Origin of the sequence: Corynebacterium sp. KPL1986 (assembly GCF_000477975.1) — a bacterium.
Lineage (GTDB): Bacteria > Actinomycetota > Actinomycetes > Mycobacteriales > Mycobacteriaceae > Corynebacterium > Corynebacterium accolens.
Genome location: NZ_KI515719.1, coordinates 1410558 through 1641243 on the forward strand (window position 1 = coordinate 1410558; position 230686 = coordinate 1641243).

Genomic DNA, 230686 nt, shown 5'->3' on the forward strand with positions numbered 1-230686 from the left:
TGGTGGCGGGTTCTTGCCATCATCGTCGGAGTTGCCGAGGCCCGGCTTTTCCGAAGGCACGTCCGGGGAAATGACATCCGGCTCGCCATTGGTGTCGATGCCGTCATTGTCGGAACCGGAACCGCCGTCCTTTGGACCGTTGCCTTCTGGGCCGCCGTTTCCGCCATCGTCGGGGCCGTTGCCGTCGCCGTTGTCACCGTCGGAATCGGAACCCGAATCGGAACCGTCGGCGGCGTCTTCGGAGGGGTCGTTGTCGCGCACGGAGGCATCGGCAAGCGAAGGCTCATCGATGTCATCCGGCAGCGGCTTCGGGCGCGGGGTGAAGGTGAAGGTAGCGCCGGAGTCGTCCTTGGACTCGCCGTCCCAGCCTTCGACGTCGACCGAGATGATCTCGCCGGCGCCAATCTCGCCGAAGAGGATCTTCTCCGAGAGCTGGTCCTCGATATCGCGCTGAATGGTGCGGCGCAATGGACGAGCACCAAGAACTGGGTCGAAGCCGCGCTGGGCCAGAAGATTCTGGGCCTTGTCGGTGAGCTCGATGCCCATATCGCGCTCCTCCAGCTGGGTGCCCACGCGGCCAATGAGCAGGTTAACCATCTGCACGATCTGCTCGCGGGTGAGCTGGTGGAAGACCACGACGTCATCGATACGGTTCAGGAACTCGGGGCGGAAGTGCTTCTTCAGCTCGTCGTTGACCTTCGCCTTCATGCGCTCGTACTGGGCGTCCGAATCGTTCTCGCTGGCGCCGGTAAAGCCCAAGCCCACCGGTTTCGAGATGTCCTGGGTACCCAGGTTCGAGGTGAAGATGAGGACGGTGTTCTTGAAGTCGACGACGCGACCCTGGCCATCGGTAAGCCGGCCATCTTCCAGCACCTGCAGCAAGGTGTTGTAGATCTCCTTGTGGGCCTTTTCGATCTCATCAAAAAGCACCACGGAGAACGGCTTGCGGCGAACCTTCTCGGTGAGCTGGCCGCCCTCTTCGTAGCCAACGTATCCCGGAGGAGCACCGAAGAGGCGGGAGGCGGTGAAGCGGTCGTGGAACTCACCCATATCGATCTGGATGAGGTCATCATCCGAACCGAAGAGGAAGTTAGCCAGCGACTTCGACAGCTCGGTCTTACCCACACCGGACGGACCGGCGAAGATGAAGGAACCGGAAGGACGGCGCGGATCCTTGAGGCCTGCACGGGTGCGGCGGATGGCGCGGGAGACGGACTTGACCGCCTCGTCTTGACCAATGATGCGCTTGTGCAGCTCTTCTTCCATGTTGAGCAGGCGGGAAGATTCCTTCTCCGTCAGCTTCAGCACGGGGATGCCGGTCCAGTGCGCCAGAACCTCAGCGATTTGGTCCTCGCCCACCTCGGCGATTTCCTCCAGGTCGCCGGAGCGCCACTGCTTTTCCTTCTCGGAGCGCTCCTCTCCCAGCTTGCGCTCGTCATCGCGCAGGCCGGCGGCCTTTTCGAAATCCTGGGCATCGATAGCCGCTTCCTTTTCCCGGCGGACTTCGGCGATGCGGTCATCGACCTCGCGCAGGCCCTTCGGGGCGGTCATGCGTTTGATACGCATGCGGGCACCGGCCTCATCGAGGAGGTCGACGGCTTTATCCGGCAAGAAGCGGTCATTGATGTAGCGGTCCGCCAGCTGCGCGGCGGCGTGCAGCGCCTCATCGGTGTAGGACACGCGGTGGTGCGCCTCGTACTTATCGCGCAGGCCCTTCAGGATGAGGAAGGTATCATCCAGCGAAGGTTCATCGACCTGCACCGGCTGGAAACGACGCTCCAGCGCGGCATCCTTTTCGATGTGCTTGCGGTACTCATCCAGGGTGGTAGCACCGATGGTCTGCAGCTCGCCGCGGGCCAGCTTGGGCTTGAGCAGCGAAGCGGCGTCGATGGCACCTTCGGCAGCACCGGCACCGACGAGGGTGTGGATCTCGTCGATGAACAAGATGATGTCCCCGCGCTGGTTAATTTCTTTAAGAACCTTCTTCAGGCGTTCCTCAAAGTCACCGCGGTAGCGGGAACCGGCGACCAAAGAACCCAGGTCAAGCGAGTAAAGCTGCTTGTCCTTAAGGGTTTCTGGGACCTTGCCGTTGACAATGTCCAGCGCCAAGCCCTCAACTACAGCGGTCTTACCAACGCCGGGCTCACCGATGAGCACCGGGTTGTTCTTCGTGCGGCGCGAGAGCACCTGCATGATGCGCTCAACCTCAGACTCGCGGCCAACGACGGGGTCTAGCTTGCCGTCCTTGGCCGCCTGGGTGAGGTTGCGGCCGAATTGGTCCAGCACGAGCGAGTTGGAGCGCTCGCCCGAGCCGCCGGAACCACCGCGTCCGCCAGCGCCGGCGCCGGAGCCTGCGCCCGCACCGATGGGGCCTGGGGCCTGATTCGAGTCGCCGCCGCCTTCTTGCTGGCCGCCCTCGTAGCCGGACAGCAGCTGGATAACCTGCTGACGCACGCGCGGCAGGTCCGCGCCGAGCTTCGTCAGCACCTGTGCGGCAACGCCGTCACCCTCACGGATAAGTCCGAGCAGGAGGAACTCCGTGCCGATATACTTGTGCCCCATCTGCAGGCCCTCGCGCAAGGACAGCTCGAGGACCTTCTTGGCGCGCGGGGTAAAAGGAATGTGGCCGGTGTGCGGCTGGCTGCCCTGGCCGATGATCTCTTCTACCTCACGGCGCACGTCCTCCAAGGAAATACCCATGGACTCTAGAGCCTTGGCGGCTACACCTTCTCCCTCGTGGATAAGGCCGAGCAGGATGTGCTCGGTTCCGATGTAGTTGTGGTTAAGCATGCGTGCTTCTTCTTGCGCCAAAACGATGACGCGACGAGCACGGTCTGTAAACCTCTCGAACATGACTCCCCTAAACTTTCGCTTCTAATGTGGTACCCACTGTAACGCCGCACGCCCCAAAGGATTTCCTCTTTTTGGCCCCCATTGGCCTATAAACGCCCCAAACCGCCCATACTCGCAGCTCACATGGGTGTACGCCGGTAGCGAACAGGGCCTTTTTGCCCTAGAATCTTCTTCATTCTCCCTGTCGCCTCGTAGATACAAAGGAATAAAACAGCCGTGCCGCACCTTCCCGAATTCTTTGCTTCCCAGCACAACCTGCACGAAAAGGCAGTGCTGGATGAGGGGCCCAACTCCACCCTTTTTGTCGTGGAGGATGGCTCCACGCACGAGGAATTTACGGTGGAGATCTTCGCGGCGGAGACAAAGGGCATCGTCAAGGCCTCTACCGCCCTGCACGGCCTGCACCACCCCGCGCTCGCCGCCCTGGTGGGTTCTGGCACCACCGCGGATGGCCAGGAGTTCTTAGTCCGCAAGGCCTGCTCGGGTACTGCACTGCCCACGCTTGCCGATGCCCCCACCAACTCCCACGCCCAAGAAATCCTCACCCCCGTGGCAGGCGCGGTGGATTTCCTGATTAGCCGCAACCGCGCGGATTTCGCCGTCCACGGGCTCAATGCCGATCGCGTGTTTGTGGATGAGGATAATAAGGTCGCCGTCCTCGCCGCCGCGGGTCCAGGCGGTGTCAACACCGCGAAGAAAACGACGGAGGAATCCGCCGAGAACGATGGGGAGAAATCGGCGGAGGAAACCGCCGAGAAAGCTGCGAAGAGCGTGACCGGCGCCGATGCCGTCCGCGCCTTCCAAAAACTCGTCGCCGCCACGTGCCCTTCCTTCACGCCGGAGGAGGATTATTCGAGCGCTAAAGAGGTCGTGGCGGCGCTGCGCCCCGAGCGCGATCTCGATACCTCTCAATTCCCATCGGTACAGGCCGAGGAACCCGAGCCCCAGCCGCAGCAACACTTCCCGCCGCAACCGCAGCAGCAGTTCCCGCCGCAGAACCAGGCGGGACCGCAGTATCAACAGCAATACCAGCAGCAATACCAACAGCAGCCGATGCCACCGATGAATGCGGCCCCGCCAAAGAAGAAGGGCAAGGGCGGGCTCATCGCGCTCATTTCCGTTCTGGCCGTCATCGCGGTGGCCGCCGCGGGAGCGTTGTGGTTCTTCCTGTCCTACCCCAGCTGGGATGCCAAGGAAAAGAACCTAGCGGATGCTTATCCGAGCCTGATTGGCTCGCGCAGCGGCCAAGACGGCGCGCTCGGCGCGGAGTGTTCCTCCCGCACCCCAGAGGACGGGCAAGAAGCGAAGATCACCTGCTCGGGGGATGGCTTCAGCTACACCGCCGCCTACTACCCCAGCGTGGAAGAACGCGATGCGGTCCTCCCGGATGCCGATCCGGTAGAGCTATCCAACGATAGGTGCACCATCCAAAGCTACGAGGCCTCAAAGGATCCTGTTATGTCCATGAGGTTTTTGGACTTGGAGTCCAGCTACTTTGTGGACTCGGAGTCTTGGGACTTTGTGGACGCGGAGTCTCCCCGCTTTTTGGACGGGGAGTCCACGGAGTTTTTGTACTGGTGCTAGCTTGGCTTCTTCCGGCGGCTTGGCCGTGGCCCAGAGAGGTTGGGTTTTAGCTCTGGGGGTTGTCGGTGCCACATGCCGACAACGTGGTTTATGTTGATTTGACCGCCGGGTGGACGCTGATTCAGTTGGATCGGTAGCGGAAATGAAAACAGTTTCTCACCGTCGTGATCAGTAAAAAATTCCACATAGTCATCGGCTACGCTGCTGTAGATGGCTCGATTTTTGAAGCGCAGCCCGACGTAGAGGCCGTGCCCCATGACGCGTACCACCCCGCTTTTGTTGATCCACAGCTTGTCCGGGATAGGCCAGAGTGCATTTACACCGGTAGAGCTTGGCATTACGGTTGAGGAATCGGCATGGGGTGTATCTTGCTGGATTGCCTGAGTGTCGTTACTTGGTGCCCTGTCTGAAGCTGCAACTTCAGGCAGGGCATTATCTGTTGCGACCACTGTGTCGGCTGCTAAGGCATCTGCCTGGTTGTCGGGGTGAATCCGGTGATATTGTTTCGCGATTTTTGTCCATAAAACATCTGGGTCAATCGGCTGCGTCGGTGGCTGGGCATGCGAGATAATCTCCCAGGCTTGGGCTGGGGTGATGTGCATCTTGCCCCTGAGAAGTCCTTGGTGGCGACGGCGTGTGTTGTAGAAGTTGCGGTAGTCGACAATCAGCTGTTGGACCTGCGCCAGCGTCGTCGGGGTACGAGCATCCAAAAACCTGGTCATGGTTTGGTGCGATCGCTCGTCTTTGCCTTGCGTCGTGGGAGCAAAGCCCGCACTTGATTGAACTCCCAGGCTGGCGAGCCAGCGTTCGGTTTGCGACAGCCGGCCGCGATGGTAGGTGGCAAAGGCATCACCGTTGTCAGAGAGGACTTCTTGGAAAAGTCCGTAAGCATCAATGGCTCCACTTAGCGTGATGCGGGCATCGGTGCCGTTTTCTGGAGTTCCAAAAGCTTGGGAGCCGACGTCGAAGCGGCTGGCATCGTCGACGACTTGGTAGATAGTCACTTGCGTGTGAGGCACATCGAAGAGTCTGTAGGCAAACGCATCGATCTGCCACAGTTCATTGACTTCGCCCCTGGCAAAGTGCCTGTAGTACTTACGCGGTCGTTTACGTGCATTGATGTCAGCGACGCCAGCCTCGTGCAACCATTGTGCGATTAAAGCTCGTGACGGTGGTTGGTCGTAGCCGAGTTCGTCGAGGAAGAAGTAGAAGATTGACCATGGGCCGCAGTCTTGGCCGCGGGCTTTTAACGTACCGCGAGCTTGCAGGACCTGTTGTCGAATCTTGTCATCGTAGACCCGTCGCGGGTTCAGCGGTGCCGTGCTGTCGGGCACGATGCCAGCCCGCCCGCGTTCGGCGATACGTGCTTTGATGTTGTAGTACGTCTGCTTCGATACGCCGATGTTCTTGCAGAACTGCTGGACCGTGATGCCCTCACGGATGGGGTCGAAATCCGCTATCTTCTTGCGGAGAGTAATGGGAATTGCCATCCCCACATTGTCAAGAAGCCAGAGTCCAAAAAGTCGTTAGACATCCTGTCCATAAACTTCCTGGACTCCGCGTCAAAAAACTAACTGGACTCCGCGTCCAAAAAGTCAATGGACTCCGAGTCCAAAAAGTCACTAGACATCACAGGCCTCAAAGGATCCGATGACCTACGTCATGGCCGTGGAAGGTACCCAGTCTATCTTCATGGTGTGGGGCGACGATGCAGAAGACGCGCGGCTCAAGCTGCCGCTGTGCGCGCAGTAGGCGCCGCAAGGAAACCGGCAGCGGGCTAGCCGGGAACGCCCGCGCGGAGGCCAATCCTTCGGCGCGTCGGGCGCCGTGCAACGTCACGGCGCTAGTCGGCGGCGGGCACGCGCTTGAGCAGGGGCGCTAGCACGAGCACGAAAAGCGAGAGCACGCCGGCGAAAAGGAAGGCCCAGTGCGCGCCTTGGGCGGTGGCGGCGGCCTCGCTCATGCCCTCGGCTTGGCCGGATTTGGTGCCGCTGGTCAAAAAGGCCACGAGGAAGGCGGTACCCGCCGCGCCGGCCAGCTGCTGCAGCGTATTTAGAATGGCGGAGCCGTGCGAATAGAGGTCATCGGGAAGCGAGGACAGCGAGACCGTCATCAGCGGGGTCATCATGAGCGCAATACCCACGGCGAACAGGATATGTATGCCGATGACCATCCACACCTCGCTGTTTTCTGTCAGCAGGGTCATCAACCAGATGCCGGTAGAAAACATGATGGCGCCGGGAATCAACAGGGGCCGGGGTCCAAGGGCGTCATAAATCCGCCCCACAATCGGGGAAATACCGCCCTGCAGGAGGCCGCCGGGCATCACCACGAGGCCGGTGACCAGCGAGGATACCGCCAGCGAGGTCTGCAGATAAATGGGCAAGATATTCACCGTACCCAGCAGCAGGGCGAACATGAGCAGTATGGCGATGACCGCGAGGGTGAAATTGCGGACCTTGAACGGGCGCAGATCCAAAAGCGCGCGATTTACCTTGGCCAGCCGGAGTTGGCGCACGGTAAAGGTGATGAGGGCGAGGATGCCGAGGAGGAGCAGGAGGGCATCGGCAAGCGAGCCGCCCTCCACCATCTTTTCGATGGACGATAGGCCATATATAAGCCCGCCGAAGGCGAGGGCGGATAGGAATACCGACGGGATATCGAGCGGAGTATCCCTGCGCTCGCCCACGTTGACCAGGCGGAAGTAGCCGGCGATGCTGATGGCGGCGATGAGCGGGACCATGGTCCAGAAGATGACGTGCCAAGTCGCCATGCTCAAGATGAACCCGCCGACGGTGGGGCCCAAGGCCGGCGCCACGGAGATGACCACGGTGATAATGCCCATGACGGTGCCGCGGCGTTGCGGTGGAACCAGCGTCATGGCCACGGTCATAAGGGTGGGAATCATCAGCGCGGTACCGGCGGCCTGCAGCACGCGGCCGACAAGGAGCAGCCCAAAGGCCGGGGCGAGGGCCGCCAACACCGTGCCCGTGAGGAAAACGCCGGTAGAGGCGCCAAAAATCTGCCGGGTGGTGAATTTATCCATCAGGAACCCGGTGGTGGGAATGACCACACCCATGGTGAGCAAGAAGCCGGTCAGCAGCCACTGCGCGGAAGTCGCCGGGATGGAGAAATCCGCCATGATGGTGGGCAGCGCCACCGAAAGCGCGGTTTCGTTCAAAATCATCACCATCGCGGAGAGCACCAAGATGGTGAGGTTGGCTATGACCTCTGCGGAGATTTTCGGGGCGGGATTCTGAGACACCAAATCAGGATACTGAGTTGGCTTAACCTGCAAAACTTGGGGCGTATGATTTAGATGTCTTTTCCTGCACCCTCGATTCACGTTAGGCAATCCCACAGTGCATTTCCTCAATGATTCCCGCCCACCCTACGAGCTGACCTACTCGGATGTATTTATGGTGCCGAATCACTCGGATGTTGGCTCGCGGCAGGCGGTCGACCTCACCGCAGCCGATGGCACGGGCAATACCATCCCGCTCATCGTGGCGAATATGACCGCGGTGGCTGGCCGCCGCATGGCAGAGACCATCGCCCGGCGCGGCGGCATGGCCATCCTGCCCCAAGACCTCAGCCTGGAGGCCGCGGCGGAAACGATCGCCTCGGTGAAGGCCGCCGACCTGGTCTATGACACCCCTATCACCATCAAGCCGCACCACACGGTGGGCTATGCCAGCAACCTGTTGCACAAGCGCGCCCACGGCGCGGCCATCGTGGTCGACGGTGCGCTGCCCGTGGGCATCATTACGCCAAAGGATCTGCGCGGGCAGGATAATTTCACCGCCGTGGGCGAGCTCATGACCACGGATTTGGTGACCCTGCCGGTGGGCATCGACCCGCAGGAGGCCTTTACCCGCCTGCGCACAACCTCGCGCAAGCTCGCCCCAGTGGTCAATCCGGATGGCACGCTGGCGGGCATTTTGACGCGCAAGGGTGCGCTGCGGGCGACGATGTATCAGCCGGGCATCGACAAGCAGGGGCGCCTGCACATCGGTGCCGCGGTGGGCATTAATGGCGACGTTGAGAGCAGGGCGCGGGCGCTTGCCGATGCCGGCGCTGACCTCCTCGTCATCGATACCGCCCACGGGCATCAAGACAGCATGCTGGCGGCGCTGCGCAAGGTCAAGGCCCTGGATCTGGGCCTGCCGATTGTTGCTGGCAACGTGGTCACGGCCGCCGGCGTGCGCGAGCTGGCCGCGGCGGGCGCGGATATTATTAAGGTCGGAGTGGGCCCCGGCGCGATGTGCACCACCCGCATGCAAACCGGCGTGGGACGGCCGCAATTTTCCGCCGTGCTGGAGTGCGCCGCCGCGGCCCGCGAAGTCGGCGCGCACGTGTGGGCCGATGGCGGCGTGCGCGATCCCCGGGACGTGGCCCTGGCGCTGGCTGCGGGCGCGTCCAATGTGATGATTGGCTCCTGGTTCGCCGGCACCTTTGAATCACCCGGTGACCTGCACAAAGACGCCGATGGCTCGTTCTACAAGGAATCGTTCGGCATGGCCTCGCGCCGGGCGGTGCGCGGGCGCAATTCCGCCACCGAAGCCTTCGAGCGCGCCCGCCGGGAGATGTTTGAGGAAGGCATTTCCACCTCCCGCATCTACCTCGATCCGGAGCACGGCGGCGTGGAGTACTTGGTGGACCGCATCATCTCCGGCGTGCGCTCATCCTGTACTTATGCCGGGGCCGATTCGCTGGCTAGCTTCCACGAGCGCGCCACCGTGGGCGTGCAATCAGCCGCCGGCTTTGCCGAGGGCCAGCCGCGGGCCACCAACCGCTAGGGTGATTCAGGCGCGTGCTACTTTTGCAAGTATGTTGACTCGCTATGACCAGGCGGCCTCGCGCGCGGCCGCGCAGGTTATGGGGCAGTATTCCACCAGTTTTTCCCTGGCCACGCGCCTGTTGCGCGGGCGGGTGCGCGAAGACATCCGCCACCTTTATGCCGTGGTGCGCATCGCCGACGAGCTTGTCGATGGCACCGCTGACCAAGCCAGCATCGATGCCGCCGCCGCGCTCGACGCCTACGAGGCCGCTATCCTGGCAGCGCCCGAGAAACGGCTGCACACCGATCCCGTCGTGCACTCCTATGCCATTACCGCCAGGCGCTGCGGATTCCAGCGCGAGCACCTCGTGGCCTTTTTCGATTCCATGCGCGCAGACCTTAACCAGCGGGAGTATTCCGCTTCCGAGCTCGCCAAGTATATCTACGGCTCCGCCGAGGTCATCGGCCTATTGTGCGTGCAAGTCTTCCTAGCGGAAGAGACCGTCTCTGCCGCCGACCGCGCCGCGATGGACCGCGGTGCGCGCCACTTGGGCTCCGCGTTTCAAAAGATTAACTTCCTGCGGGACCTGGGCGAGGACTCCTCGGTCCTCGGCCGGGCCTATTTCCCGCAGGCTGCTGGTGGCGTGCTTTCCGAGGCCGCCAAATCCGCCCTCATCGCCGAAATCCGCCGCGAGCTCGCCGCCGCCGAAGAAGCCATTAACCTCTTGCCGCTTTCCGCCCGCGTTGGCGTGCGCGCGGCCGCCGATATCTTTGCCGAGCTCACCAACCGGCTCGCTGCTACCCCCGCCGCGGAGTTAAACACCACCCGCATATCCGTGCCGAATCGCACCAAGGCGTGGCTGGCCGCCCGCGCCGTGCGTGCGGTGCGCGCGGTGCGGTAGTGCACCGCGCGTAGATGGGCTCACGCGTAGATGAAGGACCCCCGAAGAAGACTGCAGACTAAGGAGAATATGATGCGCGCCGTTGTCATCGGGGCCGGCATCGCCGGCCTGGCTACCGCTGCCCTACTGGGCAAAGAGGGCTACGAGGTCACCGTCGTAGATTCCCTAGACGAGGTCGGCGGGCGCGCGGGCAGCTATACGGAGGCCGGGTTCCGCTGGGATACCGGACCGTCCTGGTACCTCATGCCGGAGGCCTTCGACCACTTCTTTTCCCTCTGCGGCACCTCAACGGAGGCGGAGCTCGACTTGGTGGGCCTCTCGCCCGATTACCGCGTCTTTACCGGTACTACCCCCGTGGACGTGCACTCTGGCGTGCAGGAAGTTGCCGCGCTTTTCGAGTCCCTCGAGCCCGGCGCGGGCCCACGCATACGCACCTATTTGGACGAGGCCGATGAGGTCTACCGCATGGCGCTAGACCATTTCTTGTACACCACCTTTTCCGCCCCGCTCAACCTGGTGCACCGGGATATCCGCAGCCGCCTGCGGTGGATTGCCGCGCTGCTGAGCACGAGCCTGCAGGATCACGTAAATGATCGCTTTTCCGATACCCGCCTGCGCCAGATTTTAAGCTACCCCGCGGTCTTTTTATCCTCCGAGCCCGCCGCGGCCCCCGCGCTGTATTCGCTAATGAGTCATACCGACTTGGTGGAGGGCGTGCGCTATCCCCAGGGCGGTTTCGCGGCCGTCGTCGAAGCCATTCATCGGCAGGCGCAGAAGTTCGGCGCTACCTTCCGCTTGGGCGAGGAGGTCACCGCCATTACTACCACCGCAGGGGCTTCCCGCCGCGCTAAGCGTTGGCCTTTTGCCGGCGCAACTTCTCCCCGGGTTACGGGCGTGCGCACCAATAAGGGCACCATCGCCGCCGATATCGTGGTCTCTGCCGCGGACTTGCACCATACCGAAACCCAGCTGCTCCCGCCGAAGCTGCGCACCTACCCGGAACGCTATTGGGCTCGGCGCAACCCGGGACTCGGCACGGTGCTCGTATTGGCCGGTGTAAAGGGCGCGCTGCCGCAGCTGGCGCACCACACGCTGCTTTTTAGCGAGGACTGGGATCCCGATTTCCGCGCGGTTTATTCCGGTCCGGAGCCCACCCGCCCACTGGGCGCTTCGCAGTCCATCTACATCTCAAAGACCTCGGCCACCGATCCGGATGTAGCCCCCGCGGGCCACGAGAACCTCTTCCTGCTCATCCCCGTCCCGGCATCCCAGACGCACGGCCACGGCGATACCTACCACGCCGAGGCTTCCCCGCGTGTTGCCGCGATTGCCGATGCCGCCCTCAACCAGCTCGCCCACACCGCCAACATTCCTGACCTGCGCGAGCGAATCACCATCACGCGCAGTCTCGGACCGGCCGACTTTGCCGAGCGCTACCATGCCTGGTCCGCCGGCTCTATCGGGCCGGCGCACACCCTTTTCCAATCCGCCTTCCTGCGGGGGCGCAATGCCTCGCGCAAGGTGGCTGGCCTCTACTACGCTGGTGCGACCACCGTGCCAGGCGTCGGCGTGCCGATGTGCCTGATTTCTGCAGAAAACATCATCAAGCGCCTGCGTGATGACCGCTCCGCTGGCCCGCTTCCCACAGATGATGATGCCTGAGGCCGCTCGCCGGCTCGTTCTCCACTTACCGCTCACTTCTCGCAGCGCAACCTCCTTTGTGCAGACTCCGGTGTGCAACCTTCGATGCACAACCTCCTTTGTGCACCCTCCTATGCAATAGGTCCTCGGTGCTAACTGAGCAAACTTGGCCCTGAAATGTAGCATTTTTCGCTCAGATATCACCGAGGAGGTTGCACTTTTGTGAAGTCGATAGAAGTACGTAGATGTAGGCGGAAGTAGGGAGAAGTAGGCACACAAAAAGGCTGCAGCCAAAGGGAGGCTGCAGCCGGTGTCGGGGCGCTAACGTGTGCCCGCGTGGGCGGGCACCGAGTGGGCGCCGGGTATGGCTACTTCTGTTCTGGCTTTACCAGCGGGAAGAGCACGGTCTCGCGGATGCCCAGGCCGGTCAGGGCCATGAGCAGGCGGTCCATACCCATGCCGGTGCCGGCCGTAGGTGGCATGCCCTGCTCCATCGCGGCGAGGAAGTCCTCGTCCAAAACCATGGCTTCCTCGTCGCCTCCGGCGGCCAGGCGCGCTTGATCCTCAAAGCGCTCGCGCTGGACGACGGGATCGACAAGCTCTGAATAGCCGGTGGCCAGCTCGAAGCCGCGCACGTAAAGGTCCCACTTTTCGGTCACGCCGGGCTCGGAGCGGTGCTGGCGAGTTAGCGGGGAGGTCTCTACCGGGAAGTTCTTGACAAAGATGGGGCCTTCCAGCTGGTCCTCGCACAGGACCTCCCAGATTTCCTCCACCAGCTTGCCGTGGCCCCAGCCCTCGCCCTGCGGCACGTCGAGGCCGATAACCTTGGCAATGCCCTTCAGGGTCTCCACGTCGGTATCGATGGTGACCTCCGGCTGGCCGGGGAATTTACGCTGCAGGGCCTCGTTCAGGGAAGGGTACATTTCGATTTCGGGCCATTGCTCGCCGCCGAAGTCGAAATCGGTGCCATCGGCAAGCGTGACGGTAGTGGAACCAAAGACCTCGCGGGCAACAGACTGGATGGACTCGCGGGTCATGCGGGCGCAATCGTTGTAATCACCCCAGGCGGCGTAGGTCTCCAGCATGGCGAACTCCGGCGAGTGAGAACGGTCCACGCCCTCGTTGCGGAAGTTGCGGTTGATTTCAAAGACGCGGTCGATGCCACCGACGACGGCGCGCTTCAAGTACAGCTCCGGGGCAATGCGCAGGTAGAGGTCAATATCGAGCGCATTGGAGTGGGTGATAAACGGGCGAGCGGCCGCACCACCGTGCAGGGTCTGCAGCATCGGGGTTTCGATCTCTACGAAGTCCTGGCTTTCCAGGTAATTGCGCAGCGCGCGCATGACCTTCACGCGCACCATGGCGTTCTTGCGGGCCTCTTCGCGGATAATGAGGTCGTTATAGCGCTGGCGCACGCGGGTATCTTCAGCCATATCCGCGAAGGACACCGGCAGCGGGCGCAGGGACTTGGCCGCCATGGTCCATTCCTCAGCCATGATGGACAGCTCGCCGCGGCGGGAAGCAACCACGTGGCCGCTAACGGAGATGAAGTCGCCCAAGTCCACGTCGGACTTCCAGGCATCGAGGCGCTCCTTGCCCACCTTGGCCTGCGAAAGCATAGCCTGCATCTGGGTGCCATCGCCGTCCTGCAAGGTGGCAAAGCACAGCTTACCGGTATTGCGCATGAAGATAAGGCGGCCAGCGATGGCGTGGGTGACCTCGGTTTCCTCACCAGCGGCCAGGTAGGTCACGCCCTCTTCATTGCCCGGCTCTTCGCCCTCGGCCACTACGCGGAAATCATGGCGCAGATCCTTTAGCGCGATGGTGCGCTCGACGGATACCGGGTAGGCCTCCACGCCGGATTCGAGCAGGCGGTCGCGCTTTTCGCGGCGGATGCGCAGCTGCTCAGGGACATCGTTTACTTCAGTATTCTTCTGCTCGCTCACGTTAGCCAAGGGTAGTCGATCCCGCCCGCTACCCGCGATTTGGCCCAGCCATGTCTGCCAAAGCAACGAAAGAGCGCACAGACAGCAAGTACACACCATGACGCTGTATCAACCGAGAACATTAACGATTCCTACAAAATATCGTTTAGCCCTCGTTTAAGCCTGCGCTTCCCCACCTATAAAAAGAATCCGGCCCTGAGATACTTACTCAGCGCCGGTATTCTGTAGCTGCGGGTACTGTCCCGCTCTATAGCTAAGTTTTTATACCTATTCTAAAAGGAAAACAAGTGTGTGATGCCTAAATTGACATATTGAAGTGTCCCAGGTTTTGTTCCGTTTGAGTAGATGGGAAAATCTGGAACATGCCAAGAAAAATTTTGATCAGGATTTAAAGGACCGTGTGGTTCGTCTTGTAGAGGACCGCATCATGGCGGAAAACATGTCAATGCGCCCCGCATGCCAGGCAGTAGCTCCAAAGTTGGGGGTTTCATGGCACACAGCTCGTCAATGGACTTAAGCCTGCTCGCCGTGCAGGAAGAACCCCAGAACCTGTTCCTGAAGACGTGGCTGCCGAAAATGCCAGGCTACGCCGCGAAAATCACCAGCTTCGAGATACCAACGAGTTGCTGAAGGCCGCGTCAGCTTTTTCGCCTCACGACCAGGCCCCAAGCCTCGATTATGATCCGGTTCATCGATAAATACCGGAATTGTTTCTCTGTCGAGTTCATCTGCAAGACGTTGAAAAATAACCGGGCTGGCGGGTTTATCACCTCGCGTGGTTATCGCCAGTCCAAAGCCCGAGGGCTTAAGTGCTCGTCGCCTTCGTGACGGTTGTGCTAATTGAACGCATTAGTGCTATTCATCGGGATAATGACGGTGTCTTAGGCGTGCGGACAATGTGGCATGCACTTCACCGTGATGGAATCTGTTGTGACCGGCTATTTGGTAGCAGTGTCGTGACCATCCGGTAGCGCTTGAGTGTGAAACCGGTAGCAGTTCACAATGCTCGGGACGCTTCATTCCGGGAGATACACCGCTCGGGTGCGGCACGTACCGGAAGGACTCCGGTTACGACGGATTACCGTGCGGTGATAGCGCTGTCAGATGCGAGGTTTTGGTACCGGTGTACTGGGGACTCGGTACTGCTGTGTTCTGGGTAGTTGGTACTGCGGCGGGCCGACGGAGTCGGCTCGGCTGTTTCCTTTATTCGTCCGGTTCTATTGGGGAGGTGGCTTTGCACATGTCAAAGTCTCCTATGCAGATTCGGTGGCCGCTATTGAGAGAGTGTCTAATGGTTTGTGTGTAGGTTCCCAACCTGCATAAGGAGATAAGCCAGAATGACTAGTGTGGCACGACGAGATCTAAGTTGATAAGGCCAAGATTGATGCGATTGAAAAGAAGCTTCTTGCTAACCCTGAAATCGCGAAACTGATTGATGACCTAGGCACGTCTACAACGGATGCCAACGACCTGGTTCGGGGCATGTTGCAAGTCTCGATCACTAGAGGTTTAAATGCTGAGATGGATGCCCACCTTGGCTATGAGTCCGGCGATAGGGAAGGCAAAGCTGCTGCTGGAACAGACAGTTACCGCAACGGCGCCTACCCGAAAACCGTGGATTCTAACTACAGGCCAGTGACCGTTGGTGTGCCGAGAGATCGGGCTGGAACATTCTTGCTGACTATGGTCCCTAAGGAGTTGTCAAAAGATAAGTGTGCGGTTCGAGTCGACCTTATGGCCTAGATCGTTTTCCATTACTACGTGTTCCTTTAAAGAGATTTATCTTCTTCCTTCTGGGATCCGAAAAGTTCAGGAGCGTGAACGGAAATGGGTATGGGGAAGCGTCGACCGGTAGATGGATCAGTCATCTCTAGGCACTCAACATGGAAGGTTTCGCGTACGAGTTCAGCGGTCATAACTTCCTCGGTGGGCCCTTCGGCCACAATGCGCCCCTCACGCATAGCTACGATTCGATCGGCGTAACGCGCGGCATGAACCATATCGTGGACCACCATGACCACCGTAGTCTCGGCACGGTTAAGCTCTCGGATGAGGTCCAAGATGGACAATTGGTGCGCGGGGTCGAGGTAAGTAGTTGGCTCATCAAGCAAGGTAATTGGTGTTTCTTGCGCCAACGTCATAGCGAGGAAAACGCGCTGGCGCTGGCCGCCCGAAAGGTCTGCGGCGGGGGTATCAAGCAGCTCGCTCACCCCAGCACGTCTGGCTGCACGCTCAACCGCTTCATGATCTCCGGCCCGCATCGTTGCTAGCGCCCCCGTATAGGGATAGCGGCCGTAGCCGATGACATCGCGCACTACTACACCTTCCGGGGCCACGGGGTGTTGTGGCAGGAAAGAAACTTCCCGGGCAAAAGCGCGCGAGGAATACTCGCTGATATCTTTTCCTAAGAGGTAGGCTGCACCTGAGCTGGGTGTAAGTTGGCGGCCCAAGGTCTTGAGAAGCGTCGACTTACCGCAGCCATTTGGCCCGATAAGGGCAGTTACTTGACCGCTGGCTAAGTGGAGATTTACATTCTTAACCACATCTGGACCACCGTAGCCCACGGTTAATGCGCTACACGTCAGTGTCATGTCTAGCCTCCGTTTCGCACTCGGGTGAGCCGAGTCAATAAGAAAATGAAGTAAGGTGCGCCAATCAACGCGATGAGCGCACCGACGGGAATTTCCGTGGGCGCAAAGGCCCACCGGCCTACCGAATCGCATGCGGTGACAAGGACCGCGCCGCCGAGCGCCGCCACGGGTATTTGCCGGCGCAGATTCGTACCGACCACCAAACGGGCAGCATGTGGAACGATAAGCCCGGCGAACCCCAAGACCCCAGCCGCAGCGACCCCTGCGGCGCCGAGGATGACGGCCAAGGCGATGGCTATGAGGCGCCACATCCTAGTCCTGACGCCGATACCGGCCATGGTGGAATCATCTAGCGCCAGCATATCCAGGTGTTTTGCCACCACCATCGCAACGGTTAGGGCGAGAAGGATGAAGGGAGCGACAATGGTGGCATCGCCAAGCGAGCGGGCGTAAAGCGAACCTTTCAGCCATGTCATTGCCGCGCCTGCTTCTGGGGCGGCGCGCACCAGCAGCAGTTCGGTGATTGCACCCAGCCCAAAAGATACCGCTACCCCGGTAAGCGGCAGGCGTACCGGGTCACTCGCCCCACGTCCAGCGAGGAGGAGAACCAGCGCGGTTCCTGCCAGCGCACCGATAAAGACAATAAAAGTCAACAGGTGGGCCGGCAGGGCGCCTGCTCCCATGAGTACCGCAACGGCCGCGAGTCCACCGCCGGAGGTAATACCCACCGTATCTGGTGCGGCCAAGGGGTTCCGCAGCGCGGATTGCAATAGGCAGCCGGAAACGGCCATGGCAACGCCTGCGCATATACCCACCAAGATCCGCGGGGCGCGGTACTTCCAGATGAGCGGCTCTCCGGTAAAGAAAGCGGTGACCACCTCAGCCGGCGGCTTCATCACTGCACCGACGCCCATGCCGATAACCGCGCTACACACCAACGCCAGGGTGAGTCCTACTAGCACCACAATAAATCTCTTATGCCGCATGCTTGCTCCTCCCCAGCGTATGGACGGACCACAGCACCAGTGGCATGCCAGCCAAAGAAGTCACGATGCCCACTGGGGTCTCGGCCGGCGCCCAGATTGCTTGGCCAATCGAATCGGCCACTAGGAGCACCGCCGCTCCAACAATTCCAGCCACGCACAACCCCACGCGGTGATGCGGACCACAAACCCGCCACGCAACTGCTGCAGCCATCAACCCCAAGAACCCAATCGGCCCGGTTGCGGCCACCGCCGGAGCAATGAGCACTACCGCCGCCACAATGGCAGCCAATCGAATTCGCTCCGGCTTCGCTCCTACAGCACCGGCCACGGCATCGCCAGCTACGAGTAAGTCCAATCTTTTCGCACTGACTAAGGTCAAGGGCACCACGACCAGCACGGAAACCAGCGCGGGGACAATTTCGCCCAGACGCACCCCTGCAAGCCGCCCAGAAAGCCATGACATCACCGTAGCCAGTTGAGCCTCATCGATTACCAGGAAAATGGAGGTCAAAGCGCTACACAGCGTGGAAACGGCAACGCCAACAAGCACCATGCGCTGGATCTCACCGCTCTTACCGACGCCCACAGTCACCCCCACAGCAATCCCTGCGCCCAACAGCGCACCGGGCAGCTGATCGACGCTCGAGGTTTCGCTTCCTATAAACATTGCGGTTGCGACTGCACCGAGTGCCGCACCGGAGTTCACACCAGTAATGGACGGATCGGCAAGCGGGTTCGCGGTGGCCGTGCGCAGCAATAGCCCACCCACACCTAACGCGATACCAACCACCGTGGTAGCAAGGAGGCGGTCAAAAGCCACGCTATGTAGCTCTTCTTCCAGCCACGGGGCATCAACTGGCACCTGAACATGGCGAAGCTGCCACCACCACACGAACACGACGGCAGCGGTGGCAAGGACCAAGCAGGAACCGGTTTTAGTTCGTAGTGCCACTACTTTTCAGCTGTAATAATGTCATCGAGCATGTGCTCAGCAGAAAGCGGCCCGCGGGCGCGTGACCAGATATCTTGGTCTACTTCTACGATGTCACCGCTCCCTTTGGCATAGGGTGTCTTCTTAAACGCATCGACGTCCTTGTACATAAAGACCCGGTCAGCCTTCATACCGGGGAGCTTATCGCCAGTCAGTTCCGCTACATCGGTCTTAGATTCGATGGATGACTTCTCACCTTCAAAGGCATAGTCATAGCCCACCTCACTAAGCAGGGACTGGGGGAAGGAAGGGTTGACCCAGGTATAGAGCAGCTCGCTGGACCAACCGGCCACAACAGCACGGCTACCTGGCTTTACCTTGTCCTTAGTCTGAGCGATCTTGTCCTCGATGCGCTGACGGACCTCTTTGGCTTTTTCCTCTTTACCGAGCTTGGCCGCGATCTCATCCATCGAGTCCAGCACGTCCGAGTAAGTCTCATCTGAGTAGGATTCGGTATCCGCAATCTCTTCTAGCTGCGGCATGATATTGGCCTGACGGGTAGGGCTAGCCAGGATCAGATCTGGCTCCAAGGATTGGATAACCTCTAGGTTCGGTTGCTTGGCTTGGCCCACTGAAGTGGCCTGCTCCAACTGCCCCTTCAAGGTGGTCGGCGCCTCCGACTTACCGATTTCCACGATTCCCACTGGGGTCACATCGAGAGCCTTGAGGATTTCCTCGTAGCGCCAATCGAGCGCCACAACTCGCTCGATCTTCTTATCTCCGTTCTCTTCCGTAGAAGAAGAATCAGAAGAACACGCAACAAGGCCTGCCCCTAGAGCTAAGGCGGATACGAGCGCGAGAACTACACGCCCTTTTGTAAACGATTTTAGCATAGCCTTACTTTATATTAATAAGAGTTTACTGTCTAGTGTCAGATGCGAGTGGGGTTGCCCGCAAATCGTGGGCACGTAGTCAAGATACCTAGTGGTTAGGCAGCTATTTCTTCTTCGTTTCTGGTTTGGGTGATATGGTTCTCGAAATCGATAGGGCTGACCATCCCGAGGGCGGAGTGCCGGCGTCGACGGTTGTAGACCACTTCAATCCAGTAAGCCACAGCCTGACGCGCAGCATCGTGGGTGGGCCAGCGCTTCCGGTCGTAGAACTCGGTCTTAAGCGTCGACCAGAACGACTCAGCCATCGCATTATCGAAACACACCCCGGTACGCCCCACGGATTGAGCAACGCCCAGATTGCGGCACGCCTCCCAGAGTTGTTCGCTGGTAAATTGTGTTCCCCGGTCGGCGTGAAACACCAGCCCGTCAGGAACATCACCGCGCAATGTATGCGCCATCCGCAGGGCCCGTTCGGCCAAACTTGTGTCTTGCACGCTATCCATAGCCCAGCCCAGTAACCTGCGGGAATGGCCGTCGCGGACCGCGCACAAGTACAACCATCCTTCACCGGTGCGCAGGTAGGTAATATCCGACATTGAAGTGTCCCAGGTTTTGTTCCGTTTGAGTAGATGGGAAAATCTGGGACACTTCAGATCGAAGTTGCTAGTAGTTACTACTATTAGAGCGTGATTACTAACGAACTTCGGGAATTAACAGCCAAAGCAGCCGCCCATGCGCAGCGCTTCCAAGACGGAGGAGACCACACCGTAGCCGCAGCTCTCCTGACCAAATCAGGAAAACACGTTCTCGGTTTAAACGCACACCATTTCCTTGGTGGCCCCTGTGGCGAAGTCTCTGCTTTAGCAAACCATGCCGCTAGTTATCCAGGGGATCCCATCCAAGCAGTAGTCGCCATATATGGACCTACCGGACAAGTAATTTCACCCTGTGGTAAATGCCGCCAGGTACTTTTTGATGTCGATCCATCTATCCAGTGTATTGTGCACGGAAGCAACGGCCTCGTTGCGCCCACTGTGGAAGAACTTCTTCCATTCGCGTTTAACTTGCAAGACTTGGAAAAAGAGCAGCGCATCTACATGTGGGAAGGCTACGAGGATTCCATTCGGAGCGGAGAAAAGCGTCAAACAATCCGAGTAGATGATCCCTTCAATGAAGGAAAAGCCCAAATAGTCTTTGAGAAGGAAACCGGGGAAGTCGTCAGCTTACCCGCACAGGTCACAGCCGTTGTATCTACCCAGCGCGGACTGCTGTCGGAAAAGCAAGCTAAAAATGACGGGTTCAATTCTCTATCCGAGCTTCACGAAGCTCTAGATACTCACTACCCCGGATTAGCGGATACAGACGAAGTTGACGTTGTAGAATTCGAGCTCCAGTAGACTAGCCAGACCGAAAATCGAACCATTCGCTACCTAACCAAAAAGCCGCTGTTCGGAAATTTTTGAGATATTTCGTCAAGATTTACAAGTGCCGCCACCAAAGGGCTCCCAACTGGAGGAAGCGAGATAACCACTCCTCCATAAGTCCAGTCGATTGAGCCTTCGCCGTTAACCACGGTACTTCGGCACTACTGGCTACATGCCGCGCCAGCAGGGTCCTTTAATCCCGCCCGCTACCCGCGATTTGGCCCAGATATGTCCGCCAAGCCACGCCGAGCGCGCAAAGGAACGCATAAGCCCCTCCACCGCGTCCACATAGTGGGACACCACCCCCTTAATTCACCCGCACTGCAAGAATTTGTGTGAACCGTGACATACTGTTCAGACCTGTGATACACAACACCCCACCTTCGACGCGCAAGGAGACACAGCCATGAACTCTCTCATCCTTGTCATCATCGGCGTGGCGATGATGCTGGCCGGCTACCTTATCTATTCCAAATTCCTGGGCAAGAGCATCTTCCGGTTATCTGAGAACTACACCACCCCGGCGCACCGCCTCAAAGACGGCGTGGATTATGTTCCCACCAATAAATACGTGCTGTGGGGCCACCACTTCACCTCAGTGGCGGGTGCGGCACCGATTATCGGCCCGGCAGTAGCCGTCATTTGGGGCTGGCTCCCGGCATTCCTGTGGGTCACGTTCGGCACCGTCTTCATCGCCGGCATGCATGACCTGGGTGCGCTGTGGGCCTCGCAAAGGCACAAGGGTCAGTCGATTGGTACGTTGTCGGGGCGCTACATCGGCAAGCGCGGGCGCAACCTCTTCCTCATTGTGATCTTCTTGCTGCTGCTCATGGTCAATGCTGCCTTCGCCGTGGTGATTTCGAACCTGCTTATCTCCACGCCTTCGGCGGTCATTCCCACGTGGGGCGCCATCGCCGTCGCGCTGCTGATTGGCCAGGCCATCTACCGCCTGAACTGGAACCTGCCGCTGGTGTCCCTCGTGGGCGTGGTGGCACTGTATTCGCTAATGGTCCTGGGTGACCGCTTCCCGGTCGTGCTGCCAGAGACGGTCTTGGGTATCCCGGCCAACGGCGTGTGGATCATCTTGCTATTTATCTACGCCTTCATCGCTTCGCTGCTGCCGGTGTGGGTGCTGCTCCAGCCGCGCGATTACATCAATGGCCTGCAGCTTTTCGTCGGTCTTATCATCTTGTACGGCTCCTTCCTTATCACCCGTCCGGAGCTTGCCGCCCCTGCCGTGCGCGAGAACGTTCCTGACGGAACCCCGGGCATTTTCCCGCTGCTTTTTGTCACCATCGCCTGCGGCGCCATCTCTGGTTTCCACGGCATCGTGGCCTCGGGTACCTCGTCGAAGCAGATTGATAAGGAAACCGACGTTCGCTTCGTGGGTTACTTCGGCGCGGTGGGCGAGGGCCTGCTGGCGCTCGGCACCATCATCGCCACTACCGCCGGCTTTAAGACCCTGGCGAATTGGGAGGAAATCTACGCCGAGTGGAACGCCGGCGGCGTCAACGCCTTCGTGCAGGGCGGCGGCGCGCTGATGAACGAGGGTCTGGGCATTCCCACCTCGCTGTCTGCCACCATCCTGGCGACGATGGCCGTGCTCTTCGCCGCCACCACCATGGACTCCGGCGTGCGCCTGCAGCGCATCGTGATCCAGGAAATTGGCGAGATCATGGGCATCCGCATCACGGCGCTGGTTTCCACCATCATCGCGGTGGGCCTGGCCTTCGGCCTGACCTTCTCGGCGGGTGCGGACGGCTCCGGCGGTATGACCATCTGGCCGCTCTTTGGTACCACCAACCAGCTCATGGCCAGCCTATCCTTGGCCATCGTCGTGGTCATCCTCACCCACCTGCGCCGGCCTACCCTGCCGGTTATCATCCCGCTCATCTTCGTCACCATCATGTCGCTGTGGGCAGCGCTGCTACAGCTGAAATCCCTGTTTGCGGATCAGAACTGGCTGCTCTTCGGCATGGACATCGTCATCGTCATCGCCTCCATCTGGGTCATCGTGGAGTCGATCGGCGCCATCTCCAACGCGCGCAAGGAACCGCCGCTGGAGTGGACCGATGACGATGCCGACGCTCCCCTTCCCCAGCATGCTCGACAAGCTTAAGGCCTTCGGCGCGGGGCTCAACGAGTTCTACCAGGCCCCGTACCGCGCCGTGTTTGCCAAGGCCCAGCAGCAAGAAGATGACCTATTTATGATGCTGGTGGCCTCGGAGGCGCTCGGCATCCCCAACCCCGCCAGCTACTACACGCTGGAGCTATTGCCGCTGGTCTACGAAGATTTCCACGCCTGGCACACGCGCATGGGCATGGATAAATCACCCCTGGAGAATATTCAATGCTGCTAGAAACCGCGCCCATCATGTTCTTTGGCGGCAAGGGCGGCGTGGGCAAGACCACCCTCGCCACCGCCACGGCCCTGTCGCTTTCCCAGGACCACAGCGTGCTGTTGGTCTCTACGGATCCGGCGCACAACCTGGGGCATATCTTTGATGCCACGCTTTCCGATGCCCCCTCTCACCTCACCCCATCCCTCTCCGCCATCGAGCTCGATCCTGCCCGGGCCACCGAGGAACACCTCGCGAACGTGGGCGCCTCGATGCGCCGGTTCATGCCGGAGCACTTGCACGGCGAGGTAACAAAGCACCTAGATTTGGCCCGGCAATCCCCCGGCACGCAGGAGGCGGCGCTCTTGGAGCGCATGGCCACCTTGGTCGCTAACGCGGACGAGTATGACTACCTCATCTTCGATACCGCCCCGTCCGGTCACACCTCCCGGCTGATGGCCCTGCCGGAAATCATGGCGGCCTATACCGATGGGCTGCTTGCCCGGCGCGAGAAATCCGATAAATTCGGCTCGCTGGTGCGCGGGATGTCCGCGGAGTCCGGTGCCGATAACGATCCGGTGGACCGGCGCAATCAGGAAATCCGAGCCACGCTCTTCCAGCGCCGCGAGCGCTTCGAGCACCTGCGCGCTGCGCTGACCTCTCAACGCACCGTATTTCATATCGTGCTCACCGCCGAGCGCCTGCCCGTCTTGGAGTCTTCCGAGTTCCACGCGGATCTCACCGGCAATGGCGTGCGGGTAGGCTCCATGTTGGTCAACCGCCGCACTCCGGCGGACCAAGGCGAGTTCTTGGCCTCCCGCCGCGCCGCCGAGGACGAGGCTCTGGCGCTCTTGCACGATAAGCTTCCCGATACCCCGGTTCACGAGATCCCCTGGCTTCCAGAAGAGGTGGGAAGCCCCGAAGCCGTGGCGCGGCTGGCGGAGCATCTATAGCGGTTTGTAGTGATCTCTAACGACCATCCAGTACCCAGCGGCCCCGGGTGAGATCGCAATCTGCTAAAACAGAGAATATGACTTTGCTCACCAATGACTTCCTGTCCCAATTGCGCGAGGAGGCCGCAGCGGACTCCCAGCTGCGCGTCGCGCGCAATGCCATTACCAGCGTAGGGGTGGCCAAGGCGGCCCTTGACCGTGACCGCATTACCGCCCTCTACCCCACCACCAAGGTCAAGCTCGATAGCCTCGGGGTTACCGACCAGATGCGCTCCGGGCGCTGCTGGATGTTTGCCGCGCTCAACGTATTCCGCCACCGCGCGGCCAAGGAGCTCAACATCGATGACTTTGAGTTTTCCTTTACCTACCTGCAGTACTTCGACAAACTAGAGCGCGCCAACTTCGTGCTCAACCAGCTGCTGGATCTCACGGAGGACGGCACCGACTGGGATGACCGCGCCGTGGCCACCTCCCTCGAGCACGCCGGTGCCGATGGCGGCTGGTGGTGCTTCTTTAGCAACCTCGTGGATAAGTACGGTGTTGTCCCAGCAGAGGTCATGCCGGAGGTGCACTCGTCCGGCCACACCGACCAGATGAACCGCGATATCGCCACCATCATCCGCCGCGCCGCGCACCGTGCGGTGGAAGGCGAGGGGGATCGCGGGGGCATTATCAAGCAAGCCCGCACCGATATCCAACGCGTGCTCGCCATTCACCTGGGCACCCCGCCCGAGGAATTCACGTGGAGCTACCGCACCAAGGACGATCAATTCTTCCGCGTGCACTCCACCCCGCGCGAGTTTGCGGATAAGTACCTGCCAAAGTTGGACGAGTACGTCGTGCTTGCCGATGATCCCCGTAGCACCAACGATAAGCACCGCCTCTACACCAGCGCCGGCGTGAACAACGTCGCTGGTGGGCAGGCCGCCGGCTACCTCAACGTGGATGTGGACGAGCTGCGCGCCGCCGCACGCGCCAGCATCGAGGCCGGCGAACCGGTGTGGTTTAGCTGCGATGTCTCCCGTCAATTCTCCTTCCAGAACGCGGTGTGGGACGAAGGCCTCGTCGATACCGATGGCCTCTACGGCATCGATTCCACCATGAGCAAGGAGGAGCGCTTTACCTCCGGCGAATCTGCGCCCACCCACGCGATGGCGCTGACCGGCATCGACGGTGCATCGCAAAGCGCTGCACGAGACGGTAAGGAAGTACCTCGGGCATGGCGCGTGGAAAATTCCTGGGGCACGAAGCCGCCGCGCAAGGACGACGCCGATGAGGTACCCGGCAAGGGCTTTGCCACGATGTCGGATGAATGGTTCGGCGAAAACGTCTTCCACATCGTCGTGCGCAAGGAATTCCTCACTTCCGCGCAGCAACAAGCGCTAGAGACCGAGCCCATCGAGCTTCCCTTCTGGGACCGGATGAACTAAGGAGCATCGAGAAATGAATGAGATCAATCCACAGGAAGTTCACACCACCAACGCCACACTCACCAGCGAGCCGGCCATCAGGGCGGCGCGGAATGCGGTGACGCAGGAGGGCATCGATAAGCTGAGCGTCGACCGCGATCTCGTGCGCGAACTCACCACGGCGACCAGCCACAAGCTCGATAAGTGGGGCGCGGCCAACCAGAAGGCTTCTGGCCGCTGCTGGATTTTTGCGGGCCTGAATTCCCTGCGCGGCGGCATCATGGACCGCACCAATACCAAGGATTTCGAGCTTTCGCAGACCTACCTGTACTTCTACGACAAGCTGGAAAAAGCCAATTGGTTCCTCACTGCGGTAGACGAGCTCAAGGACCGCGATATGACGGACCGCACCTTGACCAAGCTCATGGATGACCCCATTGGCGATGGCGGCCAGTGGTCCATGTTCGTCTCGCTGGTGGAAAAGTACGGCGTGGTGCCCAAGTACGCCATGCCGGAGACCGCGTCCTCCGAGGCCAGCGCCATGCTCAACCGCAACCTGCAGACCGTCCTGCGCCGCGCCGCCCACCAGATCCGCGTGGGCAAGTCTGGGGCGCAGGAGCAGGCGCTTGCCGATGTCTACCGCATCCTCACCGCCAACCTCGGCCTCCCGCCCACAGATTTCCAGTGGCAGTACCGCGATAAGGACGATAACTTCCACCGCGAGGGCACTTTTACCCCGCAGGACTTCGCCCGCGAGTACCTCCCGAAGGATCTGGGCGAGTACGTCTGCGTGGTCAATGACCCGCGCAATAACTACGGCGAGCTCTACACCGTGGACTACTTGGGCAACGTCGCCGGTGAAAAGGTCACCTACCTCAACGCCCCGGTTGAGGTATTGCGCGATGCCACCCGCTCTGCCATCGAGGATGGCCAGCCCGTCTGGTTCGGCTGCGATACCGGCCAGCAATCCGATGCCGATAGCGGCGTCTGGGCCAAGCGCCTGCACGATTATGAGGGGCTGTATGGGGTGGAAATGGGCATCGAGAAGCCGGACCGCCTCCGCCTCCACGAGTCCCTGATGACGCACGCGATGGTCTTTACCGGCGCGGATATCGCCGAGGGCGGCGACGTCACCCGCTGGCGCGTGGAGAATTCCTGGGGCACCGAGAAGGGTGACAAGGGCTTTTGGACCATGGCCGATGACTGGTTTGACGAGTACGTCTTCGAAATCGCCGTCCACCCGTCCCGCCTGCCTGAGCAATACCAAGAGGCGCTCAAGTCCGCCGAAATCACCACCCTGCCGGCGTGGGATCCGATGGGCGCACTGGCGAACTAACGCGGTGGCGCGGGTGGCGCCGGGAGGACCCGCGCCACGTGACGCGGCGTTCGTTTGCGTAGCGTGAAGCTGCGCTCATTTGCGTGGCGTGACGCGGTAGTCTCACGCCACGTGGCGCACGTACAGCATGCAGGTAAGGTCGCGGTCCTTATCGATGGAGATTTCCTTCTCCCCCACCCGCTCAAAACCGCGGGAATCGTAGAACTGATAGGTGCAGCCATCGTCGGTGTAGAGATAAATATCCTTGCCGGGGTGGCGCTCCTCAAAGGCCTCAAGGAGCGCGGTGCCCACGCCCTTTACACCCGAGTTTGGGTCCGCGACGAGGAAGCCGATTTCACCGTCCACGGTGTTTTCGGCCAGGTAGCTGACCAACATATCCTCGTTCGCGGCATCGTAGTCCTCGCGGTGGCCGCCAGGGCGCAGGCTATTGAAGAGATCTACGGCCTTGACATAGGCCTTGCGCCACCATGGATACGGCAGCGCTGGTTCGCCTTTAATCGATGCCAAAATCACGCCGAGGAAGCGCCCGTCATCGGCATAGGCGGCCAAGATATCGGTGGCCTGGGCGCGCTCTAAATCCCAAAAATAACGGCCGTAGGCACGCTCAAAGCGCGGGTTCTTCACAAACCAATGCAGGTGCATGCCTTCGATGGCAAACTCAATCGCCTTGGGTTCATCGCGCGGGTCAAGGTCGCGGATGTGAATTTCGGTCATTAGTCCTCCGGGGATTGGTTTTGTTCGCGCTGCTTTTCGCGCTCGAGCTCGGCCTTAGCCTCGTGCTCTTCAATATTAGTGAATCCAATCCCCAGCGGCAGGCCAACGTTGTCAATTAATCTGACTCCGCCAATGGTGGCAGCAACGAGCAGGCGGGCATCACCCTCGGCAGGCGGCGCGCCTAAATCGCGGCCTCGTACTTCTAGGTATTCCGGTTCTACTCCGGCGGCTTCGAGGACACCTGCGGCAACCTCGCAGACCTTGTCCGCGCCCGCCTCTGCCGCATGTGCCCCGGCGGTAAGCGCGGCGGACAGGGCGGCTACGTCCTCTCGCTTATCCTCGGGCATGCGGGTATTGCGCAGGCTCATCACCACGCCATCGGGCATGCGCACGGCGGGAACGCCCTGCACGCGAACCCCGAGGTGCAGGTCCTGCACCGCGTGGTGAATGGCCAGGAGCAGCTCGTAGTCCTTCTCACCGATGAGGACATCGGTAGGCGAAAGCGCCATCATCAGCGTGAGGTATAGCGTGAGCTCGCTTGATAGATCGGGTTCTAAACCTACTGGGCCAGCTTGGGTGTCCGGTGTGTGATCGGCAGCCGAGGCGCCTGGGGCGTCGTGTTCGACCGCGATGCTGCGAGCCACGATGGTAATCCGGCGGCCATGAGGCCAGAGTTTTTCGGGAGTGTAATCCCAAATGACGTCCACGCCCTCAGCGCGCAGCAGATCCACATCCGCGGCGCGGGGTTCTTGGAGGGCCACGACGGTAACCGCGCCACGAATACGACGGGCCGCGCGCACCAGCGCGATATGCCCAGCGTGCACGCCAGTGGTCAGCGGTACGAAAGCAACGGGGCGGCCGGTCTTGCGAAGGGCGCTGCCCACCATACGAATGCGTTCAACCTCGCTGACAACGGTGGCTTGTCCCATCTTCAAGCTCATCGCGATTCCTCCTGCAAGGCCCACATTTCTAATTCGGTACGATCTTCTACTTCGCCTAAGCGCCGAGCGGTTTCTAGGTAATGGCGGCGCATTCCGGGATCCGTCGCGCCGCGATAGGCCGCGATGATGTCCTCTGTATCGATGTCGAATTCAGACGGTGGGATCTCATCAAACTCGGCAAAGAAATTGGCTTCTACGGCCGCTGCTAGGTGCAAGCGGCTGAGCATTTCTATGTAGTAGGAGCGGGCGGCAAAGGCGGGACGTTCGGCATCGGAAAGCGGCACTGCCTGCCCCCGGAATTCGGTCACTACGAAGTCAGCGATATTTTCGCCCAGCTCATCCAGCGTGGATACGGCCCAGCGCCCGCCCGCCATGGGTGCTATGGCCGCCACGATGCAACCGTGTGTCTCCAGCGGATCGAGGCCTTGCACGCCCCGCGATAGGCAGGTGTGGAAAGCGATGAGCCCCTTGTGCACGTGGTCCTGGACTAGCTCGACGGCAGCGTCCAGCCGTGCCTCACCCACGGCCAGAATCAGCGCCTGGAAGGAGCCAAGTTCGGCCGGATCATTGAGCATCTCCACGGTGTGGCCGGCACGCTCCATGGCATTGGCCAGGGAGATCCCGGCGAGGCTGCGTCCGAAAAGGGCAACGCGCATGCGCGGTGGACGCATTTATTTATCCTTCTTCATCTGTGCCAACAGCTCCGAAACGGACACGGAACCATCGCGCTGCTCGTCGCTGCGGCGGCGGCCACGGGTCTGCTGCTGGCGGCGCGATGCCGTTTGCTTCTGCTCGGCCGCCACGTGGTGGCCCGAGCCCTTGTATTCCTCGCGCGCGTCCTTGCCGGTTGCCTGCTGCGGGATATTCTGGGTCACCGCATCGGAAGCGGGCTCAGCTGCGGTGTCATCTTCCGGCTTGCGGTGGCTGCCGCGGGAACCAGAGTGTGCCGCTGCGCTATCGGTACCCGCGTGCTGGGAGCCGTGGCGCTTGATGTCGGAGTCTCCGCCCGAATCCCAGCGCACGGCCTGGAAGCTGCCGGTATCGAAGGAAACGTCCTTCGGTTCCTTCGCACCCGCGGCCTCGCTGGACGTGGCAGGCGTGGGGGCATCGGCAAGCGGCTCTGCGTGGGCGGGCTGAGCGGCGCTGCGCTGCGCGCGGGTGTTTTCACTGATGATGTCATTGAGCGGGTTGGAGTCCGCGTGCGCACCAGTTGGCTGATTGCCCAGGCGGCCGGCGATGGCATCGGCAGAAGGCGCGCCGGTAGAAGCCTGCTCAAAGTCGATCTCTTCTTCCCGGTGGTGGGACGCCGCGGCGGTCTGTGCCTCCAGCTCCATAATGCGTCGCGCCTCCGCGTGCAAGGCGGCGGGCTCGTAGGTGAACTCGTGGCCGGACAAATCCTCGATTTGCTTGCGAATAGAAGCGAGCTCGGTGCGGATCTCATCGAGGATCTGCTGATCCGGCAGCTCCTTGCCTTCGGCCGCGCGGGCCTGCTTGAGCTCCGCGCGGTGGGCGCGCTCCTGCAGCTCCAGCTTGGTCACGGATTCCTCGGCCTGGCGGCGGTAGCGCATCACCAAGAAAAAGCCCACCACCGCGGCCCACAGGGCGGCAATCAGCGCAATCTTGAGCGCCGCTGCCGAGCCGGAAATGAGCATGACGATGCTGGCGATAACGGCCAAGATGACGAGGGCGATAATCCCAATTTGTCCCAAATCCGGCGAGGACGACGAGTTTTTGGAAGAAGAGCGCGGCTGAGTCATGCTCCCTAATGTACCGCTTGAAGCCCGTCTGGTGGCGGCGGGGTCTCGCAGTGTCGCTCCAATCGCAGGCCAGCCGCGGACATGGCGACGCCGCCGATAGCAGAAGCGAGCACTCCCACCAGATCATCGGAAGCGGCGACAAGGGTGCCCGCATTCGGGATCACGTACACGGCCACTCCGGCATAGAGCCCGCCGACGATCGCACCCGTCCACGCCGATGCCTTGCCCACCAGCATAAACTGCGCGATGGTCATGGGATTAAGCTGCGAATTATCCAACCCGATGCCGTGATCCTCATCGGTGGCCTTATCCACCTTCCAGGTAAGCCCCAGGCACACCACCACCATGAGCCATAGCGTGGCAGAGACCGTAACCGGGATGGCCATCATCGAGCCATAAAAGCGCGTAGTGAGGATGGCGGCCGCGGCGGCCATGAATACCCCAACGCCGATAAGCGCACCGAGCGAGGTTCGTTTCATAGCTCCTCCATCAGACCCAAGCGGTGGATATCGGCGGTTTCCTGCGGGTCCAACGCGGCAACCAGCGCGGAGACATCCTTTCCCTTCAACTTAGCAGCGCCATCGGCGGCTAACCAGGGGATAAGCACGAATGCGCGCTCGTGGGCATAGGGGTGTGGGACGGTAAGTTCCGCATCGGCGGAGCTATAGCCCTCAATATCGACGATGTCCACGTCCAGGGTGCGCGGACCCCAGTGGCGCACGCGCACGCGCTCTGCCGCTTCTTCCAGCTTCTGGCCGCGGCGCAAGAGCTCCAGCGGGCTCTCCTCGACGTCCACGATGAGCACCGCATTCAAGAATTCATCCTGGTCCGTTACTCCCCACGGCGGGGTGGCATACACGGGCGAGGCTGCCACGATGTCCTCGCGGAACTCCGTAAATACCGTGCGCAAAAGCTCCACGCGGTCATCCATATTGGAGCCGATGGATAGTACCGCGCGCATTACCTACTCCCGGGGTTCGTGCCGGTGCGCGCGTGCTTGCGGGAGCGGCGGGCGACGACGGCGACATCGGCAAAAGTGCGCGGGATGGGCGCCTTGGGTTTGTGCACGGTCACTTCCACCGCGTGCAGGTCTGCGAAGGAAGCCATGATGGTATCGGCCACCTCGCTGGCGACGGTCTCGATGAGGTCGCGGGAGGGGCCTTCGACGATATTGGCGGCGACATCGGCAAGCTCGGCGTAATTGATGGTCTTGGTCAGATCATCGTGAGCTGCGGCCTCGGCAAACTCGGACCAGCAGGTGATATCGACGATGAAGGGCTGGCCGGTGCGCTTTTCCTCTTCAAAGACACCGTGGTAGCCAAAGCATTCCAGGCCGGTTAATTCGATGCGATCTGCCATGGTTAATTCCTTTCCGTACCCATCGCGGTGGAGGTCACTGTGCCCGCGCCGGTGGCGGCATTGCGGTAGCTGCCGGTGGCATTGGCGCCGCCGACATAGGAGTTGCCGGCGTTCCACGCGGCGGCCACGTCGACGGCATCACGGGATACGCCCACCTCGTGTACGCGCACGCCCCACGCGCCCATCTGGGCGGAGATGGCGGTCACGGCGGCGGTGGCGGGATCGGCAAGCAGCGGGCTTGTCTCTACCCCGCGGTCTTCCCGGATGGCGGCGAGGAAGCGCTTGCGCGAGGCGCCCACCAGGATAGGGAACTCGCCGTCCAGGAACTCGGGCAGGGCCTTAAGCAGCGCCCAGTTATCCTGCGGGCTCTTGGCAAAGCCGAGGCCCGGGTCCAGCACGATATTGTCCTTTTTCACGCCCGCATCCAGGGCATTTTGGCTCAGGCGGGTGAGGGTCTCGTGCACGTCGCGGACCACATCGCCGCCGTGATCCGCCGTGCCCGCCGCGGATCCGAACGCGCCTTCCTCCAGCGTGCGCCAGTGCATGAGGCAGACCGGCACGCCGGCATCGGCCATGGCGGCATACATTTCGGGGTCAGCGAGGCCGCCGGAGACATCATTAATCATGTCCACCCCGGCCGCGGCCGCAGCGGTGGCAACCGAGGCGCGCATCGTATCCACCGAGGTGCGAATGCCCTGCTCGTGCAGCGCCTGGATGACCGGGACCACGCGGTCGGCCTCTTCCTGCGCCTCCACGCGCACCGCACCCGGGCGGGTGGATTCGCCGCCCACATCGATCATATCCGCGCCCTGTTCCACCAGCTCGCGGGCATGAGTGGTGGCGGCGTCAAAGTCGAGCCACCGCCCGCCATCGGAAAAGGAATCCTTCGTAACATTCACGATGCCCATGACGAGCGTGCGCTTCGCGATGGTCAATTCTCCAACTGAGGAAGCCGGGTGCACTGCGTTCTCCTTCTCGCTCGACAAACTCGACTGCGTACGCGCTACGTACGAATAAAGCTGAGCACTTCCGCGCGCGAGGCCGCGTTATTTTTAAACCCTCCGCGCACCGCGGAGGTCGTTGTGGTCGCGCCCGGCTTTCGGATGCCGCGCATGGCCATGCACAGGTGCTCGCACTCGATGACCACGATGACGGATTGGGCCTCGAGGACATTCACGAGGGCATCGGCAATCTGCTGGGTCAGGCGCTCTTGAACCTGCGGGCGCTTGGCATACATATCCGCCAGGCGCGCAAGCTTGCTTAGCCCAGTGACGTGTCCATCCTTGCCGGGGATATAACCAATATGCGCCACCCCATAAAACGGCACGAGGTGGTGCTCGCAGGTGGAATAAATCGGGATATCGCGCACCAAGACCAGTTCCTGGTGGTCCTCCGCGAAGGTCTTGTGCAGCACCTCCGTCGGGTCCTCGTGCAGGCCGGCGAATACCTCCCGGTAAGCGCGGGCCACGCGTGCCGGGGTTTCGCGCAGGCCTTCACGGTCGGGGTCCTCGCCCACGGCAAGGAGCAACTCGCGAACGGCCGCCTCCGCGCGCTCCTGGTCATACGGTGCTCGGGCGGGCACCTGCTGGTTATCAGTGTGATTTTCAGACATGCACGTACTTCTTACTCTTTATCATCGCGCGGCTTTTCCGCATCGCGCGCGTAGGGGTTATCGCGGCGGGAAGACTCATTCCAGCCTGGGGTGAACCATTGGCTGGTTTCTCCCTCTGGCTTGTGGTGCTTGCCCCTGCTTTCCGATGCCGAATCCGCTCGCCCTTCCCCACCGTCGCGGTCCCCGCGGTCGTTGCTGCCGTGGTTGCTGTGGTCCGCGCGGTCGTGGTCGCCGTGGTTCTCGCGGTCCTTGCCGCGGCCATCGCTACCGGTGTTGCGGCCGCTGCGGCCGCTGCGGCCATCGCCGCCGCCGTGCAGCTCGCGCACTGTTTCGGGGTTCACGTAGTCGCCGGCGTGCTGGCCAAAGTTAAAGCCAACCTCGCCCTTGAGCTCTTCGCCGGCGAGGCGGCGCTCGCGGGCTGCACGGGAGGCATCGAGAAGCGTCATGCGTTTGGGAAGTTCCTCGCCGCGCTCCTTGGCCAGCTCGACCGGGGTCTTGACCGGCGCGTAACCAATCTGGCGCGGGAAGCGATCGTCTTCGCCGGGGAAGACATCGTAGGCATCGCGCGGGACGATGCCGTCGAAGATGCTCTCCAGATCCGGCCGGCGCAGGGTCTCCTTCTCAAGGAGGGCCTCGGCCAGCTTGTCCAGGAACTCGCGGTTGGTGCGCAAGATGTCGTAGGCCTGCTCGTGCGCGCGCTCGAGGAGGTAGCGCATCTGCTCGTCGATCTTGGCGGCAACGTCATCCGAATAATCGATGGAGCCGCCGCCCCCGCCCATGTGGCTGAACGGATCGCCCTGCTCCTGGCCATACTTGACGGTGCCCAGGTCGGGCGAAAAGCCGTATTCCGTCAGCATCGCGCGGGCGATCTTGGTGGCGTTCTCAATATCGGAGGACGCGCCAGTGGTGGGAGCACCGAAGACCAATTCCTCGGCGGCGCGGCCGCCCATGGCAAAGACCAAGCGGGAAAACAGCTCATCGCGGGTGTACATGCCCTTGTCGTCTTCCTGCGAGGTCATGGCGTGACCACCGGTGCGACCGCGGGCCAAGATGGTGACCTTGTACACGCGCTCGATATCCTTCAGCGCCCACGCGGACAGGGTGTGGCCGCCCTCGTGGTAGGCGGTGACCTTCTTCTCGTGCTCGGAGATGATCTTGCCCTGGCGCCGTGGCCCGCCCACCACGCGGTCGGTGGCCTCTTCCAGCGCGTCGTAAGTAATGACGTTGCCGCCGATGCGGGCAGTGAGAAGCGCGGCCTCGTTAAGCACATTGGCAAGGTCCGCACCGGACATGCCGGCGGTGCGCTTGGCCAGCTGCGCCACATCGACCTCTTCTGCCAAGGGCTTGTCCTTGGCGTGCACGCGCAGGATCTGCTCGCGGCCGGCCAGATCCGGGTTGGTGACCGGAATCTGGCGGTCGAAACGGCCCGGGCGCAGCAATGCGGGGTCCAAAATATCGGGACGGTTGGTGGCCGCGATGAGGATCACGCCCTCGCGGTCGCCGAAGCCGTCCATCTCCACCAGCAGCTGGTTCAGGGTCTGCTCGCGCTCATCGTGCCCGCCGCCGGTACCGGATCCGCGCTGGCGGCCCACGGCGTCGATCTCGTCCACGAAGATGATGCACGGGCTGTGCTCCTTGGCTTGCTTGAACAGGTCGCGCACGCGGGAGGCACCGACACCGACGAACATCTCCACGAAGTCCGAACCGGAGATGGAATAAAACGGCACGCCGGCCTCGCCCGCAACGGCGCGGGCCAACAAGGTCTTACCGGTACCCGGAGGGCCATAAAGCAGCACGCCACGCGGAATCTTAGCGCCCAAGTCGTGGTAGCGCGTCGGATCCTCCAGGAAGTCCTTGATTTCCTGCAGCTCATCCACGGCCTCATCGGCGCCGGCAACATCCTCGAAGGTATTGGTCGGCATATCCTTGGTCAGTTCCTTGGCCTTGGAGCCGCCGATGCCGAACATGCCGCCAGCACCCTGCTGCATGCGGGACATGAGCCAGAACAGCAGGCCGAAGAGGATGATCATCGGCAGCAGGAAGCTGAGCATAGAGCCCAAGAAGGATTCCTGGGTGACGTTGGTCTCGTACTTCTCCGCACCCGAATCCTTGACCGCATCAAAGACCTGCTCCGAGGCGCGCGCGGGGTACTGAGACACGATCTCTTCTACGCCCTCGCGCTCTTCTACCGTGATTTCATCCTTGAGCTTGATGCGCAGGCGCTGCTCGCGGTCATCAATTTCTACCTCGTCAACGTTTTTATCCTGCAGCTGTTTTAAGGCCACGGAAGTATCCGCGTCCACGTAGCCGCGGGTCTCGTTGGTAAAGAACGTAAAGGCGTACAGCGCTACGAGGATCAGCGCCGCAATGCCGCCGTAGCGAAGGAGTTTATTGTTTTTCATTACTGCGCGATTTTAGTTGGTGGTATAGACATCAGGGTGAAGGGTGCCCACAAAGGGCAGGTCGCGGTAGCGTTCCGCGTAGTCAAGGCCATAGCCAATGACGAATTCATTGGGGATATCAAAGCCCACATCGAGCAGATCGATCTGCGCCTTTACCACTTCCGGCTTGCGCAACAAGGTCACCACGTTGAGCGACTTCGGGTTGCGCCCCCGCAGGTTGCGAATGAGCCAGGATAGCGTCAGGCCCGAGTCAATGATGTCTTCCACAATGACCACATCGCGCCCGGCGATATCCCGGTCCAAGTCCTTCAAGATGCGCACCACCCCAGAAGAAGACGTGGAGGCGCCGTACGAGGAGACGGCCATAAACTCCAGCTCCGAGGGTATGGATAGCTTGCGCGCGAAGTCCGTCAGGAAAAAGGCCGCACCCTTTAATACGCAGACCAAAAGCAGGTCTTGCTCGGCGTCGGCATATTTCTCAGATACCGCATCCGCCAGCTGCTGGACGCGGTCTTTAATTTCCTCTTCCGTGATGAGGATTGCTTCTACATCGTCTCCGTAGCGGTTTGCGGGGACGGCGAAGTCTTTCTTGTCGTGCACGTGTGCGCTCCTTTAATGACCAGACAATAGTGCCAGTTTGCCACCTATACGTGCTACTTCCAACCTCTGCCCCGCCTGCCGCGCCGAACTCACAGCCACCGGCCCTTGTCCGTGCCAGTTGGTACACAGCTTGCCGATGCCCCCAAGCCCTTCCCTCGTCACCTTCACTCCCCGCTCGATGAGCCAGGCCGCAATAGCGCGCCGGCGTCGCGGCTCCGGCAGCGCGGCCAATTCCGCACAGTCCGCGGTGGCCGCCGTGGCGAGGTATTCTTCATCGCGCGCGGTATCCATCGCCGCCTGCGCCAGCGCCGGCACCGCATCACCGCCGATAACCCGAGACAACTCTGGGATGATCTCCCGTCGCAGCGCTACCCGCCGAAAATCCGTATCCGCGTTCTGCGGGTCCTGCCACACGTCCAGCCCCAGCTCCGCGCACGCGCCCTCCGTATCGGCACGGCGTACCTGCAGAAATGGCCGCACCACCCGCGCGCCTTCGACCACTGCTCGCTCCGGCATGCCGGCCACCCGGCCGCGCAGGGCGCCAAGGAGGAGCGTTTCCGCCTGGTCATCGGCCGTGTGCGCCACGGCAATCTCCAGCGGCCCTCCTCCTCTGCGCGAAGCTCCGTCTTCGCGCGCGGCTGCGGACATCGCTTGGTAGCGCGCTTGCCTAGCCACCGCTTCCAGCGAATTCCCCGCTTCCTCCAGTACCCGAACTGCGAGCACCCGCGCCCGCGCACCCAAGCTTTCTGCTTGCCGAGCGGCCCTTTCAGCCTGCTCACGCGAGCCATCCTGCAATCCGTGGTCGACGCACAGCGCGATCACGTCATGACCCTCAGCGATCATTGCCGCGCACAGTGCCAAGGAATCCGCGCCGCCGGATAGCCCCACCGCCACGGTATGGTCCAACTGTGCCGCGCGGACCGCGCGCCGGCAGACCAAAAAATGCGGCGAAACCCGCGGCCAAAACGGCGTTACTCCAGGCTGCAGGCTCATCTAGAACTCGTGCAGCGCCGCAGCGAGGTCATCTTGGGCCGCGCGCGCCGCCATAATCTCGCCATCATTGACCAAGAACGCAAAGGAATACACGCGCCCGGATTGGCCTTGCGCGGTGCCCGCCAGCGCGGAAACACCCGTCAAGGTGCCGGTCTTCGCCCGGACGAACCCGCGCGCCGCGGACTCCCCGTAGCGCTCGTGCAGCGTGCCGTCACCACCGGCCACCGGCAAATACGCCGCCAAGGGGCGCAGCTGCGGTTCTTCGACCGCGCCGTTGACAATCTCCGCCAGCACGCTCGCGCTCAACCGATTATCTACAGAAAGACCCGAGTTGTCCTTGATATCCACGCCGCTGACATCGAACCCGTGCTCACGGAGCACGTCCAGCGTGGCTTGGGTGTCGGCCTGGAAGCTGGGCTGTTTGCCGCGGGCATCGGCAAGCTCGCGGGCAATGGCCTCCGCCATGACGTTATCGGAATGCCGCACCATCTCCAGCGCGCGCTCGCTGAGGGGCGCCGACTCGACGCTGGCCAGCTCCTCCGCGCCTTCCGTCACCGTGCCGGGGGCGAATTTATCCGTGCCCAGGCGCTTGGCCAGCTCGCCCGCGACGTCGAGGGCCGGGGTGTGGCTGCGCGGGACATCGCCCTCCGTAGCGCCAATGCGCCCGCCGTAGAGCATGGCCGGTTCCATGGGCGCGACGAAGCCCTCATCCACGTTCTCCGGATCCCAGCCAGGCGCCTGCGGCTCGCCCGCCCACGCGGAGGTATCGATGTACACGCCCGCCGCCTGGGTGCCGGTCTTTTTAATCTGGTCCGCGAGGTCATCGAGCTGCTCGTTGGTCATCCAGACATCGCCAGCCGCCTTGATCACCACGTTGTTCGGGTCCTTGCCGCGGTAGACCTTGGTGGTAATCCGCTTGGACTCATCCAGGGCCAGCGTTGCCGCGGCGGTGGTCAGCACCTTCGTCGAGGAAGCCGGGGTCAGCGCCTTATCTGCATCGCGCTCCCACACCACCGTGCCGGTCTCACTATCGATGACCTGCCCGCCAAAGGTGGCCAAATCCTCGTTCTTGCCCAGCTCATCGAGCTTTGCGCTGAGCGCCGCAAAATCCACGTCCTGCGCCTTAGCCGGCTGCAGGGGATTTTCCGGGGCCTGGACCGTTTCGGCCTCGCCATGCGAAAGATCGCCGTACTCGCGCTGGATGGTAACCCCCAGCGCAACCGTGCCCCCGACCGCCGCCGTGACCACCAGCGCGGTTACTGACCACCAAACCTTCTTTGCTTTCATCGCCACTAACCCTAGCGCGGATGGGCGACGCGCTAGACTATTGACAGTAATTAATACCCAATCCCACATGGAGGACATCGCTGTGAGCGTTGAAGTAACCATTGAAATCCCAAAGGGCTCCCGCAATAAGTACGAGGTGGACCACGAGTCCGGCAAGGTCTACCTGGACCGCTACCTGTTCACCCCAATGGCCTACCCCGCCGACTACGGCTTCATCGACCACACGCTTGGCGAAGACGGCGACCCCCTCGACGCCCTCGTCATCCTCCCCGAGCCCGTTTTCCCCGGCGTCATCGTTGAAGCCCGCATCGTCGGCGTGTTCAAGATGACCGACGAGGCCGGCGGCGACGACAAGCTGCTCGCCGTCATCGATGACCCGCGCTGGGAGCGCTACCAGGACATCAACGATGTGGAACAGCACATCAAGGACGAAATCGAGCACTTCTTCGTGCACTACAAGGACCTCGAGCCCAACAAGGAAGTTTCCGGTTCCGGCTGGGGCGACAAGGCTGAGGCCGAGAAGATTCTGGAAGAGGCCAAGGCTCGCCTGAAGTAGGTCGCGGGGTTTGCGGGGGCTTCGGGGGCTCTTAGAGCTCGGCCCGCGCTTTTGCGGGGCCGAGCTCGGCGTTTTAGGGCCGTGAAGTCTGTTTTGAGGCCCAACTGATGCGTTTTTGCAAATAGGCCGCGGAAACCGCGGGGTTTGAGGCCGCTATTTGTTAAAACGCATCAAGATCGCATCAAACCGCATCAAACAAGCGCCCAACCGGGCTACACAACCTTCGTTTCGGGGGATCGAGGGATACGAATGGAAATTTTTCGGGGGAAAAGTGCCGCTCAGCAAGCGGTACGCCACGGCGCCGTCCGGATCGCGAACGGCTTCTGCCTGTCAGAGGAGCCGACGCCAAACCAGCTCGCGCGCATCATGAGCGAGGAGTGGCCGGATTGCGCGCTCGACGGTTACTCGGCCGCGCTCAAGCACGTCGAAAAGCCGCTGCGCTTTCCGCTGGAATTCCTGCGCAGCTCATCGCTGCCGTCGAGTAAGTACTTCACTTCGCGCCGCGCCCGGCCGAAGGGCGCGTTGACCTGGGACGGCGTCACCGTGTGCAATCCACTGCAGGCGGTCGAGGCGATGCCGGAGGATGATGCGGTCGCCTTCCTCGAGGACTTTTACTCCGGCAAGGATGGGGTCAGCCGGCTGGAGCTGAATAAGCTGGACTACCAGCGGTTTCCGCGGCCGGTAAAGCGTGCGTTGGACAGGGCGATCATCGGCACGGATAGCGTGCCGGAGCGCCAGTTAACGCGCGCCCTCGCGCCGCATTTCGCGGTCCAGAACAATATAAAAATAGGCCCCTACCACTGGGATCTGATGATTAAGGAGCACAAAATCGCCATCGAGGTCGATGGCTACGCTTACCACCGGGGAGAAAACCGCCGGCAGTTTGAGTTGGACCAGCACAAGCTTAACGATGCCGTCCATCGCGGCTGGAAGCCCCTCCACTTCACCGCGACGACGATTGACCACTACCCAGATTTCGTGGTGCAGCAGGTAATGGCCACGGCAAAGAATAAGCGACCCTTTGCGCGTCCTCCCTGGCAGTGGCACCGCTTGTGGCGGCATGAAAGCGCGCGGCGCTGAAGCAAGGCTGGCTCAACAGCTGACCAGCGCAAGGCCGGGCATAGGCCCAGCCGGGCCAGAGTCTGGGCCAGGGCCAAAACCCCAGAACCACAGCCCGGCGCGCCCGAGGAAACCGGCTATTCCTTGCGGCGGCCACTGCGGAGAACGTGACCGCGCAGGGGCTCGACGAGCGCGATGGCGAGGAAGGTCACCGCCCAGCCCACGGCGAGGAAGCTGAAGGAAATGAGGAGCCGTTCGGCGAGGTCGACGCCTTCGTCCCAGACGATGCTCAAGAACATTGTGCCGGCGATGCCGGCACCGAAGAGGAAACCGAAGATACTGAGCGCGACGATGGGTCCCATCACGGCGAGGGTGTTCGCGCGGAATTGGAAGCGGCGCGGCACGCCCATCAGGTCAAGGGAGCGAATGAGTTCTTTGTCCTCGAAGGCGGACGATACTTGGCCGAGGAAGATGGACATGCTGGTCAGCGCGAAGCCGAAGAGCAAGGTCAGGACGACCCCGGTGGAGACGTCTCGGAACACGATGCCCGTTTCTTGTTCTTCTTTCAGAGCGGTGGCAAGCGCATCGGTGCCATTGGGCGAGCCCATCAGGAAGCCGGCGAGGAAGCCGAAGAAGCCGATGGCCGCGCTTTGCCGCCAGGCGCGGCGGGCGTTGGCGCCCACGCGCTGGCAGGCTACGAGGTGCGCGGTGCCGGGGAGCAAAGCCAAAAGGCGCGCGCCGAGTTGCAGGAGGTAGGGCGCGACCAGGTTGATGCTCATGATCACCGCGAAGAGCGGGACGACCATGGAGATTTCGGGGGTACCGGATTGGCCTTTGAGCAGGACACCGCCGACGATGACGATGAGGAGGAAGGCGATGAGGCGCCACCATCGGAAAGCGGCGGGCATCTGGCGTTTAGCCACGCCGAGGGGGCTGACGCGCACGCGCCACATGCCAGCAAGGGCCGCGGCGAGGGCGAGGAGGAAAAGGACTGCGGCCACCGCGAGGTATCCCCACCAGGGCAGGATGATTTCCTCGAAGGCGACGGGGCGGTCCTGGAATTTCACGTGCGTGAAGACGGGGGCGATGAGCACGCTGATGAGCCAGCCCAGCACGATGCCGATGAGGGCTTGGATGCCGGTCTCCACGGCGGCCATGCGCTCAACTTGGTGGGAGCTTAGGCCCAAAAGGCGGAGGGTGGACAGGCGCTGTTCCCGGCCGGAGGCGCCGAGGACGGCGGCCTGCGCGGTCAGGTTAAAGAGTGCGGGAACGATAAACGCGCAGGCCATGAGCGCGAGGACGAACCAGGGTAAGAAGTAGTTTTCCGGGTTTTCGCCGGCGGCGGCGCGCAGGGCGGGCACGGCGTCTTCTGGGTGATGAACGCGCTGCCAGAACATCCAGGTGCCGCCGGCGACGAGAAAGGCGATGGCAGAACCCAGCGTCAGGCTCACGATGGCCAGCACGCTGACGATGCCCGCACCGGAGCGGGCACGGACGGATTCGCGCTGGAGGCCGAGGACTAGGGTCGCGGTGTTCATGGCTGCACCCCCAGGCGGCGGTCATCGTGAATGATGCCGTCGCGGATTTCCACGCGGCGCTGCATCCAGTCCGCCACCTTGGGGTCATGGGTGACCATGACCAGGCTGGCGCCGGATTGGCGCACGGTGGTGGTCAGCATCTGCATGACCTCGTGGCCGGTGGCTTGGTCGAGGGCACCGGTGGGTTCATCGGCAAAGACGACGCCGGGGTTGGCCACGAGGGCGCGGGCGATGGTCACGCGCTGGGCCTGGCCGCCGGAGACTTGGGCGGGGCGGCGGTCCGCAAGGTCGCCGAGCCCCAGCTGGTCGAGCAGCGACAGCGCCTTCGAACGGGCCGCGCGCCGGCCCAGCCCGTTGAGCATCGCGGGCAGCGCCACATTGTCCAGGTTGGTCAGTTCCGGCAAAAGCTGGCCGTCTTGGAAGACGAAGCCGAAGTGGCGGAGGCGGGTGCGGGAGCGGGCGGCATCGGAAAGCGTGGAGATGTTTTCGTTACCAAAGCGGACGCTGCCGTCGGTGGGCGTGAGCACGCCGGACATGCAGTGCAGCAGCGTGGATTTGCCGGAGCCGGAGGGCCCCATGATGGCGACGAGCTCGCCCGGGGTGATGTCCAGGGTGATGCCGGCCAGCACGGGGCCGCCGCCGAAGTCCTTCGTGATGTCGTGGAGAGAAAGTGTCTGTGTCATGCTGTTCATTTCACCGTGCCGGGCGCGCTATTCCTACAGCGCTAAGGATACTTTCCGGGTAGTGCTAGCTTTACCCCTGCCTGGGGCGCGCGCGATTAGGCTTGGGGGCGTGATTTTCAGCAAGAAGCAGGCCACCAGCAATGAGGAGCGGCAGGCGCGGGTCATCGCGGAGCTGACGGCCTCGCGCCGCGCGATTGCGGATGCCTACGAGGTAGAACGCGCCCGCATCGAGCGCGATCTGCACGATGGCGCGCAGCAATATTTGGTGGCGGCAAGCATGAAGCTGGGCGAGGCCCTGCTGGATGCCACCGGGGCCGAGGCCGAGCTGCTGGAGGCCGCGAAGCGGGACGTGGACCGCGGCCTGCGTTCGCTGCGCGCGACGGTGCACGGCATTCACCCACAGGTCCTCCAGGATCACGGTTTGGTGGCCGCGCTTGCCGATGCCGCCTCCGCCCACGGCCCCCACGTCAGCGTCTACGCCCCACACCCGTTGCCGCGGCTTTCCGCCAGCGTGCTGGCCTGCGGGTATTTCTTCGGCACCGAGGCGCTGACCAATGCCGCGAAGCACGCGCCCGGCGCGCCGGTTTCGGTGCTCATCACCTCGGATGCGGCGCTGCGTATTTCGGTTGTGGATGAGGGCCCGGGCGGAGCGCAGGTGGAGCCGGGGCGCGGGCTGGCCGGCATGGCCGAGCGGCTCGCAGCCTTTGGCGGGGAGCTGTCGCTGTCCTCGCCGGAGGGAGGCCCAACGCGGGTAAGGTGCACGATTCCGCTCCTTTTGGAGCGCGGGCAGACGGGAGTATCAGCATGAATGAATTGAGGATTGTGATTGCGGATGACTCCGCGATCCTGCGCGAGGGCCTTGCCGGGCTCTTGGAGCGCCGCGGCCACGAGGTCGTGGGCAGGGCGGGAACGGCGGTGGAGCTGGAGGGGGTCATCGGCAAGCTGAGTGCCCAGTTGCCGGATGTGGTGATAACGGATGTGCGCATGCCGCCGGAGATGGGCGATGATGGGCTGAAGGCGGCGGTGGCGCTGCGCCGGGCTTATCCGGGCCTGCCGGTGATGGTGTTATCGCAGTACGTGGCGCCGGCGTATGCGGTGGCACTGTTTGATTCCCCGGATGCGGGCACCGGGTACCTGCTTAAGGATCGCGTCTCTGAGGTGCGCGATTTCCTGGCCAGCCTGGAGGTGGTGGCCCAGGGCGGCACGGTCATCGATCCGACGGTGGCGCAGGCACTGATGCGCTCTGGGCGCAGCGGACTGGGCGAGCTCAGCCCGCGCGAGCGCGAGGTCTTAGAGCTGATGTCGCGCGGGAAGTCCAATAAGGACATCGCCACCGAGCTGGTGCTCTCGAATGCCGCGGTGGCCAAGCACGTCTCCAATATCTTTACCAAGCTGCGCCTGGACCCCAGCGAGGATAACCGCCGCGTAAAAGCGATCTTGCAGTACCTGTCCGCGGCCACCTACGGCGGCTAGCGCGTGGCACGTAGACTGCGGGGTATGCAAAACGTACAGCCAACCGAAGTTCCCGCAGGCGCGCAGCTTATCGATGTGCGCGAAAACGACGAATGGGCCACCGTGCACGCGCAGGGTGCCACCCATATTCCCATGAGTGAGATAACGGGTCGCATCCAGGAAATAGACCCGGACCGCGATATTTATGTAATCTGCCACTCGGGCGGGCGCAGCGCGCAGGTCTGCCAGTACCTGGAACACGCCCTGGGCTGGGATGTTATTAATGTCGAGGGCGGCACCAGCCAGTGGGAGGCGGATGGCCTGCCGGTTATCCGCAATTAATTGGCCTTTACCCATCTTTTAAGATTATGATGATGGTATGTCTTCCACTAATAATTCCGGCATACCCACCTCCCTGCTCGAATCCCCGTCCTTCCAGCTAGAGCGCCTGCGCCGCCGCACCCGCGATGGCGTCGAGGCGGCCCTGCAGACTAAGCAGACCACCATCCGCGAATTCTGGGTGCTTACCTGCCTCGTCGAAGCGGATGCCGCCTCCCAGTCCTTCCTGTCTGAGACCTTGGCCATCGACGCCTCCGATATGGTGCGGCTTATTGATGCCCTCGAGGACCGCGGCTGGGCCAAGCGCGAGCGCGATCCCAAGGACCGCCGCCGCCAAATCGTCGCGTGCACCAAGAAGGGCACCAAGACCCACAAGGACCTGGCGGAGCTCGTCGCCAACGCCGAGGATGACGCGCTCGACGTATCCACCAATAAGCAGCTCAAGCACCTGCGCAAGCTGGCCAAGGCCATCATCGCCGCGGACGAGGACGAGGCATAAGGATGGACGAACCAGAAGAGTGTAGTAGACCTAGCGTCCCGCAGCAGTACCTCCTGCGCGATCTGGCCCCGCGCCCGCGCACGTTGTGGGACATCATTACCACCACGGCTGAGATTCACCCGGAAGCGGCCGCGCTTGACGATGGCGAAATCATCACCTACGCCGAACTCGTCCACGAGGTCCAACTGTGGGCCGCGGAGCTGCACGTCAATGGAGTGCGGCGGGGCGATCGCATCGGCATCCGGATGACTTCCGGCAAGCGGGATCTTTACCTCGCCATCTTGTCCACCCTGGCCGCCGGCGCGGCCTACGTGCCGGTGGACGCGGACGATCCGGATGAGCGCGCGGAGATGGTCTTCGGCGAGGCCGACATCGACGGCCTCTTTAGCGATGACGGCTTCCGCTTCCTGCGCGAACACCCGCGCCACGCGGCAGAGGGCGTCGAGACCCCGCGGCCAGAAGATACCGCGTGGATCATCTTTACCTCCGGATCCACGGGCAAGCCGAAGGGCGTGGCCGTAAGCCACCGCTCGGCGGCCGCCTTCGTGGACGCGGAGGCCAGCCTCTTCCTCATCGATCATCCCCACGGCCCGCTCGGCCCGGAAGACCGCGTGCTGGCTGGTCTATCCGTCGCCTTCGACGCCTCTTGCGAGGAAATGTGGCTGGCCTGGGGCCACGGCGGCTGCCTTGTCCCAGCGCCGCGATCCTTGGTGCGCTCCGGCATGGACTTGGGCCCATGGCTCATTCGCCGCGATATCACCGTCGTGTCCACGGTCCCCACCCTGGCTGGGCTGTGGCCGGCCGAGGCGCTGGATAATATCCGCCTGCTTATCGTCGGCGGCGAAGCCTGTTCCCAAGACTTGGTGGACCGCTTGGCCACCGAGGACCGCGAGATGTGGAATACCTACGGCCCCACGGAGGCCACCGTCGTCGCCTGTGCGCAACGGATGATTCCAGGGCGCGCGGTTTCGATCGGTTTGCCGCTGAATGGGTGGGATTTGGTGGTCATCGATAAGCAGGGCCGCCCGGTAGCCCTGGGTGAAACCGGTGAATTGGTCATCGGTGGCGTGGGCCTGGCAAGCTACCTGGATCCGGAAAAGGACGCGGAGAAATACGCACCACTGGAGTCCATGGGTTGGCAGCGCGCCTACCGCACCGGCGACCACGTGCGCTTGGAAGAAGATGGCCTGTACTTCGTGGGCCGCGTGGACGACCAGGTAAAAATCGGCGGGCGCCGCATCGAGCTGGGCGAGGTCGACGCGAACGTCGCCGCGCTGGATAACGTCTATAATTCCGCCGTGGCCGTGCAAAAGACCCCAGGCGGCGAGTCCGTGCTGGTGGGCTATGTCTCGCTGGACGATGAATCGCGCGGCTTTAACCACGGTGTAGCCCACGAGCGCCTGGCCGAAACCATGCCGGCCGCCCTGGTCCCGCGCATCTGCGTGATGGATGAGCTGCCCGTGCGCACCTCTGGCAAGGTGGATAAGAAGGCGCTGCCGTGGCCGCTGCCCGGCGTCGGCGTGGCATCGACCACGCTGACTGAAACCGAAAAGTGGCTGGCAGAACTCTGGGTCGAGACCCTCGGCATATCGGTGGAAGACGAAAACGCCGATTTCTTCGACCTTGGCGGAACCTCCCTAGCCGCAGCGACGCTAGTAGGCCACATTCGCGAGCGCTACCCCACCGTGGCCGTGCGCGATCTTTATGACCACCCGCGGCTCGGCTCACTCGCGGAGCTCATCGCCGGTGCGGAACCGCGGCCCACCGCGGAACAGCAGGCACCGCTGCGCGAGGTCACCCCGGTGGGTACTAAGACCAGGTTGGTACAAACGCTCATTCAACTTCCCGCCATGGCCTTGACTGCCACGAGCTGGCTGGCTTGGCTCATGCTGGGCTCTACCGCAGCCTCCGCGCTGGGCGTGGAGTGGGCGCAGTCCTTTCCGTGGTGGGCGGTCATCGCGCTCGTCCTTATCTTTGCCACACCGCTGGGGCGCATCCCCCTCGGCGGCTTTGGCGCGCGCCTGATTACCGCGGGCATCACGCCTGGCGATTACCCACGCGGTGGGTCTACCCACCTGCGCATCTGGGCCGCTGAACGATGGGCCGATGCCTCCGGTTCGCGCTCCATTGCGGGTGCTACCTGGGTCAATAACTATGCCCGCGCCCTAGGGGTAAAAATGAAGCGCGGGGTGGATCTACACTCTCTACCGCCGGTAACGGGCCTGCTCACCTTGGGCAAGCACGCCGCAGTGGAACCGGAGGTCGATCTCACCGGCTACTGGCTCGACGGCGACGTGCTCCACGTCGGCGCCATCGATATCAAGGAAGGCGCCCGCGTGGGCGCGCGCTCCACGCTGCTGCCCGGCACCGTGGTGGGCAAGTACGCCCACGTGGAGGCGGGTTCCACCGTCACCGGCCGCAAGAAGATCAAGGACGGCCAGCGCTGGTCCGGTTCACCCGCCAAGAAGGTGGGCCGCTCCAAGCACCGCTTCCCATCTAAGCCGCCCAAGCGCCGCCCCTGGTGGGTGGCCATTTATGGTGCTACCTCCCTCTTCTTGGCAGCCCAGCCGCTTATCGCGCTTGTCATTGCCGCAATCGTGGATCTGGTGCTGGTTCACGCCACGTCTGGCAATCGCTATATCGGCACAGTCCTCTTCGCTCCCCTCGCGGCGCTCGTGGCCTTCGCCACCTATATGCTGCAGACCTGGCTGGGGGTGCGCGTGCTGTCTATCGGGATATCGCCGGGCGTAAACCCGGTGCGCTCTGCAGCCGGCTGGCGCCTATGGGCCATCGAGCGCCTCATGGATGAGGCCCGCACGCAGCTCTTCCCGCTGTACGCCTCGCAGCTCACCCCGCGGTGGCTGCGCGCCTTGGGTGCGCGCATTGGCAAGGACGTGGAGATTTCCACCGCCGTGATGATCCCCGCGCTCACGGACGTCAAAGACGGCGCCTTCCTTGCCGATGACACCATGATCGGCGGCTACGAGCTCGGCGGCGGCTGGATTCACTCCGGCGAGGCCAAGGTGGGCAAGCGCTCCTTCGTGGGCAACTCCGGCATCACCGCACCTGGGCGCAAGCTTTCCAAGAACTCGCTGGTCGCCGTGCTGTCCTCCACCCCGAAGAAGACCAAGTCCGGCGCCAACTGGTGGGGCTCCCCGCCAGAGCGCATGCGGCGTGTTGCCGCGCAGGTCGATGCCCCCGCCGAGTCCGCCGAGGCCCTGACCTATAACCCGGGTTTTAAGCTCAAGGCCGCCCGCGGCATCGTGGAGACCATGCGCCTGCTCGCGCCGATGTTCTCGGCCATGCTGCTCGCCGCCACCCTGGGGACGCTGTATTACCTGCTTGCCGATGTCGGCTTCCCCACCACCTGGGCCCTTTCCGGCCTCGTGCTCATGGCGATGGGCGCTATCGCCATGGCTGTGACCATCGCCGTGAAGTGGATCTGCGTGGGCACCCACAGCGCGGCCGACCACCCGCTGTGGAGCGCCTTCGTCTGGCTCAACGAGTTGCAAGACACCTTCGTAGAGGTCGTCGCCGCCCCGTGGTTCTTCCAGCACACCTACGGCACAGGAGAGATCAACCTGGGTCTGCGGGGGCTGGGCGTGGACATTGGCAAGGGCGCCTGGATCGATTCCTATTGGTTCCCCGAAACCGATCTCTGCCACGTCGGTGCCGGCGCCTCCGTGGGCCCTGGCACCGTGGTGCAGACCCACCTATTCCAAGACCGCGTGATGAGCCTGGATACCGTCACCATCGAGGCCGGCTCCACGCTCGCCTCCCACTCGGTGGCGCTACCCGCCTCGCTCATTGGTAAGTCCAGCACCGTCGGCCCCGGCTCGCTGGTCATGCGCGGTGACCGCGTCCCCGCCAATGCCACCTGGCAGGGCAACCCCATTGAGCCGTGGGGATAGCCCACACCTCAAGCCGGGGTTCTTTTAAGGGCGAGGTCAAAACACTTCGAATAGGAGTAAAATTAATCTTGCGCCGAGACTTGGGTGAAACCCCACCACCTCGACGCATGGCTGCGGATAACATCCGCTATCCCAAATGAGCGCATTGTTAGCAATTGCGCATACAAACTTGATTGGCCTTCTTTGCACTTCAGACGCAGAGGAGGCCAATCTTTTTATTTCTGGCCGAAGGTAAGGATTAAACAACAGATTTTGTGAGCTAAGGAGCAGGCGTGTACCGAGCTTTCGACGTAAACACTGTTCATCCTGTCTGAATAGTGTCAGTAAATGAACTTGTGGCTTCTTCATCTCGCCTTTTTGATCCCACGGTATGGCTATGTCTTTGATACACGGTGAGCTGGTTAATCGTTCCGGTTCCTACAAACCAACTACGATGTCCTATTTGCGGTTTGCACATAAAGAAGGTGGACAAGTTCCAAAAGCAATGCCAGATGACGGGACAATTTCACCAAGTGAGAAAACTTCAGTGCACGCTAACGAGTTGACCACCGCCGCCCCAGGATTTCCGAGCTTTCTTCCGCTGCAAGGCATCTACGACATCGCTGACACCATGCCCGCCAGCAAGGGGAAATTCCAAAACAAGACCAGACTGTTCAACAGGTTCAGAGACCTGCTTCACGTTTCTAGTGTCCGATGCGAATCAAAATGGAGCTGATGTAGTCTCAACTACTAGTAATGTCCGTTTGAATCTACAACATAGGTGTCGTATGGCAACGGTGATTAAAATTGATAACAGGCAAGTTATCCAAAAGGATGACCGCCTCGTCGTGAAACTGCCTAGAAGGGTAGCCCCATCCAATATGAGACCTTTCCTTGCCGTGGCATCCGACGATAATTTGTATTGGTGTAAGGAAATACAGAATCCCGATGGCTATGAGTCAATTATCAACGAAATTGTTGGTTCAGAAATAGGAAAAGTCATCGGCGCACCAGTGCGAGATTGGAAAATATTACAGGTTCCAGCAGAATTGGACAGGGCACGCGTTGAGAAATCCAAGACCTTACACAAGGGGCCCGTATTCGGCACGCTCGATATTCACGAAGGTGAAGTCGATCTGATGGATCGTGGTATTAGTTTCATCGATTGCGATGGAAATTATCAGAGAGTCCCTAAACTCATCGCTCTTTGGCTTCTGTGCAACGCCCAAGATCTGCAAGTTATTTTTGACCATTCAGATGAGTCTAGAGTCTACTCCATTGACCATGGACTTTGGTTCGGATCAGAACAACAAATGTGGGAACTAGCTCCAGCTGACATGAGGGCGGGTCAGGTCGATTTGCCAGGATTAACTATGCCCATTCCGGCAGCGGAATGGGATAAAGCTATCGAAAAAGTAGAAGACTTAAGTCTAGGGGCTTTTTCGGACATTATGAGCGTATTCCCAAACGAGTGGTCTGTGAAACCAGAGGAAGTTGATCAGTTGCTTAAATACGCAATTGGAAGGAAACCGTACACAATTAAGCGATTAACCGATCTGAAAAAGCGGCAAGAAAGAAGAGCCTAAAATGAAAATCAAGTATTGGACCGTCCAATTTCGGCCACACCCTGTAGGCTTAACTGTGTACGGAATCGCGGTTGTTGCTCATGACCCAGTCACTGGAAAATTTGCCTACAAAAAGGTCACTAATCAAACTCTCAATATTCCGAAACATCAAGGACAAGAGTCAGCACAAAGCCTCTTGGATGTTTTCCTAGGAAGTATAGACGCACTTCAGGCCCAATCAAATACACTCGAAATCTCCGAAAGGTTAGATTTAGGTGCATATTTAAACTGGTCCTCCCGGAACTTCAATAACGCTCTACTAGTCGAGGGTCCTTTCGATGTTGAGGATTCATCTTTAGAAGCTGCGTTGGATCTCTTGTGGAGATTTCTACTGGAGCCACAGCGAATAGAAGGTTCCCGAAAGAAGAAAAGCATAGTTAAAGAGATAGCTCTATGCGAGTATCGAAAGAAGCCATTGCTAGCGGAAAAAGTCTACGCTAAAGCTAGGCTCAAATCCTCTGGCCGCGAAAAGAAAATGGATATAGTCGTTAGCGACAGTGACAACGTGTATGAGCTTGGTTCCGCTTTTAACTTCAACGCGACTCCAGATGCCAACAAGCAAAATGCGACTGACTCTTGGACATATCGTATTTCTGAGTTACGGAGAAGGGGTGGTCGTCTAAGCCTTTTAGGAAAAGAAGATTCCATTGAGGTTAGATCCGATGTCCCTGTTGTCGCACTCTATTATCCACCAAATGAAGGCAGGGAGCGAGAATATTTCGAGGAATGTAAAAAAGATTGGAAACGACTGGAAGTTGAAGCGATTCCAATAAAAAAAGTTGCATCACACGCAGACGCTTTAGCCCAGAGACTAGCTGGGTAAATTATCAAATCCTATCCTATAATTTACTCGGCCATAAATTATGCCTCCAACTTAGTGTTGGAGGCGTTTGCTGCTTTTATGATTCTCTTCTCCAACGTAGGCAACGCATTTACCACTTACCCTATTCGCTCGTTCAAGGGGGAGCCCAAGGCCACATTGTTAACTGAAAGACCCCTCCTCAGCCAAGCCGCTGAACGGTTGACCATCACGAGGAGGGGAATACGAAAATAAGGTTATCCGGGCCAAGCAGCTTAAGCAACCGCTTGTAGCCCGGCCCACCCTAGCTTCTATACATGGCGGTCCAGCCAGTCCACAACGGTATCGAGGGCCTGATCAGCGGCTGGCTCGTTAAATACCTCGTGCTTCTGGCCCTCCCAGTTGATGTATTCCACATCATCAGAGGAAATGGAATTGTACCAGTCTTGGGAGAAGTACGGCGGAACAATGCCGTCCTTGGTGCCGTGCATGATAAGGGTCGGCGCGGTGAACAGGTCCGCATTGACGGCATCAAAGGTAGCAATAGCACCCAGCTGCAGCGCGGTACCGGCGCTGGTCTTTTGCGCGATGAGCGGGCTGGTAGCGTACTCGTCCTTGACGGCCTGGCTGGTAGAAATGCCCTCCGTGAAGGGGTTCGACAGCATAACCTTCTTGGAAAGCTCCGGCGACTGCGCACCAATGTGGGTCCGGTGCGGGATCAGGTTCTGCGCGTAGTTGGCGTTAAAGCTGGTGATATCCGCCAGCGGCAAGCGCTCGAACAGGGTGGGGTCGAGCTGCTTTTGCACCTCAGAAATCTCTTCTGGCGTGATGGTCTGTCCGGTTGCCTTCTTGCCGGACAGGTTCAACGGCGCACCGCCACCGTTGGTGATGATGCCATCGACCTTGCCAGGCTCACGGATGCCATACGCCTGCACGGTCAGCGAGCCCATGGAGTGGCCCAACAGGAAGGTCTTTACATCGGGGTGCTCGCCCTTGGCTATATCGACGACGCGGTCGAAGTCATTGAGGATGTACTGGAAGTTATCAATATGTCCCAGCGGCGTACTGCCGGACGCAGACTTGCCGTGTCCACGGTGGTCCAGGCGGTAGACATTGTATCCAGCATCCAGCAGGCGCTTAGCCACGTAGTCATAGCGACCAGAGTGTTCAGAGACACCGTGTGCCAACACGACATTGCCGCGCGGCTTTTCTACCAACTGTTTGCGGTAGTAAATCTTCACGCCTTCGCCATCGTGGCTATCAAAATAGCCGTCTTCATCGGCGATCTGTTTATCAGACACCGTCGAGCGGCCAAGCACGTCGGTCTTATCGGCTGCTGCCTCAGCGGCTGGTTCGCCGCCACCGGCAAATGCGGTAGCAGTAAGCGTTCCCGATACTGCAATCGGTGCCATGGATACAGCGGTAGCGGTAGCCAAGACGCACAGTTTCTTCCTTATCATGTACATACTCCTTAGATGTGGGTTATACCACGCATACGGGCAAGATGACTCTTAGGTCACCCTAATAGTAGTTTCCCGGGGAACGTAACTCAAAAAGTTTTTATTTATAGCTACAGATTCCCTAATAAATATCCGTATAAGTCAGGTCCTCGCCACAGCTACGATTCAGCCGTAAAAACCACAGACACAGCAAAGCGGGAAGACCGATTATTACGTTCTTCCCGCTACAAAAGGCGCTAAGACTTAAAGCTACTAATCACCAATCTGGTCGCGCCCACGCTTAACAATGTTCGAGTCCGGCTCCCCTACCAACTCATGATCCTTGTTGGTGTACTCGAACTTCGAGAGCACATAGCGCATCGCGTTGACGCGTGCACGCTTCTTGTCATTGGACTTGATGGTAATCCACGGCGATTCTTCCGTATCCGTATAGCGGAACTGCTCTTCCTTCGCGCGCGTGTAGTCATCCCACTTATCCAGGGAAGCCAGGTCCATTGGCGAAAGCTTCCACTGGCGCACTGGGTCAATCTGGCGGATGGCAAAGCGCGTGCGCTGTTCCTTCCTAGTAACCGAGAACCACAGCTTGGTCAGCGAGATACCCGATCCTAAGAGCATATTTTCTAGCATGGGGACCTCACGCAGGAACTCTGCGTGCTGGGACTCTGTACAAAAGCCCATGACCCGTTCCACGCCGGAACGGTTGTACCAGGAGCGGTCAAAGAATACGATCTCTCCTGCGGCGGGAAAATGCTCGATATAGCGCTGGAAGTACCACGACGTGGATTCGCGCGGTGACGGCTTCTCCAAAGCCACGGTGCGCGCACCACGGGGGTTCAGGTGCTCATTAAAGCGCTTGATAGTGCCACCCTTGCCGGCAGCATCACGGCCCTCAAATAGGATGATATGGCGCTGACCGGTTTCCTTAGTCCAGTTCTGCCATTTCAAAAGCTCAATCTGCAACGAGCGCTTAATAGTGTCGTATTCATCACGCGTCATGCGCTCGTCATAAGGATAATTCTCACGCCACGTCTCCACGGGAGAACCATCCGGCATGATCAGCGACGGATCGTCTTCATCCGCTCCATCGACGACAAAGCCGTCCGTCTTTGCAAGGTCAATCTCAGGGAGTTCGTCGTCTTTAATATCAGCCATGCACTTAGTGTAACCCGTTCGATGGCTTCTAGCGCGCCAAAAGGCAACGCCGCCCCTGCATACAGGTATATAAAACAGAAAACGAAAAATGACCTGCCCCAAACGGGACAGGTCATTCTACTTCAGGAGCTTTATAAGCTCACTTTAGAAGGCTGTTCTTACTGGAACATGCCGAGCAGCTTGGAAGCAGCGTCAGCGATGTTCAAGAACGGTTCGAACGCCTTGTAGATAGCCTCACCGAAGGTGTAGAGGTTAGAAGCAAAGGAAGAAAGTTGCTCTTGCATTGTGTCTCCTTAAAAAGAATTAAATTAGAATTCGTATACGTTCTGGTGGCTGGAACCAGCGAAGAGCGGGAAGTTGGAGCTTACCGCACCGAAGCTCTCCTTACCAGTGGTGACGAGGGAGTGAACAGCCTCGACAATGTTGTGCCACTGGGTCCAAGTGGTAACGAAGTTGTCCAGGTGCATCTGGATGGTGGAGAGATCCATAATTGAACTCCTAAAGTATGTCCGAAGCTTTCTGCCCCGGAGGGGTTTGCAGTTTGCAGACACCCTCAGTGGGCGTCACAAGAGATATTTTGGCACAACTTCGATTGAAAGCAAGTCCACTTCGCGGAAAATTTTCGCCTTTTTCGACTTGCACTGAAATGGTCCTGTTTTTTATATAGATACGCGATGGAATTTATGACGTCCAGACAAAGCTGTGAGCTGCGGTTTTAGTATTCCCGCACCGCGATTTAGTTAATTTCGGGTGAACACTGTAACACCCGAGGGTGCAAATACCGATATACATAACTCTCTAATGTCTGTAGACGCAGCCAAAATTTTCTTGCGCCTATCGCCCGCTCCAGTACCCACATCGGGGGGGTATTGTGACGTATGTGGCTGATGTTATCAGGTAAGGGGACACTTATTTAGCCTCAGTCACCTAGTTTTCGGCGCTCCATGAAGAAGCTGTCATGACTCAAGAAAGACGCCAATGACTAGCATTTTCGTCGTTTATGCCGCGATTCAACGAAATTTCATCGTTGCAGTAACACGACAAGCGCACAGAATGCCTTAGACACGCCGAAGCGCCCCACCATTGTGCGGTATATGCACATTGAAGGGGCGCATTGACACTTACCGTGCCTCCGCTAAGGCCTTGACACGTATACCTCTTATATCGCCTGAGAGGCGTATATAAGGGCTATACGGCAGGCTTTCTAGGCTCTTAGCCTAGAAGCCCATGCCGCCCATAGCGTCAGCGTCAGGCATAGCGTTATTGGAGCCGGCAGGCTCTGGCTTATCAGCCACAACGGCCTCGGTGGTCAGGAACAGTGCAGCAATGGATGCAGCGTTCTGCAGTGCGGAGCGGGTGACCTTAACCGGGTCGTTGATGCCGGATTCCATGAGGTTGACGTACTCACCGGTGGCGGCATTGAGGCCCTCGCCGGCGGGCAGGCCGGAGACTTTGTCGGCCACGACGCCAGGCTCGAGGCCAGCGTTGTGAGCGATCTGCTTCAGCGGTGCAGACAGTGCCTCGCGGACGATCTTTACACCGGTTGCCTCATCGCCTTCGGCCTCGATGGAGTCAAGAACGGAAGCGGCCTGCAGCAGGGCAACGCCACCGCCGGCAACGATGCCTTCTTCCACGGCTGCCTTGGCGTTACGCACGGCATCCTCGATGCGGTGCTTGCGCTCCTTGAGCTCAACCTCGGTGGCGGCACCGACCTTGAGCACGGCCACGCCGCCGGAGAGCTTAGCCAGGCGCTCCTGCAGCTTCTCGCGGTCGTAATCGGAATCGGAGTTCTCGATCTCGGCGCGGATCTGCTTGATGCGGCCATCGATCTGCTCCTGGGTGCCAGCGCCCTGGACGATGGTGGTCTCATCCTTGGTCACAACGACCTTGCGTGCCTGGCCCAGGTACTCGAGCTCGGCGGTCTCAAGGGAGAGGCCGACCTCTTCGGAGATGACCTGGCCGCCGGTCAGGATGGCCATGTCCTGCAGGGTAGCCTTGCGCCGGTCACCGAAGCCCGGAGCCTTCACAGCAACGGACTTGAAGGTGCCGCGGATCTTGTTGACCACGAGGGTGGACAGGGCTTCGCCCTCAACATCCTCAGCAATGATCAGCAGCGGCTTGCCGGACTGCATGACCTTCTCCAGCAGCGGGACGAGGTCCTTGATATTGGAGATCTTGGAGGAAACCAGCAGGATGTACGGATCCTCCAGGACTGCCTCCTGGCGCTCCATATCGGTGGCGAAGTAGCCGGAGATGTAGCCCTTATCAAAACGCATGCCCTCGGTAACCTCGAGGTCTACGCCGAAGGTATTGGACTCTTCCACGGTGATAACGGAGTCCTTGTTTACGGAACCGTTGCCCACGGTGTACATAGCCTCGGCGATCTTCTCACCGATTGCTGGGTCCGCAGCGGAAATGCCAGCGGTGGTAGCGATCTGCTCCTGGGTTTCTACTTCCTTAGCGGAAGACAGCAGGGAGTCCACAACCTTCTTGGTTGCGGTCTCGATGCCGCGCTTGATGCCCATGGGGTTGGAACCAGCGGCTACGTTGCGCAAGCCCTCGCGGACGAGTGCCTGTGCCAAAACGGTTGCGGTGGTGGTGCCGTCGCCGGCGACGTCATCGGTCTTCTTGGCAACTTCCTTGACCAGCTCGGCGCCGATCTTCTCGTAAGCATCCTCGAGTTCGATTTCGCGAGCGATGGAAACGCCGTCATTAGTAATGGTCGGTGCGCCCCAGGACTTTTCCAGGACGACGTTGCGGCCCTTGGGGCCGAGGGTGACCTTGACTGCGTCAGCCAGAGTATTCAGGCCGCGCTCAAGGCCGCGGCGGGCCTCTTCATCAAAAGCGATAATCTTTGCCATAGTGTTTGTGCTCCTTGGATTTATTGAGGACGACACTCACGTCTTTCTCGCTGCGGACGCCCGCGACGGCATGGCTGGTGAGTGTGGACCAACCTCAACCACAACGATGGAGATTTATCTAGCACTCATTCTGTGCGAGTGCTAACGACTATTCTGGCACTCTCCTACCCCGACTGCAAGGTGCAACGCGCTTGCCTCTAGCGATCTGGCACCTCCCGCAGAGGCACCAGATGCATGCGTACATATCCGTATATATAAGGAGTGACCCGATGAGGGCCACGCGTAAACGGGACTAGCGATTGTCCGCTCGGGCCTTGTCAGGGGTCTCGGTCTGCTCAGGGGCTTGCACCTTGCGCGCGGTCCAGCGGTAGATGAAGCTGAGCGCGGCGATAAATAGCACGATGCCGAGCACCGTCGCGGAAGTACCGCCGGAAAAGACCTCCAGCGGGCTATCCCCGCCGGAAGCGGCGATGATGGCGGCGTTGACCACACCGAAGAGGGACTCGCCCACGATGAGGCCGGTGGCCAACAGCGTGCCCATGCGCTTGGCAAACTCCGGGCGGGATTGCCGTGCGGCCCACTTGTTATAGAAGGTACCCAAGATAGCGCCGATGGGAATGACGATGGTTAGTGCTGCGGGTAGGTACATGCCCATGCCGGCGGCCAGCGGAGACAACGAGCCCTTGGAGGTGAACTTGTGCAGGCACTCGTCCACGATAATGAGGACGGCGCCAATTCCCATGCCGGTAAAGATAAGGCTCCAGTTCAGCGAGTTTTCAAAAATGCCGGAGGCCACCGAGGACATCAGGGCGGCCTGTGGGGCGGCAAGGGCATCCTCGCCGGCACCTTCCATGCCCTGGAAGCCGAAGCCGGTGAGCATGAGCTGCAAAATGGGCGGGATGACTAGGGAGCCGAAGACCACGCCTATGATCAGCGCCACCTGCTGTTTCCACGGGGTAGCGCCAACCAGCTGGCCGGTCTTTAAATCCTGCAGGTTGTCATTGGAGATGGTGGCGATGCCAAAGACAATGGCGGCGGTAAATAGCGTATAGGCCACCAGGGAGAGCGGCTCTGCGCTGGTGCCGCGGGTTACGGCCGCGATAACCAGCGAGGCGGTAAGCACAGCGATGACACCGATGGAAGAAATGGGCGAATTAGACGCACCAATCAAGCCGGCCATGTAACCACAGACGGAGGCGATGATCAGGCCGACAAGCAGGGTAAAGAGTACGGAGACGGTAATGAGCACCACCATGTGGTCATGGATATCGGTACCCTGCACGAAGTCCCAGAGCAAGAGCGCGATGGGAACCATCAGCACCACGATGGTGGTTACCACATAAGGGAAGGGAATATCGCGCTCGGTGACATCGACCGTGCCGCCGGATTTGCGGGTCCGCGATGAGGCCAAGGACTGGCGGATGCCCACGGTAATCGGCCCGGCGATCTTGATGAGCGTCCAGATGGCGGCAATGGCCATGGTGCCCACGCCGATGAAGCGGATGTCATCGGCGAAGGTGGTATCGACGACATCGGCAAGCGCGGCAGCAGGCCCCACATCACCCGTGGTGCGGATGGGCAGCAAGACGAAGTAGGAGATGACCACGCCGACCAGCATCGCAATACCCACCGGCAGGCCCACCAGGTGGCCGACGCCAATGAGAGCGGTGGACAGGCTCGCGCCCAGCGTGGTGGCACCGGAGCCGAGCTTGAAATAGGTAGAAACCTCAGCGGCCGCGGCCTTCATCGAGGTCAATAGTGCCATCGCGGCGGAGACCAAGCCGCCGACGACGATAACGCGCAAGCCCTTGGCATTCTCCCCGTGACTGGCGCCATCGCCAGTCTCATCGCCGACCCGGAGGACCTCCGCGGCGGCAACGCCTTCCGGATAAGGGAGATCGGAGCCGGTGACCAGCGCGCGGCGCAGCGGGATGGAATACATCACGCCCAGCACTCCGCCGATGATGCAGACCCCTGCGGTTTTGAAAAATCCGAAGCCCTGCCAATAGCCCACCATGACCAGGCCGGGCAGGACGAAGATGATGGCGGACAACGTGCCTGCGGCCGAGGCAATGGTCTGCACGATGTTGTTTTCTTTGATGTTGTGCCCGGTAAACCGACGCAGCACCGCCATAGAAATCACGGCGGCGGGAATAGAGGTGGCAAACGTCAGGCCCACCTTCAGGCCCAGGTAGACGTTGGCGGCGGTAAAAATGAGGGTAATCAGGCCACCGATGATGACTCCGCGCAGGGTCAACTCGGGCAGACTGGCCTGCGAACCGGCGGCGGGAGCTTGCGTAGACGCCATGCCAGGTCCTTTCTAGTATTGCTTCACTGTTTTTAATCTCAACCATCTTCGCGTCGGCCACCGGAAGGTACCTGGCGGGAAGATGGGGAAAATTCTAGGCCACCGCCGCCCCGTGTACCTATTCCATTTAATTTATGGCTTACTTTATGGCCCGCGCACGGCAGGGTACCGTAGGGTGCATGACAAATATCATTGACAGCGTACGCAGTGACCGCAACACCATCTTCCGCCAGCTCAGCGAGCTCGTGGCATTCAATTCCGTCCACAATGAGCCAGGCTTGGAAGACCAGGCCCAGGGTGCTAGCCAGTGGGTAAAGGCCGCGCTGGAAGAGGCCGGGGCAACGGTAGAAACCATCACCACTGCGGATGGTTCCACCGCCATTCTGGGCGAGCGCAAGGGTGAGGAGGGCGCCAAGACCGTCCTGTTGTACTCGCACTACGATGTCGTGCCCGCCGGAGACCGCACGGCGTGGGAGTCCGATCCCTTCACCCTGACCGAGCGCGCCGATGCCGAGGGCACCACCCGCTGGTACGGCCGCGGCGCGGCGGACTGCAAGGGCAATGTGGCCATGCACCTGGCGGCCCTGCGTGCACTGGAGGCCAATGGCGGCACCAAGGTGAACCTGAAGTACCTCATCGAAGGCTCTGAAGAGCGCGGCGGCGAAGGCCTGTCCCAGCTCATCAAGGACCGCCCAGAGCTTTTCGCTGCCGATGCCATCCTGATCGCGGATGCCGGCAATGCCGCCGTGGGCCAACCCACCTTGACCACCTCCCTGCGCGGCGGTGCGCAGATTGAGGTTGAGGTCAATACCCTGGCCGCACCTGTGCACTCCGGCCAATTCGGCGGCGCGGCCCCGGATGCGGTGAAGGCGCTGATGCGCACGCTGGATTCGCTCACGGATGAGTACGGCCGCACCACCATCGATGGCGTGGATACCAGCGCCCACTGGCAGGGCCAGGAATACCCGGCCGAGGCCTTCCGCGGCGATGCGCAGCTGCTCGAGGGCACCGAGATCATGGGGTCCAAGGACCCAGAGGGCGCTACCCCGGTGGCGGATATGGTGTGGTCCCGCCCGGCCATTTCCGTAACCGGCTTTACCTCTACCCCGGTGGCTGAGGCCGTCAACGCCGTTCCCGCTACCGCGGCGGCCAAGCTGAATCTGCGCGTTCCAGCAGGCACCGATGCCCGCGCCATCGGCGAGGCCGTCTGCGAGCACGTGAAGAACCACGCCCCGTGGGGCGCGCACGTCAAGGCTGAGGTCGTGGAGGCCAATGCCGGTTTCTCTACCGACCCGGAAAAGCCCGCCGTGGCACTATTGGGACAGTGCCTCTCCGAGGCCTACGGCAAGGACACCGCGGCACAGGGCATGGGCGGTTCCATCCCGCTAACCACCGAGCTGCAGGAGGCACACCCCAACGCGGAAATCGCCCTCTACGGCGTGGAAGAGCCCAAGTGCACCATCCACTCCGCCAATGAGTCCGTCGATCCCACCGAGATCGAGCACGTCGCCGCCGCAGAGGCTCTTTTCTTGCAGCGCTACGCTTAAAAAGCGCGCAACGGCGGCATATAATACTGTGCACGAAAAGTAATCTTTCGAAGTTGTGGAAAAACCGGTAAACTTTTGACGAGTTGACCCCGTTTCCGGCCACGCTACTTGCACAAGTGGGACAGTTCGCACTCGGCCGAGTGCGAACTGTCTTGGCGTGTATATGCTCCCGGCGCATATGCCCCACGCACCACGGCACCGAGGGTCTGAGAACTTGACACAACCTAAGGAGCGCAGATTCCAACGTGCTAATACTTCTGGGTGCCCTCATCGTTGCCACCGTGGTTGCACCGCTGCTCATTATGAATGTGGGCCGCCCAGCCTTTGGTTTATTGGCAATAGTTCCCGGTGTCGGTTTCGTGTGGACCCTCGCGCATTTTGCCCGGGGCACTTTCCGTGACGGCGGCACGCTGAATTACACCATCGAGTGGATGCCGGCCGCGCACCTCGCCGTGGATCTGCGCATGGATGCCCTAGGCGGGCTCTTTAGCCTCATCATCTTAGGCATGGGCGCTCTGGTCCTGCTGTATTGCTGGGGCTATTTCGATTCCACGCGCCGCCGCCTTGCCATGTTCGCCGGCCAAATGGTGGGCTTTGCCACCGCCATGTTTGGGCTTGTGGCCTCCGATAGCCTGCTACTCATGTACGTCTTCTGGGAGATCACCTCCCTCTTGTCGTACCTGTTGGTCAGCTACTATGCCGAGCGCGCCTCTTCGCGCCGCGCCGCGCAGCAAGCCCTGATGGTCACCGTCTTGGGTGGCCTGTCCATGCTGATGGGCATCTGCCTGCTCGGCCGGCAGACCGGGGCGTGGACGTTTAGTGAAATCCACGCCTACGATCACTTCCCCCAAACGCCATACGTCACCGTCGCCATCGTGCTCATCCTGGTCGGCGCGCTGACCAAATCCGCCATCGTGCCGGCGCACTTCTGGCTGCCGGGTGCTATGGCAGCGCCAACGCCGGTCTCGGCGTACCTGCACTCCGCGGCCATGGTTAAGGCCGGAATCTACCTGGTCGCGCGCCTGGCACCGGATATGTACGAGGTAGCCACCTGGCACCTCGTGGTCATTTCCTTGGGCGTGTTTACCATGCTGCTCGGCGGCTGGATGGCGCTGAAGCAAAAGGACCTCAAGCTCATTTTGGCCTATGGCACGGTCTCCCAGCTGGGCTTTATTACCTCCATCGTGGCGGTTGGCTCCCGGGAGGCCATGCAGGCGGGCCTGGCGCTGACCTTTGCCCACTCGCTCTTTAAGGCCGCACTGTTCATGGTGGTAGGTGCCATCGATCACTGCTCCGGCACGCGCGATATTACGAAGCTATCTGGCCTTGGGCGCAGGCAGCCCTTCCTCTACGGCATCGCGGTAATCTCCGCCCTGTCCATGGCGGGTGTTCCCCCGCTCTTTGGCTTCGTATCCAAGGAGGCCGTGCTGGAATCCACCATGCACGAAGAACTACTCATTGGCATGCCGCGCAATATGATCCTGGTGGCCTATGTGGCAGGTTCCATCCTCACCATGGCCTATGCCCTGCGCTTTTTGTGGGGTGCCTTTGCCTCCAAGAATCTCCCTGACGATAAGGACGGCGTCTCTAAGGCCGTAGCCACGATGCACAAGGTCAACGTGGGCCTGTGGCTCGCCCCGGCAGTGCTCACCGCGCTGACCATCGCGCTCGGCCTTGCGCCGCAGGCGCTCTCGGCGGCCATCGATCAGCACCTCGATTCCACCTTCGGGGCAGGCGAGCACCACGGCCTGGCCCTCTGGCACGGGTGGTCGGTGACCTTGGGTGTCTCCGCCATCATCATCGTGGCCGGCATCATCGTCCACTGGCGCCGCCAGGTGCTGGAGCAATGGCAGTTTGCGCACCCCGCGCTTGGCGATGCCGACGCCGTCTACGACAAGGTCATTTCCACCCTGCGCAAGCTCTCCCTGCGCACCACGGCCGTGACCCAGCGCGGTTCGTTGCAGCTCAACCTGACCGTCATCTTCGCCACCCTCATGGTGCTGCCGCTGACCATGCTGATTACCGGTGATCTCACGGATATCCGCATGGTGGTTGCAGAAAATCCCTGGCAGATTGTCGCCGCCATCATCATGATGGTGGCCGCCATCGCCGCCACGGTGACCGATAACCGTTTGTCTGCCGTCATCATCGTCGGCATTACCGGTTATTCCCTGTCCTTCGTCTTTGCCATCCACGGCGCCCCGGACTTGGCGCTGACCCAGCTGCTGACGGAAACCATCATCATGGTGCTATTCATGCTGGTGCTGCGCCGCATCCCGGCATCTACCGAGTGGAAGCAGGACCCGAAGATGGGCCGCCTGCGCGCGTGGCTCTCCGTCGGCACCGGCCTGACCGTCACCATCGTGGCGATGTTCGCCATCAACGCGCGCTCTGCCGAGCCCATCTCGCAGTACATGCCGGAGCTGGCCAAGGAGATTGGTCACGGTGCCAATGCCGTCAACGTCTTGCTGGTGGACCTGCGCGCCTGGGATACCTTTGGCGAGATCACGGTGATCATCATCGCCGCGCTCGGCGTGGCCTCCCTGATTTATCGCACCCAATCCTTCTCTAGGGACAGCCGCCGGCCAACCCTGCAGGTCACGGGCCGGCGCTGGCTGGCCGCGGGCGCGGAATCGGAGCAGGCGCTCAACCGCTCGCTGATGATCGACGTCTCCACCCGCGTGCTCTTCCCTTCCATGATGGCGCTGTCGTTCTACTTCTTCTTCGCCGGGCACAATGCGCCAGGCGGCGGCTTCGCCGGTGGCCTCGTGGCCGCGCTCGCGCTCATCCTGCGCTACTTGGCCGGTGGCCGCGCGGAGCTCGATGAGGCCCTGCCTATCGATGCCGGGCGCACCATGGGCGCAGGTCTCTCCTTCTCCGCCTTGGCGGTGGTGGTGCCGATGTTCTTTGGCCATCCGCCGCTTACCAGCGGATATACCTCGCCCGAGATCCCGCTTATCGGCGCGGTCTCGCTGCCTTCGGCGCTGGTCTTTGACCTTGGCGTCTACCTCATCGTCGTGGGGCTCACGCTCTACGTGCTCAGCTCGCTCGGCGCCAAGCTGGATGAGGAAGAAGAGATGCGTAAGCAGCGCGCCCGCGACCGCGCCCGCTCCCTTGCGCGGAAGAACCGGGAGCGCAGCACCAAGCAGAAGGCCCAACGGTCACAAAAACAAGAAAAGAAACAAGAAAAGGTACCGGCCGCAACGAGTCCCTCCGGCCCAGACTCCGGGGACAACGCAGGAAAGGAGAAATAAATGCAAGCCAACCTCTTCCTCCTGCTCGCCGCCGGAGTAATGGTTTCTGCGGGCATCTACCTCTTGCTCGACCGCGCCATGACCAAGATGCTGCTCGGGTTGCTCTTGCTGGGCAATGGCGCCAACCTCTTCATGCTGCAGGCCGGTGGCCCGGCGGGCTCACCGCCCATCGATGGCCGCGAGGCCCAGCCTTATGGCAGCGATATTGCGGACCCTCTTACCCAAGCGATGATTCTTACCGCCATCGTCATTTCCATGGCGCTGACGGCTTTCATCCTCACCTTGGCCTACCGCCAGTACCGCTACCGCACCGCCGACGTCATTGAAGATGACGCCGAAGACACCGCGATTGCCGCCAAGGCCTCCAAGCCCGGTAATGCCGCGGCGAGCGCAGACCATGATGCCTCCAATGACCCCGCCACCGGGCGGGCCACCAAGGAAGGCGATAATTTCGGCCCCGAATCCTTCGAGGAGCCAGTGAAGGGAGCCGAAGATGACTGAGCCATTCCACCAGGCGGCCGAGGCGATGTACCCGTATGTCGGCGCCCTCATCCCGCTGCCGGTTATCATCCCGGCCGTGGCCGCGGCGCTCTCGCTGCTTTTTGCCCGCATGCCTAATGTGCAGCGCCAGATCGCCTTTTTCTCCCTGCTGATTACGGCTGCGGTGAACGCGAGCCTGATCATAATAGTGGATTTCCATGGCATACAGACGCTGCAAATAGGCGGCTGGGATGCGCCGGTGGGCATCACCTTGGTGGCGGACCGGCTCTCCACGATGATCCTCTTTACCTCGTCTGTGGTGCTGTTCTCCGTCATTTGGTACGCCATTTCCCAGGGTGTGCGCGATGGCACCAAGGATGAACCGGTCGCGGTCTTCTTGCCCACCTACATGTTGCTGACCATGGGTGTGAATATCTCGTTCTTGGCCGGCGACTTGTTTAACCTGTACGTCGGCTTTGAGGTCTTCCTCGTCGCCTCGTACGTGCTGTTGACCTTGGGGGCATCGGCAGGCCGCGTGCGCGCCGGCGTGGGTTATGTGATGGTCTCGATGGCCTCATCCATGATCTTCCTGCTGGCGCTGGCATATGTCTATGCCTCCGTCGGCACCATGAACATGGCGCAGATTGGCCAGCGCATGCAGGACATCCCGGAGGGCACCCGCACAGCCATCTTCGCCACCTTGCTCGTGGCCTTTGGCATTAAGGCCGCGGTGGTGCCGCTGGCCGCCTGGCTGCCGGACTCCTACCCCACCGCGCCCTCGCTGGTGACGGCCGTGTTCGCCGGCCTGCTCACCAAGGTCGGTGTATACGCGATCATCCGCGCGCGCACGTCCATCTTTACCAATGGTGGCCTCGATACCGTGCTGATGTGGGTGGCGCTGGCCACCATGCTGGTGGGCATCCTGGGTGCCATCGCGCAGACCGATATTAAGCGTCTGCTGTCCTTTACCCTGGTCAGCCACATCGGTTATATGATTTTCGGCGTCTCCTTGGGCACCGCCCAGGGGCTATCCGGCGCCATTTTCTACGCCATCCACCACATTCTGGTGCAGACCGCGCTCTTCTTGGTCGTCGGCCTCATCGAGCGCCAAGCCGGTACGTCTTCGCTGCGGCGCCTGGGCTCGCTGATGTATTCCGCCCCTCTCATCGCCGTGCTGTATTTCATCCCGGCCATCAACCTGGGCGGCGTGCCGCCGTTCTCTGGTTTCTTGGGCAAGATCATCCTCATTCAGGCAGGTGCCAATGAAGGCTCCTGGCTGGCGTGGGTTCTCATCGGCGGCGCGCTGGTGACCTCGCTGCTCACCCTGTATGTCATGATGCTGGTCTGGGCCAAGGGCTTCCAGCGCGACCGCGCCGATGCTCCCGAGGGCAACGTCGCCCTGGCCCGCCCCGCCCCGCTTTCCGATATCACCGATGAGGTCGAGTTCTCCTCCCGCCAGGACGTCGGCCGGGTGCCATTCGGCATGCTGGGCGCCACCGCACTACTGGTCATCGCCTCGACCTCGATCACCTTCCTGGCCGGCCCGATTTCCGGGATTACCTCCCGCGCGGCCGAATCCGCGCAGGATACCTCCATTTATCAGTACGCCGTATTGGGCGAAAACGCCGATAACCCCACCCGGCACCTTGACCAGAAGGAGCGCTACGAAGGCGGCGCGGACTCCTACAAGGAGCGCAGCCACCTGTTGCCGGACCCCGGCCCGGCTCACGATCCGAAATCCGCCGCGCCGGAGACGTCGAGTGCGGAGACCCCGAGCGCAGAATCGTCGAGCTCGGGCACGCGGAGCTCGGAGACGTCAAGCAAGGATGCGCCGGGGAAATCGGGGGCATCGGAAAGCCCTACGCCAGTAAAGAAGGAGGCCCGCGATGACTAAGAGCCGCTTTGCCGGTGTGCGCTACCGTTTCCGGCCGTGGTTTACCGTCTGGATCACGGTCATGTGGTGCATGCTCATGGGCGAAATCACGGTAGGCAATGTGGTCGGCGGCCTCCTCGTCGCCCTGGTCATCGTCTTTGCCCTGCCGCTGCCGGCGATGCCCATTGCCGGCGTCGAGGTCGCGTGGGGCAAATTCTTCCGCTACATGCTCCGCTGGTTCTGGGAGCTGTTTTACGCCTCCCTCAAGGTGGGCTGGCTCGCCTCAAGGCCGCAGCCGCTGCCCAAGACCGCCATCCTGGAATTGCCGATGCGCCTAGAAAATGAGTTCATCCTCTCCCTTGCCGTGACGCTATATAACCTGCAGCCGGGTGGAACGGTGACGGATATTGACATCGCCAATCGCATGATCACCATCCACATCCTGGATGCCCGGGATGAGGCGCAGATCCAGCGCGAAATCGATGCCGTATCCCGCCTAGAATCTTCCATGATCGAGATCTTTGAAAGGAGCCACCCATAATGGATCCGCAGATCTATCACGCCATCCTGCTGGTTCCCGCATTCCTGCTGTGGGTCTCCGTATTAATTACCGTCTGGCGCATTATCACCGGGCCCAACTCCCTCGACCGGCTGGTGGGAATGGACGGTTTTACCGCCATGTTCCAATGCGCGCTGGCGACCTATATGTGCTGGTCGTTAGATACCTCCGTGGTCTCAGCCATGCTGGTCATCGCGCTGCTCGGCTTCATCTCCACCGTGTCCGTCACCAGGTTTAGGAAGAGGGATAACCAATGAGTTGGTCTTTAATCGCCGATATCCTCTCGCTCATCCTCGTCATCAGCGGCAGCCTGCTCATCCTCGCCGCCGCCATTGGCCTGGCGCGCTTTAAGGACACGATGTCCCGCGTGCATGCCGTGAGCAAGCCGCAGACCACCGGGCTCATCCTCACCATCATGGGTGCGTTCATCCGCATCACCGGGGCAGAATCATTCAGTATGGCCGAGCGTGGTGATTTGGGTATGCTTATTTTGCTGGTACTGTTTGCGATGTTTACCAGCCCGGTGACCGCGCAGCGCACCTCACGTATCGCACGCCGTGAAGGCCTGTACGGTTCCGAGGAATCGATGTCGCGCAATGACCGCCCCGCCGGCCGTTCGCTGCGCCGCAAATAGGAGGCACCTTTAACCGTGAAAAAGCTATACGGACTGCCTACTCTGGCTACCCTTTTGGTTGCCTTCTTCATCTTCAGCATCTCCCGCTATAGCAAATACGACGGTCCCAATGCCTTCATCTGGCGCGTGCCGCTGGATTTGAAGATTTACTGGCTCGCCGGCGGCGAGGTGGCCGAGGGCGCCAACCTCTACGACAACGCCTACATTGGCAACCTACCTTTTACCTACCCTCCCTTTGCCGGCACGCTATTCAAGTGGATTTCCTCGCTTGCCGATGACCCCCTTATCATCCTCTGGCAAGGCGGCACCATCCTTGCCTTATTGGCCGTCATCCTCATGGTCTTCCACGAGCGCGGCCTCAAACTATCGCCGCTGACCTGGGTCGTCGCCATCCTGCTGGTGCTCTGCGCCCCGGCTGTGGAGCCGATGTACGGCACCTTGTTCTACGGCCAGATCAACGTCTTTTTGATGTTCCTGGTCGCCCTCGACCTCATTCCTAAGAAGTGGGCGCTGCCCGGCGTTGGCATCGGCCTCGCTGCCGGTTTGAAGCTCACCCCGGCCTTCATGGGGTTGGTGCTCCTATTCCAAAAACGCTGGTGGCAGGCGGTCATCAGCGTCCTTACCTTCGCGGTGACCGTGGCGATTGGTTTCGTCACCATCCCGGACGCCGAGGTGTTCTGGACCGATGCCATCTTCAATTCCTCCCGCGTGGGTGAACACACCAACCCGGGCGCGCAGTCCATCCGCTCGCTCATGGTGCGCGCGTGGGGCATCGACGGCGGCTGGATGTGGCTCGCCGCCGTCGCGGTCGTCTTCGTCCTGACCTGCCTGGCACTGCGCACCGCGATGAAGCACAAGAACAACTCCGCCGCCATGGCCTTGGCCGGCATTAGCGCGTGCTTGGTCTCGCCCTTTTCCTGGTACCACCACTGGGTCTGGGTCTTCCCGCTGGCCATCGTGGTCCTCATCTCCGTCAACCAGGCACTGGGCAAGCGCCTGCGCGGTGTCATCGGCGCGCAAGTTGCAGCGCTGGTCTCCTTCGCGGCCATGTGCATCGTGCTCCTGCCCTATGTCTCCGCAGCCTTCTGGCTCGAAGCCGCCAACCGCTCGCTCAACCACTGGGATTTCCAGCCGTGGGCCATGCTCTTTTTCACCGGCTCCGGCATCCTCTACATCGCCTTTTATGCCCTCTGGGGATTCATCCCCGGCACCCAGCCCAGCGAGGACGAGCCCCACGCCGGCCAGCACGCGGCACAGCCCGCTGCCCAACCGCAGCACCATGCCCCGCTGCAGCAGGGTCAGCCGCAGCACTCCCAGGCGCAGCGCACCCAGGCTTCCGGTGTACCCGCAGCTGGTGCACCTGCGTCTGGCGCACCTGAGTCTGGCGCTACCTCGCAGGGTGCTTCTGCCCCCGATGAAACCGCAGAGTTCCCGGTATTTAACCCCGAGACCCGCGAGTTTCCTTCCACCGAGGGCTATACCGATATCCCGGCTCCCCCGTCCTACGGCGGCCGCCACGCTCGAGACAACGGCTAGGCAGCGCACACGTCGCGGATAGCTACCTGCTGTGTGGCACTAGGCGTGCGGTCACTGAGCGCGCACGCTTAGCGCTGGCCATCGGTTCGCTGATTAGTAGTTAGCTGATTAGCGCACCGGCCGGAAGGTGTGCAGCTCCCGGCAGGTTTCTTCGACGACATCGCGCCAGCTGCCGGTTTCTTGAAAGAGGCGGCGTTGGCGTTCGTATCCGGCGCCGCCGTCAATAATCTCGTGCACTAGGGCCAGCTCTTCCGCGCAGCCTAGCTCACGGGCTAAGGGAGTGAGCTCTTCTACCATCTGGGCCAGTTCATCTTTGACCCAAGCCTCGTCGGTGTCGCGCGAGGTAATAACGAGGGCATCCATGCCGTAGCGCGCCCCGCGCCATTTGTTTTCCGCCACGTGCCACGGCTGCAAGACGGGCAACTCCTCGCCCGCGTCGATCATGCGGTCATAGTGCACGACCAAGCAGTGCGTGAGCGCGACGACGGCGGAGAGCTCCCGCAGGTTCGAGGTCGCATCGGACACGCGGACCTCGACGGTGCCCCACTTCGAGGCTGGGCGAATATCAAAGTGCATCGAGCCGGTGTGGTTAATGACCCCGGAGATGGCCTGATCCCGCATATAGGACTGCCACTCGCCCCACGTGAAAAATTGGTAGGGCATGCCGGCGGTGGGCAGCTGTTGATAGAGCATCGTGCGATTGGAGGCGTAGCCCGTATCCAAGCCTTCCCACCCCGGCGAGCAGGCAGAGATAGCCAAGAGGTGGGGGTACTTTGTCATCAGCGCATTGATGATGGGCCAGACGCGATCCTCGTGGCTGATACCCACGTGAACATGGGTGCCCCACAGCAGCATCTGCTTTCCCCAGTACTGGGTGCGGGCGATGATCTCTTGATAGCTGGGTTTATCTGACAGCGGGTTTTCCCGGAAATCCGTAAACGGGTGCCCGCCAGAGGCCCACACATCAATACCGAGCTGATCCGCGGCTTCTTCCACGGCGGCTAGCGAGGTTTCTAGCTCCGCGATGGCTTCTGGCACCGTGGAGCAAATGCCCGTGACTAGTTCCACCGTATTCTGCAGGAATTCCTTTTCCACATGAATATCGGGGTGGGCGGCAGTGGCGAGATCGATCAGCTCAGCCCCGCGCGGGACGAGATCGCGCGAGTCGCGGTCCACGAGCGCGACTTCCCATTCCACCCCGAGCGTGGGCTCGGGGGAACGGGCGAATACTTCTGCCGGAATCTTCACCTGTCCAGCTTAACGGGTAGGCGGTAATATTCCATGAATTTTATTTAGGCCTGGGGGACGGCGAGGGCGACCACGACGGCACCGTCCTCGGTGGCTTCCTTGGGCAGGTCCTTATTCATGGGCTTTACTTCTGCCTGGTAGCGCGCGGCAACTTCCTTAGCCAGCGACTCCGCGGAGGCATCGCCCTCAGGGTAGAAGACGGTGGTCTTGGGCACGGTCAGGACATCGCCTGGCAGGTTGCCCACATAGCCCACCTTGAAGCCGCCGTCCTTCAACACATCGGCTTCGTTCTTAGCCTTATCGGATTCGCCGGAGTTATTAAGAACGCTCACCTTAATGTCATTGCGGTCGCGCGCAGCGGAGGGCGCATCGTTGCCGCCGGCCCGGGCTTCATCCCCGGCGCGATCGTTACCTTCACCGCGTGCACCGGCCTCGCGGCCAGCATCGCGGTTAGCCTCGCCCTCGGCGCCGCCGTTCGGGTGCACGTTATCGCCCTCGCGAGGCGGCTGGTTATTGGCCCCGTCGCGGGCGCCATCGGCACGGGAACCATCACCGCGCGAGCCATCCGGAGCCGCACCACCGGCGCCGTTGCCTTCTTGGCCGCCATTGGCGGAGCCGTCCGACTTCGACTGCTCGGAATCGGAAGCGACAGTCGAATCATCGTCCTCCGAGGTCATGGCATAAAGGCCCCACAGGCCAAGCATCACGGCCACGGCGATAAGCACCATGGCGAGCCCGCGCAGTGGTAAACCGCCCTTCTTGGCGTGGGCTCCTCCCCCACCACCGCCGGTTCTGGCCGCGGCGGCCCCGGCCCCGGCCCCTGCTCCGGCACCCGCAGCAGCGTCCTCGCCGCCTACCCCATCGTCATAAGCGGCGTCATAAGCGCCGTCGTAGGCGTCGTCATAATAAGCATCGCCATAATCGGCCGCGGCGTCATCGCCGGCGGCGTCGTCGAATTGCTGATCGTATAGATTATCCGGATTCTCTTTAGTCACTTCAGTAACACTAGTAGCAGGTTCTAACGCGGTGGGGTATTTCCCCGCGCGGCGCGCCGCGTATTTTCGCGCTCCTCCCGCAGGCGCTTTAGCCGGGCCACCAAGAGGGGATGGGATTCGGCGGCGGCGGGGACATCGAGAAGCAGGTTGAGGCGTTGGTGATAGCGCACCGGCGAGATGTCCAGCTGCGCGCGAATGGCCTCTTCCTTGCGGCCAATGCTGCGCGGGGCGGTTTCCTCAAAGTCCAAAATGGCGGCGTCTAGGTCAGACAAGGGGTTCATGCTTAAACTGTAGAACATGACTATTCGTCCCATCGTTATCCACGGCGAGCCAGTGCTTCATCAGCCCACCACGCCGGTGGAAGAATCCGAGATTTCCAGCCCCGAGATGCAACAGCTCATCGCGGACATGTACGAGACCATGGAGGTCGCCCACGGCGTGGGCTTGGCTGCGAACCAGGTGGGCATAGGCAAGCGGCTCTTCGTGTACCACTGCCCCGATACCGAAGGCCCGGATGGCACCGAGCTGCCTGCGGATAAGGCCGGCATGCGCAAGGGGTGTGTTATCAACCCGGTGCTGGAGACCTCCGAGATTCCAGAGACCATGCCTGCCGATGACGGCTCCGATGACGAAGGCTGCCTCTCCGTGCCGGGGGAGGGCTTTCCCACCGGCCGCGCCGACTGGGCGCGCGTGACCGGCAAGGACGAGCACGGCAACGATATCACCGTGGAGGGCTACGGCTTTTTCGCCCGCTGCTTGCAGCACGAAACCGGCCACCTCGATGGCTACGTGTACACCGATACCCTCATCGGCCGCTACAAGCGCCAGGCTAAGAAGGCCATTAAGCGCAATGGCTGGACCGAGCCGGGCTACTCCTGGATGCCGGGCGAGGACGAAGACCCCTTCGGGCACGACGATTAATTATGTCCCGCATCTTTCGCTCCGATGACGTGCAGGTAGGCGATCGCGTCGTGGCCCGGCGCGATTTCGGCGGGGTGCATAGCGATGTCATCGGCCATGTCCTCAGCCTCGAGCCGCTGGTCATCCGCCCGCAACTGGTCGGCGGATACCCCTCTGACCTCGAGGCCGTGGAGATCGCGCCCGAGCAGCTGAAGATTATCAAGCGCCTTTCGCCGCGCATGGTGCGCAATTCCGATATCCGCGCCGTCGAATACGCCACCGCCCAGGCCTTTCCCGGCAAGGAGCACACGTGGACCGCGGACGGTTCCTGGCTCATGCGCGCCGGCGATGGCGTAACGGGCCGGTCCAATTCCGCCGTCCCACTCGGGCCCTCCGCGGGCTTCAACCCGGTGCCGCTCGCGGAAATCACGGAGTTCTACCGCCGCCACGATCTCCCGGTGCGCCTTCTCATCCCGGAACGCATTGGCAAGCCTGCAGAGCGCCTGCTTGCCGATGCCACCTGGCACACCGAACCCGAAATCCTCGTCATGGTCCTGCGCGATCTCGAGGCTCTATCCACCGAGGCCCCGGGGTCCCACCCCAGCGGCGCGGAGTTTCGCATCGATGACCAACCCGATGAAGCGTGGCTGCAGATGTACCACTTCCGCGGCCAGGCGCTACCCGCCCAGGCCCTGGAATACCTGCGCGCCCGCATCGAGGGCACGATGGGCTTCGGGCGGCTCGTTATTGACGGCGAGACCGTCGCCATCACCCGCGGCACCATCACCGAATCCGGCGACGGTACCGCCTGGCTGGGATACTCCGCCGTGAAGGTATCGCCCGCGCACCGCCGCCAGGGCTTAGGAGCGCTTTTGGGCCAGCACATGCTGCGCTGGGGGCGCGAGCAGGGCGCGAAGCACGCCTACCTCGATGTCCTGGCTTCTAATACCGCCGGCATTCGCCTGTACGAAAAGCTAGGCTTCATCGAGCAGCACCGCCAGATCTACGCCCGGCTGCGCGACTAGCCCCCGCTAGGCTAGCCCGCCGGCCACTGCCTGGACTAGTCCGCGCCAATACCCGCGCGGTACTGTATTATCCATGCGCATCACCACGTGGAATATCAACTCCGTTCGCACCCGCGCCCAGCGGGCGCTGGACCTTCTCCACACGCACGACATCGACGTGCTGTGCTTACAAGAGACGAAGGTCAAGGACGATAAATTCCCCCGCGAGGCCTTCGAGGACGCCGGCTACCACGTCACCTGCCATGGCCTGAACCAGTGGAATGGCGTGGCCATCATTTCCAAGGAGGAACCGGAAGAAGTCTTTACCGGATTCCCCCACCAGCCCGGCTTTGCCAAGGACCCAGAAAAGCCCCAGGACCGCGAGGCCCGGGCGCTTGGTGCGCGCATCCGCGGGGTAGAAATCTGGTCGCTGTATATCCCCAACGGCCGCGAGATCACGGACCGTCACTATGACTACAAGCTGGATTTTCTCTACCAGCTCGCCCGCCACGCCGCCGGCCGCGCCCAATCCAAGCTGCTATTAACCGGCGATTTCAATATCGCCCCGCGCGATGAAGACGTCTGGGATATCGAGGCCTTCCGCGGCAAAACGCACGTTACCGAACCCGAGCGCGCCGCCTTCCAGATGCTTGAGGAGGCCGGCCTGGAAGAGGTCACGCGCCGGTTTACCGAAGACCAGCGCTATACCTACTTTGATTACAAGGGGATGCGCTTTCACAAGAACGAGGGCATGCGCATCGATTTCCAGCTGGCCTCACCGCCTTTGGCCAAGCACGTCACCGGCGCCCGCGTAGACATGGAGGAGCGCGCCGGCGAAAAGACCTCCGATCACTGCCCGCTTCATGCAGATTTCGATCTGCCCGATTTCGATTCCGTGCGTTAAATGACCTGGTCGCTCGATCTCAGCTTCTGGCAGCTGGCCTTCCTCATCGTTGATTATTCCATCAAGATCATCGCCGTCGGCTTCGTGCCAGAAGGCCGCAGGCCCTCCAATTCCACGGCGTGGTTGCTGGCTATTCTGGTGCTGCCCGTCATCGGCCTGCCGCTGTTTTTGCTCATGGGCTCGCCGTATATCAACCGGCGCCGCCACCGCATCCAGCAAGAGGCCAATGAGCGCCTCGAGGATATTTCCGCCCGCACCCCGGACCACCCCAAGGGCATCCTGTCAGCCGAGGTGGAATCCGTCATCAAGCTCAACCGCGAGCTGACCGGCTTTCCAGCGCTCATTGGCCACAACCTGGGCCTGCATGCGGATTACGATGAATGCATTCGCGCCATCGCCGCGGCCGTGGACCGCGCCGAAAAGTACGTCTCCATCGAGGTCTATATCCAATCCTGGGACGAGGTCACGGATGTGTTTTTCCAGGCCCTCGCCCGCGCCACCGCCCGCGGCGTCAAGGTCCGCCTGCTGCTGGATCAGATTGGCAGTTTTAAGTACAAGGGCTATTCCTCGTTGGGGGACAAACTAACAGAAATCGGCGTGGATTGGCGCCTCATGCTGCCCATCCAGCTGCACAAGGGCCGCTTCCGCCGCCCGGATCTGCGCAACCACCGCAAGCTCGTCATTATCGATGGCGAGGTCGGCTTTATCGGTTCCATCAACCTGATTAAGCGCCAATATAAAACCACTGACCGCTTTTGGATTGATTACATGGTGGAGCTATCTGGCCCCATCGTCACCGCCATGACCGCGGTCTTCGCGGTGGATTGGTATACCGAATCCGGCGAGAACCTCCCCCTAGATGAGCTGCCCTATGACGATGCCCAAACCGTCGACGCCAACTACCTGCAAATGATCCCATCCGGCCCCGGCTATACCACCGAGCCCAACCTGCGCATGTTTAATTCCCTGGTACACCACGCCAAGCAGCGCCTGGTGCTGTGCTCGCCGTATTTCGTGCCAGACGAATCCCTCTTAGAGGCCGTGACCACCGCCTGCTACCGCGGGGTGGATGTGGAGCTTTATGTCTCCGATACCGCGGACCAATTCATGGTCAACCACGCCCAGTCCTCGTATTACCAGGCGCTGCTTGAGGCGGGGGTGCATATCTACCAATTCCCCTACCCTTACGTTTTGCACTCCAAGTTCATCATCACGGATCCGGATGACCAGGAGTTCAATCCGCTGTGCATGTTCGGCTCGTCCAATATGGATCCGCGGTCCTTCGGCCTCAACTATGAGACCACCATGCTCGTGGCCAAGGGCGATCTCCTCGCCCAGTTCAACCAGCTCGCCGCCAATTACCGCGCGGTCTGCCACGAGCTCACCCTCGAGGAGTGGAACCAGCGCGGGTTCGTGCGCCGTTATATCGATAACGTCATGCGGCTGACCTCGGCCCTGCAATAAGCTCTGCTTGCCGATGCCCCTCCCAACCCCGAATCCTTCCCCGCCCCTAAAACCGCCTTGCCCAAGGAATCCGTTGCTCCCTCCCCAGGGACTAACCCTGGGGAGCAGCGATTAAGCATCGCGCTTGTGCAGCACCAGCACGCCGAGGGCCCACAGCACCACGGCCCAGATGAAGAATACGACGCCGCTGCCTGCGGCCTCCGTCCACAGCGCGTTATCCACTGGGGTATTGAACAGCCAATTCTGGAAGGCGGTAAAGGGCATGTAGCTGCCGATCTTATCGCCGACGACGGGAATCATGCTGACCATCTGGTCCACGCCCAGGTACAGAATGAGGCATAGCGCCACAGAACCCGCGGTCTGGCGAATGAGCATGCCAACGCCTTGGGCAAAGGCCACCACGAGGGCTGCGGCCAGCGGGTACTTCCACAGCTGCTCGCGGCCGACTTCATCGTTCCAGGGGTCGAAGGTGGCGGAAATGGAGCTATCGGCAAGCAGATCCGTGAACAGGTACGCGCCTACCACGCCGATGAAGGCCAGGACGGCCGCAATGACCGCGTATAAGACCAGCTTGGCCACGGCCACGCTCCCGCGCCGCGGGGAGGCCATGAAGGTAATCGCTTGGGTGCCGAAGCGATATTCCGTGGTCACCAGCATGATGGCCTGAATCATCAGCACAGGCAGGCCCAAGGTCACCAGGAATACGACGGTAAACTCGGGCTCAATAAGTTGGAAGCCCATGTCAATGGCCTCCGGCTCGAGCGGCTCCATCAACGCGGCGCTGGTGCCGGCCCAGCCCCACGAAAACAGGAGGAATAGTGCGGTGGTCCACCAGAAGGAGCGGGTGGTACGCAGCTTAATCCACTCGGATTTCAAGATATTCAACATGGCGGATTAAACCTCCTGCTCGTTGGGGCGGGCGAACCCACCGGACTGGCCAGGCTGGCCTGGCTGCGCGCCAGGCGTGCCGGCGTGGTACTGCACGGCATCACCAGTGAGATCCATGAAGGCATCCTCCAGCGACGCGCTTTTCAGGGTGAGCTCGTGCAGCGGCACCCCAGTGGAATAGGCAAGCTCGCCCACGAACTCGGTGGTCTGGTTGATGACCTCGAGCCGCGGGCGGCCCTCCTCGTCCTTGGATTCGGTAAAGGAAACGCCCTCCTTCTTGAGGGCCTCCCCGAATTCCGGAAGGTGGTTAGAGCGCACATACACCAAGGACTGCGAGTGGCCGCGGACGAACTCGTGGGTGGGCTTATCCGCAACCATCTTCCCCTTGCCAATGACCACGAGGTGGTCAGCCGTCTGGGCCATCTCGGACAAGAGGTGGGAGGAAATCAAAATGGTGCGGCCTTCTGCGGCCAGCGCGCGCACGAGCTGGCGCACCCAACGGATGCCTTCTGGATCTAGGCCGTTGACCGGCTCATCCAGGATGAGGATTCCCGGATCGCCCAATAGGGCGCCCGCAAGGCCCAAGCGCTGGCCCATGCCGAGGGAAAAGCCGCCGGCTTTCTTCCCGGCGACATCGGAAAGCCCCACCAGCCCCAGCACCTCATCCACGCGAGAGGCGGGAATGCCATTGGCCGCCGCCATCCACTTCAGGTGATTCGCGGCCGTGCGGTTGGGGTGCACCGCCTTCGCGTCCAAAAGCGCGCCCACCTCGCGCAGCGGGTGCGCGAGATCGTGGTAGTGCTTGCCGTTGACGCGGACCTCACCGGCCGTGGGCTCGTCCAAGCCCACGATCATCCGCATGGTGGTGGATTTGCCGGCACCATTGGGACCCAAGAAGCCGGTGACCACACCGGGCTTTACTTGGAAGGTGAGATCCTCAACGGCGCGGACAGACCCGTAATCCTTAGTCAGTCCTTGTACTTCAATCATGAGCACTAGAATGCCATATTTTTGGATACCTTACCGGTTCAATTTTTCCACCCGCCGCCGCAGGGCGGGAAAGGCGTGGCGAAATGGCGCGATAAGCGGTAATTTTTCCACCTCATCTAGGCCCACCCAGCGCAGCTCATGCGATTCCTCGTTGGCGGTGGTGGGCAGACGCAGGCCGCTGCGGGTGCGCGCCAGCACGGTGGTATAGGTCCACTCCCCCGGCAAATCCCCCGCCGGTGGATAGGGCCCGGCCGTTACTTGGGTGTCGAGCACCTCGACATCGGCAGGCGCGATGGCGCATTCCTCGTGCGTTTCCCGCAGCGCGGCCTGGGTGGGGCTTTCTTGTAAGTCCCGCGCCCCGCCGGGAATCCCCCAGGTATTGCCGTTATTGGTCCACGCGGCGCGGTGTTGCAGCAGCACCTCGCGCCCAGCGACGAGGAAGAGGCCGGCGGCACCGAATTTTCCCCATACGCGAATGCCACTGGGGCCCGCCGCCCAGCCGTCTCCACTGTGAGGGTTATGCATATTTCCTATCCTAGCCACACACGCGGGTAAATGGTGGCGCCCAGCACACTAGGGGCGTTATTCTAAGTGAATGACTGAGCAGGCAGTGCGGGTAGAGTCAGAGCGCGGTGAGGACGCTCACCCCAGCGATCACTGGCTGGATGAGGTTACCGCACCCTCTCGCCCGGCCCTAAGCGGGCTGACCCACCGCGCCATGGAATGGTTTGCGGGCCCGGCGCGCCTGCTGCGGCGGTTTTATTACTTCGCTTCCACTACCCCGGGCAAGCTTTTTACCGTCACCCTGATCCTCACAGTGGCTTTAGGGGCCGCCGGCTTATCGATGTCCCAATCTTCCGCCGCCCGCCACTCCGACCTCGACGAGCTTCTCAATACCACTGAGCCGATGTCCAATGCGGCCCATCACCTCTATAGCTCCCTATCGGTGGCAGATACCATCGCGACCACCGGATTCGTGCAGGCCGGCGTGGAATCAGAGGGCAACCGCGAGCGCTATAACGATGCCATCGATGCCGCCTCCATTGCTGCGACCGAATCCGTGCTGGGCACCACGCCTGACGATGCCCGCGTGCGCGATCTCGTTACCTTCATCCAGCGCGAGCTGCCCATTTATACCGCGATGATTGAAAAGGCGCGCTCGAACCACCGCGCCGGCAATGCCGTGGCTAATTCCTATATGTCCAATGCCTCCTCGCTCATGCGCGAGCACATCCTGCCGGCAGCCTCTGAGCTTTTCCAGCTGACCACCGCAAAGGTCAACCAGGAGCAGCAAAAGCTCACCTCGCCGCAGTGGGTGCCGCTATCAGGCCTGCTGGCCGCGGTCTTCTTCCTCATCGTGGCGCAGTGGTGGCTGTGGCGCCAGACCCGCCGCCGGTTTAACCGCGGCTTTTTAACCGCAACGGTGCTGCTCTTCTTGGCCGTTTTCTGGGTCGCACTTTCTAATTTGGCCACGTGGTCCACCGGCCATCAGGGCTTTGAAACCGCCTCGCGCCCGTGGGATTCGCTAACGGCCTCGCGCATTGAGGCCCAGCAGGCGCGCACCTCAGAAACCCTCGCGCTGGTGCTGCGCTCCTCTGAGGAAGATACGCTCGAGCGATTTTCCGGATCCGTGGAATCCATCGAAAAGGCGCTGGGTGCTTATGAAAGCGCACTGCATGATGATGATGTCGAGGTCAACGATCCTGAGCTCATCCACAGCGCCCGCGCCGCCACCGAAAAGTGGCAAGACTCGCACGAAAAGCTCATGGCTGCGCTAAGCGAAGGCGACTATGACGAAGCCGTCTACCAGGCCACCATCACCGATCCCGAGGATGGCGAGACCACCGCCGCGCAGTCCTTTAATGAGCTCGATAGCGAGCTTTCAGAGCTCATCGGCCAGGCGCGCATCGCCATGCGCACCTACTTAGAGCGCGGACTGACCGCCATGACCGCGGTCTCCTCCGCTGTCTTCCTGCTCACCCTGTGCGCCATCTTCGCGGTGTGGCTGGGCATTCGTCCCCGACTGCAGGAGTACCTCTAATGCGCTACCGAGCACCCCTTACCGCCATCGTTGCAACCTGCAGCATCCTCGCGCTGGCCGGCTGCGATATTCGCTCCGTCCCGCCGCTGGAATCGCCCGAGCAGCAAGCACTCGATGCCAGCCCTGGCCCGCCGTTGCCGGAAGGCTCCTCCATAGAAGAGGCCGGCACCAACGCGCCCAAGCAGGAAGACGATACCAAGCTCAAAGGCACCTACCGGCCGGATGATCAAACGGCGAAGGAGCGGGTGCCGGACATCGTCAAGCGCGGGCGCCTTATCGTGGGCGTGGACCGCTCCAATAACCTGCTGAGCTACCGCGATGCCGCCTCCGGCGATGTCCGCGGCTTCGAGGTTGATATCGCCCACGAGATTGCCCGTGATATCTTCGGCGATCCCAATAAGGTGGATTTCCGCTTCGTCGAATCCTCCGACCGCACCGCCGCGCTGGATAATGGCACCGTCGATATCATCGTGCGCACCATGACCATTAGCCCCAAGCGCGAGAAGGAAGTGGCCTTTTCCATCCCCTATATGACCACGCAGACCCGCATGCTGGTGCTCACCAGCTCCGGGATGAATTCCATCGATGACGCCGATGGCAAGAGGTTGTGCGGGGTGCGCGGGTCCACCGCGCTGGATACCATCCGCGAGCGCGCCCCCCAGTCCGATATCCTCATCACCCGTTCCTGGGGCGATTGCCTCATGGCGCTGCAGCTCAACCAAGCCGATGGCGTGGTGGTTGATGATGCCCTGCTTTCCGGCATGGCCGCGCAGGATTCCTATACCTCCATCGTGGGCGAGCCCTTAAAGACCGAGAACTACGGCGTTGCCGCGCGCCTTCCCAACAAGGATCATGACACCCGCCCGCTGCTGCGCCAGGTCAATTCCACCTTAGAGCGCATCCGCCGCGACGGGACATGGTCCGACATCTTTGATAGGTGGCTAGGCGCTTACCTAGACGAGCCCACCCTGCCGTCGGGGACATACATCGAGGAAGATAAGTCATGAACCATAACCCGAATTTCAGCGAAGACGAGCTCGAATACCTCGAGCCCGAAAACCTCGATACCCAGCGCCAATTCCGGCAGCCCACCAAGGCCTCCTACCGCGACGCTGACCCCGACCGGGACCGCGATCGCGACGCCGCCGATTCCCCCAACACAGCCAGCACAGCCGATGACGCTGACACCAACGCCGCCAACGCCGCCAACGCCGCCGCTGGCTCGGATACCGCCGCTGCCAACGCCGGCGCGGACTCCCCCACCGCGAGCACCAACGCTGCCAACCGCAGACCTGCCAACCGCGACGTCGGGGCCGATACCGCGGCCACCACTCACAACGCTGATGCTAGCGACAATGGCACTAGCGAAGCTGATGTCGATACCGCCGCGGCGCAGGTCCCTGGCACAGCCCCCGCCGCTGCCTTCCCGGATACGGAGGCAACGAGCAGGCAAACAACGGACGGCAGCACGACTGGCCCAAGCACTGCTGCCCAGGGCACGGCGGGCCAAAGCACCGCGAGCCAAAGCGCGGCGGGTCAAAGCACAGCTGGTCAGGATACCGCGGCCCAGGGTGCGCGAAACGGAAACACCGCCGACGAGAGCGGCAACGCCGGCGATACCGGCGGAGTGGGCACGGCGGCCGTGGCGTATGACCCATTCGCGAGCGAACCCATCGAGCACCGCGGGGATCCGGGGACTTCGGCGGTGGCCTTTGATCCTTTCGCCGATGACGATGAAGACGACGACGGTTCCATCGACCCGGATCACCTCTCCAGCCTGCTCGCGGACTTAGAGAATATCCGTGCTCAGCGCGAGAGCGAGCGCGATGAGAAAACGGCCCAGGAAAAGTCCTCGGAACGCTCGCGCCGGCAGGCGATCGATACCTTCCGCGAGCGCCGCGGCACGCAGCGCACCGAGCGGCCGGTTGCTGATGGCATGGTGCGCCTGCCGTTTATCACCCCGGCCGATCCCACCGCCGCCCTCATCGACCCCAAAGAGAAGATCAAGGGCAAAAAGGTTCCGCCGCCGCAGCTGGAACCGGGCGATATGGTCGCGGAGCAATACGAAATCCTCGGCGTCATCGCCCACGGCGGTATGGGCTGGATTTACCTGGCCAATGACCACTACGTCTCCGGGCGCGTGGTGGTGCTCAAGGGCATGCAGGCCCAAAAGTCCGCCGATGAGACGGCCGCGGCCGAGGCGGAGCGCGAGTTTCTGGCAGACATTACCCACCCGGGCATCGTCAAGATTTTTAATTTTATCGACGATGACCGCGTGCCGGGTGGATTCATAGTCATGGAGTACGTGGGCGGGCCATCGCTAAGAAGCAGGCGCAATAAGCAACCCAACGAGCTGCTGCCCGTTGACATTGCCATTGGCTATATCCTGGAAATCCTGCCGGCGCTGGAGTACCTGCACTCGCGCGGCGTGGTTTATAACGACCTGAAGCCGGATAACATCATCGTCACCGAGGACCAGGTCAAGCTCATTGACTTGGGCGCGGTCTCCGGCATCGGGGCGTTCGGGTTTATCTACGGCACCCAGGGCTTCCAGGCCCCGGAGGTCGCGTCCAAGGGGCCGTCCATCGCCAGCGATATCTACACCATCGGCCGCACCCTGGCCGCGCTATGCCTCAAGCTGCCCAGCGAGGACGGCGTCTTCCTCCCAGGCATCCCCAACCCGTCCAAGGAGCCGGAGCTGCGCCGTTTCCTCTCCCTCTACCGCCTGCTGCTGCGCGCGACCCACCGCGATCCGCAGCGCCGGTTTAGCTCCATCAAGGAGCTGCGCACCCAGCTCTACGGCGTGCTGCGCGAGGTCCTCGCCATCCGCGACGGCCGCCAGTACCCCTCCCAGCACTCGCTTTTCTCGCCGCAACGTACCACCTTCGGCACCAAGCACCTGGTCTTCCGCACGGATCAGCTTATCGATGGCATCGACCGCACCATCCAAATCACCGCCCCCGAGGTCGTCTCCGCCTTGCCGACGCCCCTGGTAGACCGCGACGATGTCGGCGCCAGCCTGCTGCAAGGTACGTCTTATGCCGAGCCGCAGGAAGCCCTCGAGACCCTGCGCCAGGCCATGCGCACCCCGGAATACGAGCATTCCGCCGAGATTCCCCTCGGCGTGGTGCGTTCCATGATTGATTTGGGCTATACCGACGAGGCCCGCCAGTGGTTAGGCTCCATCGAGGACCGCCTCGGCCAAGACTGGCGCTACCAGTGGTACGCCGGCATCACCGAGCTCTTGCACGATGATTACATCGATGCGCAGGAATACTTCGCCACAGTCCTCGATTTATTGCCCGGCGAGGCCGCCCCCAAGCTCGCCATCGCGGCCATCAATGAGCTCATCCTGCAGCAGATTGATTACAGTGAAACATCGCTTATCGATGCCACCGTTGCCCGCGCCTGCTCCAACCTCCACACCACCCTGGCGGACCTCCCCTCTTCCGCCTTTGAGGGCCAGCCGGAAATCTGGTCCCACGTCACCCAAGACCCGAGCGCGCTAAGGTTTAACTCCATGCGCCTATACGGCATCGTCTGGGCCACCAACCCCACGACGGTGTCTTCCGCCTTTGGGCTTGCCCGCCAATTGCGCGCGGAGGGGCAGGTGGAACTTTCCGTAGCCACCTTGGATAAGGTGCCCAATGCCTCGCGGCACTTCCGCATGGCGCTTCTAACCACTGTGCTGCAGCTCATCGTGCACGATCTATCGGAATCGCGCATTCGCCGCGCTGCCCGACGCCTCGAAGAAGTCCCCACCAACGAGCCGCGCTTCCTCCAAATCAAGATCGCCGTCATCTCCGCGGGACTGAACTTCCTGCGCAACGCCGATCTCGCGCGGGCGTCCTCGCCGAATGATCTCTTCGAGTACGCCTTTACCCAGCGCGGCCTGCGCACCGGCCTTGCCGAGACCCTGCGGGCACTCGCCCGCCAGGCCCCGTTTAGCCGCCACCGCTACGCGCTGGTGGACTTGGCCAACCAAGTCCGGCCCATCACCACCTTCTAGGGCCTACTTAAAAAGGCCGGCCTCGCGCGCCTGGGCGGCGACCTCCGCAGACTTCTGCGCGATGGCCAGCTCCTCGTTGGTGGGAACCACCAAGACCTTGACGGGCGAATCATCGGTGGAGATGACCCGCGGCTCATCGGAGCGGACGAGGTTGCGCTCCTTATCAAAGTCGATGCCGTACATATCCAAGTTGTACAGCGCGTCCTGGCGCACCTCGGTGTCATTTTCGCCCACGCCGGCGGTGAAGGTAATCGCGTCCACGCGGCCCAGGGCAATCATGTAGGAGCCGATGAAGCGGCGCAGCTGGTGGATGTAGATGTTATACGCCAGCCATGCGTCTTCATCGCCATTATCGATGTGCTCGCGCAGCGTACGGAAGTCATTGACGCCCGCGATGCCCTTGACACCGGATTGCTTGTTGAGCAGCTTATCGATGTCGTCGATGCTCATGCCCGCCTGGCGCACCAGGTGGAAGATGATGCCTGGGTCGATATCACCGGTACGCGTACCCATGGCGAGACCAGCCAGCGGGGTAAGGCCCATCGAGGTATCGATGGCACGGCCATTGCGGATGGCCGCCGCAGAGGCGCCATTGCCCAGGTGCAGCGTGATCTGGTGCGTGTGCTCCGGATCGCGGTCCAAGATCTTCGGCACTTGCTGGGAGACGAACTCGTGTGAGGTGCCGTGGAAGCCGTAGCGGCGGATATCGTACTTGGAGGCAACCTCGCTATTGATGGCATACAGCGCTGCGGCCGGCGGCAGGGTATTGAAGAAGGCGGTATCGAAGACCGCCACGTGCGGAATATCCGGCAGGATCTTGCGCGCAACGCGGATGCCGTCCAGGTTGGCCGGGTTGTGCAGCGGGGCCAGCGGGATGAGATCCTCGATCATCGATTCAATTTGATCCTCGATGAGCTGCGGTTCCGAGAAGAGGCGGCCGCCGTGCACGACGCGGTGTCCCACGGCGATGATATCGACGTCCTTCGTTCCCACCTGATGATCATCCATCAGGTCAAAGGCGCGCTTTAGGCCAAAGGAGTGATCGGGAACTTCCAGTTCCTCGGTGATCTTTTCCCCGCCGACCTTAATGGTAATGGCGCCGCTCGGCTCGCCAACCTGTTCCACCAGGCCAGAGACGAGCGGAGCATCGGTGGCGTTAGCGGTTGGGTCCACCAGCTGAAACTTGATGGACGAGGATCCCGAGTTAAGGACCAGTACGTATGACATTTATTTCTCTCCAGCCTGGATAGCGGTAATGGCAACGGTATTGATGATGTCCGGAACGGTGGCGCCGCGGGACAGATCGTTGACCGGCTTGTTCAGGCCCTGCAGGATGGGGCCCACGGCCAAGGCGCCGCCGGTGCGCTGCGCGGTCTTGTAGCCAATATTGCCGGCATCCAGATCGGGGAAGACGAAGACATTGGCCTTACCGGCGACATCGGAATCCGGCATCTTCTTTGCGGCAACGCCAGGATCGCACGCAGCGTCGAACTGCAACGGGCCGTCCACCTTCACCGAGGAGTCCAGCTTCTTGGCGGCTTCGACGGCCGCGATGGCGCGCTCGACATCCGGGCCGGTGCCGGAAGCGCCGGTGGAGTAGGACAGCATGGCCACGCGCGGGTCGATGCCGAACTGGGACGCGGTTTGCGCGGAGACCACGGCGATTTCGCCCAGCTGTTCCGCGGTGGGGTTTGGGTTCACGGCGCAGTCGCCGAAGGCCCACAGGCGCCCGCGCATGACCATCAGGAAGATGGAGGAGACCACCGAGGCATTCGGCTTGGTCTTGATGATCTGGAAGGACGGCTTAATGGTGTGGGCGGTGGTGTGGGCGGCGCCGGATACCATGCCATCGGCAAGCCCCTTGTGCACCATCATCGTGCCAAAGTAAGAGATGTCCTGCATGGTCTCGCGGGCCTGCTCCAGGGTCACGCCCTTCTTCTTGCGCAGCTCCGCGAAGTCCGCGGCGAATTCCTCTGCTAGCGGCGATTCCAGGTGGTCGATGATATCGGCGCCCGAAATATCCAGCCCCAGCTCCTTGGCGCGGGCCTGGATATCGGATTCCTTGCCCAAGATGGTCAGCCGGGCAACCTCATCGCGCAGCAGCGCATCAGCGGCTTCAAGGATGCGATCATCATCGCCCTCAGGCAGGACGATGTGGGAACCGGTGGAACGGGCCTGGTCGATGAGCTGCTTCTGGAAGAGGTCCGCGGACATGACGGGCGCGGTCTCCTCAGCGGCCTGCAACGCACCTGGCACGGCCTCCAGATCGGTGAAGACGCCCGCCACGGTGGCACCGAGGGACTCGGCCTTGCGCTGCGCCAGCTCCGCGGCGCGCTCGGGGGCCCCGGAGATAATGACCAGCGGCAAGCCCAGCGCGGCGGCGACCTCCGCGTCGAAGGAGATTTCGCCGGTGCCTTGGACCAGGAGGGCATCGGCAGTGGCGGTGTCGGTGGGCGCGTTGGCCAAAACATCCGCCACGGTGGGATCAAAATCTTCTAAGCGGAGCAATTCAGCGCCAAGGCTATCCGCCAAGGCGGGAACATCGAGGCCGTCGAAGCCGCGGCCGATGGAGCTTAACACTGTGGACTGGGATGCAGACATGCGGATTACCTTTCCTTTACCGTCACGGGAACACTTGGAACACGCGCCGTAACATTATGTCGTACATCACAGTTACTAGCACGTGGTGACGTCTCCACTGTACGTGAATCAGCCGCTTTTCCGCGCCCCGGCGCCCTCCTAAACTAGGGGTTGTGAGCACCGTGACAATTAATACATTGCCACCGCGTAGAATGTGAGAAAACCTAAAGAAAGGACACCCTAAACAGATGACTAGCCCAGTGCGTGTCGCCGTCGTCGGCTCCGGACCGGCCGGCATTTACGCCTCTGACCTCCTCGTAAAATCCGATGTGGACGTGCAGATCGATCTCTTTGAAAAGATGCCCGCGCCCTTTGGTTTGATTCGCTACGGCGTTGCCCCGGATCACCCGCGCATTAAGGGCATCGTGCAGTCGCTGCACAACATCATGGAGAAGGAAGAAATCCGCTTCCTGGGCAATATCGAAGTGGGCAAGGACATCACCGTCACGGAGATGCGCGATTACTACGACGCCATCATCTTCGCCACCGGCGCCACCGCCGATAAGGAAATGGGCATCCCCGGCGAGGACCTCGAGGGCAACTACGGCGCCGGCGAATTCGTGGGCTTTTATGACGGCAACCCCAACTTCGAGCGCGACTGGGACCTGTCCGCGGAGTCCGTCGCCGTCGTGGGCGTGGGCAATGTCTCGCTCGACGTGTCCCGCATCCTGGCCAAGACTGCCGACGAGCTGCTGGTGACGGAGATCCCAGACAACGTCTACTCTTCCCTGAAGGAAAACCGCGCCAAGGAGGTCCACGTCTTTGGCCGCCGCGGCCCGGCGCAGGCCAAGTACACGCCGAAGGAGCTCAAGGAACTCGATGAGTCCCCCACCATCGAGGTCATTGTCAACCCGGAGGACATCGAGTACGACGAGGCTTCCGAGGAGGCCCGCCGCGCCGCCAAGTCCACCGACCTGGTCTGCCAGACCCTGGAGTCCTACGCCATGCGCGAGCCTGGCGATGCCCCGCACAAGCTCTACATCCACTTCTTCGAGTCCCCAGTAGAGGTGCTTGGCGATGCCGGCCACGTCACCGCCATCAAAACCGAGCGCACCCAGCTCAACGGCGATGGCTCCGTGAGCGGTACCGGCAAGTTCACCGAGTGGCCCGTGCAGGCGGTCTACCGCGCGGTGGGCTACCACCCGCAGTCCGTCGACGGCATCCCCTTCAACGAAACCACCGCCACCATGCCCAATGACGGCGGCCACGTGCTTGCCAATGTCGACGGCGAAAAGCTCCCCGGCCTCTACACCACCGGCTGGATCAAGCGCGGCCCGGTGGGGCTTATTGGCAATACCAAATCCGATGCCAAGGACACCACCACCATGCTGCTGGCGGACTACAAGTCCGGCGACTTAGAGCCGGCGACCAAGCGCGATCCGCAAGACATCCTGGATCTTCTAGAATCCCGCGATATCGCCGTGACCACTTGGGCCGGCTGGCACCGCCTCAACTCCGCCGAGCAGGCCGCCGGCGAGCCCCACGGCCGCGAGCGCATCAAGATCGTCGAGTGGGACGAGATGGTCAAGCACGCCGGCCCGCAGCGCTAACCAGCGCCGCGCCACAGTCCCGGCCGAGCACCAACCCGCACGGTCGGCAGCGCCCCCTCGGGGCTGGCCGGCGCTGCCGCGCGGGGCGGACGGGCACCGCGCGGCGCGGGGCTAGTCGGTATCGTCTACGCCTGAGGTCAGCTTGGGGTCGAGCTCGACCCCGCCCTCGTATTCAACGACCTCGATATCGGGTACGTTTTCCGCCTGCGGGTCGATTCCGCGCGCTCCGCCCTGCGCGAGCAGGCCAGGAGTCGAGGTCACGCTCACCTTATGCGCCGCCAACGCGGCGCGGTCGCGGGCCTCTTCCACCGTTTCCGCCGTCGTGGTCACAAGGCCCATGCGCCGGCCCTTATAGGCATCGGGCTTGCCAAAGAGCTTCACGTCCGTCTCGGCGTAGTGGAGGGCGGAGGCGATGCCGGTAAAGGCGACATCGGCAAGCGGCTCCTGCGCGTGCAAGAACATGCTGGCGCCCGGGGTTATCAACGTGGCATCGATGGGATAGCCCAAAATGGCGCGGGCGTGCAGGTCGAACTGGGAAAAACGCTGCGTATAGGCGGTAAGCATCGCCGTGTCCGAAGGCCGCGGGGAGACCGAAGAAAAGTAAACATCATCGCCGGCGACGAAAAGCTCCACGCCGTACACGCCACGCCCGCCCAGCTCATTGGAAATGCGCGCCGCAACCGAGCGCGCGTTCTCCAGCGCAATCTCGCTCATGCCGGTGGGCTGCCACTCCTCAATCAAATCGCCCTTCTCGTGGCGGTGGCCAATGGGCTCGCTAAACCACGTGGCCAGCTTGCCCGTGGCCGGATCGATGGACCGGATGGCCAGCAGCGTGACCTCGAGGTCGAAATCCACGAAGCGCTCCGCCACCACGCGCTGCGAATCCGAGGACACGCGGCGCACCGTCTCCCACGCCTCGCGCACGTCTTCCACATCCCGCGCCAGCATGTGGCCCTTGCCCGAGGTAGACACGTCCGGCTTCACGATGCACGGAAACCCCAGCTCCGTCGCCGCCTCTTCCAGCTCCTCTACCGAGGTGGCAAAGCGATAAGCCGAGGTCGGCAGGCCAATATCTTCTGCCACCGCGCGCACCCGCTCGCGGTCCTGGGTAAGGGCGCAGGCGCGCGCCGTAGGCACGACGACGGCGTCGCTAGACTGCTCGACCTGCTCCAAGGCCTCCACCGCGACGATTTCGACCTCCGGCACCACGTAGTGCGGCTGAATCTGCTGCACCAATTCCGATACCTGCGCGGCATCAGTAATATCCGCGACATAGCTATAGTGCGCGACCTGGTGAGCCGGCGCCCCCTGGTACTTATCCACCGCGTGCACTTCAAGGCCCAGGGACTGGAAGGAAATAGCCAGCTGCTTTCCCAACTCGCCCGCGCCGAGCAGCAATACCTTCGTGGCATTGCCCGTCAGCGGCGTGCCGATATGACCGGCGATTTTGCCTGGAATATCCATGACTTTGCTCCTTTAATTCCGCTCCTAGCAGCAGATACTTCCCCAAATTATTTCATAGATGCCCGCCGCAGCCTGGACGCACATGCGTGAAGTGCACAAACGCAAGCGCCCGGCCGAGGATCTTCTTCCTCGAACCGGGCGCTTCTAAGCCACAGGGCTACAAGCTATGCCTGCGCCTGTTCCGGTGGGACCGGGGCATCGACAGGCTCTGCCACGGTAATAATGTTGTCCTCATAGCCCAACGCACCACCGACGAACTGGCCGCCGCAGGTGATAAGCACCAGGCGGTTCGCCCCGTCCGCGTCATTGACCACGTCCGGGAAATCCGCGCCCTTAGGCAGGCGGTACGGCTTTTCCGTCACGCGAAAGGTGCGCTCCTCACCATCGATGACCACAGTAAATACCTGGTTTTCCTGCAGCCGGGTGAATTTCTCCGCATAGCCGGTGCCCTGGCCCTGGTAGTTCACGTGGCCGGTAATCACGCTGGAGCCGACGTTGCCGGCATCGCCAGGCACTGCCGAGGCGGAGTACCAACCCAGGCGGGAGACATCATGTGGTGGCAGCAGCACGCCCTGGTCCGTTACCTGCACCGGGTCCACGGCGGCGAAATCGCCGTCGATGCCCACAGACATACCTTCGAAGCCGTGGAATTCGCCCGGGGCCGGCTCGAATTCGTGCTCCTGCGCGCCCGAATCATCGACGAAGGCATCGGGCTTGTCCGCAGCGCCTGCATCTTTGTCTGCCGGTGCGCTCACAGACGCGCTTGCCGATGCCCCCACATCACCCTCATCCCCCTCCTTATCGCTGGTTAAATACAGCGCCAACTGGATTAGCACCAGAATTACGGCTACTACCAAGACGATAAATCCGATAATCTTGCCCCGGCTCATGGGTTCTTTGCGGCCGGTCTCCTCAGACATTGCCCCGACTCCTTTTAATTGTCACTTTTGTTGTTCACATCAGATAGAAAGTCCCCTCCAGTGTGTTCAGTTACACCCTGAAGGGGACTTATCGTGTTACGTCTAGGCGCTGTTGCCCATTAGCTGTCCAGCGTGCGCAGGCTACTGAATGTAGCTCTGCATGCCCGCCTCGAGCTGGGTAGCACCAGATGGCACGGACTTAATTTCTGCACGTCCGGCATCGGATGGCAGCGGGTTACCAGTCTGGCCTGGCACATGACCGTTAGCTTCGGAGCCGTGGTGCTCTTCGCCAGCGTGCTGACCAGCATCGCCTGGCTTATCCTCACCATTACTTTCCGGAGCATTGTGCTCACCCTGCCCCTCGGAGTCCTGCTTCTTGGAATCCTGCTTCTTGGAGTGCTCTTCCGACTGATCCTTCGGGTGCTCCTTCGGCTGCTCCTTTGGTTGCTCCGTGGAATGGTCGTGGCTGTGGTGACGGTCATGGATGATCTTGCCCAAGCCGATACCTGGAATCAGGATCGCCCACCACGGAATCTTGCCCTGAGACGGCTTGCCTGGAGTCTCAGAGCCCTCAGAAATCACCGTCTGCTCCTTATCGGTGATGTCCTTATGCTCAGCAATCTCATTCGGCTGCTCAGCATTCGGAGTCTCTTCACCCTTGTCATTGACCTCAGTGGACGTGAGTCCCTCGAACGCAACCGCAGCCTCAACCGACTCCGTCACATCGTCATCAACAGTGATCTCCACCTCAACGCTGCCTGTAGATTTCTCTGGAACAAAGGTCTTGTGCCCGGTACCCAGAACAGTCATACCGTCCTGCTTGTTAATTAGCTCAGCATTCAAGGTGTATTCCTTACCCGGAACCAAGCCTTCGTAGCTGACCTCATCAACAACCTCAGCACCGGCAACAACCTCATGCGAACCGTGAGCAAAATCAGCGTTGGTGGAAATCCACGGCTCGTCCTCAGGCGAAGTCGTGTCCTCGTCCCCGTGGGAAATCACAGTCTGGTCTGCATCGTCGATGTCCTTATGCTCAGCAATCTCATTCGGCTGCTCAGCATCCGGAGTCTCCTCGCCGTTCTTATCAACCTGGATGGAGGTCAACTCCTCAAACGCAACCGCAGCCTCAACCGGCTCCGTCACATCATCGTTAACGGTGATCTCCACCTCAACGCTGCCCGCAGACTTTTCCGGAACAAAGGTCTTGTCACCAGCGCCCAGAACAGTCATACCGTCCTGCTTGTTAATCAGCTCAGCGTTCAAGGTGTATTCCTTACCCGGAACCAAACCCTCATAGGTAATCTCATCGACAATCTTGGCACCAGCAATAACAGCGTGGGAGCCCTCTTCGAAGTCAGCGTTAGTGGTGATCTTCGGAGTCTTCTCAGAGCCCTCGGAGGTCACAGTCTGGTCATCATCATTGATGTCCTTGTGCTCACCAACGTGGTTCGGGTTGTCCTCATCGGTCGGCTTATTCTCACCGTGCTTATCCACCTCGGTGGAAGTCAACGTCTCGAAAGCAACCGCAGCCTCAACCGGCTCAGTTACATCCTCATTGACAACGATAGTGACAGCCTCAGTGCCATTAGCACTCTTCGGAGTGAACTTGTGGCCCTTGGTCTCGCCCAGAACGGTCTTACGGTCTTCCTTGGAAATCAGCTGGGCATCCAAAGCGTATTCCTTGTTCGGAACCAGACCCTCGTAGGAAACCTGGTCGACAACCTTGGCACCAGCAACAACCTCGCGCAGGTCGCCCTCGAAGTCAGCATTAGTGGAAACCTTCGGGGTCTTCTCGTCGTTGCCATCAGTAGGCTCGCCTGGCTCATCCGGCTTGCTCGGAGTCGTCGACTCGCAATCCGAAGGCTTATCAGACTCAGAGGTCTCGGAAGCTTCAGAGGACGTGGTCTCTACAGACTCGGACTCAGAAGGCTCGCTGGACTCAGACGAAGACGGTTCCTCAGACTCGGAAGGCTTCTCGCTCTCCGAGTCGCCCGGCTCCTCAGACTCACAGGTCTCACTGGTCTTCGGGGTAGAAGAATCCTCAGAAGAAGGCGCAGAGGTCTCACCCTCGCCACCATCACCAGGCTTACCCGGAATCTCCTCGGTAGTAGTGGTGGTCTGCGGGGTAGTAGTCTCAGAAGGCTTCTCAGACTTTACAGTCTGATCCTTATCGTTGATGTCGGTGTGGTCGGCGATGTCTTTCTTCTTACCAGTGTTGGAATCCTCGCCGTCCTTGTTCACTGCGGTAGAGGTCAGGTACTCAAAAGCAACTGCCTCATCAACAGTCTCGATAACACCTTCATCAACAGTGATCTCGACTTCCTCGCTGCCCTTGGAAGCGGAAGGTACGAAAGTCTTCTCACCGTGGCCAATTACCGCGTAGTCGCCGTTCTCATCCTTCACCTTGGAACGCAGCTCAGCATTCAGAGTGTATTCCTTGCCAGGGACCAGGTCCTGGTACTCGACCTTATCGGTGATGACAGTGCCAGACTTAATCTCATCGCCCTCAGCCTTCTCAGCCTTGGTGCCGATGGATGGCTTCATTTTAGAGGTTACGGTCTGAGCTTCATCCTCGATGTCGCGGTGCTCGGCAATCTTCTCCTCATCAGAGCTCGGAGTTTCCTTACCGTTCTCATCGACCTGCTTGGAGTACAGATCCTCGAATGCGACGGCAGCCTTAATGACTCCCTCAACATCGTCCTTGACCTTGATGTCAACTACCTGCTCACCAGCAGACTTATCCGGGGTGAAGGTAGCTTCGCCCTTGCCGACGACCTCGTGCTCACCCTTGTCATTCACTGCCTTGTTTCGCAGCTCTGCCTTCAGGGTGTATTCCTTACCCGGCACCAGGTCGGTGTACTCGACGGTGTCCTTGACAGTAACGCCAGCCTTTACCTGAGTAGCGTTGTCAAAGTCAGCATTGGTATGAATCTCCGGCTTCCACTCAGTGTTGACGGTCTGCTTCTCATCGTTGATATTTTCGTGAGTAGCGATCGTGTTCTCATCAGTTGAGTTAGAGGTGTCCTTACCGTCCTTATCTACCTCGGTAGATACGAGCTTCTCGAAGGCAACCGCTGAGTCCACAGCAGGATCTGCCTTGTCGTTAACGACAATCTCAACGTCCTTCTTGCCAGCAGACTCATCCGGAACAAGCTCCGTAGAGCTTTCACCCAGTACGGTCTTGCCATCGGCCTTGGAGATCAGTTTCGCCTTCAGGGTGTAGTGCTTACCCGGAACAAGATCCTCATACGTCACAGTGTCAATAACCGTGGCACCCTTTTCCACACGGTTGCCGTCCTTGATGGAAGCTTCCGTTTCAATCTTGGGCTCAAGATCCTTCTGCTGCTCGCTAGTAGTAGGAGTCGGTTCTGGATTAGGTACTACATCAGTCGTCTTATCCGGAGTCGTCTCGGAGGTGGTGTCCTTCGGAGTGGTCTCTTCAGAATCAGACGGCTCAGGATTCTCAGTCGTTTCGTTCGGAGAAGTCTCCCCGCCAGGGTTTTCCGGAGTGGTCTCGTCCGAAGGATTCTCCTCAGAAGAGGTCGTGGGCTCTTCGGAGCTACCACCATTGTCAGGCTCATCAGGCAGACCAGGCTGGTCTACCGGAATGACAGACTGTGCCTTTGAATTGCGCTTGTTGTTCGGATGCACAACAGTAATAAATGCATCTGCAGGCTGCTTTGCTATCTCCACCGTCGAGTCTTTTACAAGCTGCGGCATAGCTTCGGTTCCCTCAATTTTATAACCCGTAAGCGCCGTAAAATCTTCGTGCGATCCAGTAAACCCTGGGAAATAGTCTTTGCTATTCCCTACAATCGTTTTAAAAGGTAGATACTTTGGGTTCTGAGGCGAATTGAGGAACATCAACAGGTAGACGTAATAGTTAGCAGCCGATTTTTTATCCCCTCGGACAGCTGCAGCTTCCATCTTCCGTCCGAGATTAATGACGGCGTCGTGATACCTCTCATCGAACTCAAGTTTCGTAGCGTTCTTCTTCTTATACGCTTCGAACGTATTGAGAGGGGTTTTAGCGTGCGGTTCAATACACCACGCCCAGCCCACATCATTATTTTTGTTTCCACCATTGTTAAAGCCGGGCCCTGCTGGCTCTCCCGCCCAAACAAGCAAACCCCAGGAGTAGTCCGCGGCGAAATGCTGTGGATCCTTTTCCTCCTTCTTAAGTTCGTTGCCCAATGTACTATTGGGCGTAAAATCGGTAGGCTCAGCAGCCTCCGCCTTCACTCCCGGAACGGTGACCATTGCCGCAATAACCGCAATTGCAGCAAGCACCGCGGTTAAGACGGACCATCTCTTCCGAGATAGACCTAACACTCCGCTCATCTTTTCCCCTTAAAAAGGACGTATTCTTACAACTTTTATCTGGACAGCTTGCCTTTCAGCTGTACAGACATCACTCATGAAATCTTGAACACAAAGTAGGCAACACTGGTTCATAAAATCAGTGAGGAGCCTTTAATTGCTCCTTTGGCAGAGTACCAATAAGGGCACCGATAGCGCATAAGACAAGTCTTATTAGCATGGCAAATCAACAACTTTGCGGTCAATAGATGCCTTCCAATAAGAGGCTTAACAAAAAAGACAACCCGGCCCAAATAGACCTTTGTTCGAAAATGAAGTTGGCGGGTTAATTATTATTATCTGATAGATAAATGTAGGCTTGGAGAACATTTAAAAACCCTATTTACACCGTTAACCCTGGGTGCCAGTTCATCACTCTCCGGAATAAAATGACCCGAAACACCAGGGGACATCCCCGATTGCCCCCCCCATTTTGTGAAACCCGCCACTTAAAAGCGGCCCCAAGACTCAAGTTTGGCCAGTTCTTCAAGTGCGACCATATGTTCGCGTCCTTATGGCTCCGGCTAACGCGCAGTTGCATATGTTTTTCTTCTAATGTCCAGTCAAGAAAACTGTACTCAATTAAGAAAAGTTCAAAAAAGTTCTTCAGATCACAGTTAAACGTGGACAACACCACTTAAATTTGCACCCTGTGAAGGCGTCGTGCATCTTTTCTAGTCCTTTTCTAGCGCGCGATAAAAACTCCGCCCTCCATTCCCCTTCGGGAAACTCGGCAGCTCTATGAACAAAACCCTGAATGTTCACTTTCTCCACACCAATAGGGCCGAGGCGACACCCATGCTCGAGATATATTGCATTTCACTTAATAATCCGGAAATGTCTGAAATCACGTTTTCGCTAAGACCAACGCAGGCCAGATAACCATAGGAACTTCCTGCCATTTAATCAATTTAGCAACAGCTAATTATCTATTTAATGGAAATGTCAACAACGATTTTTACGTGTAGTTAACCTTCTTACACGGTGCTAATATTTCCATCGGTTCAATAAAATTTACCTTTTAGAAAGGACCGAAAATGTCTATTACTTCATTTATTGCAAGCGCCGTGGCTGCAGTGCTGCCCCTAGCAGGCAGCATCGGCCCGGTCGATGCTCAGGACCAGCTCGCTGAGCCGGACGTGCACCACACGGCCGAAGCGGAACAATCCACCACGGACCAGTCCCCCGAGCCGGGCGCCCACGCCGATAAGGGCCGCATCACCGGCGACAAAGAAGACATCATCAACGGCGCCGACGAGGAGCAATCCACGCCGAATCTGCAGAGCGGCAAATTGGCTGTGCAGCGCGAGCTCGCACTTGCTACGCAGGAGCTTGGTCACGAGTTTCTGAACATCAATTTCCAGGACAACCACACCGCGCACCTAATTTTCCTGGAAACCTATAACCCGGATACCGATCAGGCAGCCGTAGACCGCGTGCTCAACGCGCTCAAGATCAACGGCTACGACAATCTGACCGCCTCGTACTAAAAACCACGAGCAAGCTCGACACCTGCCGAGGATCAAAAAAGGGCGAAGTACCTCAACCTGGTACTTCGCCCTTTACTTTGTCGTGGCCCGGCGCGGGCCTAGCCAGGCACGCGCTCACGGCAGCGACGTAACGCCTCTGCCTACTGATCCTCCATGACATCGTGGCGCACAATGGTCTGGTCGCGGCCGGGACCGACGCCGATGTAAGAGATGCGGCAGCCGGATAGCTCTTCCAAGCGCAGCACGTAGTCTTGCGCCTTTTGGGGGAGCTCTTCAAAGGTCGAGCAGCCCGTAATGTCTTCTTCCCACGCGGGCATGGTCTCAAAGATGGGCTCGGCGTGGTGGAACTCAGACTGAGTAATGGGCATCCCGTCGTAACGCTTGCCATCGACGTCATAAGCCACGCAGATAGGGATTTCCCCAATGCCGGTCAGCACATCGAGCTTGGTCAAGAAGTAATCCGTAAAGCCGTTTACGCGCGTGGCGTAGCGAGCGATCACGGAATCGTACCAACCGCAGCGGCGCGTGCGGCCGGTGTTCACGCCGACCTCGCCGCCGGTGGTCTGCAGGTACTCGCCCCACTTATCAAACAGCTCGGTGGGGAACGGGCCGGCGCCCACGCGCGTGGTATAGGCCTTGATAATGCCCAGCGAGGTCTTAATCCGCGTCGGCCCAATGCCAGAGCCAACCGATGCCCCACCCGCAGTCGGATTCGAGGAAGTCACAAACGGATAGGTACCGTGGTCGACGTCCAACATGGTGGCCTGGCCGCCCTCCATGAGTACGTTCTGGCCATCGGCAAGCGCTTGGTTGAGCTCGAGCTCCGCGTCAATAACCATGGGGCGCAGGCGCTCACGGTAGCTCAGGAAGTACTCCACAATTTGCTCTGCCTCGATGGCCTTGCGGTTGTACATCTTCACCAGCATCTGGTTCTTGATCTCCAGCGCGGACTCCACCTTCTGCCGCAGGATGGATTCGTCAAAGATATCTTGCACGCGGATACCAATGCGCGCGACCTTATCGGCGTAGGTCGGCCCAATGCCGCGGCCGGTGGTACCGATGGCGCGCTTGCCCAGGAAACGCTCCTGCACGCGGTCGAGGGTCTGGTGGTACGGCGCCACGAGGTGCGCGTTCGCGGAAATCTTCAGCCGGGAGGCATTCGCCCCGCGCGCTTCCAGGCCATCAATCTCATCAAAGAGCGCCTCGAGGTTAATCACCACGCCATTGCCCAGTACGGGAATGGCGTTTTCAGAAAGAATCCCAGCGGGCAGGAGCTTCAGCTCGTATTTTTCACCGCCGACCACGACGGTGTGCCCGGCGTTATTGCCGCCGTTCGGCTTGACTACGTAGTCAACTTTCCCGCCAAGGATATCGGTAGCCTTGCCCTTGCCTTCGTCGCCCCATTGGGCGCCGACAATGACGATTGCTGCCATCTTTTAAGTCACTTCCTCATTATTGAAGCCAAAATACGCATTTACCTTACACTTTTCTGGCCGCAATAGCCCACGTAGCATGATGTGCATGCGTTTTTTGTTCCTCCGCTGCGGCACCCCCGGCGTTGATTTGCCCGCAGAGGCCTATGATCTTTCGGCCGTTCCTTCCCGCAAGGAGCTCGCGCTTGTCGATGCCGCCGCCACCAACCTCCTCCCCCACGACCCCACGCCTTCGCTTGACGAGATCGCCGCGCAGCCCGATGTCCGCCACCTCGGCGCCCCTGCCGCCGCCCCGCAGGAGCCTTACCTGGAGGACCGCCTGCGCGTGGTCGTCGCGGGCTCGGATTCGGCGCTGAACGCCGTCATCACCCGGCTCATGCGCGCCGATAACCTGTGGGCCGAGGTAGCGTTCATCCCCACGGGCGAGTCGGCCGCCGCCGCCAATTGGGGCCTGCCCGCCGCGCCGCAGGAGGCCCTCGAGCTCGCCCGCACCGCCCCGGTTCGCCCGGTGCCGCTCATCCGCAACGATTCTGGACAGGCCGTCGCCGGCTCGGCAACCATCTCGGATTTGTCCAATGGCCCGCTTACCGGTGAAATCATCATCGATGACGCTACCCTCGCCGCCTCCGGCCGCGGTACTTTTGGCGCGCGGCTGGTCCCCATGACCGATGCCCCGGGCATCCTGGCGGCCCGCGCGACATCGCCAGTCGAGCCCGAAGGTCGCCTGCGCTCCCTACTGCGCAAGCCCGGCCGCCTCGACCCGGACTCCGTCCGCACCGGCCGCGCGGTCCAGGCGGGCGGCCCCCAGCTGCGCGTGCTTGTCGATGCCATCCCCCACAAACGCCCCCTCACCCGCGTCACCTTCTACCGCCACCTGCGCGACCTCCAAGTCGTGCGCCCCTAGCCTCCTTCGCAGCTCACGCCGGTTCAGCCAGCTCACCCCGTCTCCGCTGACTCGGCCCTCGGTTGACTCAGCTCGCGCAACTCGGTAACCGCCCCGCTCGGCGGATTTGCGGGGCGGGGTCCTGCTAATCCTGCCCCTTCTGTTTATCGCTCGGTTTATCGTCGCGCTCCCACACCTCCGGCGGGTATGCCGGGTGCGCAGAGGTAGGAACCAGGTGCGCGACGGCGGACTCGCGCGAGAGCCCGCACACCATGAGCATGTCCACAACGATGGACCTCGTCTGCGCGAGGATCGTATACGCGGAAAGCGTCGCATCTTCTTCGATAAGATCCATGCCCGCTTGGCCGCCCACGTATCGCAGCCGCTGTACGAGTTCGGGTATCTCTATCGCCTCGTCGTGATCCCGCTTTTGGCGGCCGTAGAGTTCTCCCACCGCGAGGATAATTTCTGATAGTTCTTCTAGGAGCTCTAGCTGCTTATCGGACACGGTATCGCCGTCTTCGGTAAGCACTAGCGCGCGGCGCGAAAGCACCCGCACCCCGCGCACCGCGTTATCTACCGGCAAGAGGATGCGCTCCAGGGACCGAATATTCCTGCGCGAGGTCCACAAAAGCGGCGATACTTCCGATGCCTCCCTGCCCGATTGCGCCGCGCTCAACAGCGTATTCACGTCATTTTGCGTGCCGCGCACCGCATCGCGGGCGTCGCGAATGATCTCGGGATTGGTATCGCGGATGCCATGCGTGACGTCGTTAAGAATGCTCGAGGCAATCCTCAGCACCTTCGACACCTCGCGCCGAGCCTCCTTCAACGGCGAATTAGGGATAAGCGCGATCGTGATAAGCCCAATGCCGGAACCAATCATTGCGTCGATGGCCCGGTGCAGGCCACCCGGTCCCTCGGTGGGCGGAAAAATCGTGGCGATAAGGATGGAGCCAAAGACAATCTGGTTGGATACCAGCGGCGATTTCGTAATAAAGGACCCCACCACCAGGCCCGCTCCCACGATGAACAGGATCTGGAACGGGCCCTGCCCCACCACTTGGAAGAGCAGATCACCCAAGGCCACGCCGACGATGCCGCCCAGCGACATCTCCACCGCCCTTTTCATCCTGTCCCCGCCCGAAAGCCCCAGGATGATGACGGCCGAGATGGGCGCGAAGAACGGCTGCGGATGCCCAACGACGGAGCTTGCCACCCAATACGCCAATGCGGCACCCACGGTGGCCTGGATTATATAAACGAAGCGCGAACGGATGCGTTGCAGGCGCGATACTACTGAGCGGTCCACCACCCGCAGCATTTGCCTCGTTGAGACTCTTTGTTTCGCTTCCGACATGACCTCCAGCATAGAAGACCTCCCTCTACCACCGCCCCCGTGCGTCCGCATCCCGGCCCGCGCCAGGTTGTGGATAACGCGCTAATTGCGCGCCCCAGCGACCCCCGCAGCGCGAGAATTCCACAGATTTGCCGTTTCGCCTTGCACATCCATTGCTGTGTACCCGTGCCGCTTTTACGGTCAGGAGTCGTGAACACAGAATTTTTGCAACTTTGCCGTCGCGGTGTGGACCTCGTCGCCGAGTTTCAGGGATGCTCCGAACAAGAGCTCATCGAGGCCGGCGCCAGCCAGCTCCTCGCCGCACAACTCGCCCGCCTGCAACACACCTATTTCGGCCGCACCTCCAATAGCCGCAAGCAGCGCCTTGCCTGCGAGGCCGCCCGTTCCCGCGGCCACGACCTCGCCGTGCTTGAAAGCATCGAGTCTTTCGCCCAAAGAGTAAAGGACACCAACCGCAGTTGGGATCTCCGCCTGGAGCTCTGCCGCGCGGAGGCCCATCTGATTCCGGCGATCGCGAAGAAGCGCCTCAAGCAGCTCAACCCCGCCAAGCGTCCCTCCCACGGCGTGCGCTATACCCGACGCCCCGATGGTCCCCACACCATCTCCATCACCGCAGATCCCACCGATATCGCAGATATCAAAGGCGTTCTCGCCTCCGTGGATAAGGAAAACCCGCTCGCCGCAGCCAAGCAGGTAATCCTCGAGGGCAATCCCGGCGCACTCCCCGCGGTGCACACCAACGTGATCATCACCCTTGACCAACTAGATCGCATCACTGCTAGCCAGGGTGATGACATCATGCTTCAGCTTTCCAACGGCGCACGCATGTCCGGCGCCCAGCTCGTGGCCCGCACCCTCGCCCAGCGCGGTTACGTCAGCTTGGTCCACCCCGAGCACGGCGCGGTAAACCTGTATCGCACCGAGCGCATGGCCAGCTGGAAGCAACGCATGCTAGCCCGCGCGGAGCATCCCATCTGCGCGTGGCCCGGCTGCTCCACGCCTGCCGATGACGCCCAAGTCCACCACCTCACCGCCTGGGCCGCCGGCGGTCCCACGAACCAAGAAAACCTCGTAACGCTCTGCGCCCACCACAATGCGGTGAATCAAGATGATGATTCCCGACCCACCGCCCGCGGCCGCATGGTCCGCATCAAGGGGCGCATCGCCTGGATCCCGCCGTGGAGCGGTAACCCGCGATTTATCCCCTCGCCTGCCCATTCGCCACGCCCATCAAGGAGTTCTACCTAACCTGCTATCCTCCCAATCTGCCTAATCTCGCTGGCATAGCTTGTCTGGCTGATCTGATTTAGCTGACTGATCTGACTCATCTCCGGCAAGGCCCCACCGCATCCTTGCGCCCCACAGATAGGCCTGGATATAGGACTCAAGATAGAACCAGGGATAGGCCCAGAAATAGGAAAAGCCGCCTCCCGCACAGGGGGAAGCGGCTACTTCGGCGTGCCCAGTTTAGGGGCGGGCCTACTTGGCGGTGGTCTTGCCCACGGAGTGGAGGTCCTGGCATGCCTCGATGACGCGCTCGGACATACCCTGCTCTGCCTTCTTCAGGTAAGAGCGTGGGTCGTAGACCTTCTTGTTGCCCACCTCGCCGTCAATCTTGAACACGCCGTCGTAGTTTTCCATCATGTGGCGGGCCACTGGGTTGGTAAACGCGTACTGGGTATCGGTGTCCACGTTCATCTTGATGACGCCGTAGCGCAGCGCCTCTTCAATCTTCTCCTTCTCGGAGCCGGAGCCGCCGTGGAAGACGAAGTCAAAGGCGTGCTCGCCCTCGCTCAGGCCGAGCTTCTTCTGCGCAACCTTCTGGCCCTCCAGCAGGACCTCGGGGCGCAGCTTCACGTTGCCCGGCTTGTAGACGCCGTGCACGTTACCGAAGGTAGCGGCCAACAAGTAGCGGCCCTTCTCGCCGGTGCCCAGGGCATCGATGGTCTTTTCAAAGTCTTCCGGAGTCGTGTACAGGTTATCGCCGGCCTTAGCCTCGACACCGTCTTCTTCACCGCCAACGACACCAATTTCTGCCTCGAGAATGATGTGCGCTTTCTTTGCCTTTTCCAGAAGCTCCTGGGCGATGACCAAGTTTTCATCGATCGGAATAGCAGAGCCGTCCCACATGTGGGACTGGAAAAGGGGATTCTCGCCGCGGTCAACGCGCTCCTGGGAGATGGCCAGCAGCGGACGAACGTAATCGTCCAGAACTTCCTTCTGGCAGTGGTCGGTGTGCAAGGCGATATTAACGCCGTAGTGCTTCGCAGCCTCGTGTGCGAAAGCGGCTAGCGCCAGAGCACCGTTAACCTTGTTCTTGACCGCGAGGCCAGAGCCGAACTCTGCGCCACCGGTGGAGAATTGGATGATGCCGTCAGACTCTGCCTCGGCAAAGCCCTTCAGTGCTGCGTTGATCGTTTCAGATGAGGTGCAGTTGATGGCCGGGAACGCGAAGCCGTTCTGCTTCGCGGTGTCCAGCATCTGGTTATACGCCTCGGGGGTTGCAATTGGCATGAAATTCCATCCTTAACTGGGATTGCGGTCAAACACGTTCCAACAGCCAATTATGCCCACATTTCCGGAATCCCGCCGTAAAATTTCTGTGACATTTCCTGTGTTTACAGTTTAACTCTCACAATGCCGCGCCCCGCACAACAAACCCCGCAGCGAAATGATCAACGGCGAGGTTAAGCGCGGCCCGACTTTTCGTGCAGGTCACGAGCCACCCGGGCGCACGCCTCCAACAGCATCCAGCCAGACAGCTGCACGGATAGGTCGCGCTCATCCACGCGAATAATGCCCATCTTTTCACTCACGGTGGTGTGCCCGAAGCCGTAGTTGTGGGGAAGCCGGGCATCGGCAGTCCAGTCAGAGCCAAAAATTGGCAGGCCATCAACCTCGAGCCGGTGCTCCCACACGGATTCGGCAGACGCCATAACCATCCGGGTCGCTAGCTTCTTGGTAGCCCGGTTGGCGGGCGAATCCCCGGGCAGGCGCACGGCGACATCGGCAAGATAGCGCATCAGGATGCCCTTAAACAGGCCGCCGTCACCATCACCGGTCTCCCAATCCACGACGCCGGAGGGAGTCGCCATGCCGGAAGCAATAGCCTGCACCAAGCCACGGATTTTGATGATGTAGCTCATCATCTCGGAAGCCAGCTCGGCCTCGTAGACGTTGTCGATCTGCTCCAGCTTGCCGATGCTCGACTCCTCCCGCATCGCCAACACAATCTCCAGGCATGCCCCGAGCATCACGCCCTGGCAGTACGGGTGGACTTGTTTGACGATCTCGGGGCCATCCATGCGCATGCGCACGCCGTCCATGATGAAGCCGTCTTCGTTGACCAAATTATCGTAAACCCAGTCAACGATGCGGCGGGCCGCGGTGATATCTCCCATCCGCGCGAGCATGATGGCTCCGGGCCCGTTAGCCGGCACGTTCATGAAGTTCTCGCCATCGCGCCACGGCAATATCCCCAGCGAATCATCGAGCCCCTCGGTGATATTGCGCTGCAAAGATGCCAATGCCTTGGGCGGTTTCATCTTCTTCACCTCGCCCACACGCCCGAAAGCAAGCGCGAGCCAGGCCTTGTCATCGAAGTACTTATTCTTGGTCAGCTGCGTCAGGTTCCGGACGCGAATCCCGCGCGTGGTGTCAAGGATGCGCTGGCGGAGGACCTTGGTGTTCTTCCGCTCCGCGGCATCGACGAGGCAGTCGAGGTAGTGCGCTTGCCACCAGTAATGCCAGTGCACGAGGAGCTTTTCTTTCGTGGTGGGCGGCCAGCTGACGATGGCGAGGTTGGTTCGCGGCAGGCCCCATACGGAATGCGCATGGCGCTCATCGATGGCGGTTTCCGCGAGTTCGGCGCGGTGGGCCCACTTTTCTTCCACGTTTTCTTTATCACTCCAGTAGCAAGGTTTATTACAGTTAGTGTAACGATCTCTTACCAGGAATTGTTCAGATCGGCGTGCTGCCGGATCCAGGCATGCATGGCGATGCCCGCGGCCACGCCAGCGTTGATGGACCGCGTGGAGCCAAATTGCGCGATGGAGCAGGTCATGAGGGCGGCGTCTTGCGCGGCGGCGCTTACGCCGGGGCCTTCTTGCCCGAATAGCAGCAGGCTGCGTTCCGGTAGTTCGGCGGTTTCGAGGGGCACGCAACCGGGGGTGTTATCAATGGCCACGACCGTCAGGTCTTCCTCGGCCGCCCAGGCAATGAGCTTATCGACGCTCTCATGATGCCGCAGATGCTGATACCTATCCGTCACCATGGCACCGCGGCGGTTCCACCGCCGCCGCCCCACGATGTGAACGGTATCGACGGCAAAGGCGTTGGCGGTGCGCACGACGGTGCCGATATTGGCGTCATTTTCAAAGTTCTCGATGGCGATATGCAGGCTGTGCCGCCGCTTATCGATGTCCCCCTTAATCGCCTCCCTCCGCCAATACCGATACGCGTCGACGACATTGCGCCGGTCGCCCTCGCGCAGCAGCTCCGGATCGTATTTGTCCGCCCCCGGGCCTTCCGGCCAGGGCCCTTCCCAGGGCCCCACGCCGTGCCGGCCTTCATTCCACTCGGTCGGTCCCTTCGCCTCCTCGGGCTGCTCTCGCTGTTCTCGCTGCTCCTGCTGCGCAGCACTCTCGCCCTGCGCGGCCCGCGCAGTACTCTCGCCGCGCGCAGTCTGTTCGGCCGACTCGGCGCGCACAGCCTCGCCCGCTGGCTCGACCTGCCCGACCTGCGCATCCTGGTCCATCTCGTTACGCGAGTCCAAGATCGTCCAAGCCAAGCAGGGAACGGTACTCAAGGCCCTCGGCCGAGATGACGTCCTCGGCGCCGGTAGCACGGTCAACGACGGTAGCCACGCCGACCACCTCTGCCCCGGCCTCGCGCAATGCGGCGACTGCCGTGAGCGGCGAGTTGCCGGTCGTGGTGGTGTCCTCGACGACCAGCACCTTCTTTCCAGCCACATCCGCGCCCTCGATGCGGCGCTGCATGCCGTGCTTTTTGGCCTCCTTGCGCACGACGAAGGCGTCGATATCGCGGCCATCGGCATGCATGACGGAGGTCGCTACCGGATCCGCGCCAAGGGTGAGGCCTCCCACGGCCGCGAAATCCCAATCGGCGGTGAGCTCGCGGAGCAAGGATCCGATGAGGCGGGAGGCTTCGTGGTGTAAGGTCGCGCGGCGCAAATCAACGTAGTAATCGGCCTCTTTGCCCGAGGACAAAGTCACCTTGCCGTGCACAACGGCAAGCTCCTTGACCAGTTCCGCGAGACGCTTCTTCTTGTCTTCTTGCAGGTGCACTTTAATCATCGCATTGCTCCTTCTTTAGAGTTTTCTTCGGCATATGAGGAAAGTCCTGGCTATGTGGGCCAACGCAACATTCTAGGCTACTCCCCCTGCCGCGGCCCCGAGTCGTCGTGGCGGTCTTTATCGCGTGCAGCGGCTGGGCCACTGGTGTTTCTGGAACGACCTCGAGAAGAATCTCTAGATGGGCCCGTGGACGAGCCTTCGGCTGAACCTTCGGCCGCGTCTTTGGCCGCGTTCTTGGCCGCGTCTTTGGTCATATCTTTCGCCGCGTCTTTGCCCGGGCCTGGGGAGGCATCGCCGAGGCCGCCGCTGAAAGAGCCGCCAAAAGCGCTGCCAAAAGTGTCACCGAAGATGGAAGCCTCCCCGAATTGCCGGCGCGGCAGGCGGGCGGCGCCTGAATCGGGGGTGGGGCGCTCATTGCCATCGGCAATGGCATCGACCTCGTCCGCCCCAATCGCCGTGTGCTCAACCGGGCCGCGGGTCTCGGAGTACGTGCGCGACGGCATATCCAATGGTTCCTCCGGCCTTTGGATCACCGGCCGGGAAAACTCCGGCTGCCCCACCGACGTTGTGCCTCCCACTGCTTCAACCACAGGCGCGGCGGGGATTTCCCTGGCTGGGTCTAGGTCCTCGAAGTGAATGGTGTGCACGGAGGAGGAGCGGGGTGGGAGGACGCGGGCGGCATCGGCAAGCAATGCCAAGGGCGGGAGCATTGCTTCCCAATCCGCGGTGCGCGAATGCTTGGTGGTTTGCGCCAAAACCCACTCGGTCTCCAGCCACAGCGCCGACACCACTTCCGGTATGCGCTGCAGCGCGATGCGCACGCGCTCGTCCACCATCCGCTCCGTCACGCCGCGATCGGAGGAATATACCTCAAACCCCTCGATGTTCATGGCCAAAAGCAGGTCCTCCGACATCTCGGGCTCTTGGCTGTCGAAGCGCTGGAAATCAATGACCACATCCGATGCCGCCCCCGTCCTCATCGCCATCACATTGACGCCGTCGATATCCATCAGCAGCATTTCGTGGCCGTACACGTTGCCGGCGACGATGTCTTTCGGCGCGGCGCCAGAGGAGGCGACTCCCCTCGTCCATTCATCGACAAGGTACTGGTCCGACTTCATGTACTCAAAGCCCCGGGTTTCCGCCCAATTCTTGCGCTCCCGGCGAATGGTGCCAGGGATAAGCGGCCGAGGCCTCCCCACAGGTTTAGGCTTCGCGTGAGCTTCCGGTTGCTCTTCAGTTCCCTTCTGGCCCGCCTCGTCGGAGGAGGCATCCGCATCCGATTCCGTATCTTCAGCTGAGTCCGCAGCAGGGTGAATGCCAGAGCCTGCGCCAGTTTCCGCGGCCTTTTCAGTGTTGCCTGCGGTGTGAGCACTGTCGACGCTCTCGTTAGTGCCGTCAGTGTCGTTGCTGTCGATACTGCCGTTGCTGCTGGCCCTGCCGGCACCGTCTGCGCCGGATGCAGGGCCTGCGGTTGTGGCGTCGGTTGTGTTGCCCTTTACGACATCATTTTCCGAAAGAGCTTCGGACTCGCTGGCACGGCGGGTGTCGCTGGCGCTGCGGTGCGCATCGTCTGCAGTGCGATGGTGACGCCCTGAAGAGGTAGCGGAGGAAGAATCGGATTCAATATCGGGGGACGGCGAGTACTTTGCCGCGAAACTGGAGGAGGATTCAGCACCGGCTTCATCTTCAGGTTCTGCGACCGCATCGGTGTCTGGGGCGCCTTCGGTGTCCGCAGTGCCTTCGGTGTCTGGGGTGCCTTCGGCATCCTGGTCACTGCCGTCAGCATGGTCAGTGTCGTCCGTGTGGTCAGTGTGGTCCGTGCGATCAGTGTCGGTAGCTGCGCGGAAGGGCGCGCCCTGGTCTTCCCGAGTGCCCAATTCTACCCAGGTGTCCTGGTCTCCTTGGGCGTCCTGGTCTTTCCCGTTGTGTTGGGGCTTCTCGCCTTGAGATTGTTCCGCCGCCGAATTATCGGAATCGCCTGCAGCGGTGTCCTGCCGCTGGGTATCCGTGTCGTGGTGGAAATCGGTGTCCTGCTGGGATGCGGTGTCTCGCTGGGCATCGGTGGCGCGCTGCGTGCGGTCGTAGTACAGCAAAAAGCCACCGGCGATGCCGAGTACGAGCGCGAAAATCAGGAGTAAAGAAGCCATCATCTCCCGATAATAATAGGTACCGGCACCCCACGGTGCCGGTACCAGTCGGAGTCGGAGCGATTAATTGGGATTAATCGTTAACCGAGGTCCTATCCCCGCGTTCCACCGGGTTGGTCGGGTCTGCAGACCACTGCGACCAGCCGCCGATGTAGTGGCGCAGGCCGGTGAATCCGGCGTCTTCCATCGCCGCGAGGGCCAGCGCGGAGTGGTTGCCCGAGCCGGAATAGATGATTGCGTCCTTGGTGTTTTCCTGGGTCAATCCGGCCGCGGCCAGCACCTCACGGATTTCATCCGGAGACTTCAACGTGCGCACCCCATCGTTGTGGAAGAGGCGCTCGGGAATATTGACCGCACCGGGGATGTGGCCTGCCTTCAAATCTAGGTTTTCGCGGCGACCGGCAAAGCGGTTGCTGGAGCGTGTATCGATGAGGACGCCATCATGCTTGCGGACGTCATCAATCGTGGCGGTAGGTAGCTGGCCGGGAGTGACCTCGAACGTCGAGCCGACCGCAATATTGCCCGGGCCCGTGAGAGTCTGGTAACCGTGCGCGAGCCAGTTTTCCAGACCGCCGTCGAGGATGCGCACATCCGTCAGGCCTGCCCAGCGCAGCGTCCACCACGCGCGGCCGGCGAACAGCCCGCGGCCCTCGTCATAGACCACCACGGGGCGGTCTTCCTGCAGGCCCCAAGAACGGATCCAGGACTGCAACTTGTCTTCATCGGGAAGCGGGTTGCGGCCATTGCGCGAGCCGGGAAGGCCGACGAAGGCCGCGCCGGTATCGCCGAAAAGCGCGGTGGGGATGTGCTGGGATGCAAAGTCGATGAAGCTCTGGCCCGTCTTGGGCTGCCAGTGGGTGCCGAGGAGGGTGAAACGATCGCCGTGGTAGATGGATTCTTTGAGTTCCTGCGGGGAAACTAAAATGCTCATGCCTTCCAGTCTAAAGGCATGAGCATTATTTTTCGCCCGGTAATTTAGCGAGCGGAGATATCCAGCTCCGCACCGCCATCGGCGACGTCGACGTGGACGGTATCGCCATCGGCAATATCGCCAGCCAAAAGCTTCTTCGCTAGCTTGTCACCGATAGCCTGCTGGATGGTCCGGCGCAGCGGGCGGGCACCGTAGGCGGGGTCATAGCCGCGGTCGGCCAACCAGGACTTGGCGGAATCGGATACCTGCAGCGTCAAGCGGCGGGCCTCCAGGCGCTCGGTGAGACCGCGCAGCTGGATGTCCACGATGCCGCGCAGCAGCTCCTCCGACAACGGCTCGAACATCACCACATCATCGAGACGGTTGATGAACTCCGGCTTAAAGGCCCGCTTTACGGCCTCCATCGTCTCGTCCCTCGTACCGCCGGCGCCCAGGTTGGACGTTAGGATAATGACGGTATTGCGGAAGTCGACGGTGCGCCCCTGGCCATCGGTAAGCCGCCCCTCATCCAGGACCTGGAGGAGGACGTCGAAGACGTCGGGGTGGGCCTTTTCCACTTCGTCGAAAAGCACGAGCGTATAAGGCCGACGCCGCACGGCCTCGGTGAGCTGGCCACCGGCTTCGTGGCCGACGTATCCCGGAGGGGCACCGACGAGCCGGGAGACGGAGTGCTTCTCGCCATACTCGGACATATCGATGCGCACCATGGCGGATTCATCGTCGAAGAGGAAGTCCGCCAGCGCCTTCGCCAGCTCCGTCTTACCCACGCCGGTGGGGCCGAGGAAGAGGAAGGAGCCGGTCGGGCGGTTGGGGTCAGCCACGCCCGCGCGGGAGCGACGCACGGCATCGGAAACAGCGGTCACGGCCTCGCGCTGGCCGACGACCCTCTCACCCAACACCGATTCCATGTTCAGCAGCTTCTCGGTCTCGCCCTGCAGCATCTTGCCGGCGGGAATGCCGGTCCACGCGGAGACGACCTCCGCGATGGTATCCGGGCTGACCTCCTCATCCAGCATGGTATTGCGCTGGGCAGCGGCCTTTTCCTCGGCTGCTGCCAGGTCCTTTTCCAGCGGCGGTATCTTGCCGTAGTTGATCTCGGAGGCTAGGGCGAGGTCGCCGTCGCGCTCGGCAATTTCTGCTTGGCGGCGGAGATCGTCGAGCTCCTCCTTAATATCCTGCACGTCATCGATGGCCTTCTTCTCGTTGACCCAGCGCGCCTTGAGCTCGCCGAGTTTTTCGCGCTGGTCCGCGAGCTCGCCTTGCAGGGCGGCCAGGCGGTCCTTGGAGGCGGCGTCGGATTCCTTCTTCAGCGCGAGCTCCTCGATCTCCATGCGGCGAACGATGCGCTCGAGCTCATCGATTTCCTGCGGCGAGGAGTCGATTTCCATGCGCAGACGGGAGCCAGCCTCATCGACTAGGTCGATGGCCTTGTCCGGCAGGAAGCGGTTGGTGATGTAGCGGTTCGATAGCTCCGCTGCAGACACCAAGGCGGAGTCCATGATGCGCACGCCGTGGTGCACCTCGTAGCGCTCCTTGAGCCCGCGCAGGATACCGATGGTGTCTTCCACGGACGGCTCTGCGGCGTAGACCTGCTGGAAACGGCGCTCGAGGGCGGCGTCCTTTTCGATGTACTTGCGGTACTCATCCAGCGTGGTTGCACCGACGAGGCGCAACTCACCGCGGGCCAGCATGGGCTTAATCATGTTGCCAGCATCCATGGAGCCTTCGCCGGTAGCGCCGGCGCCGACGATGGTGTGCAACTCATCGATGAAGGTGATGATTTCGCCCTCAGATTGCTTGATTTCATCCAGCACAGCCTTAAGGCGCTCTTCGAACTCGCCGCGGAACTTGGCGCCGGCGACCATGGAGCCGAGATCCAGGCTGATAAGCGTCTTGCCCTTCAGGGACTCGGGGACGTCGCCAGCCACGATGCGGCGGGCTAGGCCCTCAACGATCGCAGTCTTGCCGACGCCCGGTTCACCAATCAACACCGGATTGTTCTTCGTCCTGCGCGAGAGCACCTGGACGACGCGCCGGATTTCCTGATCGCGCCCGATGACCGGGTCGATCTTCCCTTCGCGCGCCCGCGCGGTGAGGTCGGTGGCGTACTTTTCCAGGGCCTGGAATTGGTCCTCCGGGTTCTCCGAGGTCACCTTGGCGGCCCCGCGCACGGAGGGGAAGGCGCCCTTGATGGCGTCGTAGGTTGCGCCGCGGCCGGTCAGCAACTCGGCGGCGTCGGTCTTCGAACCGGCGATGGCGGCGAGGAGGACTTCGGTGGACACGAACTCATCGCCAAGCTCGCCCGCCAATTCCTGCGACTTGGTCAGTACGTTTAAGCCATCCCGGTTGAATTGCGGGTTGGACATATTGGAGCCCTCGGCGCTGGGGTAAGAGTTAACCAGCTCGCGCGCTTCCTTCAGCACGGTATCCGGGTCAACGCCGGTGGCCTTGAGTACCGGCGCGGCGATGCCGCCTTCCTGCCCAAGGATGGCAGCCAGCAGGTGCGCCGGCCGAATATCCGGGTTGCCATTCGCGGAAGCGGTCTGCAGGGCTTCCTGCAGCGCCTCTTGTGTTTTGGTGGTGGGGTTAAAAGAACTCATGTGTACGTTTCTCCTTCTAAGATTTATTCGTCCATTTTAAGGATTCACTTGGTATAACGCACATAAAGTTGAGCCTATTCCACTCAACCCAAATTTTTTGAGTCACCCCGGCTCAACTTCCCACGCTATGCTCCTCAGCTCTGCCGCCATGCAGCAAAAGTTCTACCCAAGTCCTGCCGGCATAGGAGTGAGCACGCCGCACTGCCGAGGCTGGGTTCAAACCGGGTTCCAGCGAGGCAGAGAGTTTCCGGCCGACAACCTCCATGAGGCGGGAAGTTTGCAGCCGACGGCCTGAGCGTGACGGAGCCCCAGCAGGGCGCGGCACGACAAAGCCGGGCCACCACACCAAAAGTATGGAAGCCCGGCTTGCGGAGGGTGGATTTGTGAAGGCTAGGTTTCTTGTTTCTGCCCCACGTGGCCGATGCCCTCTTTGAAAATCGTGCCGCGCGGCGGAAGCAGGCCCATGAATTTGAATGTCAGGTACACACCGATGGAAATGGCCAGCGAGACGGCACCGAACGCGCCGGTAAATCCGTACATCACAGCCATCGGCGCGATAATGGTCCACGAAATCTCGAACGGGCCGAAGCCGATATAGGCCATGCCGTATTCAGATAGCGTGCCGGATTTCAGCTTCGGGTCGACGATCTTGAGCACGGCGATGCCGGTAGCAACGGTGGCCGTCGCCCAGCCCCAGCCGAAGATACCGCGCTCGATCCAACGCTCGCCAAAGAACTCGGCGGGGAACCACATCAGGAAGAAGCTACAGAAGATGGTGCCCAAAATAAACAGCACCAGCAGCGCCTGCCAGTAGGAAGCGATAGCAGCAGGAACGATGGCGGCCACACCGAAGGCAATGAGGTAGTCGGTAGCAGCACCGGAGATGGAGGATACGGAATCCTTATCCAGATAATCCTCGGCGCCGACGAAGTTCATGATGGCGCGGAAGATGAGGCCGATAACCATGGACATCGCAAAGAGCGGGATCGAGACGTTTTCCCAAATGCTGGAAATGCCCTTATTGACGCCGTAGGCCGTCATAACCGTGAGGATGATGAAGCCAAAGTGCAGCGCTAGCGGCTCGATGGAAGAAGGGTTGGTGGTGGCGCGACCAAGGGAGGGGCGATCAGCCAGGTTCTTGATGTAGCCGCGGCGAATCTCTTCCGGCAGCTCCTTGGGCACGTAGGACACCTTGCCCTTACGGATACCCCAGTTACCAGCAATAACGCCGCCGATAATCGCGGCCAGCGTGCCGACGGTCGCAGAAGTAAAGCCCAACGACGACGCCGCCTCGGCACCGACGCCCTCCAGCGCGCCACCCACAGCTGCGGCCGTGCCGAAGCCGCCGGTAAAGCCAACCGGCAGCATCATGCCGAACCAGTTGGGGGTATCAAAGACTGGGGCGAAAAAGAGCAGGCCGAGCACGATGAACAGGCCCCACTGGCCGGTAAACATCATGGTGGAAAAGCCCCACATATTGCGCGCGCCTTTGCCCATGTTGCCGCCGACTTCCATGGAATAGGCCATCGAGGCAAAGACCACGGCAATGAGGATGGAGGTGTAATCGCCGAGGTTATCGGAGAAATTAATCCAGCCCAGCACGTTGGGCCCGACGAACAGGCCAAGCAGGCCAGCGGTAATGGGGGCAGGCAGCAATAAGTCCTGGAAGATGAACTTCACTTGGTGGCGCAAAATATTGCCGATGACCATGAGTAAGGAAATCCAACCCACGTCCAGCATGAGCGTATAAGCGGAAAAATCTTCCATGGGAATCCTTTCTAGCTGTGCAGTTATGACAGGCCGCTCACTTGTAGAGAGCTCGCAGATAAAAAGTACATTACCTATCATGTAGTGAGCCACAACATACGGCGCATTTTCACCCCCGCTACAATGGCACGGTGGAGCACTACCTCAGCATCATCATCGGCGCGGGCCAGGCAGGCTTGGCGACGGCCCACCAGCTCACCTCCCGCGGCCTTGTCCCCGCCCAAGACTTTCTGCTTATCGATGCCAACCCCGCCCCCGGCGGCGCCTGGCGTCACCGGTGGGATTCCCTAACGCTGGGAAAGGCCCACAACATCGCGGATCTGCCGGGCATGCCCGCCCCGCTTGCCGATGCCTCCTCCCCCGCCTCCCACGTAGTCGCCTCCTACTACGGCGCTTACGAGGACAAATTCCAGCTGCGACCCTACCGCCCGGCGCGCGTCCGCAGCGTACGCCCCCTGCCCGGCACGCACAGCGCGCGCAATCTCCACGGCGCGCTCGGCCCGCGCGATGAGCGCGCAACAGAGAACCCAGACGAGCCACGCAGTGCGCACGCCTCGCACGACGAGCCCGAGCCGCGCGGCGCGTTTCTCGTGACGTTGGAGTCCGGCGAGCAGTTTTCCGCGGACACCATCGTCAACGCCACCGGCACGTGGGATAGGCCGTATATTCCTTATATTCCGGGCATCGGCAGTTTCGGCGGGCGCCAACTGCACACTAAGGATTATTCGGCGGCGGAGGATTTTGCAGGCCAGCACGTGTTGGTCGTTGGCGGCGGGCTATCCGCGGTGCAGTTTTTATTGGAGCTTGAGGGCATCGCGCAAACCACTTGGGCCACGCGGCGGGCGCCGGATTTTACGAATACGGAGTTCGATAAGCAGTGGGGTTTGGATGTGGAAGAGAAGGTCCGCGAGCGGGTCTTTAGCGGCAATCCACCGGCCTCGGTGGTCTCGACCACCGGGATTCCGCCCTGGCAGGAATACCTGGATGCGGTAGAGCGCGGCGTTTTGGTCTCGCGCGGCATGTTCAATGCCATCGATGCGACCGGCGTGCGGTTTGGCGAGGCTGCGACGAGCAGCAGGACTGCGGCGAGCGACGGGGCGGCCACGGGTGGCAGGGCTGCGGCGAGCGATGAATCTGCGGCGCACCGTGAGACGGTGGCGGACGGCGACGGTGCTGTGAGCGGTGGGTTTGTGGGGGCATCGGAAAGCGGGGCGGCATGGCAGCCCTACCCTGCGGGCACGCATCTGGCGGTGGACGTCATCTTTTGGAATACCGGTTTTCGTCCGGTACTCGACCACCTGGCGCCGTTGCATTTGCGCTCGCGCAAGGGCGGGATTGTCATGCGTAACGAGGTCTCGCCTGCCGCGAACCCGCGGGTTTTCCTCGCCGGATATGGATCGACCGCCTCGACGGTGGGGGCGACGCGCGCGGGGCGCTTGGCTGCGCGCGAGGTTATGAAGGTGCTGGGACTGTAGCGCGGGGACGATAGAGCAGGCGCCGATGGAGCGGGCGCCGCTCCCCACCAAAAGGCAGGCGCGGGGTGAAAGTGCGAAATAGAGGCAAGCAAGCACACTAGAATGGGAAAACATGTGGGAATTGGGCGAGCACTTCCGAAAGTACGCAGACGACTACCGCGATGCGGTGCATGAGCAGTTTTTCCTCATGGTGCCGGAGGCGCGGCAAGTCTTTTCCCTTTCTATGCAGGACACCCACCGGTCCATGGTGCACGCATTGGCGTGGATGATTGAACACGCGGAACCCAGCAGCGCCGGCGCGGGGGCGGGAGTTGGAGCTGCGTTGCCTGAGGCCGTCCGGGAGAAAATCGCGCAGCTCGGCCGCGATCACCGCAGGCACGGCTTCCCGGCAGAGGTGTATGCACGCTTCGAGGAGGCGCTCATCAAAGGCCTGCGGGTATTGGCGCTGACGCGGTACCAATACGACTTCGCCAGCGCCGTCATCCACGAGGTCTGCGCGGAGATGGCCACCGCGGCGCGCGAGGCGGACCTGGCCGGGGAGGCGCCGGCGTATTCGGGGCAGGTGGTTGCGGTGGAGCGGCCGACGCGCGAAACCGCGGTCATTCGCGTGGAGGCGGGGATGCCCGCCGACTTCGAGCCGGGGCAGTATTTCCCCGTCACCACCCAGTACCTTCCCGGCCAATGGCGCATGCTCACCCCAGCCCAGCCAAGCGATGCCACCGGCCAGCTGGTCTTCCACGTCGCCGCGGTGGGCGCGGCTTCGCGGTCGCTTGCGCATACCAAGCCGGGCGATTGGTGGACTTTGGGCCGGCCCACCGGGTCCATCTGGCAGGACCTGCGCGCGTTGCGCGGCGGCAGGTTGGTCATCGTAGCCTATGGCACGGGCTGGGCGGCGGCGCGGTGCTTGGCGCTAGCGGCGCGCCAGGCCGCGGATGCGGGCGAGGAGGGACTCGCGAAGAACCTGGACCTGCAGATTTTTGCCGTTGCGGATAGCCCCGGCGCGCACTATGACACGCATTTCCAGCAGAACCTTGCGGCCCTCTACCCCGATCTCAGCCTGCGCCGCATCATCCGGCAAGAAAACGACCCGTGGTTGCTGGGCGCACGGCCGCTTGCCGATGCCGCCACCCACACCCTCTCCCCCGACCCGACCGATGTAGTAGTCAACGAGGCCGAGTTATCCACAGGCACGCCCACTTACTTCGCCCTCTTCGGCAGCGCCGAGGAGGTAGCGGAAGGAAGGAGGGGATTGGAGAAAAGGGGCATCGGCAAGCAGTGGATCTTAAGCCACAGCTGGGGCCGCGACCGGGAGTGGCTGCCGGAGGATTATGCGGCGCAGTCTTAGTCGTTAAGCTCTAGCACCGGCAGGGAGCGGCGCGTCTTCGCTACTTCGTGCGGGTCGATATCGGCGTAGAGGATCTCGTCTTCGTAGCCGGCTTCTGCCACGCGCACGCCGTTGGGATCGACGATGGTGGAGTGCCCGATGCCGGTCGGGCCCGAGGGAGAACCGGCCTCCGCGTTGCCGCCCGGGCGCGATTGGCCCGCGGCGAGAATATAGCTGGTGGAATCCAGCGCCCGCGCCGCCGTGAGCAGGCGCCACTGCTCCAGCTTGCCGGGGCCATCCGCCCAGCTGGTGGGCACGACGATGAGCTGTGCGCCCTCTCGTGCCAGGTCCTTGAACTGCTCCGGGAAGCGGATATCGTAGCAGACCACGACGCCGACGGTAAGGTCATCGACGTCAAAGGTCACCAAGGACTCCCCAGGCTGCACCGTATCGGATTCGCGGTAGTCAAAGGCATCGTAGGTGTGGATTTTCTCGTAGCCGCCCAGCACGCCAGGGCCCGCGACGAGCGCGGTATTGGATACGCGGTTGATGGTCTTGTCCTCGCGCTCGACGGTATCGGCGGGGCAGAACATGCCGACGACGACGGTGACCTCCAATTCCTCCGCGGCTTCCTGAATCGCGGTGGCGAACGGGCCTTCGAGGTTCTGCGCCTGCTCGTCCAGGCGGCCCGAGCGGAAGTTCTGCGAGGTGGCCTCGGGCAGCACGATAAGGCGCGCGCCCGCCGCCGCGGCCTCGCGGATTTTATCCAGGGCTAGTTCTTGGTTTTCCTCGATGCTGCCGGTAGACGTCAATTGCACTGCTGCTACTTTCATAAATCCCAACTTAGTGCAGCGTCACCTAGTTATCCACAGGTTGGCGGTTTTGCCCTCGCGGCCACAGCCCGCAGCGGCCACGCTTAAGGGCATGAGTTATGTAGATATTCCTGAACACCTTCCCGCACATGTACGCACGTTGAGGGCGCGGCCGGCGGCGGCGTTGCCGGGGGCGCACTTAAGCGTGGCCTCTCGGACGTCCGCTTCCCTCCAGCGCGCGGTGGCGCAATGGTCTGAGACGCAGCAGCTTAGCGATGCCACCGTTTCCCAGCACCTGCGCAGCCTCCACGACTTTCTGGATCGCGCCCGCGCGCTCGATTCCTCACTGGCTGCGAACTTGGGGAGGGCGCGATGAATTTATCGACTGCCCTGCGCCACAGCGCCGCGCAGCTGGCCGCGGACCGCGCTGGCCTGCACACTCACTACCTGGACTCGCACCACGATTGGCGGTCGCTATCGCTGGGTGGGCCCGCGGGTGTGGCGGCGCGCTCCGGTTTAGCCGAGGCCACCGAGTGGCTGAGTAGCCCCCTTGGGCAGATGGAGCGGGTCATCGAGGTACTCGACCGGCATGCGGACCTGCAGGCCTGGCGCGAGGAGGTGGAGGCGCGGATCATTTCCTTTTTGGGCAAGGTCGACGAGCTTTCTGGGCCCGCCGCGCTAGCCGGTGCCGTGCAACTGCGGGAGGTGCGCGCGCTTGGCGATGCCCTCGATTGGCTCTGTTCCCAAGAAATCGACGCCCTCTGCACGCCCGCCGGGGCGGAACCGCCTAAGCGGCTGGAGGATTTTGCCGATCTTCCCCTCGATACCATCCACGAGATTAACCTCGCCCAGGCCAGCGACCGCGTGGCGCAGCTGGCCGCGGATAATCCCGATATGCGCATCGTGGAAACTAGCCCTGGCCGGTTGGTAGCACTGGTGGATCCTGAGGGCTTTCGCACGGAGCCTGCGTCCGTGACCACGTTTGTCGAAGGCGTGCATTCCTCCGACCCCACCACCTGGCAGCGCGCCGTGGACCGTGGCCGCAATATTGCTAAGGCGAGTGGTGGTCCTGCCGCCGTGTGGTTGGGTTACCAGGCGCCGTCGAGTTTGCCGCGCGCCGTGCACGCCGATCCCGCGCGGGCGGCGGGGCAGGAGCTGGTGCGGTTTCAGCGGGGCATCGGCAAGCGGTATCCAGGTGCGAAACGAACGGTGGTGGGCTATTCCTATGGCTCCGTCGTGACCGGATACGCGGCGCGCGAGGAGGACATCGCCTCCGATATTGTGCTCGTGGGAAGCCCCGGTACTAGTGCCCAGCATGCCGGCGAGCTGCACGGCACCGTGTGGGCGGCGACCAATGACAATGACCCCATCGCTATCGCGACGGGGCCACTTAGCGGGATCCACGGCCCGGATCCCACCACCCAGTCCTTTGGTGCCACTCCCCTGCCCGGCGCGGATGGCCTACCCGGGGACCACGGGTCTTATTGGGAGGACCCGCAGTTCCTGCGCGGTTTGGGCACGGTGGCCGCCCCGGAACCCAGGCCGGATTAGCGTTGGGCTGGGCAGCGCGGGGGCGTGGGAGCGTGGGGCGGGTTTAGAAGAGTCCTGCGGGGACGTCGGAGTACGAGACCAGCATGTTCTTGGTTTCCTGGTAGTGGCCGAGCATCATCAAGTGGTTCTCGCGGCCCAGGCCGGATTCCTTGTAGCCGCCGAAGGCGCTGTGTGCTGGGTAGTCGTGGTAGTGGTTGACCCACACGCGGCCGGCCTGAATATCGCGCCCGGCGCGGTAGCAGATGTTTTGTTGGCGCGACCATACGCCGGCGCCGAGGCCGAAGTTGGTGGTATTCGCGATCTCGATGGCCTCGTCGTAATCCTTGAAGGTCGCCACAGAGAGCACTGGCCCGAAGATCTCCTCCTGGAAGATGCGCATCTCGTTGCTGCCCTTAAAGACCGTGGGCTCGATGTAGTAGCCGTTTTCGAGGCCCTCGACCTTGTTCACGTGGCCGCCGGTGAGCGTTTCCGCGCCTTCTTCTGGGCCGATCTTGAGGTATTCGGTGATCTTGTCCATCTGCTCCTGAGAGGCCTGGGCGCCCATCATGGTTTCGGTATCCAACGGGTGGCCGATCTTGATCTTCTTGACGCGTTCGATGGCGAGCTCCAAGAACTTATCAGCAATATCCTCATGGACCAGCGCGCGCGATGGGCAGGTGCAGACCTCGCCCTGGTTGAGGGCGAACATGACGAATCCCTCGACGCACTTTTCTAGGTAGGAGTCATCTTCATCCATGATGTCTTTGAAGAAGATGGACGGCGATTTGCCGCCGAGTTCCAGGGTGACCGGGATGACCTTGTCCGCGGCGGCCTTATTGATGAGCTTGCCCACCGGGGTGGAGCCGGTGAACGCGATCTTCGCGATGCGATCCGATCCCGACAATGCGGCTCCAGCTTCCTCGCCCACGCCGTTGACGATATTGAGCACGCCGTCTGGGAGGAGGTCGCCGATGATATCCATGAGCAAGAGGATGGATGCTGGCGTTTGCTCCGCAGGCTTGAGCACGATGCAGTTACCGGCGGCCAGGGCCGGTGCAATCTTCCAGGAGGCCATGAGCAGCGGGAAGTTCCACGGGATGATCTGGCCGACCACGCCGAGTGGCTCGTGGTAGTGGTAGGCCACGGTGTCTTCGCTGATCTGGGAGAGGCGGCCCTCCTGTGCGCGGATGGCGCCCGCGAAGTAGCGGAAGTGGTCAACGGCCAGCGGGATATCGGCGGCCAAGGTCTCGCGGACGGCCTTGCCGTTTTCCCAGGTCTCCGCAACGGCAATCTTTTCGAGGTTTTCTTCAATCCGGTCCGCGATGCGGTGCAACAAGAGCGCGCGCTCTGCTGGCGTGGTCTTGCCAAAGGTAGCAAACGCCTTTTCCGCGGCGTCGATGGCTGCATTGACATCGGCTTCCTTGCCGCGGGCCACCTGACAAAATACCTCGCCGGTCACGGGGCTGATGTTGTCCATGTATTCGCCATCGACTGGCGGTACCCACTTACCGCCAATGTAATTGTCATAGCGGTCGCGGTAGTTGACGATGGCCCCTTCGGTTCCGGGTGCTGCGTACAAAGTCATGATGGTGGTGTCCTCTCGTGCAGAAATCTCGACTGTGGCTCTTGCCAGACGTGGTCCTTGCCGGGTATGGCTCGGACCACTGCAGGCGCTCTACCGTGGCGTATCTCACCTGCTTTCCGGCCATAGTAATGCACTTTTTCGCATCTCGCACAAAATAGGGGTGAGAAATTAACATTTCTTCACAGGCCAAAGTCCGGTTGTGCGGGCGCGACATTTCCGGGGTGAAGGCGTAGCGACTGCGAGAGGACGCGGGAACGGGTAGGCGCCGATGGGCACCGAGAGGGCTCCCGCGAATGCGCCGAGAGAGAGAGCACCGAGGGAGGAACCGCGGAGGTGAAGGACTTTTGGACAGAGATAAACCCTCCATACCTGTGCGGGCGCTATGTCCTGGCAAAGGTATGGAGGGTTTTAAGTTGAGGTTTCTCGTCCGCAGGACGAATTAGGCGGTTTAGCCGGTTTAGCCGCCGTTGTTTCGGCGATTGCGTTTGCGGTCGCGCGCGGTGCGCGGGCTCCACATCACCACGGAGGTAGACCGCGGGACGTGGACGAGCTCACCGCTGCGTTGAGAACGCAACGAGACCTGCGAGCCTTGCGGGCCTTGGGCGCCGCGGGTGTGCTGCCCCTGTGCTTGGGGATGTTGTGCTTGGGGGTGCTGCGATCCCGAGCGCTGCCCGGCGGCGAGTTGGTCGCGGAGGGCACGGACTTCATCGGCAAGCGCATCGCGTTCAGCCTCGAGCTGGTCGCGTTCCTCGGTTAGCTCGATGATGGATTTGATGCCGGCGAGATTGACGCCATCGTCTTGCGAGAGCGCCTGAATCTTGCGGAGCAGTTCAATATCGCGATCCGAATAACGGCGGCCGCCGCCCCGGGTGCGGGCCGGGGAGACCAAACCCATGCGGTCATAGGTGCGCAGGGTTTGGGCGTGCATCCCGGAAAGCTCGGCGGCCACGGAAATGACGTAGACCGCAGTAGCGGAGCCTTCTGCCTTTCCAGTACTCATTGTGCAATGCACCTCCTGCCTTAATTGCTCTCCGCGCCGGCCCAGCCTGCGCGGGGATTAAAGCCAGAGTCCTTTTCGGCTTGTGCATAGGTACGCAGGGCGCTGGAGGCCGCAGCATCGAGCTTGGAAGGCACGGTGACCTGCACGCTCACCAAGAGGTCGCCGGCCTTACCGGCGCGCTTGGCAATGCCGCGCCCACGCACGCGCAAGGTGCGACCATCCGGGGTACCGGCGGGGATCTTCACACGGACCGGGCTGTCCAAGGTGGGAACCGTGATGGTGTCACCAAGGGCGAGCTCGGCAAACGAGACGGGGACGGTGATGTGGATATCGTCGCCATCGCGGGTAAAGACCTTGTCGGGCTTAACGGTGACCGCAACGAAGAGGTCACCGGCCGGGGTACCGTTCGGGCCAGCCTCGCCTTGGCCGGCGATGCGGACCTTTTGGCCGTCGATGACGCCGGCGGGGATGCGGACCGTGATATTCCGGGTACGGTGCACCGTTCCGGTGCCGTTGCAATCCGAACATGGATCTGGGATGCGGCGGCCCGTGCCATCGCAATCCTTGCACGGGGCGGAAAAGCCGAAGGCACCGCGGTTTTCCGAGGTGTACCCGGAGCCATTGCAGGTCCCGCACGTTGAGGTCTTGCCGGAGGAAGAACCCGAGCCGTGGCACGTGGTGCACGGCGCATTACCGCTTAAGGCCAGCGGGATGGTGGTCCCCTTGGCGGCCTCGCGGAAATCGAGGGTTATTTCCGTTTCGACGTCGGCCCCCCGCGACGGTTTAGCTGAGTGGCCAGCACTACCGCTGCGGTTGAAAACGCTACCGAAGATATCCCCAAAACCGCCGCCTTGAGACGATCCTCCAGTGGCTCCTCCGAAGAGGTCCGAGAGGTCGAAGTCTTGCGCACCTTGTCCACCCATGTTCGTGGATCGAAACCCGCCGGGAAAGCCGGCGCCTCCGTTCCGTCCAAAGCCGCCGCCATTGCGCAGCATGGCCTTGAACTGGTCGTATTCTTTGCGCTCGGAGGCATCGGAAAGCACATCGTATGCTTCCGCAACCCGCTTGAACCGGTCCGCTGCCGCGGGGTCATCGGGGTGGGTATCGGGGTGGTTTTCGCGGGCAAGCTTGCGGTACGCGCGCTTGATCTCGCTTTGGTCTGCGGACGAGGAGACCCCCAGATCCGCATAATAATCTTTGTCTGCCCATTCGGGTTTAGCGCTCACTGGGCATCTCCTCCTTTCAAGAAGAATCGGTTGTAGTTAGTAAAAAGGGCGCCAGGGGAAGTTGATTCAGTCAGTTCCCAAGGCGCCCTTTTCCCGGATTAATCGGCTTGTTCGGTGCCTTCCGAACTGCCGGAGTCCTCACCGGGGTCCGCGATGATGACCAGCGCGTTGCGCACCAGCCTCTCGCCTACGCGGTAGCCCTGGCGCAGCACGGTGCCAAGCACCTGCTCATCGCCGGAGGACAAATCCTGCACGGCCTCGTGCATCTCTGGGTCGAAGGGTTCGCCCTCTTCACCAAAGGCGGTGAGGTTGTGCTGCTCTAGGCCCTTGCGGAGCTTATCCGCAACCGCCTTGAGCGGGCCCTCCAAGTCACCGTGCTGCTTGGCCAAATCGAGGTCATCAAGAACCGGCAGCAAGTCACTAATGACCTTTGCCTTCGCGGTCTCGATAACGGATTGGCGGTCACGCTCGGTGCGGCGGCGGTAGTTGGTGTATTCCGCATTCAGACGCTGCAGGTCTTCCGTGCGTTCTGCCAACTGCGCCTCCACATCGTTGGTGGCAGCGCCGGTGGAGGTGGGCTCGTCGCCCTCCGCCTCGGCCTCAACCTCATCGGCGTTGACATCCGCCAACGCGTCTTCGAGGTCAGCATCAAGGGTGGGATCCAACTTGGCTTCTTCGGAGGCATCAGCCTGCGCGTCGTTGGCAGCCTGTGCTTCCTCGGCCTTTTCGGCGGCAGCCTCAGCGCGGTCAGCCGAGGTAGCCTCCGGATCCGTGTTTTCCGGGTCGCCTGGGTTTTGCGGCATTCCGCTGTCCTGAGTCATTACTTGTCGCCATCCTTGTTGTCGTCGGAGTTCTCGTCTTCGTCCACAACTTCAGCGTCGACCACGTTCGGGTCGCCCTGTGCGGCGCCGGCATCGCCAGCACCCTCAGCGCCGCCCTCTGCAGCCTGCGCCTCGTAGATCTGCTTGCCCATCTCCTGGGATTCGGTGGACAGCTTCTCTACTGCGGACTTGATGGCATCAAGGTCATCGCCCTTCAGTGCCTCGTCGACGGCGTCAGCAGCCTCGGTGACCTTGGTCTTGGTGTCCTCAGAAACCTTGTCCTCGTTGTCCTCCAAGAACTTGCGGGTCTGGTAGGAGGTGGATTCTGCGTTATTGCGCAGCTCCTGCTCCTCGCGACGCTTCTTGTCTTCCTCAGCGTGCTGCTCGGCGTCCTTGACCATGCGGTCGATCTCTTCCTGGGAAAGGCCGGAGCCTTCCTGGATCTTGATGGTGTTTTCCTTGCCGGTGCCCTTGTCCTTGGCGGTCACGTGGACGATTCCGTTGGCGTCGATATCGAAGGTGACCTCAATCTGGGGCACGCCGCGAGGCGCCGGTGCAATGCCACCGAGTTCGAAGGAGCCCAACAGCTTGTTGGCGGTAGCCATCTCGCGCTCACCCTGGAAGACCTGAATCTGCACGGAAGGCTGGTTGTCTTCTGCGGTGGTGAAGGTCTCGGACTTCTTGGTCGGGATGGTGGTGTTGCGCTCGATGAGCTTGGTCATCACGCCGCCCTTGGTTTCAATGCCGAGGGAGAGCGGGGTGACATCGAGAAGCAGCACGTCTTTAACCTCGCCGCGCAGCACACCTGCCTGGAGGGCAGCACCGACTGCAACGACCTCGTCCGGGTTAACGCCCTTGTTCGGGTCCTTGCTGGTCAGTTCCTTGACCAGGTCAGATACGGCCGGCATACGGGTGGAACCGCCGACCAGCACGACGTGGTCGATATCGCCAACGGAAAGGTCAGCATCCTTGATGACCTGGTTGAATGGAGCCTTGGTGCGGTCCAGCAGATCCTGGGTGATCTTCTGGAACTCGGTGCGGGTCAGGGTCTCGTCCAAGAACAGTGGGTTCTTGTCGGAGTCAACGGTGATGTAAGGCAGGTTGATGTTGGCCTGCTGAGAGGAGGACAGCTCAATCTTGGCCTTCTCTGCAGCCTCGCGCAGACGCTGCACGGCGCGCTTGTCCTTGGTCAGGTCAACACCCTGGGAGCTCTTGAAGCGGTCAACCAACCAGTCAACGATGCGCTGGTCCCAGTCATCGCCGCCCAAGGTGTTGTCACCTGCGGTGGCCATAACCTCAACGACGCCATCGCCGATTTCCAGCAGGGACACGTCGAAGGTGCCGCCGCCCAAGTCGAAAACCAGGATGGTCTGCTCTTGCTCGCCCTTTTCCAGGCCGTATGCAAGTGCGGCCGCGGTCGGCTCGTTGACGATGCGCAGGACGTTCAGGCCGGCAATCTGGCCAGCTTCCTTGGTGGCCTGGCGCTGTGCGTCCTCGAAGTATGCAGGAACGGTAATAACGGCGTCCGTAACATCCTCGCCCAAGTAGGACTCTGCATCGCGCTTCAGCTTCATCAGCGTGCGAGCGGAAATCTCCTGGGAGGTGTAGTCCTTGTCATCAATGTTGACGGTCCAGTCAGTACCAATGTGGCGCTTGACGGAGCGGATGGTGCGGTCCACGTTGGTCACGGCCTGGTTCTTGGCGGACTGACCAACCAGGATTTCGCCGTTCTTCGCAAACGCTACAACGGAAGGCGTGGTGCGGGAGCCTTCGGAGTTAGCGATAACGGTGGACTCGCCACCTTCCAGTACGGAAACGACGGAGTTCGTCGTACCAAGGTCAATACCTACTGCGCGTCCCATGATTCTTTCTCCTTTTTATCGAGTACAGTTAATAAAGTTGATTGTCAGTGACTCAACTCTTCGTTGCGTCCTTGCGCTACTCTAACAGAACTTTAGCGCTCCTACACAAAACCTTGAGCCTGTGTCACTCAATCTTAACAACGGGCCACCCTGCAAAGTTATTCCTGCGGACTCAACTTTTTTAAAAATTCTCCCATTTCCCCAGCTAGGCAGGCCGCAAAGATGGCGCGACGTCCCAGCTGACCCGATAACACAGCACAGAAAAACTCTTTCCCCAGAGAGTCCCGCAGATCCCAAAATCGCCAACGCGGCACCCCAAAACGCCCCCAAGGAGCCCCAAAAAGTAACCCAAAGGTGGCCAAAAGTTACCAAAGAAAGGGGCACAAAGAGGATTGTCAGCCCTCACCCACTCGCAGATACTGGACACCACGGCAGCCACTGGTTGCTATCCAGAGAATGATTGTTGTGTAGATTCACTTCCCCACCGACATGAAAGGAAATGTCAATGCTCGATACCCTTGTACACCTCAGCTCCGCCGTTGACTTCGATACTGTCGTTAAGATCACCAAGGGCATTATTGGGCTGATTTCTCAGTCCGACTCCAACTCGGAGGGCCTGTCCTCTGTAGTTGAGGGGTTGTCCTCCCAGGGCAGCGTAGAGTCCACCACTGAGACCACCGCTGCGGCCGAAGAGGCTGCCACCACCGCCACCGCCGCAAACGCTTAAAACCTCGAACGCTTAAAACGCTCGGTAGCGTTTCACACTCCTTCGTGAAGACCAGCTAAACCTCCCTCACCTTCTGTGCCACTCAGCATTCGCTGCACAATTAAGCTGCACAAATAAGCAGCCAGAAGGTGCAGGGGTTTAACTGTTTTAGCACCCTATTTCTCAGATATGCGTTTGTATTTACACTAGACGCGCACGTCAACCTTCACCCCAGCGTCTAGAAAGCGAACTTCTCGCCGTGACCCACGCCCCTCGCCCGCCGCTGTATCACCGCCTCCGCTCGGCGATGACCCTCCAGCGCACCGCAGCATTAATCGCCGCACTGTGCGTAGCGCTTACCCTGCTCGCAGCGTTTCTCACCCCAACCGAGCATCAGCTTTCCGCGGCCATCATCGGGCTCGTCCTCACGGTGATCACCGCCTCCGTTTATCGCTACCCCAAGACCATGACGGTGGCGTTCCTGGGAATCTGGATCACTGCCATCCTCACGGTGGGCATCCCCTATGCCAGCTGCGTCTTCCTCGCCCCAGTCTTCCTCGCCGTCTTCGCGTTTCACGGCACTAGGTGGCAGACCTTCTTCCTCCTCTTGGCGTTTTGGGGCGTCGGCCTTATCGATCCTGGTACGCACCGGCTGGTTTTCCTCCCGGCGCCCGCGCTGGTCTGGGGCATGCTTTTGACTGTCAGCGCCCTTATCGGCGGCACGCTGGCGCATTCCGCCAAGCGCTACAAGAAGGCCATGGTGGAATGGAACAACGATGTCAAGCGCCGCCAGACCGACTTGGCGGAGACCCTCCACAATTCCGTGGTCTCCAGCCTGACGGTCAATACCATGCAATTAGAAGCCCTAAGCTTGGAATATGCCAACGATCCAGGACTTAGCCGGCGCCTTACTGAGCTTAGCGATGCCATGCGTGCCTCCATGTCCGAGGTCCGCGCGCTCACCAAGGTGCTGCGCACCAATATTGAGGGCGCGACCGAGGGCACCAGCCTTGGGACGATGGCCCCACCCACTAGCTTTGCCCAGTTGCTCAGCCGCGAGGAAGAGCGGCTCTCCAAGCTCAACCGGCGCCCGGTCGTCAATATCAGCGGGCACGATTTCTGCCCCGAATTTCCTCCCACGGTGCTCGAATCCATCGCCGCCATCACCACCGAGGCGTGCCTGAACGCTGTGAAGTACTCGCCGCCCGGTGCCGAGATTGTCATTTCGGCGCGGCCTCATAGGGGCTGGACGCAACTGAGGCTGAGCAATCCCATAGCCAAGCCCACGAACACGTCGGCAGAGACATCGTCAGGCATCGGGCTTTCATCCATGCAGCGCATCGCCGCGACTATCGATGCCAGGCTGGATACGAGGGGCATCGACAAGCGCTGGGAGCTCACCCTATCCCTGCCACCTTCGGCGCATAAGGCGCGTTAATTATGCCACGCCGCATGGCAGGCCCGCGCCCCCTTCAATTAAGCTATGCCTTGCTTATTTTGACGTAGATTTTATGACAAGGAGATTGGTTATGCAGACCGCGCTCGCTAGTATCCTCACGCCCTTAATGATGTCCACCTCCCTGTTCGGTGCGGACCTAACGCCCGGCGATCTCCCCCAGAACACCAAGTACGAGTCCTCCGTAGAGCTCGTCTTCGGCTGCCCGGCCCCATGGTGCTTCGAGTAAAGACAGCGCTGCTGCTTGTCGATGACGACCCCCTCGTCCTCCAGGCCCTAGGCCACTACTTTGCTACCGCCGAGGACATGGAGGTCCGCGCCACCGCGGAAAACGGCAAGGACGCCCTGGAGCAGCTAAAGGCCAACGATATCGATGCGGTTATCGCCGATATTCACATGCCAGAAATGGATGGCACGGAATTATTGCGCGAGATCAACAAGCTGGAGGATCCCCCAGTCTTCATCGCGATGACGGCGATGGATGACGATGACACCCTCAAAGAGGTCATGTCCCACAAGGCCGCAGCCTATATCCTCAAAAGCTCCAAGCCCGCCTATATCCAAGATACGGTGCGGGAGGCGGTGCGCGGTGGCACGGTCGTCGCCCCGCAATCTTTGACGCGCCTCTTCCAGCAGATGCCGGAGCTGCAGACCGACGATGGCGACGCTACACCGGCCCACGCACCGGAAACGCCCAATATCTCCCCGGCACAGGAGCGCATCCTCGACCTGGTCTGCGAAGGCAAATCCAATGAGGAAATTGCCACCAGCACCCACTATGCCGCTGGCACCGTCAAGAAGTACGTCTCCAGCCTGCTCAGCGAATTCCACGCTAAATCCCGCCTCGAACTCGCCGTCAAGGCACTGAAAGCCGGCTACGGAAAATAGGGGCTTCCCTTTAGAGGGCACCTGCACAGCACAATGCGCCCTCGCAACGTTTCGTACGCGTTGTGAGGGCGCTGCTTTTACCGCTTTCTAGTCAGCTTCTTAAAAGCCTGCAGTGCTGGGTAGCTGCCACTAGCTTTAAGCGTTGCGGTTCCTACGCACCAGGAAGAGACCGCCTGCAATAGCCATGATTCCGGCAATCACCAGGCCGATGACAGATGCACCGGTATTGGCAAGGCCAGTGGTTCGCTGCGAGTGGTCACCCTTGGCAGGGGCTGGCGCCGTCGTGCTGGTGGCGGCATGAGACTGCGACCCGTTCTGCGGCTGGGTGGTCTCCTGCTGCTTGCCAGGCTCCTGCGGCTCGGTCCCCTTAGGCTCGCTCGACTTCGGCTTTTCCGGCGTCGTGCTGGGATCCTCGTCCTTGTTCTTGCCCAGCGGCAACAATGGCACGGGGAGCAATGGCTGCGGCAGCGTCGGCGTCGTGGTGGACGAAGGCGTAGGCTCAGGGCTTCCCGATGGCTCGCAATCTGGGTCCTCGGACTCAGGCTCCGTAGAAGGAACTGTGGTCTTGCCGCTCTCGCTAGGCGTAGGCTCCGATGGCTCGGACGGCTCCGACGGATCCGATGGCTTAGGGGACTCAGACTCCGATGGCTTGCAGGTCGGCGTAGTCGTCTTCGTCGTCGTCTCCGTAGTCGAAGAAGCAGGAGTCTCCGAGGTAGTCGTTACCTCCGTAGACGTAGTAGACGAAGGAGAAGATGGCTCAGGATCCTCTTCGGGCTCAGGCTCAGGGTCTTCGGTCTCTGGTTCCGTGGTCGTTACCGTGGTCTCGCCATCTTCATTGGGCGTAGTCTCCGAAGGCTCTGACGGTTCCGATGGCTCCGTTGGTTCCGTTGGCTCCGACGGTTCAGGAGAATCCGAGGTAGTCGTCGCCTCCGTAGACGGAGTAGAAGAGGTAGAAGACGGCTCCGACTCCTTTTCCGTATCCGGCTTCGGTTCGGTCTCGCTTGGAGTAGGCGCCTCTGGGTTTTCATCGACGGTCAGCGCGGCCTCAGCAGTATCTAGCTTAGCCAAAGGGGCATTACGGCTTTCAACCTTGACACCGAAGTTGTCCTGGCTGGGATTGAATGAGCACTCAGTAGACTCCACCCGTTGCTTTACACGGATGGTAGAGCCTTCGGGGATCCACACGTCACCAGCCAAATTCTCTTCATTGATCTTCCACTGGTAGCGGCTCAACCAACGATAACCATTGAAATCTGTAGCGTCAGAACCCGTATAAATCGTCGGCTTAGCAATTGGGTTCACGGTGCGCTGTGGATAGGCGTCACTTGGGAAGACCGTATTGGTCAGATCCTTTCCATCTGGACCCGTCACCTTAAATTCTGGTTTACCATTCAATTTGAAGTGGTCAACATCGGTTCCCAGCCACAGATCGGCCATCCAGGTTCCGTAATGACCTGGGTTTTCAAAGGTAAGCGTACCCTCAGCATCTCGGAAGCAGGCTTGTCCGATATCGCGCATTTCCCAGTCACCATATGTCCAGTCCAGTGTCGGACGGATAGTCATTTCGGTCTGGACTGTGACTCCGAGCTCTTCCCCGTCTTTGACGCTCTTATTGACTGTGGCAGGGAAATCCAGGCTAAAGGAAGGCTTCGGTCCAAGCGAGAGATCACGGGCCGAAAACTCCAGAAGCACTGCATTCTGATCTGGGTACGGGACTGTTCTGAACGGCGTTCGTTGCTTTCCATCGCCCCACTTAAAATTCAACTTATCCACCGACGGTACCGTCAATTTCGGATCTACCTGTAGGACGAAGATGACTGCGGTGACATCAGACTTGCCATATGTCCACGAGCCCGACTCTGGATATGGCGCCTCACCTTCAACTTCAACGTGGGCATTGACAGTATCCCCAGGTTTTACCTTGGTTTTATCCGTGTCCAAAGTAATGTTCGCCGTTTTGACTCCATGCCACCGCTTATCACCGTGGGATGTCGTTAATGACTTGTCAGGAATGAAGGCATTAGCGGATGTAGGGGTTACGACCGCAGCTCCCCCTACCGTCAGGAGCGAAGCAGTAAGCAACGCCATTACTTTCGTGGAAGCTTTTCTGGAAGTCCTCATGGAAACCTCTGGCAAGTAGATGGATAGGGGCTAGAGAATGCTTAAGATTCAGCGGTGAACATTAACATGAGCTGTGAAAAGCATGTACCTCATGTACAAGATTGAACACATATCAACTTCGCATGAGCGGCGATCTGGGTGAAATGCAGTCTCGGCCCATTTACCCCACATCCCCGCACGGCCCTGACCTCGCCAGACCGTCTTTAACACGGTTAATCTCGGGGAAACCACGCCTTCAATGCCAGACTGCAGCTACCCCCTAAACCTCTGTACGCAGCACGTTAGTCTTTCCGTTTTTACCCCCGAGTGTGATTTTGCAAACGAGACTAGCGTCACGTTCCTTCCACCCCTATAATCAGGTTAACAGCAAAGGGGTAAAAATCCTTGCGTACCAGCGGATTTATGCCGTTCCCGGTACTTATACCCCGTTCTGGAACATAAAGGGCCTTGCACTTTTATTACAGAGAGTGCTCACCCTTTTTTAATATCGTCACTTCGTAGAAAGCAGGTGAGTGTTGAACACCAACTTGGCACGCGTCCGCCGCCATAGCGACAGGCCCCCGGTCACAAATACCGATAGCACTATGGCTTGTTGATTCGCTTGGTGTAAACCACCGAGCAGCGGCGCGCGCATTCCGCGTGTTCCACTCATTACCACGTGTGCGGCGTTAAAACGCCGCGCATGCTTTCTCATTTCCATAGACTTACCAGCCACTTTCTGCCACCGGCGCTAAAAGTCACAGCATAAAGGCCACACCGCGGTGTGGGTTGGCCACCAACCTGGAAGTACACGTTTCGAAAAAGAGGTTGAATTTCACATGACTTCTCCCGCATACACCCGCACGCCACTATCTGATGATGTTGAGGCCGTACTGCCCTCCGCCATTAAGCGCGCGCAGGGTTGGCTCGATTCCACCGCAGATGAAAAGGACAAGGCCACCGAGCAGCTCGCGGAGCTGTTGCGCGATGACAATGGTGTGCGGTTCACCATGGACTTCGTGGACCGCGTCATGCGCCCGGAAGATGACAAGGTCGCGGCCAAGGCGCTGAAGGACATTTCCTCCCAGTACGATCCTTCCTTCCTGGGCAGCATCAATGGTGCGCTCGTCGGCGCCGGCGGCTTCTTCGGCCCCATCCTGCCCAACCTGGTCATGCCGGTAGCGCGCATATACATGCGCAAGATGGTTGGCCACTTGGTACTGGACGCGGAATCGGATGCACTCAATGACACCCTAGAAAAAGCCGCCGCCTCCGGCGAGCAGTTGAACCTCAACCTCCTGGGCGAGGCCGTGCTCGGTGAAGAAGAAGCAAAGTCCCGCGCACGCCGCACGCTGGAGCTCATCAAGAACCCGCGCGTGACCTACGTATCCGTCAAGGCGTCCTCGATGGTGGCACAGCTGAATAACTGGGACATCGGCAGTTCCGTAGAACGCCTGAAGGACCGCCTGCGCCCGCTCTACCAGGAGGCCGCACGCCGCAACCCGCAGGTCTTTATCAACATGGACATGGAGGAATACCACGACCTCCACCTGACGCTGCGCCTGTTCAAGAGCCTGATGAGCGAGCCGGAGTTCAAGAACCTGGAATCCGGCATCGTGCTGCAGGCCTACCTGCCCGATACCTTCGATGCCCTCCAGGACATCGCGGAATTTGCCAAGCAGCGCGTGGCAGAAGGCGGCGCCAAGGTCAAGGTGCGCATTGTAAAGGGCGCCAACCTGTCCATGGAGACCGCCGAAAGCGAAGTCCACGACTGGCCGCTGGCTACCTACACCAACAAGCTGGACGTTGACGCTAACTACTACCGCCTGCTGGATTACATCCTGCAGGAGGAATTCGCGGACTGCATCCGCATCGGTGTGGCCAGCCACAACCTGTACACCGCCGCCATGGCCTACGAGCTGGGCGTAAAGCGCGGCGTGCTGCACATGCTGGATTCTGAGATGCTGCAGGGCATGTCCCCGGCGCAGCAGGCAGCCGTGCGCAAGGTCTACGAGGGCCGCCAGATCCTCTACACCCCGGTGGTCCACGCGGATGACTTCGACGTCGCCGTGTCCTACCTCGTGCGCCGCTTGGAGGAGAACTCCGCGCCGCAGAACTTCCTCTACGCCCTCTTCGCCCCGGGCGAGGAACCACTGGCAAGCCAGGAAGAAACGTTCCGCAAGGCCGTGGCCAAGCGTTGGGATACCTTCGCTGGATCGCGCCGCACCCAGAACCGCCTCGAGGATTCCGGGCGCCAGGCACCGGATTCCGGCCGCTTCAGGAACGAGCCAGATACGGACCCGGCAATTACCCCGAACCGCACCTGGGCCAAGCGCGCGCTTGCAAATGACCCTGGTGAGCACGGCGTCCAGGAGGTCACCGACCCCTCCTCCGTGGAAAGCTACGTCGCTCGCGCCAAGGAACTGGGCACCGAATGGGGCAAGCGCCCCGCCGCAGAGCGCGCCGCTGCCCTGGACGCCGTCGCGGACCAGCTGGCCGCCAAGCGCGGGGACTTCATCTCCGTGGCAGCTTACGAGGCCAATAAGACGGTCACCCAGACTGACCCGGAGGTCTCAGAGGCCATTGACTTCTGCACCTACTACGGGCAGTCGGCTCGCTTCTTGGAAGAGGCACACTCCGAGTTCCACCCGCACACCGTCACCGTGGTGACCCCGCCGTGGAACTTCCCCATCGCCATTCCTACCGGCGGCATTGCGGCCTCCTTGGCTGCGGGCTCGGCGGTCATCGTCAAGCCTGCTCCCCAGGTGGTCCACTGCGGCAAGATGGTGGTTGAAGCCTTCCGCACCGCCCTGGAGGCAGAAGGCTTGGATCCGGATCTGGTCCAGCTGGTGCTGACTGATGAAGGCGACGCAGGCAAAGCCCTGCTTTCCCACGATGACGTGGACAACATCATCTTGACCGGTGCATCCGATACCGGTGCGCTCTTCCGCTCCTGGAAGCCCAAGATGAACCTGATGGCGGAGACCTCCGGTAAGAACGCGCTGGTTATCACCCCAGCCGCCGACCCGGACCTGGCCATCCAGGACCTGTACAACTCCGCCTTTGGCCACTCCGGCCAGAAGTGTTCGGCCGCTTCGCTGGTGATTTTCGTTGGCGCTGCGGGCAAGTCCAAGCGCTTGCGCGAGCAGCTGCTGGATTCCGTCAAGACCCTGAAGCCTGGACCGGGCTATGACATCACCACCACGATGAACGGACTGGCTGAAAAGCCGAGCGAGAAGCTGCTGCGCGGCCTGACCCAGCTGGAGCCGGGCGAGAAGTGGCTGCTCAAGCCGGAGAAGCTCAACGAAGAAGGCACCCTGTGGTCCCCAGGCATTCGCGATAATGTCCAGCCGGGCTCCTGGTACCACAAGAATGAGTGCTTCGGTCCCATCCTCGGCATCATGTACGCCGATACCTTGGAAGAGGCCATCGCTTGGCAAAACAGCACCGGCTATGGCCTGACCGGCGGCATCCACTCCCTGGATGACAAGGAAATCGAGTACTGGATCGACAACGTTGAAGTGGGCAACGCCTACGTCAACCGCGGCATTACCGGCGCGATTGTCCAGCGGCAGTCCTTCGGCGGCTGGAAGAAGTCCGTCATGGGCCCAGGTGCGAAGGCCGGCGGCCCGAACTACGTGGCCCAGATGGGTACCTGGACCGATGGCGAGCTCAAGCCGCGCGACGTAGACATCGCCCCGGCCAGCGTGAAGATCCTGGAGCGCCTGCGCGATGAGCTTTCTGATGAGCTCAGCAAGGACGATCTGGAATGGCTCTGGCGCTCCGCCGAGCTGGACCGGATTGCGTGGCTCGAGGAATTCGGCCGCACCCACGACCGCACCGCGCTGGTTTCTGAGGCCAACCGCTTCCGCTACCGCCCGCTGCTCACCAAGCTGCGCATCCGCGTGGGCGAGGACTACAAGCTGCGCGATGTCGCCCGCCAGGTGCTGGCCTCCGGCATTACCGGCACCGAGACGGAAATCTCCGCCGCCCCAGAGGTTGCCGCCCAGCTGCAGGAGCTCGGCTTCGACGTGAAGTCCATTTCTGATGGTTCCTTCGCCGCCGCCGTGGCCAATGACGAGTCCTCCCGCGTGCGTGCCCTGGGCACCGTGCCGGATTCCGTCTACGAGGCAGCGGTGCGCTCCAACTCCGTGGTGCTGGATCAGCCCGTGCTTGCCGATGGCCGCCGTGAGCTCATGCCTTACCTCCTCGAGCAGGCAGTCTCCGTGACCATGCACCGCTTCGGCATCATCCGCAACGTGGGCAACCTGCGCGACTAATAAGTCAGTTGCCGCCCTCGCGGTATAGCGGCTAAGCGCCCCACCTTCTCCTCTTTCCGCTGGGAGTTGGGTGGGGCGCTAGCTTTTTCTCCGCTTTTCCGGCGCTATCTCTAGGTGGTTTGGTGTGGCATAGTAGATGAATGACTACGCCAGAAAACCATTCCCCCAACGGCGCCGGGCAGCACTCGGGCCAGAATTCGGCGCAGCGCCCGCAGTACCCGTCGGCGCTTGAGCAAAACGCCGCCAACCGCAAGGCTGATGCGAAGAACCCCTACGCCGCGCCGCTGGTCTCCCCCGATGAGTCCCAGCTGGGCGCTGAGGTAGCCACCGCCGATCCCGCCGATCGCGATAATAAATCCGCCGTGCTGGCGAAAGACTTCCGCAGCATGGCCAAGATTTCGGTGTGCTTTATCCTCATCGCGGCAGGACTTGGCCTGGCGGGCTTCCTGCTGCGCTTTATTTGGGTGGGCCTACTGCCGGTTATCCTGGCCATCCTGGTATCCACGGTGCTGTATCCGGTCACCGCCTGGCTGCGGTCCGTAGGCTTTCCCCGCACCCTGGCAGCGGTCACGACGCTTTTGGGCTTGGTGGTTATTTTCGGCGGCATCTTTGCCGCCATGGCGCCCATGGTCACCGCGCAGTCCAAGGTTCTTATTAATGAGGCCGAAGCCGGCATTATGCAGCTGACCAAGATGGTCAACGATTCCCCGCTGGACATTGAAGTGGACCAGCTGCAATCGGTCTTCCAAGACATCGTGACCTTTGCCAAGGGCCAGGCCTCCACGATTGCCACCGGCGTGCTTTCTGGTGTCTCTATGGCCAGCTCCATTGCGGTAGCCACCGTCATCATGCTCTTTATCACCTTCTTCATCATTAAAGACGGCGATAGGTTCTTGCCCTGGCTGCGCAAATACACCGGCAATTCCGCCGCCTGGCACATCACGGAACTTACCTCTCGCGTGTGGAAGACGCTGTCTGGCTTCATTCAGGCCCAGGCCATTGTCGCGCTTGTCGATGCCGTCTTTATCGGCCTCGGCCTCTGGGCCCTCCAGGTCCCACTGGCGCTGGTCATCGCGGTCATTACCTTCTTCGCGGGCTTTATCCCCATCATCGGTGCGGTCACCGCCGGCGCCCTGGCCGTCATCATCGCCCTGGTATCCAATGGCCTCACCAATGCGCTGCTCGCGCTGGCGCTTATCATCATTGTCCAGCAGGTAGAAAGCAACGTCCTCCAGCCCATCCTGCAGTCCAGGGCCATGGGCCTGCACGCGGCCATCGTCTTGCTTTCCATCACCGTGGGCTCCACCCTGGCCGGCATCGTCGGTGCTTTCCTCGCCGTGCCAGTCGCCGCCACCATCGCCGTTGTCCTGCGCTACCACGCGGAAATGGCCGCCCTGCGCGCAGGCGAGGTCTCCCCCGATGACATAGAAGTCGTCACCGGATCCAAGTCCGTATCCAAAGACGACGAAGCTGAGGAAACGGACAACACAAACCCCGAGGCCGAGCGCGCCGATGCAGGCGACGACAGCAGCAACAGCCCCCGCGAGGAGTCTCCTCGCGAGAAGGTAAAGCAGCTTTTCGCGGCCATGAGTCCGCTTACTTAAAGAGGCTTCCCTTTCCTCTGCTGGGTAAAGCGGGTACTGCCTGCCAAGCAACTTAAAGAATCGAAGCTATCTTGGTGCTATCGATGGCGTAGCCGGCAGGCTCTACCCCAGCATGAGAGCTCAACTTTCGGTTAAGCCTGCCTACGGTTTGCAATAACCGCTAGGAGCAGGAGTACCAGGCCACCGCCCAGTTTCCAGCCCACGCCGCGCCCACCGGCCTCGGGCATATCTCCCTGACGCATATCGGACACGGCGAAGTACACGGAGTTTTGGCCGAGGCTGAAGTTCCCTAGATTAGCGACAAGAACCTGCGGGTGACTGTCGTGATTATCTATCTTCAGTTCATAGCCACCACCAGGCTTTTCCATAATCCTGAATCCCACGCGCTGGGCAAGAAGCTCAAACCCTTCGGGGGCCTTAGTCTCCACAAGATAATACTGTTTACCGACGTCTAAAGCACCGTCTTCGGTACCTTTAATGACAAATTCCCCGGTTCCCGCGTTAGCTTTAGTCTCCCTATTTAAAGGAATGTGGTTACCAAAATCATCGACAATGTCAAAAGCGAAATCATGGCCAAGCGGCAAGAAGTTCCTCTTCTCATCCATCTTCATGAGACCGACTGTGGACGAGATTACATTATCGTACGGCGCGCAATCGGCATCCTTAAACTCCGAGGGCAGATCCGCCACGGTCAGCGTGGCCGAGTTATATAGCCCTTGGCCCGGGCCGCACTTTCCTGTGCCCGTCTTGGATTCCACTGAGGTACTAAATATCACGCGGACAGAGATTTTATGGGTTTGTCCGTCCCAAATCTCTAGAAAGTTTTGGTCGCCCAAGTGTGAGGCATAGTTAACCGTGCGTGAGTCTCGGTTGACAATCTCGTAGGTGGCCTTTCCGCCAGTATCTGGCAGTTTATTGACCCGGAATTCATCCTTCGACTTGCCTTCCACTGCCTGGATTTGCAGATCCTCTACCGTCATACTCGGCCCGAAATCCGGCTTTTCCATCAGTTTATAAAAGTACTCGTGCCTAGGACTAGCCGGAGTCGTCACGGCAATGTCATAGTCGATGAACTTCTTGCCATTGTCCAGGGTCCCCCACGCCTGATCCGCGGACTGTGGCTTGACCTTCTTTGTGATAGATGGTTGGTAGTAGGTTGCGCAGGCGTCGGCCTCGGGACGAGAATTTTCTCCTGCAATCTCTAGCTCGACCTTGTTGTAGAGACCATCACCAGATCTACAGGGTTGTCCCGTGCCCAATGCTTGGGTGCTATCTGTTTCGAAATACATGCGAACGGTGACCGAATGGGTTTGGCCTTTCCAGATTTCCAAGTAATCGTTCTCACCTAGTTCTGGACGCGCAGAGGTGCTGCGTACGTCCCTGTTCACGATGTCAAACTTAGGCGTAGACGGGCTCGACCCTTTCTTTAGCAAGCGGAAATCTTCCAAGCGCTTATTCTGAGCCTCAACCAATTTCGTATCGGTAATTTTGATCCTTGGATCAAAATTCGGCTTCTCGTGCAGTTTATAAAAAGTCTTTTCAGGCCCGTTGGCGGGAACGACCACATCGATCTGATAGTCAATGTACTTCGAGGTACGCCGCTCACCGTTTGAGTCAGTGATTTCTTCCTCACCCCATGATGTCTGGGGGCTTGCGGGGACGACTTTTTTGCGAATATCGGGAATGGGTTTGGGAGCGGGTTTGGGGGCACTGCCAAACTCAGGCAAGAACTGGGAGTAGAGGTATCCATTGGCGCTGTTAACTGACATTATCGCTCTAGAGTTTTCCGTAGTCCCAGCACCGATAAAGACACGTTTCCACTCAGGGGTCGAGATGCCCACGCGATAGTCGCGCTTCTTAAAATTCCCCTTCAGTTCATGCCTCTTAACGTTAAATTTCCCGTCAGCAATCAACTTTTTCAGATCAAAAAAGATGATATCGAAGGCCTTGACACCAGCACGCTTATTAATCCGGATCAATAGCTCCCGATCGGGCGCTATGTAATTAAATCCGTCTACGCCTTCAAGCGATTGCTTTTTAACCGACCAGCCGGAGTCATCAATATTGAGCTGGTCTTCAATAAAAAGCTTGAAGCCCGGCTTGCCCGTCCGCCTGTAATTCGCTTCCCAATCAATCGAAGTTTTGTAGTTAGGAAGTGCATACATGCCGCCGTACCACACACCATCGGAAGCCCCTCCACCGAGCAGGAACTCGTCTCCGCGATAGACCGCTTCACCTTCTGACCACGCGTATTGAACGTGATCGCGCGAAAAGAAACGCCCCTGCTCATTCTCGCGGTACGTTGGGGTATCTTGGCCACCACCGGAGCCTCCGCCCGGAATGTTGGGTCCCCGCAAAGGCCGATTAGGCTTAGTTTGGTACTCACGCGCAGACCAGTTCCGGTGACGAATTGGATAGGTATACGTTTTATCGTTGTAAGTAAAATTTCCCGGATTCTGATCAAACTGTTGCCCAAAATCGGGGTCAGCGAGTGGGCCTCGATAAACTTCATTATTCATACCCATTTCACCGCCCGGATAGGGGCCGACGATGTCAATTGTGCCTGTCTGAGCGGGCAGATCCGGAGCTTTAGGTGATGCTGCTGCTCGCGACATCGCCGAGCGCGGTTGCGCCTCACTTAGAGTTTGTCCCAGGACGAAGGCATTCTCGCTGCCTTCTGCCGCCAGTTCCCAAACCTTTTTCTCAGAGTCAACGTTAAGTTCATCTCGGTCGATGGAATAGACAAAGGACACAACATCCCCTTTGTCAGCAGAAAGACCATGCAGATCAAATGAGACAACGTCAAAGCCACGTTCAGTGGTAGCCGGTGCAAAAGCAGTCTCCACTGCACGAGGCTTATCCTCACCGCTTAATTCTGCGCGGCGCGGATCTATCTCATCCATGTCCGGATTTTCGCGTTCCAAGGTCACCACGGGCACACCATATTCCGGATCGCCGCTGAGTTTCTCGGTAGACAAGGAAAGCTTGAATGTAGATTCGCTGAGCTGCTCAATGTCCAGGGAGTCTTCCTGTACCGGGCTTCCTGCGCCGAAGTCAGGAAGATCAAAATCTGCCGTCGAATTGGCCTCCTCAGATCCTGCTTCCTCAGCAGGATTCGCGAGCGGGGTGTCGGAGGCACCAAAGTCCTCTACACCGTTGTCATCGGGAAGCTTCGGCTCATCGATCGCAGAGGTTGCAGCATCAGCTTCGGCTGCATCATTCGCAGCCGTGTGACCCGCTGTGTCATCTTGGCCTACCGCGAGCGGTGCAAAAGTCAGCGTTACCGCACCGGCCATTGCTGCTGCTGCCACTTTAAGGGAGCGTCCGAATCGCACTGGACCCACGCCTTTCTGCTTGGAGTTTCGGGAGGAAAAGAACACACTAACCATTTACTTGTCGCCTTCTCTTAATCCGCGGCGATACAACCAACCACCTGCCACGAGCAGACCGAATCCGATGATGGCGAGATAGACGACATTCGCGCCGGTAACGGCAAGGCTGGAAGGCTTCTCCGCAGGTGGAGCAGGCGGAGCGGGTTCAAAGGTTTCTGGGTGCCCAGGAATTCCCGGTCCCGGTACTGGGACGGGAACCGTGGGCTCCTCAGGCGTCGAATCTGGTCCGCCAGGCTTTCCCGGTTCGTTCGGTACGGTGGTATCCGGAACCGATGGCACATCTGATGGTGGGACATAAGTTTCTCCCCCACAATTGCCGATATTGATGCGCACCTCGTTAGTGGGGATGCCCGGAGTGGTCTCTTTATCGAAGTCTGGGTATCCCGTAGGGAGAACAAAGGCCTTATTCTTCACAATGCCGCTCTCCGGGGTGTCCCCAGCCTTAACGTGGAAACGCCAAGTCAGAGTGGCACTAGGGTTACCCCTGCGCAGCTTGGCCATTTTGTTCAGCCCTGATTCGTGTAAGTTCAGCGTTGCGACGTTGTCTTCCACGCGGACGTCGAAGTCCGCTGCGTCCAACTGGTTCGGCTCGGATTGAATATCGGCCCTAGTAAGGAATACTTCTTCAGAGTCCGTAACGTACTCAAGTTCTGGGGCCAGAGGATCAGCGATCTGGAAACTTCCAATGTGATCCTTCTCGTCCGGTGCAGGCAGGGTGCTGGTAATGCCCATCTGCACGGATTCTCCAGTCTCAATGCACCGCTTGGCAGCGGCCTTGCGAGCAGCGATGCGCTGATCTTTAGCATGCACGGTTACGTCGTAATCCCAGCTCTTGCTATCTGTAGCTGTGGAGGGAACAGTGACAAAGAAAGGATTAATGACGTTAAACCCCAATGACTGCGCTGGGCCAGATTTTTCAGTCACCAGGTAAAGGCCTAGGTCGAGGTTCGAAAAGTGCGCTTTGCCTTCGGCATTGGTAGTAGCAGTCTGAGGCTTATCTAGATCACCGTTACGCGGACCGTCTGCTATGAAATCCGTAAGGTCAAGATTGGAGGCAGCCTCCCAGCCCTCGTTGGTGGTCAGATCAATACCGTCTACCTTCTGGGCTTGGAATTCCAAGCCCTCGATAGGTGGTACTGGCTGGGGAACTCCATTGCGAGTGGGGTCACCAAAGTGAGCGAAGGGATCGCCTGCAGACTTGACCACGGTAATGCTCCCCCGTGCCGAGGAATCAATAAGCGCAGGCGTGGGCTCAGCCGATGCCCCGGGAACCGCAGCAAGATATGCGAACGCTAGTGCCACGACGGCAGCAAAGCGCCACATGTGGATCCAATTTTTACTAGCGTTCATTGTCCTTACCTGGGCGTTGATTATCAGTTGTGGAATCTGACAGTGCAGATCCTGCACTCATCTCAGTAAACGATGCTGGGGTGACATCGGCTGCCTCGCGCTGATGCTTACGGCGCGACCGCCACCAAGCTGTCAAAAGAATGAGCAGTACGAGAGCCACGAGGATTAGGGCAGCAGTCATCCACCACTGCCAAGGCGTGTAGGTATGGGAAAAGACATCTTCGTCTTCATCCATGGGGACACGCTCAGCAGTAACGAGGAGCCTGTGAGAGTTAATGCCATAAGGAGTGCAGGTAATCAAGGTAATTTGATCCTTGCCGGCCTCAGGCTTGAGCTTTGAGGTTTCATCCGGCAGCACCACCTCGAGGGCCTTAACCTCGTATTTCATCTTTTGCCCAGCGACGTCCATATAGACTGCATCGCCTTCTTTGATGTCTTTGAGGTTGTCCCACAGTGTTGCGCCTGGCAAACCGGTATGCCCAGTCAGGATGGAGTGGCTACCTTCCCCACCGACGGGCAGAGAGGATCCATACAAATGCCCGATACCTTTATTGAGCACATCCTCGGTTGTGCCGTGATAAATGGGCAAGTCCGACTGGATGGCCGGGATAGTGACGCGCCCCATGGCCTCGGCGATATTTAATTGTGAAAGATAATTATGATAATCCGGATTATCTTCAGTAATCCGGGCTAGCCAGGGATCGAGAATGGGCATCCCCTGGTTTTCCCGATTCCAGTCATGGGCCCGCGCGATTGCTTCGTCCCGTTCTTCCTGAGTGGTTTCCTCAGTAATTTGTTGAGAATATACCTGCGCGCGGCCAGCCTGCTTGTGGTTTTGCCACAGCGTTCCGACGACGGGATAGAGCAGGAGGCACACCCCAGCTACAGCTAGAAGAAGGGGCACCACTTTACTCAACTTGCGCCGTTGACGATGCGCACCACGTTTCCTCGGCGCGGGCGGAGCCTCAATGGTGGTCATAGACCTTCCCCTTCTTCCTGTGCGTAGCGCGGAGTGGTTTACGCACTACGCAATGCTGTAATACTGCTGGGCAGCAAAGCTGCTCTTAGGACTCGCGACGACGCAAGACGTAGGTTGCACCGCCAGCCAGAACGAGCAACAACACACCGCCAGCCAGCAAGAAGAGCACACCCTTGCCACCGGTCAGTGGCAGGTTGAAGCCACCATTGGACGGGTTATTCTTGACGTCGAGCGCAGTCAACTCCACTGTTTTGTTCTCGTTATTAGCTTGGATCTGGAACTTAACCGGCTCTGCCAACAGTTCGTGGCCCGGAGCGGTCTGGGTCTCCACCAGGCAGTATGCGAGGTACTCGCGAGGATCGTTATCAGTCTTCTCATCAAGCGGCAACGACTGGTTATTCACCCAGTTGTTGGCCTGCAAACCGCGGATTACAGCTGTGCCGTCTTCGCCGGTGGTCGCTGCATTCTCGATCAAGGCCTTGGCGGCCATATCCTTGGGACCATTACAGCGGTAAAGGTCAAAGGTAACGCCATTCAGCGTTTGGTCGTTAGCACCGGTCTTGGTGATTTTTACGTCACCGTAGTAGGAGCGCGGCCACGGATTTTCAGGATCATCATCCGGTTCATCTGGATCTTCCGGATCATCGCCCGGGGTACCGGTGTTGTCCTGAGTCACGCCGATCTTGTTTTCAATCGGAGTGATCACGTCGCCTTCAATCTTTTTTACATCGAAGCTCAAATCAACGACAACCTTGCGGTCTTTGTCAGCGGTAAACTCGTTTACCTTGGCAATACCGGAGGCAGTCAGCACGACGTCGAGGTGGCCGTTCTCCTGATTCACGGTCACCGTGTAGTCATCATTGCTCGTAAGGGTGACCTCTTTGACGCCATCAGCGGCCTTTGGGTTACCCGTAATCTTGACGCTAGCGACATTGCCGTTTTCCAATCGGGTGGAGGGGAAGAAGTCGCGTACTTGGAATTTGGTCAGCGGATCGAACGCCTGCACGGGCGAGGTAGCGACATAAGAAATCTTGTCACCTGCCTTGGAATTGGCGTCGGCGACGGTCTTAGTTGGATTGCTCGGATCCTCTACCTTGTTGTTCTTCGGGTAGACGTGGACATCATAATTCCACTTATTGCGTTCTTTCGGGTTGGTCATCGGCAGGGTGACCAGGAACGCCTTGGATTCGCCAACGTTGTGCCCCTGCGGAGCCTGAGTTTCCTTGACGTAGTACAGGCCTAGCGGGAGGTTGGAAACCTCAACAGATCCATCCTGCCCGGTGGTAACTTCCTTCTTTTCGCCGAGCATCGCGTCCGTGACTTGATCTGCGGTCAATCCAGAATCGGAGAGCTTTTTCCAGCCTTCATTCGTGGTGAGGTCATAATCGATTACACGGGCGTATTCGAACTTCGCGCCCTGCAGGCCCTTTTGCCCTCGAAGAGTCTCATCGACCAGCCCATTTCCACGCTCGCCGGGATTATCGGCGGCCGCATGCTTATGGATGGTCAGCTTAGCTGTCTTATTCGCTTCGATGTTGGCCGGGTTTGCGGCCGCAACCTCTGCTTCCTGAGCAAAGGCAACGGCACCTACTCCTGGAGCGGTAATAACGAGACCGGTGGCTACAGCTGCAACCAACGCACTTTTGAACTTGTTCACTTTTCCTCTTTCTGTTCGCCTCAGCAACACGAACCCACGCAAGCCGAGTGAGAAAAAGGCTTACTTAGAGTGAGAGAGACGTTTACATTAATGGATATGATTCTCAGCACCTGTACACCACACTGAGAAGCAATTTGCATTTTAAAATAATTATTTCTCAGCCTGCAACACATCTCACACCTTAAGTAACCGTCGTTAACTTTCCCAGGCTAGCCGTCACGGCAACATCAGTCAGAAAACTAGCTTTAGCAATTAAGTGAAAATATTTTCGAATTCATTCACTTCATAACAGGTCAACTGTCAACAACAGCAGTAGGAGAATCTAGGACAAAACTAACCTTCACTACATCCATTAAGGCGTTCAATAAAGCGTCAGCGACGGAAAAGGGAAATCGGCGCACCCCGCAGGAGGTCAACACCGCCGGCAAATATAGATTCATGGAACACATTTTCGATCAAAAAGCTGCAAGCCAATTCACCACTTTGATTAAGCATTAGCAGATCGCCCATAAAAATTTCCTACAAAATCACAAGTAAACTGTGTTGAACAACACTCTCTCATGACGGCAGTTCGCGAAAGTTTACAGATCCGTAACTAGCCCACGGCGTGGACGTTTCATCCCAAGCATAGAAAATTGCACTAATGCTAATTATAGTACAGCGGAAAAACTGAACTTTCCGCGCAGATAATCAGCATGGAGGAGATGCAGCAACTGCTGACAAACTCTGAACTCACGCTCAATAAGCGTATATGGGGGCACAAGGACCTTCTGACTAGCAGCCCGCTTAGTCGTCCGATCTACTGCAACATTGCCGTCGGAAAAGCTGGAGAACCCGAAATGCAGATCGAGAGAAGGCAGGGCCAATACCGGCAGTCGTGACTTAGGAGAATTAGCTCTCCTGGCCAGCGTCGGAGCAGCAGCTATATTTATTGGACGGCGTGCCTTGAGTTCATTGCAGGACCCTCCGTAAAGCTGTTCCTTAACAAAAGACCCGCTCATCATCTTTCAAAAAAGACGTTGAGCGGACCTCTCCTAATCTACATCTAGTTCGTCCATCTCACGACGGGTGGATAACTGAAAAGAGTTTTATCGCAAGCAGCCTAAGTCAGCTGCGTCTTCGGCAAGTTGGCGGGCGCTGCAATCCAAAACACCGGCCCAGGTGCCCATCGATTCCTCGTTGATGGAATCAGAAACTTGCTTCAGCAGAGTGCAGGGCACGCTAAAGCACTGGTGAAGTGCCCTAGGTTTTGTTCTGTTTGAGTAGATGGGAAAGCTGGGGCATTTCATGAAAAACAACGCACCTAAAAATCCCGAGTCGAAGATCCATCCCGTCCACCCCGCCCGGGAGATTGACAAGCTATATAGGAGCACCCCAGGTGCACCACCTCATCCATAAATGCAATTAACAACCACTTTCGGGGGGTACGTCGCCAGCGAACTTTAAACTTTTTTCAGCATATTCGCAGGTGGAAATAACGTGACGCCAAGGCTATTGCACATCAATTGGAAATCTTTTTAATGTGTTCACAAGGTAAACGAAAGTACCGTTTCCTGGATGTCGTCATTAACACCTTGTTACAGAATTCCCTCTCTATACGTTGGGTGTTAAGCAAAGAAAGGCTTTTCACGCATGAAGAAAACTGCATATATTCGGTCTGCGAGCGCCGCAGCCGTCATCGGACTCACGCTATCCCTGGGCGGAGTAACCGCCGTGGCTCAGGATGCCCCGGCCCCCGCAGCCCCCCTCACCTGTCATTGATGAGAATGCACCGGTAACCCTCACCATTGATAAGCGCCTCAATCCCACCAGCATCGGCGAGGCCGGTTCCGGTACGGCAGACCCCGCTGTAACCGGTAACCCACTGAAAGGTGCAACTTTCACCGGGACCCTCCTCGACGTCAGCAAGGTAGAACCGAAAAAATTGGGCAGCCTAACCGCCGCCAACTACACAGAGTCCGGCGCCACCAAAACGACGACCACGGTTACCGGCAAGACTGGGGACAATGGCCAGCTGAAGTTTGACTCCACGCAATCTGATCTTAAGCAGGGCATCTGGCTATTCGAAGAAACTATCGATGGTGAGGTTATGGATGTCAATACCCAAAAAACCTATCAAGCTCCCGAAGTAGCCCCCTCCACCCCATTTATCGTGGCGCTTCCGTACACCAACGGTGAAGGTAATGGATGGAACTATAATGTGGTGGTTCAGCCGAAAAACACCACCGCAGGTGTTACCAAGGAAGTCAAAGACGCCAACAAAAACGTCGGCGACAACATCGAGTATATTGTCCACGGCAACGTGCCAGTCATCCCGCGAGGCGAAAAGCTTAAGGGATTCCGCCTTACGGATACCATTGACACCGAGAACCTCGAGCTCGTTGATGCCAGCGTGGTGCCATCAAACAACATCCAGATCGCTAAAGATGGTGACTATTCTCTGAAAATCAATAAGGACGTAGTAAGTCCAGACTACGGCAAGGTTGCAGTTAGTTTCACTGATGCCGGACTGGCAAAGCTTTCGGGACTGCCTGCTGGAACCACCGTCGACCTCACCATTACCGCCAAGGTGAAGAGTTTGGAAGGCACCGATGGCATTGCCGTGAACGAGGCTCGTCAGTTCGTCCACTATCCCCACCAGGAAGATGAGAGCGAAACCAAGTCTAATCAGGTCAAGTCCTACTGGGGCCAAGTCAAGGTAGTCAAGACCGAGGAAGGCAAAAACACCCCACTGAAGGGTGCGGAGTTTGAGCTCTACCGCTGTGAAGGTAACGAAACACAAGCCGAGCAGCTGAAAGACCAAGATAAGATTTCCATCGACGGCACTTCTAAGTGGACGACTAATGACGACGGCAACGTGACCATCGATGGCATCCATGTCACGAACATCGAAGATGATTCGAAAGACATTTCCAAGTCCTACTGTCTCGTTGAAACCAAAGCCCCGCGTGGATTCGTCGCAACCAGCGAGATCCATTCCTTCCAGCTGGCCTCTAATGAGGACAAGTTCCAAACCGCTTCACCTGTGCAATACGAAGCGGCTATTAAGAACAAGCGTTCCGAAATGCCGCAGCTCCCGCTTACCGGTGGCATGGGTATCGGCATTCTAGGCGCACTCGCTGTATTGGTAGCAGGCGGTGCACTCTGGTTCGCTCGCCGCGCGAACAAAGAAAGCTAAACCGACTCCTCGGTTAAGCACCTGGGAGTTAATTCGACTGCATACAGGTACATAACTCCCTGATACGTGGACTGCCCCCTCGCTTCAGCGCGGGGACAGATTCCACGAGATTTTACACCACCACAACGGAGATGCCGAGTCCGGCGAGTGAGGAAATTTTTATATGGTACTGCGTACTTCTAGTTCCGCGGTCAAAGGGAAGCACAGGAACACATCGAAGACACTGCCGCAAAAGGCAGTTCCCGTCATTGTCCTCGCGCTGCTTGCCATCGGGCTCTTGCTTTATCCAGTGGCGGTGACACAACTCAATAACTGGGAACAGCTCCGCGCAGCTGATTCTTATAGCAGCGACATCGATGATGCGGATGAGGGGCTGCTTGCCCAGCAATTCGCCGCAGCCCAAGAGTATAACAAGACTCATTCAGCGGGTCCGATCCTTGATCCTTGGCTCACGCGTATTTCTGAGGATAACGCTGACTACCAAGCGTATTTATCCGAATTAAATGCCCATGACGTGATGGCTCGCCTCGTTGTACCTTCTGCTGACGTTGATCTTCCCGTTTATCACGGAACCAGTGAGGACGTCCTTCAAAAGGGTGTTGGGCACTTGTACGGATCCGATCTCCCTGTCGGCGGGGAAGGAACGCACTCAGTCTTAACTGCACACACCGGGCTAGTGAATGCCACGCTCTTTGACAATCTCAACAAGGTCAAAGAAGGAGACCCAATCTATGTTGGCGTCTCCGGTGAAAGGATGAAATACCAGGTCAACGACATCCGGGTCGTGCTTCCGCACGAGACGGATTCTCTCCGGCCAGAAGCTGGCAAGGACCAAGTCACCCTCATCACATGCACGCCCTATGGCGTTAATTCCCATCGTCTTTTGGTTACGGCCGAGCGCGTTCCCTTCGATGAAGAGGCAGCACAAGCCTTTACCCCTCGAGGCCTCCACTGGACGTGGTGGATGTGGGCTTTTATGGCTGCTGCACTGCTTATCGCCATCGCGGCCACTTTCTGGCTTTACAAAATGAACAAAAAGGAAAAGCCGAAGTTCGGCCAGTCAGTATCACTAGAGGAAGCATAAATGTTTAAAAACCACAGGCTAGCTAGGGCAACGGCTGCCCTGTGCGCAGGATGTCTCGTGACATTGGCTGCGCCGACAGCACCTGCTGATGCCAAAGTGATTTCTGGGTATGCCCCAGCATCCACCCAGGTAGACCCCAGTTCCATCGGTCAAGTGCTCAATTCCCTTACAATTTCTCTGCCTACCGGTAATCCATTTGATGAAGTTAAAGAGGGCGAGCTACCGCCAGGGGCATTAAGTGGTTACACCTTCAAATTGGCGCAGGTAGCGGGTCTTGATATTCGTACGCGCCAGGGATATACGGATGCTCTCAACCTCACTCCGCAAAAGGCACGCGATCTGGGGTTTACCGAGGTAAAGAGGAAAGAAATCAGCGATGATACTGGTAAGGTTCGCTTCGATAACCTCCCGGCGGGCGCGTACCTAATCGAGATAAACCCTCCCCAACGCAGCGGGGAAAGGCACAAAGATATCCAGCCTATGATCGTCCTGCTTCCTGCCACCGACAAGGAAGGAAATTGGCTACATGATCTCAAGGTAGTAGCCAAAACCGACGACGGCGGCGGTCATGTCCCACCACCAACGGATATCCCCGATCCACGGCCGACGCCCACCCCCACTCCAACTCCATCGGAGCCTAATTCGACTCCACCACCCGAAGAAACAACGCCTCCGGGGCCGGGATCTGACGGCTCCGAAACAAAAGAAACTTCGCCTGCTGATACCCCACCAGCAGGTCCTGAGAAACCCAAACCCAGCCAATTAGCACGAACAGGCGCTTCCGTACTCGGAATCCTTGTTCTGGCTGCTGGCCTCATCGCGGCCGGAGTGCTGCTTATCCGTCGAAATAATAAAGGTGACCAACGATGAAAGGGACGACACCAATGCACAGCTTCTCCCGCAAGGTGCGGACAAGCGCAGTAGCTGCCTTTACCCTCATGCTGACATTTGGGGCCGTCCCTGGGGTAACTCCAACTCACTCGGAATATTCCCCCACGCCGACTGCGCATGCTCAGGCAACAGGAAATCCCACGAACTCACCAAACTACCGCCCGATCCCAAATGATAGGAAGTGGGATGAATGCAAAATGGAACGCGGTAATCTACAGGTGAAAACTTGGTGGGATAATCAGCAATTCAGATTTCAGAATAACCAATTGGTAAGCACGCAGATGGACGGTGGTAAGGATGTAAGCGTCGTCGAGGTAACCATTAACGGGTTCCGCAATCTTTCCCGATCCATTAATACCGCAGATTCACGGATACAGCTAAAATTCGGCAACAGCTCTAGTTGGACAGAACTGCGCAATAACCGTGACTTCACGCTGACGGTAAGTGGAAATCGAGTCTTCTTTAAACTCAATCAAAAGATCCAACGGGCTCCGTTGCAGATTGAATCCTTCGATGCCATAGCCCAGTTCCCATTGAACGCGGGGAGATCACCTAATTGTCAGATGACGCTGTGGCATGAGGGCCCTGAATGGTTTAACGTAACGCACCAAAGGTCGATATCAATGCGCCAGAAACCCCTCGCGATCAGCTGAATTGGCTGCCAGCCTCGTCGACGAATCCGGCCTTGCCAAATCGTTGCGGTGGAAATATCGCCTTAGTTTTCGATACTTCTAATTCGATCAAAGAAAACAATAATGCCGGCGTTGTTGCTAGCCGTAATGCAGGACTAAGCGTTATTAACGCTTTACAGGGAACAGGAAGCCAGATGGCGATCTATAACTTCGCCTCGGGCGCGAAGTACCTTCCCGGTGTGTCTACAGATACGTTGAACCTAAACGATAATGCTGATGTGGAGAAGCTGCGCAGCGCTGTCAAAGCCATCGACACCATCACGGACCCGAAAGTCCCCCAGGGACTTGGTGGCACCAATTATCAGGCGGGCTTAAACCAGGTACCTGCCGGACAGTTCGACGTCGTTTATTTCATCACCGACGGGCTACCGACGACGAATAATGAAGATTATCCTTACGGTTATGACCACGGTACCTATACCCATCAACTCGATATATCGGCCGCAGTTCACGAGGCTAATCGTCTCAAGGCATCCGGTACACGCATCGAGACAGTCATGGTGAATATCGAACAACTTAACGAGCACATTCTTAAAAATGAATACTTTTATTTGCCCGTCGTTGAACGCCAGTGGACTCCTAGGGTGCCCGGTGTGACAAACGGTGTAAGGAAACCGTGGCCCTCCCAGGACGGCTACGGGTACCCAAGTTACACCGACGGAAAGGGTCGGGTGAATAACTTGTATTATGTGCGGGATCTTGCAGACCAAGGCAAGATCTTGATGTGGGATACCCCGGAACGTGCTACAGCCACGCAATACGACATTACGAATCAACCGGAGATCTGGCGGGCGGGAGTTCTTGGGCCGCGTTCAATCGGTGAATTTATCTCCAGTAATGACGCTGTTACTACCGTGGATAATTTCAATAATTTGGTAGATCGGCTCAATGACCTAGTCCTAAAGGACTGCTTTGGTTCCATCAACGTGACCAAACTTGTTCACGGCGAAGATGGCTCGGTGACGCCGGGGAAGGACTGGAACTTTGATACCACTGTTGACGGTGGTCAAGCAGCCATCATCGACGGCGAGGATGGAAAGGGACGTGCGGCACAGGTGACCGATGTCACCGGTGAAGACGGACGCTATGGACGGTCTTTGGATCAACAAAACGGGCAGGGTCAATCCGTCACTGTAGTTGAGCACCAGCAGCCTGGGCATAAGCTTCACAAGCAAGGTGACAAGAATGCCGTATGCACGACACGCGTGCGTGAGGGCAACTCGTGGAAGACTAAGGACTCCGAAGTACGCAATATTGACGATGCTCAAAAACCAGGATTTGGCGTGGATGTTCCATTCCGGGGCATCGTTAATTGCACGATTGAAAATGACACCGTTTCCGTGAAAATTGATCTGTCGGTGGAGAAAGTCAGTTTCGATGACAAGCCCCAGCCGTTGGAAGGTGCTGAGTTCACCCTTAATAAGGTGGATGGGGATAACCGCGAATATGTAGGGACAATCCGCGATGGTGAGACTCGGATTTTCGATCTCCAGCCGGGTAATCGATATGAGCTGGTAGAAACACAAGCACCTTCTGGTTACCAGCTACTTAGCCGCCCGATTTACTTCAACATCGACGTTGGAGAGTCTGGAAAACCCGAAATCGTGATCGAGGGTGGAAAGGACCAGTATCCGGAAATTTCTATCCAGGAAGATGAAAAGGATGCGAACCACTCCGTCATGCAGGTGGCCGATATCCGTAAAGGCGATCTGCCCAATACCGGCGGTCGCGGCTTAGGAGGGCTCGCCCTGTTGGCCAGTGTCGTAGCGGCAGCAGCTGTGTTCATTGGGCGGCGTGCCTTGAACTAATCACGGGACTACTCCGTAAAGCTGCTCCATAATAAAGAGGCCCGCTCATCGTCTTTTCAAAATGACGTTGAGCGGGCCTCTCTTGATCTACATCCAGTTCATTCGTCTCACGTCGGATGGATAACTGAAAAGATTGTTAGCGCAAGAAGCCTAGGTCAGTTGCGGCAGCGGCAAGCTGGCGGGCGCTGCGGTCCAAGACACCGGCCCAGGTACCCATCGATTCCTCGTTGGCGGAATCAGACACTTGCTTCAGCAGAGTGCAGGGCACGCCGAAGCGCTGGCAGGTTGCTGCGATGGAATAGCCTTCCATATCGCACAGCTGGGCTTTTTTCACCAGCTCATTGCGCAGTGCGGTAGTTGAGACAAACATATCGCCGGTAGCCAGGCCGCGTGCCGGAAGCTCGCCGGAGTTCTCCAGCTCGATGAATTCTGGCAGGAGGTAACGGCTGATATCGGTCAGAACGTCTAGTTTGAAATCGTGCTTGGTTACTTTATTGATCTCAAAGACGCCATCCATGCCATCGACGAGCGCGCCCGCCGTACCAATATTGACCACGCGCTCAGGCAAAGCATCGTGTGCGCGGGCCTCAGCTAAGACCTCGGTCAGGGAAATCGCCGCTGGAACCGTGCCGATACCGGTAATAAGCAGCGCTTCACTGTCCGGAATGTGTGCAGCTTCGGCATCCACGGCCGCCACGAAGAGGGTTCGTCCAGATAAGTTTTCCATGCCTGCGACGATACCTGCAGGCGGCCCGCGTGCCGGACTCGGCCGCAACGTTTTATGCCCTTGGTTTGTTTATTGCCCTGGCTCCTTGGATGAGAGGCCTGAAAGTAATAACGCGATTCGGGGAGCAACTGCGTCCCGTCGTGTGCGCGTTCACGCTATAGTAAATGCGCAAAGGGCTTCACTGCCATTCTCTTTATTCCTCCCTACACCACCTAAGGGCCCCTCTCTTGAGCAAAACTCAGCCTTCAGAATCTTCGGAACCGACCGGCTCCCCTAAAGGCCGCGGCAAGCGCATCGTTACCGTCGTGATCGCGATCCTCGCGGTCATCACTTTGGTAGCGGCCAGTACGTGGGCTTATACCGGAGCGGCAGAACCAAAAGATCAGGCGCACGAACCTGCGTTTGGGGATGTCCACTCTGCCAAGCCGTCCTCTGACGCTGCCGACAAGACGGCGGACTCGTCCGGGAAAGAAGACGCGGTCAAAGGTACTGGCAAAGACTCAGGTGCTGGAGCTAATTCTGATGCTGAGGCCAAGCTGGCCGAAAAGAAGAAGGACGCTACTGCGCAGAACGGGGATGCGAACTCTCAGGGACAGAAGGACTCGCAGGCAAAAGCTGGAAGCCAGGAACCGAGCACGGGTGAAAAGTGCGGATCCTATGCTGAAGCCCACATGGGTGGTTTTTATAGGCCCGTGCAAATCTACTGCGATGCCAACTGGCTCTTCGCCGGTGATGAAGGAACTTCCTTCCACACCTTGTACCAGTGGTCCGGGGATACCTGGGCGGCAATTGAAAAGGATGGCAGAAGCTACCCTTCCAACTACCCGTGCTTTAGCGAAGAGAAGCTCTCCAAGGCTGGCGTGCCAAAGGAAATCGTGGAGGATCTGCTGACGTGTTAAGCCGCTAGCTCATTGGGGTTGGCCGCAGATGCATAAAACAACCGCGTTTCGCTAAAAATTGGGGTGATTTTAGGAGAAACGCGGTTGTTTTGGACAATGTGGCAGGCGGTCAGGGCGTGCGGCACTGCGGCACGTGTGCGGCGCCGAGCAGAGCTCCGGGAGGCCCTCGCGCCGAGCGCGGGCTCGGAATTAACGCAGGCGGTGGCCCACGAAGCCGGCGGCCAAGGTATTGCCGGAGGATTGATCAATGAGCAGGAAGTTGCCCACGGCGCCGCGGGCGGCGTAGTCCTCCACGGGCAGTTCGGCCTGGGTTTGGATGGTGAGGTGGGCGATATCGTTCATGACCACGGCCTCGGGGTCTTCTACGTCGGGCACACCATCGAGATCCAAAGTGCGAGCAATGGTGGCGATGCGGGCTTTGACCAAGGAGGAACCGTAGCGCAGCTTCACCATCTGACCGGGCTTGAGATCCTTTTCGGTTAAGCCGACCACCGTGGCGTCGAATTCCCGGGTGGCTTGGGGACGCTGGGCGCCGGCGAGGAGATCGCCGCGGGTGAGATCGATGGCATCGGCAAGCAGGAGCGTCACCGAATCGCCGGCGGCGGCGGAGGGGGCGGGGCCATCGGCAGTGTCGATCTGGGTGACGGTGCTGGTGCGGCCTTCGGGCAGGTGCACCGTATCACCCACGGAGATGGACCCGGCCTTCACGCGGCCGGCGTAGCCGCGGTAATCGGTGGCGTGCTCGCGAATGACGTACTGGATGGGAAAGCGAAAGTCCAGCTCATCGGCGCGGCCAGTGGCGACGGGGATAGTCTCGAGCACCTCGAGGACGGTGGGGCCGGTGTACCAGTCCATGGTGGTAGAGCGCTCGACCACGTTATCGCCCTTGAGCGCGGAAATGGGCACGACGGTGGTGTCGGTGATGCCCAGGCGCTGCGCAATCTTTTGGAATTCAGCCTCAATATCGCGGAAGACCTGCTCATCGTAGTCCACGAGGTCGATCTTGTTGACCGCAAGGACGACGTGGCGCACACCCAGCAGGGCGGCCACGTTGAGGTGGCGGCGGGTTTGTTCGACGACGCCGTGGCGGGCATCGATAAGCAGCACCACCACCTGCGAGGTGGACATGCCGGTGACCGTATTGCGGGTGTACTGCACATGCCCTGGGGTATCGGCAAGGATGAAGGTGCGCTTATCGGTGGCAAAGTAACGGTAGGCCACGTCGATGGTAATACCTTGCTCGCGCTCGGCACGCAGGCCATCGACAAGCAGGGATAGGTCCATGCCGTCGAAGCCGCGATCGGAAGAGGAGCGCTCCATGGACTCGACCTGGTCCGCGAGCACGGACTTGGTGTCATAGAGCAGGCGGCCGACGAAGGTGGATTTGCCGTCATCAACGGAGCCGGCGGTGCATAAGCGCAGGGTATCGCGCTGTTTGAGGGCGCCGACATTCGGCGCGAGGGTAGTCGTCATCAGAAGTAGCCTTCCTTCTTGCGGTCTTCCATGGCGGATTCAGAAAGTTTGTCATCGGCGCGGGTGGCGCCGCGCTCAGACAGGGTGGAAATGGAGATTTCCGCGAGCACCTCATCGGGGCTGGAGGCGGTGGAGTCGACGGCACCGGTGCAGGACATATCGCCGACGGTGCGGTAGCGCACGGTGCGGGTTTCTAGCTGCTCATCGTCTTGCGGTCCGCCCCATTCACCTGGCGAAAGCCACATGCCGCCGCGGTTGAAGACCTCGCGCTGGTGGGAATAATAAATGGGCGGCAGCTCAAGCTCGCGCGCGCCGATGTATTCCCAAATATCGGATTCGGTCCAGTTGGAGATGGGGAATACGCGCACGTTTTCACCAGCCATTTTGCCGCCGTTGTACAGATCCCACAGCTCGGGGCGCTGGCGGCGGGGATCCCAGCCACCGAAGGAATCGCGGATGGAAAAGATGCGTTCCTTGGCGCGGGCGCGTTCCTCATCGCGGCGGGCACCGCCGAGGACGGCGTCGTACTCGCGCTTGGCGATGCTCTCTACCAGCGGCACCGACTGCAATGGGTTACGGGTCCCATCGGGCCGTTCCTGCAGCTCACCGCTGTCGATCCAGTCTTGGACGTGGGCAACGTGGAGGCGGGCGCCGGATTCGGCGACCAAGTCATCGCGAAACTTGATGACCTCGGGGAAGTTATGCCCGGTATCCACGTGGAGCAATTCAAAAGGCACCGTGGCCGGGGCGAAGGCGCGGCGGGCCAGCTCGAAGACGACAACGGAGTCCTTGCCACCGGAAAAGAGGATGCCTACCTTATCGAATTGCCCGGCTACCTCGCGCAGGATGTGGATGGATTCATTTTCTAGGTCTTGTAGGTGTGGGGAAAGTGTGCTCATTATTCGTGTAACCCGCATTCTGTCTTGCCATCTGCAAATACTCGCCCGGAGCGGGCGTCCTCGCCCTCGCCGACTGGGAAGGTCAACGGCGCATCGCCGATGGACCGGTATCCCTGCAGGGTCAGCGGGTGGATGATGAGGTCATTATCTGCAATGTATTTATCGGTATCGTCCAAGTTCCAAGTGATCATCGGCGAAATCTTTAGCCGCCCAGTGCGGTCCAGGCTGAGTGCTGGGGCGTGGGCGCGGTGCTCGGAATCGGCCCGGCGCAGCCCGGTCACCCATCCGGCATAAGGATCCATGGCCATATTCAGCGGCTCGACCTTGCGCATGCGGTTATAGGCGGCGGTATCGCGCGCGTAGAGGCGCGGGCCGTAGACCTCGTCTTGCTCTTCGGGGCTCAGCAGCGGCAGCACGCGGACTAGGGGCAGATCCGGGTAGCGCTTGTCCACCTCTTCGGCCACCTGGAGGGTCTCCGGGAAGTGCCAGCCGGTATCGATGAAAAGCAGGTCAGCAGCGAGCCCGGCGCGGTGGGAGAGCTCTGCCAGCACGGTGTTTTCCATGGACATCGTCACCGCTAACCGGCCGGGGGCGTGCTCGGCGGCCCACTCGGTGATGCTTTCTGCGGATTCGGCGTAGAGCTTATCCGCCCACGTGTCCACTAGCTGTTCATTGCGCGCGGCCACCTCGGCGGGAAGCGGCGCGGTATCGCGCGTGCCTTCGGGCGAGATATGGGGATCGCGGAAGGAGTGTCCACCATCCAGCAGGTTCGTCGTTGGGTTCATGAGCTCACACACTAGGCAACCGCGGTAGCTCACGCAGCACGTTTTTCTGGAAAGGGCGCTGAGCTTGGCCGAAGGGAAGAATAAAATGTTTTATTTCTGAACCAAGCTGACTAGATGTATAGACAATGTAGTCTATTGCGGGCCGGCCGAACTCGCCCGAGGAGGAACTTTTATGCAGCGTGTCGCCATCATTGGGGAAGGTCCTGCCGCCTTATCCGCCGTGGAAAGACTCCTGAGCGCCGGCATGTGCGTAGACCTCATCTCAGAAAAAACTGCACCGTTCGGTCTACTTCGCCGCTTTGCGGGGCTTGCCGGCGTGGTTGATGAGGCCGTGCCGCACGAGTGCGCACCGGGTACTACCCCGCGGCTGCGCTTGCTAGGAAACGTGCGCGTGGGAGTAGACGGCGATATCACCCATAACGAGGTCCACCAGCTGGCCGCCCACGGGGACCGCGAGCTCATCGTCATGGAATTAAAGGCCCGCGGTATTCCCGTCACCACGTGGGAGGGACTGTGCACGCCGATCACGGATTTTGAGGACTGGACCAGCGTCATCGCCAGGGCGCAATTGGCGCACGTCTTGGTCTAGGTTCGCCCTTACGGTCAGGTGCCTAAATATAAAAACCGTTCGCCCCATCTGCGCCCACCAGATATGCTTGCTGGTTAATCCCTATTCTCCCTCGAAAGAAGCGCAGGTTTATGGATCTAGTCCGAATCCTTTTTACCCGCTCGGCGCCCTATACGCCCTATGTCCTAGCGGTACTTATCCTGCAGGCGCTGTCCACCGCGGCTACCCTGTATCTGCCGTCCTTGAACGCCAAAATCATCGATGAGGGCGTGTCCAAGGGCGATATCGACTATATCTGGCACACCGGCGCGATCATGCTGATTGTGGCCTTTGTCCAGGTCATTACCGCCATCGGCGCGGTGTGGTGCGGCAGCCGCACCGCCATGGGCGTGGGCCGGGATCTGCGCAGCGAGGTCTTCCGCAAGGTCACCACGTTTTCTGCAGAAGATATGAGCGAGTTCGGCACGCCCACCCTTATTACCCGCGGCACGAATGACGTGCAGCAGGTGCAGATGGTCTACATGATGATGCTGAACTTCATGGTCACAGCGCCCATTATGTCCATCGGCGGCATCATCATGGCCATCCGGGAGGACGCCGGACTGTCCTGGTTGGTGTGGGTTTCTGTCGCGGTGCTGCTTGGCACCATTTCCGTCCTCATCGCGCGGCTTATGCCACTTTTTCGTTCTATGCAGGACAAGCTGGACACCATCAACGGCACCCTGCGCGAGCAAATCACCGGCATCCGCGTCGTGCGAGCCTTTGTGCGCGAGGCCTATGAAACTGAACGCTTTACCAAGGCCAATAAGGACATTACCCAGCTTTCGCTGAAAATCGGCCAGCTTTTTGTGCTCATGTTCCCGCTTATCACCGTCATCTTGAACGTGGCCACGGGCGCCGTGCTGTGGTTTGGCGGCCAGCGCGTGGATGCCGGGCTTGTCGATGTCGGCGGGCTCACCGCCTTCCTGCAATACCTGTTGCAAATCCTCGCCGCCGTCATGATGGGCACGTTTATGGCGATGATGCTCCCGCGCGCCCTCGTGTGCGCCCGCCGCATCACCGGGGTTATAAGCCACGAGCCGTCCATTACCCCGCCGCAAGATACCGTCACCCCGGAAACCATGTCTGGCACCGTTGAATTTCGCAATGTCAGCTTCTCCTATGCCGGCGCGGATGCCCCGGTGCTAGAGGATATTTCCTTTACCGCCACTCCCGGCACCACCACCGCGATCATCGGTTCCACCGGCGCGGGCAAAACCACGCTGCTTTCCCTCATCCCGCGCCTGTACGTTCCGAGCGAGGGCGAGGTGCTTATCGATGCCACCCCCACAACCTCCCTCTCCCGCCCCGACATCGTCAGCCGCGTCTCGCTGGTGCCACAAAAGGCCTACCTGTTTAGCGGCACGGTGGCCTCCAACCTGCGGTTGGGCCGCCCCGAGGCCACCGATGATGAATTATGGGAGGCACTGCGCGTGGCGCAGGCGGAGTTCGTCGATGACCTGGACATGCCGATTGCGCAAGGCGGCACCAATGTATCGGGCGGGCAGCGCCAGCGCCTATCCATCGCCCGCATGCTCGTGGCCCAGCCACGCATTTATCTCTTTGTTGATTCCTTTTCCGCGCTGGATGTGGTCACAGATGCCAATGTGCGCGCCGCCATGCACCAGTCCTTTGCCCAGCGCGGCGAGGCCGTGACCACCATCATCGTGGCCCAGCGCGTGGCCTCCATCCAAGATGCCGATCAGATTTTGGTCATCGATGCCGGGCGCATCGTCGCCCGCGGCACCCACACGGAGCTGCTGAAATCCTCGGATGTGTACCAGGAAATCGTTAAATCCCAAGAAACCGCTGGAGTAGCTGGAGGCGAGCACTAATGGCCAGAGACACCACCCACCACTCCTCCGCTGAGGAAGCTGAGCTCCAAGAACTTGAGGCCAAGGTTGCCGCTGATGAATGGTCCGGTTCCGCACCGCGCCAGGCCAAGAATTTCTGGCCTTCTGCTAAACGGTTGTTACTGCTGCTCATGCCCTATAAACGCATGCTTGCGGTAGTGGCCGCAATGAATATCGTCTGCGTTTTCCTGGCGGTATTTGCGCCCAAGATCTTGGGTGATGCCATGGACGTCATCTTCTCTGGCGTCATCGCCCGCGAGCTGCCGTCTGACATCTCGGCGCAACAGGCCATCGACGGCATGCGCGCCCAAGGCCAAGATCAGGTGGCCGATATGGCCTCCGGCATGGATTTCATTCCCGGCGAGGGCATCGACTTTACCCGCTTGGGCACGCTTATCATCGCGGTGATCGCGATGTACATCGTCTCTGCCGCCTTCGAGCTCTGGCAGGGGCTCATCTTAAACCGCCTGACCATCGACACGGTCTACGAGCTGCGCCAGCGCGTAGAAGCCAAGGTGCATGCGCTGCCGTTAAATTACTTCGATTCCCGCCAGCGCGGCGATATCCTCTCGCGCACCACCAATGACATCGACAATGTGCAACAAGCCCTCCAACAGGCGTTGTCCCAGCTGTTCTATAACATCCTGATGATCCTGGGCATCACCGTGATGATGCTGAGCATCTCTTGGCGGCTCGCCCTGGTAGCACTCTTGGCGCTCCCGCTAACCGCGCTGATCATCGGGGTCCTCGGCGGGCGCTCGCAGCGCCAATTCAAAACCCAGTGGCGCGCTACCGGCCAGCTCAATGGCCAGGTAGAAGAATCCTTCTCCGGCCACGACTTAGGCATCGTCTTTGGCCGCACGGAGGATATGACGCGCCAATTTGATGAGCGCAATGACGAGCTCTTCCACTCCTCCGCGCTGGCGCAATTCCTCTCCGGCATCATGATGCCCATCATGCAATTCATGTCCTACCTGTCTTATGTGGCCATCGCTGTGCTTGGCGGCCTGCGCGTGGCCAACGGGCAGATGACCCTGGGCCAGGCCACCGCCTTTATCCAGTACTCCCGCGAATTTAACCAGCCACTGGGCCAATTGGGCGGCATGATGCAACAGGTGCAATCCGGTGTGGCCTCTGCCGAGCGCGTCTTCGAATTCCTCGATGCGGAAGAACAATCGCTGGAGGTAACCAGCGATGAGCTGGCCGGCCGTGCCCGCGGCCGCGTGGAGTTCCAGGACGTTGACTTTTCCTATTCGCCGGAGAAGGAGCTTATTACCGGGCTCAACCTGCGCGTGGAGCCGGGGCAAACCGCGGCGATCGTGGGCCCCACCGGTGCCGGTAAGACCACCATGGTCAACCTGCTCATGCGCTTTTATGACATCGATTCTGGGCGCATTCTTATCGATGGCCACGATACCGCCCACATGCCCCGGACCGCCCTACGCTCCCAAGTGGGCATGGTGCTACAAGATGCCGTCCTCTTTGAAGGCACCATCATGGACAATATTCGCTACGGCCGGCTCGATGCCACGGATGATGAGGTCATCGCCGCGGCCAAAGCAACGTACGTCGATCGCTTCGTCCACTCCCTGCCGGAAGGCTATGACACCGTCATCGACCAAGATGGCGGCGCCATCTCCGCCGGCGAACGCCAGTTGATTACCATCGCCCGCGCCTTTTTGGCCCAGCCCGCACTGCTCATCTTGGATGAGGCGACCTCGTCCGTGGATACCCGCACCGAGGTGCTTGTCCAAGAGGCCATGAATGCCCTGCGTGCCGAGCGGACCTCCTTCGTCATCGCCCACCGCCTATCCACCATCCGGGACGCTGATCTGATCTTGGTGATGGAAAACGGGGGCATCGTCGAGCAAGGCTCCCACGAGGAACTGCTGCGCGCCCAGGGCGCTTATTGGCGCCTGCACCAATCGCAGTTCAACGATTCTTAAGGGAGCGCCGCTGCATGATTACCTCACTGTGAGTTGGACTTGCGGGGCGTGCAGATTCGCGCCTTGCAGGTTAACCAGCTCCATGGTGACGTCTTGTAGCGAAATGCGCTCCATCAGGGGATTGGGAATAGGAGCATCGGGGACTGCGTGCGGAGCAGGAACGCCCAACTGATCAAGTACGGCATTGATATCCTCGTTGTCCAAATCCACGTTCACCGGAATGGTGGGATGGTCTACCACCGCGGGGGTTGTCTGCAGCCCGGCCGCCAGCACGGTTACCGGCCCATCAGTAACGGTGGTTTCCACATCCCCGGTAGTCAGTTTTCCCTGTCCCACAACACTAGGAAGGGTAAGGGCGAGATTTCGCGCAGCAAGTTTATCACCCACCAGCTTGAGCGCTCGCTGCTCGCCCTGTGCCGTTTGCACCGTAACAAGCGAGGCTGTCACGTTTCCGGTCAGCGTGACATTATCAGCGGTGACAGTACTAAGTTCAGACTGTGCCAAGGCTAAATCTTCCTGCGCGCGGGTTTTCTCAGGATGGTTGACCACGCACACTGCCATAAAAACGCAGAGCACCGCGAGCGCACTTGCTTTTAACGCGCGAGGGGAAGGGCCTTGCGATAGCGAGACTAGTCTGAATAGCCTCATGCGGAAACCGCCACCTCTTTCGCCTCGGACTTTTCCTTATTCGACACCTTCTGCCGATCCTGCGGCTGCCAAGCAAAGGCGAGTGCACCGCCGATAATGCCCAACAGGCTACCGATGAGAAAGCCGCCAAGGTTTGAGGTGGGCAGCGCAATAATGGCTACAAGTATGCTCAAAACACCCAAGTAAGTCGAGGTCTCTTGCCTAAACCAGGAGCCTAAACCAAACATGATAAGTGCCGCGCCAATGAGCAACGTCGAAACACCAGAAACCGTAGAAATCATCACCAAAAGATCAGAAATACGCACAGTAATATAGGCGGGCGCGGCGATGGCGATTCCAGACAGGATAAGTAGCAGTCCACCGGCAAAGGGGCGGCGCTTGCGCCAGTGCTTAAACCGCTTCCACCGGCTCTGCTTGGTTGCTACTTGGGCAATAGCTTCGTCGTTCGCCATAGAAGCATGAGCCTCATTGGCACTTTTGACTGCGTCCGCCACCGACTGCGAAGGCTCTTTTGCCGCGTTGCCCGCCGCACTTGCAATCCCAGCAGTTCCTTCCATAGATTCAGCGGTTTCGGCACCATTATCGGGGTCAGTCACCGCAGGCATGCGCAAAGTCTCATCATCAGAGGACTTAGCAGGCATTGTTATTGCTTCCCCTCTTCACTGTCACGGTCACTCCGGAAGCAGCGAGCTTTTCCGCTCCGACCGAGGTCGTTCGAATATCATCTGCGCTCAAGGTCACCTTCTGCGCATACAGGCCCCATGAGCCTGGATCTGCTTTGTCATTAACCTGACTTGCATCGACTCCCACGTTGGCGTTGGTCAGATCCAGCTCTCCCTTAATGTCGGTCGCACCGACCAATAGGTTTCTGACCTCCACGCTGTCATCTCCGTTCGCACGGAGAGCAAAGGTGGTCTCGCCCACACCAGGAACATCCGGAAGATTGGCGGATAAGCATAGGTTAGAAGCCACGGCATGTTCGAACTTCAAGCGTGCGGCCGGAATGGTTTCCTCTCCCATTTGATCTCTATCAACAAAGATCGACAGGCCTTCACCTTCAAGGTGGCTCATATTTACCTTAAAAAAGGTTCCCGATAGGGCAATATTGGCAGTCAAACCACCCTGGGCTACCGCAAAACCTGTAACGCCGAATGCCGCGAGACCTGCAGCCAGAGCGGCCGCAAACTTTGGAATGCTTATTCTGCCCATGAAGGCACCTTTCTTTGAAAGATTACAAAGCGAAGAAACACGCCTAAAGACATCGTTTCTTCCCTGTCACCGGTGACCCATTTAAATAGGTCCCCAGTTTCCGTCTCATCCAATGCGAAAGCATCTCCGAAGGAAACATAAATCCTTGTGAGTTCTTCCAAACGACAGCACTAAATGAGATACAGAACACAAAGACTAAGGGGTTATTGCCAAGATCGCAATCCTCGACCCTAGGTTTGCCGTACAAAATCTTGGAACTCTAAGCGGTTCAAGCCAGTACACTGGCCATATTTAACCCACCTCACTACACCCCCAAATTTGTGGTTTAGGCAACAGTCCAAATGTGGCGTGTGTTACGCTACACAGCATTCAATATCAATCGAAACCAGGGAGGGCTAAAATGTCCAACTCGCTTAATGCCAGTGCATACCAAGCTCCGGAGGACAACGACCAGAACAACTCCGCTGCCCCGAGTAAGGAAAAGGAGTCGAAGCGCGAACTCCGGCGCGCCCCCTTAGGTCCAGATTCCCTGCTGTGGAAGTGGGGATCGGATAACCGCCTGCAGCTGCTGCGCGGATATACCGGCATTTTGCAGAATATGCACCCGGCCATCGGGCAATCCCTCCTGGATCACTCGAAGTTCTTCGACGAGCCATTCGCCCGCCTGCAGCGCTCCACGCCGCAGATTATTCAGTCCATCTATGACGACGGGGACATCGGCGAGCGCATCCGCGATTATCACGTCACCATTAAGGGCACGCTGAAAAATGGCGAGCGCTACCACTCTCTAAATCCAGAGACCTACTACTGGGCACATGCGACCTTTGTCTACCGTGTCATCTACGCACAAGACCTTTTCGGCACCCCGTTCACCAAGGAAGAGCGCGACCAAATCGTCCGCGAAGGCGTGACGTGGTGGGATAAGTACGGCATGTCTGAGCGTCCGGTCATCGATAACTACGATGACTTAATCAAATACATGGACGAGATGGCAGATACCGTCCTCGAACGCAATGAGACCGTTGACTTCGCACTACGTACTGCACGCGTAGAACCAGTCAAGGCTCCGGAAGGTGTTCCAGAGGCCGTGTGGAAAGTTATCTGGAAGCCGATTATGCGCAGCGCCATCTGGTTGACGGTGGCCACCTTGCCCCAGAAGTACCGCGATATCTTGGATCTCAAGTGGTCCAAGCGCGATCAAAAGCGCTTCGACCGCATTGCCAAGTCCGTCCGCTTCATCATGGATCACCTGCCAGAGGACAAGCGCTACATGGAGCCGGGTCGCTCCCTGATGATCAAAAACGGCATGATCGAGGGCAAGTACAAGGAGCCGAAGAAGATTCAAGGCTACAACGCCGCCCAGGCTAAGGACTCTGCGGCCACCGCAGAATCTACCGACAAGCCGGATTCCGATGATGCAGTAGCCGCACGCCGTGCAGCCGGCTGTCCATTCTAAAACACACCGGCTTCTTCATTGTTCGTGGGCTTTAAGCTCACGAACCTTTTCATTAATCTCCCTGGAGCGTGCATTACATGTCTTTACCCCGCCGACTACAAGAACGGCCTTTGCCACAGCATTTACTGACCGAACTGCAACATCTCACCACCAACTACTCCACCGGTTCGCTGGATAAAGGCGAACACCAAGCGGTCCATTCCCCTCTCTTCGAAGAAGAATTGGGGTGGGTTGGAGTAGGTTCCGAAGAAGACGTAGATGAAGCTTTCCGTCGTTCACGCCAAGCCCAAATGCTCTGGGCTGACACTGACGTTAAGCAACGCGTAAAGGTAATTAAGCGCTTCCATCACCTCGTGGCCAAGAACCGCGAGCTGCTGGCGGATTTCATCCAGCTGGAGACCGGTAAGGACCGCACGGCCGCCTTTGATGAGGTACTCGATGTACTGAACAACGCGCGTTATTATTCAAATAATGCGCCAAAGCTACTTGCTACACAGAAACAGCCAGGTGCATTTCCATTCATTACTAAGACTCGCCTACAGCGGGTTCCTAAGGGTGTTGTAGGGCAAATCAGCCCGTGGAACTATCCATTAGCGCTGGGCATTTCCGATGCCGTTGCGGCACTGCTTACAGGCAACGGCATCGTGGCCAAGCCCGACGGCTCCACGCCGTTTTCTAACCTGATTTCCCTCTATCTCTTAAAGGAAGCAGGACTGCCGAAGGATCTGCTACAGATCGTCACCGGTTCCGGCCGAGTCGTCGGTTCCGCCATCGCTGAACGCTGCGATTACCTGATGTTTACCGGCTCTACCAAGACCGGCAAGATTTTGGGTACCACCGTAGGCGAGCGCCTTGTTGGATACTCCGCAGAGCTGGGCGGAAAGAACCCGATGATCATCGCGCCGGATGCAGACATCGATAAGCATATTGACACCATCGCTACCGCCTGTTTCTCAAATTCGGGCCAGCTGTGCGTTTCGATCGAACGCATCTACGTTCCCGAAGCCATCTTCGATCAATTCATTACCGCATTCCGCCGAGCAACCGAATCCATCAAACTTGGCTCTGGTTTGAACTGGGACTACACGATGGGTTCGCTCATCGGCCAAGATCAATTGGATGTAGTGCAGCACTTTGTCGATGACGCAGTAAACAAGGGTGCAACCGTTATTACCGGAGGCAAGCCCCGCCCGGATATCGGCCCCTATCACTTTGAACCCACGGTACTCACTGATTTGGGCGATGGCACCGAGCTTGCAGAGCAAGAGGTCTTTGGTCCAGTGGTATATGTGCAACGCGTGCGCGATGTCGAAGAGGCAATCGAACAGGCAAATAAATTGCCCTATGGTCTAAACTCCTCCGTATTTGGCCAGCCAGAGACCGCTCAGGCCATCGCTGAGAAAATCGATGCAGGAAGTGTGACTATCAATGATGGCTACGCTTCAACGTGGGCCTCGATTTCTACCCCACTGGGTGGCGTCAAGGAATCTGGCGTTGGTCGCCGCCACGGCCACGAGGGCCTGACTAAGTACACGGAAGCAAAAAATATCTCTTCCCAAAGGATCATGCCGATGCGCGGGCCAAGCTGGCTACCCAATAAGTACTACGGCACCCTGCTGAGCTCCGCATTGCGTTTAGGAAAAGCCCTGCACTTCCTACCTTAAGCGCTCGCCATAGCACCTAGGAACCACTCAATTCCCAGTAACACACTTCACATTCCATAGCTTTGTGTGTACTATCACAACTTATTCACGAAATGTGACCTACTGACTACATAAAATTCACACCATACAGCGGCCAGTAAGCGCCCTGCGAAACTCGAAAGGAACAGCATGTTCAAGCCATACCGTCGGCCGACTGTCGCAGTGGTTGGCGCCGGAGTAGCTGGATGCGCCGCGGCTTCTGAATGCGCATTCTCAGGATTCGACACCGTTCTTTTTGAACAAGAACCACATATCGGTGGTCATTTCAATTCTGCTCTAGCCACTGAGGTATCCCGGAAATACCACTTCCGTACGCCGTACCTCCGCCTCACTAGGACTGACGGCTCACCGGCTTCTGTCATTCGCCACCTTGAAAAGGCTGTCGAGGCCAGTGGCGCCGAGTTCCGTGGTTCCACCGAAGTTACCGGAGCTGAATTCGACCGCGCAGAAGGACAATGGGAAATTTCCTACCTCAGTGATTCCGGCCAGGAAACCCAAGCATTCGATGTCCTGATCCGCGCCACCGGTGAGGCGTCTCCGTGGATTTCCGTTCCGGGACGTTCGAAGGCAAATGTCGACGATATGTACCTCCACCACGGTGTCGAGGTCTTTGGACTTCCTAATGCCCTCTTCGTCGACGGCCCTACCCCGCGTGATTCCTACCTCAAACGCCGCCCATTGGCTGTTATCGAGGCCCGTGCGGATCACTGCCGCCGTTACGTTCGCCAACTCGAAATTCGTGGACCCGGAGAACTAACGGTCAAGCATGATAAGTGGTTGGTCCAACCCGGAACTGTACGCGGAATCCGCGAAGTGCTCGCGGGGTTCGATGCACCGGCCCATGATTTCAAGAGAGCATCCAACTACGCCTCTGAATCCGCCTCATCAGAACGCCAGACTCAACAAAAGTCCGCTACTGCCCTTAAGGAGGCATGATGACCACTCTGAGCAATCCTGAAAGCACTGTAAACGATCAGATGACCCAAGCGTCCGATACCAATACGGAAAACCTGCCTGAGTTGGGTCCAGATTCCATCCTGTGGCAGCGCTTTGGTGACTGGCGCTCGGCATTCGTTGCCCTGTCCGCTGGTCTATTACAGATTACCCAGCGCGACGTCAGCCGTTCCTTGGTGCAGCACTCCAACGTCTTCGATAACGAGGTTGCACGCCTTGTTCGGTCCGCTTTCCCGATCATTCGCACGATTTATGAAGGCCCCGAAGTCGGCATAATGATTCGTGATTTCCATAAGGACATCAAGGGAACCCATCCAGATGGAAGCCGCTACCACCCGCTGAATCCGGATGTTTACTACTGGGCCCATGCCACCTTCGCAGCCATGCCTTACCAGTTGGCCGGCAACTTCATGGTTCCCTTAAGCCCAGAGGAACGCGAACAGCTCTTCCAAGAAACCCGTACTTGGTATACGTTCTACGGAGTTGCAGAGCCGGATGATGCACCAAAGACGTACGCAGAATTTGAAGAGTACTTGGACCTCATGATCGATACCCTCGATATCAGCGAGACCATCGAGCGCTCCCGCATTATCAACGGCCTTACCCTTGACCCCCCAGACCCTAAGGTGCCCAACTGGCTGTGGAAACCCATCGCACCCTACGCATCCCGACTGCTGCTGTGGGTTGCTATCGGTATGATTCCAGACAAGTTGCGCAATAAACTTGGCTGGGAGTGGACTAAAAAGGACGAGCGCAAGCTGAAGATTTTCTCCCGTACTGTACGTGGTATCTTCTCTGTCCTCCCACGCAAAGCACGCATGGTTCCTATTGCTACGCGCGCATTTGAAAAGGCTGAAGCCGAAGGCGGCTTCCACTACTAAAACCATTCCCCTTCACTCATTGGTATTGAATACTGACTCCCAGATTCGCGGCTTTAGGCCTTAAGGTAGATAACAACGTGGAGTATCAGTAGTGAAGGAGCACGAATGACCACCGTGTTCGGTTGGATTGCTATAGCCGCATCGATTCCGGTGTGGCTATACTTTTTCGCCCGCGCCGGGGCGCTCATTAAGTTCATCCGCTCGGGCGGGCCCACCCAACTAGAGCGCACCAATAGCCCCGTAAAACGCCTTTGGCGCGTGCTGGTTGAGGTCTTCGGCCACACCCACTTCAAGGGCAAACCACTGGTCAACGCTGCCCACTGGTTAGTCATGGTGGGCTTCTTATTCGGCATCCTGGTCTGGTTTGAGGCCTATATCCAAACCTTCGCCCCGGATCAAGGATGGCCGGGCTTAAGCACCTGGACGGTCTATCACTTCGTGGAAGAAGTGCTCGGCATCGGCACGGTGCTAGGCATCTGCTTCCTGATAAGCGTGCGCCTGAAACTAGGCGATACCGAGCGCGGCAGCCGCTTTTTCAACTCTCAAACGGCAGCGGCCCGCTGGGTGGAGGCCATCGTCTTCATCGAGGGCCTCAGCATGCTCCTGGTCAAGGCCTCCAAGATCGCGGCCTTTGGTCACGGTTCCGCAGTCGCGGATTTCTTGACTATTCACCTGGCTAAGGCGCTACCCGAATCCCCGGCACTGGTCAGCTTCTTCGCCCTGGTCAAGCTGCTATCCGGGCTCCTCTTCATCTTCTTTATCGCCCGCAACTTCCAGTGGGGTGTCATGTGGCACCGCTTCATGGCGTTTTTCAATATCTTTTTCCAGCGCAATACCTCTGGGGAAAAGGCGCTCAAATCCCTGCCCACCCCGGACCTGGAAGAAGACATCACCCCTGGCAGCTGGAAGATGCTGCTGGATTCGACCGCATGCACCGAGTGCGGCCGCTGCCAGGAGCTGTGCCCCGCCTGGAATACCGATAAGCCGCTCAGCCCCAAAAAGGTCATGATGGACCTGCGCCAAGGCGCGCTGGATAATTACAACCCACACGAGGGCCTCGATGTGCTCTCGATGGCTGGTGTCATCGACGATGACGTCCTGTGGTCCTGCACCAATTGCGGGGCCTGCGTGGATCAGTGCCCCACCGATATCGAGCACATCGACCATATTGCAGACCTGCGCCGCTTCAAGGTCTTGGCGGAATCCGATTTCCCATCGGAGCTCACCGGCCTATTTAAAAACATGGAGACCAAGGGCAACCCTTGGGGCCGCAATAATTCCGAGCGACGCGCCTGGATTGATGAGGCGCGTGCCGATGGCATCGAGGTACCCATCATTGGCGAGGACGCCACCGATTTCTCCGATATGGAATACCTCCTCTGGGTAGGCTGCGCCGGCGTTTATGACGACAATGGCCGCCGCACCACCCGCGCCGTCGTGGATCTGCTGCACACCGCTGGCGTGAAGTTCGGCGTGCTTTCTACCGGTGAGACCTGCACCGGCGATCCCGCCCGCCGCGCCGGCAACGAGTTCTTGTTCCAGATGATGGCACAGCAAAACGTTGAAACCCTCAACAACGCTTTTGCGGGCGTACCCAAAGGCCAGCGGAAAATCATCACGACCTGTCCGCACTGCTTTAATACCATCCGCAATGAGTACCCGGACTTTGACGGACATTTCGATGTATTCCACCACACGCAGCTGCTCAACCGCCTGGTGCGCGAAAAGCTGCTACAGCCGGTTCCGCGCACCCCAGAAAACCGCAAGCCCATCACTTACCACGATCCGTGCTTCTTAGGCCGGCACAATAAGGTCTTCGATCCCCCGCGCGAGCTTCTCGAGGCCACCGGCGTAGAACTGCGCGAGATGGACAAAACCCGCGATGAGGCCTTTTGTTGCGGCGCCGGCGGCGCGCGCATGTTCATGGAGGAAAAGCTGGGTTCTCGCATCAATGAGTTCCGCACGGAGCAAGCACTCGAGACCGGCGCCGAAGAAATCGCCACCGGCTGCCCGTTCTGCAATGTCATGATGACCGGCGGCGTGAAATCTTTGGCCACCGAGTCCACCCCCACCACCCAGGTCAACGACGTGGCCACCATGCTGCGCAATTCCATTTCCCTGGATGACAAGGGCACTCTTCCCAAGCCCCGCCCCAAGGCCTTCTTGGGCACCCCAGTGCGCCACCGCGCGGCTTCAACCACTACCCCCGATGCCCCCAAGGCGCCCGCGCCTGCCGATGCCCCCTCCTCTACCAACACCCCCACTGCCGCGACGCCACCTGCTGCGCCCGCCGCTCCAGCAGCCCCATCCGCGCCTTCAGCACCGGCAGCTCCAAGCGCGCCCTCTGCCCCAGCCGCCCCCTCTGCTCCGGCGGCACCAACTCAGCCTGCCGGACCCAGTGCACCATCCGCTCCCGCTGCTCCGGCGGCTCCTCCCGCACCCGGTTCTGCGACGCCATCGGCACCATCGGCGCCAAAGGCTCCTTCGGCACCCGGCGCGCCCACTCCATCTGCTGCACTGAGTGCTCCCTCCGCGCCCAGCGCGCCAACACCACCGGGCGCTCCCACGCCGCCAAAGGCTCCTAAGGCCCCAGCGGCTCCGAGTGCTCCTTCGGCACCCAGCACCCCTGCAGCTCCGAGCGCTCCAGCAGCACCAAGTACCCCGGCAACTCCAGGTGCTCCGACTCCGCCAGCTGCTCCAAGTGCCAAGGCACCCGCGGCGCCCCAGCCGCCTCGTGCCCCGCAGCCACCGGCTGCACCGGAAGCGCCAGCTGCGCCGAAACCACCTGCAGCTCCACAGCCGCCGAAGGCTCCGCAAGATGCCAAGGCACCACAGGCTCCGGCAGCGCCAAAGCCACCGCTCGCTGACAAGAAACCCGAAGCAGCAGCGCCGCCCGCGCAACCCGCATCCCCTGCCCCTCCAGCCCCGTCGGGTCCACCGGCATCGTCCACGCCGCCTGCTCCGCCTGCGCCACCGGCACCACCGGGGACGTCGGCAAGCGCAGAGCCTCCCAAGGCACCCAGGCCACCGGAACCGCCGGAGCCACCCACGCCGCCGGAAGACGCGAATACCGAGTAGGCATGTGCAGGGGTGAGTGCGTACGCTGTGATCCATGCATTTAGATGTGGGATGGGCTGCGGATACTGTTGTTCTCGCAGCGGGTGCGACGGAAAACACCACTAGCCTCGTTTCCTTTGCCTGGATCATGCTTGCGGCGCTGTTGGCGCCCATAGTGTCGTTCATGTTGGGCAACCGGCTGCCGGCCGTTGCCCTTCTGATCATCTTCGGCATGGTCATCGGCCCATCGCTTTTGGATGTCGCCCATGAGGATGCCGGCATCAGCATGCTGAAAGAGCTGGGTGTTGGTGCGCTCTTCTTGCTCGCCGGTTTTGAGATCGAGATTTCTACGCTCAAGACCAAAGAGGCGGGAACCGCGCTTTCCACTTGGCTTATCTGCCTCGTGGCCTGTGGTGTTGGTGCGTACTTCTTGGTCGATAACGTCCCAGGTGCCATCGTGGTAGCACTCGCGCTGACATCCACGGCGTTGGGCACGCTACAACCAATGCTGAAACAGGACCGCGTGCTCGAGACCAAAGTGGGCAAATCGGTCATGATTCACGGCGCTATTGGTGAGGTCGCCCCCATTACCGCGATGGCGCTTTTGCTCAGCACGCGCTCCACGTGGACCACGCTGCTGATTATGCTCGCGTTCATCGGTATCGCCGTGGCCGTTGCCATCATGCCGGCGGCCATTGCAACGACGATTCCGTGGGTTAAAGCGGCGTTTATCTCCGGTGCAGGGTCCACCAACCAGACCATTTTGCGTCTGATCATCCTGATCCTTGCCACCCTCATGGCCGTCACGGCGGTCTTTGAGCTCGACATCGTGCTGGGCGCCTTCGCCGCCGGCATCATCTTAAACCGCATCATTCCGGATGAATTCCACCGCCGGCTGGAGCACCGCCTCGATGTCGTCTTCCACTCCATGCTCATCCCGGTCTTCTTCGTGGTCTCTGGCATGACGATTAACTGGGATACCATCGCCAATAATCCGGGGAAGGTGCTAGGCATCCCGGCGCTTATTCTCGTTACCCGTGGTCTGCCGGTATTCCTGCGCGAGAATGTGGGCCACACCGGCTCCGAAATTGAAACGGTGCGCGAACGCCTCCAAGTCAGTTTGTACACGGCGACCGGCCTGCCGATCATCGTTGCCGTGACATCGCTGGCGGTTAATTCCGAATTGATGAAGCAAGAAACCGCCTCCATCTTCGTTGCCGGTGGAGCGTTGACTGTTGCCATCTTCCCGTTCCTGGCCAACGTGGTGGGGAGGAAAGACTCCAAGACGGTTGATGAATCCGATCCAAAGAAGAAATCGGATTCCACCGAGGACGATAAGGAAGAAGAGTCGCAAGAGCTCTAATCTGTGCACTCCACTCTAGAAGCCATGCCTTGCCACCGCGGCAAGGCATATTCTTTTTGAATCAGCTTGTCTATTATGGTGGCTGTGACTAATAGCTACGGATCCTCCCCCTATGACCGGACACTGCGTCTATCCGATTCAGAGCGCAACGATGCCCTGACCGATCTAGCCCGCGCAGTGGGCGAAGGCCGCTTATCCATGGACGAGTTTGAGGAGCGCTCCGATAGCGTCATGCAGGCCGTGACCCAAAAGGACCTGGCACCGATCTTTAGCGATATCCCTGCGACCGGCTCGCAAGAGGTAAAGATCTACTCCCAAGGCGATGTGGACCGCGCCTATAATGCCGCAAAGAAGCCGCGCATCGCTACGGCGCTGACCAGCTCGGTGGTGCTGCTCACGGCATCACCTACTCTTGTCTTGCTCAGCGCCACCATGAATAGCCCTTGGTTGCTAGCGGGCGGTGCCGTGGCCGCAGCGCTCATCCCCATCGTGTGGATCCTGTTGTATGTGGCCAAGGTGGGCCCGGAATCCTGGCACGCCCCGTCGGTGCGGCAAATTGAGCGCCAACAGCAGCGCGAAATCCGTGCGCTGACGGCACACGAGCGAGCGCATCAAAAAGAATTAGAGAAGAAAATGTGGGCCCAACGCCGCCAGCAGGCCGGAGAAATTACCGGTCAGGCTATGGAAATGGCGAAGAAACAAATCAGCAAGTGGAATAATAAATAGCGCTGAGGTGCGCTGCAATATTTCTTAGCGCTGTGAAAGATGGCACAATATGGCCATGACTTCTCCCAAACCCCGCATCTTTGACCAGTCCGAAAAATTAAAGGGCATCGCTTACGATATTCGCGGTGAGGTCTCAGCGGAAGCGGAGAGAATGGAGCTGGATGGCCACACCATCCTCAAGCTCAATACCGGCAACCCCGCCGTCTTTGGCTTCGATGCACCCGATGTCATCATGCGCGATATGATCGGCGCGCTGCCCACCTCCCAGGGCTACTCCACCTCTAAAGGCATTACCTCGGCTCGGCGGTCCATCGTCACGCGCTATGAGCTCGAAGACTTCCCTCATTTTGATATCAACGATGTCTTCTTGGGCAATGGCGTATCAGAACTAATCACCATGACCACCCAGGCGCTGCTCAATAACGGCGATGAGATCCTCATCCCGGCACCCGATTACCCGCTGTGGACGGCGGCAACCTCGCTGGCCGGCGGCACCCCAGTGCACTACCTGTGCGATGAGGAAGACGACTGGAACCCATCCATCGAGGACATTAGGTCCAAGGTCACCGAAAAGACCAAGGCCATCGTGGTTATCAACCCGAATAACCCAACCGGCGCGGTGTATTCGCGCGAGGTCCTGCAGCAGATCGTGGACATCGCCAGGGAGCACAACCTGCTGATTTTGGCCGATGAGATTTATGACCGCATCCTTTATGACGATGCGAAGCATATCTCCATCGCCTCGCTGGCCCCCGATCTCTTGACCTTTACCTTTAATGGCCTATCCAAGGCCTACCGCGTCTGTGGTTACCGCGCGGGCTGGATGGTCATTACGGGCCCGAAGCACCATGCGCACGGGCTTATCGAGGGCCTCGAATTGCTGGCCGGTACCCGCCTGTGCCCGAATGTTCCTGCCCAACATGCCATCCAGGTGGCGCTGGGCGGGCGCCAATCCATCTACGAGCTCACCGGAGCGGGGGGACGACTGCTGCGCCAGCGCGATATCGCCTACGACAAGATCAATGAGATCCCCGGTGTGTCCGCGGTAAAGCCCAAGGGCGCGCTGTACCTCTTCCCGCGCCTGGATCCCAATGTCTATGAGATTCACGATGATTCCAAGCTCATGTTGGACATCCTCAAGGCCGAAAAGATCCTCATGGTCCAAGGCACCGGCTTCAACTGGCCGCACCCGGATCACTTCCGCGTGGTCACGCTGCCCTGGGCTTCCCAGCTGGAAAACGCCATCGAGCGCTTGGGCAATTTCTTGGTAAGCTACCGCCAATAGCACCCCAGCAGGCGATTGGTAATTGCAGTAATAATCGTTCACAATACACCGTATGGGACGGCATTCCTCGGTTTCTAATTCCGCATCGGACTCGGCTTCGCGGCATCGGCAAGCGCAGCGTCGATCTGGGTCCAGCGGGCACGCGCCAGGCCAGTCGGCGTTGGAACGCCTAAATCCACGTCAGCTGGCGCAGGAGGTATCCGGCCACCCGTGGCGCGTTGGCCTGGTCACTGCCATCGGTACGGCCCTTGTCGCCATGCTGATTGGCCTCGTCCTGCTGTGGCCCTCTAGTGCTACCTCAGAGCACACTTCGGAGGAGTTCGAGTCCACCTACGCGCTGAACCACCCGCAGGTTGAGGCAACAGTGGAAAAGACCGACCATTCCGCGTGCCAATCGGAGCAGACCGGCCTGGCCTTCGATACCCCGCCGCTGATTCCGGAAAAGGAAGAGGTGGACTGTGACCGGGCGCTGGTGAAGATCACCTCCGGCGAGGACGAGGGAAAGATGACCCAATTGGTCACCTACGGCAACGCGGGCGACCCAGAATTGCAGCCGGGCGATAATATCGTGCTGTCCAAGGCCACCGATCCCACCGGATCCGTCTCGTATGCCTTTGCCGATTATCAGCGCAGCAATAGCCTCCTGCTGTGGGGAGTGGTCATCGCTATTGTCATCATCGCTTTCGCGGCCTGGCATGGGGTGCGCGCGATCATCGGCTTGGGGCTAAGCCTTGGCATCGTCTTTAGCTTCCTCATCCCAGCGCTCATCGCGGGCACCAATCCCCTGTGGGTGGCGCTCGCCGCCTGTACCGCCATCATTCTCCTTGCCGTGCCGCTGGTCCACGGCGTGAATTGGAAATCCGCCTCCGCGGTGGGCGGTTCCCTGACTGCGCTTGCCATCGCCGCGTTCCTTGCGTGGGCAGCCATCGATAGTTCGCAACTACAAGGCTATAGCTCCGAAGACAACCTCAAGCTGCTGCTGTATATGCCCAATGTGTCCATCCTGGGCGTACTGCTGTGCGGTTTCGTCGTCGGCGCATTGGGCAGCCTTGCCGATGTCGCCATCGCCCAAGCCTCCACCATCACCGAGCTGCACGAATCCGATTCCGCGGCCTCACCGCTCGAGCTTTTCCTATCCGCCATGCGGGTCGGCCGCGACCATATTGCCTCGATGGTCTATACCCTCATTTTGACCTATACCGGCGCCGCCTTGCCCCTACTCCTGCTCATCACCGCAGCCGAACGCCCAGCGGGGCAAATCCTCAGCAGCGATCTCGTCGCCACCGAGCTCCTGCGCTCCGGCGTTGGCGCCATGGCGCTGACCCTCGCGGTGCCCATTACCACGCTGATTGCCGCGTTTACGGTCCCGTCGCGCCGCCGCTAAAGCGTGCGGCCCAGCGCCTGTATCTTCCAACCGGCGTTGGACCAGGCCGCAACGTCGAGCACATTGCGGCCATCGATAATGTGCTTATTATCCACGAGCTCGCCGGCCTCGTTCGGGTCCAGCTCCTTAAATTGCTGCCATTCGGTGGCCAGGATGACCAATTCCGCCTCCCGCAAGGCGGATTCCGTATCGGCGGCATAGTCCAAGGTGGGGAAAACCTTCTTGGCGTTGTCCATGCCCTCGGGGTCATAGACGGTCACCGCCGCACCCGCCAAGGACAAGGACCCCGCGACCGAGAGCGCCGGCGAATCCCGCACATCGTCCGAATTCGGTTTAAAGGCACAGCCCAGCACGGTAACGCGGTGGCCCAAGAGCGAGCCATTGAAGGCTTCTTTAGACATGTCCACCATGCGGTCGCGCCGGCGCATATTGATCGCATCCACTTCGCGCAGGAAGGTCAGAGCCTGATCGGCACCGAGCTCACCGGCGCGCGCCATAAAAGCGCGGATATCCTTGGGCAGACATCCACCGCCAAAGCCCAGGCCCGCGCCGAGAAACTTGCGGCCAATGCGCTTGTCTATGCCAATGGCATCCGCCAGCGCCACCACGTCCGCCCCCGCGATCTCACAAATCTCAGAGACCGCATTGATGAAGGAAATCTTGGTGGCCAAAAAGGCGTTGGCGGAGACTTTTACTAACTCTGCGGTCTGCAGGTCGGTCACGATGAAGGGCGTATCCTGCGCTAACGGCTGCGCGTAGATCTCACGGGCAAGCTCTTCTGTGCGCGATTCTGATTCACGGGTACCAATCACGATGCGGTCCGGGGTGATGGTGTCGTGCACCGCATAACCCTCGCGCAAAAATTCCGGATTCCACGCGATTTCCACGCGGGTTCCCTCGGGCGCCAAACTATCCGCCAGTTCTTGTAGTTCCGCCGCCGTGCCTACCGGAACGGTGGATTTGCCAAAGATGACGTGCTCCCCGCGCAGCTTGGGCACCAAGTCCGTGATAACGGCTTTAACATAGGTCATATCCGCTGCATAAGAACCGCGGCGCTGCGGGGTTCCCACGCCGAGAAAGTGCACGTTGGCAAACTGCGCGGCCTCGTCATAATCCGTGCTAAACCCTAAGCGCCCAGCATCAATATTGCGCTCGAGCACCTCCGGCAGCCCCGGCTCAAAGAACGGAACCTTGCCCGATTGCAAGACGGCGATCTTATCCTCGTCTACATCGACGCCTAAAACTTCATGCCCCAATTCCGCCATGCAGGCGGCATGGGTGGCACCCAGGTAACCGGTGCCAATAACAGTCATCCGCATAAAACCTCATCCTAGAGATTTTATGTAAATACCAGATTAATCCCTGCGGAAGTTCAGGTAAGACTTTGATGGCGTTGGGCCGCGCTGACCTTGGTACTTCGATCCCAAGGCACCCGTGCCATAGGGGCTTTCCGCCGGCGAGGTCATCTTAAAGATGGCCAACTGGCCCACCTTCATCCCCGGCCACAGCGCAATGGGCAGGTTCGCGGTATTAGAAAGCTCCAAGGTGATGTGCCCGGAAAAACCGGGATCGATAAAGCCCGCGGTGGAGTGGGTCAAAAGGCCCAGCCGCCCCAGCGACGACTTTCCCTCCAGCCGTCCAGCCAGGTCAGCCGGGAGGGTGAATTTCTCCAGCGTAGCGCCAAGGACAAACTCGCCGGGGTGGAGGATAAAGGATTGGTCCTCTTCTACTTCCACCAAGGTGGTAAGCTCCGGCATCTCCTCTTTGGGGTCAATGTGCGTATAGCGGGAGTTATTGAATACCCGGAAGTACTTATCTAAGCGCACGTCAACGGAAGAAGGCTGGATAAGCTCACTATCAAAGGGCTCGATGCCCAGCTCTCCGGAATCAATGGCGGAACGAATATCACGATCTGAAAGAAGCACGGCCCCGATTCTACTCAATCGCCTGCCCTAGGTGTATAGTAGGGAAAGCGCATTTAGCGCAGTGCCGACGTAGTTTAATGGTAGAACTGCAGCTTCCCAAGCTGCTGGCGCGGGTTCGATTCCCGTCGTCGGCTCCAATGTCATGAGTCGCGACATGCTTGACAGGTGAGTCGCGACATCGTTGACAAACCGGCATCTCAGTTTCTTTTTGTTCTGGGATGCCGGTTTCTTCTTATTCTGGGCCTAGGGGTGGGTCTCCTTGTTTCCAGTAGGGCTTTTGGTAGTTGCGGCTGGTGTCGATGTAGTGCTCGGTGATGACTTCTCCGGTTTCGGCTAGTGATGTGATGACGTGGTTGTCGGCGATGACCATGAGGATTTTCTGTCTTTTCCATTTGCGGCCTATGCCTAGGTGGAAGATTTTGCCGGCGTAGCGCACGGTGGTTTTGCCGTTGTCCCAGACGACGTCGTTTCTTGTGCGCCATTCTTGTGTCGGGTTGTGGGCTGGGTTGGCTTTGGTGCCGGTGGTGTAGGCCTGGTGTGGGGTGCGTCGGCCTAGTGCTTTGTGGGGGCGTGTGGTGTTGTAGTAGTCGCGGAATTCATTGAGGAGTGTCTGCAGGTCAGCTACGGTTTTAGCGGGTGGTCGGGCGTTGATCCATTTTTTGAGGGTTTGGTGGAATCGCTCGATTTTTCCTTGGGTTTGGGGATGGCCTGGTCGGCCGTTTTTCTGTTGGATTTTGTTGGCGTTGAGGACTTTTTCAAAGGCGTTTCGTCCGCCTTTGCGTCCTGCTAGGCGGGCGGTGAAGACGAGGCCGTTGTCGGTGAGTGTGGATGCTGGTGGTCCGTATTCTGCTATCAGGCGTGATAGTTCCTCGGCGACTTGTGTGCCGCTAAAGGCTGCGGCTGCGGTGATTGATAGCAGGTAGCGGGAGTGATCGTCGAGGAAGTCAAGGACTTCGATGCGGGTGGTGTCCGCTAGGTACAGGTGGGTGATGTCAGCCTGCCAGCATTCGTTGGGCATGGCTGCTTCGAAGCGGATGAAGGAGCTTTTGGGCTTCTTTTTTGGTGCTGGGGTGATGAGTCCTTCTTTTCTTAGGATGCGGCGGATTGTCGAGGTTGAAGGGACGCGTTTGCCGTCTTGTTGTAGGTGGTAGGCAATGGTTTCTGGACCTGCGTCGAGTCCGTGACGGGTGAGCTGTTTACGGATTGTGATGATGTCTTTGCACACGGTGTCTGGCACGGCTTGGGGGTGAGTGCGTGGGGCGCGGGATTTCGGCGCGATGGCGTCTGTGCCACCGGCATCGAAGGCATGAAGGATTTGGTAAACGCGTTGGCGAGAGATACCGAATTGCTTGGCTACTTGTGATGGGCTGCGCTTTTGCCCGCGGACTGCTTTGACGATGGCGAGGTTACGGTTGGGACTGTTCATAGTGTCAAACATGTCCCGACTCACCTGTAAAACATCACCTGACACGGTAAGGGTGGGCTAAGTGTCAAGTTTGTCCCGACTCACCTGTCAAGCATCAGGACTGCCTTCGCAGGAACAGGGTGTCAAATATGTCGTGAACTCAGACACCGTCGTCGGCTCCAATTGTCATGAGTCGTGACATGCTTGACAGGTCAGTCGCGACATCGTTGACAAACCGGCATCTCAGTTGTTTTTGTTCTGGGGTGCCGGTTTTTCGTGTTTTGGCTCTAGGGGTGGGTCGCCTTTTTTCCAGTAGGGCTTTTGGTAGTCGCGGGCTGTGTCGATGTAGTGCTCGGTGATTATTTCTCCGGTCGCAGCTAGTGATGTGGTGACGTGGTTGTCGGCGATGACCATGAGGATTTTTTGTTTCTTGAATGCGCGTCCGATGCCTAGGTGGAAGAGTTTGCCGGCGTAGCGGACGGTGACTTTGCCTTCTGTCCCAGACGATGTCTTTTCTGGTGCGCCATTCTTGTGTGGGATTGTCGTTGGGGCTGGCTTTTGTGCCGGTGGTGTAGCTGTGGTGTGGGGTGTGTCGGCCTAGTGCGCGGTGTGGGCGTGTGGTGTTGTAGTAATCGCGGAACTCGTCGAGGAGTTGTTGCAGGTCAGCAATGGTGTGCGCGGATGGCCGGGCGGCGAGCCATTTTTTGAGTGTTTGGTGGAATCGCTCAATTTTTGCTTGGGTTTGCGGGTGTCCTGGCCGTCCGTTTTTCTGTTGGATTTTGTGTGTTGTCAGGACTTTTTCAAAGGCATTTCTCCCGCCTTTGCGCCCGGCTAGCCGGGCGGTAAATACTAAGCCGTTATCGGTGAGAGTGGATGCTGGCGGGCCGTATGTGTGGTTGCGTCCAGTAGCGTGGTGTATCTGTAACTGACGGTGGGCCCCTTATGAATGGAGCGTGTCAAGTTGTTTGTGTGTGGGGCTAGGTTTATAGGTATTTGTCGAAGCGGGCGGGAAAGGCTACGGCCATTTGGTTGATGGCTTGTTTCCAGCCGGAAACTCGGGCTCCTTCCACGAGCCTGCTGGCGGTAGCCGAGGCTCGTTTACCTTGTTTCGCTCTCTTTGCGGCTCGTTTGTCTTCAATGTTGCAGATCATCAACCACAGCGTCTTGAGCGCGGATTCATCGTTAGTGAACTGCACCCTGTTGCGAGTAGCTTTACGCAGCTGGTTGTTAAACGATTCAATGGAATTCGTTGTATAGATGACCTTCCTTGCTGCTGGTGGGAACTGCAAAAATGGCACGAATCTATCCCATGCGTCCTGCCAGACCTTGACCGACTGAGGATACTTCACACCCAGTTCAGACTCGGAAAATTCCTTCAACGCTGCTTCTGCCGTGGATTCATCAGTAGCCGTATAAACCTTCTTCAACGCGGCTGATACAGCCCGGCGATCCCCGTAAGACACCCACCGATTCGCGGCACGAATTAAGTGCACGATGCAGGTTTGTACCATGGAATTCGGCCAGGTTGCCTCCACTGCCTCTGGTAGGCCTTTCAGCCCGTCACAGCAGACAATAAAGACGTCTTTGACCCCACGATTGGCCAGGTTGGCGCACACGTGTGCCCAAAAGGAAGCACCTTCTTCTTTGGCAATCCACAATCCCAGGATGTGTTTGATGCCATCTAAATCCACGCCGATGGCCATATAAGCACTCTTGTTGACTACTCGGCCGCCGTCGCGGACTTTAATACGTAGTGCATCCAGGAAAATGACTGGGTAGAACTCGTCTAACTGGCGGTTTTGCCAGATCATGACCTCATCCAAGACTGCGTCTGTAACCGCCGAAATCGTCTCATGGGAGATATCAACCCGCATCGCAGTTGCCATATGGTGCTGGATATCCCGAATGGTCATTCCGCCGGCATATAAGCTGACAATCATATCGTCAACATCTGTTAGCCGCCTAGAGCCTTTAGGAACCATGGTTGGGATAAACGTCCCGGCCCGGTCTCGTGGAACATCAATGTTTACTGGCCCGTAGTTAGAATCCACGGTTTTCGGGTAGGTGCCGTTGCGGTGATTGTCTGTTTCAGCAGTAGCTTTAGCTGCTCTATCGCCGGGCTCATAGCCTAGGTGGGCATCCATTTCAGCATTCAAACCCCGGGTAATTGAGGCTTGCAACATGCCCCGAACTAGGTCGTTGGCATCCGTGGTGGACGTGCTTAGCTCATCAATCAGTTTCGCGATTTCTGGGTTAGCAAGCAGCTTCTTTTCAATCGCATCAATCTTGGCCTTATCAGCCGGATCTCGTCTCGCCATAGTAGTCATTCTGGTTCATCTCCTTATGCGGGTTAGGTTCCCACACACAAACCATTAGACACTCTCTATGAATGAGGCCGGCGACCACCGTAGTACCTTTCGATTCCGTAACCACACTTCCTCGAAAGGGATAACCACGATGGCCGCTAGCCCATATTCTATAGACCCGACTACCTACTTAGACGAATTGCTTGCCCAAGCATCCCCAGATCTCATGCGCGAGATGCTTCAAGGATTCATCAACCAAATCCTATCGACTCAAGCAGACCAGATCTGCGGCGCCGACTACGCCACCACGTCTAAGTCTCGAACCAATGTCCGCAATGGCTACCGCCACCGCGATCTTGATACTCGCGTTGGCACCATTGATGTCGCTGTACCCAAACTACGTACCGGGTCATTTTTCCCGGACTGGTTATTGCAACGACGCACTCGGGCAGAACGAGCACTAACAACCGTAATAGCTACCTGCTATTTAAAAGGCGTGTCCACACGCAGGATGAACGATCTCGTCGCCAGTTTGGGAATTAATAATCTTTCAAAGTCGCAGGTATCTGACATGGCTAAAGACCTGGACGAGATGGTCGAAGACTTCCGTACCCGACCACTCGATACCGGTCCATACCTGTATGTTGCCTGTGATGCATTGACCATGAAAGTCCGCGAAGGAGGACGCGTGGTCAAAGCTTCCGTCCTCGTGGCTACCGGGGTTAATGCCGAAGGCTATCGTGAGCTATTGGGCATGCAGGTTGCTACATCTGAGTCTGTGGCGTCGTGGACTGGGTTCTTTAGGGATCTTAAAGCTCGCGGACTTAATGAGGTCTATCTTGTCACCAGTGACGCGCATCTAGGAATCCAGCATGCGATTAGTGACGTGTTGCCGAATGCGTCCTGGCAGCGGTGTCGAACGCACTTTTCTAAAAACCTGTCTTCGATGGTTGCCAAGACCCAGTGGCCAACCCTATCGGCGATGTTTCATACGATATTCCAGCAACCAGACTCGGAATCGGTGTGGTCCCAAGCACGTGAGGTCGTAGCGTTTTGTGAAGATAAATTCCCCCACGTTGCCAGCTACCTGGAAGAAGCCCTCAACGAGCTCTTAGCTTTTACCAACGCCCCGAAATCCGTCTGGAAGAAAGTCTGGTCGAATAACCCTACTGAACGGCTCAATCGTGAAATCCGCAGGCGTACGGATGTTGTAGGCATCTTCCCCAATCGTGACGCTGGGCCCGACCCCCGGAAAGTGGACACATCGGGGGTTAACTATGCGACTTTAGCTAGTATAGCTGAAGTCTCGGCTTCAAAGACATCAGGAGCCACAAGATTGCACCAGGAGTGGCGCCTGCGGGTGTTGTAGCGCATGCACCACCGGAAGACTTCCTGACGGCAGATAATGGGATTATCAAAGACTTTCCGATCACGCAGCACTTCACGTTTTAAGGTGGCGTTAAATGACTCTGCCAGGGCATTATCGGCACTCGTTCCCACCGCGCCCATGGATTGGCGTACACCCAGCGACGAGCAGTAGTTTCTAAACGCTTGTGAGGTGTACACGCTGCCGTGATCGGAATGGAAAATAGCCCCGTCAAGACTGCCACGCACACCGTGTGCGTGGGCTAGGGCATCGATGACCAGTGAGACACGCATGTGGTCTGCGAGTGCATAACCTGCAAGTTTCCGTGAATAGGTGTCAATGACTGTAGCCAAATACATGTTTTTGCCTCCCTTGCACGGCAGGTAGGTGATGTCGCCTACATAGACGTGGTTCGGCCTGTCAGCGGTGAAATTGCGGCCTACTAAATCTGGCATGACACGGTGGCCAGGCTTGCGCTTGGTGGTGATGCATCGACGTCGTTTGGTAAAGCCTTTGATCCCCATCGATTTCATGATGCGTGCGACCTTCTTATGATTGGTCGGGCCGAGGTCCGTATCGTCGTTGAGGCTTGCGGCGATGCGTTTGGCACCATAAAGCCCGTGCTCATCATCGAAGATGGTCTTGATTCTTGCACCAATAAGAGCATCAGAGCACATCTTTAACCTGCGATTTTCGCGGGTATTGACCCATTTGTAGAACGAGGAGCGATTGAGCTTTAACACATGGCACATCCGCTTGACCGAGTACTCGGTTCGGTGGTCATAGACAAACTGGAAGCGGATCACCAGCGTGTCTCTTCGGCAAAATATTTGGCGGCCTTGCGCAGAATATCGCGCTCTTCGCGCAATTTTGCGTTCTCTTTTTCTAGCTGGCGGATTCGCTCGGAATCATTCGCCGCTTGGGCTTTATCGTGCATGGCCTTTGTGCGAGCACGTTTGCCGGTGCCGTACTTTTTGACCCAAGAATGCAGCGAGGCTCGATTGATTCCGAGCTCGGCTGATGCTGAGTTCAGCGAGAGGTCCTCATTGTTCTCATAGAGGGCCACGGCATCGCGTTTGAACTGTTCGGAGTACCTGGACATGGTGGTAGATTACCAATCTTGCCAGCTCGACTGGGCTGGATATCAGGTGTCCACCACATGGGGGTCAGGTCCCCACACCACCACCGCTGTCGCATCCTCTGTGGCGTAGAAAACCAAGAAAAACAGCCTCTACGAAACCCGGAGCTTGATACCTGCACAAGTTCATGGTCAGGGCCCTAGGTGGCTGGATGGACTGTGTGATAACGACCATCTTGCACCGTCTAGGGCCTCTTGCTATGCCACGACACCACCAAAACACCCCCTGCCTATCCTTTTGACCCGGCCCAACGACCCCTACCCCCAGCCAGGTAGCTATGTTGCTACGCACTCTAGATTGGGAAGAGCCGTTTTGCCCTCTATCTATTGCAACTCATTGCCGCGCAGGGTAGCCTAACCTAAACAGGCGCTATCTGGCGTTATGTGCTCGCTAAGAAAAGGACATTGAGTGGTTCGCACAGGAGAGACGGCAAGAGTGGGGGTTCTCGGTTCGCATGGCGAAGTAGGCCGCCAAGTAGCCGCACTGTTGCGCGCTAGCGGACATATGGTGAACTGCGGGAATCGGTCTCACCACACATCAGATGAGCGCACCGCTATCGTTGACGCTCACGACGAGGAATCTGTCAACAAATTTTCCCGTGACCTTGATGTCGTCGTCAACTGCGCCGGACCGTCATGTCTTCTCAAGACCTCAGTAGCGTCGGCACTACCAGACTCAGTGGGCTATATAGACCCGTTCGGAGCCAACTCATTCGACAACTATCCCACCAACCGTCCGTGCGTGGTCAACGCCGGCGCTACCCCCGGTCTCAGCGGTCTATTACTACGCCACCTGGCGGGCCTAATCGACGACTGTCAATCGGTAACTCTCTGCACTGGTGGACGCGACCGGGGCGGGCTGTCGGGTCTGGTCGATGTGGTGCTAAGTACCCACAACTCCTACGGACATCCTGGGAAGATGATTGTCGACGGCGACCTCGTGGCTTACCAACCTGGGAGCATCCACGCTGAAGATCTGGAACCTTTCCCAAGCGATGACGGACTCATAGCAAGCCCGTTCGTCACCAACGAGCTACGCAAGGTGGCCCAAGATTTCTCTATTCCGCGCCTCATAGGGGTCACGGCCATACCGGACCGGGACACCCAGCAGTTACTTTTACGTGCGCTCTCACAAACCGACATATCAGACCCAACCACGCTCATGAATTTGTGCGCAGACATAGCTGCAGCGAAGACCAAACTCGATGCCGGAAAGAACCACTGGTTTGCCATCCAAGCCACTGTCCACGGCACCCTACGGGGCCGCCCTGTTCGCGTCTCAGGCAGTGTCCACGCACCGGACTCCACCTTCATCACCGCTCTTTTTGTTGCGGAAGCGACAAAAAGCGTTATCCGCGACGAACTACTAACCGGGCCGAAATGGGGCTATGAGCTGCCGGCCCCTCAAACTGTCCTCTCGTCACTGGCCTCTTACAACGTCGACATTAAAATCGTCGGCCCTACAGCAACTACCGACGCACCTCAATGGAGTGATGACGACGATGCAGGCTTCATTTAAAAACCCCGGTATTTCGGCTCAGAACCTAGAAAGGCCCGTCGCATGAACACTGTACGCGTCGTCGTATGCGGCACAACATTTGGCCGTATATACATCAACGGGATAAAAAAGCTTGCGGATAAATTTTCGCTGGTAGCAATCCTATCTCAGGGCAGCGAACAGTCGCGCCGGCTGGCAGAGCAGCTAGGCGTACCTCTGTGTACCAAGATCGAAGATCTCCCCGCTTTTGATCTTGCCTGTGTGGTGGTCAGATCTAGCGTCGTTGGCGGTTCCGGCACGCAGCTCGCCCTAGAGTTTTTAAGCCGTGGCAAGCATGTAGTGATGGAGCACCCGATCCACAAGAAAGACTCTGTAGATTGCTACCGGATGGCAGCGAAAAATAACGTGCAGTTCAAGCTCAACACCTTCTACCGCTGGAATCCAACCATATCCCGGTACTTGGAAATCGCAACAACACTAACCAGGCAGTTCAAAATCATCCACATAGACGCCGAATGTAGCATTCACTTTCTATTCTCAACGCTCGATATCATCGGAAGGATTACCGGCGGTTTTACCCCATGGAGCTTTGATGACGACACCCAAGTTACCGGAATATTCACTACGCTCACCGGTTCGATACGCAAAACCCCGCTCTGCTTGCGCGTGGTTAATCACAACGACCCAGAAAAGCCAGACGATTTCGCTCACGTGGGGCATCGAATAACTGTTTTCACGCACGCCGGAAATCTGGTGCTCACCGAGACTGACGGAACCATCATCTGGCACCCAAACACCCCAATCCCACGAGATCAAGCTGGCTTGCTAAGCACTGCTGCCGATGATCGTTTGAGCACTCTACAGTTGCATGAGAATCTCCTTATCGAGCCGTGCGTTACCCGTGTCGCCCTCTACGACCATACCTGGCCTGCAGGCATTGCGGAGTTTCTGAACGAAGTATATGACAAGTTGGCGTGCTCCAAGAACGAAGCGCAAGAAGCCGAATACCTCCTGGCATTGTGCGCAGTCTGGGCGCGCACCGGACAATTACTGGGTCCCACATGTACCGTCCAAGCAGCTATGCATGCCGAACCACTCAGTCTCGAGAGTCTGATGTGGCCGCTGGGGGAGTCTCATACCTCCCCCATTGAGCGAAACAACCCCAACCACCGGAACACAGGAGAGATAACATGGATGTCACAGCGCTGATTAACGACCTTGAATCCCGCGGTATAGCGCTATGGGTGAACGGCGATCGACTCAACTACCGTTCACCCAAGGGTTCCTTGCGCGAGGAAGACCTCGCGGCCTTAAGGTCAAATAAGGAAAAGGTTTTGGCATGGTTGCGTGAGCGGGAGGCCGTTCCGCATGATGAGCAAGCACGGTTCGCCCCCTTCCCCATGACCGATATTCAGCGCGCATACGCAACCGGTCAGAACGAAGGCTATGATCTGGGTGGCACCGGGTGCCACAGCTACGCCGAAATACGAACGGAACGCCTTGATCGCAGCCGCCTTGAACAGGCCTGGCACGAACTCATCCAGCGCCATGACATGCTCTCTGCAGTGGTCGTTCCACCGGATTCGCTGCAGGTGGTTAAATCTCGCAGTTTGCCGGTGCTACAAGCTGTAGACCTCGCGGGCCACAACCCAGATGTCCCGGACGCCGAGTATCTTCGTCACCGCGCAAAATTGGAAAACCGTAGCTACCCGTTGGGCACCTGGCCACTGCACGAATTCCAGCTTTTGCAATTTGACGAATGCAGCATCCTACAGTTTTCGGTGGACATGATCATCGCCGACTTTGTAAGCGTGAGGGTGATGGTCGAGGAACTTCTAACTCTCTACGCAGGTAACGTTCTACCGGAACTAGAGGACACCACGTTTCGGGATATAATCACCTCCCGTAACCACCACAGCCAGAGTGCCGCTGGCTTCGCTGCACGCACCAATGCAAAAAAGTACTGGTCCGAGATCATCCCCTCGTTGTCCGGCAAACCCTTACTGCCGACGCTGACCTCAGCCGATCGCACATCCGAAATGCCGGTGCGTTTCACCCGGCGTACCTGGCGATGCTCGCCAGCAGCATGGTCAAAGCTCACCGACGCAGCAAGCACTCACGGCGTCACTCCTTCGGCGACGCTACTTACCGCCTACGCCGATGTACTGCGCCGTTGGTCCTCCACAAGTGACTTTTGCGTCAATGTCACTTCGATGAACCGAGATTCTGCCATTGCCGGAATCAACCGTATTATCGGAGACTTTACCGAGATGACCCTACATGCTTGCCATCCGCACACTGGAACCTTTAGTGAGCGCGTGCACGCAACCCAGGAGCAGCTATCCGAAGAGCTATCACACGCTGCGTATTCCGGGGTTGACGTGTTGCGCGATATAGCCCGCACTACCGGGCAGCCCGCGGTAATCCCGGTAGTATTCACCAGCGCGTTGGGTGCAGACACACCGCACAACAATGGTCCGGCCTACAACCTTGTCTCCGGCGTAAGCCGAACGCCGCAGGTATGGATTGACTGTCAGGCATTCCAGGACGGAGGCTCTTGCAACGTCAACTGGGACGTGCGAGAGGACGTCTTTGAACCGGCGTTGATCGACGACATGTGGGAGTCATTTACCGACCTACTCGATCGCCTGGTCGACGACGGTTCGGCGTGGCAGGAAACTGATTCAGTCCACTTGCCCGATAAGACGATCGCCATCCGTAACCGCATTCACAAAACCCACGTACAGCAGACCACCCGATGCCTCCACGACGGGTTTTGGGATAACGTCCAGCAGCACCCACACCAGCCAGCGCTGGTGTGTGGCGGAAAAACCTACAGCTACCAACATCTGGCTGGCTACGTCGGGGCATTACAGCATGAGCTCTCTGATGTCGGTCCCGGAGATTACATTGCCATCGTCCTAGGTAACGGAGTATGGCAAATAGCTGCCGCTGTTGCCGTGGTATCAACTGGTGCAGCCTACGTGCCGATCGATCACGAGCAACCCGCAATCCGCCAACGTTCAATGATAGAAGCGTGTCGTCCTGCCAACGTCATCACTAATTCTCATTTCTCCGAAGAAAATACCGATATCTCCAACATCAACGTCGATACTCTCAGCCCGATACAGTACAGTGGCACCATAGCCTCACCGGTTTCCCCCACCGAAACCGCCTACATCATCTTCACCTCAGGCAGCACCGGAATTCCAAAAGGTGTTGTCGTTACGCACTCGGCTGCAATGAACACCATAGATAGCGTGAACAATCTCCTCGGCCGAAATAAAAGACGCACGGTATTGGGGGTATCGAAGTTATCCTTTGACTTATCCGTGTATGACATCTTCGGTACCTTCGCAAGCGGTGGCACTTTGGTCCTGCCGTTAGACGAGGAATCGCGAAACCCCAGCAAATGGATCGATTTCCTTGTTGATAACAACGTCGATACCTGGAACTCTGTTCCTGCACTGTTCCAAATGCTTGTGCGAGAGGTAGAGGTGACCCGTCACCCGAACATCCTCAGCCTAGACCTGGTTATGCTGTCCGGAGACAGGATCCCGGGCACTCTCCCAGCGCATGCTGCACCCCACTTCCCTAATGCTGAACTCATCAGCCTCGGCGGCGCCACGGAGGGCGGAATATGGTCGATTTTCCACCCGATGACCTGTCACACAAATGAAACTAGCATACCATATGGTACCGCGTTACCCAACCAAGGAATGTGGGTGCTCGACGAGGCCTGCAATGAGTGTCCGGACTGGGTGCGAGGGCAAATCCATATTTCCGGGGAAAGCCTAGCCACCGGTTACCTCAACGATCCAACCTCCACAGCAGAGAAATTTTTCTTTTCCGAAAAGCATGGCACACGTATGTACGCTACCGGGGATATAGGAAGCTACCGCCCAGACGGCGTAATCGAGTTTCACGGCCGTCGGGACAATCAACTAAAAATCAACGGCTATCGAGTGGAAACCGGCGAGATAGAAGGAGTCCTCGAATCCAACGACTTCGTCGAACGCGCTATAGTACTCGCCCAGGAAACCAGTGACCCAATTAAACTACATGCTTTCGTCACTGATGCACAGAGCGACAAAGATGAGCTCAAGGATGCTGGGCAAATCAGAAACTCGGAGCTCCGTACAATGCTTGAGCAGCGCTGGACACCTGCAGATACGAGCCTTGACACGGGAATATTTGCCACATGGATGCGGCTGGGAAACGAAGCCGCGATGGCTGCTTTGCTCGCGGCTTTCCAACAAGCCGGTGTTTTCCTCGTTGCAGGAAAACACCACACTCTTACGGAAATCACCGCGGCGATCCATCCCTCCGAAGAGTATCGCGAACTCATAACCCGTTGGCTCAATATTCTGACTGGAGAAGGCTTAGCCACTAAGGATGATGAGGGTTGGACTGTCAGCCAACAGACCCTGGACTTCTTCGTGTTCGGAGAGGCCTGGGATCAGTTCGGCGACATGGAAGCGGAAATCAATAACAGTAAGGAATTATTCAATTACCAACGGCACGCAGCTGAGGCGCTTCTTTCCCAGTTGCGCGGAGAGATCAGTCCCACCGAGGTGTTCTTCCCGGAGGGAGATACCCATAACGCCCGCACCATTTACGGCGAAAACCGCATTAGCAAGGCGATGAATGCTGCGGCCGCAGAGGCAGTGATCGGCATTGCCGAGCACCACGCTGATCATCCGGTAAGGATCCTCGAGGTCGGCGCTGGCATAGGTGCTACGACGGAAAAAATTGTTAGCCGACTCCCCGAGAACGTAATCGAATACCGCTTCACCGATATTTCGACATTCTTCCTACATAAAGCCCAAAAAATGTTCGCGCATTGTGGTGCCATGACCTATGGCCTGTTTGATATGAACTCAGACTGCACATCGCAAGATGTAGAGTTCGGCGGTTACGACATCATTTTGTGCGCCAACGTACTGCATAATTCAGTAAATATCGAGGAGTCATTCACCCGCTTAAAGCAGCTGCGCCGCCCCGGGGGCGTGATCGTCATAGTAGAGCCGATCACTGAACTTTACGCAGCCCTTATCTCGGTGTCCATCAAGATGAATCTGGTTGATTTCACGGACCACCGTGCGGAATCACACAAGGTGTTCATCGAGGACGCGCAGTGGGATCAGGTCTTCAGGGATACCCAGATGCACCGCATCGCGGAGTACCCAAACACTAGTGACCCGTTGCGCGAATGCGGGCAACGACTCATCATCGTTGGTGCCGATGACGACGATGTCCCCACGCTCAACAGTGAAGACATTCTGGGCTACCTGCGTGCTCACCTACCGGGTTACATGGTTCCGGCTTCCGTCAATGTACTACCGGAATTGCCGTTAACCTCAAATGGCAAGGTAGACCGCAAGGCCCTAGCGCAACTCTGCTTAGAACCGGTGGGAAGCCCCAACAACCGGATCGATCCTCCACGCAACGAAACGGAAGAGCAGATAGCGACTATCTGGCGCGATGTCCTCGACACCACGGAGGTTGGGCGCAATGATGACTTCTATGCGCTTGGGGGTGACTCACTGCTCATGGCCGAAACGGTAACCCGGCTCCGCCAAGAAATACCTGGCCTACAGCAGCACACGTGGGACGCCCTTATGCGTGGCGTACTCAAGGTGCCAACCATCGCAGGCATTTCCGCGCTAGCACAGGCTGCAGGAAGTAGCTGTCAACCCGAAGCATTAAAAGCCGTTAATTCTGCTAATCATACCTCCCCTGAACTGACTGCTCTGTCTACTGTAGCCAGTGGCTCTCCAACTGGGTCTTCAAATCTGCATGTATACCGATTGCCGAAGGACGCAACGTTCTGCCGCGTGATGATCCACGCTGGCACTGGCCGCCTGAAGGACTACGAGTTCTTGATGCCCGAACTGCTTCAACGCCAGCCAGAGATTGCCCACGTTGGTTTTACCGCTGGTGACGCAGATCGATTCCTGGACTACACAACCCGTACGCTGATCAGGGATCTGGCCCAGAGCTACGCCCAGGAACTTGATGAGTTGGATATGGAATCTTATCAGTTGGTCGGCTACTGCATTGGCGGTATGTTAGCGCTGGAGACCGCGAAGGCGCTCACCGAACTCGGCCGCGACGTGCGCCAGGTAACTTGCATCAGCACCCACCAGTGCCCGCACCGGGTCACTAATGAACTGCTGTGTGAGCTCGCCTATGGGTGCATTTTCAACGCTGACCTAAGTGCAATGGGGGCGAACTTCGACCTCAAAACCCTCGCAGCAGCCCTGGAGCACACCCGTGATGGCATCAACCGCAATATCAGTGACGAAGAACTGTGTACCCTTGAAGGCCCATACGCAGATATCGGGGAATTCTTCCAAAAGATGGCGGTGTTGAGTCCCAGGGCGCGCCGCAAACTCATCTACCGAAGCATCCGTGAATTCGACACAGACTCCGAGTCCACTCGCGGGATGCTGGACATCCTATACGATGTCTTCCGGCATTCGTTACTCGGAACCATCGACTACGTCCCCGATGTCTATTTCGGTGATGTAGTCGTACTGCAGCCTACCGAAGGTGTAACTGGTTTTTACCCGAGCCTAGGCGGAGACATCGATTGGCCAGCGACCGTGCTCGGCAACCTGCAGATACATGCCGTGGCCGGTTCTCATGCCACCTGCCTGCTACAGGAGAACGTACCCTCACTACTTCCGTTCTTCACGGAGAGGGAACAACGAAATGGCTAATGTGGGACACATTATCTATAAAGCAGACGACCTAGAGAACTCAATTAATTACTTCCGTTCGCGCGGCTTTGACGTTGAACCAGGACAACAGAAAAACGCTGCAAGCGCGCTTATTTATTTCTGCGAGGGTCCCTACCTGGAGATACGAGAGCGAGCCGACGTACCACCGTTTTTCCGCCAACTTTTACACCTTACTGGCAATGGAAAATTCGTCGACTCCTATGACAGATTCGCCACCATGTCACAGGGGTACTCACGGGTGGTACTGGAGGCGCAGCGCAAGGAATTTGACCACATAAAGGAGATTTTTGATTCTCATCAAACCAAGAGCCTGACAATCCCGTTCTCCCGCAAGGATCCCGCTGGCAGACGGCTCGCCTGCTGGTGTCTGTCACCCGACGACTGGGCGATCCCGCTTTTCGTGACCCCCTTTGCCATTGATACCCATCGCAGCACCCCGCATCCTAACGGGATTACCCACATAACCGACATCGATTTTGCGGCCAGTGAGAAGACATTAAGCATTTGTAAGCACGTTGGTGTCGACGGCGGCCTCACCTGCCGTTCCGGCACAGGCACGATTGATTTGGAGTTTGCATGAGAGGGCGCGATATCGACCGCAACAGTGTGTTGAAGCATTACGAAGGCACCGGCCACCTGGCCCGAAAAAGCCTGTGCCAGGAACTGTTCGAATCATCCGAGATTTATTCGGACCATGTAGCTGTCATCGCTGACGACGCACACCTGACCTACGCACAACTCGAGCAATCACTTTGTGTGTTCACCGAGGAGCTACGAGAAAGCGGCCTCTCGCCAGGAGACCACGTGCTACTGCAACTGCCAAACACCGCAGCGTATGTGGTGACTCTGCTTGCGCTGATGCGCGTGGGTGCTATCCCAACCCTGCTGCTTCCCGCGCATAGAGAGGCCGAAGTTGCAGCGTTGTGTGAGTCTTTACACCCAGTTGCTTATATCGGTGGCCGCGACCATCTCGGTTTTGACACCGTAGCCATGGTAGAGGCTATGGGACCCGGCGAGCTCGGACTCAAAGAACTGTGGGCCGATAACGGACCCACGCACGACAAGGAGTCCTCGTACCGAGTTCTGCCAGGTCTCTTCACTGCCCCGATTTCTACCAAATGTTCTCCGCCTACTAAGTGGCCGGATCCACGCAGCGTTGCGCTGAATCTTTTGTCTGGCGGAACCACGAACATGCCAAAAATAATTCCCCGGGTACATGAGGCGTATGCATATAACACCCGTGCGGCGGCACAGTGCTGCGGCGTCGGGCCAGATACGGTATACTTGGCGGTTCTATCTACCTCTCATGATTTCGCCTTAGCTCAGCCCGGGATTCTGGGCACCTTGCTTTCGGGCGGCACTGTGGTTCTGTGCACCAGCGCAGCCTTCGATGAGGCGTTTCCGGCCATTGCGACCCACGGGGTCACGCTGACTGCACTAGTTCCTGCGGTAGCCCAGGTGTGGGTGGAGGCCGCAGAGTGGTTTCCCGCAGATTTCTCTTCCTTGGAGCGAATTATCATTGGCGCAGCGGCGCTTAACGACGGCTTAGGTGAGGCAATACAGGATCGTTTCGGTGTGCGTATCCACCAGGGTTATGGCATGGGTGAAGGCATCACTACGTTCACGCGTAATGATGACCCTCCAGCGGTGATTCTTGGCACGCAAGGTCGTCCCATCTCTGATGCTGACGAGTTGGTAATCGATGGCCCGGGAGGCGAGCCGGGAGAGATACTAGAAAAGGGCCCTTATACTTTCTTCGGCTACGAAGGAAACCGCGATACCCCGGACTGTTTCACCGAGGATGGTTTCTTCCGCACCGGTGACCGTGGCTACCTTACCGAGGACGGCAACCTGGTGCTGTGCGGGCGCGTGGTTGAACAGATCAATCGCCTGGGCGAAAACGTCTCCCCTTCTGAGGTCGAGACACTCTTGTCTGGAACTCCAGGCATTAGTGCTGCAGCCGTCTTCCCAATGCCAGATAGAGCACTGGGAGAGCGCACCGTTGCAGCCATCGTCGCCCAACCAGGCGTTAACCGCTCCGCCATTCTGGATGATTTCCTCACCCGAGGCGTAGCCCGATACAAGGTGCCGGACCAGGTGATCACTGTCGACGAAATTCCACTGATCAACATAGGCAAGGTCGACAAGAAAAAGCTGCGTGCTCTCGCGGCAGCGCAATTTACTGACCGTGAATCCGAACAAAGCTGAGAGGACAAGACCATGATCAAAGAGGAACAAATTCGCGAAGAACTCCTCGCCTCGCTCCACCAGATCCTCGGCGAAGATGCCGAAATCGGCATCGACGACAACCTGCTCTCCCACGGCCTGGAGTCACTTCCAACAGTCCGTCTGCTCGCTGATTGGATGAAACAGGGACACCGCGTCTCCTTTGGAGATTTCATGCGCGCCCCAACGGTAAGGCAGTGGGCGAAGATGCTTGTAGAATCCACACCAAACCACAGCACTGACGCCATTGAGTCCCCCAAAGATGGGTTTGCCGCTCCCATCGACGATTCCGTACCCTTTGACCTCACAGATGTCCAATACGCCTATTGGATTGGCCGCAATTCCTCGCAGCAACTGGGCGGGGTGGGCACCCACGGCTACGTAGAGGTCGAATCCCGCAGTATCAATATCGACCGATTGCAACAAAGCTGGCTGACGCTGCTACGTTCCCACCCGATGTTGCGCGCCTGCTACACCGAAGATGGCAAGCAATATGTGCTGCCAGAGCCGCCCCACCCCACCATCCTCGTTCATGACCTCACCAAGATGGACGAGTCCACGCGCGAAGAAGCTCTGCTATCCACGCGCGAACGCCTTTCGCACCGACTGTTGGACATAGCTACCGGCCATGTGGTATCTTTAGAAGTCAGCCTCCTCCCTCAGGATGTAGCAGTTATTCACTTCGATATCGACCTGCTTGTGTGCGATGTGCAGAGTTTCCAAATTATCTTGCACGACCTCGCCCACCATTACGCCACCGGTGAAGCCCCCGACGCCGACCCGTCGTGGAGTTTCGCTCGCTACCTCGCTGGACACGCTCGCGAAGGCGTCGCCGATATCGACCGTGACCAGGCATACTGGCGCAATCGCCTCTCCGAGTTGCCGGGTGCCCCAACCTTGCCGATGAGCCACGGCACCAACGAGGAACAAGCACACCGGTTTGTACGCCGCAGTCGATCATTCGATTCGGCAACTTGGTCGCGCTTGCGTGAGGTGTGTGAACACCACGCTACTACCCCAGCAATGGTGTTGCTGACCGCCTACGCCCGCACCATCGGCCAATGGAGCGAGAATAAAAAATTCCTCATGGCCGTACCTCTGTTCAACCGCGGTTCAGACACAGCGATAAAGAATGTCGTCGCAGACTTTACCGCCCTGACACTCACCAGTATCGATCAGTCCACACGCCGCACTTTCAGCGAGGACCTCAAGGATATACAGGCCTCTTTCTATGAGGATTCGTCACATTCACAGTATTCGGCGGTGCGGGTGCTGCGAGACCTACGTGCTTCCAGAGGTGAGCAAGTTTTGGCTCCCGTGGTGTTCTCCTGCAACCTGGGAGACCCACTGGTTGGCCAAGAGTTTATAGATACCTTCGGAGAGATTAGCTACATGATCTCCCAGACCCCCCAGGTGTGGATTGACCTCCAAGTCTTCACCACCGTCAACGGCTTCCTAATCGTCTGCGACGCAGTTGAACAGTTGTTCCCCGAGAAGATGCTGGACGATCTCTTCGCCACCCTAGTGATGGAGATTGACAAGGCAATCACCGACGATCTCTCGCATTCAGACCCGGTAGAGAGCCCAGGAGCGCAGGCCCGTCGAGCGTCACGTGCCGAAGTTGCCTCTTGGCGGCTGCCTGACACCACCCTTGTCGATGAGGTGATTGCCGCTGCACGGTGCCACCCCCAGGCCACGGCCATTCGCAGTGCAAGCGGCGACGTTATTACCTACCAAGATTTGGAAGAGCAAGCCACCACCATCGCCTCTGCTTTGGTGAATTCCGGGGTTGGGCGAGGCGCTTTGATTGCAGTGATGGTGGAGCGTGGTCCTCGCCAGATTATTGGTGCGCTAGCCGCGATGATGGCGGGCGGAGCATATGTACCGGTGAGTCTACAGCAACCGGAATCTCGTATTGCCGCTCTCTTGGGGGCAAGCCAAGTAACGCATCTGATTACTGACCGACCCGATAAGGTTCTGAGCGAAACTGCAGTTCAGGTAGTAGATTTCACGAGCGCTACCGGCACAGCCAATCTTCCGCAGCTGCATCCACAAGACCCAGCCTATGTAATCTACACCTCTGGGACCACTGGAACACCAAAAGGAGTCGAGATTTGCCACGGTGCTGCATGGAACACCATTAGCGAGATCAACCGTCGCCTGGGCGTTGGTCCGACAGACCGCCTACTAAGCGTATCTTCCTTTGATTTCGATCTCTCGGTGTACGACGCCTTCGGGCTCCTTTCTGCTGGCGGCGAACTGGTAACCATCCCAGATGATGCGCGCCGCGACGCCAAGAAGTGGGTATCGCTGGTGGATAGTTTAGGCATAACTATCTGGAATTCGGTGCCTACTTTGTTTGAGATGCTTTTATCTGCGGCTGATCGGACACCGGGCAAGCTCAGCAGCATACGCCATGTTCTGCTATCTGGCGACTGGATTGATACCAGCCTGCCTGAGCGCATGCGCACGGTTACCCCGCAGGCACACCTATTAGCTATGGGCGGTGCGACGGAGGCATCTATCTGGTCCAATGGTCTCGACCTCGATGTAGTGTCACCCGAGTGGACCTCAATTCCCTATGGTCGGCCGCTTGCCAAACAGATGTACCGGGTGGTGTCCAGCAATGGCCAGGACTGTCCCGATTATTCTGTGGGGGAGCTGTGGATTGGCGGCCTGGGCGTAGCTACACAATATGTCGGCGACCCCGGACTCACCGAAACTAAGTTCGTAATCTCGGAGGACTCACGTTGGTACCGCACAGGCGATATGGGCCGGTTCTGGGCCGATGGGACGATCGAGTTTTTAGGCCGCTCGGATAACCAAGTCAAAGTTCGTGGCCACCGCATCGAACTCGGCGAGATCGAGTCCGCGTGTGAAGCGTTGCTGCCAATAGAGCGTGCCGTGTGTATCACGCACCAAGGTGCATCATCGTCACCATCTTTGGTTACGTTTGCTCAGTTCACACCGTCACATGTTGCCCGAACTACTCCGGAGCAGTTTGCGACGTCATTGCGCGCCAAAGTCAACGACGTGCTGACCGAGGGCGACATCCGCACGTCCGTCGAGCACGATGAGCATTTACAGACCGCATATGCCTTCTCAGTGATGCGACGCTGGGAGGAGCAACTCACCGGCGTGGGGACCCCAAACCACCTCCGCGAACACCGTAATCGCTGGCAGACATGGCTAGGCAAAGCAGATGAACACCCGGCTACCGCAGACTTGCTTCTAGACGACGAGTCGTTCGGCGCGTTAGAGCGTTTTGTCACCCCCTTCGAGCAAGCCTTCGTAATGGCGGAGAAGCAGCGCAGTATCGCTGAGTTCATCCAAAGCCCAGATTCGATGTCGGTGGAGCAATTCCTCGCAACCCGTCCGTTGGGTCGGTTGGTTCACCGGGTCCTCGGCGCGGTTGTGCGTGAATGCAGTACCCACGCAACCAGCGAGCTCAAGATTCTTGAGATCGGGTCACGCCGGCCCGAGGCCTCTGCGGACTACGCGGCTATCGCGGGGACGAGCGCATACGTGCTCGCTGATCCCTATCGTCATCACCTCGAACATGCCGGACAACGTGTTGGTAACACCTTCACGTACCGCCAGCTCGGAGTCACTAGCACGCCCCAACCGACTCCTGGGGAGGCAGTGACGAAGGCGGACTTGGTGCTGTGCAACCAGACGCTGCACCAGAGCGAGGACATCGAGAAAACGCTCTGTGAGGCCTGGGGCCTCAGCGCCCCTGGAGCAACGATGGTGGTGGTAGAGCCCACTGCCCCCTCCCCGATGTCCGATATCACCGCCGCATTTATTGCCAACAATACCACGGACGCTCGGGCCGAAACCGGTACAGTACTACTCAGCGCCCGCAGCTGGAAAGAAATCCTGCAGCGCACTGGGTGGAAACCTGTAGAGCATGTAGAGATCACTAAAACGACGGCGCTTATCATCGCCGAACGCGCTAGTTCCAACGAATCGGTCACACTATGCGATTCTGACTATGCCAAGGCTACAAACCTACTGGCCACCCGCCTTCCGGAGTACATGCTACCGAAACGCATCCTGGAGCTAGCGAAGTTTCCACTCACCAGCAACGGCAAGATTGACCGCAAAGCGCTCACAGCATTAGTGCCGGAATACTTCGACAACGAGCCCGCTGTCACCGAACTTCCGCACACCGCCACCGAGAAACGGCTCATCGATATCTGGGATGAGCTGCTGCACACCAGCTCCAACGTGAACTCAGACTACTTTCGCTTGGGTGGTGATTCTCTCACAGCAACACGCCTGCGCCGTACCATCGAACAGTGTTTTGGCGTGGAATTTCCGTTAGAGAATATCTTTGACGTTCCGTTGCTGCGCGACATGGCCGCCCGAATTGACCAGATAGCCGAAGTCCCCCACCAGCAGTCGGATCTTCCCAAGATTGTTCACGGGTCTGAACAGTACGCTCCGTTCCCGCTGACTGAGGTGCAGCAGTCCTATCTCATCGGCAGCTCTGGAGCCATCGAACTCGGCGACGTTTCCAGCCACTGTTACTTTGAAATGTCCACTGCCTGCCTAGACCCGGAGCGAGTGGAAGACGCGTTCAATGCCCTGATTAAACGCCATCCCATGCTGCGCACCGTCGTGTGTGAGGACGGATTGAGTCAGCGTGTGTTGCCCGAAGTACCACGCTACCGCATTGCCCTCATTCGCTCCGGCAACGCCGACAATGAGGATACTCTCGATGAAATCCGAGAGGAAATGTCCCGCCAGAAGTTTGATCCCACTCAGTGGCCATGCTTTGACGTGCGCTACGTAGCCGAGCCCGACGCGGGTCGACTGCTTTTAAGTTTCGATAACTTGTTTATCGACGGCTGGAGCATGTTCCACATTTTCCGTGAGTGGAAGCAGGCCTACGACCACGGCGTAGACAGTCTCGATCCGGCAATCCCCTATTCATTTAAAGACTATGTCGAAGCCACGATTGAACTGTCACACAGCGACATCCATAAGCGTGACCAAGCCTATTGGGAATCGGCAGTGGATACTATTTATCCTGCACCGCAGTTGCCGGTGACCGACACAAACGGCGCTAATACCTCGCAGTTTTGCCGCCACCACGCCCTGGTGGACGCTGCGAAGTGGCGCCGGATTAAGCAACGGGTACGTGAGGAGGGGATGACCGAAGCCGTATTCCTAGCCGAGGTATACGCCGAAGTCCTAGCGAGGTACAGCGATGAGCCGCGACTTAGCATCAACCTGACCCGGTTCGACCGCACTCGGTTCGCCCCCGAGGTTGACCACATAGTTGGCGACTTCACCAGCCTATCTATTCTCAGCGTGGATACCCAGTGTGCACCATCGTTCCGGGACCGCGCTGCAGCGCTACACAGGCGCATGTTCAGCAATCTCGATCACGGCAGTGTCTCCGGCGTGTCGGTGCAGCGAATGCTTACTAAGCAACGCGGTGCTCGGGTAACCATGCCGGTGGTCTTCACGTGTGGCCTGGGCGTCGTGGAGCACCCCGAGTCAGATCAGAGTCCTTACCTGGGCGTAATCGATCATGGCCTATCGCAGACGCCACAGGTATGGATGGACCTCCAGGTCTATGAACACGATGGTGGCCTGATGCTGAATATGGACGCGGTCGAGGCGATCTTCCCCGACGACATGGTGGCGGAGCTTTTCACCAGCCTTACAGCCACTCTCTCGCACCTCGCAGAGTCCCCTGAACTCTGGAACGCGCCCACCAGTACCATAGCTCCGACGACCAACGCGCCCACCGCAGATCGAATCAACGACACAGACCGGGAACTCCCCGGAGCGGATAAGAGCCTACTGGGGCTGTATCAGAAGGGACTTGCCGAGCATGGTGACAACCTCGCGGTGATAGACGCCACCACGCAATGGACATACGAGCAACTCAATGAGCAGTCGGATAAGTGGGCCCAGCTTATTGCTGCAACTGACCCGGCGCCTGGTGATCTCGTTGGCATCATGATGGAAAAGTCCGCACAACAGATCGCAGCGGTACTAGGCGCAATGAAGGCCGGATGCGCCTACTTGCCGCTGAGCGTGGACCAACCGGTGGGGCGTAACACTTCCATCATCAACGATGCGGGTGCATCCATTGTTGCGATGGACCATCCGGACGATGATTTCGCTGCGTTAGCCGAGCACTGCACAGTCATCACTCTGGCCGATGTCGCCCGGCATCGGCCAGGTGACCAGGCCTTAAGCGAATCGAGTCCGACACCCAGCTCGCTTGCGTACGTCATCTACACGTCTGGTACGACGGGCACTCCCAAAGGAGTAGCCATCACCCACGAGTCGGCGGTCAATACGATTGTCGATGTCAACGAACGCCTCGGGGTGACTCCGACCGACCGGATATTGGGGATTTCAGAGCTAAACTTCGATCTATCGGTATACGACATCTTCGGGATGTTCGCGCGGGGTGCTACCTTGGTGTTGCCATCTCCAGCAGACAAACGTGATCCGCAGTGCTGGGCAGATGCCGTAACTACGCACTCGGTGACGCTGTGGAACTCTGTGCCAGCACTTTTTTCGATGTACGTGGAACACCTCCGCGAACGGAGCCTCATTGGTTCCTCCGTACGGTCGGCACTACTCAGCGGAGATTGGATACCTGTAAATATCGCTTACCAGGTCAGCACCCTCTTCCGGGACTGCACAGTTTTCGCTGCTGGGGGTGCTACCGAGGCATCGATATGGTCAAACTGGTACGAGGTAGGCGTCGATGATGCCTCGCGTACCAGCATTCCCTATGGAACGCCGCTGGCAAATCAGCGAATGTACATCCTCGATGAGGCCCTGAACCCCCGACCCACGCATGTGCCGGGAGACCTTTACATTGCCGGACGTGGCCTGGCCATGGGGTACTGGAAGGACCCAGAGAAGACCGCAGCATCATTCATCACCCACCCCCGCACCGGCGAACGAATGTACCGCACGGGCGACAAGGCCCTCTACAATCACCTTGGTCACATCATCTTCCTGGGGCGCGAGGACGGTCAGGTTAAGGTCAACGGCTACCGCATCGAACTCGGTGAGATCGAGTCAACAGCACGAAAATTCAACGAACTCCGCGATTGCGTCGCTGTCAACGACCATGGCATTGTTCTCTACGTTGTTACGCATGAGGGCTTTAACATGGCAGCACTCAATAACCACCTCGCCGAGTCTCTCCCTGCCTATATGCGTCCACGCGTGATATCACGCATTGATGGGCTACCACGGTCTTGGAACGGCAAGATTGATCGCAAGAGTTTAGAAGGAAAAACCTTTGAACAACCACAAACAAGGGAACGCTCTCGTAATCACCGAGATTCGGGTATCATTACCATCTTGCAAGAACTCCTCGGGCCCAAGGAGATCAGCATCGACGATGACTTCTTCACCATCGGTGCCGACTCGCTCACGGCCGTGCGGCTTACTAACTCGATTCGTCGAGAAATGTCAGTAGAGATCTCCATACGTGACGTATTCAACCATCCAACGGTCCGAGAATTGTCCGACCTGATCGCCGACATCGTCGGCAGCGACGTAGAAGAAGGCGAAATTTAGAGTTCATGCCACACCTGTTTCACTCACCTGACAAGCCACTTGCCCCCAACCCAGTGCTACGCACAAGCAGCCTAATCTGAAAGGAAACATCATGCCCAGTACTCCCCACACCACCCCGAAAGATGCAAAAGCAGGACGGCTGAACATCACCGACCTGATGAACATCGGCATCTTCTTCGTCATCAACTTGGTAGCCGGCGTGGTCATCGCCTTCATCGGCATCACCCCCATCACCTACGTGATGATCACCAGCGTTCAGGCCCTCATCCTGGGCATCCCGATGATGCTGTTCTTGGCCAAGGTGCACAAGCCCGGCATGGTCTTCATATTCCTTCTTCTCAGCGGCCTCGCCAGCCTGCTGCTTGGTTTAGGCATATGGCCACTGCTGCTCAGCTTGGTCATGGCCGTGTTTGCCGAGTTAATTTTGCGCGCCGGCAAGTATACGAGCGCAATACACAGTGTGATCGCCTATGCCTTTATAGCAGTGTCATCCACCGCATCATATATTCCGCTTTTCTTCACCACTCGGCGCTACATAGAGAGCAGCGGCATGCAGACCAAATATGGTGCTAGTTTCGCGGATGGCCTCACCTCTATTGGCCAGATGACTTGGCTATTCCTCATCATTGTGATAGTAACCTTCGTCTGCGGGATCCTCGGCGGGATCCTCGGCCGGCGCATCTTCACCAAGCACTTCCAGCGAGCAGGAATCGCCTGATGTCGCCCACTTTGCCCGGATCAGGCACGCACACAGCGGGACTCCATCTGGACCCACGCACCACGGTGCTGGTCATCCTCGTGGTGTCCTCGGTGCTCATCTCACCGGCCGGGTCCAGTGGGGCGCTGGGCAGCACCGCCCGGTGGATGCTCATTGCCGTTCCCGGGGCACTTTTCCTCGCCTCCGGCATGGTGGCCGCTGCACTGCGATACGCACTCACCTTCGCGGTGCTCGCCGGCTTTCCTGCGGTGGTGGTACAGGCCCTGCCCGAGCGCCACATCATCGTGGACGTGTGCGCTACGTGGTTCGCAGGGCTTTCGCTCATCCTCCCTGGCATCACGTGCTGCTGGTACCTACTACGCACCGTCTCGGCCAGCGAATTCATGGCCGCGATGCAGCGCATGCGGAGCCCCGACGCCCTGACCATCCCCACGTCCATCATGTTCCGGTTCTTCCCGACGATTCTCGAGGAATACCGCGATATCCGCACCGCCATGCAGATGCGTGGCATCTCGGGCCTGCGCAACCCGATCGCTATGCTCGAATACCGCTTTGTGCCACTGTTGGCGTCCGTTGTGAGCATCGGCAACGAGCTGGCTATGTCTGCAGTGACCCGCGGATTGGGCTCGCCTCGCCGACGAACCACGCTGTGCGAGATAGGCTTCCGCGTAGGCGACGCAATAGTCATAAGCGTGCTCGTCGTGTCCCTGATCCTACTACTGGTAAATATAGTGATGCTGCCGTGATAAAGCTGCACGATGTGTCACTATCCTATGGTCAAAACACAGCGGAGCCGGTGCTGCACCACGTAAATCTCACCGTGGCGAAGGGCGAACTAGTTCTAGTGTGTGGCGAATCAGGCTGCGGTAAGTCCAGCCTGCTACGCCTGATAAACGGCGTGGCGCACACGTTCTGCGACGCCCAGATTTCGGGGGAGGTGCTGCTGGACGACGAAGACATCACTCATGCCCACCCACACGACATCGCCGAACGCGTAGGCTCAGTGTTCCAAAACCCCAAGTCGCAATTTTTCACGCTGGAAGTAGCCAGCGAACTCGCCTTTGGCTGCGAAAACCTCGGCGTGGCGCCCAACGAGATTCGACAGCGTATTGGGGAACTTTCCGCAGATTTCGGCATGGTTCATCTCCTCGACCGGCACCTGTTCACACTTTCCGGCGGCCAGAAACAAAAAATAGCATGCGCTTCAGTGGCCGCGATGCACCCACAGGTACTACTACTAGACGAACCATCATCAAATCTCGACCTCGCCGCCGTCGATGAGCTGCGCCGCATCGTCGCGCAGTGGAAGACACAGGGCCGCACCGTCCTGATCGCTGAGCATCGGCTTTCCTACCTAGTTGACATCGTGGACCGAGTGCTGGTTATGCAGGACGGGCAGATCGCTCATGATCTCAGCGGCTCGGAGTTTCGCACCCTAGACAAGGCCGAACTGTACCGCATGGGCTTGCGCTCAGCGCAGCAGGTCCCCGAGGTGACCCGCGAGCCACGCCCTTCAAGTGGCACGATGGTGCTCAAAAAGCTACAGTTCACCTACCCCAAGGCTACAGAGCCATCCCTGAGCATCAGCCACACGGAGTTGCCGCAAGGACAAGTCATCGGCGTGGTAGGACGCAACGGGGCCGGAAAATCTACCTTTGTGCGCGTTCTGACTGGCCTGGAATCTAAGGCCACCGGCGTGGTGGACATCAATAACCGCTCGCTCTCGGGTCCCCGGCAGCGCCTGCGCCAGTCCTATTTAGTAATGCAGGACGTAAACCACCAGCTTTTCGGGGAGAGCGTGGAGTCCGACGTAATCATCGGCACCAGTGGACCGGATGGGAAAAACGAAGCGCGCCTTACCGAGGTGCTTGGTGCACTTGATCTCGCGGACAAGCGGGCCCGGCACCCGATGTCGCTTTCGGGCGGCGAACGCCAGCGCGTGGCCATCGCCTCAGCAGTCCTAAGTGAGCGCGAGGTAATCGTCTTCGATGAACCCACCAGCGGGCTGGACCTGTGCCGCATGCACCGGGTGGCCCACCTGCTAGACGCCCTAGCCCGGCAGGGCAAGACCGTTTTGGTAGTAACCCATGACATGGAGCTGGTGGCGCGGTGCTGCGATCTTCTCCTGCGCGTGGAAAAAGGCCGCCTTACCGCCTGCGAACCGTGCGATGATCTCGCACTGGCGCGCACGGTGCGGTATCTACGCGGCCGCGACAGCTAGTCCCTACAGCTTCCAGCTGGTGGCGTCGCTCTTTTCACCCCAGAAGCTGCGGTAGCGTGGGGAACTCTCCATGAGTTCCTCGTGGTTGCCGATAGACTCCACGGTGCCGGAGGGACTCATCATCACAATCTGGTCCGCGTCGCGGATGGTGTGCAGCCGGTGCGCAATGACGACGATGGTGCGCTCGGCAGAAAGCGTTTTCATACCGCGCATCACAAGGTGCTCATTCTGCACGTCTAGAGAGCTAGTCGCCTCATCAAGCAGCACGATCCGCGCGTCCTTCAGTAGCGCACGAGCGATGGAGACACGCTGACGCTCACCACCGGAGAGATTCTGCCCGCCCTCGCTAATCAGGGTGTCAAACCCCTGCGGCAGCTGCCGGGCAATCTCGGTGACACCGGCCAACTCCGCTGCGCGGAGCACCTCCTCCCGCGTTGCATTGTGGCAGCCCAGGCGGATGTTTTCATACAGTGTGTCCTCGAAGAGGTACACGTATTGGAACACCATAGCCAGCGAATCCAACACCGCCCGGGAGCCAAGATCGCGAATATCCACACCACCGATACGGATGGTCCCCTGGTCAACGTCATAGAAGCGTGCCGCAAGTTTTAGCAAGGTGCTCTTGCCGCAGCCGCTGGGACCCACCAACGCAGTAGTAGTTCCGGGCGCCACGCGGAAACTCACGTCGCGGACCACTGGGGTGTTGGGTTCGTAGCCAAAGCCCACCCCATCGAACTCGATGCCATAGTCGCGTGGCGCCGCCGGAACCGCAGGCTCCGGCAACACCCGCGCATCGAGGATCTTTTGGATCTCATCTAAGGTATTGCGCGCGGATTCCAAGCCCTCGCCGTAGGGTATGCCCGACATAGCAACGCGAGCCAGGATGAACACCAACACAATGACGCCAATGTAGGTGCCTGCTTCTAGCCAGTGGTTGAGAAGTAGCACGGTGGCCAGGGCATCAATGACCACGGTACCGACCATGATGATTAAAGCCAGACGACCCATGATCATCTCACCTGTCTTCTGGGTGTGCTGCTGGGCGCTAAGCTGCTCTCGAATCGAGGCGCGCACGGCGCGCTCCCCCAGCGAATCCGGCCCAGCCATGCGCAGCACCGGCTGCACCTGGGCGAACTCCAGCACCTCCGCGGCGCCGTGCTCGTTGCGCTCGCCCTTCTGGCGCTCTGCCACGCGGTACTGCCGCATTAGGCGGTTATAGGCGAACCACACCACGGCAGCCACTGCAACGGTAACCAGCCCCAGCCGCCAGTCCATGGCGATGAGAAACACGCAAGCCAAACCGGCCGAGGCAGCACCGTGCAGCATGGGCCGCAGCATCATTGCCGGCGCGTTAGCGGCAAACAGCGCACCGCTGGTGGCTACAACACCGATCTGGCCGGCGCGATCTTCTTCAAAATAGCCCAGGGGTAGCTGTGCCGTGCGATCGGCGATAAGCCGGTGGATGCGCAGCACGTAATCATGCCCCAGGTGCTGGGCAATAACCTCAGTGGGCCAGTCTGCGGCGGCGTAGACGAGGACGGAGATAATGATCCAGGGCAACCATGCTGCGGCCTGCGCGGGATCTTCGCTAAACAGCGTGTCCAAAAACAGTGCAATGAGGATAAGGCCAATGGCCAACGCCACCGCGGAAATCCCAATTAGCGTAAGGACCAGCACCAGACGGCGACGATCAGCCGGACTGCCCAGTGAATAGAGCGTGCGGATCATTATTTTTCCTCCCCTTGGATGCCCGCCTGCGCGGTTTGGTAGCGTGCCCACATCGTGGCGTAGCCCTTGCCTGCCGCCACTAACTCTTCGTGAGTGCCTGCTTCGGTGACCTCACCGTTTTCCAGCATGAGGATCCGGTCAGCGCCGGTGATCGTGTGGAGCCGGTGTGCGATAACTACTAGCGTGCGCCCGGCCACCAGCTCGGTAATGGCCCGCTGGATCGCGGCCTCGGAGTCCGGATCCGCAAAAGCGGTGGCCTCATCCAACACGAGGATCGGCGCGTCGAGCAAGATGGACCGGGCAATAGCCAGCCGCTGCTGCTCGCCACCGGAAAGCTGCGCGTCCTCTCCCACCACCGAGTCGTAGCCGCGCGGCAGATGGGTAATGCGCTCATGAATCTGGGCGGCGCGGGCGGCGCGAACCACGTCTGCGTCGGTGGCCTCCGGGTGAGCGAGGCGAATGTTATCCCGCACGCTCATCCGCATAAGGTAAGGGTCCTGGAAGACGAACCCTACCCTACGGTAGAGCTGGTCAGATCGGAGATCAGTACTAGGGACGCCACCAATGCGCACCGACCCCTCCGTGGGGTCTAATAGCCGGGGGATGAGCGCGGCTAACGTGGACTTCCCCGAGCCGGAAGGTCCCACCACCGCAGTGATGCTGCCGGCGGTAAGTTTTTGGTTAATGCCGGAAAGCACCGGGGTGTCCGGCACGTAGGAGAAGCTTAAATCTTTCAACTCAATTCCGGCGTTTGCAGGCTCCCTGCCGCCAGCAGCGGGCGGCAATACCGGGATGTTGAAGAACTCGGTGAGATCCGCCGCGGCAGCCTTCGCCTCCGAAAACATGATGTTAGTGCGCGAAAGCATAAGCAGAGGCGCGGCGATGTTGTTGATGAACAAAAACGCTGCCAGCACATCGGCCACTGGTACGCCCGCAGACGTGATGAGCCACGGGCTGGCCGCGGCTACCACCAGCAGGCCAAACCCGGTGGAGGTGAAGATCTTCATCAAAGCGGTGGGGTGTACGGTGGCGTGCAACCACTCGCGATAGAACCCACCAAAACTCCGGGAACGACTAAGGAAAATGCTCTCGTCGTAGCCTTCCGGAACAAACACCTTGATAACCGGGATGCCGCGCACCAACTCTACGACGGCGGCGTCTAGCTGCTTCTGGCTGGACTTAAATTTCTCCGCCTTTTCTTGAAACTCGCGCATCATAAACGGCATGGTGGCCACTGCCAACAGCAGTGGTACCAGGCCCAGCAGGCCTATCCGCCAGTCCACCACGAACATGTATCCCAGGCTCAATAGCGGTACGAGTACACCGGCCGAATAATCGTGCGGCGCGTGGGCGATGAGCTGGTGGATCTTGGTGACGTCGTCTTCGATGTAGGTTTTCACAGTCCCCGAAGGTGTCCGCGTAAACCAAGACAGCGGGAGCCTACCCAGCTTGGTAATCTGCTGCTGGCGTAAGTGCTCGCCCAAAAGGCCGTCGGCCTGGTGGCTTACCTGGAGGCTCTTCACGGTTGCCTGTCCATGTAGGACGGTGGCCACCATGAGCGCCGCGACTAGCAGCCACAGCTTTGACGCATCTATCGGCTCTCCCTGGAAGGACAGCATTACGGTGCGCACCAGCTCAACCAGCACGATTACCGGCACCAGCGACAAAAACGCCGCCAGCACCGCCAATAGCAGCGACACCGTGATCTGCCGGTGGGCAGGTTGAGATATTTGCCTAAATGTAATGGGTGGTTTTTGTTCGGTCATCGGGGCCTCTTTACTTAACAGTCACAATCACGCATTGTTCCGCGCTAACCAGGCAGTGTTCCCAGTAATTCCCGCTAGAAAACCGGCAAGCAGGTCGAGGAACTCGGTTCCAGTATCGAGCGGGAAGAAATGCCCACCCGGCAGGACCTTCAGTTCAAAACTACCGCTGGTAAAATTTTCCCACCGGGAAAGCATCTCTGGGCTGACAGCTGGGTCGCTATCCCCCGCCAATGCCAGCACAGGAGAGCGAAGCACCGTGGTTGCATGGTGAAAGCCCTCGTGTAACACATAATCGCGACGAATGTCAGCGAGCAGCAGCTTCATCACATCATCATTGGCAAGGATCTCAGGTGGTGTGCCACCTACCTTCTCAAACTCCCTGCGCAGCGCACCGAACCCCATTGACGAGTGGTATTCCCCAGGCACGGTTTCTCCGGGCGCCTGCCGTGCGGCCACCACCACGGCTTCCGGTATAGTGGGCCGATGCATCTGCTGCAGGCAGGCAGCAACCTGGTAGGCCAGCGCTGCCCCCATGGAGTGGCCGTACAACGCAATCGGCGCGCCCGCCGCCAGATCTACTATCTCGGTTGCGCACATATCGGCGAGCTTGTCAAAGTCGCTTACCCATTTCTCTCGGCGACGGGTTGCCTTTCCGGGAAGCTCCACCGGCACCACGTCAATGCTTGGGTTGACCCCCACCCATCCACGATAGACGGAAGCGCTGCCTCCTGCGTGATGGAAGCAAAACAAGAGGGTTCCAGTGCGATGTCCGGCCACAAACGGAAAGACTCCCTCGCAGCTGATTTCTGTCATTTTTCGCCTTTCGCTAGGTCGGACTGATTAAGCACGATTTCTACTGCTGCGACGGTACCCGGGTCTGTGGCAAGCAACTCGGGCATCCTGCGGGCTGCGGAGTCGTATGCTCCACTTACCAAATCGGCAATTCCGGCGGCCAGGGACTGGGCACTCAGTTCGCCTCGCTGGGCGTCAATATAGTTCGGCCCGGCACCGTTTCGACAAACTGCGTTGGCATGGAAGTGTTGGTCACCACCGAATGCAACCGCAAGGCACGGCTTGCCGGCGCGCAGGATCGCCCCGGTGGTGCCCAGTGAGCCGTGGCAGATGCCTGCACGGCACCACGGAAGCACAGTCGCGAACGGGACCCGGGCGACGGTGAGGATTCCTTCTCTCACACCAGGCTCATGATCGGGATCGACGATTATCGCCCGCAGACCATGCTCGATGCACGCGTCTCGAGTCCATCGTTGAAGGTCATAAACGCGATCTGAGACCATACTCCCAAAGCTTGCCAGAACCGGGGCCGAGCCGGCAGCCACAAACTCCTCGACTGCTGGGTCTAGGGCGAGTTCACTGTGGTGCGGGTCAAGCCACTCGCCAGTGACGTGAATGTGGTTTTTCCATTCCGGCGCCGGCGGACTCAACGCGGGACTGAATTGGTAGATCGTGGTTGGTGGAGAGGAGAGCGCTCGCTGACGCAGCCCCAACCTACGGCGCCATGCCGCTATCACTGGGCGCATCGCCCAAGCCATCAGAGTATTGGACATCCAGTGGGTGACCAGAGCTCCGACAGAGCCGTCCAGTTTTCGCGGATCCACGAGGCTGTAACGGAGGCAGGGTTCGGTAGGGAAAACCTGCACCCGAACGCTGGGGACTCCGCGTGCAGCCCCTAACAACCGAGCAACTTCACTGAATTGGGTGTACATGACCACGTCAACGCCATCCATGGCATGCTCTAACACATCGAAAACGTGGGCGTCAGATATCATCTCACGGATACCTAAGACAGTGTCCATCATGCCTTTACTATCGCCCAAAAGGCGCTTCATTAACGCCCGGTAATCACCGGGTAACTCGATGTAGTCCACCCCGTTTGCACGAAAACTCCCGCCGAATTCGCTAAACCCAGCCAAAACAAACTGGTGGCCACGATCTCGAAGTGCGACACCAAGGTGCGCAAATGGCAGCATATCACCCTCAGAACCCAGGACGACCGCGAGAACTTTCACAGCCGTCTCAATCCGTAATCCAACTAGGCCACTCAGGAACCCAAGACTCCCCCATGAGCTTATCTTCCGGGCCAATATCACGAATGACTCGGCACGGATTACCGGCTGCGAGTACCATGGGCGGAATATCTCTTGTCACAACACTGCCAGCACCAATTACTGCACCATGCCCAATCGTGACACCCGCAGTTACCGTGCAATTGCCACCAAGCCACACATGGTCTTGTATGGTGATCGCACCCCCGGTACACACCATGTATTGCCGCTCTACGGGGTCTAAGGCGTGATTGCCAGCAAAGAAGGAACACCATGGACCAACCATGACCTCATTGCCAAATGTCACCGGGGCCATATCAAGTACCGTCGTTCCTCGATTGAAGGTCACGCCATCTCCGACCTTGATTTTCGAGCCATATTGGACATGAAATGGCAGGAAAACCATTAAGCGCTCCCCCAGTTCACCAAGCAGGTCTGCCATCACTGCCTGCTTCTCCGCTGTTTGAAGTGGACGAAGCTGGTTGAGATCGTGACACTTCTCCGCCGCCTCCATCATCTCGTAATAGAGATCCGGGTCCTCAATAGGGCGGAAGGGCTGACCGCAGAGAATCTTATCTTCGATTTGCTCTCGAGAATCCATGGATACTCCTTTGTGCTTGAGAGGCGCGAGCCACAATACGAATTACGGTCAGCCACGCGGTTTGACCCTGACTAGTCGGAATACCCAGATTCTTAGCTCACACTTGGTAGCTTACAGGCCTTCGACTTAATTGTCAAGCATGCCATGCCTAATTATGGTATGCTCAACTTTGCAGCAACCTGCAGCGTCGCCGCCGATCAGCCGACCTGTGCAGCCCTCTCCTGCGGGGCGCTGTGCACGACCCGGTGCCGCTAGACATACATCATTTTCTAAGGATTAGTTGGCACTACCCCAGGCGCTTGCTCCGTGGACCACAATCCATCGTTCGCGGGCAATAATCGGTTTTCCTTCTGCGGTAGGAGAATCGGTGCGCCGTCTAATAGACCGTTGACGTATATCCAGGGATGAATCATGAAAGAAAACCCCACCACGGCAACCGCTAGCGGTGACCCCAGCGCCACCGCAGTCCCCTCAACCAGCGCCCACGCAAAAGGCCGCGACCTGGTGCTTGATGTCCAAGATCTGCGATGTAGCCTGGGAAAAGTCAAGAAGCGAACGGAAATCCTGCGCGGTGTGACCCTCGCCATTCCGCGCGGGGGCATCCTCGCCGTCCTAGGCGCCAATGGTGCCGGCAAGACAACCTTGGTCAATGTCCTTTCCACGCTGCTGCCCGCCACGGGCGGAACCGCCATCATCGATGGCCACAACTTAGCCACGGATCCTTCCAAGGTGCGCGCTTCCATCGCGCTGACCGGGCAATACGCCGCAGTGGATGAGGAGCTTACCGGCAAGGAAAACCTCATCTTCTTTGGCCGCCTGGCAGGGCTTAAAGCTAGCGATGCGAAGGCCCGCGCCGCGGAACTTCTTGAGCGCTTCGATCTGGTTGGCGCCGCCGACCGCCTGGTTTCGGCATACTCGGGCGGCATGCGCCGGCGGTTAGATATCGCCGCCTCCCTCACTGTCCCGCCCGCGCTGCTGTTCCTCGACGAGCCGACCACGGGCCTCGACCCCGCCGCGCGCAGCTCCGTGTGGGATACCGTCCGCGGGCTGGCGGCCGACGGCACCTCGATCCTGCTTACTACCCAATACCTGGAAGAAGCTGACCAGCTCGCAGACCGCGTCGCCGTGCTCGCCGGAGGCAAGGTGCTCGACGAAGGCACCCCCGCCGAGCTCAAGGACCGCTATGGCACCACGGTGTGCCTCATCACGATGTCTAGCCCGGACGATGCCGCACGCCTCACCCACACCTTGCAAGAACACCGCATCGACTGCCGCCAAGAGGACACCGTATTGCGCGTCGATGCCCCCGATGGCCACCGCACCCTAGTCCGGGCGCTGGCCTTGTGGGATGGCGACGACACCTCGGTCGCGGACGTCTCCTTGGTTCCGCCCTCCTTGGACGATGTCTACTTCGCTATCGCCGGGTCCGGCGACATCGCGCAGCAGGCTCCCCACACCGGTGGAGGCTCCCAGTGAACGCGCTCGGAGCAGTCGCTGCCTCGTGGCACCGCAATGTCCTGCGCACCGTCCGCAACAAGGCCGTAATGGTTTCCGCCGTGGCAATACCCAGCCTGTTCATGGTCATCTTTTACGCCACCTTCGCCAAGGCTTCGACGGAACTCGGCATCGATTACGCCGCCTTCCTCCTGCCCGCCGGCGTTATTCAGGCGATTGTGTTCGCCGCCGGGGGCTCCTCCTTGGCGATTACGCGTGACGCCGAAAACGGCATCCACGACCGCATCCGCGCCACCGGGACGCCCGCCTGGGCCACGGTCGTCGGCCGGCTGCTGGCAGATCTCACCCGCGCCGCGTGGTCGTGCAGCATCGTCGTCCTCACCACGATCCTGCTCGGTGCCCGCTACGCTGCCGGACCGGGTCGTATTATCCTTACCATCGCCCTTTTCGCCGCCCTCACCATCATCCTCTCCGCGTTTATCGATGGCTCCTGCCTGTTGGCCCCCAAGCCCACCTCGGCGTCCTTGCTCTTCCAAAACCTCGTGCTGGTCATGGTGATGTTCTCCACCGCATTCGTGCCTGCGGATGCGCTGCCCGGCGGCATTGGCCCCATCATCCGGCACGTACCGCTATCTCCCATCTTGGACACCGCCCGCAACCTACTAGGTGGCGCTGCCCTGGGGGCGCGCGGAGTCGAAGCACTGTGCTGGCTCATCGCCATGACCGTCGTTGGCGTATGGGGCTTTATCACCGCTTTCCAGGGGAGGAAACATGACTAACCACACCACCGCCACCGTGTCGCACGACACCACCTGGCTGTCCACTGTCGCCACGCATTTTGGAAGGCACCTGCGCGCCGCCCGCCGCGATAGCGCGGTAATTACCAATACCGTGGCTGGTCCCGTTTTGATGTTCCTGGTCATGCGGTGGCTGTTTGGCGACCTCATGGCGGCCTCGCAAGGCTCTGCCACGCTCGACGCGTTACCGCTTACCATCGCGCTCATCCTTTCCAGCGAACTGATGAATGGCACCTCCGCCGCCGCGCAGATAATTAAGGAACGCCAACGCGGTATCACCACCCGCATCGCGACCACGCGCTACGGCACCAGCCCGGAGATCTTCGGCCGCTGGTGTTTCGATTCCTTACGCAGCCTTATCTCCGGCTGCGCGGTGCTGCTGGCTTCCGTGGCTTCTGGCCTGCGTATTCACACGCTGGCCGGGTTTAGCTGGGTGCTGTTAGTCATCATCTTCGGCGCGGTGGTGGCCGCCTCGCTATCGGCCATGGTGGGCGCGATGTGCGCCACCCCGGAGGCCGCCATTGGCCCGGCCCCCATCATCATGGCGGCCATGGCACTTAACGGCGGCCTCGTGCCCGTGGAGCAATTCGCTGGTGTGGTTCAACCCATCGCCCGGTGGAATCCGCTTACCTTCGCCGCCCGCGCCGGCGCCGCCATCGACGGCACGCCAAGCGCCGAAATCCTTGCCACCGGCCAGCCCGGCACCGCAGTCTGGGCTTTCGTGGCCTGGATGGTAGCACTCACCGTAGTGCTGCTAGCCGCCGCAGCTGCGTTCCGCCGCCCCACCATGTCGTAAATAGCGCCGGTTAGCGCGACAGTGCTACTTGTCGCGCGGCGGCGTCCCCAGCGGCGCGGTAGCGCTACTTGCCGCGCAGGGCGCGCCGCCGCGATAAAGAGCTGCGAATCTTTACCCGCGGCCGCGCTAAGGCGGGTAGTGTCGCCGCCGGTTACCGGCAACCAGGCGGCCTCGCCCGGGGCTAGCTCCAGGTCGTTTACCGTGACCACACCAGAAGTAGCCAGGGCGATGGCCGGTCCGGGAAGCTGCGTGGAAACCGTGGTGCCGGCGGGCAAATCGTAGCGGGTCACCGCAAACTCCTGCACCGGCAGCGGGTACTCTACTACCGTCGCGGTGTTGGGCGCGGCATCGGCAACAGCGGCGCTCTCCGCGCCTGCACCATCGCCCAGGGAGGTGTTCCTATATAGTTTGTCAATTCCGTGGGTGAGTTTGTTGGGGGTGTGAAGGGTTTCTGCTTTTCCTTGTGGATGTTGTTTTCGGGCACGGTGAGGAGCCGATTGGGCTTGCTGTGCAATCGGCTTGAGGTGAGGGTCTGTTGGTTCTAGGCTGCTGCGGCCTCCTGGGCTGTGGAGATATCTCGGTAGAGCTCGCCGTTTCGCATCATGGCGAAGAGAACGTTGAGGCGTCGGCGTGCGAGTGCGACGACTGCGGCGTTGTGTCTTTTGCCTTCTTTGCGTTTTCGTTCATAGAATTGCCGGGAACGCTCGTGGAATCTGATCGATGCAAAAGATGATTGCCATAGGGCGTTCTTTAATTTTTTGTTGCCAGCCCGGTTAGGCGAATTCGACATGATAGACGTTCCTGACTGATTCGTCCGCGGTGATAGCCCTGCATAGGATGCTAGGTGCGCTGCATCGGGGAAGTCGGACATATCGCCAACAGTCATGAGGATCTGCGCGGCGCTACGCGGGCCGATACCAGGCATGGATAAAAGAATCTCGGTCTGCGGAATGTCCTGAATCAGCTTGAGTACCTGCGCTTCGATTTCTTTACGATGCTCTAGTTTGGCTAGTGCATCTGTGGCGGACATTGTGACGCCAAGTTCGGCGTATTCTGCGCCGGCAATGGATACGGTCTGTTCGTGGATGGCAGCAAGCATGGCATCGATGACAGGCTCAGGATTGCGTGCCCTGTGTTTGCGTGCAAAGGCTTTCAGGCGTGTTCTACCGATGCGTCGAATCTTGGTGGGGCCACCGTATTTTGCAAGTAGGTGGAGGATCCACTTTCGGTGAATCATCTGTCCGCGCAGGACATGTTCGAATGCAGGATAGGTTCCTACGAGCGCGGATCGCATCTGGTTAATCAGGCGTGTGTAGGCCCGGGCGAGGTCTTCGTCGATACCGTTGAGAACTTTCAGCTGGATAAAGACGTCCTCAACGCGGTCGACACTGCGCAAGGAATCTGGAAGGTTAAGACCGGCATGGGCGATAACGTAGGCGTCGCGTACATCGGTCTTACAGTTGCCGACGTGGATGCGAGAAAGCTGTCGCATCGCAAGTCCTGGTAGATAGCGAACGTCGACGCCCATGTCTTGGGCGACTGCGACGGTTAACCGGCCGATGTTGTTGGGTTGATCGACAATGACAAGGACCGAGGCGTCGTCAGCGAGGAATTGGCCAAAGAGCTTGCGTAGCGAGCCTTCATGCTGGTTGATGCGTTTGGACAGGACTTGCCTGCCTTGGGGATCGAGGACGCAGGCGTGGTGGAAGTATTTGCCGACGTCCACGCCAATGACGAAGTCATAGGCCATGGGTGTATGCCTCCTAGCGATGAATTAGAAGTTGGATTATTTGAGCTTCATCGCTGGGTTGGTCGGACATACTTCACGCTGGCATCCACATTACTGTGAGACCTCATACCACCTGGGCTGGGTCAGGTTCCTATTAGCAGTCTGGAGTATGTCACTGTCTTCGGCGGCATCACCCCCCGGATCATTGTCAGACAGGGACGAAAATAAGCCATACCGAAGCCAGCGACTAGTTCCACTGTCCTTTCAGACGGAGGGAACGGAAATAAACATAACCCGCCCAATCGGGTGGACAGGCTATGAATCTTCGGCGCCCTGAGGTGGAACTGCTAACAACGTAATGGGTGGTAATGGCGGCGACGCGGGGTTCGGCGAGGGCGTCGAATTTGAGCACCTTGACCAGCTCGGGGACGTCAACGTACTGAAGCACCCTGGGTTTTGTTCCGGGCATTAGACCTGAACTAGCTCAGGCCGATTTGCATAATACGCAGCCTCCACCTGCGCTGGGGTCTTCAGCCCCAACGCATCGTGGTACCGCTTGTTATTCCACCAATACACCCAGTGCATCGTCGCCAGCTCCACATCCGCCAACGAGTCCCATGACCTGCGCTGATAGATCAACTCGGTCTTGTATAGTCCGTTGACCGTCTCCGCCAGGGCATTGTCATACGAGTCACCGACCGTGCCCACCGACAAGTCGATCCCCTCCTGCTCCAGGCGGGTGGTGTACGCCACCGACACATACTGCGACCCACGGTCACTGTGATGCACCAAAGGCCCATCTAACTGGCCTTTCGCTGAATGAATGGCCTGCGACAACGCTTCCATCGGCAGCGCCACGGCTGACAGCGAAGACTTCGTCGACCACCCGACGATCTTGCGACTAAACGCATCGGTGGCAAATGCCGTGTACACGAACCCACTACGGGTACGGACGTAGGTAATATCAGCGACCCACAAGCGGCTCGGCGCATCAGCAGTGAAGTTGCGCTTGACCAGGTCAGGGCGCGAATCGGGCTGCTTGGCAGGCTTGGTGGTCACGAGGTTGCGGCCACGACGCACACCCTTGAGGCCTGCGATTTTCATCAGCCTGCCGACCTGGTCGCAGCCGATGTCGTGACCTTCGTCAACCATGGCCTGGTGCAGCTTACGGATGCCGTAGACCCCGAAATTGTCGGCGTGTAGGCGCTTGAGCTCTTCAATGAGTTCCTCGTCGCGAAGCGCCCTGGCCGATGGTGGGCGGGACTTAAACGCCCGGTAGCCGCGTGAGGTGTAGAAATCTTCGCAGAAGTCCTCGCGGAGCACCCGGCAGATGGCCTCGACCCCGTAATGATCCTTGTGCTCGTCGATGAAGCGGATCATTAGCGTCCGGGATGGTCGAGTTCCCGTGCGAAAAAAGCCGATGCGGCCTTGAGGATCTCGTTTGCCCTGCGTAACTCGAGGTTTTCGCTGCGTAGCTGCTGCATTTCTTCGCGTACTTCAAATGGCAAATCGTCACCTGGTGGGGTCTTTTCCAAGCTCTTTTGCATCCACCCGCGGATGGTGTGGGGGCTAACTCCGAGGCGTTCGCCGACTACCGTGGCGGCCTGCCATGCGGAGCAATCGTGGGCCTTGCGGTGCTCGTCGGTTAGGCGGACGGCGCGCTCCTTGAAATCTTGTGGGAACTTCCTACCCATGGATGATGATCCTTCCTCAAACTAGGTCGGAACAAAACCCAGGACGGTTCACTGTCGGCTGGAAAGCATAAGGTGCCAGTAACACTCCTGTCTGATTTTAGTGACCACAACGATACGATCGTGCTGAGTGTCCATGGCGGTTTTGGTGCTCCATTGTTGCCGTTTTCCTCACTTCCTGTCACTCAGAGTCTCGCTCTGGCATTTGCTCACGTCCGTGGGGGCGGTGAATTGGGGCCAGTGTGGGCTGCGGATGGCCGAGGGGAAAACAAGTCAAATGCGATAAAGGATCTGGCCAGCGCTGTCAAATTACTTAAGTCCCACGGTTACCGAAGAATCATACTTTCCGGTGCCTCGCACGGGGGTTGGTTGGCTTTAGTCACCGCGTTGCGCCATCCAGGCTTGGTCGCTGGGGTGGTAGCTACCTGCCCTATCGTGGACTTACCTGGATACCTTGCCACTGAGCTTGGTCATAAACATCGCGTGGAATTTCCAACCGATCCGCATAATATGGATCCAGCCGCGTTGTTAGATAGTATCAATCCTGCTTACATAGAATTATTCTTAGTTGCAGGTGAGAAGGACTCGATCGTCCAAGATCAAGACCTCGATGCCTTCTGTACTCATTGGAAGAGCATCGTCGGTCCGATAACGCTGCTCCGACACCAAGGCGGCCATTATGCTCCACCGAGCGGCGAAATAGAAACCTTGGAGAAGCAACTTCTAAAGTTTGTGACTGGTCAAGACTAAGACAAACCAAACGTGGCGTCTGCGATAAATCCACCGCAGACGCCACTCCTAGCACACTCACCGATGACTAGCGCCGTCCAATGGGGTTACGTAGCCGGTAAACCAATCGGACCGTCGCATACACAGCGAGGAAGCTTACCAGTATAAGAACCAGAGTGCTGTTGGCGGAGCCAATCGCTAAGTAGGCGCAAATTGCTAGAACTGTCACAGTCAGGAAAAATACAGCCACCTCACGACGGATCGTCGGTGCTGGAGTCAATCGAATCATGTCTTGAAAAAGTTTCATGAGAATGCCTTCCCTTGGGTTTATATGGTTCTTATGCTTCAACTGTGCCGATACTGCCGTCTGAATCCTAGTGCCAAATGTACGTAGGCTATATGAGCTTTATCCTTCGTAACCGATGGAAAGGCGGGCCATTCCACATTGCTAATAATGACAAATGTCATGCTGCTCTAATGATCTTCCATATAGAAGGTAGTGATCAATCCCCGCATTCAAACGACTCAAATTTTGCCAGCATAGAGGCATGAACGAAATAGCAAAACGTGAAACAGTCCTCCAAGTCAGAAACCTCACCCGTAGCTACGGCAAAGGAAAAAAGGAATTTCAGGCTGTAAAGGGGCTTGACTTCTGCGTCAGCCGCGGCGAAGTTTTTGGCCTTCTTGGTACCAATGGTGCTGGAAAAACATCCACGTTGGAGATTCTTGAAGGCCTGGCCCCTGCATCTTCTGGGGAAATCAAAGTCTTTGGGAGAGACCCCTTTGTTGATAAAGCTCTCATTCGTCCAAGAATGGGCATCATGCTCCAGTCGGGTGGGCTTCCCGCGCAGCTAACAGTACGCGAGACTATCAAAATGTGGCAGGGTACGTGTTCGAATCCTAGAGATCCTGAAGAGATACTTGCAGACGTCGAGCTACTGCACCGGCTTGATGTTCGGGTAGGGGTCCTGTCTGGTGGCGAGCAACGTCGACTCGACCTCGGCTGCGCCCTGCTCGGAAATCCGGAGCTACTGTTTTTAGACGAACCTACCACGGGGCTCGATCCAGAGTCCCGGAGAAATGTGTGGGATCTGCTCCTGCGGCTCAAGGAGCAGGGAGTCACGATGGTTCTGACCACCCATTATTTGGAAGAGGCCGAACTGCTTTGTGATCGCATCGCCATCATGAATGAAGGAGCCGTTGCCCGCGAGGGTACGCTCTCCGAACTGGTGAATTCGGTTTCTGCCGAGATCACGGTATCCATTGCCCGTACCCCACCCCGGATTCCGGGCACTACCGTTACCACCGAGCGAGGATACCACACGATCTCTACACAGCAGCTGCCCCGAGACGCTCTCACTATATTGGAGTGGGCGCGTGAAAACCACCTTGAGTTGGAGCGATTCTCCGCTCGCCCTGCGTCTTTAGAAAAGGTGTTCATGAGTATTGCTGATGAGCACAATCCTCAACCTAGCTACAAAGGAACGCGATCATGACCTCTGCTACCTCCAACCGTGTGAATGTCGGCAACGCGTCACCTTCGGAATATGCCAACCACCGGAGTTCCAGCTGGAATCGTTATCGAGCCTTGGCTGTGGCCGAAATTCGACAATACCTGCGCAACAAAACGCTACTTTTCATGGCTGTAGTATTCCCCATTGGGGTGGGACTATTGATGCAGTTTATGGGTGAGGACGGACAGCCTGCAAGCGCACAAATACGAACCGCAATTTCAATGGAAGTGTTTTTCCTAATCGCGCTGATGTTTGTCCAGTTCTACTCCGTTCTGTCAATGACAACTACGCGACGTGATGAACGCGTTCTGAAGCGATTATGCACTGGTGAAGCTCGCAGCGCCGAGATACTTGCGGCGTTGGCCACCCCCGGAGCGATCATGTCGCTCCTGCTTACTGCGCTAATGTCAGGCATACTCATCTTCTACACAGGTGACCTACCGAGTACAGGTATTTTGCTTTTTCTGGCCATGATTCTAGGAATCGTCATCTCAACAGGTTTAGCGCTACTCACCAGTTCGGTCACAGCCAATGCCGAAGCCGCACAGATGACTTCTCTTCCCGTCATGGTTTTAGCCATGCTCTCCCAGTCTCCGCTTCGTTCCACGCTGCCTGACCAGATCCAAGAACCCTTAGCACGTACTCCTTTTGCACTGCTTGGAGATCTCACCTTCATCGAGTGGGCGGGGGAGCCTTATATTGCAGCTGCCGACCCTAGACTTGGCGAACAAACTGCCGGTATGGTCACAGCCTTGGGACCACTTGCACTCATGTTGGTCTGGAGTGTTGCGCTAATGTGGGCAGCGTTCCGCTACATGCAATGGGAAACTAACCGCTGATTACTAATTAAACCCAATGTATTCTGACAGCATGACTGTGCTGCAGGGGTTCATGGAGATGCCAGAGACCGAAAAATTCTCCGCCTATGTTCGGCTTTCAATGCATGTAGCACTGCTAGCAATTGCTGTCTTGAGCTTCCGACAGGTCTTGGTGTCGCTCGGAGAATTTCAGCCTAGCCCTGTCCTGCTGGTCGTATTACTTAATGCGGGGCTCACTGCACTGGTAATCGAACGAACGTCGGCATTTTCAACGGCGTCTCGACCGCTCGGGTTTCTTTATCCGGCAGCTATCGCCATAAATTTATTGTGCTGGGCTGTCTCCATTGGCGTCCTTGCCATACAACGCGCTCCCCAGCTGACGGGTACCACTAGCGGGCTGTCGATATTCTTGTTATGTAGCTTCGCGTTCGTGCTCTCGATCCACATAAAACACGCTTACCTTATTGTTGTGGCGTTAAGCGTAATTACCGCATCCGTGGTTAAGCACCCAGAGCTGGATCATCCCATGTATATCGTTGCCTTTGCATTAGTGTTGGTCTGGGTGAGCAGGGTGACTGTGTGGTCGGTAGGGATCGTCAAAGAGCTCTACCGGACGCGAGGGTTGCAGTCGCAATTGAAAGTACAGGAGGAGCGCCTGCGCTTCGCCCAAGAGCTGCACGACAGTTTAGGACAACGCCTAGCGGCGATGTCCCTGAAGACACAGCTCGCCATTTCGCTGCACAGGAAAGATGGCGACAGGACAGTTGGTGAACTTCGCGAGCTTGAAAAGCTCGTACGGCTCATGCGTATGGATCTGCATCAAGTTGTAACGGGCTACCGTACCCTGCATCCAAAATCGGAGCTGGAAGAAGCCAGTAAGCTACTGGGAGGATCTGACATCGAGGTCACCGTGACAGGATCCCCACAAGACATCCCTGACGCCTGCCACCAGACCGCCGCTTGGTTTATCCGCGAAGCAAGCACCAACGTGATAAAACACTCGAGCGCGAGCATGGTGAGTGTCAAGATCTCTGAACACATGGTATCCATCACCAATGATGGTGTAGAACACACTATCGGACCGCTCGGCGGTATACAAGCACTACAGGAACGGGCGAAGCAGATCGGTGGCACTATCTCCCTTACCCACCAAAACAATCAATGCACTGCGACACTTTCATGGAAGGACACCGACAAATGATCTCCCTAGCAATTGTTGATGATGAGCAGCTGATTGCTTCTTCGCTAGCCACCTTGTTAGAACTGGAAGACGATCTTAAGGTGACCGAGACCTTCGCTTCCGGTGAAGAGGTGATCTCTTGGTGGAAAAGGGCCAGTACCCTCGACTCCCCACTGCCCAATGTGCTGGTTACGGATCTGCAGCTCGGAGGCATTGATGGTGTCGAGCTAGCACAGGAAATTTCGCGCCTGTCGCCCCAAACGGCTATCGTCATAGTTACGAGCCATTCGAGGCCACGCCAACTGAAGCGAGCGCTGACATCCGGTGTACAAGGATTTCTGCCGAAAACCGCGACTGCAGAAGAATTTGCCACCGCGATTCGAACGGTACACGAAGGCAGAAGCTTTATCGACCAAGAACTGGCAGCTACAACCATCACCGCAACTTCCAGCCCGTTGACTGAACGCGAAGCCGAGGTTATCGAAGCCGCTGGTAACGGAGGCTCGATAGAACAAATTGCCAAGGAGGTATTCCTGGCTACCGGAACAACTAGGAACTATCTGTCCTCGGCAATGGCTAAACTTGGTGCGCAGAACCGATTCGAAGCATATTTGCGCGCCCAAGAATTAGGCTGGATTTAGAGCGAAAATTCTAGTCCTTCGCCACCGTCAGCGGTATCCATCTATTCGTAGGCACCATTCGCAATCGAGCGAGCAGACCTTGGATTCTAAGGGTCGTTCCAGCGGTGGCCATTAAGCACTCTCTCGTCATGCGTGGAAGTCTGGCTGCGGACGCTGGACAAATTTGACTAGCTTCTTATATGGCTCTGGATGTGGTGATTGCTGCAGAACCGTCATCGGACCTGACCCCGGAAAGTGGACGCGTAGGGGCCAGGCCCGCGTATTTGTTCGTTCGTCTATAAACCACTCCAAACAGGCAAATAGTGGAGCGGGTCAAGGAAAGTAAGGGGAGTCATTCTCAAAGCATTTAAAACACCTTCACTTGCAGTTTTCTTCCAATGAGGTTCTGCCTAACTGGTTAGCCGCAAGGGGATCGTATATTACTTACGGTATTGCCCCTTACACCGCCCCCGTGGGCGTTTGAGTCCCTCCGAGCGTTAATACAGCAAGTATCGACAGTGAATAATTTTCGTTATACGATATTTTCATGCCTGTGAACATCACTCAAGACCAACTCGACACGTGGGTTTCCGAAGCAGAAGAAGGCTACGACCCAGACGTGTTGAAAAAGCGCGGACGTGGACGCCCCGGTCGCGGGGCAGAGCCTGCTCAGGTTGTCGCTGTGCGCCTGACTGCCGATGAACTTAGCGCCCTAGATCGCCTAGCTACGGAAAAGAATCTCACCCGATCTGAGCTTGTCCGCCAAGCAATCAGCGCACTCACGGCGGCATGAGAACAGCCAAATCTGCCACTAAACACGGTATTGCAGAAACCGACGGAATCTATGCAGCTTCCTATCCACTGTGGATAGAGCCTCTTGACGATGCTGGGGTTGCCCGCAACTATGTCGCTTCGCTCAGGGAAGGGATTTAAAGATGAGTGTGTACCTGCGGCGAGATATTGATTATCTGCTAGCCCCTTATTCTTATGATCAGTTATTTTTGAAGCTGCCTTTCGATTATGCGGTTGAGGCTGCCGCACGGTCACATGTTTTCCACACGCCTTTAGACACAGCTAATAGTTACTGGTCACAGCAGTATGTAAACATTGATACCACCGTCGATGATCTTCCCCATGCGCTGCGTCTTGGGGTGCACGATCCGCAGTTTCCTCGTCGTTGGGCAGCAGTTTTGGAAACCACGAATCCCGATTGGGTGTGGTTTATCAGCGATGATACGAGCAACAATCACGACTTTTTCGCAACCGTTAGGTATAACGGTTCTATTCCTTTTGTTCCCGGTATGACACAGCTACGTATCGTGGATGAGCCAGATGAACGCAAAATCGTCACAGGATGGAACTACCGCTCAGGCAACAAGTGCCTCATCATCGACACCTACGATATGGATGCTGCTATCGGCAAACGCGCCCCTGTCGCTGAAATCCGAGGAAACAATACCTTTATTGTAGGGATCGGGGAAGGAGAATCCCGGTTCCAGGCTTTTACCGACTGGCCTGACGGCGAAGACTTCGCTTTCCCTGGACTGGAAAGACTCAAAACCAAAAAAGGTCCATTACGCAAGCGGTTTACTACCGAAGATCTCTTCGAATGCGCACAACTTTTCGGACTCGATCCCTTCAACAGGCAATTCCTCACCGGGCGTGCAACACTCATCAATAGTGGATACCCTTTGCCTAAAAAGTACGGACCATGCGCTTTATTTGAACGTCGTGAACACACCTGGGACCGCGAACACGAAGGGAACTAAAGACAATGACGAAGTATTTCTACACCAATTCCATCGCACCGGTATCCCATGCTGTGGCGCTTCTTCGGTTTCCACTATCTACCGTTGTTGAAGAATTTCAACAGTGGGCATCAGGAATAGAAAGCATTTATACAAGGGAGTATTCCCACAGGAAGAAGCAAAAGGTTGAATGTGTAGTTCATGCGGACAAGGTATCGGCCAGTAGGAACCAGCTTGCAGAGTTACTTAAACCGCAAAATCACATTACGCAGTTTGTATTCGTCCCCACCGAGTCAGAATGGACTGCAGTTTTTAGCCCCTGCTGCTTTACCAAAGCGCCAAAGATGCCACGGATTGGTGAATTTGCCTGCCGTCTGGCGCGCAAGAAAGAAATTGAGTCACAAGTTCCTTACTACATCGAAATCAAGCACACGCCGTGGGTAGATACCGACGATGTAGCCTTTTTCCATCGCGCAAGCTATGGAGAAATAGAGTTTATGATGTGCGCGCTTCCCTCCGAATTGCCCGATGATCGTTTAGGCCGATTTGATTGTTGCTTCTACAGATCTTTTAGCAGCCACAAACAGTTAAAAGCTGATGGTACGCTGCATCGTTCCATGTCGTACCTTGAGGATCAAAGTGAGCCTTTTAAGGATTACGGTTTTGATTTTGACTCCCTGCCAAAGGTCACTGAGTTTCCGCAAGAAACGTTTACAAAAGAACACGCGCAGATTATGTGGTCTCAGTTTGGGGAGAAACAGATAGAAGCCATCCTCGCACCACTAGGTGTGTCACCATATGATGACGCTTTCTATGGGACGGACGGCTATTTGGCACGTCTAACACCAGCATGCGTTGTCGACCCACACACTAATAAGTTGGTCACGGCTCCCGACTTCGATCCCCCGGCACGTATCCCGTTAGAAAAGTACCAATTTTTCCAAGGACTCCACGACGGTCCTCTCCGCTCTTGGTCGTCAACACCTATTGCAGAATAGAAGCCAGAGGAAACAAAGGCCTAACCCCGATGGGTCCACTTTCCAGGGGCATACCCCTTGCTAGTCTGTGACACTTAGCCACTGGGCAAACTCTTCTTGTGCTTGCTCTGACCAACGCAGATTGGATTCAATGACCACGCTGCCAAAGCTGAGCGTGGTCAAGGTTCGCTCCTCCGAAGTGCCGAGGCTACTAGCCGCACCGCACGATGGGCTGTGGGTCGTAAACCGTGGTCTTGGTCTCGCGGGAAAGCTCCTTGCCCCTGAGATCCTTGATGATGCGGGTATCGGACGTCGTAAAGCCTGGGGCTCCAGATGATGGCGAGCAGTCGCTGCCTGGCACGGACATCGGCTGTGGCTCGGTCTTGGCCCAGCGGCCGTTATTGATGGATTCCACCTCTACCGTCTTAGTACCCTTCAAGCGGACGGTGATATTGCCGCCGCCAAAGCTGGTCTCAATCTGCACTGGAGTATTGAAGGTATTGGTAAATTGCAGGTCAATGGCACCCTCGTACACGGTGGCCTCGCGGCCGGCTGGGTAGCGGGAAATGTAATACGAGTGCGGGGTGTGCGCGGTATCTTGCATGCCGGCGAAGTACGCGGCGTTATACAGGGTAGTGGCGAATTGGGAGATGCCACCGCCCACGGCGGAACCGGAGTGTCCGTTGATGATGATGCCGGATTCCACATAACCCTGCGCGGTGCCGCGGGGGCCGGTATAGCCGTTGAGGGAGAAGGTCTCACCGGGGTTGACAACGGCGCCGTTGACCTCTTGGGCAACGAGCTGGATATTGCGCCCAGAGGCGGAGGAGAAGCCGCCGGTGGTGAACTCACCCACGGTATCGTTAAACGTCGCGTTTTCGGCGTCCTCGGTGGAGAACTCGGCAGGGTCAGGCTTGTAGGTTGCGTCCCACTCGCGGTCATCGCCAGTCACGCGCTCATCAAAGCCCTCCATGGTGGGCTTCCAGTCAATGATCTCGCCGTCCTGGGAGGGGGTGACCTGCCTGGAGCCACCGGCGAATTTCACCTTGGCGTTCACGCCAGGCACGTCGGCGCCATCGCTGCGCTCTTGCAGCAATTGCTGCGCGCGGTTGCTATCCACTACCAGGTGCAGCTGGCCATCCTTTTTCTCAATGCTGGTGAACTGGGAAATCTCCGGCTTATTCAGCGTGGCGGTCACGTTATTTTTCGCCTTCAAGGTCAGCGGATTATCCAGGGCCTTGGCGGCATCGCCGGTGCGCATCTTTTCAATGGCCGCCTCATTAATGGCCGGCTCGATTTCTTCCGGTTCCACCTGCACGCCGTCTTTGTCCAGCCAATTCGCCGCCACCGCATCGTGTAATTCGGTGCCGTCTACGGACTGGCCCAACGTGGGATCGGTGACCTTGAGCTCGCCATTATTAAGCTCCAGCATGCCATCGACCGGATCGGTAGAAAGCTCGTCTTTGACGCGGTCAAGGGTGGGCTGTAGCTTGCTATCGTCCACATCGGTTTCTACCGGGATATCTTCGGTGGAGCGAAAGAAGCTGGCCAGGCGGGTAATGGGGTTGAGGGAAGGTTCCTCGATGCCATCGACGGCGGCCTGATTATCCAGGGCCAGGCCGGATTCGGCAGGGGTAAATTCAGACTGCAGATCGCCTGCGGTCACGGTCACGGGTTGGGTCTCAACGCCCTTGAGCTCGTCCTCAAGCTTGGCCACGGCGGCGGTGCGCTCCATGGCGGAGATATCCACGCCGCCCACGGAGACGCTACGCGGGATCTTGTCCTGGTTTGCTATGACATCCCAGGCATAAGCGATGCCAGCAATGAGGACGAAGCCCACGATCACGCCAAGCGTGATAAGCCAGCCCTTTGCACCGTTTTTTCCTTCTGCCTTCTTCACGCCTTAAAGGTTAACGGGTAAAGGGGCGTTTTTCCTAGTCGCTGTCCCCATCGTGCACGTGGCGGGCGGCTTCGCCGAGGCGCTCAGGGGCCAACCTGTCCTCATCCACGGCGCCCACGACGGCATCGATCACCGCATTGATATCTGCCTCGGTGGACCACAGGGGCATGTCGGCGCCGGCGGCGAGGGAGGTAATGACGGCATCGGCAAGCGGCAGCGAATCCGAAATGGCCGCCATGCCGCCAATGTCATCGGTATAGATGGTGCCGTCATACTGCAAGGCCTCGCGGGCAAGGCCGTAGGCTTCCGGCAGGATGGAGGCAGGGGTCTGGCCATCGCCCAGGCCCGGCACCGCGAGGTGGCCCATCATCAACGCCGCATTCGGTGCTGCGGGAATGGCATTCCGGAAGGGAATGAACTCATGGTTCTCAAGCTCTTCGAGCGGCGGGGTAATGGCCTCTGCCAGGTGGGTATCGCCCGAGGCGCGGCCATGGCCCGGGAAGTGCTTGAATACGGCCTTGACCCCGGCGGTATCCAGCCCGCGGGCAAAGGCAGCACCGTATTCGCCGGCCTGGGCGGGGTCGGTGGAAAAGGCGCGGTCACCCACGACTTCGAGGCCATCACCATCGACATCGAGCACCGGCGCGAAGTCCACGTTGATGCCGTAGTCCATGAGCCGCTTGCCGATGTCCCCCGCCAGCTGTTCCACCTGCTCCGGCGAGTTTTCCGCCGCCATCTGCTGCGCGGAGGGGTATTCGCCCAAGATTTCAGAAAAACGCTGCACGCGCCCGCCCTCAAAGTCGATGGCGACCTCAAAATCGCGGCCTAGTTCCGCGCGCAGGGCGTTAATATTGCGGCCCTCTTCTTCTAGCAAACCAGGATCCGCCCAGCTCGGGATGAAGATGCCTCCCACGCCGGCCTCCAGCTTGGCCTTGGCGTCCTCATAGCTGGTCGCCGGCGGCATGAGCACCGAGGCGGCGGTGGCGCGAATATCTTCCGGCGCCGGCGCTGGTGCCGGGGCTGGGGCGGCCTCGGTGGCGGAGGCTGCGGTACCGGGTGACGAGGGTGCGGGAGCCGCGGATTCGCGCGCCTTGTCCTCGTCCGAGGCGGAATTAGAGCAGGCGCTCAGCACCGCCACGAGGCCCAAACTGACAATGATGCGGGAATATGTCATGCCTTCCAGTGTGCAGGATTCCTCGCGAACTGTCCCAAGCGGTGGGTAGACTAGTGACATGAGTAACGGCAAAACAATGTTAATTGCCTATGATGGCACCGAACGCGCCGATCGCGCCTTGGAGTACGCCGCCCAGCTTTTGCGCCCCTCCACGGTGGAAATCCTCACCGCGTGGGAGCCGGTGGCCCGCCAAACCGCGCGCGCCGTCAGCCGCACGGGCATGCACCAGTCCACCGTGTCCCCCGATAGCGTGGAAGACGATCCGGCTTACGAAGAGGCGCTGAAGATCTGCCGTCAGGGCACCCAATTGGCAGAGAACCTCGGTCTGGCCGGCCGCGCCCACCTCGTGGAATCCGCCACCACCATCTCTTCGGCCATCGTGGATGCCGCGCACGAGCTCGACGTGGATGTCATCGTGACCGGCACCCGCGCGCTCACCGGCTTCCGCGCCTGGTGGACCAACTCCACGGCGGATCAGATCGTGCGCAATGCGGGCCTGCCCGTCTTTATCGTCCCGCAAGAAAACGACGAAGACGCGGACGAGGACGATCCGGAATACTTCTAAGTAACTGCTAATATCTTTAGCCATGGCTCTGGAATCCGATTCTTTAAACAAGCGCACCCTCGGCCCCGCCGTGGGTAGCGCTGTTGTGGGCATCGCCCTGGGCATTATCACCATCATCGGCATCGCCCAGTTCTCCGGCAGCGATACCGTGCCGGAAGGCAATGCGGTCTCCCCCGATGATGCGGTGCTGGGCGGGCCTGAATACGGTTCCCGTACTTAGATGGGCGCACCGGCGTGCATGACCGGACCGATCAGCTCCCCCGCGGCCCACATAGCGGTTCCTATGTACACCGCTACCGCGCACTAGCCCGCGCCCTGCGCCACCGCTGCGCGCGCCTTGCCCGGCCCTACCCGCTCGGCATTATTGCCTTGGCGCTCATCCTCGCGGTGCAGCCGTGGGGGCTGACCGCCGCCGATACCAAACACGATCTGGCCGCCAACCCGCGGCACTTCCTGCGCGGCGCGCTTGATGCCTATACCGATATCTTTACCCTGGGCCAGCTGCAGAACCAGGCCTACGGTTATCTCTTCCCGCAGGGCCCCTTTTTTGTTTTAACCGAGCCCCTGCCGGATTGGATAGCCCAACGCCTGTGGTGGCTGCTGGTCTTAAGCGTGGGCTTTATTGGCTTTTACAAGCTGGCCACCCGGATAGGCCTGCGCGGCCGGTGGGTCTGGGTGGCGGCGATGCTCTATGCGCTCTCCCCGCGCTCGCTCTCCACGTTGACGGCCATTTCTTCTGAAACCTGGCCCGTCATGTTAGCCCCGTGGGTCATCCTGCCCTTCCTCCGGGAAAAACTCACCTGGCGCGATGCTGCCGCCGCCACGATTCCCGTGGCGCTGATGGGCGCGGTCAATGCCACCGCCACGCTCGCGGCGTGCACCCCGGCGCTTGTCATCGTGGTCTACCGCCGCGCCTTTAAGCCCGGCGCGGCCTGGCTGCTTGGCTGCCTGTGCGTATCCGCATGGTGGATTGGCCCGCTTTTAATCTTGGGCCGCTACGCCCCGCCGTTTACGGAATTTATCGAATCCTCCCGCGTGACCACCCGCTGGCTGAACCTGCCGGAAATCCTGCGCGGGACAACGAGCTGGTCACCCTTTGCTGATGCCGAGCGCATCGCTGGCAACGAGCTCGCGACCTCAGCCTTCTTTGTGCTTATCACCATGGCTGTGGCCGCGATAAGCATTTATGGCCTGTGCCGGCTGCCCCGCGTGTGGTTCATCATGCTCATTACCGGTGTGGCAATTTTGGGCTGCCAGGCGGCGTGGTACCTCGATGCACTCGATGGGGCGCTGGCGCCCCTGCGCAACCTGCACAAATTCGATCCGCTGGTGCGCATCCCGCTGCTGTTGGGCTTTGCCCGCGCCTGTCAACGCCTGCCGCTGCCCACGGGGCTTCGCCCCACCAAGAAGCAGACGGTAGGCGCGCTGGTGTTACTCGTATGCATCAGCGCGCTCTCCCCGGCGTGGTCGCAGCGGCTGCTGCCCTTAGGGGCCTACGACGAGGTGCCGGGCTATTGGCATGAAGCCACGGATTACATCAACGAGCATGCGGACAATACCCGCACCCTGATTTACCCCGAGGCCTCCTTCGCCCGCCAAGAGTGGGGTTGGACCCGCGATGAGCCGGCGCAGCCGCTTCTTGATGTCCCCTGGGCCGTCCGCGATGCCATTCCCCTCGTGCCGCCGGAGGCCATCCGTGGCCTGGACGGCGTGATGGCAGCGCTAGACGAGGACCCGGCCAGCGGCGTGCGCGCCTTGCAGCGCTTGGGCATCGGGGCGGTGATGGTACGCCACGATCTCTTCGCCGCCGATAATGACACCTTGAGCAGTAAATTTGGCGGTGAGGTGCATACTTTTGGTGAGGTCGATGTAATCATGCTCGAGCAGCATTCCATGGCTTTGACCTCAGCCGATCCCGTCCGCGTGGCCGGTGGCGGCGAGGCGCTGGCCTTCCTCGATGCCCACAATGGCCCCGCTGCCCGCGAGCTGGTGAACAGTGATGCCGATATCGTCACCGATACCCCCACGCTGGTGGATCGCAACTACGGCACGCTCCACGGCGCCGCCTCCGCCCCGCTGTCCACAGACGATCCCAGCCACGTTTATAACCGCCTGCGCGATTATCCCTCCGCCGGCCCACTGACCGCCGTGGAGACCCACGGCGGCGATGTCGAAGTCTCTTCTTCTGCCGCCGATGCCACCGCCTTTGGCGGCGCCCAGCCGGAAAAGTCCGCCACCGCGGCGGTCGATGGGGAAAATTCCACCGCCTGGTGGCCCGCGCCCGGCGATGATGAGGGCTGGATCGAGCTGCGCGGTGACTTTAGCCAACCGAGCCTGAAGCTCATGGCCACCAGCTCCACCACGGTAACGGTGCGCTCGGGTGGCGCTGCAGTAGAAGTGGATCTCCAACCCTTCCGCTCCAAGACGGTGCGCGTGCCCGGCGGGGATTCGCAGGCCATCCGCGTGGAGCTATCCCACCGCACCGGCATCGCGGAACTGGAGGTAGAAGGCCACCCCATCGAGCGCGTGGTGACCGTACCGGATACCTCGCCGAATGTGCACCAATTCTTCTTCCAGCAGATGGTGCACGATACCGGTGTGCTCATTCGCGATGTCACCGTGCCGCGCCGCATGGAGGTCACCGTGGATTCCACCAAGCCGGTGCTCATCGATTCCCACCGGTACTCCCCCGGCAGCACCCTGAGCCTCGAGCCCGGCGTCCACCGCGTGCGCACCACCGGCGCGTGGGTGTCCATGACGGAGAAGGGCTGGACCCCGCCGAGCGATTATCGCCTCACCGATTTTTCTATCGCTGCTGCAGAGGATGAGCGTCTGCTCATTACCGGCCGCGCCTTTAATAAGGGCCTGCGCGGGTTTATAGGCGATACCGAGCTCGCCCCGTACGAGATCGATGCCGCCACCCAGGCGTTTATCGTCCCCGCGGGTACTCATGGGGAATTCCGCATGACTTTTAAGGCGCAGCCTGCCTACCGCGCCGCCCTGCTCTTTGGGGGCGCGCTCGGCCTGGCCACGCTGGGGCTCTGCCTGATCTTTGCTGCGCGCCGCGGCCCGCAGCGAACCTGGCGCCCGCATCCAGGCGGCATGCCCTCTGCGGTGTACTCGCTCGCCTGCCTGGCACTGGTGGGGTGGCCGGCGGCACTTGCGGGCATGGCAGCCTGGCTCATCGTGCGCTGGACCACCATTCCGCGGGCTTATTTGGCCAGCGGCGTGGTAGCGGCTGCCGGGGCCATCCTCGCCCGGGCCCCGTGGACCTCAGGGTCCTATGCCGGCGATTCCGTGCTGCTTATGTGCTTATGTGCCGCGGGGTTGGCCTGCCTTTTCGCCGCCGACGGCCCATCAGCAGGTCGCGGCCCGGGCGCTCGATAAGCGTATAGCTCGCCGCAGAGACCACAACGGTGCCCACCACCGTGACGGCAAGGATCACCCAAAAATCCAGCGGTTTCCCGCTAAACAGCGCCACCCCGGTCAGCGGAAAGGCCACGGCGAGCACCGCCACGTGCCACAGGAAAATGGAATAGGACCACGCGCCCAGCGCCTGCATCAGCGGCGAGTTAAGCCACGAGGTTCCACGTGGAACTAGGGCCACCGGCACCACCACGCACGCCGCGAATATCGCCCCGGCGATGATGCGGCGGGCAAATTCCGCCGGCTCCGGGTGCACCAGCCCGGCCGGCCCAAACCAATCCCGGCTCGCCACCCACAGCACGAGCCCCGCCAGCACAACCCAGGCCCAGCGCACCTGCAGAATGCGCGCCGTGCGCTTGCCGATGCCCCTTTCTTCCACCTCCGCCGCCAGCATGCCCACCGCGAACCACGAGGCATAGGCCGGTGGCCAGATTTGCGAGTTGACCTGGTCCTCACCGTAGTCCGCGACAAAGGGGATAAATCCCCAGCCCCAGCTCAGTACGGCAGCGCCGGCGATAACGCCCATGCGCCAGCGCTGCGGCAGGCCGCCAATGGCCCACACGAGGAGCGGTAGTACCAGGTAAAAGAAGAACTCTACGCACAGCGACCACAGGTGGGTAAGGCCCGGGGCAAGGCCATCGACCACATAGATCTGCGTGGAGGTCAGGTTGGCGAGGATCTGGGTGGGGGTGATGGAGTGGGCATCGGGAAGCAGCAGCAATACCGATACCACGCAGGCATAATAGGCCGGTGCCAAGCGCGCGATGCGGGAGTGGGCATAGCCGCGCACCGTGTGCAGCCCGCGCCGGCGCCACAGGAGGAAGGCGCTGAGGGCGAAGAAGACGGCGACGAAGAAATCGAAGCGCCCGGCAAATCCCCACCCGGTGCCGGTTTGGAAGGATACGTGGGTGACAATGATCCCTAATGCGGCAACCGCGCGTAGGCCGTCTAGCTCCGGCAGGTGCTGGGGTAGTCTTTTCACAGATGCCTGCGTGCGCACGCTTGCTCCTTTACCCCGGAAACCTGAAACTGATTGGATATAGTACTGCAATGAGCCGCTACCTTTGGCCACGCTCGCCACGGGCGTGGGTTGTCAT

Annotated in this window: 175 protein-coding genes, 1 tRNA gene and 5 pseudogenes (2 of these 181 only partly in view); 96 read left to right on the plus strand and 85 right to left on the minus strand. The window is 59.2% G+C overall.

What is annotated here, in order from left to right:
• Window positions 1-2853 carry the 5' portion of an ATP-dependent Clp protease ATP-binding subunit gene (locus HMPREF1287_RS06635; protein WP_023017965.1) on the minus strand. 24 nt of this gene lie to the left of the window's left edge, so the window shows 2853 of its 2877 coding nt (coding positions 1-2853); it begins with the start codon at window positions 2851-2853; its stop codon lies off the left edge, out of view.
• 216 nt (window positions 2854-3069) lie between these two features.
• Between HMPREF1287_RS06635 and HMPREF1287_RS06640 the strand changes: the two genes are divergently transcribed.
• Window positions 3070-4437 (plus strand): hypothetical protein, encoded by a 1368-nt coding sequence (locus HMPREF1287_RS06640; RefSeq protein WP_023017966.1) that lies wholly within the window; start codon window positions 3070-3072, stop codon window positions 4435-4437.
• Here HMPREF1287_RS06640 and HMPREF1287_RS06645 read toward each other — a convergent pair.
• Both HMPREF1287_RS06645 and HMPREF1287_RS06650 read right to left on the minus strand, forming a co-directional pair.
• A complete protein-coding gene (locus tag HMPREF1287_RS06645; RefSeq protein ID WP_023017967.1) occupies window positions 4434-5927 on the minus strand; it encodes an integrase core domain-containing protein in 1494 nt (497 codons plus the stop codon). The genes HMPREF1287_RS06640 and HMPREF1287_RS06645 overlap by 4 nt on opposite strands.
• Before the next feature lie 353 nt (window positions 5928-6280).
• Window positions 6281-7702, minus strand: a complete 1422-nt coding sequence (locus tag HMPREF1287_RS06650; RefSeq protein WP_034654458.1) for an MDR family MFS transporter — start codon at window positions 7700-7702, stop codon at window positions 6281-6283.
• Between the two features lie 97 nt (window positions 7703-7799).
• Between HMPREF1287_RS06650 and HMPREF1287_RS06655 the strand changes: the two genes are divergently transcribed.
• From HMPREF1287_RS06655 to crtI, 3 genes are all read left to right on the plus strand, one after another.
• On the plus strand, window positions 7800-9236 hold the full coding sequence (locus HMPREF1287_RS06655; RefSeq protein WP_023017970.1) for a GuaB1 family IMP dehydrogenase-related protein: 1437 nt from the start codon (window positions 7800-7802) through the stop codon (window positions 9234-9236).
• A gap of 31 nt (window positions 9237-9267) precedes the next feature.
• Entirely contained in the window at window positions 9268-10119 is an 852-nt protein-coding gene (locus HMPREF1287_RS06660) for a squalene/phytoene synthase family protein (RefSeq protein WP_023017971.1), read from the plus strand.
• A 69-nt stretch (window positions 10120-10188) separates the two neighbouring features.
• Complete coding sequence (crtI, locus tag HMPREF1287_RS06665; protein ID WP_034654461.1) at window positions 10189-11781, plus strand: phytoene desaturase family protein; 1593 nt, start codon at window positions 10189-10191, stop codon at window positions 11779-11781.
• A 347-nt stretch (window positions 11782-12128) separates the two neighbouring features.
• Here crtI and lysS read toward each other — a convergent pair whose 3' ends face one another.
• Window positions 12129-13706 (minus strand): lysine--tRNA ligase, encoded by a 1578-nt coding sequence (gene lysS / locus HMPREF1287_RS06670; RefSeq protein ID WP_034654464.1) that lies wholly within the window; start codon window positions 13704-13706, stop codon window positions 12129-12131.
• Window positions 13707-14022: 316 nt separating this feature from the next.
• Between lysS and HMPREF1287_RS12705 the strand changes: the two genes are divergently transcribed.
• The 3 genes and pseudogenes from HMPREF1287_RS12705 to HMPREF1287_RS06675 form a co-directional block, all read left to right on the plus strand.
• Complete coding sequence (locus HMPREF1287_RS12705; protein WP_232218824.1) at window positions 14023-14223, plus strand: hypothetical protein; 201 nt, start codon at window positions 14023-14025, stop codon at window positions 14221-14223.
• 316 nt (window positions 14224-14539) lie between these two features.
• A complete protein-coding gene (locus HMPREF1287_RS12835) occupies window positions 14540-14677 on the plus strand; it encodes an IS3 family transposase (RefSeq protein WP_349819793.1) in 138 nt (45 codons plus the stop codon).
• A 430-nt stretch (window positions 14678-15107) separates the two neighbouring features.
• Window positions 15108-15401: pseudogene (locus HMPREF1287_RS06675) on the plus strand (transposase); the annotation flags it as partial.
• Between the two features lie 74 nt (window positions 15402-15475).
• Here HMPREF1287_RS06675 and HMPREF1287_RS06680 read toward each other — a convergent pair.
• From HMPREF1287_RS06680 to HMPREF1287_RS06700, 5 genes and pseudogenes are all read right to left on the minus strand, one after another.
• On the minus strand, window positions 15476-16297 hold the full coding sequence (locus HMPREF1287_RS06680) for an ABC transporter ATP-binding protein (RefSeq protein WP_023017975.1): 822 nt from the start codon (window positions 16295-16297) through the stop codon (window positions 15476-15478).
• Window positions 16298-16299: 2 nt separating this feature from the next.
• Window positions 16300-17283: an iron ABC transporter permease gene (locus HMPREF1287_RS06685; protein WP_023017976.1), complete on the minus strand. Its 984-nt coding sequence runs from the start codon at window positions 17281-17283 to the stop codon at window positions 16300-16302.
• Window positions 17273-18235 carry an iron ABC transporter permease gene (locus HMPREF1287_RS06690; protein WP_023017977.1) on the minus strand — a complete coding sequence of 321 codons (963 nt, stop codon included), beginning with the start codon at window positions 18233-18235 and terminating at the stop codon, window positions 17273-17275. The genes HMPREF1287_RS06685 and HMPREF1287_RS06690 overlap by 11 nt, the downstream gene beginning before the upstream one ends.
• Window positions 18235-19107 carry an ABC transporter substrate-binding protein gene (locus HMPREF1287_RS06695; protein WP_023017978.1) on the minus strand — a complete coding sequence of 291 codons (873 nt, stop codon included), beginning with the start codon at window positions 19105-19107 and terminating at the stop codon, window positions 18235-18237. Before HMPREF1287_RS06695 ends, HMPREF1287_RS06690 begins: the two co-directional genes overlap by 1 nt.
• Window positions 19108-19202: 95 nt before the next feature.
• Window positions 19203-19703: pseudogene (locus tag HMPREF1287_RS06700) on the minus strand (IS3 family transposase); the annotation flags it as partial.
• Between the two features lie 90 nt (window positions 19704-19793).
• Between HMPREF1287_RS06700 and HMPREF1287_RS06705 the strand changes: the two are divergent.
• From HMPREF1287_RS06705 to HMPREF1287_RS06730, 6 genes are all read left to right on the plus strand, one after another.
• Window positions 19794-20504, plus strand: a complete 711-nt coding sequence (locus HMPREF1287_RS06705; protein ID WP_034654468.1) for an ASCH domain-containing protein — start codon at window positions 19794-19796, stop codon at window positions 20502-20504.
• Between the two features lie 433 nt (window positions 20505-20937).
• Window positions 20938-22650: a carbon starvation protein A gene (locus tag HMPREF1287_RS06710; protein WP_023017980.1), complete on the plus strand. Its 1713-nt coding sequence runs from the start codon at window positions 20938-20940 to the stop codon at window positions 22648-22650.
• Window positions 22634-22891, plus strand: coding sequence for a cory-CC-star protein (locus HMPREF1287_RS06715; protein WP_023029243.1), 258 nt, complete (start codon window positions 22634-22636; stop codon window positions 22889-22891). The genes HMPREF1287_RS06710 and HMPREF1287_RS06715 overlap by 17 nt, the downstream gene beginning before the upstream one ends.
• The gene (locus tag HMPREF1287_RS06720) at window positions 22882-23823 is read left to right on the plus strand and encodes an ArsA family ATPase (protein WP_023017982.1); all 942 of its coding nucleotides are present in this window, start codon (window positions 22882-22884) and stop codon (window positions 23821-23823) included. Before HMPREF1287_RS06715 ends, HMPREF1287_RS06720 begins: the two co-directional genes overlap by 10 nt.
• 77 nt (window positions 23824-23900) lie before the next feature.
• Window positions 23901-25253, plus strand: coding sequence for an aminopeptidase C (locus HMPREF1287_RS06725; RefSeq protein WP_023017983.1), 1353 nt, complete (start codon window positions 23901-23903; stop codon window positions 25251-25253).
• Between the two features lie 13 nt (window positions 25254-25266).
• Window positions 25267-26568: an aminopeptidase C gene (locus HMPREF1287_RS06730; RefSeq protein ID WP_023017984.1), complete on the plus strand. Its 1302-nt coding sequence runs from the start codon at window positions 25267-25269 to the stop codon at window positions 26566-26568.
• 102 nt (window positions 26569-26670) lie between these two features.
• Here HMPREF1287_RS06730 and HMPREF1287_RS06735 read toward each other — a convergent pair whose 3' ends face one another.
• Genes HMPREF1287_RS06735 through dacB form a run of 13 tightly spaced genes read right to left on the minus strand, consistent with a single transcriptional unit; the run spans window position 26671 to window position 38233 of the window.
• Complete coding sequence (locus HMPREF1287_RS06735; RefSeq protein ID WP_023017985.1) at window positions 26671-27282, minus strand: GNAT family N-acetyltransferase; 612 nt, start codon at window positions 27280-27282, stop codon at window positions 26671-26673.
• Window positions 27282-28223, minus strand: coding sequence for a pantoate--beta-alanine ligase (locus HMPREF1287_RS06740; RefSeq protein WP_023017986.1), 942 nt, complete (start codon window positions 28221-28223; stop codon window positions 27282-27284). The genes HMPREF1287_RS06735 and HMPREF1287_RS06740 overlap by 1 nt, the downstream gene beginning before the upstream one ends.
• Window positions 28220-28894: a hypothetical protein gene (locus HMPREF1287_RS06745; RefSeq protein WP_023017987.1), complete on the minus strand. Its 675-nt coding sequence runs from the start codon at window positions 28892-28894 to the stop codon at window positions 28220-28222. Before HMPREF1287_RS06745 ends, HMPREF1287_RS06740 begins: the two co-directional genes overlap by 4 nt.
• A complete protein-coding gene (locus HMPREF1287_RS06750; RefSeq protein WP_023017988.1) occupies window positions 28895-29980 on the minus strand; it encodes a DUF6779 domain-containing protein in 1086 nt (361 codons plus the stop codon).
• 5 nt (window positions 29981-29985) lie between these two features.
• Window positions 29986-30459 carry a DUF3180 domain-containing protein gene (locus HMPREF1287_RS06755; RefSeq protein ID WP_005284844.1) on the minus strand — a complete coding sequence of 158 codons (474 nt, stop codon included), beginning with the start codon at window positions 30457-30459 and terminating at the stop codon, window positions 29986-29988.
• Window positions 30456-30941, minus strand: a complete 486-nt coding sequence (folK, locus tag HMPREF1287_RS06760) for a 2-amino-4-hydroxy-6-hydroxymethyldihydropteridine diphosphokinase (protein ID WP_023017989.1) — start codon at window positions 30939-30941, stop codon at window positions 30456-30458. Before folK ends, HMPREF1287_RS06755 begins: the two co-directional genes overlap by 4 nt.
• Window positions 30941-31339 carry a dihydroneopterin aldolase gene (folB, locus tag HMPREF1287_RS06765; protein ID WP_023017990.1) on the minus strand — a complete coding sequence of 133 codons (399 nt, stop codon included), beginning with the start codon at window positions 31337-31339 and terminating at the stop codon, window positions 30941-30943. The genes folK and folB overlap by 1 nt, the downstream gene beginning before the upstream one ends.
• Before the next feature lie 2 nt (window positions 31340-31341).
• Window positions 31342-32301 carry a dihydropteroate synthase gene (gene folP, locus HMPREF1287_RS06770; protein ID WP_023017991.1) on the minus strand — a complete coding sequence of 320 codons (960 nt, stop codon included), beginning with the start codon at window positions 32299-32301 and terminating at the stop codon, window positions 31342-31344.
• A gap of 41 nt (window positions 32302-32342) precedes the next feature.
• On the minus strand, window positions 32343-32951 hold the full coding sequence (folE, locus tag HMPREF1287_RS06775; protein WP_005284855.1) for a GTP cyclohydrolase I FolE: 609 nt from the start codon (window positions 32949-32951) through the stop codon (window positions 32343-32345).
• A gap of 11 nt (window positions 32952-32962) precedes the next feature.
• Window positions 32963-35353, minus strand: coding sequence for an ATP-dependent zinc metalloprotease FtsH (gene ftsH / locus HMPREF1287_RS06780; protein ID WP_023017992.1), 2391 nt, complete (start codon window positions 35351-35353; stop codon window positions 32963-32965).
• A 12-nt stretch (window positions 35354-35365) separates the two neighbouring features.
• Entirely contained in the window at window positions 35366-35953 is a 588-nt protein-coding gene (hpt, locus tag HMPREF1287_RS06785; protein ID WP_005279498.1) for a hypoxanthine phosphoribosyltransferase, read from the minus strand.
• Window positions 35954-35965: 12 nt separating this feature from the next.
• A complete protein-coding gene (gene tilS / locus HMPREF1287_RS06790; RefSeq protein WP_023017993.1) occupies window positions 35966-36946 on the minus strand; it encodes a tRNA lysidine(34) synthetase TilS in 981 nt (326 codons plus the stop codon).
• Window positions 36947-38233, minus strand: a complete 1287-nt coding sequence (gene dacB / locus HMPREF1287_RS06795) for a D-alanyl-D-alanine carboxypeptidase/D-alanyl-D-alanine-endopeptidase (protein WP_034654472.1) — start codon at window positions 38231-38233, stop codon at window positions 36947-36949. It lies immediately after the preceding gene.
• Window positions 38234-38315: 82 nt separating this feature from the next.
• On the opposite strand from dacB, the gene HMPREF1287_RS06800 reads away from it, so the two are divergent.
• Together HMPREF1287_RS06800 and HMPREF1287_RS06805 are read left to right on the plus strand one after the other, a co-directional pair.
• Entirely contained in the window at window positions 38316-38789 is a 474-nt protein-coding gene (locus tag HMPREF1287_RS06800) for an inorganic diphosphatase (protein ID WP_023017995.1), read from the plus strand.
• Window positions 38790-39038: 249 nt separating this feature from the next.
• Complete coding sequence (locus tag HMPREF1287_RS06805; protein ID WP_023017996.1) at window positions 39039-39869, plus strand: hypothetical protein; 831 nt, start codon at window positions 39039-39041, stop codon at window positions 39867-39869.
• 116 nt (window positions 39870-39985) lie between these two features.
• Here the strand turns inward: HMPREF1287_RS06805 and HMPREF1287_RS06810 are convergent, their stop codons facing one another.
• Together HMPREF1287_RS06810 and HMPREF1287_RS06815 are read right to left on the minus strand one after the other, a co-directional pair.
• Complete coding sequence (locus tag HMPREF1287_RS06810; RefSeq protein ID WP_023017997.1) at window positions 39986-41386, minus strand: FtsX-like permease family protein; 1401 nt, start codon at window positions 41384-41386, stop codon at window positions 39986-39988.
• Entirely contained in the window at window positions 41383-42069 is a 687-nt protein-coding gene (locus tag HMPREF1287_RS06815; RefSeq protein ID WP_034654474.1) for an ABC transporter ATP-binding protein, read from the minus strand. The genes HMPREF1287_RS06810 and HMPREF1287_RS06815 overlap by 4 nt, the downstream gene beginning before the upstream one ends.
• Here HMPREF1287_RS06815 and HMPREF1287_RS06820 point away from each other — a divergent pair.
• From HMPREF1287_RS06820 to HMPREF1287_RS06855, 7 genes are all read left to right on the plus strand, one after another.
• A complete protein-coding gene (locus HMPREF1287_RS06820; protein WP_232218826.1) occupies window positions 42068-42877 on the plus strand; it encodes a sensor histidine kinase in 810 nt (269 codons plus the stop codon). The two genes, HMPREF1287_RS06815 and HMPREF1287_RS06820, sit on opposite strands and share 2 nt — an antisense overlap.
• Complete coding sequence (locus tag HMPREF1287_RS06825; protein WP_023018000.1) at window positions 42874-43542, plus strand: response regulator transcription factor; 669 nt, start codon at window positions 42874-42876, stop codon at window positions 43540-43542. Before HMPREF1287_RS06820 ends, HMPREF1287_RS06825 begins: the two co-directional genes overlap by 4 nt.
• Window positions 43543-43566: 24 nt before the next feature.
• Window positions 43567-43863: a rhodanese-like domain-containing protein gene (locus tag HMPREF1287_RS06830; RefSeq protein ID WP_023018001.1), complete on the plus strand. Its 297-nt coding sequence runs from the start codon at window positions 43567-43569 to the stop codon at window positions 43861-43863.
• A 37-nt stretch (window positions 43864-43900) separates the two neighbouring features.
• The gene (locus HMPREF1287_RS06835; RefSeq protein ID WP_005284892.1) at window positions 43901-44359 is read left to right on the plus strand and encodes a MarR family winged helix-turn-helix transcriptional regulator; all 459 of its coding nucleotides are present in this window, start codon (window positions 43901-43903) and stop codon (window positions 44357-44359) included.
• A gap of 2 nt (window positions 44360-44361) precedes the next feature.
• Window positions 44362-48270 carry a Pls/PosA family non-ribosomal peptide synthetase gene (locus HMPREF1287_RS06840; RefSeq protein WP_023018002.1) on the plus strand — a complete coding sequence of 1303 codons (3909 nt, stop codon included), beginning with the start codon at window positions 44362-44364 and terminating at the stop codon, window positions 48268-48270.
• Window positions 48271-49037: 767 nt separating this feature from the next.
• Window positions 49038-49835, plus strand: coding sequence for a HipA family kinase (locus tag HMPREF1287_RS11940; RefSeq protein WP_023018003.1), 798 nt, complete (start codon window positions 49038-49040; stop codon window positions 49833-49835).
• A gap of 1 nt (window position 49836) precedes the next feature.
• A complete protein-coding gene (locus HMPREF1287_RS06855; protein WP_023018004.1) occupies window positions 49837-50697 on the plus strand; it encodes a hypothetical protein in 861 nt (286 codons plus the stop codon).
• A 287-nt stretch (window positions 50698-50984) separates the two neighbouring features.
• Here HMPREF1287_RS06855 and HMPREF1287_RS06860 read toward each other — a convergent pair whose 3' ends face one another.
• The 6 genes from HMPREF1287_RS06860 to HMPREF1287_RS06880 all read right to left on the minus strand — a co-directional run bounded on the left by HMPREF1287_RS06860 (window position 50985) and on the right by HMPREF1287_RS06880 (window position 58454).
• Entirely contained in the window at window positions 50985-52133 is a 1149-nt protein-coding gene (locus HMPREF1287_RS06860) for an alpha/beta hydrolase (protein WP_023018006.1), read from the minus strand.
• Between the two features lie 252 nt (window positions 52134-52385).
• Complete coding sequence (gene ppk2, locus HMPREF1287_RS06865; RefSeq protein WP_023018007.1) at window positions 52386-53285, minus strand: polyphosphate kinase 2; 900 nt, start codon at window positions 53283-53285, stop codon at window positions 52386-52388.
• A 158-nt stretch (window positions 53286-53443) separates the two neighbouring features.
• Window positions 53444-53569: a hypothetical protein gene (locus tag HMPREF1287_RS12785; protein WP_005279473.1), complete on the minus strand. Its 126-nt coding sequence runs from the start codon at window positions 53567-53569 to the stop codon at window positions 53444-53446.
• Between the two features lie 24 nt (window positions 53570-53593).
• A complete protein-coding gene (locus tag HMPREF1287_RS06870) occupies window positions 53594-53773 on the minus strand; it encodes a hypothetical protein (protein WP_005279472.1) in 180 nt (59 codons plus the stop codon).
• Between the two features lie 729 nt (window positions 53774-54502).
• Window positions 54503-56146 carry a chaperonin GroEL gene (gene groL / locus HMPREF1287_RS06875; protein WP_005279471.1) on the minus strand — a complete coding sequence of 548 codons (1644 nt, stop codon included), beginning with the start codon at window positions 56144-56146 and terminating at the stop codon, window positions 54503-54505.
• 292 nt (window positions 56147-56438) lie between these two features.
• Window positions 56439-58454 carry an OPT family oligopeptide transporter gene (locus HMPREF1287_RS06880; RefSeq protein WP_023018008.1) on the minus strand — a complete coding sequence of 672 codons (2016 nt, stop codon included), beginning with the start codon at window positions 58452-58454 and terminating at the stop codon, window positions 56439-56441.
• A gap of 179 nt (window positions 58455-58633) precedes the next feature.
• Here HMPREF1287_RS06880 and HMPREF1287_RS06885 point away from each other — a divergent pair, with 179 nt between their 5' ends.
• The 8 genes from HMPREF1287_RS06885 (at window position 58634) to HMPREF1287_RS06920 (ending at window position 68337) form a co-directional block, all read left to right on the plus strand.
• On the plus strand, window positions 58634-60001 hold the full coding sequence (locus tag HMPREF1287_RS06885) for a dipeptidase (protein WP_023018009.1): 1368 nt from the start codon (window positions 58634-58636) through the stop codon (window positions 59999-60001).
• 245 nt (window positions 60002-60246) lie between these two features.
• A complete protein-coding gene (locus HMPREF1287_RS06890; protein ID WP_023018010.1) occupies window positions 60247-63255 on the plus strand; it encodes a Na+/H+ antiporter subunit A in 3009 nt (1002 codons plus the stop codon).
• Window positions 63256-63756: a Na(+)/H(+) antiporter subunit C gene (locus HMPREF1287_RS06895; RefSeq protein WP_005279466.1), complete on the plus strand. Its 501-nt coding sequence runs from the start codon at window positions 63256-63258 to the stop codon at window positions 63754-63756.
• Window positions 63749-65629, plus strand: a complete 1881-nt coding sequence (locus HMPREF1287_RS06900) for a Na+/H+ antiporter subunit D (RefSeq protein ID WP_023018011.1) — start codon at window positions 63749-63751, stop codon at window positions 65627-65629. The genes HMPREF1287_RS06895 and HMPREF1287_RS06900 overlap by 8 nt, the downstream gene beginning before the upstream one ends.
• A complete protein-coding gene (locus tag HMPREF1287_RS06905; protein WP_005279462.1) occupies window positions 65622-66149 on the plus strand; it encodes a Na+/H+ antiporter subunit E in 528 nt (175 codons plus the stop codon). Before HMPREF1287_RS06900 ends, HMPREF1287_RS06905 begins: the two co-directional genes overlap by 8 nt.
• Entirely contained in the window at window positions 66149-66424 is a 276-nt protein-coding gene (locus HMPREF1287_RS06910) for a monovalent cation/H+ antiporter complex subunit F (RefSeq protein ID WP_023018012.1), read from the plus strand. The genes HMPREF1287_RS06905 and HMPREF1287_RS06910 overlap by 1 nt, the downstream gene beginning before the upstream one ends.
• On the plus strand, window positions 66421-66801 hold the full coding sequence (locus HMPREF1287_RS06915) for a monovalent cation/H(+) antiporter subunit G (protein WP_005279458.1): 381 nt from the start codon (window positions 66421-66423) through the stop codon (window positions 66799-66801). Before HMPREF1287_RS06910 ends, HMPREF1287_RS06915 begins: the two co-directional genes overlap by 4 nt.
• A 15-nt stretch (window positions 66802-66816) precedes the next feature.
• Window positions 66817-68337 carry a glycosyltransferase 87 family protein gene (locus HMPREF1287_RS06920; RefSeq protein ID WP_023018013.1) on the plus strand — a complete coding sequence of 507 codons (1521 nt, stop codon included), beginning with the start codon at window positions 66817-66819 and terminating at the stop codon, window positions 68335-68337.
• 108 nt (window positions 68338-68445) lie between these two features.
• Here the strand turns inward: HMPREF1287_RS06920 and HMPREF1287_RS06925 are convergent, their stop codons facing one another.
• From HMPREF1287_RS06925 to HMPREF1287_RS06935, 3 genes are read right to left on the minus strand one after another with little or no spacing between them, the layout of a single operon-like run.
• Entirely contained in the window at window positions 68446-69585 is a 1140-nt protein-coding gene (locus HMPREF1287_RS06925; RefSeq protein WP_023018014.1) for a glutamate--cysteine ligase, read from the minus strand.
• A gap of 44 nt (window positions 69586-69629) precedes the next feature.
• Window positions 69630-70580 carry a LytR C-terminal domain-containing protein gene (locus HMPREF1287_RS06930; RefSeq protein ID WP_023018015.1) on the minus strand — a complete coding sequence of 317 codons (951 nt, stop codon included), beginning with the start codon at window positions 70578-70580 and terminating at the stop codon, window positions 69630-69632.
• Window positions 70581-70603: 23 nt separating this feature from the next.
• Window positions 70604-70879 carry a DUF3263 domain-containing protein gene (locus tag HMPREF1287_RS06935; protein WP_084519591.1) on the minus strand — a complete coding sequence of 92 codons (276 nt, stop codon included), beginning with the start codon at window positions 70877-70879 and terminating at the stop codon, window positions 70604-70606.
• Here HMPREF1287_RS06935 and HMPREF1287_RS06940 point away from each other — a divergent pair.
• The 4 genes from HMPREF1287_RS06940 (at window position 70878) to HMPREF1287_RS06955 (ending at window position 74852) form a co-directional block, all read left to right on the plus strand.
• The gene (locus HMPREF1287_RS06940; RefSeq protein ID WP_005284937.1) at window positions 70878-71501 is read left to right on the plus strand and encodes a peptide deformylase; all 624 of its coding nucleotides are present in this window, start codon (window positions 70878-70880) and stop codon (window positions 71499-71501) included. The two genes, HMPREF1287_RS06935 and HMPREF1287_RS06940, sit on opposite strands and share 2 nt — an antisense overlap.
• A gap of 2 nt (window positions 71502-71503) precedes the next feature.
• Window positions 71504-72505: a GNAT family N-acetyltransferase gene (locus HMPREF1287_RS06945; RefSeq protein ID WP_023018017.1), complete on the plus strand. Its 1002-nt coding sequence runs from the start codon at window positions 71504-71506 to the stop codon at window positions 72503-72505.
• A 73-nt stretch (window positions 72506-72578) separates the two neighbouring features.
• Window positions 72579-73388: an exodeoxyribonuclease III gene (locus tag HMPREF1287_RS06950; RefSeq protein WP_023018018.1), complete on the plus strand. Its 810-nt coding sequence runs from the start codon at window positions 72579-72581 to the stop codon at window positions 73386-73388.
• Window positions 73389-74852 (plus strand): phospholipase D-like domain-containing protein, encoded by a 1464-nt coding sequence (locus HMPREF1287_RS06955; RefSeq protein WP_023018019.1) that lies wholly within the window; start codon window positions 73389-73391, stop codon window positions 74850-74852.
• A gap of 111 nt (window positions 74853-74963) precedes the next feature.
• Here HMPREF1287_RS06955 and HMPREF1287_RS06960 read toward each other — a convergent pair whose 3' ends face one another.
• The 3 genes from HMPREF1287_RS06960 to HMPREF1287_RS06970 are packed head-to-tail and all read right to left on the minus strand — an operon-like array spanning window position 74964 to window position 77255.
• A complete protein-coding gene (locus tag HMPREF1287_RS06960) occupies window positions 74964-75740 on the minus strand; it encodes an ABC transporter permease (protein WP_023018020.1) in 777 nt (258 codons plus the stop codon).
• 6 nt (window positions 75741-75746) lie between these two features.
• A complete protein-coding gene (locus HMPREF1287_RS06965) occupies window positions 75747-76730 on the minus strand; it encodes an ABC transporter ATP-binding protein (RefSeq protein ID WP_005279440.1) in 984 nt (327 codons plus the stop codon).
• A 30-nt stretch (window positions 76731-76760) separates the two neighbouring features.
• A complete protein-coding gene (locus HMPREF1287_RS06970) occupies window positions 76761-77255 on the minus strand; it encodes an NUDIX domain-containing protein (RefSeq protein ID WP_005279439.1) in 495 nt (164 codons plus the stop codon).
• Window positions 77256-77325: 70 nt separating this feature from the next.
• On the opposite strand from HMPREF1287_RS06970, the gene HMPREF1287_RS06975 reads away from it, so the two are divergent.
• Genes HMPREF1287_RS06975 through HMPREF1287_RS06985 form a run of 3 tightly spaced genes read left to right on the plus strand, consistent with a single transcriptional unit; the run spans window position 77326 to window position 82780 of the window.
• On the plus strand, window positions 77326-78771 hold the full coding sequence (locus tag HMPREF1287_RS06975) for a hypothetical protein (protein ID WP_023018021.1): 1446 nt from the start codon (window positions 77326-77328) through the stop codon (window positions 78769-78771).
• The gene (locus HMPREF1287_RS06980) at window positions 78771-79778 is read left to right on the plus strand and encodes a glutamate ABC transporter substrate-binding protein (RefSeq protein ID WP_023018022.1); all 1008 of its coding nucleotides are present in this window, start codon (window positions 78771-78773) and stop codon (window positions 79776-79778) included. Before HMPREF1287_RS06975 ends, HMPREF1287_RS06980 begins: the two co-directional genes overlap by 1 nt.
• Window positions 79775-82780, plus strand: a complete 3006-nt coding sequence (locus tag HMPREF1287_RS06985) for a serine/threonine protein kinase (protein ID WP_023018023.1) — start codon at window positions 79775-79777, stop codon at window positions 82778-82780. The genes HMPREF1287_RS06980 and HMPREF1287_RS06985 overlap by 4 nt, the downstream gene beginning before the upstream one ends.
• Before the next feature lie 3 nt (window positions 82781-82783).
• On the opposite strand, the gene HMPREF1287_RS06990 is transcribed toward HMPREF1287_RS06985, so the two are convergent.
• Complete coding sequence (locus HMPREF1287_RS06990) at window positions 82784-84007, minus strand: acetate kinase (RefSeq protein ID WP_023018024.1); 1224 nt, start codon at window positions 84005-84007, stop codon at window positions 82784-82786.
• Window positions 84008-85381, minus strand: a complete 1374-nt coding sequence (gene pta, locus HMPREF1287_RS06995) for a phosphate acetyltransferase (protein ID WP_023018025.1) — start codon at window positions 85379-85381, stop codon at window positions 84008-84010.
• A 227-nt stretch (window positions 85382-85608) separates the two neighbouring features.
• Between pta and HMPREF1287_RS07000 the strand changes: the two genes are divergently transcribed.
• Complete coding sequence (locus HMPREF1287_RS07000; protein WP_005284969.1) at window positions 85609-86970, plus strand: FAD-dependent oxidoreductase; 1362 nt, start codon at window positions 85609-85611, stop codon at window positions 86968-86970.
• A 111-nt stretch (window positions 86971-87081) separates the two neighbouring features.
• Here HMPREF1287_RS07000 and purT read toward each other — a convergent pair whose 3' ends face one another.
• The 3 genes from purT to HMPREF1287_RS07015 form a co-directional block, all read right to left on the minus strand.
• Window positions 87082-88434 (minus strand): formate-dependent phosphoribosylglycinamide formyltransferase, encoded by a 1353-nt coding sequence (purT, locus tag HMPREF1287_RS07005; protein WP_005279429.1) that lies wholly within the window; start codon window positions 88432-88434, stop codon window positions 87082-87084.
• A gap of 164 nt (window positions 88435-88598) precedes the next feature.
• Window positions 88599-89354: a class F sortase gene (locus tag HMPREF1287_RS07010; protein WP_023018026.1), complete on the minus strand. Its 756-nt coding sequence runs from the start codon at window positions 89352-89354 to the stop codon at window positions 88599-88601.
• A 141-nt stretch (window positions 89355-89495) separates the two neighbouring features.
• Window positions 89496-93074, minus strand: coding sequence for a VaFE repeat-containing surface-anchored protein (locus HMPREF1287_RS07015; protein WP_232218828.1), 3579 nt, complete (start codon window positions 93072-93074; stop codon window positions 89496-89498).
• A 1676-nt stretch (window positions 93075-94750) separates the two neighbouring features.
• Here HMPREF1287_RS07015 and HMPREF1287_RS07020 point away from each other — a divergent pair.
• Entirely contained in the window at window positions 94751-95203 is a 453-nt protein-coding gene (locus tag HMPREF1287_RS07020) for a hypothetical protein (protein WP_005284987.1), read from the plus strand.
• 140 nt (window positions 95204-95343) lie between these two features.
• Here the strand turns inward: HMPREF1287_RS07020 and HMPREF1287_RS07025 are convergent, their stop codons facing one another.
• Window positions 95344-96636 (minus strand): adenylosuccinate synthase, encoded by a 1293-nt coding sequence (locus tag HMPREF1287_RS07025; protein ID WP_023018028.1) that lies wholly within the window; start codon window positions 96634-96636, stop codon window positions 95344-95346.
• Window positions 96637-96724: 88 nt separating this feature from the next.
• Between HMPREF1287_RS07025 and HMPREF1287_RS07030 the strand changes: the two genes are divergently transcribed.
• The gene (locus HMPREF1287_RS07030) at window positions 96725-97540 is read left to right on the plus strand and encodes a hypothetical protein (RefSeq protein WP_034654483.1); all 816 of its coding nucleotides are present in this window, start codon (window positions 96725-96727) and stop codon (window positions 97538-97540) included.
• Window positions 97541-97664: 124 nt separating this feature from the next.
• Here the strand turns inward: HMPREF1287_RS07030 and HMPREF1287_RS07035 are convergent, their stop codons facing one another.
• Window positions 97665-98891: an aromatic acid exporter family protein gene (locus HMPREF1287_RS07035; protein WP_005279417.1), complete on the minus strand. Its 1227-nt coding sequence runs from the start codon at window positions 98889-98891 to the stop codon at window positions 97665-97667.
• A gap of 177 nt (window positions 98892-99068) precedes the next feature.
• Between HMPREF1287_RS07035 and HMPREF1287_RS07040 the strand changes: the two genes are divergently transcribed.
• Window positions 99069-100127: an HNH endonuclease signature motif containing protein gene (locus HMPREF1287_RS07040; RefSeq protein ID WP_232218830.1), complete on the plus strand. Its 1059-nt coding sequence runs from the start codon at window positions 99069-99071 to the stop codon at window positions 100125-100127.
• Between the two features lie 231 nt (window positions 100128-100358).
• Here the strand turns inward: HMPREF1287_RS07040 and fbaA are convergent, their stop codons facing one another.
• The 8 genes from fbaA to HMPREF1287_RS07080 form a co-directional block, all read right to left on the minus strand.
• Complete coding sequence (gene fbaA / locus HMPREF1287_RS07045) at window positions 100359-101393, minus strand: class II fructose-bisphosphate aldolase (protein WP_023018031.1); 1035 nt, start codon at window positions 101391-101393, stop codon at window positions 100359-100361.
• Window positions 101394-101566: 173 nt separating this feature from the next.
• Window positions 101567-102772 carry a glycoside hydrolase family 76 protein gene (locus tag HMPREF1287_RS07050; RefSeq protein ID WP_005285000.1) on the minus strand — a complete coding sequence of 402 codons (1206 nt, stop codon included), beginning with the start codon at window positions 102770-102772 and terminating at the stop codon, window positions 101567-101569.
• Window positions 102773-102825: 53 nt separating this feature from the next.
• On the minus strand, window positions 102826-103635 hold the full coding sequence (locus tag HMPREF1287_RS07055; protein WP_034654487.1) for a TrmH family RNA methyltransferase: 810 nt from the start codon (window positions 103633-103635) through the stop codon (window positions 102826-102828).
• Window positions 103636-103639: 4 nt separating this feature from the next.
• Window positions 103640-104194, minus strand: a complete 555-nt coding sequence (gene pyrE / locus HMPREF1287_RS07060; protein ID WP_023018033.1) for an orotate phosphoribosyltransferase — start codon at window positions 104192-104194, stop codon at window positions 103640-103642.
• Between the two features lie 77 nt (window positions 104195-104271).
• Window positions 104272-106347 (minus strand): hypothetical protein, encoded by a 2076-nt coding sequence (locus HMPREF1287_RS07065; protein ID WP_034654490.1) that lies wholly within the window; start codon window positions 106345-106347, stop codon window positions 104272-104274.
• A 70-nt stretch (window positions 106348-106417) separates the two neighbouring features.
• A complete protein-coding gene (locus tag HMPREF1287_RS07070; RefSeq protein WP_023018035.1) occupies window positions 106418-107275 on the minus strand; it encodes a sulfurtransferase in 858 nt (285 codons plus the stop codon).
• A 44-nt stretch (window positions 107276-107319) separates the two neighbouring features.
• A complete protein-coding gene (gene clpB / locus HMPREF1287_RS07075; RefSeq protein ID WP_023018036.1) occupies window positions 107320-109875 on the minus strand; it encodes an ATP-dependent chaperone ClpB in 2556 nt (851 codons plus the stop codon).
• 390 nt (window positions 109876-110265) lie between these two features.
• Window positions 110266-111642 (minus strand): sodium/glutamate symporter, encoded by a 1377-nt coding sequence (locus HMPREF1287_RS07080; RefSeq protein WP_023018037.1) that lies wholly within the window; start codon window positions 111640-111642, stop codon window positions 110266-110268.
• A 131-nt stretch (window positions 111643-111773) separates the two neighbouring features.
• Here HMPREF1287_RS07080 and HMPREF1287_RS07085 point away from each other — a divergent pair, with 131 nt between their 5' ends.
• On the plus strand, window positions 111774-113117 hold the full coding sequence (locus tag HMPREF1287_RS07085; RefSeq protein ID WP_023018038.1) for an NAD(P)-binding domain-containing protein: 1344 nt from the start codon (window positions 111774-111776) through the stop codon (window positions 113115-113117).
• Between the two features lie 112 nt (window positions 113118-113229).
• Window positions 113230-114462: an FAD-binding oxidoreductase gene (locus HMPREF1287_RS07090; protein ID WP_023018039.1), complete on the plus strand. Its 1233-nt coding sequence runs from the start codon at window positions 113230-113232 to the stop codon at window positions 114460-114462.
• Here HMPREF1287_RS07090 and HMPREF1287_RS07095 read toward each other — a convergent pair.
• Window positions 114459-115274 (minus strand): carbon-nitrogen hydrolase family protein, encoded by an 816-nt coding sequence (locus tag HMPREF1287_RS07095; protein ID WP_023018040.1) that lies wholly within the window; start codon window positions 115272-115274, stop codon window positions 114459-114461. The two genes, HMPREF1287_RS07090 and HMPREF1287_RS07095, sit on opposite strands and share 4 nt — an antisense overlap.
• Before the next feature lie 91 nt (window positions 115275-115365).
• Here HMPREF1287_RS07095 and HMPREF1287_RS12150 point away from each other — a divergent pair, with 91 nt between their 5' ends.
• Both HMPREF1287_RS12150 and HMPREF1287_RS07100 read left to right on the plus strand, forming a co-directional pair.
• A complete protein-coding gene (locus HMPREF1287_RS12150) occupies window positions 115366-115629 on the plus strand; it encodes a hypothetical protein (RefSeq protein ID WP_232218832.1) in 264 nt (87 codons plus the stop codon).
• Window positions 115626-116804, plus strand: a complete 1179-nt coding sequence (locus tag HMPREF1287_RS07100; protein WP_023018041.1) for an alpha/beta hydrolase — start codon at window positions 115626-115628, stop codon at window positions 116802-116804. Before HMPREF1287_RS12150 ends, HMPREF1287_RS07100 begins: the two co-directional genes overlap by 4 nt.
• A gap of 43 nt (window positions 116805-116847) precedes the next feature.
• Here the strand turns inward: HMPREF1287_RS07100 and HMPREF1287_RS07105 are convergent, their stop codons facing one another.
• The 5 genes from HMPREF1287_RS07105 to dnaK form a co-directional block, all read right to left on the minus strand.
• Entirely contained in the window at window positions 116848-118368 is a 1521-nt protein-coding gene (locus tag HMPREF1287_RS07105) for an aldehyde dehydrogenase family protein (RefSeq protein ID WP_023018042.1), read from the minus strand.
• A 457-nt stretch (window positions 118369-118825) separates the two neighbouring features.
• Window positions 118826-119368 (minus strand): heat shock protein transcriptional repressor HspR, encoded by a 543-nt coding sequence (locus HMPREF1287_RS07110; RefSeq protein WP_005279393.1) that lies wholly within the window; start codon window positions 119366-119368, stop codon window positions 118826-118828.
• Between the two features lie 20 nt (window positions 119369-119388).
• The gene (gene dnaJ / locus HMPREF1287_RS07115; RefSeq protein ID WP_005279391.1) at window positions 119389-120594 is read right to left on the minus strand and encodes a molecular chaperone DnaJ; all 1206 of its coding nucleotides are present in this window, start codon (window positions 120592-120594) and stop codon (window positions 119389-119391) included.
• A gap of 98 nt (window positions 120595-120692) precedes the next feature.
• A complete protein-coding gene (gene grpE / locus HMPREF1287_RS07120) occupies window positions 120693-121415 on the minus strand; it encodes a nucleotide exchange factor GrpE (protein ID WP_005279390.1) in 723 nt (240 codons plus the stop codon).
• Window positions 121415-123277: a molecular chaperone DnaK gene (gene dnaK, locus HMPREF1287_RS07125; protein WP_005279388.1), complete on the minus strand. Its 1863-nt coding sequence runs from the start codon at window positions 123275-123277 to the stop codon at window positions 121415-121417. Before dnaK ends, grpE begins: the two co-directional genes overlap by 1 nt.
• A gap of 505 nt (window positions 123278-123782) precedes the next feature.
• On the opposite strand from dnaK, the gene HMPREF1287_RS07130 reads away from it, so the two are divergent.
• The 4 genes from HMPREF1287_RS07130 (at window position 123783) to HMPREF1287_RS07140 (ending at window position 126327) form a co-directional block, all read left to right on the plus strand.
• The gene (locus HMPREF1287_RS07130; protein ID WP_023018044.1) at window positions 123783-124004 is read left to right on the plus strand and encodes a hypothetical protein; all 222 of its coding nucleotides are present in this window, start codon (window positions 123783-123785) and stop codon (window positions 124002-124004) included.
• Window positions 124005-124242: 238 nt separating this feature from the next.
• A complete protein-coding gene (locus HMPREF1287_RS07135; protein WP_023018045.1) occupies window positions 124243-125421 on the plus strand; it encodes a histidine kinase in 1179 nt (392 codons plus the stop codon).
• 91 nt (window positions 125422-125512) lie between these two features.
• Entirely contained in the window at window positions 125513-125668 is a 156-nt protein-coding gene (locus HMPREF1287_RS12585) for a hypothetical protein (RefSeq protein WP_023018046.1), read from the plus strand.
• Window positions 125653-126327: a response regulator transcription factor gene (locus tag HMPREF1287_RS07140; protein WP_023018047.1), complete on the plus strand. Its 675-nt coding sequence runs from the start codon at window positions 125653-125655 to the stop codon at window positions 126325-126327. The genes HMPREF1287_RS12585 and HMPREF1287_RS07140 overlap by 16 nt, the downstream gene beginning before the upstream one ends.
• Before the next feature lie 135 nt (window positions 126328-126462).
• On the opposite strand, the gene HMPREF1287_RS07145 is transcribed toward HMPREF1287_RS07140, so the two are convergent.
• Window positions 126463-128268, minus strand: a complete 1806-nt coding sequence (locus HMPREF1287_RS07145) for an LPXTG cell wall anchor domain-containing protein (protein ID WP_232218834.1) — start codon at window positions 128266-128268, stop codon at window positions 126463-126465.
• Between the two features lie 998 nt (window positions 128269-129266).
• On the opposite strand from HMPREF1287_RS07145, the gene HMPREF1287_RS07150 reads away from it, so the two are divergent.
• Both HMPREF1287_RS07150 and HMPREF1287_RS07155 read left to right on the plus strand, forming a co-directional pair.
• Complete coding sequence (locus HMPREF1287_RS07150; RefSeq protein WP_023018049.1) at window positions 129267-132707, plus strand: bifunctional proline dehydrogenase/L-glutamate gamma-semialdehyde dehydrogenase; 3441 nt, start codon at window positions 129267-129269, stop codon at window positions 132705-132707.
• A gap of 140 nt (window positions 132708-132847) precedes the next feature.
• Window positions 132848-134311 (plus strand): AI-2E family transporter, encoded by a 1464-nt coding sequence (locus HMPREF1287_RS07155; RefSeq protein WP_023018050.1) that lies wholly within the window; start codon window positions 132848-132850, stop codon window positions 134309-134311.
• Between the two features lie 131 nt (window positions 134312-134442).
• Here HMPREF1287_RS07155 and HMPREF1287_RS07160 read toward each other — a convergent pair whose 3' ends face one another.
• The 4 genes from HMPREF1287_RS07160 to HMPREF1287_RS07175 all read right to left on the minus strand — a co-directional run bounded on the left by HMPREF1287_RS07160 (window position 134443) and on the right by HMPREF1287_RS07175 (window position 141689).
• A complete protein-coding gene (locus HMPREF1287_RS07160) occupies window positions 134443-137622 on the minus strand; it encodes a hypothetical protein (RefSeq protein WP_156905668.1) in 3180 nt (1059 codons plus the stop codon).
• 78 nt (window positions 137623-137700) lie between these two features.
• The gene (locus tag HMPREF1287_RS07165) at window positions 137701-139053 is read right to left on the minus strand and encodes a SpaH/EbpB family LPXTG-anchored major pilin (protein WP_023018052.1); all 1353 of its coding nucleotides are present in this window, start codon (window positions 139051-139053) and stop codon (window positions 137701-137703) included.
• A complete protein-coding gene (locus HMPREF1287_RS07170) occupies window positions 139043-140032 on the minus strand; it encodes a class C sortase (protein ID WP_023018053.1) in 990 nt (329 codons plus the stop codon). Before HMPREF1287_RS07170 ends, HMPREF1287_RS07165 begins: the two co-directional genes overlap by 11 nt.
• A gap of 85 nt (window positions 140033-140117) precedes the next feature.
• Window positions 140118-141689 carry a SpaH/EbpB family LPXTG-anchored major pilin gene (locus HMPREF1287_RS07175; protein WP_023018054.1) on the minus strand — a complete coding sequence of 524 codons (1572 nt, stop codon included), beginning with the start codon at window positions 141687-141689 and terminating at the stop codon, window positions 140118-140120.
• A gap of 1723 nt (window positions 141690-143412) precedes the next feature.
• Between HMPREF1287_RS07175 and HMPREF1287_RS07180 the strand changes: the two genes are divergently transcribed.
• From HMPREF1287_RS07180 to HMPREF1287_RS07190, 5 genes are all read left to right on the plus strand, one after another.
• Window positions 143413-144867: a SpaH/EbpB family LPXTG-anchored major pilin gene (locus HMPREF1287_RS07180; RefSeq protein WP_023018058.1), complete on the plus strand. Its 1455-nt coding sequence runs from the start codon at window positions 143413-143415 to the stop codon at window positions 144865-144867.
• Between the two features lie 163 nt (window positions 144868-145030).
• Window positions 145031-145951, plus strand: coding sequence for a class C sortase (locus HMPREF1287_RS07185; protein WP_023018059.1), 921 nt, complete (start codon window positions 145031-145033; stop codon window positions 145949-145951).
• Window positions 145952-146821, plus strand: a complete 870-nt coding sequence (locus HMPREF1287_RS12155; protein ID WP_023018060.1) for a hypothetical protein — start codon at window positions 145952-145954, stop codon at window positions 146819-146821.
• Window positions 146818-147495: a hypothetical protein gene (locus HMPREF1287_RS12710; protein ID WP_232218837.1), complete on the plus strand. Its 678-nt coding sequence runs from the start codon at window positions 146818-146820 to the stop codon at window positions 147493-147495. The genes HMPREF1287_RS12155 and HMPREF1287_RS12710 overlap by 4 nt, the downstream gene beginning before the upstream one ends.
• A gap of 32 nt (window positions 147496-147527) precedes the next feature.
• Window positions 147528-149342: a SpaA isopeptide-forming pilin-related protein gene (locus HMPREF1287_RS07190; protein WP_232218839.1), complete on the plus strand. Its 1815-nt coding sequence runs from the start codon at window positions 147528-147530 to the stop codon at window positions 149340-149342.
• Between the two features lie 136 nt (window positions 149343-149478).
• On the opposite strand, the gene HMPREF1287_RS07195 is transcribed toward HMPREF1287_RS07190, so the two are convergent.
• Window positions 149479-150069, minus strand: coding sequence for a nucleosidase (locus HMPREF1287_RS07195; RefSeq protein ID WP_023018063.1), 591 nt, complete (start codon window positions 150067-150069; stop codon window positions 149479-149481).
• 227 nt (window positions 150070-150296) lie between these two features.
• Here HMPREF1287_RS07195 and HMPREF1287_RS07200 point away from each other — a divergent pair, with 227 nt between their 5' ends.
• Complete coding sequence (locus tag HMPREF1287_RS07200; protein ID WP_023018064.1) at window positions 150297-150968, plus strand: hypothetical protein; 672 nt, start codon at window positions 150297-150299, stop codon at window positions 150966-150968.
• Between the two features lie 189 nt (window positions 150969-151157).
• Here the strand turns inward: HMPREF1287_RS07200 and HMPREF1287_RS07205 are convergent, their stop codons facing one another.
• From HMPREF1287_RS07205 to HMPREF1287_RS07215, 3 genes are read right to left on the minus strand one after another with little or no spacing between them, the layout of a single operon-like run.
• Complete coding sequence (locus HMPREF1287_RS07205; protein ID WP_023018065.1) at window positions 151158-152441, minus strand: sulfate adenylyltransferase subunit 1; 1284 nt, start codon at window positions 152439-152441, stop codon at window positions 151158-151160.
• Entirely contained in the window at window positions 152441-153340 is a 900-nt protein-coding gene (gene cysD, locus HMPREF1287_RS07210) for a sulfate adenylyltransferase subunit CysD (protein ID WP_023018066.1), read from the minus strand. The genes HMPREF1287_RS07205 and cysD overlap by 1 nt, the downstream gene beginning before the upstream one ends.
• Complete coding sequence (locus HMPREF1287_RS07215; protein ID WP_023018067.1) at window positions 153340-154125, minus strand: phosphoadenylyl-sulfate reductase; 786 nt, start codon at window positions 154123-154125, stop codon at window positions 153340-153342. Before HMPREF1287_RS07215 ends, cysD begins: the two co-directional genes overlap by 1 nt.
• Window positions 154126-154297: 172 nt before the next feature.
• Here HMPREF1287_RS07215 and HMPREF1287_RS07220 point away from each other — a divergent pair, with 172 nt between their 5' ends.
• The 3 genes from HMPREF1287_RS07220 to HMPREF1287_RS07230 all read left to right on the plus strand — a co-directional run bounded on the left by HMPREF1287_RS07220 (window position 154298) and on the right by HMPREF1287_RS07230 (window position 158531).
• Window positions 154298-154714 carry a hypothetical protein gene (locus tag HMPREF1287_RS07220; RefSeq protein ID WP_023018068.1) on the plus strand — a complete coding sequence of 139 codons (417 nt, stop codon included), beginning with the start codon at window positions 154298-154300 and terminating at the stop codon, window positions 154712-154714.
• 110 nt (window positions 154715-154824) lie between these two features.
• Window positions 154825-156567, plus strand: coding sequence for an ABC transporter ATP-binding protein (locus HMPREF1287_RS07225; protein WP_023018069.1), 1743 nt, complete (start codon window positions 154825-154827; stop codon window positions 156565-156567).
• The gene (locus HMPREF1287_RS07230) at window positions 156567-158531 is read left to right on the plus strand and encodes an ABC transporter ATP-binding protein (protein ID WP_023018070.1); all 1965 of its coding nucleotides are present in this window, start codon (window positions 156567-156569) and stop codon (window positions 158529-158531) included. Before HMPREF1287_RS07225 ends, HMPREF1287_RS07230 begins: the two co-directional genes overlap by 1 nt.
• Window positions 158532-158549: 18 nt before the next feature.
• Here HMPREF1287_RS07230 and HMPREF1287_RS07235 read toward each other — a convergent pair whose 3' ends face one another.
• Genes HMPREF1287_RS07235 through HMPREF1287_RS07245 form a run of 3 tightly spaced genes read right to left on the minus strand, consistent with a single transcriptional unit; the run spans window position 158550 to window position 160388 of the window.
• On the minus strand, window positions 158550-159179 hold the full coding sequence (locus HMPREF1287_RS07235) for a hypothetical protein (protein WP_023018071.1): 630 nt from the start codon (window positions 159177-159179) through the stop codon (window positions 158550-158552).
• Window positions 159176-159820 (minus strand): DUF6114 domain-containing protein, encoded by a 645-nt coding sequence (locus HMPREF1287_RS07240; RefSeq protein WP_023018072.1) that lies wholly within the window; start codon window positions 159818-159820, stop codon window positions 159176-159178. The genes HMPREF1287_RS07235 and HMPREF1287_RS07240 overlap by 4 nt, the downstream gene beginning before the upstream one ends.
• Entirely contained in the window at window positions 159810-160388 is a 579-nt protein-coding gene (locus tag HMPREF1287_RS07245; protein WP_005279354.1) for a DUF6230 family protein, read from the minus strand. Before HMPREF1287_RS07245 ends, HMPREF1287_RS07240 begins: the two co-directional genes overlap by 11 nt.
• 400 nt (window positions 160389-160788) lie before the next feature.
• On the opposite strand from HMPREF1287_RS07245, the gene HMPREF1287_RS07250 reads away from it, so the two are divergent.
• The 9 genes from HMPREF1287_RS07250 to HMPREF1287_RS07290 all read left to right on the plus strand — a co-directional run bounded on the left by HMPREF1287_RS07250 (window position 160789) and on the right by HMPREF1287_RS07290 (window position 173197).
• Window positions 160789-161844 carry an oxygenase MpaB family protein gene (locus HMPREF1287_RS07250; RefSeq protein ID WP_023018073.1) on the plus strand — a complete coding sequence of 352 codons (1056 nt, stop codon included), beginning with the start codon at window positions 160789-160791 and terminating at the stop codon, window positions 161842-161844.
• A 77-nt stretch (window positions 161845-161921) separates the two neighbouring features.
• On the plus strand, window positions 161922-163508 hold the full coding sequence (locus HMPREF1287_RS07255; RefSeq protein ID WP_023018074.1) for a succinic semialdehyde dehydrogenase: 1587 nt from the start codon (window positions 161922-161924) through the stop codon (window positions 163506-163508).
• Between the two features lie 168 nt (window positions 163509-163676).
• Window positions 163677-164483 carry an FAD-dependent oxidoreductase gene (locus HMPREF1287_RS07260; RefSeq protein WP_023018075.1) on the plus strand — a complete coding sequence of 269 codons (807 nt, stop codon included), beginning with the start codon at window positions 163677-163679 and terminating at the stop codon, window positions 164481-164483.
• On the plus strand, window positions 164480-165382 hold the full coding sequence (locus tag HMPREF1287_RS07265; protein WP_034654502.1) for an oxygenase MpaB family protein: 903 nt from the start codon (window positions 164480-164482) through the stop codon (window positions 165380-165382). The genes HMPREF1287_RS07260 and HMPREF1287_RS07265 overlap by 4 nt, the downstream gene beginning before the upstream one ends.
• A gap of 105 nt (window positions 165383-165487) precedes the next feature.
• Window positions 165488-168460, plus strand: coding sequence for a (Fe-S)-binding protein (locus HMPREF1287_RS07270; RefSeq protein ID WP_023018077.1), 2973 nt, complete (start codon window positions 165488-165490; stop codon window positions 168458-168460).
• 34 nt (window positions 168461-168494) lie between these two features.
• Window positions 168495-169802 (plus strand): cation:proton antiporter, encoded by a 1308-nt coding sequence (locus HMPREF1287_RS07275; protein WP_023018078.1) that lies wholly within the window; start codon window positions 168495-168497, stop codon window positions 169800-169802.
• Window positions 169803-169877: 75 nt separating this feature from the next.
• Window positions 169878-170528 (plus strand): DUF1707 domain-containing protein, encoded by a 651-nt coding sequence (locus HMPREF1287_RS07280; protein WP_023018079.1) that lies wholly within the window; start codon window positions 169878-169880, stop codon window positions 170526-170528.
• A 49-nt stretch (window positions 170529-170577) separates the two neighbouring features.
• The gene (locus HMPREF1287_RS07285; RefSeq protein WP_023018080.1) at window positions 170578-171813 is read left to right on the plus strand and encodes a pyridoxal phosphate-dependent aminotransferase; all 1236 of its coding nucleotides are present in this window, start codon (window positions 170578-170580) and stop codon (window positions 171811-171813) included.
• A gap of 256 nt (window positions 171814-172069) precedes the next feature.
• Window positions 172070-173197, plus strand: a complete 1128-nt coding sequence (locus tag HMPREF1287_RS07290) for a YibE/F family protein (protein WP_232218886.1) — start codon at window positions 172070-172072, stop codon at window positions 173195-173197.
• Here HMPREF1287_RS07290 and HMPREF1287_RS07295 read toward each other — a convergent pair.
• Together HMPREF1287_RS07295 and dcd are read right to left on the minus strand one after the other, a co-directional pair.
• Entirely contained in the window at window positions 173194-174516 is a 1323-nt protein-coding gene (locus HMPREF1287_RS07295; RefSeq protein WP_023018082.1) for a UDP-glucose/GDP-mannose dehydrogenase family protein, read from the minus strand. The two genes, HMPREF1287_RS07290 and HMPREF1287_RS07295, sit on opposite strands and share 4 nt — an antisense overlap.
• Before the next feature lie 36 nt (window positions 174517-174552).
• Entirely contained in the window at window positions 174553-175122 is a 570-nt protein-coding gene (gene dcd / locus HMPREF1287_RS07300; protein ID WP_023018083.1) for a dCTP deaminase, read from the minus strand.
• A 63-nt stretch (window positions 175123-175185) separates the two neighbouring features.
• On the opposite strand from dcd, the gene HMPREF1287_RS07305 reads away from it, so the two are divergent.
• Window positions 175186-175259 (plus strand) — tRNA-Gly (locus tag HMPREF1287_RS07305).
• A gap of 95 nt (window positions 175260-175354) precedes the next feature.
• Here the strand turns inward: HMPREF1287_RS07305 and HMPREF1287_RS07310 are convergent.
• From HMPREF1287_RS07310 to HMPREF1287_RS07320, 3 genes and pseudogenes are all read right to left on the minus strand, one after another.
• A complete protein-coding gene (locus HMPREF1287_RS07310) occupies window positions 175355-176548 on the minus strand; it encodes an IS481 family transposase (RefSeq protein WP_034653752.1) in 1194 nt (397 codons plus the stop codon).
• A 222-nt stretch (window positions 176549-176770) separates the two neighbouring features.
• Window positions 176771-177419: pseudogene (locus HMPREF1287_RS07315) on the minus strand (integrase core domain-containing protein); the annotation flags it as partial.
• 91 nt (window positions 177420-177510) lie between these two features.
• On the minus strand, window positions 177511-178845 hold the full coding sequence (locus HMPREF1287_RS07320) for an IS256 family transposase (RefSeq protein ID WP_198010388.1): 1335 nt from the start codon (window positions 178843-178845) through the stop codon (window positions 177511-177513).
• Between the two features lie 139 nt (window positions 178846-178984).
• On the opposite strand from HMPREF1287_RS07320, the pseudogene HMPREF1287_RS07325 reads away from it, so the two are divergent.
• Window positions 178985-180070: pseudogene (locus HMPREF1287_RS07325) on the plus strand (IS256 family transposase); the annotation flags it as partial.
• 38 nt (window positions 180071-180108) lie between these two features.
• Here the strand turns inward: HMPREF1287_RS07325 and HMPREF1287_RS07330 are convergent.
• Window positions 180109-181301, minus strand: a protein-coding gene (locus HMPREF1287_RS07330) for an IS3 family transposase (RefSeq protein ID WP_156905094.1) whose coding sequence is annotated in 2 segments (ribosomal slippage) — window positions 180109-181022 and window positions 181022-181301 — 1194 coding nt in all. Because the reading frame shifts where the segments join, the coding sequence is not laid out codon by codon here.
• A 472-nt stretch (window positions 181302-181773) separates the two neighbouring features.
• Here HMPREF1287_RS07330 and HMPREF1287_RS12840 point away from each other — a divergent pair.
• The 10 genes and pseudogenes from HMPREF1287_RS12840 to HMPREF1287_RS07380 all read left to right on the plus strand — a co-directional run.
• Window positions 181774-181965 (plus strand): annotated as a pseudogene (locus HMPREF1287_RS12840) (NAD-dependent epimerase/dehydratase family protein); the annotation flags it as partial.
• A 291-nt stretch (window positions 181966-182256) separates the two neighbouring features.
• Window positions 182257-182856, plus strand: a complete 600-nt coding sequence (locus tag HMPREF1287_RS12715) for a hypothetical protein (RefSeq protein ID WP_232218841.1) — start codon at window positions 182257-182259, stop codon at window positions 182854-182856.
• Between the two features lie 42 nt (window positions 182857-182898).
• Window positions 182899-184044: a Gfo/Idh/MocA family oxidoreductase gene (locus HMPREF1287_RS07345; protein ID WP_014303371.1), complete on the plus strand. Its 1146-nt coding sequence runs from the start codon at window positions 182899-182901 to the stop codon at window positions 184042-184044.
• The gene (locus tag HMPREF1287_RS07350) at window positions 184026-189560 is read left to right on the plus strand and encodes a non-ribosomal peptide synthetase (RefSeq protein ID WP_023018087.1); all 5535 of its coding nucleotides are present in this window, start codon (window positions 184026-184028) and stop codon (window positions 189558-189560) included. Before HMPREF1287_RS07345 ends, HMPREF1287_RS07350 begins: the two co-directional genes overlap by 19 nt.
• The gene (locus tag HMPREF1287_RS07355; protein WP_014303369.1) at window positions 189553-190161 is read left to right on the plus strand and encodes a VOC family protein; all 609 of its coding nucleotides are present in this window, start codon (window positions 189553-189555) and stop codon (window positions 190159-190161) included. Before HMPREF1287_RS07350 ends, HMPREF1287_RS07355 begins: the two co-directional genes overlap by 8 nt.
• Window positions 190158-191789 carry an AMP-binding protein gene (locus HMPREF1287_RS07360; protein ID WP_023018088.1) on the plus strand — a complete coding sequence of 544 codons (1632 nt, stop codon included), beginning with the start codon at window positions 190158-190160 and terminating at the stop codon, window positions 191787-191789. Before HMPREF1287_RS07355 ends, HMPREF1287_RS07360 begins: the two co-directional genes overlap by 4 nt.
• A gap of 12 nt (window positions 191790-191801) precedes the next feature.
• A complete protein-coding gene (locus tag HMPREF1287_RS07365) occupies window positions 191802-199373 on the plus strand; it encodes a non-ribosomal peptide synthetase (protein ID WP_023018089.1) in 7572 nt (2523 codons plus the stop codon).
• A 91-nt stretch (window positions 199374-199464) separates the two neighbouring features.
• Entirely contained in the window at window positions 199465-200091 is a 627-nt protein-coding gene (locus tag HMPREF1287_RS07370) for an MptD family putative ECF transporter S component (protein ID WP_023018090.1), read from the plus strand.
• Window positions 200091-200837: an energy-coupling factor transporter transmembrane component T gene (locus HMPREF1287_RS07375; RefSeq protein WP_014303365.1), complete on the plus strand. Its 747-nt coding sequence runs from the start codon at window positions 200091-200093 to the stop codon at window positions 200835-200837. The genes HMPREF1287_RS07370 and HMPREF1287_RS07375 overlap by 1 nt, the downstream gene beginning before the upstream one ends.
• Before the next feature lie 14 nt (window positions 200838-200851).
• Window positions 200852-202312, plus strand: a complete 1461-nt coding sequence (locus tag HMPREF1287_RS07380) for an ABC transporter ATP-binding protein (RefSeq protein ID WP_227917020.1) — start codon at window positions 200852-200854, stop codon at window positions 202310-202312.
• A gap of 3 nt (window positions 202313-202315) precedes the next feature.
• Here the strand turns inward: HMPREF1287_RS07380 and HMPREF1287_RS07385 are convergent, their stop codons facing one another.
• The 5 genes from HMPREF1287_RS07385 to HMPREF1287_RS07405 are packed head-to-tail and all read right to left on the minus strand — an operon-like array spanning window position 202316 to window position 208470.
• The gene (locus HMPREF1287_RS07385) at window positions 202316-204040 is read right to left on the minus strand and encodes an ABC transporter ATP-binding protein (protein ID WP_023018091.1); all 1725 of its coding nucleotides are present in this window, start codon (window positions 204038-204040) and stop codon (window positions 202316-202318) included.
• A complete protein-coding gene (locus HMPREF1287_RS07390) occupies window positions 204040-205806 on the minus strand; it encodes an ABC transporter ATP-binding protein (protein ID WP_023018092.1) in 1767 nt (588 codons plus the stop codon). The genes HMPREF1287_RS07385 and HMPREF1287_RS07390 overlap by 1 nt, the downstream gene beginning before the upstream one ends.
• A 27-nt stretch (window positions 205807-205833) precedes the next feature.
• Entirely contained in the window at window positions 205834-206619 is a 786-nt protein-coding gene (locus HMPREF1287_RS07395) for a thioesterase II family protein (RefSeq protein ID WP_023018093.1), read from the minus strand.
• Window positions 206616-207833: a glycosyltransferase gene (locus HMPREF1287_RS07400; RefSeq protein WP_023018094.1), complete on the minus strand. Its 1218-nt coding sequence runs from the start codon at window positions 207831-207833 to the stop codon at window positions 206616-206618. The genes HMPREF1287_RS07395 and HMPREF1287_RS07400 overlap by 4 nt, the downstream gene beginning before the upstream one ends.
• Window positions 207834-207840: 7 nt before the next feature.
• A complete protein-coding gene (locus tag HMPREF1287_RS07405; RefSeq protein ID WP_014303359.1) occupies window positions 207841-208470 on the minus strand; it encodes a sugar O-acetyltransferase in 630 nt (209 codons plus the stop codon).
• Window positions 208471-208881: 411 nt separating this feature from the next.
• Between HMPREF1287_RS07405 and HMPREF1287_RS07410 the strand changes: the two genes are divergently transcribed.
• From HMPREF1287_RS07410 to HMPREF1287_RS07420, 3 genes are read left to right on the plus strand one after another with little or no spacing between them, the layout of a single operon-like run.
• The gene (locus tag HMPREF1287_RS07410; RefSeq protein ID WP_014303358.1) at window positions 208882-209946 is read left to right on the plus strand and encodes an ATP-binding cassette domain-containing protein; all 1065 of its coding nucleotides are present in this window, start codon (window positions 208882-208884) and stop codon (window positions 209944-209946) included.
• Window positions 209943-210704, plus strand: coding sequence for an ABC transporter permease (locus HMPREF1287_RS07415; protein ID WP_014303357.1), 762 nt, complete (start codon window positions 209943-209945; stop codon window positions 210702-210704). Before HMPREF1287_RS07410 ends, HMPREF1287_RS07415 begins: the two co-directional genes overlap by 4 nt.
• The gene (locus HMPREF1287_RS07420) at window positions 210697-211518 is read left to right on the plus strand and encodes an ABC transporter permease (RefSeq protein WP_023018095.1); all 822 of its coding nucleotides are present in this window, start codon (window positions 210697-210699) and stop codon (window positions 211516-211518) included. Before HMPREF1287_RS07415 ends, HMPREF1287_RS07420 begins: the two co-directional genes overlap by 8 nt.
• 541 nt (window positions 211519-212059) lie before the next feature.
• Here the strand turns inward: HMPREF1287_RS07420 and HMPREF1287_RS07425 are convergent.
• Window positions 212060-213268: an IS110 family transposase gene (locus tag HMPREF1287_RS07425; protein WP_023018097.1), complete on the minus strand. Its 1209-nt coding sequence runs from the start codon at window positions 213266-213268 to the stop codon at window positions 212060-212062.
• Between the two features lie 447 nt (window positions 213269-213715).
• Window positions 213716-214941, minus strand: a protein-coding gene (locus HMPREF1287_RS07430) for an IS3 family transposase (protein ID WP_156905120.1) whose coding sequence is annotated in 2 segments (ribosomal slippage) — window positions 213716-214665 and window positions 214665-214941 — 1227 coding nt in all. Because the reading frame shifts where the segments join, the coding sequence is not laid out codon by codon here.
• Window positions 214942-215013: 72 nt separating this feature from the next.
• Between HMPREF1287_RS07430 and HMPREF1287_RS07440 the strand changes: the two genes are divergently transcribed.
• The 8 genes from HMPREF1287_RS07440 to HMPREF1287_RS12720 all read left to right on the plus strand — a co-directional run bounded on the left by HMPREF1287_RS07440 (window position 215014) and on the right by HMPREF1287_RS12720 (window position 222545).
• Complete coding sequence (locus tag HMPREF1287_RS07440; protein WP_023018100.1) at window positions 215014-215688, plus strand: prolyl oligopeptidase family serine peptidase; 675 nt, start codon at window positions 215014-215016, stop codon at window positions 215686-215688.
• 527 nt (window positions 215689-216215) lie between these two features.
• Window positions 216216-217163, plus strand: a complete 948-nt coding sequence (locus HMPREF1287_RS07445; protein ID WP_005285127.1) for an ABC transporter ATP-binding protein — start codon at window positions 216216-216218, stop codon at window positions 217161-217163.
• Entirely contained in the window at window positions 217160-218020 is an 861-nt protein-coding gene (locus tag HMPREF1287_RS07450; RefSeq protein WP_005285130.1) for an ABC transporter permease, read from the plus strand. Before HMPREF1287_RS07445 ends, HMPREF1287_RS07450 begins: the two co-directional genes overlap by 4 nt.
• Window positions 218021-218051: 31 nt before the next feature.
• Complete coding sequence (locus HMPREF1287_RS07455; protein ID WP_232218843.1) at window positions 218052-219200, plus strand: sensor histidine kinase; 1149 nt, start codon at window positions 218052-218054, stop codon at window positions 219198-219200.
• A complete protein-coding gene (locus HMPREF1287_RS07460; RefSeq protein WP_023018102.1) occupies window positions 219197-219820 on the plus strand; it encodes a response regulator transcription factor in 624 nt (207 codons plus the stop codon). The genes HMPREF1287_RS07455 and HMPREF1287_RS07460 overlap by 4 nt, the downstream gene beginning before the upstream one ends.
• 526 nt (window positions 219821-220346) lie before the next feature.
• Entirely contained in the window at window positions 220347-220592 is a 246-nt protein-coding gene (locus tag HMPREF1287_RS12175; protein ID WP_023018103.1) for a CopG family transcriptional regulator, read from the plus strand.
• A gap of 142 nt (window positions 220593-220734) precedes the next feature.
• Window positions 220735-221568, plus strand: a complete 834-nt coding sequence (locus HMPREF1287_RS07465; RefSeq protein ID WP_023018104.1) for a hypothetical protein — start codon at window positions 220735-220737, stop codon at window positions 221566-221568.
• 5 nt (window positions 221569-221573) lie between these two features.
• A complete protein-coding gene (locus tag HMPREF1287_RS12720; RefSeq protein WP_023018105.1) occupies window positions 221574-222545 on the plus strand; it encodes a hypothetical protein in 972 nt (323 codons plus the stop codon).
• Between the two features lie 190 nt (window positions 222546-222735).
• On the opposite strand, the gene HMPREF1287_RS07475 is transcribed toward HMPREF1287_RS12720, so the two are convergent.
• Both HMPREF1287_RS07475 and HMPREF1287_RS07480 read right to left on the minus strand, forming a co-directional pair.
• Complete coding sequence (locus HMPREF1287_RS07475) at window positions 222736-224424, minus strand: VanW family protein (protein WP_023018106.1); 1689 nt, start codon at window positions 224422-224424, stop codon at window positions 222736-222738.
• Window positions 224425-224458: 34 nt separating this feature from the next.
• The gene (locus HMPREF1287_RS07480) at window positions 224459-225598 is read right to left on the minus strand and encodes a glycoside hydrolase family 3 N-terminal domain-containing protein (protein ID WP_034654514.1); all 1140 of its coding nucleotides are present in this window, start codon (window positions 225596-225598) and stop codon (window positions 224459-224461) included.
• A gap of 58 nt (window positions 225599-225656) precedes the next feature.
• On the opposite strand from HMPREF1287_RS07480, the gene HMPREF1287_RS07485 reads away from it, so the two are divergent.
• The 3 genes from HMPREF1287_RS07485 to HMPREF1287_RS07495 are packed head-to-tail and all read left to right on the plus strand — an operon-like array spanning window position 225657 to window position 229550.
• Entirely contained in the window at window positions 225657-226163 is a 507-nt protein-coding gene (locus HMPREF1287_RS07485; RefSeq protein ID WP_005279803.1) for a universal stress protein, read from the plus strand.
• A 22-nt stretch (window positions 226164-226185) separates the two neighbouring features.
• Window positions 226186-226383 carry a DUF2613 domain-containing protein gene (locus tag HMPREF1287_RS07490; RefSeq protein WP_005279801.1) on the plus strand — a complete coding sequence of 66 codons (198 nt, stop codon included), beginning with the start codon at window positions 226186-226188 and terminating at the stop codon, window positions 226381-226383.
• A 14-nt stretch (window positions 226384-226397) separates the two neighbouring features.
• Entirely contained in the window at window positions 226398-229550 is a 3153-nt protein-coding gene (locus tag HMPREF1287_RS07495) for an alpha-(1->3)-arabinofuranosyltransferase family protein (RefSeq protein WP_023018109.1), read from the plus strand.
• On the opposite strand, the gene HMPREF1287_RS07500 is transcribed toward HMPREF1287_RS07495, so the two are convergent.
• The gene (locus tag HMPREF1287_RS07500) at window positions 229468-230589 is read right to left on the minus strand and encodes an acyltransferase (protein WP_023018110.1); all 1122 of its coding nucleotides are present in this window, start codon (window positions 230587-230589) and stop codon (window positions 229468-229470) included. The two genes, HMPREF1287_RS07495 and HMPREF1287_RS07500, sit on opposite strands and share 83 nt — an antisense overlap.
• A 50-nt stretch (window positions 230590-230639) precedes the next feature.
• Here HMPREF1287_RS07500 and HMPREF1287_RS07505 point away from each other — a divergent pair, with 50 nt between their 5' ends.
• Window positions 230640-230686, plus strand: partial view of a porin PorA family protein gene (locus HMPREF1287_RS07505; protein WP_023018111.1) — the start only. 1147 nt of this gene lie beyond the right edge of the window; the window shows 47 of its 1194 coding nt (coding positions 1-47); its start codon is at window positions 230640-230642; its stop codon lies beyond the right edge, outside the window.

Coding starts and splice junctions, on each gene's coding strand:
- HMPREF1287_RS06645 (WP_023017967.1), bottom strand. CDS start 5,927: ATGGCAATTCCCATTACTCTCCGCAAGAAGATAGCGGATTTCGACCCC.
- HMPREF1287_RS06660 (WP_023017971.1), top strand. CDS start 9,268: ATGTTGACTCGCTATGACCAGGCGGCCTCGCGCGCGGCCGCGCAGGTT.
- crtI (WP_034654461.1), top strand. CDS start 10,189: ATGATGCGCGCCGTTGTCATCGGGGCCGGCATCGCCGGCCTGGCTACC.
- HMPREF1287_RS06680 (WP_023017975.1), bottom strand. CDS start 16,297: ATGACACTGACGTGTAGCGCATTAACCGTGGGCTACGGTGGTCCAGAT.
- HMPREF1287_RS06685 (WP_023017976.1), bottom strand. CDS start 17,283: ATGCGGCATAAGAGATTTATTGTGGTGCTAGTAGGACTCACCCTGGCG.
- HMPREF1287_RS06695 (WP_023017978.1), bottom strand. CDS start 19,107: ATGCTAAAATCGTTTACAAAAGGGCGTGTAGTTCTCGCGCTCGTATCC.
- HMPREF1287_RS06710 (WP_023017980.1), top strand. CDS start 20,938: ATGAACTCTCTCATCCTTGTCATCATCGGCGTGGCGATGATGCTGGCC.
- HMPREF1287_RS06715 (WP_023029243.1), top strand. CDS start 22,634: ATGCTCGACAAGCTTAAGGCCTTCGGCGCGGGGCTCAACGAGTTCTAC.
- HMPREF1287_RS06720 (WP_023017982.1), top strand. CDS start 22,882: ATGCTGCTAGAAACCGCGCCCATCATGTTCTTTGGCGGCAAGGGCGGC.
- HMPREF1287_RS06725 (WP_023017983.1), top strand. CDS start 23,901: ATGACTTTGCTCACCAATGACTTCCTGTCCCAATTGCGCGAGGAGGCC.
- HMPREF1287_RS06730 (WP_023017984.1), top strand. CDS start 25,267: ATGAATGAGATCAATCCACAGGAAGTTCACACCACCAACGCCACACTC.
- HMPREF1287_RS06735 (WP_023017985.1), bottom strand. CDS start 27,282: ATGACCGAAATTCACATCCGCGACCTTGACCCGCGCGATGAACCCAAG.
- HMPREF1287_RS06740 (WP_023017986.1), bottom strand. CDS start 28,223: ATGAGCTTGAAGATGGGACAAGCCACCGTTGTCAGCGAGGTTGAACGC.
- HMPREF1287_RS06745 (WP_023017987.1), bottom strand. CDS start 28,894: ATGCGTCCACCGCGCATGCGCGTTGCCCTTTTCGGACGCAGCCTCGCC.
- HMPREF1287_RS06750 (WP_023017988.1), bottom strand. CDS start 29,980: ATGACTCAGCCGCGCTCTTCTTCCAAAAACTCGTCGTCCTCGCCGGAT.
- HMPREF1287_RS06755 (WP_005284844.1), bottom strand. CDS start 30,459: ATGAAACGAACCTCGCTCGGTGCGCTTATCGGCGTTGGGGTATTCATG.
- folK (WP_023017989.1), bottom strand. CDS start 30,941: ATGCGCGCGGTACTATCCATCGGCTCCAATATGGATGACCGCGTGGAG.
- folB (WP_023017990.1), bottom strand. CDS start 31,339: ATGGCAGATCGCATCGAATTAACCGGCCTGGAATGCTTTGGCTACCAC.
- folE (WP_005284855.1), bottom strand. CDS start 32,951: ATGTCTGAAAATCACACTGATAACCAGCAGGTGCCCGCCCGAGCACCG.
- ftsH (WP_023017992.1), bottom strand. CDS start 35,353: ATGAAAAACAATAAACTCCTTCGCTACGGCGGCATTGCGGCGCTGATC.
- tilS (WP_023017993.1), bottom strand. CDS start 36,946: ATGAGCCTGCAGCCTGGAGTAACGCCGTTTTGGCCGCGGGTTTCGCCG.
- dacB (WP_034654472.1), bottom strand. CDS start 38,233: ATGAAAGCAAAGAAGGTTTGGTGGTCAGTAACCGCGCTGGTGGTCACG.
- HMPREF1287_RS06805 (WP_023017996.1), top strand. CDS start 39,039: ATGGAAATTTTTCGGGGGAAAAGTGCCGCTCAGCAAGCGGTACGCCAC.
- HMPREF1287_RS06810 (WP_023017997.1), bottom strand. CDS start 41,386: ATGAACACCGCGACCCTAGTCCTCGGCCTCCAGCGCGAATCCGTCCGT.
- HMPREF1287_RS06820 (WP_232218826.1), top strand. CDS start 42,068: ATGCTGTTCATTTCACCGTGCCGGGCGCGCTATTCCTACAGCGCTAAG.
- HMPREF1287_RS06815 (WP_034654474.1), bottom strand. CDS start 42,069: ATGACACAGACACTTTCTCTCCACGACATCACGAAGGACTTCGGCGGC.
- HMPREF1287_RS06825 (WP_023018000.1), top strand. CDS start 42,874: ATGAATGAATTGAGGATTGTGATTGCGGATGACTCCGCGATCCTGCGC.
- HMPREF1287_RS06830 (WP_023018001.1), top strand. CDS start 43,567: ATGCAAAACGTACAGCCAACCGAAGTTCCCGCAGGCGCGCAGCTTATC.
- HMPREF1287_RS06835 (WP_005284892.1), top strand. CDS start 43,901: ATGTCTTCCACTAATAATTCCGGCATACCCACCTCCCTGCTCGAATCC.
- HMPREF1287_RS06840 (WP_023018002.1), top strand. CDS start 44,362: ATGGACGAACCAGAAGAGTGTAGTAGACCTAGCGTCCCGCAGCAGTAC.
- HMPREF1287_RS11940 (WP_023018003.1), top strand. CDS start 49,038: ATGGCAACGGTGATTAAAATTGATAACAGGCAAGTTATCCAAAAGGAT.
- HMPREF1287_RS06855 (WP_023018004.1), top strand. CDS start 49,837: ATGAAAATCAAGTATTGGACCGTCCAATTTCGGCCACACCCTGTAGGC.
- HMPREF1287_RS06860 (WP_023018006.1), bottom strand. CDS start 52,133: ATGATAAGGAAGAAACTGTGCGTCTTGGCTACCGCTACCGCTGTATCC.
- ppk2 (WP_023018007.1), bottom strand. CDS start 53,285: ATGGCTGATATTAAAGACGACGAACTCCCTGAGATTGACCTTGCAAAG.
- HMPREF1287_RS12785 (WP_005279473.1), bottom strand. CDS start 53,569: ATGCAAGAGCAACTTTCTTCCTTTGCTTCTAACCTCTACACCTTCGGT.
- HMPREF1287_RS06870 (WP_005279472.1), bottom strand. CDS start 53,773: ATGGATCTCTCCACCATCCAGATGCACCTGGACAACTTCGTTACCACT.
- groL (WP_005279471.1), bottom strand. CDS start 56,146: ATGGCAAAGATTATCGCTTTTGATGAAGAGGCCCGCCGCGGCCTTGAG.
- HMPREF1287_RS06880 (WP_023018008.1), bottom strand. CDS start 58,454: ATGGCGTCTACGCAAGCTCCCGCCGCCGGTTCGCAGGCCAGTCTGCCC.
- HMPREF1287_RS06885 (WP_023018009.1), top strand. CDS start 58,634: ATGACAAATATCATTGACAGCGTACGCAGTGACCGCAACACCATCTTC.
- HMPREF1287_RS06895 (WP_005279466.1), top strand. CDS start 63,256: ATGCAAGCCAACCTCTTCCTCCTGCTCGCCGCCGGAGTAATGGTTTCT.
- HMPREF1287_RS06900 (WP_023018011.1), top strand. CDS start 63,749: ATGACTGAGCCATTCCACCAGGCGGCCGAGGCGATGTACCCGTATGTC.
- HMPREF1287_RS06905 (WP_005279462.1), top strand. CDS start 65,622: ATGACTAAGAGCCGCTTTGCCGGTGTGCGCTACCGTTTCCGGCCGTGG.
- HMPREF1287_RS06910 (WP_023018012.1), top strand. CDS start 66,149: ATGGATCCGCAGATCTATCACGCCATCCTGCTGGTTCCCGCATTCCTG.
- HMPREF1287_RS06915 (WP_005279458.1), top strand. CDS start 66,421: ATGAGTTGGTCTTTAATCGCCGATATCCTCTCGCTCATCCTCGTCATC.
- HMPREF1287_RS06940 (WP_005284937.1), top strand. CDS start 70,878: ATGACTATTCGTCCCATCGTTATCCACGGCGAGCCAGTGCTTCATCAG.
- HMPREF1287_RS06935 (WP_084519591.1), bottom strand. CDS start 70,879: ATGTTCTACAGTTTAAGCATGAACCCCTTGTCTGACCTAGACGCCGCC.
- HMPREF1287_RS06945 (WP_023018017.1), top strand. CDS start 71,504: ATGTCCCGCATCTTTCGCTCCGATGACGTGCAGGTAGGCGATCGCGTC.
- HMPREF1287_RS06950 (WP_023018018.1), top strand. CDS start 72,579: ATGCGCATCACCACGTGGAATATCAACTCCGTTCGCACCCGCGCCCAG.
- HMPREF1287_RS06955 (WP_023018019.1), top strand. CDS start 73,389: ATGACCTGGTCGCTCGATCTCAGCTTCTGGCAGCTGGCCTTCCTCATC.
- HMPREF1287_RS06960 (WP_023018020.1), bottom strand. CDS start 75,740: ATGTTGAATATCTTGAAATCCGAGTGGATTAAGCTGCGTACCACCCGC.
- HMPREF1287_RS06965 (WP_005279440.1), bottom strand. CDS start 76,730: ATGATTGAAGTACAAGGACTGACTAAGGATTACGGGTCTGTCCGCGCC.
- HMPREF1287_RS06970 (WP_005279439.1), bottom strand. CDS start 77,255: ATGCATAACCCTCACAGTGGAGACGGCTGGGCGGCGGGCCCCAGTGGC.
- HMPREF1287_RS06975 (WP_023018021.1), top strand. CDS start 77,326: ATGACTGAGCAGGCAGTGCGGGTAGAGTCAGAGCGCGGTGAGGACGCT.
- HMPREF1287_RS06980 (WP_023018022.1), top strand. CDS start 78,771: ATGCGCTACCGAGCACCCCTTACCGCCATCGTTGCAACCTGCAGCATC.
- HMPREF1287_RS06985 (WP_023018023.1), top strand. CDS start 79,775: ATGAACCATAACCCGAATTTCAGCGAAGACGAGCTCGAATACCTCGAG.
- HMPREF1287_RS06990 (WP_023018024.1), bottom strand. CDS start 84,007: ATGTCATACGTACTGGTCCTTAACTCGGGATCCTCGTCCATCAAGTTT.
- pta (WP_023018025.1), bottom strand. CDS start 85,381: ATGTCTGCATCCCAGTCCACAGTGTTAAGCTCCATCGGCCGCGGCTTC.
- HMPREF1287_RS07000 (WP_005284969.1), top strand. CDS start 85,609: ATGACTAGCCCAGTGCGTGTCGCCGTCGTCGGCTCCGGACCGGCCGGC.
- purT (WP_005279429.1), bottom strand. CDS start 88,434: ATGGATATTCCAGGCAAAATCGCCGGTCATATCGGCACGCCGCTGACG.
- HMPREF1287_RS07010 (WP_023018026.1), bottom strand. CDS start 89,354: ATGTCTGAGGAGACCGGCCGCAAAGAACCCATGAGCCGGGGCAAGATT.
- HMPREF1287_RS07015 (WP_232218828.1), bottom strand. CDS start 93,074: ATGCCGCAGCTTGTAAAAGACTCGACGGTGGAGATAGCAAAGCAGCCT.
- HMPREF1287_RS07020 (WP_005284987.1), top strand. CDS start 94,751: ATGTCTATTACTTCATTTATTGCAAGCGCCGTGGCTGCAGTGCTGCCC.
- HMPREF1287_RS07025 (WP_023018028.1), bottom strand. CDS start 96,636: ATGGCAGCAATCGTCATTGTCGGCGCCCAATGGGGCGACGAAGGCAAG.
- HMPREF1287_RS07030 (WP_034654483.1), top strand. CDS start 96,725: ATGCGTTTTTTGTTCCTCCGCTGCGGCACCCCCGGCGTTGATTTGCCC.
- HMPREF1287_RS07035 (WP_005279417.1), bottom strand. CDS start 98,891: ATGCTGGAGGTCATGTCGGAAGCGAAACAAAGAGTCTCAACGAGGCAA.
- fbaA (WP_023018031.1), bottom strand. CDS start 101,393: ATGCCAATTGCAACCCCCGAGGCGTATAACCAGATGCTGGACACCGCG.
- HMPREF1287_RS07055 (WP_034654487.1), bottom strand. CDS start 103,635: ATGGACCAGGATGCGCAGGTCGGGCAGGTCGAGCCAGCGGGCGAGGCT.
- pyrE (WP_023018033.1), bottom strand. CDS start 104,194: ATGATTAAAGTGCACCTGCAAGAAGACAAGAAGAAGCGTCTCGCGGAA.
- HMPREF1287_RS07065 (WP_034654490.1), bottom strand. CDS start 106,347: ATGATGGCTTCTTTACTCCTGATTTTCGCGCTCGTACTCGGCATCGCC.
- HMPREF1287_RS07070 (WP_023018035.1), bottom strand. CDS start 107,275: ATGAGCATTTTAGTTTCCCCGCAGGAACTCAAAGAATCCATCTACCAC.
- clpB (WP_023018036.1), bottom strand. CDS start 109,875: ATGAGTTCTTTTAACCCCACCACCAAAACACAAGAGGCGCTGCAGGAA.
- HMPREF1287_RS07080 (WP_023018037.1), bottom strand. CDS start 111,642: ATGGAAGATTTTTCCGCTTATACGCTCATGCTGGACGTGGGTTGGATT.
- HMPREF1287_RS07090 (WP_023018039.1), top strand. CDS start 113,230: ATGTGGGAATTGGGCGAGCACTTCCGAAAGTACGCAGACGACTACCGC.
- HMPREF1287_RS07095 (WP_023018040.1), bottom strand. CDS start 115,274: ATGAAAGTAGCAGCAGTGCAATTGACGTCTACCGGCAGCATCGAGGAA.
- HMPREF1287_RS12150 (WP_232218832.1), top strand. CDS start 115,366: ATGAGTTATGTAGATATTCCTGAACACCTTCCCGCACATGTACGCACG.
- HMPREF1287_RS07100 (WP_023018041.1), top strand. CDS start 115,626: ATGAATTTATCGACTGCCCTGCGCCACAGCGCCGCGCAGCTGGCCGCG.
- HMPREF1287_RS07105 (WP_023018042.1), bottom strand. CDS start 118,368: ATGACTTTGTACGCAGCACCCGGAACCGAAGGGGCCATCGTCAACTAC.
- HMPREF1287_RS07110 (WP_005279393.1), bottom strand. CDS start 119,368: ATGAGTACTGGAAAGGCAGAAGGCTCCGCTACTGCGGTCTACGTCATT.
- grpE (WP_005279390.1), bottom strand. CDS start 121,415: ATGACTCAGGACAGCGGAATGCCGCAAAACCCAGGCGACCCGGAAAAC.
- dnaK (WP_005279388.1), bottom strand. CDS start 123,277: ATGGGACGCGCAGTAGGTATTGACCTTGGTACGACGAACTCCGTCGTT.
- HMPREF1287_RS07130 (WP_023018044.1), top strand. CDS start 123,783: ATGCTCGATACCCTTGTACACCTCAGCTCCGCCGTTGACTTCGATACT.
- HMPREF1287_RS12585 (WP_023018046.1), top strand. CDS start 125,513: ATGCAGACCGCGCTCGCTAGTATCCTCACGCCCTTAATGATGTCCACC.
- HMPREF1287_RS07140 (WP_023018047.1), top strand. CDS start 125,653: ATGGTGCTTCGAGTAAAGACAGCGCTGCTGCTTGTCGATGACGACCCC.
- HMPREF1287_RS07150 (WP_023018049.1), top strand. CDS start 129,267: ATGACTTCTCCCGCATACACCCGCACGCCACTATCTGATGATGTTGAG.
- HMPREF1287_RS07155 (WP_023018050.1), top strand. CDS start 132,848: ATGACTACGCCAGAAAACCATTCCCCCAACGGCGCCGGGCAGCACTCG.
- HMPREF1287_RS07165 (WP_023018052.1), bottom strand. CDS start 139,053: ATGAACGCTAGTAAAAATTGGATCCACATGTGGCGCTTTGCTGCCGTC.
- HMPREF1287_RS07170 (WP_023018053.1), bottom strand. CDS start 140,032: ATGACCACCATTGAGGCTCCGCCCGCGCCGAGGAAACGTGGTGCGCAT.
- HMPREF1287_RS07180 (WP_023018058.1), top strand. CDS start 143,413: ATGCCCCGGCCCCCGCAGCCCCCCTCACCTGTCATTGATGAGAATGCA.
- HMPREF1287_RS07185 (WP_023018059.1), top strand. CDS start 145,031: ATGGTACTGCGTACTTCTAGTTCCGCGGTCAAAGGGAAGCACAGGAAC.
- HMPREF1287_RS12155 (WP_023018060.1), top strand. CDS start 145,952: ATGTTTAAAAACCACAGGCTAGCTAGGGCAACGGCTGCCCTGTGCGCA.
- HMPREF1287_RS12710 (WP_232218837.1), top strand. CDS start 146,818: ATGAAAGGGACGACACCAATGCACAGCTTCTCCCGCAAGGTGCGGACA.
- HMPREF1287_RS07195 (WP_023018063.1), bottom strand. CDS start 150,069: ATGGAAAACTTATCTGGACGAACCCTCTTCGTGGCGGCCGTGGATGCC.
- HMPREF1287_RS07205 (WP_023018065.1), bottom strand. CDS start 152,441: ATGACGACTACCCTCGCGCCGAATGTCGGCGCCCTCAAACAGCGCGAT.
- cysD (WP_023018066.1), bottom strand. CDS start 153,340: ATGAGCACACTTTCCCCACACCTACAAGACCTAGAAAATGAATCCATC.
- HMPREF1287_RS07215 (WP_023018067.1), bottom strand. CDS start 154,125: ATGAACCCAACGACGAACCTGCTGGATGGTGGACACTCCTTCCGCGAT.
- HMPREF1287_RS07220 (WP_023018068.1), top strand. CDS start 154,298: ATGCAGCGTGTCGCCATCATTGGGGAAGGTCCTGCCGCCTTATCCGCC.
- HMPREF1287_RS07225 (WP_023018069.1), top strand. CDS start 154,825: ATGGATCTAGTCCGAATCCTTTTTACCCGCTCGGCGCCCTATACGCCC.
- HMPREF1287_RS07230 (WP_023018070.1), top strand. CDS start 156,567: ATGGCCAGAGACACCACCCACCACTCCTCCGCTGAGGAAGCTGAGCTC.
- HMPREF1287_RS07235 (WP_023018071.1), bottom strand. CDS start 159,179: ATGAGGCTATTCAGACTAGTCTCGCTATCGCAAGGCCCTTCCCCTCGC.
- HMPREF1287_RS07240 (WP_023018072.1), bottom strand. CDS start 159,820: ATGCCTGCTAAGTCCTCTGATGATGAGACTTTGCGCATGCCTGCGGTG.
- HMPREF1287_RS07245 (WP_005279354.1), bottom strand. CDS start 160,388: ATGGGCAGAATAAGCATTCCAAAGTTTGCGGCCGCTCTGGCTGCAGGT.
- HMPREF1287_RS07250 (WP_023018073.1), top strand. CDS start 160,789: ATGTCCAACTCGCTTAATGCCAGTGCATACCAAGCTCCGGAGGACAAC.
- HMPREF1287_RS07255 (WP_023018074.1), top strand. CDS start 161,922: ATGTCTTTACCCCGCCGACTACAAGAACGGCCTTTGCCACAGCATTTA.
- HMPREF1287_RS07260 (WP_023018075.1), top strand. CDS start 163,677: ATGTTCAAGCCATACCGTCGGCCGACTGTCGCAGTGGTTGGCGCCGGA.
- HMPREF1287_RS07265 (WP_034654502.1), top strand. CDS start 164,480: ATGATGACCACTCTGAGCAATCCTGAAAGCACTGTAAACGATCAGATG.
- HMPREF1287_RS07270 (WP_023018077.1), top strand. CDS start 165,488: ATGACCACCGTGTTCGGTTGGATTGCTATAGCCGCATCGATTCCGGTG.
- HMPREF1287_RS07275 (WP_023018078.1), top strand. CDS start 168,495: ATGCATTTAGATGTGGGATGGGCTGCGGATACTGTTGTTCTCGCAGCG.
- HMPREF1287_RS07280 (WP_023018079.1), top strand. CDS start 169,878: ATGGTGGCTGTGACTAATAGCTACGGATCCTCCCCCTATGACCGGACA.
- HMPREF1287_RS07285 (WP_023018080.1), top strand. CDS start 170,578: ATGGCCATGACTTCTCCCAAACCCCGCATCTTTGACCAGTCCGAAAAA.
- HMPREF1287_RS07290 (WP_232218886.1), top strand. CDS start 172,070: ATGCTGATTGGCCTCGTCCTGCTGTGGCCCTCTAGTGCTACCTCAGAG.
- HMPREF1287_RS07295 (WP_023018082.1), bottom strand. CDS start 174,516: ATGCGGATGACTGTTATTGGCACCGGTTACCTGGGTGCCACCCATGCC.
- HMPREF1287_RS07310 (WP_034653752.1), bottom strand. CDS start 176,548: ATGAACAGTCCCAACCGTAACCTCGCCATCGTCAAAGCAGTCCGCGGG.
- HMPREF1287_RS07320 (WP_198010388.1), bottom strand. CDS start 178,845: ATGGCGAGACGAGATCCGGCTGATAAGGCCAAGATTGATGCGATTGAA.
- HMPREF1287_RS12715 (WP_232218841.1), top strand. CDS start 182,257: ATGATTGTCGACGGCGACCTCGTGGCTTACCAACCTGGGAGCATCCAC.
- HMPREF1287_RS07345 (WP_014303371.1), top strand. CDS start 182,899: ATGAACACTGTACGCGTCGTCGTATGCGGCACAACATTTGGCCGTATA.
- HMPREF1287_RS07350 (WP_023018087.1), top strand. CDS start 184,026: ATGGATGTCACAGCGCTGATTAACGACCTTGAATCCCGCGGTATAGCG.
- HMPREF1287_RS07355 (WP_014303369.1), top strand. CDS start 189,553: ATGGCTAATGTGGGACACATTATCTATAAAGCAGACGACCTAGAGAAC.
- HMPREF1287_RS07360 (WP_023018088.1), top strand. CDS start 190,158: ATGAGAGGGCGCGATATCGACCGCAACAGTGTGTTGAAGCATTACGAA.
- HMPREF1287_RS07365 (WP_023018089.1), top strand. CDS start 191,802: ATGATCAAAGAGGAACAAATTCGCGAAGAACTCCTCGCCTCGCTCCAC.
- HMPREF1287_RS07370 (WP_023018090.1), top strand. CDS start 199,465: ATGCCCAGTACTCCCCACACCACCCCGAAAGATGCAAAAGCAGGACGG.
- HMPREF1287_RS07375 (WP_014303365.1), top strand. CDS start 200,091: ATGTCGCCCACTTTGCCCGGATCAGGCACGCACACAGCGGGACTCCAT.
- HMPREF1287_RS07385 (WP_023018091.1), bottom strand. CDS start 204,040: ATGATCCGCACGCTCTATTCACTGGGCAGTCCGGCTGATCGTCGCCGT.
- HMPREF1287_RS07390 (WP_023018092.1), bottom strand. CDS start 205,806: ATGACCGAACAAAAACCACCCATTACATTTAGGCAAATATCTCAACCT.
- HMPREF1287_RS07395 (WP_023018093.1), bottom strand. CDS start 206,619: ATGACAGAAATCAGCTGCGAGGGAGTCTTTCCGTTTGTGGCCGGACAT.
- HMPREF1287_RS07405 (WP_014303359.1), bottom strand. CDS start 208,470: ATGGATTCTCGAGAGCAAATCGAAGATAAGATTCTCTGCGGTCAGCCC.
- HMPREF1287_RS07410 (WP_014303358.1), top strand. CDS start 208,882: ATGAAAGAAAACCCCACCACGGCAACCGCTAGCGGTGACCCCAGCGCC.
- HMPREF1287_RS07420 (WP_023018095.1), top strand. CDS start 210,697: ATGACTAACCACACCACCGCCACCGTGTCGCACGACACCACCTGGCTG.
- HMPREF1287_RS07425 (WP_023018097.1), bottom strand. CDS start 213,268: ATGGCCTATGACTTCGTCATTGGCGTGGACGTCGGCAAATACTTCCAC.
- HMPREF1287_RS07445 (WP_005285127.1), top strand. CDS start 216,216: ATGAACGAAATAGCAAAACGTGAAACAGTCCTCCAAGTCAGAAACCTC.
- HMPREF1287_RS07450 (WP_005285130.1), top strand. CDS start 217,160: ATGACCTCTGCTACCTCCAACCGTGTGAATGTCGGCAACGCGTCACCT.
- HMPREF1287_RS07455 (WP_232218843.1), top strand. CDS start 218,052: ATGACTGTGCTGCAGGGGTTCATGGAGATGCCAGAGACCGAAAAATTC.
- HMPREF1287_RS07460 (WP_023018102.1), top strand. CDS start 219,197: ATGATCTCCCTAGCAATTGTTGATGATGAGCAGCTGATTGCTTCTTCG.
- HMPREF1287_RS12175 (WP_023018103.1), top strand. CDS start 220,347: ATGCCTGTGAACATCACTCAAGACCAACTCGACACGTGGGTTTCCGAA.
- HMPREF1287_RS07465 (WP_023018104.1), top strand. CDS start 220,735: ATGAGTGTGTACCTGCGGCGAGATATTGATTATCTGCTAGCCCCTTAT.
- HMPREF1287_RS12720 (WP_023018105.1), top strand. CDS start 221,574: ATGACGAAGTATTTCTACACCAATTCCATCGCACCGGTATCCCATGCT.
- HMPREF1287_RS07480 (WP_034654514.1), bottom strand. CDS start 225,598: ATGACATATTCCCGCATCATTGTCAGTTTGGGCCTCGTGGCGGTGCTG.
- HMPREF1287_RS07485 (WP_005279803.1), top strand. CDS start 225,657: ATGAGTAACGGCAAAACAATGTTAATTGCCTATGATGGCACCGAACGC.
- HMPREF1287_RS07490 (WP_005279801.1), top strand. CDS start 226,186: ATGGCTCTGGAATCCGATTCTTTAAACAAGCGCACCCTCGGCCCCGCC.